The organism is Rhodanobacter sp. TND4EL1 (genome assembly GCF_054061035.1).
On the sequence record NZ_JBSSDT010000003.1, the window covers coordinates 230,687 to 461,372 of the forward strand.

General features: G+C 65.0%; 182 protein-coding genes, 1 tRNA gene, 5 pseudogenes and 1 riboswitch (2 of these 189 cut by a window edge). Of the genes and pseudogenes, 84 read left to right on the plus strand and 104 right to left on the minus strand.

Annotated features, from left to right (window positions below):
- Nucleotides 1–266, plus strand: the final stretch of a protein-coding gene (locus ACVWWQ_RS12820) for a lysophospholipid acyltransferase family protein (RefSeq protein ID WP_133948928.1). Its footprint begins 1,447 nt before the window's first position; the window shows 266 of its 1,713 coding nt (coding positions 1,448–1,713); the start codon falls outside the window, past its left edge; it ends in the stop codon at nt 264–266.
- Here the strand turns inward: ACVWWQ_RS12820 and ACVWWQ_RS12825 are convergent.
- From ACVWWQ_RS12825 to ACVWWQ_RS12840, 4 genes and pseudogenes are all read right to left on the minus strand, one after another.
- Nucleotides 245–1,573, minus strand: a complete 1,329-nt coding sequence (locus ACVWWQ_RS12825; protein ID WP_166669718.1) for a glycosyltransferase — start codon at nt 1,571–1,573, stop codon at nt 245–247. The genes ACVWWQ_RS12820 and ACVWWQ_RS12825 overlap by 22 nt on opposite strands.
- A 127-nt stretch (nt 1,574–1,700) precedes the next feature.
- Nucleotides 1,701–1,892, minus strand: a complete 192-nt coding sequence (locus ACVWWQ_RS12830; protein WP_099653180.1) for a CsbD family protein — start codon at nt 1,890–1,892, stop codon at nt 1,701–1,703.
- A gap of 140 nt (nt 1,893–2,032) precedes the next feature.
- A pseudogene (locus ACVWWQ_RS12835) lies at nt 2,033–3,498 on the minus strand (MATE family efflux transporter).
- 106 nt (nt 3,499–3,604) lie between these two features.
- Nucleotides 3,605–4,204, minus strand: coding sequence for a DUF2239 family protein (locus tag ACVWWQ_RS12840; protein ID WP_133948925.1), 600 nt, complete (start codon nt 4,202–4,204; stop codon nt 3,605–3,607).
- A gap of 146 nt (nt 4,205–4,350) precedes the next feature.
- Between ACVWWQ_RS12840 and ACVWWQ_RS12845 the strand changes: the two genes are divergently transcribed.
- From ACVWWQ_RS12845 to ACVWWQ_RS12855, 3 genes are all read left to right on the plus strand, one after another.
- Complete coding sequence (locus ACVWWQ_RS12845) at nt 4,351–5,748, plus strand: M16 family metallopeptidase (RefSeq protein ID WP_133948922.1); 1,398 nt, start codon at nt 4,351–4,353, stop codon at nt 5,746–5,748.
- Nucleotides 5,745–7,220: a M16 family metallopeptidase gene (locus ACVWWQ_RS12850; protein WP_133948920.1), complete on the plus strand. Its 1,476-nt coding sequence runs from the start codon at nt 5,745–5,747 to the stop codon at nt 7,218–7,220. The genes ACVWWQ_RS12845 and ACVWWQ_RS12850 overlap by 4 nt, the downstream gene beginning before the upstream one ends.
- Before the next feature lie 170 nt (nt 7,221–7,390).
- Complete coding sequence (locus tag ACVWWQ_RS12855) at nt 7,391–7,918, plus strand: acyloxyacyl hydrolase (protein WP_457383422.1); 528 nt, start codon at nt 7,391–7,393, stop codon at nt 7,916–7,918.
- A 55-nt stretch (nt 7,919–7,973) separates the two neighbouring features.
- On the opposite strand, the gene ACVWWQ_RS12860 is transcribed toward ACVWWQ_RS12855, so the two are convergent.
- From ACVWWQ_RS12860 to ACVWWQ_RS12880, 5 genes are all read right to left on the minus strand, one after another.
- A complete protein-coding gene (locus ACVWWQ_RS12860; protein WP_133948918.1) occupies nt 7,974–9,500 on the minus strand; it encodes a DHA2 family efflux MFS transporter permease subunit in 1,527 nt (508 codons plus the stop codon).
- Nucleotides 9,501–9,601: 101 nt separating this feature from the next.
- Entirely contained in the window at nt 9,602–10,825 is a 1,224-nt protein-coding gene (locus tag ACVWWQ_RS12865; RefSeq protein ID WP_133948916.1) for an HlyD family efflux transporter periplasmic adaptor subunit, read from the minus strand.
- Between the two features lie 9 nt (nt 10,826–10,834).
- A complete protein-coding gene (locus tag ACVWWQ_RS12870) occupies nt 10,835–12,301 on the minus strand; it encodes an efflux transporter outer membrane subunit (RefSeq protein WP_133948914.1) in 1,467 nt (488 codons plus the stop codon).
- Nucleotides 12,302–12,335: 34 nt separating this feature from the next.
- A complete protein-coding gene (locus ACVWWQ_RS12875; RefSeq protein ID WP_099653172.1) occupies nt 12,336–12,812 on the minus strand; it encodes a MarR family transcriptional regulator in 477 nt (158 codons plus the stop codon).
- Nucleotides 12,813–12,884: 72 nt separating this feature from the next.
- Entirely contained in the window at nt 12,885–13,097 is a 213-nt protein-coding gene (locus ACVWWQ_RS12880) for a hypothetical protein (RefSeq protein ID WP_457383423.1), read from the minus strand.
- 218 nt (nt 13,098–13,315) lie between these two features.
- Between ACVWWQ_RS12880 and ACVWWQ_RS12885 the strand changes: the two genes are divergently transcribed.
- From ACVWWQ_RS12885 to ACVWWQ_RS12940, 12 genes and pseudogenes are all read left to right on the plus strand, one after another.
- Complete coding sequence (locus tag ACVWWQ_RS12885) at nt 13,316–14,116, plus strand: AraC family transcriptional regulator (protein ID WP_133949382.1); 801 nt, start codon at nt 13,316–13,318, stop codon at nt 14,114–14,116.
- Between the two features lie 127 nt (nt 14,117–14,243).
- The gene (locus tag ACVWWQ_RS12890; protein WP_133948912.1) at nt 14,244–14,789 is read left to right on the plus strand and encodes a DsrE family protein; all 546 of its coding nucleotides are present in this window, start codon (nt 14,244–14,246) and stop codon (nt 14,787–14,789) included.
- Between the two features lie 26 nt (nt 14,790–14,815).
- The gene (locus tag ACVWWQ_RS12895; protein ID WP_133948910.1) at nt 14,816–15,751 is read left to right on the plus strand and encodes a substrate-binding domain-containing protein; all 936 of its coding nucleotides are present in this window, start codon (nt 14,816–14,818) and stop codon (nt 15,749–15,751) included.
- Nucleotides 15,752–15,977: 226 nt separating this feature from the next.
- Entirely contained in the window at nt 15,978–16,400 is a 423-nt protein-coding gene (locus tag ACVWWQ_RS12900) for a YeeE/YedE thiosulfate transporter family protein (RefSeq protein WP_133948908.1), read from the plus strand.
- 1 nt (nt 16,401) lies between these two features.
- Entirely contained in the window at nt 16,402–16,818 is a 417-nt protein-coding gene (locus ACVWWQ_RS12905) for a DUF6691 family protein (RefSeq protein ID WP_133948906.1), read from the plus strand.
- Between the two features lie 20 nt (nt 16,819–16,838).
- Complete coding sequence (locus ACVWWQ_RS12910) at nt 16,839–17,705, plus strand: MBL fold metallo-hydrolase (RefSeq protein ID WP_133948904.1); 867 nt, start codon at nt 16,839–16,841, stop codon at nt 17,703–17,705.
- 97 nt (nt 17,706–17,802) lie between these two features.
- Nucleotides 17,803–18,144, plus strand: coding sequence for an ArsR/SmtB family transcription factor (locus ACVWWQ_RS12915; protein WP_457383424.1), 342 nt, complete (start codon nt 17,803–17,805; stop codon nt 18,142–18,144).
- A 118-nt stretch (nt 18,145–18,262) separates the two neighbouring features.
- The gene (locus tag ACVWWQ_RS12920; protein WP_133948902.1) at nt 18,263–19,120 is read left to right on the plus strand and encodes a DMT family transporter; all 858 of its coding nucleotides are present in this window, start codon (nt 18,263–18,265) and stop codon (nt 19,118–19,120) included.
- Nucleotides 19,121–19,415: 295 nt separating this feature from the next.
- Nucleotides 19,416–20,186, plus strand: a complete 771-nt coding sequence (locus ACVWWQ_RS12925) for a hypothetical protein (protein WP_133948900.1) — start codon at nt 19,416–19,418, stop codon at nt 20,184–20,186.
- Nucleotides 20,183–21,181 (plus strand): chitinase N-terminal domain-containing protein, encoded by a 999-nt coding sequence (locus tag ACVWWQ_RS12930; RefSeq protein WP_166669717.1) that lies wholly within the window; start codon nt 20,183–20,185, stop codon nt 21,179–21,181. Before ACVWWQ_RS12925 ends, ACVWWQ_RS12930 begins: the two co-directional genes overlap by 4 nt.
- On the plus strand, nt 21,178–22,194 hold the full coding sequence (locus ACVWWQ_RS12935) for an RHS repeat-associated core domain-containing protein (protein ID WP_133948896.1): 1,017 nt from the start codon (nt 21,178–21,180) through the stop codon (nt 22,192–22,194). The genes ACVWWQ_RS12930 and ACVWWQ_RS12935 overlap by 4 nt, the downstream gene beginning before the upstream one ends.
- 627 nt (nt 22,195–22,821) lie before the next feature.
- Nucleotides 22,822–23,202: pseudogene (locus ACVWWQ_RS12940) on the plus strand (transposase); the annotation flags it as partial.
- 428 nt (nt 23,203–23,630) lie between these two features.
- Here the strand turns inward: ACVWWQ_RS12940 and ACVWWQ_RS12945 are convergent.
- Both ACVWWQ_RS12945 and ACVWWQ_RS12950 read right to left on the minus strand, forming a co-directional pair.
- The gene (locus tag ACVWWQ_RS12945; RefSeq protein WP_099653161.1) at nt 23,631–24,695 is read right to left on the minus strand and encodes a LacI family DNA-binding transcriptional regulator; all 1,065 of its coding nucleotides are present in this window, start codon (nt 24,693–24,695) and stop codon (nt 23,631–23,633) included.
- Between the two features lie 124 nt (nt 24,696–24,819).
- Nucleotides 24,820–26,118, minus strand: coding sequence for a sugar MFS transporter (locus tag ACVWWQ_RS12950; protein ID WP_099653160.1), 1,299 nt, complete (start codon nt 26,116–26,118; stop codon nt 24,820–24,822).
- A gap of 426 nt (nt 26,119–26,544) precedes the next feature.
- Here ACVWWQ_RS12950 and ACVWWQ_RS12955 point away from each other — a divergent pair, with 426 nt between their 5' ends.
- The 4 genes from ACVWWQ_RS12955 (at nt 26,545) to ACVWWQ_RS12970 (ending at nt 34,097) form a co-directional block, all read left to right on the plus strand.
- Nucleotides 26,545–27,645: a glucokinase gene (locus ACVWWQ_RS12955; protein WP_133948894.1), complete on the plus strand. Its 1,101-nt coding sequence runs from the start codon at nt 26,545–26,547 to the stop codon at nt 27,643–27,645.
- A 106-nt stretch (nt 27,646–27,751) separates the two neighbouring features.
- Nucleotides 27,752–30,502, plus strand: a complete 2,751-nt coding sequence (locus tag ACVWWQ_RS12960; RefSeq protein ID WP_133948892.1) for a TonB-dependent receptor — start codon at nt 27,752–27,754, stop codon at nt 30,500–30,502.
- 142 nt (nt 30,503–30,644) lie between these two features.
- Nucleotides 30,645–32,966 carry a family 20 glycosylhydrolase gene (locus tag ACVWWQ_RS12965; RefSeq protein ID WP_133948890.1) on the plus strand — a complete coding sequence of 774 codons (2,322 nt, stop codon included), beginning with the start codon at nt 30,645–30,647 and terminating at the stop codon, nt 32,964–32,966.
- Nucleotides 32,967–33,035: 69 nt separating this feature from the next.
- Nucleotides 33,036–34,097 carry a heparan-alpha-glucosaminide N-acetyltransferase domain-containing protein gene (locus ACVWWQ_RS12970; protein ID WP_133948888.1) on the plus strand — a complete coding sequence of 354 codons (1,062 nt, stop codon included), beginning with the start codon at nt 33,036–33,038 and terminating at the stop codon, nt 34,095–34,097.
- Nucleotides 34,098–34,126: 29 nt separating this feature from the next.
- Here the strand turns inward: ACVWWQ_RS12970 and ACVWWQ_RS12975 are convergent, their stop codons facing one another.
- On the minus strand, nt 34,127–34,285 hold the full coding sequence (locus tag ACVWWQ_RS12975) for a hypothetical protein (RefSeq protein ID WP_166669716.1): 159 nt from the start codon (nt 34,283–34,285) through the stop codon (nt 34,127–34,129).
- A 3-nt stretch (nt 34,286–34,288) separates the two neighbouring features.
- Entirely contained in the window at nt 34,289–38,887 is a 4,599-nt protein-coding gene (locus ACVWWQ_RS12980; protein ID WP_133948886.1) for a DEAD/DEAH box helicase, read from the minus strand.
- Between the two features lie 225 nt (nt 38,888–39,112).
- Here ACVWWQ_RS12980 and ACVWWQ_RS12985 point away from each other — a divergent pair, with 225 nt between their 5' ends.
- The 4 genes from ACVWWQ_RS12985 to pbpC all read left to right on the plus strand — a co-directional run bounded on the left by ACVWWQ_RS12985 (nt 39,113) and on the right by pbpC (nt 49,707).
- Nucleotides 39,113–41,143 carry a trypsin-like peptidase domain-containing protein gene (locus ACVWWQ_RS12985; protein ID WP_457383425.1) on the plus strand — a complete coding sequence of 677 codons (2,031 nt, stop codon included), beginning with the start codon at nt 39,113–39,115 and terminating at the stop codon, nt 41,141–41,143.
- Nucleotides 41,144–41,320: 177 nt separating this feature from the next.
- On the plus strand, nt 41,321–42,139 hold the full coding sequence (locus ACVWWQ_RS12990) for an alpha/beta hydrolase (protein ID WP_133948884.1): 819 nt from the start codon (nt 41,321–41,323) through the stop codon (nt 42,137–42,139).
- 103 nt (nt 42,140–42,242) lie between these two features.
- Nucleotides 42,243–47,240, plus strand: coding sequence for an alpha-2-macroglobulin family protein (locus ACVWWQ_RS12995; protein WP_133948881.1), 4,998 nt, complete (start codon nt 42,243–42,245; stop codon nt 47,238–47,240).
- An 85-nt stretch (nt 47,241–47,325) separates the two neighbouring features.
- A complete protein-coding gene (gene pbpC, locus ACVWWQ_RS13000) occupies nt 47,326–49,707 on the plus strand; it encodes a penicillin-binding protein 1C (RefSeq protein ID WP_133948879.1) in 2,382 nt (793 codons plus the stop codon).
- Between the two features lie 131 nt (nt 49,708–49,838).
- Here the strand turns inward: pbpC and ACVWWQ_RS13005 are convergent, their stop codons facing one another.
- The 9 genes from ACVWWQ_RS13005 to ACVWWQ_RS13045 all read right to left on the minus strand — a co-directional run bounded on the left by ACVWWQ_RS13005 (nt 49,839) and on the right by ACVWWQ_RS13045 (nt 58,362).
- Nucleotides 49,839–50,681: a hypothetical protein gene (locus ACVWWQ_RS13005; RefSeq protein ID WP_133948877.1), complete on the minus strand. Its 843-nt coding sequence runs from the start codon at nt 50,679–50,681 to the stop codon at nt 49,839–49,841.
- 248 nt (nt 50,682–50,929) lie between these two features.
- Nucleotides 50,930–51,475 (minus strand): lipocalin family protein, encoded by a 546-nt coding sequence (locus ACVWWQ_RS13010; protein ID WP_133948875.1) that lies wholly within the window; start codon nt 51,473–51,475, stop codon nt 50,930–50,932.
- 28 nt (nt 51,476–51,503) lie between these two features.
- Nucleotides 51,504–52,595 (minus strand): SAM-dependent methyltransferase, encoded by a 1,092-nt coding sequence (locus ACVWWQ_RS13015; RefSeq protein ID WP_133948873.1) that lies wholly within the window; start codon nt 52,593–52,595, stop codon nt 51,504–51,506.
- A complete protein-coding gene (locus tag ACVWWQ_RS13020) occupies nt 52,592–53,374 on the minus strand; it encodes a DUF1295 domain-containing protein (RefSeq protein WP_133948871.1) in 783 nt (260 codons plus the stop codon). The genes ACVWWQ_RS13015 and ACVWWQ_RS13020 overlap by 4 nt, the downstream gene beginning before the upstream one ends.
- On the minus strand, nt 53,371–53,931 hold the full coding sequence (locus ACVWWQ_RS13025) for a DUF2878 domain-containing protein (protein ID WP_133948869.1): 561 nt from the start codon (nt 53,929–53,931) through the stop codon (nt 53,371–53,373). The genes ACVWWQ_RS13020 and ACVWWQ_RS13025 overlap by 4 nt, the downstream gene beginning before the upstream one ends.
- Nucleotides 53,928–55,223, minus strand: a complete 1,296-nt coding sequence (locus ACVWWQ_RS13030; RefSeq protein ID WP_133948867.1) for an SAM-dependent methyltransferase — start codon at nt 55,221–55,223, stop codon at nt 53,928–53,930. The genes ACVWWQ_RS13025 and ACVWWQ_RS13030 overlap by 4 nt, the downstream gene beginning before the upstream one ends.
- A 20-nt stretch (nt 55,224–55,243) precedes the next feature.
- A complete protein-coding gene (locus tag ACVWWQ_RS13035; protein WP_208321582.1) occupies nt 55,244–56,056 on the minus strand; it encodes a DUF1365 domain-containing protein in 813 nt (270 codons plus the stop codon).
- Nucleotides 56,047–57,351: an FAD-dependent oxidoreductase gene (locus ACVWWQ_RS13040; protein WP_133948865.1), complete on the minus strand. Its 1,305-nt coding sequence runs from the start codon at nt 57,349–57,351 to the stop codon at nt 56,047–56,049. Before ACVWWQ_RS13040 ends, ACVWWQ_RS13035 begins: the two co-directional genes overlap by 10 nt.
- 3 nt (nt 57,352–57,354) lie before the next feature.
- Entirely contained in the window at nt 57,355–58,362 is a 1,008-nt protein-coding gene (locus tag ACVWWQ_RS13045) for an acyl-CoA desaturase (protein ID WP_457383426.1), read from the minus strand.
- A gap of 168 nt (nt 58,363–58,530) precedes the next feature.
- On the opposite strand from ACVWWQ_RS13045, the gene ACVWWQ_RS13050 reads away from it, so the two are divergent.
- Nucleotides 58,531–59,028, plus strand: a complete 498-nt coding sequence (locus ACVWWQ_RS13050) for a TspO/MBR family protein (protein ID WP_133948863.1) — start codon at nt 58,531–58,533, stop codon at nt 59,026–59,028.
- A 144-nt stretch (nt 59,029–59,172) separates the two neighbouring features.
- Here ACVWWQ_RS13050 and ACVWWQ_RS13055 read toward each other — a convergent pair whose 3' ends face one another.
- The 10 genes from ACVWWQ_RS13055 to def form a co-directional block, all read right to left on the minus strand.
- Nucleotides 59,173–59,487 (minus strand): tetratricopeptide repeat protein, encoded by a 315-nt coding sequence (locus tag ACVWWQ_RS13055; RefSeq protein ID WP_099653143.1) that lies wholly within the window; start codon nt 59,485–59,487, stop codon nt 59,173–59,175.
- Nucleotides 59,484–61,226, minus strand: coding sequence for a glycosyltransferase family 39 protein (locus ACVWWQ_RS13060; RefSeq protein ID WP_133948861.1), 1,743 nt, complete (start codon nt 61,224–61,226; stop codon nt 59,484–59,486). Before ACVWWQ_RS13060 ends, ACVWWQ_RS13055 begins: the two co-directional genes overlap by 4 nt.
- A gap of 77 nt (nt 61,227–61,303) precedes the next feature.
- Nucleotides 61,304–62,332 carry a CDP-glycerol glycerophosphotransferase family protein gene (locus tag ACVWWQ_RS13065; protein WP_133949372.1) on the minus strand — a complete coding sequence of 343 codons (1,029 nt, stop codon included), beginning with the start codon at nt 62,330–62,332 and terminating at the stop codon, nt 61,304–61,306.
- 1 nt (nt 62,333) lies between these two features.
- Nucleotides 62,334–63,149, minus strand: coding sequence for a glycosyltransferase family 2 protein (locus ACVWWQ_RS13070; protein WP_133948859.1), 816 nt, complete (start codon nt 63,147–63,149; stop codon nt 62,334–62,336).
- A gap of 224 nt (nt 63,150–63,373) precedes the next feature.
- Complete coding sequence (locus tag ACVWWQ_RS13075; protein ID WP_133948857.1) at nt 63,374–64,303, minus strand: glycosyltransferase family 2 protein; 930 nt, start codon at nt 64,301–64,303, stop codon at nt 63,374–63,376.
- Nucleotides 64,304–64,306: 3 nt separating this feature from the next.
- Nucleotides 64,307–65,590, minus strand: a complete 1,284-nt coding sequence (locus ACVWWQ_RS13080; protein ID WP_166669715.1) for an O-antigen ligase family protein — start codon at nt 65,588–65,590, stop codon at nt 64,307–64,309.
- 327 nt (nt 65,591–65,917) lie between these two features.
- A complete protein-coding gene (locus tag ACVWWQ_RS13085) occupies nt 65,918–67,639 on the minus strand; it encodes a glycosyltransferase family 39 protein (protein ID WP_133948853.1) in 1,722 nt (573 codons plus the stop codon).
- Nucleotides 67,640–67,717: 78 nt separating this feature from the next.
- On the minus strand, nt 67,718–69,019 hold the full coding sequence (gene rsmB, locus ACVWWQ_RS13090) for a 16S rRNA (cytosine(967)-C(5))-methyltransferase RsmB (RefSeq protein ID WP_133948851.1): 1,302 nt from the start codon (nt 69,017–69,019) through the stop codon (nt 67,718–67,720).
- Nucleotides 69,016–69,942, minus strand: coding sequence for a methionyl-tRNA formyltransferase (fmt, locus tag ACVWWQ_RS13095; protein WP_133949370.1), 927 nt, complete (start codon nt 69,940–69,942; stop codon nt 69,016–69,018). The genes rsmB and fmt overlap by 4 nt, the downstream gene beginning before the upstream one ends.
- A gap of 26 nt (nt 69,943–69,968) precedes the next feature.
- A complete protein-coding gene (gene def, locus ACVWWQ_RS13100) occupies nt 69,969–70,478 on the minus strand; it encodes a peptide deformylase (RefSeq protein WP_099653135.1) in 510 nt (169 codons plus the stop codon).
- A gap of 190 nt (nt 70,479–70,668) precedes the next feature.
- Between def and ACVWWQ_RS13105 the strand changes: the two genes are divergently transcribed.
- The 7 genes from ACVWWQ_RS13105 to ACVWWQ_RS13135 all read left to right on the plus strand — a co-directional run bounded on the left by ACVWWQ_RS13105 (nt 70,669) and on the right by ACVWWQ_RS13135 (nt 80,152).
- On the plus strand, nt 70,669–71,790 hold the full coding sequence (locus ACVWWQ_RS13105) for a LysM peptidoglycan-binding domain-containing protein (RefSeq protein ID WP_133948849.1): 1,122 nt from the start codon (nt 70,669–70,671) through the stop codon (nt 71,788–71,790).
- A gap of 79 nt (nt 71,791–71,869) precedes the next feature.
- Nucleotides 71,870–73,039: a DNA-processing protein DprA gene (gene dprA / locus ACVWWQ_RS13110; protein ID WP_133948847.1), complete on the plus strand. Its 1,170-nt coding sequence runs from the start codon at nt 71,870–71,872 to the stop codon at nt 73,037–73,039.
- A gap of 123 nt (nt 73,040–73,162) precedes the next feature.
- Complete coding sequence (locus ACVWWQ_RS13115; RefSeq protein WP_133948845.1) at nt 73,163–75,676, plus strand: DNA topoisomerase I; 2,514 nt, start codon at nt 73,163–73,165, stop codon at nt 75,674–75,676.
- Complete coding sequence (locus ACVWWQ_RS13120; protein ID WP_133948843.1) at nt 75,677–76,249, plus strand: Sua5/YciO/YrdC/YwlC family protein; 573 nt, start codon at nt 75,677–75,679, stop codon at nt 76,247–76,249. It abuts the gene before it with no gap.
- A 130-nt stretch (nt 76,250–76,379) separates the two neighbouring features.
- Nucleotides 76,380–77,753: an AMP-binding protein gene (locus tag ACVWWQ_RS13125; RefSeq protein ID WP_133948841.1), complete on the plus strand. Its 1,374-nt coding sequence runs from the start codon at nt 76,380–76,382 to the stop codon at nt 77,751–77,753.
- 72 nt (nt 77,754–77,825) lie between these two features.
- On the plus strand, nt 77,826–79,109 hold the full coding sequence (purD, locus tag ACVWWQ_RS13130) for a phosphoribosylamine--glycine ligase (RefSeq protein ID WP_133948839.1): 1,284 nt from the start codon (nt 77,826–77,828) through the stop codon (nt 79,107–79,109).
- 161 nt (nt 79,110–79,270) lie between these two features.
- Nucleotides 79,271–80,152, plus strand: coding sequence for a YbaY family lipoprotein (locus tag ACVWWQ_RS13135; RefSeq protein ID WP_099653129.1), 882 nt, complete (start codon nt 79,271–79,273; stop codon nt 80,150–80,152).
- A 67-nt stretch (nt 80,153–80,219) separates the two neighbouring features.
- On the opposite strand, the gene ACVWWQ_RS13140 is transcribed toward ACVWWQ_RS13135, so the two are convergent.
- The 4 genes from ACVWWQ_RS13140 to mnmG all read right to left on the minus strand — a co-directional run bounded on the left by ACVWWQ_RS13140 (nt 80,220) and on the right by mnmG (nt 87,386).
- Nucleotides 80,220–82,073, minus strand: a complete 1,854-nt coding sequence (locus ACVWWQ_RS13140) for an autotransporter domain-containing protein (RefSeq protein ID WP_133948837.1) — start codon at nt 82,071–82,073, stop codon at nt 80,220–80,222.
- A 104-nt stretch (nt 82,074–82,177) separates the two neighbouring features.
- Complete coding sequence (locus ACVWWQ_RS13145; protein WP_133948835.1) at nt 82,178–84,511, minus strand: Tex family protein; 2,334 nt, start codon at nt 84,509–84,511, stop codon at nt 82,178–82,180.
- Between the two features lie 154 nt (nt 84,512–84,665).
- Nucleotides 84,666–85,448, minus strand: a complete 783-nt coding sequence (locus ACVWWQ_RS13150; protein WP_099653126.1) for an RDD family protein — start codon at nt 85,446–85,448, stop codon at nt 84,666–84,668.
- Between the two features lie 63 nt (nt 85,449–85,511).
- Nucleotides 85,512–87,386, minus strand: a complete 1,875-nt coding sequence (gene mnmG, locus ACVWWQ_RS13155) for a tRNA uridine-5-carboxymethylaminomethyl(34) synthesis enzyme MnmG (protein WP_133948833.1) — start codon at nt 87,384–87,386, stop codon at nt 85,512–85,514.
- 603 nt (nt 87,387–87,989) lie between these two features.
- Here mnmG and ACVWWQ_RS13160 point away from each other — a divergent pair.
- Complete coding sequence (locus ACVWWQ_RS13160) at nt 87,990–88,172, plus strand: hypothetical protein (RefSeq protein ID WP_133948831.1); 183 nt, start codon at nt 87,990–87,992, stop codon at nt 88,170–88,172.
- 90 nt (nt 88,173–88,262) lie between these two features.
- Here the strand turns inward: ACVWWQ_RS13160 and pepN are convergent, their stop codons facing one another.
- Nucleotides 88,263–90,917 (minus strand): aminopeptidase N, encoded by a 2,655-nt coding sequence (pepN, locus tag ACVWWQ_RS13165; RefSeq protein WP_133948829.1) that lies wholly within the window; start codon nt 90,915–90,917, stop codon nt 88,263–88,265.
- Between the two features lie 67 nt (nt 90,918–90,984).
- Between pepN and ACVWWQ_RS13170 the strand changes: the two genes are divergently transcribed.
- Both ACVWWQ_RS13170 and ACVWWQ_RS13175 read left to right on the plus strand, forming a co-directional pair.
- The gene (locus tag ACVWWQ_RS13170) at nt 90,985–91,986 is read left to right on the plus strand and encodes an aldose epimerase family protein (RefSeq protein WP_133948827.1); all 1,002 of its coding nucleotides are present in this window, start codon (nt 90,985–90,987) and stop codon (nt 91,984–91,986) included.
- A complete protein-coding gene (locus ACVWWQ_RS13175; protein ID WP_457383437.1) occupies nt 91,980–92,945 on the plus strand; it encodes a pyridoxal-phosphate dependent enzyme in 966 nt (321 codons plus the stop codon). Before ACVWWQ_RS13170 ends, ACVWWQ_RS13175 begins: the two co-directional genes overlap by 7 nt.
- Before the next feature lie 109 nt (nt 92,946–93,054).
- Here ACVWWQ_RS13175 and ACVWWQ_RS13180 read toward each other — a convergent pair whose 3' ends face one another.
- Both ACVWWQ_RS13180 and ACVWWQ_RS13185 read right to left on the minus strand, forming a co-directional pair.
- On the minus strand, nt 93,055–94,167 hold the full coding sequence (locus ACVWWQ_RS13180; protein WP_133948823.1) for a sterol desaturase family protein: 1,113 nt from the start codon (nt 94,165–94,167) through the stop codon (nt 93,055–93,057).
- A gap of 54 nt (nt 94,168–94,221) precedes the next feature.
- Nucleotides 94,222–95,121, minus strand: a complete 900-nt coding sequence (locus ACVWWQ_RS13185) for a DMT family transporter (protein ID WP_133949368.1) — start codon at nt 95,119–95,121, stop codon at nt 94,222–94,224.
- A gap of 82 nt (nt 95,122–95,203) precedes the next feature.
- Between ACVWWQ_RS13185 and ACVWWQ_RS13190 the strand changes: the two genes are divergently transcribed.
- From ACVWWQ_RS13190 to ACVWWQ_RS13200, 3 genes are all read left to right on the plus strand, one after another.
- A complete protein-coding gene (locus tag ACVWWQ_RS13190) occupies nt 95,204–95,800 on the plus strand; it encodes a DNA-3-methyladenine glycosylase I (RefSeq protein WP_133948821.1) in 597 nt (198 codons plus the stop codon).
- 102 nt (nt 95,801–95,902) lie between these two features.
- Complete coding sequence (locus ACVWWQ_RS13195) at nt 95,903–96,583, plus strand: hypothetical protein (protein WP_133948819.1); 681 nt, start codon at nt 95,903–95,905, stop codon at nt 96,581–96,583.
- A gap of 316 nt (nt 96,584–96,899) precedes the next feature.
- Nucleotides 96,900–98,018: an acyltransferase family protein gene (locus ACVWWQ_RS13200; protein WP_133948817.1), complete on the plus strand. Its 1,119-nt coding sequence runs from the start codon at nt 96,900–96,902 to the stop codon at nt 98,016–98,018.
- A 249-nt stretch (nt 98,019–98,267) separates the two neighbouring features.
- Here the strand turns inward: ACVWWQ_RS13200 and ACVWWQ_RS13205 are convergent, their stop codons facing one another.
- The 6 genes from ACVWWQ_RS13205 to bioB all read right to left on the minus strand — a co-directional run bounded on the left by ACVWWQ_RS13205 (nt 98,268) and on the right by bioB (nt 104,011).
- On the minus strand, nt 98,268–98,876 hold the full coding sequence (locus ACVWWQ_RS13205) for a class I SAM-dependent methyltransferase (protein ID WP_133948815.1): 609 nt from the start codon (nt 98,874–98,876) through the stop codon (nt 98,268–98,270).
- 215 nt (nt 98,877–99,091) lie between these two features.
- Nucleotides 99,092–99,973 carry a malonyl-ACP O-methyltransferase BioC gene (bioC, locus tag ACVWWQ_RS13210; RefSeq protein ID WP_133948813.1) on the minus strand — a complete coding sequence of 294 codons (882 nt, stop codon included), beginning with the start codon at nt 99,971–99,973 and terminating at the stop codon, nt 99,092–99,094.
- Nucleotides 99,970–100,767 (minus strand): pimeloyl-ACP methyl ester esterase BioH, encoded by a 798-nt coding sequence (bioH, locus tag ACVWWQ_RS13215; protein ID WP_133948811.1) that lies wholly within the window; start codon nt 100,765–100,767, stop codon nt 99,970–99,972. Before bioH ends, bioC begins: the two co-directional genes overlap by 4 nt.
- Nucleotides 100,757–101,707 (minus strand): sulfurtransferase, encoded by a 951-nt coding sequence (locus tag ACVWWQ_RS13220; protein WP_133948809.1) that lies wholly within the window; start codon nt 101,705–101,707, stop codon nt 100,757–100,759. Before ACVWWQ_RS13220 ends, bioH begins: the two co-directional genes overlap by 11 nt.
- A gap of 28 nt (nt 101,708–101,735) precedes the next feature.
- Nucleotides 101,736–102,938: an 8-amino-7-oxononanoate synthase gene (gene bioF / locus ACVWWQ_RS13225; RefSeq protein WP_133948807.1), complete on the minus strand. Its 1,203-nt coding sequence runs from the start codon at nt 102,936–102,938 to the stop codon at nt 101,736–101,738.
- A 26-nt stretch (nt 102,939–102,964) separates the two neighbouring features.
- Complete coding sequence (bioB, locus tag ACVWWQ_RS13230) at nt 102,965–104,011, minus strand: biotin synthase BioB (RefSeq protein ID WP_133948805.1); 1,047 nt, start codon at nt 104,009–104,011, stop codon at nt 102,965–102,967.
- Between the two features lie 144 nt (nt 104,012–104,155).
- Between bioB and ACVWWQ_RS13235 the strand changes: the two genes are divergently transcribed.
- Nucleotides 104,156–104,362: a hypothetical protein gene (locus ACVWWQ_RS13235; RefSeq protein ID WP_099653106.1), complete on the plus strand. Its 207-nt coding sequence runs from the start codon at nt 104,156–104,158 to the stop codon at nt 104,360–104,362.
- A 7-nt stretch (nt 104,363–104,369) separates the two neighbouring features.
- On the plus strand, nt 104,370–105,098 hold the full coding sequence (locus ACVWWQ_RS13240; protein ID WP_133948803.1) for a ComF family protein: 729 nt from the start codon (nt 104,370–104,372) through the stop codon (nt 105,096–105,098).
- A gap of 44 nt (nt 105,099–105,142) precedes the next feature.
- On the opposite strand, the gene ubiA is transcribed toward ACVWWQ_RS13240, so the two are convergent.
- Nucleotides 105,143–106,042: a 4-hydroxybenzoate octaprenyltransferase gene (gene ubiA, locus ACVWWQ_RS13245; protein WP_133949366.1), complete on the minus strand. Its 900-nt coding sequence runs from the start codon at nt 106,040–106,042 to the stop codon at nt 105,143–105,145.
- Between the two features lie 356 nt (nt 106,043–106,398).
- Here ubiA and ACVWWQ_RS13250 point away from each other — a divergent pair, with 356 nt between their 5' ends.
- Nucleotides 106,399–107,550 (plus strand): GGDEF domain-containing protein, encoded by a 1,152-nt coding sequence (locus tag ACVWWQ_RS13250; RefSeq protein WP_133948801.1) that lies wholly within the window; start codon nt 106,399–106,401, stop codon nt 107,548–107,550.
- Between the two features lie 56 nt (nt 107,551–107,606).
- Here the strand turns inward: ACVWWQ_RS13250 and ilvA are convergent, their stop codons facing one another.
- The 10 genes from ilvA to ACVWWQ_RS13300 form a co-directional block, all read right to left on the minus strand.
- Nucleotides 107,607–109,160, minus strand: a complete 1,554-nt coding sequence (ilvA, locus tag ACVWWQ_RS13255; protein WP_133948799.1) for a threonine ammonia-lyase, biosynthetic — start codon at nt 109,158–109,160, stop codon at nt 107,607–107,609.
- A complete protein-coding gene (gene ilvN, locus ACVWWQ_RS13260; protein WP_133948797.1) occupies nt 109,157–109,405 on the minus strand; it encodes an acetolactate synthase small subunit in 249 nt (82 codons plus the stop codon). The genes ilvA and ilvN overlap by 4 nt, the downstream gene beginning before the upstream one ends.
- Nucleotides 109,406–109,542: 137 nt before the next feature.
- Complete coding sequence (gene ilvB, locus ACVWWQ_RS13265; protein WP_133948795.1) at nt 109,543–111,402, minus strand: biosynthetic-type acetolactate synthase large subunit; 1,860 nt, start codon at nt 111,400–111,402, stop codon at nt 109,543–109,545.
- Between the two features lie 62 nt (nt 111,403–111,464).
- Nucleotides 111,465–112,475, minus strand: coding sequence for a ketol-acid reductoisomerase (gene ilvC, locus ACVWWQ_RS13270; protein ID WP_133948793.1), 1,011 nt, complete (start codon nt 112,473–112,475; stop codon nt 111,465–111,467).
- The gene (gene ilvD, locus ACVWWQ_RS13275; protein WP_133948791.1) at nt 112,472–114,175 is read right to left on the minus strand and encodes a dihydroxy-acid dehydratase; all 1,704 of its coding nucleotides are present in this window, start codon (nt 114,173–114,175) and stop codon (nt 112,472–112,474) included. The genes ilvC and ilvD overlap by 4 nt, the downstream gene beginning before the upstream one ends.
- Before the next feature lie 174 nt (nt 114,176–114,349).
- Nucleotides 114,350–115,447 carry a 3-isopropylmalate dehydrogenase gene (gene leuB / locus ACVWWQ_RS13280; protein WP_133948789.1) on the minus strand — a complete coding sequence of 366 codons (1,098 nt, stop codon included), beginning with the start codon at nt 115,445–115,447 and terminating at the stop codon, nt 114,350–114,352.
- The gene (gene leuD, locus ACVWWQ_RS13285) at nt 115,444–116,031 is read right to left on the minus strand and encodes a 3-isopropylmalate dehydratase small subunit (RefSeq protein WP_133948787.1); all 588 of its coding nucleotides are present in this window, start codon (nt 116,029–116,031) and stop codon (nt 115,444–115,446) included. The genes leuB and leuD overlap by 4 nt, the downstream gene beginning before the upstream one ends.
- Before the next feature lie 199 nt (nt 116,032–116,230).
- The gene (gene leuC, locus ACVWWQ_RS13290) at nt 116,231–117,643 is read right to left on the minus strand and encodes a 3-isopropylmalate dehydratase large subunit (RefSeq protein ID WP_133948785.1); all 1,413 of its coding nucleotides are present in this window, start codon (nt 117,641–117,643) and stop codon (nt 116,231–116,233) included.
- Nucleotides 117,640–118,644, minus strand: coding sequence for a branched-chain amino acid transaminase (locus ACVWWQ_RS13295; RefSeq protein ID WP_133948783.1), 1,005 nt, complete (start codon nt 118,642–118,644; stop codon nt 117,640–117,642). The genes leuC and ACVWWQ_RS13295 overlap by 4 nt, the downstream gene beginning before the upstream one ends.
- The gene (locus tag ACVWWQ_RS13300) at nt 118,641–120,245 is read right to left on the minus strand and encodes a 2-isopropylmalate synthase (RefSeq protein WP_457383427.1); all 1,605 of its coding nucleotides are present in this window, start codon (nt 120,243–120,245) and stop codon (nt 118,641–118,643) included. Before ACVWWQ_RS13300 ends, ACVWWQ_RS13295 begins: the two co-directional genes overlap by 4 nt.
- A gap of 107 nt (nt 120,246–120,352) precedes the next feature.
- Between ACVWWQ_RS13300 and ACVWWQ_RS13305 the strand changes: the two genes are divergently transcribed.
- Entirely contained in the window at nt 120,353–120,685 is a 333-nt protein-coding gene (locus ACVWWQ_RS13305) for a hypothetical protein (RefSeq protein WP_133948779.1), read from the plus strand.
- 27 nt (nt 120,686–120,712) lie between these two features.
- Here the strand turns inward: ACVWWQ_RS13305 and ACVWWQ_RS13310 are convergent, their stop codons facing one another.
- From ACVWWQ_RS13310 to ACVWWQ_RS13330, 5 genes are all read right to left on the minus strand, one after another.
- On the minus strand, nt 120,713–121,168 hold the full coding sequence (locus tag ACVWWQ_RS13310; RefSeq protein WP_133948777.1) for a hypothetical protein: 456 nt from the start codon (nt 121,166–121,168) through the stop codon (nt 120,713–120,715).
- A 197-nt stretch (nt 121,169–121,365) separates the two neighbouring features.
- On the minus strand, nt 121,366–121,848 hold the full coding sequence (locus ACVWWQ_RS13315; RefSeq protein WP_133948775.1) for a hypothetical protein: 483 nt from the start codon (nt 121,846–121,848) through the stop codon (nt 121,366–121,368).
- Nucleotides 121,849–122,063: 215 nt separating this feature from the next.
- Complete coding sequence (thrC, locus tag ACVWWQ_RS13320) at nt 122,064–123,401, minus strand: threonine synthase (protein WP_133948773.1); 1,338 nt, start codon at nt 123,399–123,401, stop codon at nt 122,064–122,066.
- 97 nt (nt 123,402–123,498) lie between these two features.
- Complete coding sequence (locus ACVWWQ_RS13325) at nt 123,499–124,470, minus strand: homoserine kinase (protein WP_133948771.1); 972 nt, start codon at nt 124,468–124,470, stop codon at nt 123,499–123,501.
- A 23-nt stretch (nt 124,471–124,493) separates the two neighbouring features.
- The gene (locus tag ACVWWQ_RS13330; RefSeq protein WP_133948769.1) at nt 124,494–125,645 is read right to left on the minus strand and encodes a homoserine dehydrogenase family protein; all 1,152 of its coding nucleotides are present in this window, start codon (nt 125,643–125,645) and stop codon (nt 124,494–124,496) included.
- A gap of 382 nt (nt 125,646–126,027) precedes the next feature.
- Between ACVWWQ_RS13330 and ACVWWQ_RS13335 the strand changes: the two genes are divergently transcribed.
- The 3 genes and pseudogenes from ACVWWQ_RS13335 to ACVWWQ_RS13345 all read left to right on the plus strand — a co-directional run.
- Nucleotides 126,028–126,783 (plus strand): c-type cytochrome, encoded by a 756-nt coding sequence (locus tag ACVWWQ_RS13335; RefSeq protein WP_133948767.1) that lies wholly within the window; start codon nt 126,028–126,030, stop codon nt 126,781–126,783.
- The gene (locus ACVWWQ_RS13340; protein WP_133948765.1) at nt 126,780–128,072 is read left to right on the plus strand and encodes a cytochrome c; all 1,293 of its coding nucleotides are present in this window, start codon (nt 126,780–126,782) and stop codon (nt 128,070–128,072) included. The genes ACVWWQ_RS13335 and ACVWWQ_RS13340 overlap by 4 nt, the downstream gene beginning before the upstream one ends.
- Nucleotides 128,073–128,163: 91 nt before the next feature.
- A pseudogene (locus tag ACVWWQ_RS13345) lies at nt 128,164–128,587 on the plus strand (transposase); the annotation flags it as partial.
- A gap of 275 nt (nt 128,588–128,862) precedes the next feature.
- Here the strand turns inward: ACVWWQ_RS13345 and ACVWWQ_RS13350 are convergent.
- Nucleotides 128,863–129,357 (minus strand): hypothetical protein, encoded by a 495-nt coding sequence (locus tag ACVWWQ_RS13350; protein ID WP_133948763.1) that lies wholly within the window; start codon nt 129,355–129,357, stop codon nt 128,863–128,865.
- Nucleotides 129,358–129,680: 323 nt separating this feature from the next.
- Between ACVWWQ_RS13350 and ACVWWQ_RS13355 the strand changes: the two genes are divergently transcribed.
- Complete coding sequence (locus ACVWWQ_RS13355) at nt 129,681–129,968, plus strand: transposase (RefSeq protein WP_133948761.1); 288 nt, start codon at nt 129,681–129,683, stop codon at nt 129,966–129,968.
- A gap of 47 nt (nt 129,969–130,015) precedes the next feature.
- Nucleotides 130,016–130,249: pseudogene (locus tag ACVWWQ_RS13360) on the plus strand (IS3 family transposase); the annotation flags it as partial.
- Between the two features lie 105 nt (nt 130,250–130,354).
- On the opposite strand, the pseudogene ACVWWQ_RS13365 reads toward ACVWWQ_RS13360, so the two are convergent.
- From ACVWWQ_RS13365 to ACVWWQ_RS13410, 10 genes and pseudogenes are all read right to left on the minus strand, one after another.
- Nucleotides 130,355–130,749 (minus strand): annotated as a pseudogene (locus ACVWWQ_RS13365) (transposase); the annotation flags it as partial.
- Nucleotides 130,750–130,908: 159 nt separating this feature from the next.
- On the minus strand, nt 130,909–131,427 hold the full coding sequence (locus ACVWWQ_RS13370; RefSeq protein WP_133948759.1) for a hypothetical protein: 519 nt from the start codon (nt 131,425–131,427) through the stop codon (nt 130,909–130,911).
- Entirely contained in the window at nt 131,424–133,751 is a 2,328-nt protein-coding gene (locus ACVWWQ_RS13375; protein ID WP_133948757.1) for a M23 family metallopeptidase, read from the minus strand. Before ACVWWQ_RS13375 ends, ACVWWQ_RS13370 begins: the two co-directional genes overlap by 4 nt.
- Before the next feature lie 8 nt (nt 133,752–133,759).
- Nucleotides 133,760–136,324, minus strand: a complete 2,565-nt coding sequence (locus tag ACVWWQ_RS13380) for a type VI secretion system Vgr family protein (RefSeq protein ID WP_166669714.1) — start codon at nt 136,322–136,324, stop codon at nt 133,760–133,762.
- Nucleotides 136,325–136,548: 224 nt separating this feature from the next.
- Nucleotides 136,549–137,328, minus strand: a complete 780-nt coding sequence (locus ACVWWQ_RS13385) for an OmpA family protein (protein ID WP_457383428.1) — start codon at nt 137,326–137,328, stop codon at nt 136,549–136,551.
- 8 nt (nt 137,329–137,336) lie between these two features.
- Complete coding sequence (gene tagF, locus ACVWWQ_RS13390) at nt 137,337–138,320, minus strand: type VI secretion system-associated protein TagF (protein ID WP_133948751.1); 984 nt, start codon at nt 138,318–138,320, stop codon at nt 137,337–137,339.
- Nucleotides 138,317–142,054, minus strand: coding sequence for a type VI secretion system membrane subunit TssM (tssM, locus tag ACVWWQ_RS13395; RefSeq protein ID WP_133948749.1), 3,738 nt, complete (start codon nt 142,052–142,054; stop codon nt 138,317–138,319). The genes tagF and tssM overlap by 4 nt, the downstream gene beginning before the upstream one ends.
- 16 nt (nt 142,055–142,070) lie before the next feature.
- Entirely contained in the window at nt 142,071–143,492 is a 1,422-nt protein-coding gene (locus tag ACVWWQ_RS13400) for a hypothetical protein (RefSeq protein WP_133948747.1), read from the minus strand.
- Between the two features lie 200 nt (nt 143,493–143,692).
- The gene (locus ACVWWQ_RS13405) at nt 143,693–143,956 is read right to left on the minus strand and encodes a PAAR domain-containing protein (protein WP_133948745.1); all 264 of its coding nucleotides are present in this window, start codon (nt 143,954–143,956) and stop codon (nt 143,693–143,695) included.
- Between the two features lie 40 nt (nt 143,957–143,996).
- Nucleotides 143,997–144,857, minus strand: a complete 861-nt coding sequence (locus ACVWWQ_RS13410) for a M15 family metallopeptidase (protein ID WP_133948742.1) — start codon at nt 144,855–144,857, stop codon at nt 143,997–143,999.
- Between the two features lie 151 nt (nt 144,858–145,008).
- Here ACVWWQ_RS13410 and ACVWWQ_RS13415 point away from each other — a divergent pair, with 151 nt between their 5' ends.
- Complete coding sequence (locus ACVWWQ_RS13415; RefSeq protein WP_133948740.1) at nt 145,009–145,806, plus strand: hypothetical protein; 798 nt, start codon at nt 145,009–145,011, stop codon at nt 145,804–145,806.
- A gap of 148 nt (nt 145,807–145,954) precedes the next feature.
- Here ACVWWQ_RS13415 and tssA read toward each other — a convergent pair whose 3' ends face one another.
- A complete protein-coding gene (gene tssA / locus ACVWWQ_RS13420) occupies nt 145,955–147,004 on the minus strand; it encodes a type VI secretion system protein TssA (protein WP_133948738.1) in 1,050 nt (349 codons plus the stop codon).
- Between the two features lie 267 nt (nt 147,005–147,271).
- Here tssA and ACVWWQ_RS13425 point away from each other — a divergent pair, with 267 nt between their 5' ends.
- The 3 genes from ACVWWQ_RS13425 to ACVWWQ_RS13435 all read left to right on the plus strand — a co-directional run bounded on the left by ACVWWQ_RS13425 (nt 147,272) and on the right by ACVWWQ_RS13435 (nt 153,017).
- Nucleotides 147,272–150,178, plus strand: coding sequence for a type VI secretion system tip protein VgrG (locus ACVWWQ_RS13425; RefSeq protein ID WP_133948736.1), 2,907 nt, complete (start codon nt 147,272–147,274; stop codon nt 150,176–150,178).
- An 11-nt stretch (nt 150,179–150,189) separates the two neighbouring features.
- Nucleotides 150,190–151,914 (plus strand): PGAP1-like alpha/beta domain-containing protein, encoded by a 1,725-nt coding sequence (locus tag ACVWWQ_RS13430; protein WP_208321581.1) that lies wholly within the window; start codon nt 150,190–150,192, stop codon nt 151,912–151,914.
- Between the two features lie 92 nt (nt 151,915–152,006).
- Nucleotides 152,007–153,017 (plus strand): T6SS immunity protein Tli4 family protein, encoded by a 1,011-nt coding sequence (locus ACVWWQ_RS13435; RefSeq protein WP_133948734.1) that lies wholly within the window; start codon nt 152,007–152,009, stop codon nt 153,015–153,017.
- A 137-nt stretch (nt 153,018–153,154) separates the two neighbouring features.
- On the opposite strand, the gene ACVWWQ_RS13440 is transcribed toward ACVWWQ_RS13435, so the two are convergent.
- On the minus strand, nt 153,155–155,152 hold the full coding sequence (locus ACVWWQ_RS13440; protein WP_133948732.1) for a bifunctional 2',3'-cyclic-nucleotide 2'-phosphodiesterase/3'-nucleotidase: 1,998 nt from the start codon (nt 155,150–155,152) through the stop codon (nt 153,155–153,157).
- 181 nt (nt 155,153–155,333) lie between these two features.
- Between ACVWWQ_RS13440 and ACVWWQ_RS13445 the strand changes: the two genes are divergently transcribed.
- The 5 genes from ACVWWQ_RS13445 to ACVWWQ_RS13465 all read left to right on the plus strand — a co-directional run bounded on the left by ACVWWQ_RS13445 (nt 155,334) and on the right by ACVWWQ_RS13465 (nt 161,200).
- Nucleotides 155,334–157,046, plus strand: a complete 1,713-nt coding sequence (locus tag ACVWWQ_RS13445) for a sulfatase-like hydrolase/transferase (protein WP_457383429.1) — start codon at nt 155,334–155,336, stop codon at nt 157,044–157,046.
- A 121-nt stretch (nt 157,047–157,167) separates the two neighbouring features.
- Complete coding sequence (locus ACVWWQ_RS13450; protein WP_457383430.1) at nt 157,168–157,419, plus strand: hypothetical protein; 252 nt, start codon at nt 157,168–157,170, stop codon at nt 157,417–157,419.
- 79 nt (nt 157,420–157,498) lie between these two features.
- A complete protein-coding gene (locus tag ACVWWQ_RS13455) occupies nt 157,499–158,245 on the plus strand; it encodes a lysoplasmalogenase (RefSeq protein WP_133948730.1) in 747 nt (248 codons plus the stop codon).
- Complete coding sequence (locus ACVWWQ_RS13460; protein WP_133948728.1) at nt 158,242–159,525, plus strand: sterol desaturase family protein; 1,284 nt, start codon at nt 158,242–158,244, stop codon at nt 159,523–159,525. Before ACVWWQ_RS13455 ends, ACVWWQ_RS13460 begins: the two co-directional genes overlap by 4 nt.
- 169 nt (nt 159,526–159,694) lie before the next feature.
- Complete coding sequence (locus tag ACVWWQ_RS13465; RefSeq protein ID WP_133948726.1) at nt 159,695–161,200, plus strand: amino acid permease; 1,506 nt, start codon at nt 159,695–159,697, stop codon at nt 161,198–161,200.
- Nucleotides 161,201–161,241: 41 nt separating this feature from the next.
- Here ACVWWQ_RS13465 and ACVWWQ_RS13470 read toward each other — a convergent pair whose 3' ends face one another.
- Nucleotides 161,242–162,318 carry a GGDEF domain-containing protein gene (locus ACVWWQ_RS13470; RefSeq protein ID WP_133948724.1) on the minus strand — a complete coding sequence of 359 codons (1,077 nt, stop codon included), beginning with the start codon at nt 162,316–162,318 and terminating at the stop codon, nt 161,242–161,244.
- A 289-nt stretch (nt 162,319–162,607) separates the two neighbouring features.
- On the opposite strand from ACVWWQ_RS13470, the gene ACVWWQ_RS13475 reads away from it, so the two are divergent.
- The 5 genes from ACVWWQ_RS13475 (at nt 162,608) to recD (ending at nt 174,124) form a co-directional block, all read left to right on the plus strand.
- Complete coding sequence (locus ACVWWQ_RS13475; protein ID WP_099653067.1) at nt 162,608–164,506, plus strand: M61 family metallopeptidase; 1,899 nt, start codon at nt 162,608–162,610, stop codon at nt 164,504–164,506.
- A 190-nt stretch (nt 164,507–164,696) separates the two neighbouring features.
- Nucleotides 164,697–164,773, plus strand: a tRNA-Arg gene (locus ACVWWQ_RS13480).
- A gap of 176 nt (nt 164,774–164,949) precedes the next feature.
- Nucleotides 164,950–168,618 carry an exodeoxyribonuclease V subunit gamma gene (gene recC, locus ACVWWQ_RS13485; RefSeq protein WP_166669713.1) on the plus strand — a complete coding sequence of 1,223 codons (3,669 nt, stop codon included), beginning with the start codon at nt 164,950–164,952 and terminating at the stop codon, nt 168,616–168,618.
- Nucleotides 168,615–172,259 (plus strand): UvrD-helicase domain-containing protein, encoded by a 3,645-nt coding sequence (locus ACVWWQ_RS13490; RefSeq protein WP_133948720.1) that lies wholly within the window; start codon nt 168,615–168,617, stop codon nt 172,257–172,259. Before recC ends, ACVWWQ_RS13490 begins: the two co-directional genes overlap by 4 nt.
- Nucleotides 172,256–174,124: an exodeoxyribonuclease V subunit alpha gene (recD, locus tag ACVWWQ_RS13495; protein WP_133948718.1), complete on the plus strand. Its 1,869-nt coding sequence runs from the start codon at nt 172,256–172,258 to the stop codon at nt 174,122–174,124. The genes ACVWWQ_RS13490 and recD overlap by 4 nt, the downstream gene beginning before the upstream one ends.
- Before the next feature lie 26 nt (nt 174,125–174,150).
- Here the strand turns inward: recD and ACVWWQ_RS13500 are convergent, their stop codons facing one another.
- The gene (locus ACVWWQ_RS13500; RefSeq protein WP_099653063.1) at nt 174,151–174,309 is read right to left on the minus strand and encodes a DUF3309 family protein; all 159 of its coding nucleotides are present in this window, start codon (nt 174,307–174,309) and stop codon (nt 174,151–174,153) included.
- Between the two features lie 199 nt (nt 174,310–174,508).
- On the opposite strand from ACVWWQ_RS13500, the gene ACVWWQ_RS13505 reads away from it, so the two are divergent.
- Nucleotides 174,509–175,060, plus strand: a complete 552-nt coding sequence (locus ACVWWQ_RS13505) for a type 1 glutamine amidotransferase domain-containing protein (protein ID WP_099653062.1) — start codon at nt 174,509–174,511, stop codon at nt 175,058–175,060.
- A gap of 80 nt (nt 175,061–175,140) precedes the next feature.
- The gene (locus tag ACVWWQ_RS13510) at nt 175,141–176,214 is read left to right on the plus strand and encodes a glycerophosphodiester phosphodiesterase (protein WP_457383431.1); all 1,074 of its coding nucleotides are present in this window, start codon (nt 175,141–175,143) and stop codon (nt 176,212–176,214) included.
- A 54-nt stretch (nt 176,215–176,268) separates the two neighbouring features.
- Here ACVWWQ_RS13510 and ACVWWQ_RS13515 read toward each other — a convergent pair whose 3' ends face one another.
- The 3 genes from ACVWWQ_RS13515 to ACVWWQ_RS13525 form a co-directional block, all read right to left on the minus strand.
- Nucleotides 176,269–176,859: a hypothetical protein gene (locus tag ACVWWQ_RS13515; protein WP_133948713.1), complete on the minus strand. Its 591-nt coding sequence runs from the start codon at nt 176,857–176,859 to the stop codon at nt 176,269–176,271.
- Nucleotides 176,860–177,005: 146 nt separating this feature from the next.
- Entirely contained in the window at nt 177,006–177,830 is an 825-nt protein-coding gene (gene queF, locus ACVWWQ_RS13520; RefSeq protein ID WP_133948711.1) for an NADPH-dependent 7-cyano-7-deazaguanine reductase QueF, read from the minus strand.
- A gap of 135 nt (nt 177,831–177,965) precedes the next feature.
- Complete coding sequence (locus tag ACVWWQ_RS13525) at nt 177,966–178,973, minus strand: aldo/keto reductase (RefSeq protein ID WP_133948709.1); 1,008 nt, start codon at nt 178,971–178,973, stop codon at nt 177,966–177,968.
- 104 nt (nt 178,974–179,077) lie between these two features.
- Between ACVWWQ_RS13525 and ACVWWQ_RS13530 the strand changes: the two genes are divergently transcribed.
- Nucleotides 179,078–179,977, plus strand: coding sequence for a LysR family transcriptional regulator (locus tag ACVWWQ_RS13530; RefSeq protein ID WP_133948707.1), 900 nt, complete (start codon nt 179,078–179,080; stop codon nt 179,975–179,977).
- A gap of 155 nt (nt 179,978–180,132) precedes the next feature.
- Here ACVWWQ_RS13530 and ACVWWQ_RS13535 read toward each other — a convergent pair whose 3' ends face one another.
- Nucleotides 180,133–180,885: a glutathione S-transferase family protein gene (locus ACVWWQ_RS13535; RefSeq protein WP_133948704.1), complete on the minus strand. Its 753-nt coding sequence runs from the start codon at nt 180,883–180,885 to the stop codon at nt 180,133–180,135.
- A 54-nt stretch (nt 180,886–180,939) separates the two neighbouring features.
- A complete protein-coding gene (locus tag ACVWWQ_RS13540; RefSeq protein WP_133948702.1) occupies nt 180,940–181,371 on the minus strand; it encodes an acyl-CoA thioesterase in 432 nt (143 codons plus the stop codon).
- Nucleotides 181,372–181,532: 161 nt separating this feature from the next.
- On the opposite strand from ACVWWQ_RS13540, the gene ACVWWQ_RS13545 reads away from it, so the two are divergent.
- On the plus strand, nt 181,533–183,869 hold the full coding sequence (locus tag ACVWWQ_RS13545; protein WP_133948700.1) for a S9 family peptidase: 2,337 nt from the start codon (nt 181,533–181,535) through the stop codon (nt 183,867–183,869).
- Between the two features lie 66 nt (nt 183,870–183,935).
- On the opposite strand, the gene ACVWWQ_RS13550 is transcribed toward ACVWWQ_RS13545, so the two are convergent.
- From ACVWWQ_RS13550 to glnK, 6 genes are all read right to left on the minus strand, one after another.
- Nucleotides 183,936–185,867, minus strand: a complete 1,932-nt coding sequence (locus tag ACVWWQ_RS13550; protein WP_133948698.1) for a M56 family metallopeptidase — start codon at nt 185,865–185,867, stop codon at nt 183,936–183,938.
- A gap of 1 nt (nt 185,868) precedes the next feature.
- Nucleotides 185,869–186,255: a BlaI/MecI/CopY family transcriptional regulator gene (locus ACVWWQ_RS13555; protein WP_133948696.1), complete on the minus strand. Its 387-nt coding sequence runs from the start codon at nt 186,253–186,255 to the stop codon at nt 185,869–185,871.
- Between the two features lie 154 nt (nt 186,256–186,409).
- Nucleotides 186,410–189,652 (minus strand): TonB-dependent receptor, encoded by a 3,243-nt coding sequence (locus ACVWWQ_RS13560; protein ID WP_133948694.1) that lies wholly within the window; start codon nt 189,650–189,652, stop codon nt 186,410–186,412.
- 258 nt (nt 189,653–189,910) lie between these two features.
- Entirely contained in the window at nt 189,911–190,927 is a 1,017-nt protein-coding gene (locus tag ACVWWQ_RS13565) for a ribonucleotide-diphosphate reductase subunit beta (protein ID WP_133948692.1), read from the minus strand.
- Between the two features lie 83 nt (nt 190,928–191,010).
- On the minus strand, nt 191,011–193,503 hold the full coding sequence (locus ACVWWQ_RS13570; RefSeq protein ID WP_457383432.1) for a ribonucleoside-diphosphate reductase subunit alpha: 2,493 nt from the start codon (nt 193,501–193,503) through the stop codon (nt 191,011–191,013).
- A 155-nt stretch (nt 193,504–193,658) separates the two neighbouring features.
- Nucleotides 193,659–193,872: riboswitch (cobalamin riboswitch) on the minus strand.
- Nucleotides 193,873–193,961: 89 nt separating this feature from the next.
- Nucleotides 193,962–194,300: a P-II family nitrogen regulator gene (gene glnK / locus ACVWWQ_RS13575; RefSeq protein WP_099653051.1), complete on the minus strand. Its 339-nt coding sequence runs from the start codon at nt 194,298–194,300 to the stop codon at nt 193,962–193,964.
- Nucleotides 194,301–194,483: 183 nt separating this feature from the next.
- Here glnK and ACVWWQ_RS13580 point away from each other — a divergent pair, with 183 nt between their 5' ends.
- The 3 genes from ACVWWQ_RS13580 (at nt 194,484) to ACVWWQ_RS13590 (ending at nt 198,266) form a co-directional block, all read left to right on the plus strand.
- Nucleotides 194,484–194,744, plus strand: a complete 261-nt coding sequence (locus ACVWWQ_RS13580) for an accessory factor UbiK family protein (RefSeq protein WP_099653050.1) — start codon at nt 194,484–194,486, stop codon at nt 194,742–194,744.
- Nucleotides 194,745–194,888: 144 nt separating this feature from the next.
- Nucleotides 194,889–196,382 (plus strand): YifB family Mg chelatase-like AAA ATPase, encoded by a 1,494-nt coding sequence (locus ACVWWQ_RS13585; protein WP_099653049.1) that lies wholly within the window; start codon nt 194,889–194,891, stop codon nt 196,380–196,382.
- 78 nt (nt 196,383–196,460) lie between these two features.
- Nucleotides 196,461–198,266: a cation:proton antiporter gene (locus ACVWWQ_RS13590; RefSeq protein ID WP_099653048.1), complete on the plus strand. Its 1,806-nt coding sequence runs from the start codon at nt 196,461–196,463 to the stop codon at nt 198,264–198,266.
- A gap of 60 nt (nt 198,267–198,326) precedes the next feature.
- Here the strand turns inward: ACVWWQ_RS13590 and aceA are convergent, their stop codons facing one another.
- Together aceA and aceB are read right to left on the minus strand one after the other, a co-directional pair.
- The gene (gene aceA, locus ACVWWQ_RS13595) at nt 198,327–199,625 is read right to left on the minus strand and encodes an isocitrate lyase (RefSeq protein WP_133948690.1); all 1,299 of its coding nucleotides are present in this window, start codon (nt 199,623–199,625) and stop codon (nt 198,327–198,329) included.
- Between the two features lie 40 nt (nt 199,626–199,665).
- Complete coding sequence (aceB, locus tag ACVWWQ_RS13600) at nt 199,666–201,261, minus strand: malate synthase A (protein ID WP_133948688.1); 1,596 nt, start codon at nt 201,259–201,261, stop codon at nt 199,666–199,668.
- Nucleotides 201,262–201,383: 122 nt separating this feature from the next.
- Between aceB and ACVWWQ_RS13605 the strand changes: the two genes are divergently transcribed.
- On the plus strand, nt 201,384–202,421 hold the full coding sequence (locus ACVWWQ_RS13605; protein WP_133948685.1) for a LysR family transcriptional regulator: 1,038 nt from the start codon (nt 201,384–201,386) through the stop codon (nt 202,419–202,421).
- A 120-nt stretch (nt 202,422–202,541) separates the two neighbouring features.
- Here ACVWWQ_RS13605 and ACVWWQ_RS13610 read toward each other — a convergent pair whose 3' ends face one another.
- From ACVWWQ_RS13610 to ACVWWQ_RS13640, 7 genes are all read right to left on the minus strand, one after another.
- The gene (locus ACVWWQ_RS13610) at nt 202,542–203,138 is read right to left on the minus strand and encodes a lysophospholipid acyltransferase family protein (RefSeq protein ID WP_133948683.1); all 597 of its coding nucleotides are present in this window, start codon (nt 203,136–203,138) and stop codon (nt 202,542–202,544) included.
- Nucleotides 203,135–203,557: an alternative ribosome rescue aminoacyl-tRNA hydrolase ArfB gene (gene arfB / locus ACVWWQ_RS13615; protein WP_133948681.1), complete on the minus strand. Its 423-nt coding sequence runs from the start codon at nt 203,555–203,557 to the stop codon at nt 203,135–203,137. The genes ACVWWQ_RS13610 and arfB overlap by 4 nt, the downstream gene beginning before the upstream one ends.
- A 96-nt stretch (nt 203,558–203,653) precedes the next feature.
- Nucleotides 203,654–204,364 (minus strand): pseudouridine synthase, encoded by a 711-nt coding sequence (locus ACVWWQ_RS13620; protein ID WP_099653042.1) that lies wholly within the window; start codon nt 204,362–204,364, stop codon nt 203,654–203,656.
- A 100-nt stretch (nt 204,365–204,464) separates the two neighbouring features.
- Nucleotides 204,465–206,102: a ubiquinone biosynthesis regulatory protein kinase UbiB gene (gene ubiB / locus ACVWWQ_RS13625; RefSeq protein WP_208321595.1), complete on the minus strand. Its 1,638-nt coding sequence runs from the start codon at nt 206,100–206,102 to the stop codon at nt 204,465–204,467.
- Nucleotides 206,103–206,107: 5 nt separating this feature from the next.
- The gene (locus tag ACVWWQ_RS13630; protein WP_133948677.1) at nt 206,108–206,758 is read right to left on the minus strand and encodes an SCP2 sterol-binding domain-containing protein; all 651 of its coding nucleotides are present in this window, start codon (nt 206,756–206,758) and stop codon (nt 206,108–206,110) included.
- Nucleotides 206,759–206,860: 102 nt separating this feature from the next.
- Nucleotides 206,861–207,334, minus strand: coding sequence for a tRNA (uridine(34)/cytosine(34)/5-carboxymethylaminomethyluridine(34)-2'-O)-methyltransferase TrmL (gene trmL, locus ACVWWQ_RS13635; RefSeq protein ID WP_099653039.1), 474 nt, complete (start codon nt 207,332–207,334; stop codon nt 206,861–206,863).
- Between the two features lie 33 nt (nt 207,335–207,367).
- Complete coding sequence (locus tag ACVWWQ_RS13640; RefSeq protein ID WP_133948675.1) at nt 207,368–207,589, minus strand: hypothetical protein; 222 nt, start codon at nt 207,587–207,589, stop codon at nt 207,368–207,370.
- 271 nt (nt 207,590–207,860) lie between these two features.
- On the opposite strand from ACVWWQ_RS13640, the gene ACVWWQ_RS13645 reads away from it, so the two are divergent.
- The 7 genes from ACVWWQ_RS13645 to pssA all read left to right on the plus strand — a co-directional run bounded on the left by ACVWWQ_RS13645 (nt 207,861) and on the right by pssA (nt 216,982).
- Nucleotides 207,861–210,743, plus strand: a complete 2,883-nt coding sequence (locus ACVWWQ_RS13645; RefSeq protein WP_133948673.1) for a M16 family metallopeptidase — start codon at nt 207,861–207,863, stop codon at nt 210,741–210,743.
- Nucleotides 210,744–210,886: 143 nt separating this feature from the next.
- Entirely contained in the window at nt 210,887–211,285 is a 399-nt protein-coding gene (locus ACVWWQ_RS13650) for a DUF4156 domain-containing protein (RefSeq protein ID WP_099653036.1), read from the plus strand.
- Between the two features lie 373 nt (nt 211,286–211,658).
- A complete protein-coding gene (locus ACVWWQ_RS13655; protein ID WP_133948671.1) occupies nt 211,659–212,165 on the plus strand; it encodes a MarR family transcriptional regulator in 507 nt (168 codons plus the stop codon).
- 3 nt (nt 212,166–212,168) lie between these two features.
- Nucleotides 212,169–214,274 (plus strand): FUSC family protein, encoded by a 2,106-nt coding sequence (locus ACVWWQ_RS13660; RefSeq protein ID WP_133948669.1) that lies wholly within the window; start codon nt 212,169–212,171, stop codon nt 214,272–214,274.
- Nucleotides 214,264–214,464, plus strand: a complete 201-nt coding sequence (locus ACVWWQ_RS13665; protein ID WP_457383433.1) for a DUF1656 domain-containing protein — start codon at nt 214,264–214,266, stop codon at nt 214,462–214,464. The genes ACVWWQ_RS13660 and ACVWWQ_RS13665 overlap by 11 nt, the downstream gene beginning before the upstream one ends.
- A gap of 10 nt (nt 214,465–214,474) precedes the next feature.
- Nucleotides 214,475–215,509, plus strand: a complete 1,035-nt coding sequence (locus tag ACVWWQ_RS13670; RefSeq protein WP_133948664.1) for an HlyD family secretion protein — start codon at nt 214,475–214,477, stop codon at nt 215,507–215,509.
- Nucleotides 215,510–215,581: 72 nt separating this feature from the next.
- Nucleotides 215,582–216,982, plus strand: coding sequence for a CDP-diacylglycerol--serine O-phosphatidyltransferase (pssA, locus tag ACVWWQ_RS13675; RefSeq protein ID WP_133948662.1), 1,401 nt, complete (start codon nt 215,582–215,584; stop codon nt 216,980–216,982).
- A 49-nt stretch (nt 216,983–217,031) separates the two neighbouring features.
- Here pssA and ACVWWQ_RS13680 read toward each other — a convergent pair whose 3' ends face one another.
- Entirely contained in the window at nt 217,032–217,631 is a 600-nt protein-coding gene (locus ACVWWQ_RS13680; RefSeq protein ID WP_133948660.1) for a GNAT family N-acetyltransferase, read from the minus strand.
- 20 nt (nt 217,632–217,651) lie between these two features.
- Nucleotides 217,652–217,858, minus strand: coding sequence for a DUF465 domain-containing protein (locus ACVWWQ_RS13685; protein ID WP_133948658.1), 207 nt, complete (start codon nt 217,856–217,858; stop codon nt 217,652–217,654).
- 135 nt (nt 217,859–217,993) lie between these two features.
- On the opposite strand from ACVWWQ_RS13685, the gene ttcA reads away from it, so the two are divergent.
- From ttcA to ACVWWQ_RS13705, 4 genes are all read left to right on the plus strand, one after another.
- On the plus strand, nt 217,994–218,854 hold the full coding sequence (ttcA, locus tag ACVWWQ_RS13690; RefSeq protein WP_133948656.1) for a tRNA 2-thiocytidine(32) synthetase TtcA: 861 nt from the start codon (nt 217,994–217,996) through the stop codon (nt 218,852–218,854).
- 35 nt (nt 218,855–218,889) lie between these two features.
- Nucleotides 218,890–220,092 carry an amino acid aminotransferase gene (locus tag ACVWWQ_RS13695; RefSeq protein WP_133948654.1) on the plus strand — a complete coding sequence of 401 codons (1,203 nt, stop codon included), beginning with the start codon at nt 218,890–218,892 and terminating at the stop codon, nt 220,090–220,092.
- 171 nt (nt 220,093–220,263) lie between these two features.
- Complete coding sequence (locus ACVWWQ_RS13700) at nt 220,264–221,181, plus strand: recombination-associated protein RdgC (protein ID WP_099653026.1); 918 nt, start codon at nt 220,264–220,266, stop codon at nt 221,179–221,181.
- Nucleotides 221,182–221,297: 116 nt separating this feature from the next.
- Entirely contained in the window at nt 221,298–222,068 is a 771-nt protein-coding gene (locus tag ACVWWQ_RS13705; RefSeq protein ID WP_133948652.1) for a YgjP family zinc-dependent metalloprotease, read from the plus strand.
- Between the two features lie 56 nt (nt 222,069–222,124).
- Here the strand turns inward: ACVWWQ_RS13705 and ACVWWQ_RS13710 are convergent, their stop codons facing one another.
- The 5 genes from ACVWWQ_RS13710 to ACVWWQ_RS13730 form a co-directional block, all read right to left on the minus strand.
- On the minus strand, nt 222,125–222,670 hold the full coding sequence (locus ACVWWQ_RS13710) for a sterol desaturase family protein (protein ID WP_457383434.1): 546 nt from the start codon (nt 222,668–222,670) through the stop codon (nt 222,125–222,127).
- 187 nt (nt 222,671–222,857) lie between these two features.
- Nucleotides 222,858–223,802 (minus strand): alpha/beta fold hydrolase, encoded by a 945-nt coding sequence (locus ACVWWQ_RS13715; RefSeq protein WP_099653024.1) that lies wholly within the window; start codon nt 223,800–223,802, stop codon nt 222,858–222,860.
- 111 nt (nt 223,803–223,913) lie between these two features.
- Nucleotides 223,914–225,767 (minus strand): M1 family metallopeptidase, encoded by a 1,854-nt coding sequence (locus ACVWWQ_RS13720; RefSeq protein ID WP_133948650.1) that lies wholly within the window; start codon nt 225,765–225,767, stop codon nt 223,914–223,916.
- A 137-nt stretch (nt 225,768–225,904) separates the two neighbouring features.
- On the minus strand, nt 225,905–226,099 hold the full coding sequence (locus ACVWWQ_RS13725; RefSeq protein WP_133948648.1) for a hypothetical protein: 195 nt from the start codon (nt 226,097–226,099) through the stop codon (nt 225,905–225,907).
- Between the two features lie 68 nt (nt 226,100–226,167).
- On the minus strand, nt 226,168–226,569 hold the full coding sequence (locus ACVWWQ_RS13730; protein ID WP_158234070.1) for an EF-hand domain-containing protein: 402 nt from the start codon (nt 226,567–226,569) through the stop codon (nt 226,168–226,170).
- Between the two features lie 28 nt (nt 226,570–226,597).
- Here ACVWWQ_RS13730 and ACVWWQ_RS13735 point away from each other — a divergent pair, with 28 nt between their 5' ends.
- Nucleotides 226,598–226,933 (plus strand): hypothetical protein, encoded by a 336-nt coding sequence (locus ACVWWQ_RS13735; RefSeq protein ID WP_166669712.1) that lies wholly within the window; start codon nt 226,598–226,600, stop codon nt 226,931–226,933.
- A 73-nt stretch (nt 226,934–227,006) separates the two neighbouring features.
- Here the strand turns inward: ACVWWQ_RS13735 and ACVWWQ_RS13740 are convergent, their stop codons facing one another.
- Nucleotides 227,007–227,792 carry a MipA/OmpV family protein gene (locus ACVWWQ_RS13740; RefSeq protein WP_158234069.1) on the minus strand — a complete coding sequence of 262 codons (786 nt, stop codon included), beginning with the start codon at nt 227,790–227,792 and terminating at the stop codon, nt 227,007–227,009.
- Nucleotides 227,793–227,917: 125 nt separating this feature from the next.
- On the opposite strand from ACVWWQ_RS13740, the gene ACVWWQ_RS13745 reads away from it, so the two are divergent.
- From ACVWWQ_RS13745 to ACVWWQ_RS13755, 3 genes are all read left to right on the plus strand, one after another.
- Entirely contained in the window at nt 227,918–228,592 is a 675-nt protein-coding gene (locus ACVWWQ_RS13745) for a response regulator transcription factor (RefSeq protein ID WP_133948642.1), read from the plus strand.
- Nucleotides 228,589–229,923 carry a sensor histidine kinase gene (locus ACVWWQ_RS13750; protein WP_133948640.1) on the plus strand — a complete coding sequence of 445 codons (1,335 nt, stop codon included), beginning with the start codon at nt 228,589–228,591 and terminating at the stop codon, nt 229,921–229,923. The genes ACVWWQ_RS13745 and ACVWWQ_RS13750 overlap by 4 nt, the downstream gene beginning before the upstream one ends.
- 242 nt (nt 229,924–230,165) lie before the next feature.
- Nucleotides 230,166–230,686, plus strand: the 5' end (the start) of a protein-coding gene (locus ACVWWQ_RS13755; RefSeq protein WP_133948638.1) for a hypothetical protein. 1,666 nt of this gene lie beyond the right edge of the window; only the first 521 of its 2,187 coding nucleotides appear in the window; it begins with the start codon at nt 230,166–230,168; its stop codon lies off the right edge, out of view.

A 230,686-nucleotide genomic window follows, 5' to 3' on the forward strand; every position in this document is an offset into this window, starting at 1 on the left:
ACGTCGTCCGCTGTGTGCGGCAGGCATTGGAAGGGCTGGATGCCTCGGCCGGCCTGGGCAAGCTGCGGCACCATCTGGATGCGCTGGGTGTCAGCCTGCCGGTGCTGTACCGCCAGTACGTCGACCTGGTGGAACCGGCAGGCGTGCAGTTCCTCGACTTTGGCGAGGACCCCGGATTTTCCGGCTGTGTCGACGGGTTGGTGATGCTGGATCTGGCGGCGCTCAAGCCCGCCAAGCGCGCACGCTATCTGGGCAAGGCGGCGTGACGCGAGCGTAATGGCTCGGAGGCCGTGCGCTTCAACGCCGCCTCGATGACATCGGCGGCGCGGACAGCACCGTTCTCATCACGCATCGTGACTCCAGCCAACGCTGCCCTGGTCCCGTAGCTCGGATCATGCAGCAGTCGGTGCAGCAACCCGGCCGCGCGATCCGCCCGATAGCGTCGCGCCGGCAATATCTCGGCCACACCCAATCGCTGCAGGCGAGCGGCATTGTCCGGTTGGTCGAAGCCATGCGGCACGACGAGCATCGGTCGTCCGCTGCGCAGCGCTTCGCTGCTGGTGCCGATGCCGCCGTGGTGGACGATCACGGCGGCGCGCGGAAACAGTTCGGCATGCGCGGCGTAGTCCACGCAGTGGATGGTGGCGGGAAGATCGGCGCGTAGCCGCGCGCGCATTTCCGGTGAGCCGGTCAGCAGCACGGCGCGCCGGCCCAGTTGCTGCGCGGCCAGTGCGCTTTCCTGCAGGAAGCTGGCGTTGGCGTGTACGGCGGCAGAGCCGAGGGTGAACACCAGCGGTGCCGCGCCGGCATCCAGAAAGGCCTGCAACGCCGGATCGGCGGCGTCCGGTTGGGTGTGGCGTGCCGCGCCGGTGATCACCACCTGCGGTGGCCAGTCCGGTTGCGCTTGCCCGAGCAGCGGCGAGAACAGTGCCAGCACGCCCAGCGGTGCGTGCTGGCCTCGATGAAACGGATCGCCCAGCGGTGATTGCGCGGCAAGCCCGAGCTCGCGGCGCAGGGCGCGCACTGGCGCCGTCCAGGGATGGGTGACGCGGGTGGCGACGCGCGACAGCCAACGGCCACGTTGCGGCGAGCTGCGCAGGAACCGGTCCAGCGCGGTGATGCCGGTGGCCGGCGGATCGCTGGCGGAAAGGAAGCCCGCCGGGGCCAGTACTGCCGACAGCCAGCGCAAGCCTTGGGCGCTGCGTTGCTCGCCGATGATCTGCGCGGCGAAGGCCAGCGTGCTGCTGACCAGTACGTCGGCCTCGGCACACAGCGGCAGCAGCTTCTGGTAACTCGCACGCACATCCAGCGCGGCCAAGTCGTGGACCACGAAGCGCGGGCCACGCCATGGATGGAAGGCTTGCGCCGTGAACGCCGCCCGGTCGTCGGGCTCGGCCAGGCCACTGGCATCGGCGATAATCAGCCCGGCTTGTTCAATCGGCGATCGATGCAGCGCGTGGGTGGCAATGGTTACCTGGTGCCCACGCCGATGCAGCTCCCGGCCTACAGCCAGAAAGGGGAACAGGTCGCCGAGCGAACCCACGGTGGCGAAAACGATGCGTGCACTTGGCATGACGGCGAGCATAGCGTCGGCGTGGTGCGTAGGTGGGGTCGGAACACCGGTGCCGGGCTCGCGCCCCTCCACACGAAAGGCCGCGCATGGCTGGCGCGGCCTTTCCGATGCATCCCTTCGTCACGAGTTACGGGTGGCGTTTCTTGTCAGCCGCGCGCTGTTCGTCGGCGGCCTTGCCCACCGCGTGCTGCACCTTGCCGGCGTTCTTCTCGACATTGCCGGCGACCTGCTTGCCGACGTTGCCGGTGACCTTGCCCACGGTTTCCTTGATGGCGCCCTTCACTTCATGCTTGGTGCCTTCGGTACGATTCTTGTCCACGTGTCTTTCTCCGGATGCTCGACTGCGCGATTGCAGACGACATCCGTTTTAACGGGGCCCAGGTAGGAACCTCGTGATGTCTGCGTGCGCGGCGCGTTGACATCCTGGTGTTCAGCCGCGCGTGCATTGCGCAGGGCCGGCTAGGCTTCGCGTTCGAGCGGGCTGGCTTCGAACGGGTCCAGCGCGGTGGCCGGAACATCCAGCCCGGTACTGGCCGCCTGCTGCGCGGGTCCACTCAGCATGCTGGCATGGCGCCAGTTGCCCCAGCGGTAGTAGGCGGCCGCCAGCAGCACGGCGACCAGCGAGCCCAGCGGAAAACTCCACCACACTGCATCGGCGCCGTAGTGATCGCGCAGCAGCCAGGCGAACGGAACGCGCACGAACCACAGCGCAATCGCCAGGATGATCAGCGGCGCCATCACCGCGCCGGTGGCGCGCACTACGCCGAACAACACGAAGCTGAGCCCGAAGAACAGGAACGACCACACCACGATCGCGTTGAGGTGCTGGGCGATGCCGATCGCCACGCCGTCATCGGGCAGGAAGATGCCCAACGCGCCGCGATTGAACAGGTACACCACCGCCACCAGCGCGCCGGTAAGCAGAAAGTTGTAGGCCACGCCGGCACCGGCGATGCGCGAGACGCGATCCCAGCGTTGCGCGCCGACGTTCTGCGCCGCCATCGACGACACCGCCGCGCCCACCGCCAGCGACGGCATCTGGATGAGGTCCACAACTGCGAGGCCGCGCCATAGGCGGCCGTGGTCTGCGAACCGTAGGCGTTGACCATGCTGATCATCACCAGCGCCGAGGAGGAGATCACTACCATCTGCAGGCCCATCGGCAGGCCTTTCATCACCAGTGCGCGCACCAGGGTGAAATCGGGTTTCAAATAATGCAGCTCGCCGCGGTACAGGCACAGGAAATGTTTGCGGCGGTACAGATGGGTCACCAGTCCGACCAGCGCGATGGTCTGCGCGATCAGCGTGGCCAGCGCGGAGCCGCCGATGCCCAGCGCCGGTACCGGACCCCAGCCGAAAATCAGCAGCGGGTTCAGCGCGATGTCCAGACCCACCGACAACAACATGAAGTAGAACGGCGTGCGCGAGTCGCCGGCGCCGCGCAACGTCATCATCAGGAAGCTGTAGAAATACATCGGCGGCAGCGCGATGAAGATCACGCGCAGGTAGGCGATCGCGTAAGGCTGCGCGTCGGCCGGCGTGCCCATCGCGTCGAGGATGTTGCCGGTGAACACGTAACCGAGGATCGCCACCGTCATCGACAGCACCACGAAGAAACCGGTGCTGGTGCCGACCACGCGCTTGGCCTGCGGCATGTCGCGCGCGCCCACCGCCTGGCCGACCAGAATCGTGTTGGCCATGCTGATGCCGAACACCACACCGAGCAGGAAGAACAGCACCAGGTTGGCGTTGGACACTGCGGTCAGCGCGGCCTCGCCGAGGTAGTGGCCGATCCAGATCGCGTTGACCGACGCGTTCAGCGACTGCAGCACGTTCGCACCCAGAATCGGCAGCGAAAACAGCAGCAGGCTGCGGGCAATCGGCCCTTCGGTCAGCAAGGGCGTGTGGCGGACGGATGGTGACATGGGTATTCCGGGTCAGGGTGATGGCAAGCAACGGCGGAATCGACGGGCATCCCCGGCACGGCTTCCGATCGGTCGACAAGCTAGTCGGCGGCGGATGTGCGTGGCGTTACGACGCGGCGGCATCCGCCTGCTCATCCCGGGCGATCGCGGTCAGTTGCTGCAGATGCGCGCGGACATCGCCGGGCCAATCGGCCACCAAGGTTTCGAAACGCTCGCGGTCGCCTCGATAGAACGCGCGTGAGGCTTCCTCGTAGCCCGGCTCGTCGCCGGCCATCACCCGCATGAAACGGTCGACCGACTCGACCGCCTGCCGGGCGCGCTCCTTCGCGCCGCCATGCCGGATGGACTGCTCGACCAGACGCCGCAACACCGCCGAAGCACCGCCGGGCTGCCCGGCCAACCAATCCCAGTGGCGCGGCAGCAGGGTGACTTCGCGCGGCACCACGCCGAGCTTCGGCCGGCCGGGGCCGCGGCTGGGCGGCTCAGCCGCAGGCGCCGGTTCGAGGCGTGACAACACGTCGTCGACGCTGCCGCGGAAGTCGATTTCCACCGGACGACTCGAGTGCTCGTCGAAGATCAGCACAGGTTGGGCCGCACCGGCGTCGAGCACCTGTTTCACCGCCCGGGCAACCTCGGCCAGCGTGCCGCTGGCAATGCGTTTTGGACCCTCGAAGGCGATACATGAGGTAGTGCGGGACGAAGTCATGATTTTACCCGGGTGAATAGTGGGCGAATAATACCCGGATCAAAATGCGTGTCAATACTGCCGGATAAAATACAGGGTGATCGGAGCGTTCCGCGTGCGGCGCCCGGCTTGCTATCGTTGAGGCTTTCCACCCGAAAGGACTACGGATGACCAAGCGTCTGCGTTCGGCCACCTTGATGGTTTCACTCAGCCTGCTCGCCGGCATGGCCATGCCAACCGCGCCCGCCAGGGCCGCGGAGCTTGCCATTCCGCCGATCCAGTACCACCAGCGCACCCTGCCGAACGGCTTGCAGGTGCTCAGTGTGGAGGACCACGCCAGCCCGAACGTGGCCGTGCAGATGTGGTACCACGTCGGCTCCAAGGACGACCCGCAGGGACGCTCCGGTTTCGCGCATCTGTTCGAACATCTGATGTTCAAGAGCACGAAGCACATGAAAGCCGAACAGTTCGACCGGCTGACCGAGGATGTGGGCGGCGCCAACAACGCCTCCACCGGTGACGATGTCACCAACTATTTCGAGATCGTGCCCAGCAACCATCTGCAGACCCTGCTGTGGGCCGAGGCCGAGCGACTGTCCAACCTCAACGTGGACGAAAAGAACTTCAAGTCCGAGCGGGCCGTGGTCGAGGAGGAATACCGCCAGAGCGTGCTGGCCAATCCGTACGGCAAATTGTTCAACGCGATCGATCCGAAGTCGTACACGGTGCATCCGTACCAGCGCCCGACCATCGGCAGCATCGAGGACCTGGAAGCGGCCTCGTTGCAGAACGTGATCGACTTCCACAACACCTTCTACCGTCCGGACAACGCCACCCTGATCGTTGCCGGCGACTTCGACCCGAAACAGCTCGACGCCTGGGTCGACCAGTACTTCGGCTGGATCCCGAAACCGGCCACGCCGATTCCCCAGGTCACCACGAAAGAGCCGGCGCGCCACAAGGACCTGCGCTACACGGTCACCAGTGAAACCGCGCCACTGCCCGCCGTGGCCGTCACCTGGCTGATTCCGCCGGCCTCCGACAGCGCCGACGGCATTCCGCTGAAGGTCGCCGCCGCGCTGCTGTCCCAAGGCGATTCCTCGCGCCTCTATCAATCGCTGGTGTACCGCCACCAGGTGGCCCAGGAAGCGGGCGTCGATGCCGACGGTCGCGTGGGCCCGGGCCTGTTCACCGCCTACGCCATCCTGGCCAGCGGACACCAGCCGGCCGAGGCCGCCAAGCTGTTGCGCGAGGAAATCATCTGGCTGGCTACCCAGCCGATTTCCACCGCCGAACTGGACAAGGTGAAAACCCAATTGCTCACCGCCGAATTGAAGCAGCGCCAGACCGCCCAGGGGCTGGCCTTCGCGCTCGGCCAGGCCAGCCTGATCGACGGCGATGTGGCACGCGTCAACACCGACCTTGATGCGCTGCAGAAGGTCAGCGAACAGGATGTGCATCGCGTGCTGCAGAAATACGTCACCGGCGCGCACAGCGTCACCATCGATTACCTGCCGCAGGCTGCCGCCACCACCCCGGCCGCCGCCAAGGGAGCTGCGAAATGAGCCGTTCGACGAAGCATCTCCGACTGACCGTGCTGGCCGCCGCACTGGTCGCCAGCAGCAACCTGCTCGCCGCCGACTTTCCGGCCGCACCGCCGGCACCGGGCCCGGCGCCACGTGTCACCGTGCCCACGCCGTCCTCGCAAACGCTGGCCAACGGCCTGCGCGTCATCAGCGTGCGTCGCTCCGGCCTGCCGCTGGTCACCGCCCAGCTGGTGATACGCAGCGGCGGGGAAATGGACCCATCGCCACTGGCCGGCCTGGCCGACCTCACGGCGAACCTTTTGACCAAGGGCGCTGCCGGCAAGACCGCGCCGCAAATCGCCGCCGCCGCCGAAGCGCTGGGCGGTTCGCTCGGCGCCAGTGCCGGCTGGGACGAAAGTTCGGTGGGCATCACCGTGACCACGCCCAAATTGCCCCAGGCGCTGAGCCTGCTGGCCGAGGTGGTGCGGCAACCGGATTTCAGCGAGGCCGAGTTGAAGCGCTCGCAGGCGCAGGCCCAGGATGATCTGCATCTGCTGCTGAGCCGACCCACCGCGCTGGCCTCGTTTGCCGCCAGTCGCGGCGTGTTCGGCGACGGTGCCTACGGACACTCGCGCAGCGGCACCCCGAACTCCCTTGCCCGCATCACGCGGGCGGACGTGCAGCGATTGCACGCGGCCTTGTTTCGTCCGGACAACGCGATCCTGGTTCTGGCCGGGGACATCACGCCGGCGCAGGCCCAGCAGCTGGCACAGGCCAGCTTCGGCGACTGGAAAAAGCCGGCGACGGCGCTGCCGGCCAGGCCCGCTGGCCGACATGCCAGCCAGCTGCCGCCGGTCTTGCTGATCGACCAGCACGGTGCCGGTCAGGCCGGCGTGGTGGCCGCCCATCCGGCCCCCTCGCGCGCCGACCGTGGTTATTACGTGGGCACGGTGGCCAATGCCGTCCTTGGCGGCTCGTACTCGGCGCGCCTCAACGAGGAGATCCGCATCAAGCGCGGCCTGTCGTACGGCGCCAACAGTCGACTGACGCCGATGCGCGATGCCGGCATGTGGCTGGCGTCGGCGCAAACCAAGAACCCCTCCGCGCCGCAGGTGGTCGAGCTGATGCTGGGCGAGTTCAGGCGGCTGGGCCATACGCGGGTTGCCGCCGACGAACTGGCGGCGCGCAAAGCCACGCTGATCGGTGGTTACGGACGCAGCCTGGAAACCACGGCCGGTCTCGCCGACCAGGTGGGGGATCTGGCCGTCTACGGCGTGCCGCTCGACGAGATCGGCAAATACGTTGGCCAGGTGAAGGCTGTCACGCCCAGGCAGATCGAGAAGTACGCGGACAAATACCTTACCGGCGACGCGGGTACCGTGGTGGTGGTGGGTGATGCCACGAAATTTTCCGACGCCATCCGCAAGGCCCATCCCAAGGCCATGCTGATGAACTCCACCGCACTGGACCTGGACAGCGCCAGCCTGCAACCCGGGCCTGTCGCGAAATAGCCGTCTCCCTTCCGCCTCCATCCGACCCCGGCCATCGTGCCGGGGTTTTTCATGCCGGACGAAACACTTTGTTCGCGAAATGCACCCGAAAGAGGGGTGCCGAGGCGCGCCGTCGTTGCTACGCTGCGCGATATTCCCATTGGCGCGACAACGTGAGTTACGGGAGCTCCATGGCTACTCGTTTTCCATTCCCCTGCATCGTGATCCTGGGCCTGTGCGCCGCCGCCTTGCCCGCCAACGCCGCCACCCGGCTCGAAGTCCAGGCCGCGCGCAGCTACATGGACAGCTACGGCAGCAATGCCGCCTTCATCGAAGCCGTGTTTGCGCCGCGGCCGCTGGGCCGGACCCGCTACACGTGGTCGCCGGACGTGTCGCTGGGCTGGATCAATGGCCGTGACCTGCCTCGTTACGACGGCAGCCGTTATTCCACTCGCGCGCCGGTGACCTTGCTGGCTGTGGGCGCCCGCGTGCATCGTGGTCAGGCGGGTGACTGGTACCACCCGCTGTTCATGAGCTTTCAGGTGGCCGCCGCCAATCACACCACGCAGGCGCTATCCAGCCACTACCAGTTCGTCAGTACGCTGGGCTGGCAAGCCAGGCATTTCAGCGTGGCGATACGGCACATCTCCAATGGCAGCCTGCGCGATCCGAACCGCGGCGAGACGATGCTTGCGGTCGGCCTGGCTTTCGACCCCTGACGGCGCCTGAAAAAACGGCCCCGTGGGGGCCGTCTTCTGGCGGCGCTTTTCGCGATCAGTGGCCGCCGGCGGCCGGGCCGGCCTTGGCGCTGAACGGCGGCCTGGCCAGCCAGATCACGAAGACCAGGCCGATGAAAACCCAGCCCAGCGCGTGAAACACCTCGTTGAACGAGATCTGGTAACCCTGCTGGGTGATCATGTTGTTGATCACGCTGCTGGCGGTTTGCGTATCGCCGTGGCCGATCTGGGCCATGGCGGCCTGGGTGGTCGGGTCGTACGCCGTGATGTGTTCAGCCAGTTGCTCGTGATGACTGACCGCGCGGCGTTCCCACAGCAAGGTGGTCAGCGAGGCGGAGAAGCTGCCGCCCAGGGTCCGCAGGAAGGTGGCCAGGCCCGAGCCGGCGGCGATCTCGTTCTGCTGCAGGTCGGACAGCAGGATGGTCAGGATCGGCATGAAGAACAGCGCCACGCCCAGGCCCTGGATCAGCTGCACCATCGCCACGCTGTAGAAGTCGATGCCGATGAAGAAGTCCGAGCGCATGAAGCAGGTCACGCCCATCACCACGAACGCCGCCGACGCGAGCAGGCGCAAGTCCACCTTGGTCGCGTACTTGCCCACGAAGAAGGTCAGCAGCACCGGCAGCACGCCGATCGGAGCGGTCGCAAAGCCGGCCCAGGTCGAGGTGTAGCCCAGGTTCCGTTGCAGCCACAGCGGTACTAGCAGGCCGATCGCGAAGAACGCCGCATACGCCAGCACCAGCGCAATCGTCCCGGCCGTGAAGTTGCGATGGCGGAACAGTCGCAGGTCGACGATCGGGTCCTTGTCAGTCAACTCCCAGATCAGGAACACCGCGATGCCGATCGCCGAGATGATGGCGGTGATGATGATGAAGGGCGAGTTGAACCAGTCCTCGTCATTGCCCTTGTCCAGCACGATCTGCAGCGCGCCCACGCCGATGATCAGCGTGATCAGGCCGACGTAATCGATCTTCGGCCGCTCGGTTTTCTCCACCTTGCCGCGCAACTGGTTGGCCACCACCATGCTGGCGAAAATGCCGATCGGCACGTTGATGAAGAAGATCCATGGCCACGAATAGTTGTCGGTGATCCAGCCGCCGAGAATCGGTCCGGCGATCGGCGCCACCACCGTCACCATCGCCAGCAGCGCCAGCGCCATGCCGCGTTTGGCTGGTGGGTAGATGCCAATCAGCAGGCTCTGCGTGATCGGATACATCGGGCCGGCCACCGCACCCTGCAGCGCGCGGAACAGGATCAGCATCTCCATGCTCTGCGAGATGCCGCACAGGAACGAGGTCAGCGCGAACAGCAGCGTGCAGGCGGTGAACAGCCGTACCTCACCGAAGCGGCGGGTCAGGAAGCCGGTCAACGGCAGCGAGATCGCCATGCTGACCGCGAACGAGGTGATCACCCACGTGCTCTGGTTGTTGCTGACGCCGAGGTTGCCGGCAATCGTCGGCAACGACACGTTGGCGATCGTGGTGTCCAGCACCTGCATGAACGTGGCCAGCGACAGGCCGATCGTGCTCAGTGCCAGATTGGGTGGGCGGAATTGGGTAGTCATCGGCTTGGATCGGCTTTCAATGTAGGAGCGCACCCTGTGCGCGATGATTCTTGCGATGTGACGAACGGGGTTCGCGCACGGGGTGCGCTCCTACACGGGGACTATTTTTCGCCAGCCATGTTGGCGTGGATGATCTGCTTGATCGCGGCATCGGCGGCAACCAGCTGCTGCTTGTAGACGTCGGTGCTGAAGGCCGGCTGGGTCGGCGACTTCTGCGCCAGGGTCAGCCCCTTCTGGTCGTGCAGGCTCACGTCCACCGTCACCGACATGCCCAGCCGCAGCGGGTGCTTGTCCAGCGTGGCCGGATCATCGAACACCACCCGCACCGGAATGCGCTGCACGATCTTGATCCAGTTGCCGGTGGCATTCTGCGCGGGCAGCAGCGAGAACGCGCTGCCCGTGCCGACGCCCAGGCTCTGCACCTTGCCCTTGTACTTCACCGCGCTGCCGTAGACATCCGACTCGATCTCCACCGGCTGGCCGATGCGCATCTTGGTCAGCTGGGTTTCCTTGAAGTTCGCGTCCACCCATACGCCATGCAGCGGCACCACCGCCATCAGTGCCGCGCCCGGCATCACCCGCTGGCCGACCTGCACCGAGCGTTTGGCCACATAGCCGTCCACTGGTGCGACGAGGCTGGCGCGGGCGTCGTCGAGATAGGCTGCGCGCAGCTTGGCGGCGGCCACCTGCACGTCGGGGTGCGAGGCGACCACGGTGTCGTCGACCAGCACCTTGCTGGTCTGGTACTGCTGCTGCGCGGTGATCAACGCGCTCTCGGCGGTGGTCATCGCGTCGCTGGCATGGGCCAGTTCCTCGGCCGAGATCGCGCCGGACCTGGCCAGCGCCACGCGGCGCTGGTAATCGGCACGGGCCTTGTCGACCGCGGTCTTGCGGGCAGCCACGTCGGCCTGCGCACCGTTCACGCTGGAGTACAGGCCGCGCACCTTGCGCACGCTGTTGGCGAGGTTCGCCTTCGCTTCGGCCAGCGCCACGTCCGCGTCGCTGGGGTCGAGTTTCACCACCACGTCGCCGGCGTGCACCAGGTCGCCGTCATCGGCGCCGATGCTGACCACGGTGCCCGGCACCTGCGGGGTGATCTGCACCACGTTGCCGTTGACGTAGGCGTCGTCGGTGCCCTCATACCAGCGGCCGTCGAGGAAATACCACAAGGCCCACGCAATGATGCCGAGCACCACCACCACGCCGAGCAGGCGCAGCATGAAGCCGCGCGACCTCTTCTTCGATGGCGGCGTGTTCGGGGTGGCGGGCGTGGCGGCCGGGCTGGTGATCGTGCTGTCGGCCGGGGTGGAAGTCGGGCTGGACATGGGGCTGCCTCAGGAACGTGAAGGGGAGGTGGAAGAGGAGACGGCGGGCGCGTCGGCCTGCGGCTGGAAGCCACCGCCGAGTGCCTCGATCAGTTGTACGGACAGGTCGACCTGCTGCGCCTCGAGCGCGGCGACGCCGCGATTGGCGACCAGCAGTTGCTGGCGCACCACCAATGCCTCGAGGTAGCTGCCGATGCCAGCCTGGTAGCGTTGCTCGGCCAATTGCCAGGCCTGACGGGCCGCCGTTTGCGCGCGACGCTGGGCGTCCAGCTGCTGCTGCACGGCGTGCGCCGCGGAAAGGTCATCGGCGACTTCGTTCAGCGCACCGACCAGGGTCTGGTTGTACTGCGCCACGGCCAGATCGTATTGCGCGTCCTTGTCCGACAGGTTGGCGCGCAGGCGGCCACCATCGAAGATCGGCAGGCTGATCGACGGGCCGACCTGATAGAAACGCGAAGGCAACGTCAGCGGGTTGCCGCCGCCCAGTGCGATCACGCCGGCCATCGCGCCAAGGCTGATGTTGGGCAGGAATTCGGTCTTCGCCGCCTTGATGTCCCTGGCGGCGGCCTCGACGCGCCAGCGCGCGGCGACCAGATCCGCGCGATGACCCAGCAGGTCGAGAGGCAGATTGTCCGGCACGGCCAGCTGGGCCGGAGTCAGCAGTTGCGGACGGGTGATCTGCAGGCCGCGATCCGGGCCCTTGCCGAGCAATACCGACAGCGAAGAACGCGCCGCGTCCACGGCGCGATCGGCACGCGCGGCTTCCTGCTCGGCATTCGCCACCTCGCCATCGGACTGCTTCAGCGAAATCTGGTTGTCGATGCCGGCGGCCACGCGCTGGCGGGTCAGCTTGCGGGCCTGGTTGGCGCGTTCGACTTCGCTTTTGGCCAGATCCTGCTGGGTGAACGCGTAGCCGAGTTGGGCATAGGCGCGCGCCACGTTGCCCGACAACTCGATCCGCGCGGCACGCGCGTCGATCTCGGCGGCGCGCGACGCGCCCAGCGCGGATTCCCATGCGGCCCGCTTGCCGCCCCACAAATCGATGCCCCATTTGAAGCTGACATCGGCGTACTTGGCCAGCGCGAAATGGCCGCCACCGGCGTCCGCCGGCAGCACCGTGGTCGGAATGCGCGCGCCGGACACGCTGCCACCGGCGTTGATGCTGGGTGCGCGGGCCGCGTCGGCGCTACCGGCCTGCGCTTGGGCGGCGCGCGCGCGGGCGTCGGCGACGCCCAGGCCGGGATTGTCGTGCAGCGCCTCGGCGATCAACGCATCGAGCTGGCTGTCGCCCAGCGCGTGCCACCAATCCTGCACCGGCCACGCGGCGGCGGACAGGTTGATGCGCGCGAGGCTGCGCTCAGCTTTCAGCGAAGAGGCATTGATCGGCGTGCCGTCCGGCTGCAGGCCGCCACTGCTGGCGCAGCCGGCCAAAGCCAGAGTCAGTGCGGTCGCAGCCGCAAGTAGGTGCAGACGCATGGGTTGAAGTCCGGGGAATAAAAGTAGTGGGGTATCAGTTTTTGTCGCGAAGCGCGCTCAACACGCGCGCCAGGTAATCGTGCAGCTGGGCCTGTTCGGTTGGCGTCATCGAGCGTTGCGCCGCGTTCATCACACGCTGGCTGCACAGCGAGGCCGTGTTCTGCCACACCGCATTGCCGGCACTGGTCAATTCGATGCGCAGGGCGCGCCGATCCTGCTCATGTGGCGTGCGGCGCAGGAAGCCCTTGCGTTCCAGTTGATCGAGCTGGCGGGTCATGGCGCCACCGTCGAGCTCCACGGCGCGGGCCAGCTCGGTGGCCGAGGCCGTGCCGAGTTCGTGTGCCTTCTTCAGGATCAGGAACTGGGTGAAGCTCAGATCCACGTCCTGACCAGCCAGTTCAGCCTCGATCGCACGCACGATCTCGGAACGAACCATGTGCAGCAGCATGCCCAGGCTCGGGGCTTGGGCAGGGTCAATGCGGGCGGAATCGGACAGCAACGCGGAATTCATGCCGGGCATTCTATTGCCGAGAATATAATTGTCAAGGCAAATATATCTGCGTTGGTCCTTGCCTCGGCAAATTTACCGTGCGGCTCCCTTGCTCAATGTGCGCATTTCCGACAATTCGTCGGCCAGCCATGTACGCAAGGCGGGATTCCGCAATTCAAACAGCTCAAATACGCCCAGCGCCCTCAATGTCGGCAGCTGGGCGAGCAATTTCGGTTCAATCGAGCGACGCGTGCTTTCGGGGGTGTCAGGATCAAGCATCAGCTGTGCCGCGGCGATGAAAGTCACGCAAGCCTCGTTGTCACTGGGTTGGACGTGCGGGCGGAGCGGTAGGCAAGGGCGCATGGACATCGATTTCCTCCGGGATCAGATGGAAGACGTTCCTGCTGCAAGAAATTCGACAGGGGTTCAGTGGTACGTGCTGAACTGATCCGCCCGCAGAGTGTAGTTTTTGGGAGGCATGGCCTGATAACGTGAATCAGTCAAATAATGTCGAGAACTCGCCAATGGGGCATGCGGAACACTTCCAGCGCATCGAGCGCGCCGACGGTCCCGGCCTGATCGCCTTCGTGGTGGACGATCTGCCGCCGGAAGGGGAAAGCCAGTGGCATCGGCATGTGCGCGGCCAGTTCATGTATGTGGAAAGCGGCCTCGTCTGCGTTCGCACGCGGCTGGGTTGGTGGACGTTGACTCCGCATCGGGTCGGCTGGATGCCGCCGGGCGAGGAACACACCGCCAGCGTGATCCAGAGCACCCGTGGCTGGGGCATGTTCGTGGCACCGCAGGCTGCCATCGGCATGCCCGAGGAGCCAGCGGTGCTCGGCGCCAATGAGCTGATGCGTGCCTTGGTACATCGCGCCTCGGCCTGGGCGGACAGTGATCGGCTGGACGATGAACAGCAGCGCATCATGGACGTGCTGATGGATGAAATGCGGCGCGCGCGCATCGCCGACTATCCGCTGCACCTGCCGATGCCGGCCGATCGGCGTCTGTTGCGCATTGCACTCGGCCTGCTGGCGGAGCCGCACGACAACCGCAGCCTGGAGGCGTGGGCGAATTGGGCGGGGCTTTCGTCGCGCAGCCTGAGCAGACTGTTTCGCAGCGAAACCGGTTGCAGCTTCGCGCAGTGGCGCCAGCAGGCTCGGCTGAGCCGCGCGCTGGAACAGCTGGCTGTTGGCGATCCCGTGGCCGACGTTGCCGATTCGCTGGGTTACGTCAGTGTCAGCGCGTTCGTGGCGATGTTCCGGCGCCAGTTCGGCCAACCGCCGGCGCGCTACTTCGCGCAGCGCCATGCCCCGGCCACGTGAAGGCAACGCGCAACGATCAATTCTTCTTATCGGCCTGATCACGAATCCGCCCTTGGTCGAGCGAATGATGCGGGCATAGCATGGCGGAGGCGCCATTTCGCGTTGCCAGAAACTCAGCGAGGCCACCATGATCCGTTCGCTTGTGCCCGTGTTGCTTGCATTGGGCCTGTTTTCCACCGCCGCCATTGCCGGTAACGACTTCTGGCAAACCCCGACCATCCACGGTGCCGGCAAGATCCACGCGATGCCGCAGGCGGCCTACCAGCCTGATCGCCAGGCCACGTACAAAGTCGTGTTCAGCCTCGGCAAGCCGGGCGCCAAGCCCACCGACGTGAGTCCTTCGCTCGATCACGTGGCACGCGCGGTAAACCTGTACGTCAACGCCGGGGTGCCGCTGTCGCACTTGAAGTTCGTGGCGATCGCCGCCGGCCCGGCCACGCCGATCGTGTTGAACGACGCGCAGTACCGGGCGAAGTACGGCGTGGCCAATCCCAACCTGCCGTTGATCGCCCAGCTGCGCAAGGCCGGTGTGGACGTGGCGGTATGTGCGCAGGCCGTGGCCGAGCACGACTTCCAGTACGACTGGGTCGACAAGCAGGTCACCGTCGCGTTGTCCGGGTTGACCACGGTCATCGATCTGCAGCAGCAAGGCTACGCCCTGAGCCCGCAATAAGTCGCAACAAACCAAGGAGAACCACCATGCGCCATGCCCTATCGCGGCTGCTGCTCGCCGCTGCCTGCACAGCCGCCAGCTTCGCCGCCAGCGCGGCCACCCAACCCGACTATCTGCCGCCATGGAATCCGCCGCCGGCCGGCATGCAATTCAGCGTGCCGCCGTTCGACGCCATCGCAGACCTGCATGGAGACGTCGTCGACCCGCAACTGGTGGTGTTCTTCGCCGGCAATCAGTTCATGGTGGTGCACGACCTGGTGGACGCGTTCAAGCAGGCGCATCCGGCCTATCAGCGGGTGTTCGTCGAAACCCTGCCGCCGGGGATCCTGGCCAAGCAGATCGAGAGCGGCTCGCTGGTGATGGGCAACCTGCGCATCACGCTCAAGCCGGACGTCTTTACGGCCGGCAAGGGCTCCGTCGCCGAAAAGCAGAAGCAGCACGGCTGGTTTGCCGATACCTACGACTACGCCCGCAATCCGCTGGCAATTCTGGTGGCCAAGGGCAACCCCAGGCACATCACCGGGCTGGCCGATCTGGCGCGCAGCGATGTGCGGGTGAGCATGCCGAACCCGGCGTGGGAAGGCATCGCCAAACAGATCGAGGCCAGCTATCGCAAGGTCGGCGGTGAAGCGCTGGACCACACCATCATGCAGACCAAGGTCGCCGATGGCAGCACCTTCCTCACCCGCGTCCATCACCGCCAGTCACCGCTGCGCGTGCTGCAGGGCGAGTCCGATGCGGCGCCGGTGTGGTCAACCGAGGCGTATTTCCAGCAGCAGATCCTGCATCACCCGGTCGAGACCGTGGCGATCCCGGACGCGCAGAATGCCGTGGCAACCTATACCGCCGCGCGCATGAAGAACGCGCCGCACGAGCAGGCGGCGAAGGACTTCATGGCGTTCATGCAAAGCCCGACGGCTGCCGCGATCTATCGCAAATACGGCTTTCTTTCAGCCCACTGACCGTTTCGACCAAGCCGGCCCGGGCCGTTTCAATGAACTCCTGTGGAGATTCAAGAACGGCCCGGTGCCGTGCCGCGACGGCGGCGCCTGCGCCGACAACGTGCCGCAGGCGCACGGGATGGTGCCGGGCCAGCGCCTGCCCGCTTCGCGCCAACCGTCGGTGGCACTTGCAGCCCGCTTTGCTGTCCCGTACATTCCCACATTCGCATATATGAAGTAACCGGACATGCACCCTTACGTGCTCTCCCTCCTCGGCGGCGTGCTGATCGGTGCGGCAGCCATATTGCTGATGGCCGCGCTGGGCCGCATTGCCGGCATCAGCGGTATCGCCGGCAGCCTGCTCCGGCGCGGCGTGGCCGATCGTGACTGGCGGATCGCCTTCGTCCTTGGCCTGCTGCTGGCCCCGATGCTGCTGTGGCTGCTGCGAGGCGACAGCGGCATCGGCATGCCGCAGGTGGGTTTGCCGTGGATGGCGCTGGCCGGACTGCTGGTCGGATTCGGCACGGGGATCGGCAGCGGTTGTACCAGTGGTCACGGTGTCTGCGGCATCGCGCGGTTGTCACCGCGCTCGCTGCTGGCGACGGCGGTGTTCATGCTGTTCGGTATCGCCACGGTGTACGTGGTGCGTCATCTGACGGGAGGGCTGTGAGATGAAGATCCTGCTCGCACTGCTGTCCGGGCTGCTGTTTGGTCTTGGCCTCAGCCTTGGCGGCATGACCCAGCCGGCGGTGGTGCTTGGCTTCCTCGACATCTTCGGACAGTGGGATCCGCGCCTGGCCTTCGTGATGGCCGGTGCGGTGATCACCACGGCCATCGGCTATCGCGTGGTGCTGCGGCGTTCGCGTCCCTTGCTGGCTGAGGCTTTCCAGCTTCCCGCCTCGCGTCGCGTCGATGTCCGGCTGGTCGGTGGTGCCGCCGTGTTCGGCATCGGCTGGGGCATCGCGGGGTATTGTCCCGGTCCGGCGCTGGCGTCGCTTGGCGCCACCAATCCCTCGTTGCTGGTGCTGGTGGCGTGCATGATTGCCGGGTGGTGGCTGGCCTCGCGAGTGGCTGTCGCCCGGCACTGAGTCCGCTGCAGGAGCAGGTCATGCAACATCCCGAAGTAAAGGCGTTCTTCCACGAATCCAGCAACACCTTCAGCTACGTGGTGTGGGATCCGGCCACGCTCAAGGCGGCCGTGATGGATGCGGTGCTCGATTACGAGGCGGCTTCCGGGCGCACCCGCCATGCCTCGGCCGATGCGCTGATCGATTTCGTGCGCGCACAGGCGCTGACCGTGGAGTGGGTGATCGACACCCATGCGCATGCCGACCATCTGTCGGCGGCACCGTACGTCAAGGCGCAGCTGGGTGGCACGCTGGCCATCGGCGAGCACATCCGCGAGGTGCAGGAAACCTTCGGCCCGCTGTTCAACGCAGGCAACGGCTTTGCCATCGACGGCAGCCAGTTCGAGCACCTGTTCGTCGATGGCGAGCAGTACATGCTGGGCAGCATCGCGGCCACGGCGATGCACACGCCCGGCCACACGCCGGCATGCATGACCCATGTGATCGGCGATGCGGCCTTCGTCGGCGACACCTTGTTCATGCCCGACTACGGCACCGCCCGCTGCGATTTCCCCGGTGGCGACGCGGCCACGCTGTACCGCTCGATCCAGCGGATCTTCGCGTTGCCGGCAGCCACGCGCGTGTTCCTGTGCCACGACTACAAGGCACCGGGTCGCGACACCTTCGCTCACGAAACCACGGTGGGCGCGGAACGTGCCGGCAACATCCACGTCCGCGACGGCATCGGCGAGGCCGACTTCGTCGCCATGCGCAGCGCGCGCGACGCCACGCTCAAGATGCCGCAATTGCTGCTGCCGGCCGTGCAGGTGAACATGCGCGCCGGCCAGTTGCCGCCGGCCGAGGACAACGGCGTGCGCTATCTGAAAATCCCGCTGGATGCACTTTGAGCCGCAGTGACGCTCGACCCATCAGGAACACCTTCATGCCAATCCACCCACTGACCGACCAGCCCGCCAACGCCGAACCGGAAGCCGGGCGCAGCTGATGGCCACCAGGACCGTGCGAACTCGCAAGACGGCCAGCGCGCCGTCGCCCGAACAGATGCACCAGCATGCCGACGAGGCGATCGCGGTGCTGAAGGCGATGGCCAGCCACAACCGCTTGCTGCTGCTGTGCGAGCTGGTGCGCGGCGAACGCTCGGTGGGTGAACTGGCGCAGACGCTGGATCTGGCCCAGGCCACGGTGTCGCAGCATCTGTCGTTGCTGCGCCGTGACGGCGTGGTCAGTGGCCGGCGCGAAGCGCAGAGCATCCACTACCGCATCAGCGATCCCCGCGTGCAGGCCTTGATGAGCACGTTGTTCCAGCAGTTCTGCGTCAGCGGCTGAGGCCACCTGCTCACTCGTTCGACGCGGTCGAAGAGTTCGTGCGGTTGAGGCGGGTATACGGGGATCAATCTTCGCTGCGCTGCGGCACAATGCCGGCTGGCCGTGACGGGTGTGCCGGATGATTTTCGTGTTGTTGAGTGTGCTGTGCAGTGTGCTGGTCTCGGTGCTGCTGAAACTGTCGCGGCGCCTGGATGTCGACGTGGGCCAGGCGATCGCCTGGAATTACGTGGTGACCAGCGTGCTCACCGCACTGGTGTTGCAGCCCTCAACCAGCAGCCTGCGCGATCCCGGCGTGCCGTGGGTGGCCCTGGGGGCACTGGGCATCCTGTTGCCGACCATCTTTCTCGCCCTCGCCGCCGCGGTGCGCCACGCTGGCATCGTGCGCAGCGATGCGGCGCAGCGGCTGTCGCTGCTGCTCTCGCTGCTGGCGGCGTTTGTGTTGTTCGGCGAGCAGCTCTCGGCGTTCAAGCTCGGCGGCATCGCACTTGGTTTGCTGGCGCTGCTGTGCATGGTCTGGCGCAGCGGCCACGTACCGACGAAAGAAGGCCTGGCCGGCTGGTTGTATCCCTTGCTGGTATTCGCCGGATTCGGCGTGATCGACATCCTGTTCAAGCGCGTGGCCCAGGCCGGCGTACCGCTGGGTACATCCTTGCAGGCGATGTTCGCGCTGGCGCTCATCGTCGCGTTCGCCATGCAGTGGGGGCGACGGCTGCACGGCACCACCCGTTTCACTGCACGTAGCGCGGTAGCCGGACTACTGCTCGGCCTGGCCAACTTCGGCAACATCCTGTTCTATCTGCGCGGCCATCGCGCCTTGCCCGAACACCCGGCGCTGGTTTTCGCCAGCATGAACATCGGCGTGGTGGCGTTGGGCGCGCTGGTCGGGCTGGTGCTGTTCCGTGAGCGCTTGAGCCGGCTGAATCTGGCCGGTGTGGCGCTGGCAGCGTTTGCTATCGGAGTTCTCGCTCAAGGGTGAAGTGGCTTTTATGGACCAGCTCGTTTCTGCTGATCTGTGCACATTGACGAATGCGAAAAAAGTCGCAAATGACGCCTTGCCGCTTGGACTTCTACGTCAAGAGGGCGCTGGAGGTGCCGGCGTAAATGCCGATCGATCCATCACCTCCCCGGATGGACCTTGCTCGCCTGAATAGGCGACGGGCTTCACGTTACGGCAAGAGCGAGCCCGTCGGCCAGTTGACGCACCACCTCCTTGCGTATCAGTCTATTTTCGCGGCTCGCGCGCCATGCCGGGCACAGGTGCCCCTGATGCGTTGGGTCGTCCCACCCACGTGGGCAGTTATGCCAGCGGGTTGACCTATCACCCCGATGGCGACGTAAAGGGCTTCACCTACGGCAACGGAACGCTGTACGTGGCTGACAAGAATGACCGCAATCTGACGCGCAACTTCAGTTACGGTCAGGGCGCGACGTTGATGGTCAGCGAGGACTACACCTACGATGCCAATGCCCACATCACGCGAGTCGATGATCTGGCGGGCGGTCCGCGCAACAACGTGTTTGGCTATGACGACCTGAACCGGCTGACCAGTGCGCAGGCGCTTGGTCTGTGGGGAACGGAGAGTTACACCTACGACCCGCTCAACAATATCCGCACGCGTGTCGCCGGTAGCCAGACCCTTACCTACAACTACGACCCCGCCAACCGGCTCAGCTCGATCACCGGTGGCACCGGCAGCACGTTTGTCTACGACAACCGTGGCAACGTCACGAACAAGAACGGGGTCGCGCTGATCTTCGATCAGAAGAACCAACTGCAGAAGATCCCGGAGTATGGCGCGTACGAGTACGATGCCGCCGGCCGTCGCGTGAAGAAGACCCCTGAAGGTGGGGTGCCGACGTATTACTTCTACACCCAGGGCGGTCAGCTGCTGTATCAGGTCGACAGCGCCACGACGAAGACCACCAACTTCATCTACTTGGGCAGGAAGCTGATCGCACGCAACGAGACGTTGCCGACGCCGATCCCGTCCGTGCCGACGCTGTCCGTGCCAGCAACATCACGAGCGGCAGTTACAGCGTGAGTTGGTCCAGCGTCAGTGGCGCCACCAGTTACGCGTTGCAGGAGCAGGTCGGCGCAGGTAGCTGGGTCACGGTGCAATCCGGTGGTGCGGCCAGCTGGGCGGCCAGCGGCAAGGGCAATGGCATTTATGGCTATCGAGTGCGGGCTTGTGGCGTGGCAGGTTGCAGCGCATGGAGTGCCACGGGCAGCATCACAGTACTGTTGCCGCCGGCCACACCGGCCAGCATCACCGTGCCGGCGACGAGCACGGGTAGCATCGCGGTGAGCTGGGCCGCCAGCAGCACGGCCACCAGTTACACGCTGCAGCAGCGGCTGGGTGCAGGCAACTGGAGCAGCGTCTACACCGGTGCGGCCATCAGCAGTACACGTACAGTCACCACAAGCGGCAGCTATGCCTATCAAGTGCAGGCGTGCAACGCGAGCGGTTGCAGCGCGTACAAGGCTAGCAGTGCCGTGGTGGCCACGCTTCCGCCAGCCAGCGCGCCAAGCCTCAGCGTACCGATCACCAGCAGCAGTGGCAGCTATACGGTGAGTTGGGGCAGCGTGAGCGGGACGACCAGCTACACGATGCAAGAGCAGGTCAACGGCGGCGGTTGGGCGACCATCCAGACCGGCAGTGCGACCAGCAAGGCGCTCGCCGGCAAGGCCAACGGAACGTATGGCTACCAGGTGCAGGCCTGTAATGCGGGTGGCTGTGGTCCGTGGAGTGCAGTCGGAAATATCACGGTGGCTCTGGTGCCCGCGGCACCCTGCGGCGTTGAAGTGGTGTACGAGATGATCAACAGCCGGCGCGAACGCTACAGCGCCCAGTGGAATGCGGTAAGTGGGGCCACCAGTTATCAAGCACGCCGCGTCGATACGGGGTCCGTGGTCTACAACAATGCGGGGACCAGCTTCGTGATCGCCGAGGGGAACATACCGGTCAATCTGACCCTGGTCTATGACGTGCAGGTGCGTGCCTGCAATGCGGCGGGCTGCTCGGGTTGGGCGCCATGAGGGCCGGCCAGATGACGACGCGCATGTTGAGGCTGCTCTTCCCGGCGCTGCTGTGGATGACCGGCTCGTTCAACGCCTATGCCGGCACGGTGACCTATGTGTACACCGACCCGCAGGGCACACCACTGGCGGAGGCCGATGCCAGCGGCAACATCACGGCGCGGTTCGAGTACACGCCGTATGGCGTGTCGGTGCCGAGCATGGGCGCGGCGCCGAACGGCGTGGGTTATACCGGGCACGTGGACGATCCGGAGACCGGGCTCGTGTACATGCAGGCGCGGTACTACGATGCGGAGGTGGGGCGATTCTTAAGTGTTGACCCTATCGAAATGGGCGCTAAAAATGGCTATAGTTTCAATCGCTATGCTTATGCGTTTAATAACCCGGCTGGACTGACCGACCCCACCGGAGCCTATCCGTCGCACATGACGGCCTCTCAAATTGATTGCGAAATATATCGATGCAATGTTTCGGGTGATAATGGTAGCGAACGATCGCACCTTGCTATACGGGCAACTAGCGAGGCGAATTCAGCTTTAAAGGGTGCAGGCGTTCTAGGTCAATCCTATACTAGACTGAAAGATTTATTAACTAGTTGGAGTGATGTTGTATCGCCTATAACGGCCAAACTCCATGTGGAAATTGGTTCTGATATCATGTATATGAAAGATTCCGGATATCTTTGTTCGCCAGTGTATAGCACTGGCGACAGGGGGCTGGTCAATTTTGAAGAACTTAGTCATCCATTTATCGCGGGGCGAATAGCAGAAATACATACGCACCCTGATGATGTTGGTTTTTCTGGCATGGCGGACTGGGCACAACCTTACGCCCAGAGGGCAAATGGATACGGTGATTTAGCGGTATATTACAATGATCATGTGGACGGATACGTGGCGCTGCCTGGGGGTGCCATATACGGATGGAGTTACAGTTCCTTCAACAAAAAAATGGAAAGTTCAGGTACTTGGCAATATCTCGGCGTTTCGGTTTTTACCGTAAGAGAGAAATGACATGAGGATAGTATTAATACTTTTTTTGAGTCTCGCCCCTTGTATATCTTGGGCCGGTGATATCAGTCGATTCTGCTTTCAAATGGGTGGTCTAAACGAAGTTGTTTGTAATGTTCCCATGAGTACCTTGCTTGCCCGCGGAGAAGATTTTGACGGTAAGCTTGTGATCGTCACGGGATATTACGTCTATTCGGATATGCCTTTGCTGTTTTCGAGCAAAACAGCCTTTTTGTCGTCAGACGCCGCGAACGGCTTGGGGATCACCACGCCAAAGGACCCTAAGATTGCTGGGCGACTAAATGGATTAAATCGTAGAGAGGTGATGTTGATGGCGAGATTCAGTATGAAGCCAGTCGACGTAACTAGGTACCAGGGTTACAGGACAGGTGGCCGTCTATTCGACGTAACGCGTGTAGGGGATGCATTTTTACCTTGGGGGTTTTCTGAGCATGCCCCCCCTTTATCGAAAGACAAATAGAAGAGACGTAAATTTAAATGAAGAAGGGCCGTCTCAAACTCCACGTGAATCACCCGTGGCCGACATGTTGCGGGTCGCCCCAAGGGATGCTCTGATCTATTCCCGGTCTCAGGCATCATAGCGGCCTGTCCTCAGGAATCGCATATCCGATGAAGCAGCGTTCTTTTGCGTCGTTGAGTTTCGAGTCGAATAAGAAGCCGACGCGACGCGAGCGGTTCCTGGGCGAGATGGACAAGGTCGTGCCGTGGGCGGCGCTGCTGGCACTGATCGAGCCGAGTTATCCAACGTCCGGCCGCCGCGGTCGGCCACCGATGCCCGCCGCAACCATGCTGCGTATCCACTTCATGCAGCAGTGGTACGCGCTGAGCGATCCGGCGATGGAAGATGCGCTGTACGAGATCGAATCGATGCGCCGTTTCGCCGGGCTGGAGTTGAACGAGGACGCGATCCCGGACGAGACGACAATCCTGAAGTTCCGCCGCTTTCTGGAGCAGCACGGCCTGGCGGTGAAGATCCTTGAAACCGTCAATGTGTGAAAAACGGGGTCAGGTTCACTTACAGTCGTTTGAATTGTCGCGTAATCCAATCAAAAGGGACGAAGGTAATTAAATGCCAGCGGGCCTACAAAGCACCGCCTACGCCTCCGACGCGCTGGGCCGGGCGACCAAGGTCGGCAGCTACCTAGCAAAAGGGGTCAGAGACGAATGGCACTTACTTAAGCCTCTTTGGATGGCCAAATCGTCGTATTTGTTCGCGTGCGATGGCACGTGGCTGAGGAAGCAAAAGGGGTCAGAGACATTATCCGACTCGCGGCAACGGTGAGAATGATAACGGCTGGGCGTGGGCGGTGAGGGTGGGATTCCTCAAGCGATGGCAGGAGGCCGGAACCAATAATGTCTCTGACCCCTTTTGCTGCCATTGACACTGTCGGCGCGGCATCGCTCCGCGCCTGCGCCCCTCAGTCTGCTTTCTTCCCCGTGCGTTTCGCCGCCGTTTGTCGCGGCGCGGTCGACCCACGCACCACCAGCTCCGGGCTGAAGCCTTCGTTCGCGTGCAGCGCCGGTTCGCCATTCGCTTCGCGCTGCAAATCGCCGATCAGTCGTTGCGCGGCATGGCGCGCAATCTCCTCGGTGGCCTGGCGGGCGGTGGTCAGTGCCGGCCAGGATTGCTTGGAGAACGGGCTGTCCTCGAAGCCGGCGATGGAGAGTTCGTAGGGCACGTTGATGCCGTCGGAGTGGGCCGCCGCCAGCACGCCGGCGGCGATTTCGTCGTTGGAGCCGAAGATGGCCGTCGGGCGATCTTTCAGGGCCAGCAATTTGCGCGCGCCGCGGAAGCCGTCGTCGAAGGTGTAGTCGCCGGGCACGATCAGCTTGCGGTCGAGCGCGATGCCGTAATCCTTCAGCGCATCCTCGTAGCCCTGGTAGCGTTCCAGGCTGGAGCGGTGCTCGCGTCCACCCCACAAAAAGCCGATGCGCTGGTGGCCGAGCTGGATCAGGTGCTCGGTGATCGCGTAGGCCGCGTCGCGGTCGTCGACATAGACGCAGGGCATGCCGTCCTGCGGGTCCTTGCGTGCCGAGATGATGCGGATGAACGGAATGCCGGCCTCGCCGAGGGCGCGGATCAACTCCGGTTGTTCGGACATCGGCGGGGCCAGCACCAGACCGGCCAGTCGCGACCGCTGCACCAGGGTGCGCAATTCGTCGGCGAGTTTCGGCGAGGCCGAGTCGCAGGGGTGGATCTGCAGGCCGAAGCCGCTGGAGCGGCATACCGACAGCACGCCGCGTTGCAGGTTGATGATGTAGTGTGCGTTCGGGTTGTCGTAGACCAGACCAAGCGCATAGGCGCGGGTGCTGCGCAGGCTGCGTGCGGAAGGGTCGGGCTGGTATCCGAGGGCGTCGATCTCGCGTTGCACTTTTTCGCGTGTGCGCGCATGCACGGAAGGTTCGTTGTTGATCACGCGGGAGACGGTTTTCAGCGAGACGCCGGCCCGTTCCGCGACATCCTTGATGGTGGCACTGCGCACCGTTGAACCTCATGCATCGTGATGGTGACGCCTCAGGCCGGGGAGTCGACGCGGGGCGCCGCAGCTGTGCGCGGCGGCTTGCGCATCCTACCATTTCGAGGCTGCGCGCCGGCCTTCCGGGTGTTCAGGCGTGCCGCGAATCCGTCACGGTCTGGCCGATGCGGTGTCCGGCCATGCCGTAATAGAGGATGTACAGGTAACACGGCACCATCACGCACAGAAACGCGAGCTGGAAGTCGATCACCTGCTTCAGGTGCACGAACAGCTGCGGAATCAGTGCGCCGCCGACGATGCCCATGATCAGCAGCGCGGACGCCGCTTCGGTATGCCGGCCCAGACCCTTGATCGCGAGCGGGAAGATCGCCGGCCACATCATCGCGTTGGCGAAGCCCAGCGCGGCCACGAAGCCGACCGACACATAGCCTTGCGTGACATACGCGCCAATGGCGAACAGCACGCCCAGCACGGCCGACACCGCCAGATAGCGTTGCTGCGAAATGAAGCGCGGGATCACCAGCAGTCCCACCACATAGCCCGCCAGCATGCCCAGCATGGTGTACGAGGTGAAATGCTTGGTCGCGTCCAGCGGCAGGCCGAAGCCCTGGCCATAGATGCCGATCGCGTCGCCGGCCATCACCTCGACGCCGACGTAGAGGAACAGGCACAGCACGCCGAGCCACATGTGCGGGAAACTGTAGATGCTGCGGCCGGAATGGCCGATCGCCTGTTCGTCGTTGGCACCGGCTGGTTTGATCTCCGGCAGCGACGAACGCACCACCCAGACGGCCAGGATCACCAGCAGTGCCGCCATCGCCATGTACGGCCAGTACACGCGCGCGGCGAAGCTGTTAAGCAACGCGTCGCGTGCGGCGGCGGTGGGTGCGGCCTTGACCTGCTGGTCCAGCGTGTCGATGCCGCTGAGCACCAGCGCGCCGAACACGACCGGCGCCAGTGCGCCGGCCACCTTGTTGCAAATGCCCATGAAGGCGATGCGCTGCGCGGCGCTGTCGATCGGGCCGAGGATGCTGATGTAGGGATTGGAAGCGGTCTGCAGCAACGACAGGCCGGCGCCGATCACGAACAGTCCGACCAGCGCGCCGTGATAGATGCGGATGTTGATGAACTCGCCGAACAGCACCGCGCCGATCGCCATCACGAACAGCCCCAGTCCCATGCCCTTCTTCATGCCGGTGCGGCGCAGCACCATGGAAGACGGCAAGGCCAGGCAGAAGTACGACAGGTAGAACGCGACCGGAATCAGGAAGGCGCTGACGTCGTCGAGGTTGAAGGCGAGTTTCACGAAGATCGTCAGTGGCCCGTTGAGCCAGGTGACGAAGCCGAAGATGAAGAACAACACGCCGATGATCAGCATGGGGCCGAAATAACTGGCTTGGGTCGGTGCCGTCGTCTGCGTTGTTGCCATGTATTTCCCCGAAGTCGCCGCGCGCCGATCGGACGACCGGGGCAGATGGAATGTCTCTTTATTTGCCGAAAAGTGCAACGTTGTCAATTCTGGCTCGTCAAAGAGCAGGTCGTGGCCATTCAGCGGTAGCCTTCCATACGTCCGGACAGGAGGCGCATGTGGCGCCGCGTCATGCGTGGATGGAGGGCCGTTTGGCCGAAAAATGCGCTGAATGAAGGGCTGCAGTGCATTGCTTCGGAACTGCCTCAAGAATGTCGCGACAGCTTTGCTGCGTCGCCACATCGACCGTCCCGATATTCACGGCGAACGGTGTTGACAACGTTGTCATTCTGACAGCAGACTCCGCTCCAATCGGGCCGGCGACGAACGCGCCAACGCGCTACGCCGCCAAGCGGGCCGGATCCGTGTCAGCCATGGGAGAGGGCAGTGGGGGAACGCGCCAACCAGCGCCACGCATCTGCGGCAACGACCAGCGAGCTGGTCGACGGCTTGTCGTCGGGCGGTATGGGTCAGCTTCGCCCAGGCAATGCGCAGCCGTTTCTGGCGGCCGATGTCGGCGGCACGCATGCGCGCATCGGCTTGGTGGTCGCGGCTGCCGGCGGGCAATCCGTCAAGGTGTTGCATTACCACCGCTACAGCTGCGCCGACTGGTCCGGTCTGCCGGCCATGCTCAGGGATTTCGTCACCCAGTTGGCCGATTCGCCGCACGCCGGCCTGAGCCACCAGCTGCGTGATTGCGCGGTGGCTTGTGCGGGCTATGTGCTGGACGATGTCATCGTCAACGAGAACCTGCCGTGGCCAGTGTCGATCGGCGAGATCCGCGACGCCTTGGGCATCCGCGAACTGGCCGTGATCAATGATTTCGAAGCGGTGGCCTATGCCACCCAGTTCATTGGCGCCGATGAGGCCACGCCGATCATCGAGAGCACGCGTCCGGCGGCACAGGGCCCGGTGCTGGTGATGGGGCCGGGCACTGGTCTGGGTTCGGCGGTGCTGCTGCCGGGCCAGCCACGGGCACAGGTGCTGGCCACCGAGGCGGGGCAGATTTCACTGGCACCGGGCACCGAGCGCGAGATCGAGATCCTGCGGTTGTTCCGCCGCGAGCAATCGCATGTGTCATTCGAGGATGCGCTGTCCGGGCCCGGCCTGCTCAAGCTCTATGGCGCGCTGTGCGAGTTGCGCGGCAGTGCGGAGCATCAACTCACCCCGTCGGAAATCACCGCCGCCGCACTGGCTGGCAACGACGCCGCCGCGGTCGAGGCGCTGCAGGTTTTCTGCGGCCTGCTGGGCAGCTTCGTCGGCGACCTGGTGCTGCTGTACGGCGCCCGCGCGGTGTACCTGGCGGGCGGCATCCTGCCGCAGATCCAGCCATTCCTGCTGGCCAGCACGTTTGCCGATCGCTACTTCAACAAGGGCGTGATGCGCGCCTGGCTGCAACAGGTTCCGGTTCGATTGATTGAGCACGGCCAGCTTGGCGTCATTGGTGCCGCAGGCTGGTTTCTGGATGAGCACAAGGGATTGAGATGAGATTCCGCCCGCCATCCGGCGACACGGCACCAGTAACCCGCAAACCATCGTCCGCGACCGTCGTCAGCCGGTCCTGATTCAAGCCAGCCTCTGAGGGGAGGAGATCATGAATTACCGCAAGACATTGCTAGCCGCCAGCATCATCACCAGTTTGTGCGTTTCCGGCGTGGCGTTTGCGCAGGACGCGACACAGTCGACCGACACCACCACCAGCAGCAACAACCGGCAAAAGGAAAAGGACGCCACCCAGCTCAGCACCGTCACGGTCGTCGGTATCCGCGACAGCGAGGCCGAGTCGCTGAACCTGAAGAAGGCGGCGACATCGCATGTGGAAGTGGTCACCGCCGAAGATATCGGCAAGCTGCCGGCCAAGAATGTGGCCGACACCTTGCAGCGACTGCCCGGCGTCAACATCAGCTCGTCCAGCGCGAGCGAAGGCGGCTTTGACGAGAGCGATCGGGTCAGCCTGCGGGGTACCAATCCCAGCATGACCCAGACCCTGGTCAACGGACATACCGTCGGCACCGGTGACTGGTTCGTGCTGAGCCAGGTCTCCACGGTCGGTCGCAGCGTCAGCTACAGCCTGTTGCCAGCCGAAATCGTCAGTGAAGTGGTGGTGCACAAGACCTCGGAAGCGAAGATCCAGGAGGGCGGCGCGGCCGGTTCGGTCGACATCATCACGCGCCGGCCGCTCGAGTTCGCCAAGAACGTCACGGCGGAAGGTTCGATCGGCGGGGTCTATGCGGACCTGCCGGGCAACACCAAGCCGCAATTCAGCGGCCTGTTCAACTGGAAGAACGACGCCAACACTTTCGGCGTGATGGTGCAGGCGTTTTACGAGAAGCGCAGTCTGCAGCGCAATGGCCAGGAACTGGTCGGTGGCTACAACCAGATTGCCGCCACTGATGCAGTTGCCGTGGCTCATCCCGATCTTGCCGGCGTCTACTACCCGCAGGAAATCGGCGCCACGCTGTTCACCCAGACGCGCACGCGCAAGGGTGGCGCCATTGATGTGCAGTTCAAGCCCGCCGACAACCTGACGCTCGACCTCAACGCGTTCTACACCAAGCTCAAGGCCGACAACTTCAACCGGAACTACATGTTGTGGACCAGCCAGTTCATCAATCAGGGTGGACTGCAGCCGGGCTACACCGTGAACAACAACGTGCTTGCCAATGCGTCGTTCGGGCAGGTCGCGGGCAACACCAATCCGTCCATCGTCTATGACCAGATCTCCCGTCCGGGCGCGGCGTCCAGTTCCGGTTACGTATCACTCGACGGCGACTGGCAGGCCACCGACACGCTCCGCTTCAAGGGTCAGGTCGGTACCACCGAGGGCAAGGGTTCCAGCCCGACGCAGAACGTGATCGAGCTTGGTGCGAACGCCGGCGCCCCGGCCAGCTGGAACATCAACGGTACCGGCTCACCGACCGATTGGTCGGTGGGCGGATCCAACAACTCGCCGTCCGGCATCATTCCCTCGGCGGGCTGGATCTTCGGCGGGCAGGGCATCAACACCAAGGACAAGGAGCATTGGGGCCAGCTCGATGGGGAGCTGGACTTCGATGGCGGCGCAGTGTCTTCGCTGGAGTTCGGTGTGCGTTACGCGAACCACACCCGCGAAAACCTGTTCGAGGTGGCGCAGGGTCCGGCTGGCGACTGGAAAAACCTGGCCAATTTCCCGTCGACGTATTCCAACTATCCCGGCGACTTCGGCAGCAGCCTGGGTGGTTCGTTCCCGAGCAACATCTGGTACTACTCCCCGGCACAGCTGGCCGCATTCGACGCGAAGTTCACCAACCGCGATCCGGTGAGCCGGTTCTATTTCAATGACGTCTACAAGGTCAATGAAAAAGACAGTGCCGCCTATCTGCAGCTGAATTTCGCCGGCGAAGGCTGGAGCGGCAACCTGGGCGTGCGTTACGTCGAGACCAAACAGGACATCGGCTACACCAGCACCAATCCCGATCCCTCCGCGACGACCTCCACCGGCCCGATCGTCGGTTCGGCATTCGGCAATTACTACTGGAACACCGACAAGAGCAAGTACGGCAAATTCCTGCCCAGCGCCAACCTCAAGCTCGACGTCACCGACGAGCTGGTGGCACGTTTCGCGGCCTCGCAGACAATGACCCGACCGGACTACTCCGCGTTGGCCGGCTTCGTGTCGCTCAACGACCTGACTCTTGCCGGCAGCGGCGGCAACCCGAAACTCAAGCCGCTCATCTCGAGCAACTTCGACGCGGCGCTCGAGTGGTATTTCGCACCGCGTGGCCTGCTATCCGCAGGCGTGTACAAGATGAACCTGAAGGACTATGTCAACTTCAGCAATGAAGACCAGACCTACAAGAACATTCAGGAAAGCACCAACGCCGGCACGGATGTGTTCAGCACGTACACGGTGAGCGTGCCGTCGAACACCAATGGCCAGGTGAAGGGTCTGGAGCTCAACTACATCCAGCCGATTGGCAAGTACTTCGGCGTATCCGCGAACTACACCTATGCCAGCGGTCATGCGACGGGTGACAAGCCGCTGCAAGGCACGTCGAAGACCACGGGCAATGCCTCCGCGTTCTTCGAGAACGACCGGTTCAATGCCCGGGTGAGCTACACCTATCGCTCGTCCTTCTACGCGGGCGTGGCCCGTGCGGATACCTTCTATCAGGCGGGTGTGGGCAATCTGGCGGCATCGTTTGGCTACACCATCAACGACTGGATGTCGGTGTCGTTTGACGCGATGAACCTCAACAATCCGAAACTGAAGTACTACACAAAGACCGATGCGATCGGCAAGCAGCCGTACTACTTCTACGACAACGGTCGCCAGTACTACGTCAACCTGCGCTTCAAGCTCTGATCTCCCGGCAACACCGTCAGGGGCCACGGATGGCCCAGATCTCCCCTCCGGGCTCGAGCAATTTTTTTCGGGCCCGTTTCTTTTGGAGACCCCGCTTCAACCCCCATGGCATTCTGCAGGGGCACACCACCAGAGACCGCCGATGACCCGACCGATCACGCGCCACCCGGCCGTTTTTCTTCGCTGCCTGCTGCTTGCGGCGATCTGTCTGTTCGGTGAGTCGTTGTTCGCCGAAACGGCACCGATTTCATTGATACCCCAGCCGGTGAAACTCGACCTTGGCCAGGGGCATTTTTCGGTCAGCACCGCCACGCCCATCGTGGTTGCCGGCGATGCACCCGCGACGGGGCGCACCGCACACTGGCTGGCCGAACTGACGGCGCGCACGCGCGGACTGAAGTTGGCGGTGCAGCCACGAGCGGACGGCGACGGAGCCATCGTGCTGCGGCTCGATGCCACCCTCGACCCAGCCAGCGACGAAGCCTATGTTCTGGATGTGACAGCGCAGGGCATCGTGCTCAGCGCGCGCACGGAGGCAGGCCTGTTCCGCGGCGCGGCCACGCTTTACCAGCTGCTGACGCCCGACGCGACGCACGGAGCCGTGCAGGTCCCGGTGCTGCATATTGCCGACCACCCGCGTTTTGGCTGGCGCGGACTGATGCTGGATTCCGCCCGGCACTTCCAGAGCGTCGCCGAGATCAAGTCGTTGCTCGACCAGATGGCGCAGCACAAGCTCAACACCTTCCACTGGCATCTCACCGACGACCAGGGCTGGCGGATCGAGATCAAGCGCTATCCCGAACTCACCCGGATCGGCGCGTGGCGCACCCCGCCGGACGCCGGCCATGATGGCGAGCCGCAGAAGTACGGCGGCTTCTACACGCAGGCGCAGATCCGCGAGGTGGTCGCCTACGCCGCGGCACGCTTCATCACCATCGTGCCGGAACTCGACATGCCGGGGCACGCGCAAGCGGCGGTGGCGGCGTATCCGCAACTGGGTGTCACCGGGCAGCGACCAGTGGTGTCCACCGATTGGGGCGTGAACCCGTATCTGTACAACGTCGACGATGCGACGTTCCAGTTCATCGACAACGTGCTCGACGAAGTAATGGCACTGTTTCCCTCGACGTACATCCATGTCGGCGGCGACGAGGCGATCAAGGATCAGTGGCAGGCCTCGCCCGCGGTGCAGGCGAAGATGCGCGCGCTGGGCATCACCAGCGAGGATGCGCTGCAAGGCTGGTTCATCGACCGCATCGGCCAGTACCTCGACCAGCATGGCCGCAAACTGATCGGCTGGGACGAAATCCTCGAAGGCGACCATCTGCCCGCCGATGCCACCGTGATGTCGTGGCGCGGTATCGATGGTGCGATCAAGGCCGCCATGCTCGGTCACGACGTGGTGATGTCGCCCGCGCCGGGGCTCTACTTTGACCACGTGCAAGGCGATCTCGCCGACGAATACGCCGGTCGCCTCGGCGTGGAATCGCTCCGGAACGTGTATGCCTTCCAGCCGGTGCCGGGCGTGTTGAGCGCCAGCCAGGCGGCGCACGTGCTGGGCGTGCAGGCCAATCTCTGGGCCGAGCACCTGCCCACCTTCGCCCACGTCGAGCACGCCGCCTTTCCACGGCTGGATGCGCTCAGCGAAGTGGCGTGGTCGCCTGCCGCCACCAACAACTGGCCGAGCTTCCTCGCCCGTTTGCCGGCGCAGTTCGAGCGTTACCACGCACAGCACGTCAACGTGGCCGACAGCGCGTTCGCGGTGGACATCGGCATCGACCGCAACCTGGCGTTGGCCACCGGCAAGGCCACCGTCACACTGGCGAACCAGGTCGGCGTGGGCGCCATCCGCTACACGCTGGACGGCAGTACGCCCACGACACGTTCGCCGCGCTATGAGGCGCCGTTCAACGTGACCCTGCCACTGACCGTGCGCGCGGCAAGTTTCGGCGCTGACGGCGTCCCGCTCGCCACGCCCCGCGCACGGGTGCTGGACCACGCGACCCTGCTCAGCGTGCCCGGAAGTGCGCTGCCGAATTGTCCCGGCAGCGATTTCCGGCTGCGCGTGCAGCCCATGCCCGACGCGACCAGCACCCAGCCGGTGTACGCGGTGAACGTGTTCGACAGCTGCCAGCAGTTCCCCGCCACGTGGATGGATGGCGTGACCGCAATCCATGTCGACGCCGTGCGGCTGGTACGCAATTTCGCGCTGGCGCATGAGCAGAAACTGGTGGTGTCGCGACCGCGCGCCACGCCGTTCGGTGAACTGGTCGTGCATCTGGACCAGTGCGACGGTCCGGTGCTGGCGAGCATGCCCTTGCCCGACCCCGCGCATGCCGCTCGCCACTTCGCGCTCGACGCCACGCTGCCAGCGCAACAGGGTGAGCATGCGTTGTGCCTGGTCTACACCGCGCCGAGCGACGGCCCCCTGTATGCGATTGGCCGAGTGGCGCTGACGCCATGAATTGCGAGGCGCAACACGTCGCACGGCTCACTTCCCTGCATGGCAGGCCTCGATGAGCTTGTCCGAGACATGAGCCAACGCCTGGCCTCCCTCGACGCCCTGCGCGGTTGCACCGTGGCGGCGATGCTTCTGGTCAACGATCCCGGCGACTGGGCGCACGTCTACTGGCCGCTGGATCACTCGGTGTGGAATGGCTGCACGCCGACCGATCTGGTGTTTCCGTTCTTCCTGTTCGTGGTCGGCGTGTCAGTGGCGGTGTCGATCCTGCCGCGGCTGGAGCAGGGTGTACCGCCCGACGCGCTGGTGCGCAGCGCGATGTGGCGTGCGTTGCGCATCGTGCTGCTTGGCGTGGCAATCAACGTGCTGGCCGCGCTGATCATGCCGCACGCGCATCTGCGCTTTCCCGGCGTGTTGCAACGCATCGGGCTGTGTTTCGCCGGGGTCGCGCTGTTCGCGCTGCATACGCGGGCGCGGACGCAGTGGGTCACCATCGCGGGTTTGCTGCTTGGCTACTGGGGCCTGCTGCTGCTCGGGGGTTCGCTGGAGCCGTGGACGAACATTGTCAGTCGCTTCGACAGCGCGCTGTTCGGCCGCTTCGTCTACCTGATCGATCCGGCCACCGGTCGTGGCCACGACCCGGAAGGCCCGCTCGGCACCTTGCCTTCTATGGCTACCACCTTGCTCGGCTTGCGCGCAGGTTGCTGGTTGCGCCGGGGCCGGCTTCGATCACTACTTGTCTTCGGGGTGACTGCCGCGCTGCTAGGTGCGCTGTGGTCGCTGTGGTTGCCGTTGAACAAGAATCTGTGGACGCCGTCCTTCGTGTTGTGGACGGCCGGCTGGGCCGCACTGGCCTTGCTGGCGTTCCATGGGCTGATCGACCGCCGCGGCTGGCCCGCGCTCGGTCGCCGCTTCGGCGTCAATGCCATCGCTGCCTACGCCGGCTCCGAACTGATGCAGATCGTGTTGCCGGTGCTGGGACAGGACGCGCTCTATCAGCACCTGTTCGCCAGCTGGATGACGCCGCGGTTCGGCGCGTATGTTCCGTCGCTGGCGTTCGCGCTGGTGTTCGTGGCGGTGTGGTGGCTGATCGTGCGCGCGATGGATCGGCGGCAGATATACCTCAAACTCTGACGGCCGCAGCGCGGGTACGGCCTCGCGCTTCAGCGGCGACCGCGCAGCGCCTTGATGAACCACGCCATTCCCGCGAGGCCCAGCACCAGACCGATGCCGGCGCCCCAGGCGCCGCCGAGATCGCCGCCCAGCAAATAGCCCAAGCCGAAGCCCAACGGAAACAGGACGAGTAGCGGAAGACAGCCCATGGCTCAGCTCACTTTTTCCAGGGATTCCGTCTGTGACGACGGGTGACGCAGCAGCGCGTGTCGGGCTTGTTGCAGTTCGTTTGGTGAAAGCTCGATCAGCGCGACCGGTTTGCCGCCGATCAGTGCGGCAACGGCTGCACCGTCGCGATACAGCACGCGCGAACCGGCCAGCGCCGGCACCTTGTCGCCGACCAGTACGGTGCCCACCAGGTTCAACGGATCGCTGCCGCTGAGGCAGACCAGCTCGCCATCATCGGCGCGCGCTCGCACGGCACGCAGCGGCGCGATGGCCTCGGGCAGGGCGAACTGTTCGCCGACCAGCCCTTCGACGAAACGTCCACCGCGAATCTCGCCGCGTGCCTCCAGCCGGTGATACACGCGCAGCAGCTCACGCCATGGCGGCAGCCACGGCGCCTCGCGCTCCAGCAGTTTCCAGAACACCACGCCGTAACGACGCAGCAGGATGCGGGCGATGTGTTCCGTTTCCATCGAATCAACTCGGCGCGAAGCACCACCCTCGCCGCCTCTCCCCTGAGGGGAGAGATTTGAGGTGAGGGGCTGCTTTTGCGCCAAACCCCCTGGCTTTTCCTCCGCCCGCGGCCCCTCATCTGTCCTTGTGGACATCTTCTCCCCGAATGGCAGAACAGGATTACGCGCCAGCGCCCAGCGCCCCGCATCCTCGATACCGCCGAACGAATGCCGCCGCATCCGCCGGTGTCGCGCGCCGTCGCGCTTCGCCGCTGGCAACAGCAACGCGCGCAGGCCGGCGAAGCTGTCGGCACTGACCCGGCCGGCGGCAACCAGCTCGCCGAGCGCGTCTTCCAGTTCGGTACGCAACAGGTGGGTGTCCGTCAGCAGTTCGTCGAAAAACAGCGCGCCGTTGGCCTGCAGCGTGTCGGCCACGGCCTGGGCTCGCGATGACAGCGGGTGGCCGGCTGAATCATCGCCAGAGGCCACAGCCGTCCAGACGGCCATGTCACGACGTGGCAAAAGCACGATGGGCGTGCTGCGCACCGGCCCGCCACCACCGCTGCCGGCGCGAAGACGGGTCCAGACGATGCGGCCGGAGCGGCACAGCTCGTCCAGCCACGAGCTGGCATAGTCGACGACGCGCGCGGGCAGCAGTTCGCTTTCCCAGGCGCCGGCTGCGGCCTCGAAGCCCTCCAGTTGCGCCAAGGTAGTCACCAGCGCATCCGGGCCGCTGGAGCGCGTGGCGGCCGATACATGGTGCCAATCGAACAGAAATCGCATCAGCACGCGGCGGCTGACCGGCTCGATCTCGCGGCGCAAGCGACCGATGGTGTAGCGATGGATGCGCGCCAGCAGGTGGCGTTCGCACCATTCGATATCGCGGGCGTCAGCGCTGAAGCGGCCCTGCATCACGTAGCCTTCCGCTTGGAGGCGCAACAGCACCTGTTCCACCTCGTCCGCATCCACCTGGATCGATTGCGCCAACGCGCTCACCGTTACCGGGCCGAGGCCGCCGAGGCGACGGCGTACCAGCTCCAGCAGGGCATCCTCGCGTGTCCACGGTGGGATGGCGTATTCGGCGCGGGCGGTGACAGGCGGCTGCATGGATGCGTCGGGATGCAGCGCCTGCCACAACGGCAGCAGTTCGGCCGACGTCCAGATCGCAGGCTGCGTTCCCACGGCAAGCAGGGTGGCGCGTTTTGCGGCCGCGAGCAGCGGCAGGCGTTCATTCCAGCCAGGGTTGGCGGTGACTTCACCGGCACTGACGAAGCCGAGCAACGTCAGCGCCTCGTGCATCTCGTCGGCATCGCGCACTTGCGGCCACGCTTCTTCGCGCACGGCGGCGATGGCTGCAGGGTCGAGCCGGCCAAGATCGTCGGCGCTGTCGGCATTCCAGCCGCGGGTCTGCACGGCGTGGGTGCGGCGCTCTTCCAGCGGGGCATCGTCGAGGAAGGCGTACGGCGCCGCATTCAATACTTCGGCAGCCAACGGGCTGGGCGCGGTGAGGTCGCGCGCCACGAGGGCGATCTCGCCGGCTTCCAGCTGGCGCAGGATCGCCAACAGACCGTCCACGTCCATTGCCTCGCGCAGGCAGTCGTGCATGGTCTGGGTGACCAGCGGGTGGTCCGGCACCTCGCGTTCGCCCACGATGTTTTCCAGGCAGGCGACCTGGTCCGGGAACACGGCGGCGAGCAGGTCTTCGCCTTTCATCCGCTGCAGCGGCGGCGGGGTGCGCTTGCCGCCGGTGAAGCGCGGCAAGGCCAGCGCGGTCACCGCATTCCAGCGCCAGCGCGCGGGGAACAGCGGTGCGTCGAGCAGGGCCTGGATCAGGACGTGTTCGGCGGTATTCGAATGCAGGTAGTGCGCCACTTCCTCCAGCGGAAAGCTGTGGCTGGTCGACAGCGACAGCACGATCGCGTCTTCGGTGGCCGCCGCCTGCAGCTCGAAGTTGAACTGGCGGCAGAAGCGCTTGCGCAGCGCCAGCCCCCACGCGCGGTTGATCCGGCTGCCCCACGGCGTGTGGATCACCAGCTGGGTGCCGCCGGACTCGTCGAAGAAGCGCTCCAGCACCAGCGTGTGCTGGCTCGGCAACACGCCGAGTGCGGCTTTCGCGCGAGCGAGGTAGTCGACCAATTGCTGCGCGGCGGCCTCGCCCAGTCCCAGCTGATCGTGCAGCCAGGCCACGGCGGCCGGCACACCGCCGACATCAAGCTGGGTGGAAATTTCCTCGCGCAGTCGCGAGACGCCGAACGACAATTCGTTGCTGCGCCCCGGCGCTTCGCCCAGCCAGAACGGGATGCTCGGCGGCGCGCCATGCGCATCCTCCACCCGCAGCCGGTCGCGCTCGACGCGCTGGATGCGGTAGCTGGCGTTGCCGAGCTGGAAGATGTCGCCGGCCATGCTCTCGACTGCGAAATCCTCGTTCACCGTACCCACGATGATCGCCTGCGGTTCCAGCACCACCTTGTAGTCGGCCGTGTCGGGAATGGTGCCGCCGGAGGTCAGCGCGGTGAGCCGGGCGCTGCGCCGCGGGCGCAACTGGTGATTCACCGCATCGCGATGGATGTAGGCCGCGCGCGGGCCCTGGCGGGTGGTGAACCCCTCGGCCAGCATGCGCACCACGGCATCGAATTCGCTGCGTGCGAGCTCGCGATACGGATACGCGCGACGCACCAGCGCATACAGCGCGTCCTCGTCCCATTCGGCGCAGGCAACCTCGGCGACGATCTGCTGGGCCAGCACGTCGAGCGGTTGCGGCGGCATGATCAGCGCGTCCAGCTCGCCGCGGCGCACGCAGTCGAGCAGGGCGGTGCATTCGATCAGGTCGTCGCGTGTGGCGGGAAACAGACGCGCTTTCGGTGTGCCGTCGATGCTGTGGCCGGAACGGCCGGCGCGCTGCAGGAAGGCCGCGATCGAGCGCGGCGAACCCAGCTGGCAGACCAGATCGACCTCGCCGATGTCGATGCCCAGCTCCAGCGACGCGGTGGCCACCAGCACCTTCAGCTCGCCACGTTTCAGTCGCTGCTCCGCATCCAGCCGCAACTCCTTCGCGAGGCTGCCGTGATGGGCCGCCACGTGTTCCTTGCCCAGCCGCTCCGACAGATGCCGCGCGGCGCGCTCGGCCATCCGCCGCGTGTTGACGAACACCAGGGTGGTGCGATGTGTCTCGACCAGTTGGGCGAGCCGGTCATAGACCAGCGCCCAGCTGTCATTCGACATCACCGCTTCCAGCGGCACCGGCGGGACTTCGATGGCGAGGTCGCGCGGGCGGGTGTGGCCTGTGTTTATGATGGTGCACGGATCTTCCTTCTCCCCCTTGGGGAGAAGGTGGCCCGAAGGGTCGGATGAGGGGCGGGTGCTCGCGGGGGAGTAACATTCGATAGCCGCTTTGTTGTGGCTCTTTCGCGACCCCGGCCCCTCATCCCGCCCCTCTCCCCGAGGGGGAGAGGGTGAACGAGCGCCGACCAAAAAGTCGGCGACCATGCTTATGGGCTTCTGCGTCGCCGACAGTCCGATCCGCAAGAGCGGCCGCGCGCACAGCGACTGCAGCCGTTCCAGCGACAGCGCCAGATGCGAGCCGCGCTTGCTGCCGGCGATCGCGTGGATCTCGTCCACGATCACCGTGCGCGTGCCACTCAGCATCTCGCGGCCGGACGCCGAGCCCAGCAGCACGTACAGCGATTCCGGCGTGGTCACCAGGATGTGCGGCGGCCGCTTGCGCAGCAGGCTGCGTTCGGCCTGCGGAGTGTCGCCGGTGCGCACGGCGGTGCGGATCGCCACGTCGGGCAGACCGAGCTTTTCCAATTCGGCCCGAATGCCTTCCAGTGGTGCTTCCAGATTGATATGGATGTCGTTCGACAGCGCCTTCAGCGGCGACACGTAAACGACGCTGGTGCTGTCTGCCAGCAGGCCGCCGTGGGTCACCCCTTCACGGACCAGCGCATCGATCGCGGCGAGAAAGGCGGTGAGCGTCTTGCCCGAGCCGGTCGGTGCGGCGACCAGGGTGTGATTGCCGGCCCGGATTGACGGCCACGCCGCTGCCTGCGCAACGGTGGGCGCGGCAAAGCTGCGGCGAAACCAGGCGGCGACGGCCGGATGGAAATCGTCCAGGGGGCAGGGGTCGTTGCGCATCGGTGCGGGTCCGCGCGGCGGTCGGGAGGTGCTCACCGAGCATATATGGGGTCGCGATCGGCTGGCACCAATCCAGCGGAGGCCGTGCGGTCATGATCTCGGTCGATCGCGGCCATCCACGCGTCGGTGCAGTGGCGGACCCGCCATGGCAGTATTCAGCTTCGGTCGTCACAGCCCAGGGGCCCGAGGGGGAATCCGGTGGCGGCGTTCAAGCGAAGGACACTCATGCACGTAACGGAATTGCTGCGGCGCAAGCTGCACTTCATGCGCACGGTGTGCGGCCGGCTGGCGCTGATGGCCCTGGTCAGCCTGTTGGCGGTGACGACCAGCCATGCGGCCAGCCTCGATCCGGCCGTGCTGCCGAAGATCCAGGCGGCCACCTTCGAAGTGGTCGCGGCCAAGCCGGTCAAGGATCCGCTTTCCTATGAAAAGCCGCTTCCGCTGGAGCTGCTGCCGTTCCAGGAGCGCAACGACAAGTACTACTCGATCGGCACCGCCTTCGCCCTGGGCAACCACCGCTACGCCACCGCGGCGCACGTGCTGCAGATCGGCGTCAACGGGCTGTGGGGAGCACCGGCGTTGCGCGACGCCAGCGGCCATGTGTACGCGATCGACAAGATCGAGAAATTCTCGCTGCAGCAGGACTTCGTGGTGTTCACGCTCGCCGAGCAGCCTGCTTCCGCGGTGGCGCTGGATATCAACCCGAAGCCCGCCTTGAATGAGGTGGTGTACGCCGTCGGCAATGCCCTCGGCACCGGCGTGGTGATCCGCGACGGGTTGTACACGTCGAATACTCCGGAAGAGCAGGACGGGCGCTGGAAGTGGATGCGCTTCTCCGCGGCGGCTTCACCCGGCAACAGCGGTGGCCCGCTGCTGGACTCCAACGGCAAGCTCATCGGCATCGTGCTGATGAAGTCCGCCAACGAGAATCTGAATTACGCGCTGCCGATCAGCGAAATTCTCGCGGCACCCGATGGCCAGGCCGTCATGGATGTACGCGGTGCCTACCAGCTGGATCTGTTCGACGCGCGCAAGATCGGCAACCTGAAGGCGAAGTTCAAGCTTCCGCTCAGCCTTGCGGCGTTCTACCAGGAATATCAAAAGCACCTGAACGCGTTCAGCGACGAACAGATCAATGCGCTGCTGGCGCAGGAGTCGGCGAACCTGTTTCCCAACGGCCAGGGCTCGGCCAAGCTGTTGTACCAGCAGACCCAGTTGAGCGGCTTTCCCGAGTTGATCATGCGGGGAACCACCGGCGAATGGGGGTTGAACGGCCGCAGTTCGCGTCATCTTCCGCTGGATGGCAACGGCTATCTGGATGTGGGCGGCGTGGGTCGCAACGGGTTGGCACATCTGCGCCGCCCGGACGGCGTGGACGCGGACAAGTTCTATGACGACGCCACGGTGCGCATGGACCTGATGGCCAAGACAGGCATGTTCCAGCGTTCGGTGGGCAGTGAGAACGTCAAGATCACCTCGCTCGGCAAGCCCGCTTTCCAGGCGGTGCATCTCGATCGCTGGCAGCGGCCGTGGCATGTCGAGATCTGGCCGTTGCCCTACGCCAACACCCGGATCGTGCTCTATTCGCTGCCGGTGCCCGATGGCACCGTGATGCTGACCCGCTCCTTGCCGGCTGCGGGCGAATACGATGCCCGGCTCGACATGGACGAACTGAGCAACTTCGTCTACGTCAGCTATGAAGGCACGCTGGCGCAGTGGAAGCAGTTCCTTGCCAAGCCGGCCCTGCTGCCGCCCGCCTTCAGGCAGATCCATCTCGATATCGACTATGACCATCATTTCAGCTACGCGTCCCGGCGCATGGCGTTCTCCTACACGCCCGAGCTGCAGGTCATCAAGCCGGACAACCTGATGTATCTCGGTTTCCGATTCCTGCTCGACAAGCAAACGCCGGCATGGGACGTGGGCGCGGTGGTGATCTGGAAAACCCCGGCTTCCGATGACAAGAACAATGTGGTCGTGCAGCGCTTCGTTGCGCCCCCGGTCGGGTTGGATGAAGACCTGAGCAGCCTGTGGAAAAAGGTGTCGCAACGCAGTTACCCCTACAATGCCGTGGCGCGCCAGGAGGACGGCTTGATGAAGATCAACGGCGTCGCTGCTGCCGCGGATGCGGACGCGGACGCCGATGCTCCGGTGCTGTACAGCCCGTTCTACGGGGTGGAGGGCAATCACTCGCAGGACGAGATGAAACACAAACTCGATCTGCTGACGAAAAACCTGCGGGTCAGCGAGCATTGAATGTCACCCTGCGCCATGCGTTTGCGGCGGCCACGTGATGCCGTCCTGACAGGTGCAGGCGACGAATGGATCAACCGCGGTCATCAACACCCGGCGAGGTTTGAAGTGCAGCAACACCAACAACCGACGCAGCCCCAACGCGTCGAAACCGACCTGCAACAAGCGTCATGGTTGAGCATGGCGGACGGCCAGCGCGTGTATCTGCGTGACTGGCCGTTGTCACAGTCGCGCGGCGCGGTGCTGATCGTGCACGGGCTGGGCGAACACAGCGGGCGGTACGAACGCCTTGCCGCATGGTTCAACCAGCGCGGTTATGCAGTGCGCAGCTACGACCAGCGCGGTCATGGCCAGACGCCGGGTCGTCGGGGCAGCCTGCGGCATGCCGACGATCTGCTGGAAGATCTGGCCACTGTCTACAACGACTACGCCGACCACCAGCCGCACCCGCCCTTGCTTCTCGGACACAGCATGGGTGGCCTGGTCGCCGCACGCGCGGTGCTGGATGGTCGGGTCACGCCGCCGGCGCTGGTGTTGTCATCGCCGGCGCTGCGCAGTTGGGAGTCGCCGCGGATGATCGCGCTGGCGCGGCTGCTCAGCCGGCTTGCACCGCAGCTGCCGCTGCGCAACGGGCTGGACAGCAGCAAGCTTTCCCATGAAAAAGACGTGGTCGCCGACTACCGCGCCGATTCGCTGCGGCACGGCTGGATCACCCCGCGCCTGGCCGACTTCATCTTCCACGCCGGTGCGGCGTGCATTGCCGACGCAGGCAAGCTGGCCGTGCCGACGCTGCTGTTGGTCGCGGACAGCGACGCGCTGGTCGATCCATCCGGCAGCCGCGCGTTCGCGCGCAAGGCGGGCCCGGGGGGCCGACTGACCACGCGCTTCTTCTCCACGCTGTACCACGAACTGTTCAACGAGGCCGAACCGGGGCGCAGCCAGGTGTTGATGCAGCTGGGCGACTGGCTCGGCCGGCAGGATCTCGCGTCGGCCCGCTGAGCGGCATCCTGCGCACGAATGCATTCGGCCGGCCCGCTGCCTGCCTCCGCATCGCCATGAATGGCGGCGATACTCATACGCAAACCTATAGGGAGAAGGTTGCATGTCATCTCGATCCAGCCAGCCACGTTCGCGCCATCTTGCATGGCGCCTGTTCGCCATGCTTTCGATCAGCCTGTTGCTGGCCGCCTGCCATCGCGGTCACGACGACGGCAAGCCCGCGCTGCAGGGCGCGCCCGCCAGCGCGTCGAGCGCACCCGCGGGAGACCATGCCAAAGCCGACTTCGCGCTGGTGTCGGCCAGCTCTCGAACCGCCGACTCGCGCACCGCGATCACGCTGCGGTTCAACGCGGCGCTGGCCTCGGCCCAGGCATTCGATTCGCTGATCGCGGTGACCGGTGCCAACGGCGAGGTGATCAGCGGCAGCTGGAGCCTGGATGACGACGGCAAGACACTGGGCTTTCCGTTCGTGCAGGCCAATACGCGCTACGTGGTGCAACTGAAGGCCGGCGTGCTCGCTGCCGATGGCCGCACGCTGGGCCACGACGTGAAGCACGAGGTGTATTCCGGCAACCTGCCGGCGGCGGTGGGCTTCGCTTCACACGGCAGCGTGCTGCCCGCGCGCGGTACCCGCGGTCTGCCGCTGGTGTCGATGAACGTGCACGATGCCGACGTGGAGTTCTTCCGCGTGCATGACGACGCGCTGTCCGACCTGTTCTGTGCCTATCCGCGCAACGGTCATCGGGACAGCTACGAGCTTGACCACGACGTCAGCTATTACAACAAGTGCGGTGACGACAAGCGCAGCCGCATGCCGATCACCGATATCGCCGACTCGGTCTACGCCAATCACTACACCCTGGGCGGCGAAGCGAACGAGCGCACGGTGACCTACCTGCCGGTACAGAACATCAAGCAGCTGGCACAGCCCGGCGTGTACATGGCCGTGGTCAAGGCCGGCGGCACCTTCAAGGACGGTTACGACACCGCCACCTTCTTCGTCAGCGACCTCGGGCTGCACCTGCGGGTCTACCGCGACAACGTGCTGTTGCATGTCGCCTCGCTGCGCGATGGCACGCCGGTCAACGCGGTCGACATCGAGGTGCGCGACGCCGACGGGCACGGCAAGCTCAAGGCCAGCACCGATGCCGATGGCAACGCGCTGATCGCCTACAAGATCAAGCCATCCGACGTGCTGGTGGCGCGCCACGGCAAGGATGTCTCGGTGCTGCCGTTCAACCGTCCGGCGCTGGACGTGTCGAACTTCGACATCAGCGGGCGCCGGCAGGCGCCGTTCGAGGTCTATGCCTGGTCCGGCCGCGACCTGTACCGGCCCGGTGAAACGCTGCGTGCGTCGGCCTTGTTGCGCGACTACGACGGCAAGCCGATGAAGCCGCAGTCGTTGTTCGTGCGGGTGAAGCAGCCTGATGGCCGCACCCTGGTGGAGACCCGGCTGGAGCCGAAGCAGCTCAACTATTTCGAGTTGAGCCAGGCGATTCCGGCTGACGCGCCGACCGGCCTGTGGCAGCTGGAATTCCGGCTGGATCCGGCCAGCAAGGACACCGTGCAGGCATTCCCGTTCCACGTTGAGGAATTCCTGCCCGAGCGACTCAAGGTCGAGCTGTCCAGCCCGCAGAAACAACTGGCTCCCGACGAGCCGCTGAAGCTGAAGGTTGCTTCCAGCTATCTCTACGGCGCACCCGCCGACGGCAACCGCTTCACGGCGAAATTGCTGGTGGCGGCGGAAGTGCATCCGGTGGCGACCATGAAGGACACCTTCTTCGGCAACCCGCTGGTCGAGTTGCCGAAGAGCGCCGATGACATCGTCGATGCAAAGCTCGATGCGCAGGGCGTGCTGGAGCAGGACGTGCCGCTGCCCGACGACGTGAAGCCGGTCGCGCCGCTGGCGGTGACCTTGTCCGGCAGTGTCTACGAAAGTGGCGGGCGCGCGGTGACGCGCTTGCTCAAGCGCACCTACTGGCCGGCAAACACGCTGGTCGGCGTGCGACCGCTGTTCGATCCGAAACAGGGTGCCGAGAGCGAAAGTCCGGTCGGCTTCGAGATCGTCCGCGCCAATGCGGACGGCAAGCTGGTTGCCGGTTCGCATCTGAAAGTGCGCCTGCAACGCGAATTGCGTGACTTCTACTGGCTCTACGAGCAGAACGGTGGCTGGCAGTCCAACGCGAACCAGCGCCTGCAACTGATCGACGAGAAAGACGTCGACGTCGCCGCCGGCAAAGCGACGCACGTGGAGTTCCCGGTGCAGTGGGGCAGCTATCGGGTCGAGGTCTACGATCCGGAGACCAGGCTGACCACGGTGTTCCCGTTCTTCGCCGGCTACAGCTGGGACGACGAGAACCTCGGCAAGGAGGCGCGTCCGGACAAGGTCAAGTTGCAGCTGGACAAGGCGCGTTACCGCGCGGGCGACACCATGAAGGTCACGGTGACGCCGCCCCACGACGGACCCGGCGTGCTGCTGGTGGAGTCGGATCATCTGCTCTACACGAAGAACATCGAAGCCAGGGCGGGTGCCACCTTCGAGATCCCGGTGACCAAGGACTGGGAGCGCCATGACGTCTACGTGTCGGCGCTGGTCTTCCGTGGTGGCGAGGCGACCGAACACACCACGCCGGCGCGGGCGATGGGCATCGAATATGTGGCGATGGATCGCAGCGACCGGCGCATTCCGCTGAAGCTCGACGCGCCGGCGCTGATGCGGCCCGGCAACCCGCTGGATGTCAACGTGCAGGCGACCGGGCTGGCCGGCAAGCAGGCGTTCGTCACGCTGTCGGCAGTGGATCAGGGCGTGCTCAACATCACTGACTACCCGGTGCCCGATGCGTGGGCATGGTTGTTCGCCAAGCGTGCGCTGGCGGTGGATGCCTACGACCTGTACAGCCGCATCATCGAGGGGATGGATGGCGAACAGGCCAAGTTGCGCTATGGCGGTGACATGAGTGCCGGTGCGCTGCCGAAGGCCACCCGACTCAACCCGAAGGTGCAGATCGTCGACCTGTTCAGCGGTCCGGTCGCCTTTGATGCACAGGGCAAGGCGACGCTGCATGTCGATGTGCCCGACTTCAACGGCAGCCTGCGACTGGCCGCGCTGGCGTATACCGACAGCCGGTACGGCAATGCCGACGGCAATGTGACCGTGCGCGCGCCGCTGGTGGTCGAGCCGAGCACGCCACGGGTGATGGCGGCCGGTGACAAGGCGATGATCAGCCTGGATCTGAAGAACCTGTCCGGCAAGGACGGTACCGCGAAGGTCAGCGTCAAGGGCGGCGGGCTGATCAGCATCGACAAGGCGACCCAGAGCGTGGCACTGAAAGACGGCGTCGGCACCACGCTGCACATGCCGGTTACCGCGCAGGCCGGTGCCGCGGTGGCGACGGTGGATATCCACGCCGAGCTCAACGACTACCAGGTCGATCGCCACTTCGAGTTTTCCGTGCGCCCGGCGTGGCCGGAAACCGTCACCACCACGCCGATGGCGCTGGAAGCGGGCAAGAGCGAACGGCTCGGTGCGACGGCGCTGGCCGGTCTGCTGCCGGCCACCGTGCACGCACGGATCACCCTGAGCACCTTGCCGCCGCTGCCGTACGCCGCCGCGCTGCGTGACGTGCTGCGTTATCCGTATGGCTGCATCGAACAGACCACCAGCAAGGGTTACGCCGCGCTGATTCTGGACGGCCAGACGGCCGCGGCGCTGGGCGCACCGGTGATGAGCGACGAGGTGCGCAAGGCGGCGGTCGAAGGGGCGCTGTCGCGGATCGCCTCGTTCCAGGCCAGCAACGGCCACTTCAGCTTCTGGGGCGGCAGCAGCCCGATCGTCACCTTCACCACGCCGTACGTGGTCGACTTCATGCTGGACGCGCGCGACGACGGCTTCGCGGTGCCGCAGGACGTGCTGCAGAAGTCGCTGCAACGGCTCAACGACGACCTGCTCGCCGGCGGCCATCCGTACTACGACTACGAACAGCACGACCACCTGCGTCTGGCTGACGAGGCGTATTCCGGCTTCGTGCTGGCCCGCGTAAACCGGGCACCCCTCGGCACGCTGCGCGCGCTGTTCGACAACGAGCGGCAGAAGCTGGTGGCGCCGCTGCCGCTGGTGCATCTGGGGATCGCGCTGAAGCTGATGGGTGACAACGAGCGCGCGCAGAAGGCGATCGACGAGGCGTTCGCGTGGAACAAGGAGCGGCCGTGGTACGTCGGCGACTACGGCTCGGACCTGCGCGACCTCGCGCTGATGGTGGCGCTCACGCATACCTACGGCATGAACAAGCCGGCCTACGACGCCAAGCTGGTCGACTGGGCGCGCAATGCCACCGCGAACGTGCGCGTGCGCCAGCAGCAGGACAAGGACTACCGCTGGTCGTGGTCGTACCTGAGCACGCAGGAACAGGCGGCGATCGCCCGCGTGGCGCGCGCGTTCGATGCGAAGAGCAACGCGCCGCTGGCCGTCTCGCTCACCGCGGGTGGCAAGACCGAGCAGGCGCCCGCGCAGCGCGTGTGGAGTCGCGAACTGACCGTGGCCGAACTCAATGCCGGCGTCACCGTGCAGCCGACCAGCGACGCGGCGATCTTCGCCACGCTCGACGTGGCCGGCATCCCGCAGAAGGCGCCGGCCGCCGATGACAGCCAGATCGACGTGCGGCGCAGCTACTTCACCACCGACGGCCAGCCATGGACTGGCGACAAGCTGAAGGAAGGCGACACGCTGATCGTCGAACTCGACATCGAGGCGCGCATGGACATCCCCGACGCACTGGTCACCGACCTGCTGCCGGGCGGGCTGGAAGTGGAGAACCTCAATCTCGGTGGAGCGCAGGCGTGGTCCGGCGTGGTGATCGACGGCATCGACCTGGACCAGCACGCCTCGGCGGCCGAGATCCAGCACGAGGAATACCGCGACGACCGCTACGCCGCCGCGCTCAACCTGCGTCGCGGTGACAAGGCCCGGGTGTTCTATCTGGTGCGCGCGGTGACGCCGGGCACCTACACCGTGCCGCCGCCGCTGGTCGAGGACATGTACCGGCCGGCCGTGCGCGGCATCGGCAAGGTCACGCCGGCAAGCATCACCGTGGTCGAGCCGTAGAGACCCGTAGGAGCGCACCCGTGCGCGAGCTCTTCGTTGCACCACGAAGGGCGTCGCGCACAGGGTGCACCCTCGCAGAAACCACATGATTGTTCCCGTCTCCACAGCCACGCCGCAACGCCGCCCGCGAAGGTGGCGTTGCCTGCGCGCCGTCCTGGTCGCGGTCATCCTCCTGCTGCTCGCGGCCTTCGTCCTCGATCGCCTGTTCCCGCTGCAGCTGCCGGCGCCCGATACCGGCAGCACCGTGGTGCTGGCGCGTGACGGCACGCCGCTGCGTGCGTTTGCCGACAGCGATGGCGTGTGGCGCTATCCGACCACCGCGAAGCGGGTGTCGCCGCTCTACCTGCAGGCGCTGCTGACCTACGAGGATCGCTGGTTCTACCGCCATCCCGGGGTCAATCCGTACGCGCTGCTGCGCGGCTTCGCCGGCGGCGTCCTTCACGGCCATATCGTCTCGGGCGGTTCCACGTTGACCATGCAAGTGGCGCGGATCATCCAGCCGATTCCGCATACCTTTCGCGGCAAGCTGGTGCAGATCTTGCGGGCCCTGCAATTGGAAGCGCACCTCAGCAAGGCGCAAATTCTCGACCTGTATCTCAACCATGCGCCGTTCGGCGGACCGATCGAAGGTGTCGAGGCGGCCTCATGGGCGTATCTCGGCAAGCCGGCGACGCGGTTGTCGCATGCCGAGGCGGCGCTGCTGGCGGTGTTGCCCCAATCGCCGAGTCGGCTGCGGCCGGATCGGCGTGCGGCGGCGGCGCGCGTGGCGCGTGACAAGGTACTCGGGCGCATGCGCGATCTCGGCGTGTGGAGCATGGCCGAAGTGCGCGACGCGGCGATCGAACCGGTGGCGGCGCGTTCGCTGCGCGCGCCGTTGTCCGCCGCCTTGCTGGCCGAGCGACTGCGTCAGCAGCAACCGCAGGCGCGGCGGATCACCAGCACCATCGACGCGAACCTGCAGCGCGCCGCCGAGGATCGCGTCGGCGCGTACCTGTCACGCCTGCCGCCGCATACTTCGGCCGCGTTGCTAGTGGTCGACAACGCCACCCTGGAAGCGCGCATCTACGTCGGCACCAGCGACTTCGCCAACCCGCAACGGCATGGCTACATCGACATGGTGCGGGCACCGCGCTCGCCCGGCTCCACGCTGAAGCCGTTCCTGTATGGGCTGGCGCTGGATGACGGCCTGCTCAACTCGGCCAGCCTGCTGGTCGATGCGCCGCAGGACTTCGGCGGTTACAAGCCGGGCAATTTCGACGAGGCGTTCTCGGGCCCGGTCAGTGCGGCGGAAGCGTTGCAGCGTTCGCTCAACGTGCCGGCGGTGGACGTGCTGGACCGGGTCGGGCCGAGCCGCTTCGTGGCGCGGCTGGCCAACGGTGGCGTCGACCTCGGCCTGCCAGCCGGGGCGCAGCCGAACCTGTCGATCATTCTCGGTGGTGCGTCGACCCGGCTGGAAGCGCTGGTCGGCGCGTATACCGCCTTCGCCAACGCGGGTATCGCCGGTACGCCGCGTTACACCCGCGAACAACCCGCGCGGCCACGGCGACTGATGTCCGCAGGGGCGGCTTGGATCATCCGCGACATCCTTGCGCACAACCCGGCCGACGTCGAAGGCGCGCCGCTGGCCGGCGCCGTCAATCGGCACGCCAGCGTGGCGTGGAAAACCGGCACCAGCTACGGCTATCGCGATGCGTGGTCGGTTGGCGTCACGGATCGCTGGACCATCGGCGTATGGATCGGCCGTCCGGATGGCACGCCGTCGCCGGGCCAGTACGGCGCAGTCACCGCCTTGCCGCTGTTGTTCCAGATTGCCGACATGCTGCCTTCGCGCGGCGGTGCCCCCGCCGCGCAACCGGCCAGCGTCAGCCAGCGCGAGATCTGCTGGCCGCTGGGTGGCGCGCTGGACGCCACCGATCCGGCACTGTGCCGCCAGCACCGCGCGGCGTGGGTCCTGGACGGCGCACTGCCGCCGACCTTTGCCGAGCGCGGCCTGGGTGCGTGGTCGGCCGGCTTGCTCCATCTGCGGGTCAATGAGAAAGGCCAGCGGCTCAGCGGTGCCTGCCATGCGGCGCGTGAGCACATCATCGAGCTGGCCCGCTGGCCGGCGCTGGCCACGCCGTGGCTGAGTCGCGACGATCGCGCCCATTCCGCGCTGCCGCCCATGGCGCCCGGTTGTGCCGCCGACTCGCTGGACAGCGCCAACCCGATCCGCATCAGCGGCCTCACCGATGGGGTCACCCTGCGCCGTGCACCGAACAGCGATCAACCGCTGCGGGTACGGCTGAATGCCCTGGGCACGCAGACCACCGTGCAATGGTTGCTCGACGGCCGCCTGCAAGGCAGCAGCGAGGCCGACGCCGCGATCGCGATCAACCTGCCACAGGCAGGCAACTACCGCATCACCGCACTCGCCGGTGACGGGGCTTTTGCCACCATCACGCTGCGTGTGGTGGGTCCGTCGTCCTGATCTCGGCAAACCGGTGGCTTGGCCGGATGCCGTCCAGCCCGCGGTGACGCGACCGCGCCACAGACACCATGCAAAAGAATGCGGCGGACCCGCAAGGCCCGCCGCACGTCATGCCAGTCTGCGGAAATCGCTCAGAAGCGGAAGCGCACGAAGAGCGAGGGACCGTCCAGCTTCATGTCGAGATTGGCGTTGTAATCGTGCTTGCGCTGATGCAGCACGATGCGGCTGTAGCTGTATTCGGCGCCCATGCCCACGTTCTTCCACGGGAACCATTCGACACCCAGGGCCGCGTTGACGATGTGACCATTGAGCTTGCCGCCATTCTTCTTCACGCCGGCCGCGTCGATATACATGCGCCATTGATCATTGAACGCGTGCCGCCAGCCCAGCTGCAGTGTCGGCGCCCATGCGCTGTCGGTGGTGCTGGACGAAGCCTGACCCAGCACGTCGCCGTTGAGGCTGGCCTGACCGCTGATGCCGGCATGCACGCGGTAGTAGGCGGCACCCAGGCCCAGACCGAAGACGTCGTTGCCCTGACCGAACCACCAGCGGTAGGCGGCGCTGCCGAAATCGAAATTGAGCTTGCCGCGTACCGAGGCGTCGGCGTTGTAGTCGTTGCCGTTGTAGCTGATGCCGCGCGACAGGCTCTTGGTGTTCTCGCGATTGACGCTGTAGTAGTCCACCGAGAAACCCTGGCTATCGCCTACCAGGAAATCGATGCGCGCACGCGGCACGCTCTTGTGGTCCTTGAAGCCAAGGTCCTTTTCCAGGCTGAAATCGCCGCTGTACTGGTTGCTCTTGTCGCTGGCACCGATCGCGGTATCCATATGGGCGTCATAACCGCCCAGCCAGATGCTGACGCGATCAAGCGCCGGCGACTGCTGGGCAAAGACGCTGCCGCTGGCCAGTGCCAGCGCGAGGAGGGTCGCTGCGCGACCGGCGTTGCGCTTGTGGAAAGGTGCTGCAAAAGACATCGATTGACTCCGTACCGAAAGGGGATGGCTTGGGCGCCTGGAAGCTGACGCCGCGGGGGGATGGCGCCATGGTACGAAACGGGGTCGTCAACAGAGCGTGGACGCGATCGCCGCGCGGCGGTGACTTGACGGGGATCGAACGAGCATTCCTGCCGGACACGGACGATGTCTGCCAGCGTCGCATGCGCGCCATGGTGGTGTGTCGTGCGTGTCCGCTCTGTTCAATCGACAAGCAGGACCGACAAGAGTCAGCGGCTCGGTTCGGCCTGCTTCTGGGGTACTTTGCGCACCTTCTCCATCGGATAGCCCAACGCCTTGACCCGATGCAGGAGTGCATCGTAATCAGGCGGCGAAATCGTCGGCGTGCGCGCCATCACCCACACATAGTCACGCGCGTCACGGGCCACGATCACCTGGCTGTAGTCATCCTTCAGGTAGGCCACGATGTACTGCGCCTTCAGCGGCCAGAATATCTGCACGCCCCACACCGCGTTGCCGCTGCCTTCCTTGACGACCCCGATGGAGTGGATGTCTTTCTGTTCGCCCTCGAAGCTGCCGTCGCGGAAGTGGAACGAGGTGGCGATGTCGCCATTGGGCTTCAGCGCATAGACCTCGAGCGCGTTGTACGCATTCTTCTCAAAGCGGGTGGGGATGGCGGCGATCACGTACCAGTTGCCCATGAAGCGGGGGAGGTCGACGTGGGCGACCGGCGTGATCGGCGGCAGCTCGCTGGCGCAGGCATTGGCGCTCAGCAGCACGGCGCAGGCCAACAGCAGGTTCCTGGAAAGTTTCATGGTCACTCCGGCGAAGGTGGGCGGGAACTCAGGGCCGCACGAAGCGGTAATGCGCGACCAGCCATTCCTGCCCGTCGGCGTAACCGAACAGTTCGGCGCAGGACATCCAGAACATGCGCCAGCGCTGGAACCACAGCGGCGCCGCCTTGGCACCGTAGGCCTGGGCCAGCACCTTCATCACCTTCTCGCGGTGGGCGTCCTGGTTGATTAGCCAGTGGTTCGCGGTGCGCTGGTAGTGCGTGCCGTCGACGTGCCAACGCTGCTCGATCTTCAACGCTGACTGGAACCAGAGCAGGGTGTCCGAGGCCGGCATCAGGCCGCCGGTGAAGAAATGCCGGCCCATCCAGTTGTCGTCGCCTGAGGTTTCGAACGGATACATCGCGGTCTTGTGCGCGAAAATGTGCACGAACAATTTGCCGCCCGGTCGCATCCAGCTGGCGATGCGCTGCAGGAGGATCTCGTAGTTGCGCATGTGTTCGAACATCTCGATCGACACGCAGCGGTCGAACTGTGCGGCCTCCAGTTCCAGCGCGTTGACGTCGCAGGTGATCACACGCACGTTGAACAGTCCGCGCTGGCGGCACTGCGCCTGGATATGCTCGCGCTGCGGATTGGAGTTGGACACCGCGGTGATCCGCGCGTCGGGATAGCGCTCGGCCATCCACAAGGTCAGCGAACCCCAGCCGCAACCCAGTTCCAGGATCGACTGGCCGTTGGCCAGTTCGGCGCGTTCGCCGTACAGCCTGAGCATCGCCTCCTCGGCCTGCTCCAGCGACTCGTCACCGCGCGGGTAATAGCAACTGGAATACTTCAATCGCTTGCCCAGGCACAGTTCAAAGAATGCCGGCGGCAATTCGTAGTGCTGCGCGTTCGCCTCGGCGGTGTGGATGGCGACCGGGCTGTGGCGCAACAGGTCGATGCGCTCGGCATAGCGCGCCGCCTGGGCGTCCAGGCCGCCGGCCTGCTCCTCGCGCAGGCGTTGCGCACACAACCGGCGAATGCCCTGGCGCAGCAGTGCATCGGGAAGGTGGCCACGTTCGGCCATGCCCAGCAGGCCCGACGCCGGGCGTTCGCTGGCCAACTCGGCAGCAACGGTGGAAGCATGCGCGGTGGTGTTCATCGTTCGGACCTCTTGGGAAACCTGGGGATCAGCATCGGGGTGGTGCGCTGGTACTCGCGGTAGTCCTCGCCGCGACTGCGCAGCGCCTGCGCCTCGGTATACGGCACGCCACTGATCCAGCGCAGGAACACGTACATCACGATCGGGCCGGACCACGCCAGCCAGCCGATCGGCGAACCGATCGCAAGACAGACGTAGGCAAACCAGTGAAGCCACTCGAAGAAATAATTCGGATGGCGCGAGTAGCGCCACAAACCACGGCGGCAGGTGCGACCCTTGTTCGCCGGGTCATCGCGGAAGTGCGCCAGTTGCGCGTCGGCGATCGATTCGCCGAGCACGCTGAGCAGCCAGATCGCGACAGCCAACGGCAGCCACACGCCCGATGCGGCGGGGTTGCGCGCCACGGCGACGAACGGCAGCGCAAACAGCACGATCAGCAAGGCCTGGAACTGGAAGAAGGCAAAGAACTTCCACTGCACCCCCTGCCAGTGCGCACGCAGGTGCTGGTAGCGGCCGTCTTCCGGCTCACCGCGCACGCGCTTCCACAAATGCAGGGCCAGACGCGTGCCCCAGACGCCGCCGAGCAGTGCCAGCATCGCGCGTGTCCAGGGCGCGCCGTTGCCGATCAGGGCCAGCAACACCGCACTGCCGCCGACGCCAGCCGCCCACAGCACATCGACGATGCCGGCGTTGGCGCGGCTGCGCTGCCACTGCCAGCCGAGGCTCATCATCGATGCCGCCGATATCCACACGATCAGCAATGACCAGGCAGGATTCATGCGGAAACACCTCGTGTCGGGTCATCCGAAAGGGTCGTGTGCCGCGTGGTCGCGCCGCGTCGTGCCAGCCACGCCAGTGCCGGTGTCGCCAGCGCCCAGCCAACAGCCAACGCCAGCAAGCCGTGCCAGGTCGGCTCGGCGAAACTCACCGCGTGCCAGCCACGAGCGGCGCCCAGATAAGCCAGCGGACCGCCGACCAGCCCGAGCAGCGCGGCGAGCCACCAGCGCTGCTGCAGATAGCGCAACGACTGGCTGAAGGTCAGCGCGAAGGTGATCCACAACGCCAGGATCCATGCCGGTGCCAGCGGCAGATTCGGCCAGCCGGCGGCATAACTGGCGAGGCCGTTGCGGATGATCGCGCCATCCAGCAGGAAGCCGAACACGAGGCCGGCCGCCATCAGGCTGAGGTCGACGCGGATATTTCTTGCCAACACCAGTTGCGCCAGCGCGTAGATCAGCATGCCGAGCACACCCGGCCAGACCAGCCCGTGACCGGCACCGATCACCGCGGCGAACCAGACCGCCTCGTAGCCGACCAGGCTGAGCCAGAAACTCATGGGGACAGATCCACGTGGAGACCGATCTCCGGCAGCAATGCGGCACGACGATTGCCGGGCCTGGCCATCAGCAGGTGCGCCACGCCGATCGATCGCTCGCGGAAGCCGCCTTCGCAATAGGCCAGGTAGAACTCCCACATGCGGATGAAGCGCTCGTCGAAACCTTGTCCGCGCACCTGCGGCAATTGGGCCATGAAGCGCTCGCGCCAGGCTTGCAGGGTCAGCGCATAGGAGCTCCCGAAATCCTCCAGCTGGGTCAGCGCCAGGTCGCTGGCGCGGGTCTTGGCCGCCAGCAGCGCGTTGATCGATGGAATGAAGCTGCCCGGAAACACGTGGCGCTTGATGAAGTCGACCGACTTCAATGCCTGCGCGTAGCGGTGGTCTTCGATGGTGATCGCCTGCACCAGCGCCAGGCCATCGGGTTTGAGCAGGCTGCCGAGCTTGCCGAAATAGACGTCCAGATACGGCGCACCGATCGCCTCGACCATCTCGATCGAGACCAGCTTGTCGTACTGGCCGTCGAGGTCGCGGTAGTCCTCCAGCAACAACGTCACGTGTGCGTCCATGCCGGCGTCAGCGACGCGTGCGCTGGCCAGCGCATGTTGCTCGCGCGAGATCGTGGTGGTGGTGACATGGCAGCCGTAGTGCGTGGCGGCATACAGCGCGAAGCCGCCCCAGCCGGTACCAATCTCGATCACGCGGTCGGTCGGCTTCAGGTCCAGTTTGCGGCAGATCCGTTCCAGCTTGCGCGCGGAGGCGTCCTCCAGCGTATCGGTCGGCTCGGTCCAGATCGCCGAGGAGTACATCAGGTCCGGCGACAGGAACAGGCTGAAGAAATCATTGCCCAGGTCGTAATGCGCCGCGATGTTGCGCCGGCTGCCGTCGCGGGTATTGCGGCGCAGCGCATGCCAGCCGCGCATGGCCATGCCGCCAAGCCGGGCCAGTCCGCTTTCCATGCCGTCGAGCAGGTCGCGGTTGCGCACCAGCAACTGGATCAGGCCGACCAGGTTGTCGCAACGCCATTGGCCGTCCATGTACGACTCGCCGGCGCCAACGCTGCCGTTGCGCGCCACGGCGCGATAGAAGTCCGGGTCCAGCACCTCCACGTGGATCTGCAGGTCCGGATGCGAACTGGCCGGGTCGCCCAGTTCCACCGTGCCGCAGGCGTCCTGCAGCACCAGTCGGCCGTGCCGCAGGCCGCGCATCTGGCCGAGCAATTGCTGGCGCAGGAAGCTGTCGATGGCACCGAGCGAGATGGCTTCGTCCATGCCGGTGGTGGCGATGTCATTCATGGCAGATCTCGGGGACTTTTTCATTCGGAACGTCGATTCGGATTGCGGGAAGGTGGCGACGGGTGGTCGTGCACCGGGTTGCGTTTCAGCCACAGGCGCAGCGCCTGCCAGTGGATCGCGCCGACGACCTGGGCGGTCATCAGCGGGTAACGCCACAGCACGCGCGCCAGCGATCCGCCGGTCAACGGACGGCGCTGCAGGTTGAGGGTGGCGTCGAACGTGCGCACGCCTTCGCGGATCACGTTCATGTGCACCAGCAGGTCGTCGCCGGGTGCGGTGAAACGCCAGTCGTATTCGCAATCCATCGGCATGAAGGGCGAGACGTGAAAGGTCTTGGCGAAACTCCAGTGCAGGGCGCGGCCCTGGATTTGTGCGGCTTCGATCGGCAGCACGTAGGCGTGGCGTTCCTTCCATGGTGTGTTGGTGATCTCGGCCAGCACCGCGACCAGCGTTTGGCCGTCCTCGGCAAAGCAGTAATAGAAACTGACCGGGTTGAACACCAGTCCGCAGTAGCGCAGGTGGGTCAGCAGGCGCACCGGCCCGACCGGTCGATGGCCGGTGGCCTGCTCGACGCGGCGGCGCACGGCTTCGGCCAGTGGCACGTCAGCGGGACCGAGATAGTCGCTGCGGCGGAACTGCGCCAGGTTGCCGTGCGTGGTCGACCACATCCAGCGGTCGGCAAAGACTTGCTCGACCTCGTCCAGGTCCAGATACAGCTGGGCCATCCTGTATTCAAAGGCGTGCGGATGCGGCGCATGGCGTCGATGGCGGACCACGCCTTCATACACCGCGCTGTTCAACAGCAATGTCGAGCTGGCCGGCTTTACCGACATGCCGCCAGCTCTGCTTCGCGCGGCAGCGTGGCGCGTTTCGGCTCGGTACCCAGCGGCCAGTGCACGCCGAGCGCCGCGGCGACTTCCACCGCGCTGCGCATGCCATCCTCATGAAAGCCCCAGCCCCAGTACGCGCCGGCAAACCAGGTGCGGCGCCAACCCTGGATTTCCGTCTTGCGCGTCTGTGCCCGCACTGACGCCTGGGTGTAGACCGGGTGGTTATAACGCATGCGCGCCAACACCTTGGCCGGGTCGATCGCTTCGCTGCGGTTCAACGTCACCACGAACGGCTCGGGCGATTCGATGCCCTGCAGCAGGTTCATGCAGTAGCTGACCGTGCACGCAGCGTCCGGATCGCGCGGCAGCCAGGCATTCCATGCGGCCCACGCCTTGCGCCGGCGTGGCAGCACGCTGGCGTCGGTGTGCAGCACGGTGTCGTTGGCCTTGTAGGTCATCGCGCTGAGGATCGACTGCTCGCGCTCGCTGGCGTCGCCCAGCAGGCGCAGCGCCTGGTCGCTGTGGCAGGCCAGCACGATCTGGTCGAAATGCTCGATGCCGGCCGCGCTGTTCACCTCGACGCCGCCGGCGTGACGCAGGATCGATTGCACCGGACAGTTCAGTCGTTCGTCCACCGACCAGTGTGCGCGAAGCGCCGCCACATACGTCGACGAGCCACCTTGCACCACCCGCCATTGCGGGCGGTCGCTGATCTGCAGCATCTGGTGGTTGGCCATGAACTGCACCAGGTAGCGCGCCGGAAACTGCAGGATCTGCGTGGCCGGTGACGACCACAAGGCGGAAGCCATCGGAATCAGATGTTCGTCGCGGAACGCCGTGCCGTAACCGTGCTGCTGCAGGTAGTCGCCCAGCGTGGTCATGTCGTCGCGCTGCGACAGCAGCGCCGGTGCTTCGCGGTAAAAGCGGCTGAGGTCGCGCACCATGCCGAGGAAGCGCGGCGACAACAGGTTGCGGCGCTGGCAGAACAGCGTGTCCAGCGTGGCCGCGTTGTACTCCAGTCCGCTCGCCTCGCTGTGTACGGAAAAGCTCATCGTGGTCGGCTGCGAGGCCACCCCCAGCTGCGCGAACATCTGCGTCAGCAGCGGGTAGTGCGCCGGGTTGTGCACGATGAAGCCGCTGTCGATCCGATAGCGCTGGCCGGCCTGTTCCACGTCGTGCGTGTGCGTATGACCACCGAAATAGTCGTTCGCCTCGAACAGCGTAACCTCATGCTTGCGCGACAGCAGCCATGCCGAGGCCAGCCCCGCGATACCCGATCCGACCACGGCGATACGCATGGCTCAGTACCTCGCCTTGGCCAGCACCCAGGCCGGCACCGGTTTCAGGCCATGCACCAAACCCAGCATCGACATCAGCTTGAGGCCGTACCAGGTCACATCCACTTCCCACCAGCGGAAGCCCTGGCGGCTGGAGCCGGGGAAGAAGTGATGGTTGTTGTGCCAGCCTTCGCCGAACGTGAGCAGCGCCAGCCACACGTTGTTGCGACTGTCGTCCCTGGTGTCGAAACGCTGCCGGCCGAAGCGATGCGCCAGCGAGTTGATCGTCACCGTGGCGTGGAACAGCACGATGGTGGAAACGAAGAAGCCCCAGACCAGCATCTGCCCGCCACTGGTGCCCAGCTGTGGCGCGAGGTGCTGCAGCAGCACGCCCAGACCGTACATGGCCGCCGCGAGCAGCAGCGGAATGGCGATGTCGTAGCGATCGAGCCAGCGCAGTTCCGGGTACCTGGCCAGGTCCGGCACCCGCGACAGGTCGGTGCGGAAATGGCGCGGGGTCAGGAACCAGCCGACGTGACTCCACAGGAAGCCATGCACGCCCGGCGAATGCGGGTCGCGCATGGTGTCGGCGTGACGATGATGATGGCGATGATGCGCAGCCCACCACAGCGGGCCGCGCTGTACGCAGGAGGCGCCGATGGTGGCGAAAACGAACTGCACCGCGCGCGAGGTCTGGAACGTGCGATGCGAAAAATAGCGATGATAGAAGCCGGTGATCGCGAACATGCGCACCGCGTACAGCGCGGCCGCCACGATCAACGCGATCGGCGACACGCCGACCCGGATCACCCCCAGGCAGGCCAGGTGCATGGCGACGAACGGCGCGGCACGCAGCCAGTCGATCCGGTCTTCGCGGCTTTCGTCGATCTCCACCGTCGTGCTGGTATCGAACCAGCGGCGCATGGTGCGCACCAGCCAGGACGACTCCGGCCGGGCGCGTTCGGCCACGCCGTCGGCCGCTGTTTCGAGCGGTGGAGGCGACGCCATCACGATCGGTTGGGGGGTGGCCATGGAAACATACCTGTCTGCGGTTCAAAGACAGATACGGAAGAAGCTGTGCAGCGGATGCATCGAGCGGTGAACGGTCCGGTTTCACGCCACCTGGCCCAGGCCTGTGCGATCTACGGGATCCAACAAGCCATGCCGTTCGTAAAGCAGCGTGAATCACCGGAGAGTCGCATGTCAGGCATAAAACAGATCATCGGGCTGGTCGGTTGGCTGCTGCTCGGCTTTGCCGCCGCGGCCATCGGCGCGGTGGCGTCGGTACAGGCCGCCACCTTCTATCAGCAATTGGCGCAACCGGCCTGGGCGCCGCCCGCGTCAGTGTTCGGCCCGGTGTGGTCGGTGTTGTACGCGCTGATGGGCATCGCCGGGTGGCTGGTCTGGCGCGAAGGCGGCTGGCGCCGCCAGCGCGGCGTCCTTACGGTGTTCGTGATCCAGCTGGCGGTGAATGCGCTGTGGAGCTGGCTGTTCTTCGCCTGGCATCGCGGCGCGCTGGCGTTCGTCGACATCGTGCTGCTGTGGCTGCTGATCGTCGCCACCGTGGCCGGCTTCTGGCGGGTGCGGCCACTGGCCGGGGCGCTGCTGCTGCCGTACCTGTGCTGGGTCAGCTTCGCGGCTGCGCTGAACTTTGCCGTATGGCATTTGAATCCGCAGATCCTGGGCGGGGTCTTCTGACTGCCCTTGGCGGTGGCGGGCCCGGCCATCCCGCGACGCACGCAAGCGCCCGGGACGGTCGGGTGCGGAAGAAGACGGAGTCAGTTCATCAGCCCGGGCGGCGGAGCCGATTCATCCATCTGCGAAGATTGCCGCCGTCAGGCTTCAGCCCAGGCGGCGCAGGAAGACGTTCATTTCCTTTTCGGCCTGCTTGTCGCCACGCTCGGTCGCCGCGCTGATGCCACAACGCCAGGCCTCGGCCGCCGCCGTTTGATCGCCGTGAGCCAGGCAGGCCTTGCCGAGAAGTTTCCAGGCGGCGGAGTAGCCGGGATCGAAGTCCGTGGCGCGGCGCAGTTCGTCGATGGCGGCTGCATGGTCTGCCTCGGCAAGCAGGGCGCTGCCCAGTGAGAAACGCAGCAGTGCGCCGTCGCGAGGGCCGCCGCACTGTTTTCGCAGATTGGCGATCTGCGTGCTGCTCACGGTCGGGACTGGCTGCGTCGGCCGTCTGACGGATAGACGCGGGTAGGTTGTGCCGGTTCGGGCGGGGTTTGTCCGGCCTGCAGGTCGGCGAGCGCGCCGGCCGGCCAGACTTCCAGCCAGGACGAGCGGAACGGTTGCACCAGCAGGGCGTAACGCAGCGCCGTGGCATCGGGTTGGTCCACCCGGCGGACAATCACGCCGTCGGGGTGGGCCTGCGAGAAATCCTGGATGGCCTTCGTCAGCTGGACTTCATTGCCGAACAGTTCCTGGATCGGATGAGTCAGTCGCCCCTCGAAATGGAACTGGCCTTCGTAGTTGCCGAGGAAGGCGATCGAGCGGCCCGACTGTTCCGCCTGGCCGAGCATGTCCGAGATCGGCCGCAGGTCGAAGCGCGTCCACAAGGTCAGCGTGAACAGGGTATTGAGCGCCAGCACGCCGATCAGTCCGGCGACGGCCAGGCGGCGCAATTCGCCGCGACCGCGCAGCATCACCAAGGCACCAACCAGCAGGAACACGACGCTGAAGTAACGGCTGTAAGGCGCCGCGGTTTCCACCCATTCGCCGTGCAACTGGTGATTGGCGACCAGTACCGGCAACAGGAACAGCGCCAAGGCAAAACCGATGCTGCCAACGGCCAGTGGCCATGTGCCCAGCCAGCCGTTCGCGGCCAGGCGGGGTTGGCGTTCGCGCAGCAAGGCGATGGCGCCGGCCATCAGCAAGGCCATGCCGCCCAATTCGGGCAACGGGTAGTAGACCTGCTTGCCGCTGATCAGCGAGAGCACCACGAAGGTGGGCACGAGCCAGCACAGCGCGAAGCGCAAACCCGTTTCCAGCGGGCGCCGCAGGCTGGCCACGGCCACCCACATGCGCGGCCAGCCGCTGAACGGGAACAGCATGACCGGCAGCCACAACAGGTAGAACCAGAAGGGTTCGGCGTGATTCTGCAGGTCCTTGCCTTCGGCCAGCTTGTCGACCACGCGGCCGGCGGTCTGGGTAAAGAACAGGCGCTGCCGGTACGCGTCGCCGCCGGTGAAGCCAGCCGGCAATGCCCATGCCAGCAGCATCGCGCCGCCGAGCAACAAAGACAGCACGCCGCGACCGTACCAGCGCGCGCGGTGACGGCTGGCCCAGTCACTCCACAGCGGACCGAGCAGCCAGGGGAACGCGATGTGCAAGAGCATCACCGGACCCTTGGTCAGCAGGCCCAGGCCGACACACAAGCCAAACAGCAGCCAGCGGGGTTCGGCGCGTTCGGATTTCGGGGTCAGGCACAGCAGCGCCGCCAGCGTCCAGGTGGCCAGCAGCACGTCGTACATGATCTGCAAGCCGAACAGGAAGGCATAGCCGAAGGCCAGCAGCATCCACGGGGCGGCCTTCGACATCCACGGCCGGTCGGGAAACAGTCGGCGTGCGATCACCGAGATCAGCACCAGCTGAGTGCCGCCAAACAGCACTTCCAGTACGCGTGGCCAGACATCGCTGACGCCGAACACGAACCAGCCGCCCTGGATCAGCCAGAACAGCAGGGGGGCCTTTTCGCTGTAGGGCTGGCCGTTGATATGCGGCACCAGCCAGTGGCCCTGGTTCCACATTTCCCATGCCACCGCCAGGGTACGGGTGGAGTACAGCGGCATCGGGCCATGCGAGAAGATCGCTGCCAGCGCCACCAGGGTCCACAGCGGCAGCCACGGCCAGAAGGCACGAAGATGTTCGGAACGGCTATACGGGCTCAGTGACACGGGCGGGCTCTTGGCGGGCAAGGGGTGATTCTAGCTTGCGCGACAAAAGGGCTGCGTGAGTACACCCGTGACATGGCTCAGGCCGGGCCCCAGTAACCGATGCGCCGACGGATCTTCAGCTTGCGCCAAAGATTCAGCGGCTTGCGCCGGCGGTTGCGTGCACCGCGGGCGATGAAGGCGTCGATCGCGTCCAGCACGCGTTCACTGGAGCGGCCGTCCCGATAGGGGTGGATGGCATCGGCGTACGCGCCGATCGCCTGCATCAGTTCGGGTGGACGTGCCAATGCACGCTCGATCGCCGGCTCGAAATCCTTCGGGTCATCGATGTCGATCAACTGCGGACCGGGTCGGCGGTTCTTGAAGGTCACCACCGGCTTGCCGGTGAGCAGGAATTCGTTGAGTGCGGACGAGGTGTCCGAGCACATCATGTCGACCTGCGGGAACAGCTCCAGGATGTTGTCGTTCTCGGCGAAATGGAGGTATTCGTTCTGCAGCGCCTTGAACTTCGTCCTGGTTTCAGGATTCATCTTCGGGTGAAACGTGACGATCCAGCGCCAGCGACCGTCCCGCGACAGCCGCTTCACTTCTTCGTACAGCGTCTCGGCGGCGCTCCAGGACGGCGAAAAGGTGGAGTGATAGAGAATGACGGGCGGCTGTCGTACCGGCGGCAGCGGGCCGGTGATCTCTTTCATGAAGGGATCGATCTTCGGGAAGCCGGTCTCGACCACGCTGAAGTGGCCGACCCGGTCGGCGATCGCCTGGAATTGCGCGGTGTCGCGCGGACCGGTGGTGCAATACAGGTCGAAGAACCCGCGCACGTAGATGTGCCGCGGCTTGCCGGCATCGAAGCCGTGGAAGGTCTCGACCTTCACCCCGGGAAAGAAATGCGGCACGGCGTTGGACGAGGTGATCACCGCGATCGGCTTCCACGCGCGCACTTCGGCCACGCTCAGCAAGCGCTCGCCTTCGACCAGGTCCTCGGCACCGGGGCCGTCAAAGAACCAGGCGGCCTCATCGCCGCGGGCACGGATCGCCTCCTGCAGCGGGCGCAGGATGGCCAGCGCGTAGCGCTCGGAGCCGTAGAGCAGATAGTGCTTCTTTCCCATGTCAGCGATCGATTCCATGACGGGTCAGCAGGCTCGCCGCGCGCGCCACCGACTCGGGGTTGTTGACCATTTCGTAATAACGCATGCGCTTGTACAGCGCGTAGCTGGCCGCCGTCTGCGCGACCAGGAAGCCGCGCCAACCATCGAGGAAGGCCAGCCGGAACACATAGTCCTTGAGAAACGCCAGCAGGTAGACAAACGGCGCCTGCCACATGCGCACCGGCTTGCCCTTCTCCAGCCAGTCGCGGCATTTCAGCTCGGCGTAGCGCAGCACCTTGAGCTGCTTGTGCGGCAGGGTCGGGTTGTTGATGTGGTTGAACGGTTCGCGCAAGGTGGGCGCGGCTCCTTCGAAGCGCAGCGATTCATGCACCCGCGCATCGCTCCAGCGTGCGCGCTGGCGATGATAAAGCCGTGCCAACCGCTCACCGACCGCGGGTCGGTACCAGCGCATCGGTCGGCCCATGTAGATCGTGCTGCGCCGCAGCCAGGCGGCGGGTGCATCACTGGCCATCAGTACGGGAAGGCGCTGCCGCAATTCGTCGGCCAGCTCGGGGCTGAGGTATTCGTCGGCATCCAGCACCAGGATCCACTCGTGGCGGCACTGGCTGCTGGCGAAATTGCGCTGTGCGCCGAAGCCGAGCCAATCCTGATGGATCACGCGCGCGCCATGGGCCTGGGCGATCGCCACGGTATCGTCATCGCTGCCGGAATCCACCACCAGTTTCTCGGCCGCAAACGGCACGCTGTCGAGGCAGCGCGCAATACTCGCTGCCTCGTTATGGGTGATGACGGCGAGAGTCAGCGGGAGGGTCGACATGGGCGGGATTCTAGCTGATACCTCCGGGCCGCCGTTTTGCGCGTTGGCAAAACCTGGGATGGTGAACCCGGGTTTCCATGGACCTGAGGCTGGCGATGGCGGGCCGCACGCCATGAAGATCGTTGCGCCGTTGGAAGATGCACGGTTTGCTTCGGGCTTCTCTCTCGGGATGACTTCCACGCGCATGACCGGATCGCGGGATGCACGGGTACCGAACCCCTCGTTCAGGCCAGCGGATCGTGGTGCCGAGTGGCTGGCTGGATGGACTTCTTTGCGCTGTGCCAAGTCCGCCGGGCCACTGCTGACGCGACGGCCGAACACCCCCATGCGGCCCACCTGAGCGCGTATTTGCGTCGCAACAGCACGGCATAAATCAGCGTCGCGGGAGCGGAAGCCAACAGAATCTTGGCCAGATAGATCCTGCCGGCGCGGCGCCCCAGATACTTGTCGATGGCCAGATGACGCGACCGGGCGTAATGAAATGCCTTGATGAAACTGGTACGCCAGTCCGCGGTGGACGAAGCACCGCCCAGATGACGCGCGCGGGCACGCGGTTCGAACAGGCAGGCGAAACCTGCCTGCCGCAGACGCAGGCAAAGGTCATCGTCTTCGTAATACAGGAAGAAGTTTTCGTCGAAGCCGCCGATGCGATTGAATGCGTCCGTGCGCAACAGCAGACAGCATCCGTGCAGCCAGTCGGCGCAGCAGGTGCCAGCGGCGAGCTGGTACGGGCCCTTGTTTCGTGGCACCGCGTAGAACGCCTGCCGGAAGCAGCGCTGGGGTACTCCGTCAGCGCGCCAGCTTTGCGGCGCTATGGCCCCGGCCGTCGGGTAACGCGCCAGTGTGTCCAGCAGGAGCGCGAGGTTGGCCGGCTCGATATGGCTGTCGGGGTTGAGCAGCAGGGCGAATGGCGTGCGCACCTGTTGCATGGCCTGATTGTTCGCTGCGCCGAAGCCGATGTTGTCGCTGCGCTCGATCAGCCGGGCATGCGGGACACAGCGCCGGATTTCGGCGGCGGTACCGTCATGGCTGCCATTGTCGATGATCACGACGTGCGGAAACGCCTTCAGGGTGTCGGAAAAGGCCTCGACGATCGCACGGCTCTGGTAAGAGACGCTGACGACGGTTACCTGCTCAAGAAGCACGTTCGACATCGATCAGGCCGGGTGGGTCATGAGTGGTGGCGTCGACATGTCCGTATCCCTGCGGCGCGTTGCCAGCGGGACGCAGGCCAGCAGCAGGATCAAGACGTGTCGATGCGTGAAATCTGCCCACAATCCGTTGGCAAGACCTGCGGTGAAGAAGATCAGCAGGACGCAGTTGAAGATGTCTCTTTCCGGTCGTTCGAGGCGGCGGAGATAAAGCACGAGACCCAGCAGCAGCAGCAAATAGATGGCCACACCGAACAGGCCTTGTTCGGCTGCGATCAGCAGCATGTCCTGGTGCGGATGGCCCATGTTGAACGCATCGAAATGGGGGAGACCCTCGATGGAGCCACGATAAAGCGGCGCCCATGCGTTCAAGCCGTGACCGAATACCGGTGCGCTGGCGATGATCGGCAGTGTGCGCCGCCAAAGTTCCAGGCGGATGCCGGTGGAGGTGGGTTGGCGCTGGTTGACGTAAAGACTGGCTTCCTGCGGAATCGCCCGAACCAGGCGCTGCTGGACGAAGGTCGTTGACCAGGCTATGCCCAGCGCCGCTACCAAAACACACAGCGTGGGCAAGACGTATCTGGCGGGATGCGCTTTTCGCGTGATCATTTGCCAGGCCCAATAAACCGACAACGGCAGCAGCACCAGGTCCGCCGTGCGGCTTCCCAGCATCATGGTCACGTTGGCTAGCGCCAGCATCATCAAGAGCAGAGCGAGAGCCCGGACACGCCGTGTTCGTGCGACTACCGCCACCGCCAAGGCCATGGACGCCAGCATCAGCGTGCTCATGCCTTGCTGGGTGTATTCCTTGAACACCGTATTGTGGAAGAACGGAGAAGTATGCAACTCCGGGCGTTGCGGGATCAGGCCCAGAGCCATGCCACAGGACACCAGCAGCACCAGCGTCACAGCCATGGCAAAGGCCACGAGGGCGCGTCTTCGCCAGACCTTGGTCTGCAGCAATGAACCCAAGGCCAGCGGGTACCAAAACGCCCAGACGAAGGTACCGGTGCGTGGAAACGATGAAGTGACATACCACGTGTGCAGCGCGCTCAGCATCAGCACGCCCCACCATACCAATGCACCCCTAGCCACCGGATGGCGCGATGCCTCCGTCCAGCGTTGACGGACCTCGGAGCCCAGCAGCGAAAAAATGATGGCCAGGCCGATCGCGATGTTCGTCGCCGGCTTGTTCAGTGGTACCACGAACAGGCTCGCCACAGCGCACCATTGTCCGGCGACCAGCAGCGCATCACGAAGTCGTGAGACATGTGAGTTTTGATCGTTCATCAGATCGCGGGCAACGGGCCGGCTGAAGCTCGACGCGACCAGAGTGCATGGGGGGCACGCGGCTGCCGTCGCGATGGGTGGGACCAGGCGGCTTGGGCGATCAGGCATGCGGCAACCAGCGGAACCGAAGGCGAGGGAGACAAAATCCGGGTTGGGTACACATCAATGATCCGTCAAGCGCAAAATGGACTCCCCTCGAGCAATTCTAGCGGCCCCTGCCGTTTGGGCGGCGGGGCCACCACACGCCGTACGGGTGATGTTCATCCGAGTGGCATGAGTGCACGAACGCCGGTTTCATGGCTTTGAAAATCTCGCGACCTTACAACATCAGCGAGCGTCATCCTCCTGCTCGTCGGTGCCGCTGGCCGGCACGCAGCCCGGGACCATCGCGCCGGCCCGGAACATCCACCATTCCCGCCGATTCGCATGTCCCACGTGGACGGCATGCTGGCGATCCACGCACTGGCCCATCGCCTCGTCGAGACTGAAAATCCAGCGTCGGGAGGGATCCTGTTGCAGCCAGGCGATGGCATCGGCGTACTGCTGCGGCCACGGTTTGAGAAAGCCGAATTCGGCCACCGGGCCCTGCGCCATCAGCAGGTTCTGTTCCTTCCAGCCGACCAGGCCGATCTCCGTACCGGGACCGGCGATGACACGGGCCTGTTGCATGACGTCCCGCGCTGATCGATCCCCGTTGAGCATGGGGTAACCCCACAGCCCATAGACACCCCACAAGACCGTGGCGAACAGCACCCAGCCCAGCGGCGCGCGGCGCACCCGGGTGAGGGCCACGATGACCAGGCCGGCTCCGCCGATGCTCAGCAGCAACCACCAGATCCGCGGATCCAGGCTTTGTTCGATCTTTACCGCCCAGGCGGGGTGGCCATGGAGGGCGAACACGGCCGCGATCGTCAGTGCGCCGGCGAGCAGCAGGGTCAATGCACACACCGCGATGCGCACACCACGACGCCGCAGCAAGCCTGGCAACAACGGCGCCAGCGCCAGCGCCATCATCGGCAGGGCCGGCAGGATGTAGACGTCCCGCTTGCCCGGACTGAACGAGAAGAACAGCACGATCAGCACGATCCAGCCCAGCGGCAGCAGAAAGCGGGCATCACGCCGCTTCAGGCGCCGCCACCACGCCGGCAGCGCCCACGGCAACAGCAACGCGAGCGGCAACCAGTCGACCGCGATGATGCCCAGGAAATAGAACGGCGAGTGGATGTGTCCGGTCGGCGTGGCGTAACGGTGCACGGTCTGCCCGAAGAGGATGTTCTGCACGTACGCGGCGTGCTGTGGATCACCATCGGCATGGGCCACCAGCAGCATCGGCAGCAGCCAGCCCAGGATTGGCACGAAGAACAGCACCAGTCCGCCGGTCCAGCGCCATCCGCCGGTGGGCAGCGCCAGTTGGCGCCAGTGGCCGCGACGGGCGATTGCGTACGGAACCAGCATCAGCAAGGCGAGCACGCCGACGCCCTTGGTCGCCACGCCCACGCCGGCAAAGAAACAGCCCACACCGAACCAGCGCCAGGAAGGACCCAGCAGCAGATGGCGCAGCAGGCCGTAGTTGGCCAGGGTGATCCAGCCCAGCAACAGCGGGTCGATCTGCGCGTTGCGCATCTGGTAAGTGAAGTGGATGGTGAGCAGCAGCGCGGCCGCGGCCAGCAGGGCGCTGCGATGGTTCCAGAGTCGCCTGGACAGGTCGTAGACCAAGGCCAGCGCACCCAGGGCCGCGACCAGTGACGGCAGCAGGAAGGCTACCCGCCAGTTGTGCGTGATCAGGTAAGCCAGCGACTGCAGCCACATGAACACCGGCGGCTTGTCGGGATACAGCTCATGCCCGCGATGCGGAAACAGCCACTGGCCGTGTTCGACCATCCAGTGGGCGACCAGCGCAAAACGCGGCTCGTCAGAAGGCCACGGATCGCGCAGGCCGATGCCCACGCCGAGCAGCAGCAGGGCAAAAATGCCGAACAGCAGCGTTTCGAAGCGTGCATCGCGCAGCCACAGTGGGCGTGCGCGTGACAGGGGCACGGGAGGCTTCATGACGTCGAGGATCCGCCAGGGTTGGATGGGGCGCGACAAGCATAGCCTGTCGTTTTCGCGGAGGACTGAATCGTCGTATCAGTCCTGCTTGTGCAATACCGCGTAATACATGCCGTCAAGGTCGCCATCGCCGGGCAGGATTTGCCAGCCGGTTGCGGCAGCCTGTCCGGCTGGCAGATCGAACGTCACAGCCCTGGCGTCGGGGTGGCCGGCCAGCAACTCCTCCACGATCGCCTCGTTCTCCGCGCGCAGCACGGAACAGGTGATGTAGACCAGCCGCCCGCCCGGCGCCAACAACGGCCATAGCGCCGACAGGATCCGGCGCTGCTGTGCGTGCATCGCCGGGATATCGCTTTCGCGGCGGTGCAGACGCACGTCCGGCCGTCGCCGCAGCACGCCGGTGGCCGAGCAGGGCGCGTCAATCAGAATGCGGTCGAACGACGGGCCCTTCCACCAACCCTTCGGCGCGCCCGCGTCACCGATCACCACTTTCGCGTTCAGCCGCAATCTCATCAGGTTCTGGCGAATGCGTTCCGCGCGCGCTGCGTCGAACTCCAGCGCGGTCAGGTCGATGTTGGCGCGCTCCAGCAGGTGGCACGCCTTGCCACCTGGCGCGGCACAGGCGTCGAGCACGCGCAGGCCGTCGCGGAGGTCTGCCAGATCAGCGGCCACTTGGGCCGAACCATCCTGCACGGCAAACCAGCCGTCCTCGAAGCCGGGCATGCGCGTGACATCGCTGCTGTGCGGCAGCACCAGCGCGTCAGCCAGCCACGGGTGTGGCGATGCCTGGTAACCGGCACCGTGCAATTGCTCGATCAGCGCGTTGCGCTCGTAGCGCTGGCGGTTGACCCGGAGCATCAGTGGCGGCTCGCGGTTGTCGGCGGCCATCACTGCCTCGGCCTGCGCCGGCCAGTCGTGCTGCAGGGCGTGGGCCAGCCATTGCGGATGGGCATGCCGGGTCTGGGCATTTGCGTCGAGCCGCCCCAGCAAGGTGTCCCGTTCGCGTTGCCAACGGCGCAGCACGGCATTGACCAGACCCGCCAGTTGCGGTCGTTTCAGTGCGCGTACCGCCTCGACCGTGGCGGCAACCGCGGCGTAATCCTGCAGCTCGAGAATTTCCAGCTGGACCAGTCCGAGCACCAGCAGCGCATGCACCGCCGGATCCTTGTGCCTGAGCGACTTCTCCAGCAGACCGTCGACCGCCGCGTCAAAACGCAGCCACCAGCGTGCGCCTTCGCTGAGCAGGGCCATCAGCAGCGCCCGATCCCGTGGATCGGCCAGCTTGGGTGCATCACGCTGCATGACCTCGCGCAGCGACGCGCCGCGCAATGCGATTTCAGCCAGGCCCTTGGCGGCCAGGGCGCGGGTATCAGCCTTCATGGCATGTGCCGCAATTCGGGTCGTGCATTGAGATAGTCCGCAGCGCCGATGCGCTTGCCGCCGGCACGTTGCACGGCGGTGATGCGAAGCACGCCGGAGCCGCAGGCCAGGTCGATGCCGTGTCGGCCGGCGCCGAGTATTTCACCGGGTGTTGCGTGATGGTCCTGGTCGATGGCCTGCGCGGCCCACACCCGAAGTTTTTCGCCGGCAATGTCGCCCTCCGCCACCGGCCACGGATCGAACGCACGCACCTGCTGTTCCAGCGTGGCGGCCGGTTGACTGAAGTCCAGCCCGGCTTCGGCCTTGTCCAGCTTGTGTGCATAGGTGACGCCGTCCTCGGCTTGCGGCGTGGCGGCCAGGGTTTCCCCGGCCAGCGTGCGCCGCAGGCCCTCGGCCAGTACTTCGCCACCAAGCCGGGACAGGCGGTCATGCAGCGAGCCACCGGTGTCGTTGCGGCTGATCGGCGTGCGCCGCTGCAACATCACCGGACCGGTGTCCAGGCCCGCCTCCATCTGCATCAGGTCCACGCCGCTTTCCGCATCGCCGGCAAGGATGGCGCGCTGGATCGGCGCCGCGCCGCGCCAGCGCGGCAGCAGGCTGGCATGCACGTTCCAGCAGCCGAGTCGCGGAATCGCCAGCACCTTGCGCGGCAGGATCAGGCCGTAGGCGACGACGACCAGCAGGTCGGCCCGACAGGCGGCCAGCGTGCGCTGCACGTCGGCGGATTTCAGCGATTGGGGTTGCTCGACCGTGATGCCCGCAGCCACGGCCGCCTGCTTGACCGGACTGGGGGTCAGTTTGCGACCCCGTCCCGCCGGCCGGTCGGGTTGCGTGTAGACGGCCACCACGTCGGCGCCGCTGGCGCGGCACGCTTCAAGGCAAGGTACGGAAAATTCGGGTGTGCCGGCGAAGACGATTCGCAAACCGGCGCTGCCGTTGTCGGTGCCGTTCAAGCACCAACCGCCTGCTTGCGACTCTTTTCCAGGCGCTTCAGCAGCAGGCTGCGTTTCAGCGGCGACAAGTAATCGACAAACACCTTGCCTTCCAGGTGATCCATCTCGTGCTGGATGCAGACCGCCAGCGGACCTTCGGCCTCGATGACGATGTCGTTGCCGTCGACGTCCTGTGCCTGCACCTTGACGGCCAGTGCGCGGGTCACGTCGGCGTACAGGCCGGGAAACGACAGGCAGCCTTCCTGGTAGACCTGCGAGCCGTCCTTTTCAAGGATGCGGGCGTTGATCAGTGCCAGCGGCTGGTTGCGTTCGTCGCTCATGTCGGCGACCAGCACGCGCTGGTGCACATTGACCTGCGTGGCCGCCAGACCGACGCCATTGGCGGCGTACATGGTTTCATACATGTCGGCGACGAACTGCTTCAGTTGCGCGTCGAAGACGGTCACCGGCTCCGCGCGAGTGCGCAGTCGGGGGTCGGGGAATTCAATAATGGACAATACGGACATGGATTTTCACCTCGGCGCCGAAAATGCGGGCGATTTGGTAAAAAGCCACCCTCGGAGCCATCTAGAATGTGCCTCATTGTACGTCGGCAAGGTGCCGAGTGCAGACGATTTTTGCCAACTCGCACCTGTTGCGCGCTTTAACCATTCGGTTACACTCGGCCGAGCATATGGGGAAGGGGGATTCCCACCAATGATCAAGAAAATTATCGTGTTGCTGACGGGCATGCTGGTGACCGTGGCCGTGTATGCCGCGGGTGCGCAACTTCGCGCCAATCACCCCGACAGCTACACCGTTCGCCGCGGCGACACGTTGTGGGATATCTCCGCCAAGTTCCTGTCCAAGCCCTGGCTTTGGCCGGAAATCTGGCAGGCCAACCCGCAAGTGCGCAACCCGCATCTGATCTATCCGGGTGACGTGCTCAACCTGTCCTTCATCAATGGTCCGCGCGTGGGCCTGCAGCCGAGCGTTCACCGCGAAGGCGATGCGATTCCCGCGATCCCCTTGTCGGAACTGAAAATGTTCCTCAAGGAAATGCGGGTGATGGATTCGAACGCCGTCAGTTCCGCGCCGTATGTGGTCGGTCTCGAGGAGTCCCGCTTGCGCGGCGCGGTTGGCCAGAACATCTATGTGCGCGGTCTGCAGGGAGAACCCGGCCAGCGCTGGGCGATCGTGCGGCCGACCCACGTGTTCCGCGGCTTCAACCAGGATGATCCGGCCAGTGCCGATCTGGTGGCCCATCACATGGACAGCAACGCGGCGATGATCAACGCGCCGTGGAGCGAAGACTCCCGCAACGACGGTCACTACGGCAAAGGCGATGACCTGGGTGTCGAGGTCAGCGTGATCGGCACCGCCGAAACGCTCCGCACCGGCGATCCGGCAACCTTGCTGCTGCTCAATGCCACGCAGGAAGTGCGCAGCGGTGATCGCATCATGCCGATCGACGACAAGCCGTACGACGCCTACTACTACCCGCACGCTCCGAAGGCCGTGCCGGCCGATGCCAAGATCATCGGCTTTGCCGACGCGCTGGTGGCTGCCGGTCCCCGTCAGGTGGTGATGCTGTCGGTGGGTGCCCGTGACGGTATCGACAACGGCAGCACCTTTGCGATCTTCCAGCCGGGCGAGACGATCCACGACGACGTCGCCAGCAACAGCATGAACCGCAGTTTCGGCGAAACGGTCAAGCTGCCTGACGAATATGTCGGCCATGTCATGGTGTTCCGCACCTTCAACCGGGTCAGCTATGGCCTGGTGATGGATGGTCTGCGTCCGGTCGCCATCGGCAATCGGGTGACCGCGCCGCAGTAAATCCGGCGGCATCTTCCTACACGACGGCGCGGTCATCACCGCGCCGTTTTCTTTGCAGGATGCTCCGTACACTCGACACATGACCAAGGATGATCTGCAAGAACAGCGCGCGTGGCTGATCGCGCTGCGTACGCCAGGACTGGGGCCAGGCGGCCTGCGCGCCCGGCTGGACGCGTCCGGCGGCGACATCCACGGGGCGCTGGCGCAATTGCAGCGCCATGCGGCGTCGCTGGGCGAACCCGCACAGACGTGGCTGGCCAAACCCGACCCGGAACGGCTGGACGCGGACATGGCATGGCTGGCCGAGCCCGGACATCGCCTGCTGCTATGCACCGAAGCGGATTTTCCGCCACCGCTGGACAATATCCCGCAGCCGCCGGCCGCGCTGTTCGTGGTCGGTGACAGCAGCCTGTTGCTGTATCCGCAGGTCGCGATCGTGGGCGCGCGCGCCGCCAGCATCACGGGACGAACCCATGCCAGGGCCTTTGCCACGGCCCTGGTTGAGGCCGGCTTTGCCATCACCAGCGGAATGGCTGATGGCGTGGATGGCGCCGCACATGCCGCGGCGCTCGATGCGGGTGCAAAGACGCTGGCAATCATCGGCACCGGACCGGACCGGGTCTACCCGCGCAAACACCATGCGCTGGCCAGACGCATCGCTGCGGAAGGTGCGATTGTCAGCGAGTTCCCGCCGGGTACCGCGGCACGACCCGACCATTTTCCGCGCCGCAACCGGATCATTTCGGGTCTTTCGCAGGGCACGCTGGTGATCGAGGCAGGGCTGAAATCCGGATCGCTGATCACGGCGCGGCTGGCTGCCGAGCAGGGGCGCGAGGTGTTCGCGCTACCCGGCTCCATCCACGATCCGCTGGCCCGGGGCTGTCACCAGCTGATCCGCGACGGCGCGCGGCTGGTGGAGACCGCTGCGGAAATTGTCGAGACATTGACGCCGGCAGCGCGCATGCTTGGCGGCGAGCTGGCGGTCCGACTGGGTGTCCGTGTCAGTCCCGACGAGGTATCGCCGGAACCTTCCCGGGCGGCGGAAGAAAGTTGTTCAGGCAAGGGTGATGATCCGGATTATCGGCGCCTTTTGGCCGAACTTGGTCATTCACCGGCGACATTGGACGAACTTGTGCAGCGCGCCGGCCAGCCGGCCAGTGCGGTGTCGTCAATGCTGCTGATGCTGGAGCTTGAGGGGCGGGTGGAGAGCCTGGCAGGCAATCGCTACCGGCGTCTGCCGGACCGCTGAGCCGCCCGGCACGGGGTCTGTCGCGATGGCCGGGCTTGACAGCCGCTGGCAGCGCGTGGTTTCAACTATATATATGTGTCCGGCCCGGAAGCGCCGGTGGTTCACTTTTGGATATCCAGCTTCATGGCAAAAAACCTGCTCATCGTCGAATCACCGGCCAAGGCCAAGACGATCAACAAATACCTCGGCAAGGATTTTCAGGTTCTTGCCTCTTACGGTCATGTGCGTGACCTGAAGCCGAAGGAAGGCGCCGTCGACACCGAGCACGGTTTCACGATGGCGTACGAGGTGATCGAGCGTAACCAGAAGCACGTCGAGGCGATCGCCAAGGCCGCCAAGCTGGCCGACGACATCTATCTGGCGACCGACTTGGATCGCGAGGGCGAGGCAATCAGCTGGCACATCAGCGAAATCCTGAGCGAGCGCGGCCTGACCAAGGGCAAGCAGCTGCATCGGGTGGTGTTTTCCGAGATCACGCCGAAGGCGATCAAGGCGGCAGTGGCTGCGCCGCGGCAGTTGTCGCATGACCTGGTCGACGCACAGCAGGCGCGCCGCGCGCTGGACTACCTGGTCGGCTTCAATCTGTCACCGGTGCTGTGGCGCAAGGTGCAGCGCGGCCTTTCCGCCGGCCGCGTGCAGTCGCCGGCGCTGCGCATGATCGTCGAGCGCGAGGAAGAGATCGAGGCGTTCAAGGCGCGCGAGTACTGGACCATCGAAGCGCAGCTCAAGCATGTCGACGGGGATTTCAGCGCACGTCTTTCCCGGCTCAACGGCAAGAAGTTCGAGCAGTTCGATCTGACCAGCGAGACTGACGCGCACGCCGCGCGAGAAGCATTGAAGGCGGCGGCCCGCGGTCAGCTCACCGTCAGCGAAGTCAGCTCGAAGGAACGCAAGCGCCGCCCTGCCGCACCGTTCACCACCTCCACCTTGCAGCAGGAGGCCGCCCGCAAACTCGGCTTCACCACCAGCCGCACGATGAAAGTCGCGCAAGGGTTGTATGAAGGCGTGGCATTGGGCAGCGAGGGCAATGTCGGCCTGATCACCTACATGCGTACCGATTCGACCATGCTGGGCGAAGACGCGCTGGCCGAATTGCGCCAGCTGATTGCCCGCGACTTCGGCGGTCAGGCGCTGCCGGATGCGCCGCAGGTCTACAAGACCAAGTCGAAAAATGCGCAGGAAGCGCATGAGGCGATCCGTCCGACCTCGGCGATGCATACGCCCAAGTCCGTGGCGGCGTTCCTCAACGACGATCAGCGCAAGCTGTACGAATTGATCTGGAAGCGCACGGTCGCGTGCCAGATGATCCACGCCACCTTGAACACCGTGGCGGTGGAGTTTGCGCTTCCGCATGCTGCCGGTGGCGATGCCTCGTTTCGTTCGACCGGCACCACCGTGGTCGACCCCGGCTTTCTTGCGGTCTACGAAGAGGGCAGCGACCAGAAAAAGGCCGAGGACGACGACGAAGGCCGGCGTCTTCCGCGCATGGAGAAGGGCGAGGCGGTACCGCTGCAGGAGATCGCCGCCGACCAGCACTTCACCGAGCCACCGCCGCGTTATTCCGAAGCGAGCCTGGTCAAGGCGCTGGAAGAACACGGCATCGGTCGCCCGTCGACCTATGCCAGCATCATCCAGGTGCTGCAGAACCGCGAATACGTGTTCCTCGACAGCCGTCGCTTCAAGCCCAGCGACGTGGGTCGTGCGGTCAGCAAGTTCCTGACCCAGCATTTCACCCAGTACGTCGACTACGACTTCACCGCCAAGCTCGAGGACGAGCTGGACGCGGTGAGCCGCGGCGAGGAAGCCTGGGTGCCGCTGATGGAGCGCTTCTGGATCCCGTTCAAACAACAGGTGGATGAGAAGGCCGAGTCGGTCGACCGCAGTGAAGCCACTGGCGCGCGCGAATTGGGCGTCGATCCGAAAACCGGCAAGCCGGTGTTCGTGCGGCTGGGCCGGTTCGGGCCTTACGCCGCCATTGGCGACAAGGACAGCGACGAGAAACTGCAGTTTGCGTCCCTGCGTCCGGGCCAGAGCATGCACACCATTTCCCTGCCCGAAGCGCTGGAGCTGTTCAAGCTGCCGCGCATGCTGGGCCAGGCGGAAAACGGCGACGAAGTCAGCGTGGCGATCGGTCGCTTCGGGCCGTTCGTGAAACAGGGCAGCACGTATGCCTCGCTGAAGCCGGAGGACGATCCGTACACCATCGAATTGCCGCGCGCCCTGCAGGTGATGCAGGAAAAGCTGGAAATGCTGGCGAACCGGTTGATCCTCGATTTCGGCAATGGCGTGCAGGTGCTGAATGGCCGCTACGGCGCCTACATCACCGACGGCGAGAAAAATGCACGCATCCCGAAGGAGCAGGAACCGAAGACGCTGACCGAGGCGCAGTGCCTCGAGCTGCTTGCCGCGGCGCCCGCACGCAAGCCGGGCCGTTTCGGCAAGAAGACCGCGACCAAGAAGGCCGCGGCGAAGAAGGCAGCTCCCAAGAAGGCCGCGGTAAAGAAGGTCGCCACCAAGAAGGCGCCGGCGAAAAAGGCGACGGCGAAGAAGAGCGCGGCGAAGAAGACGGCCACCAAGAAAGCCGCCACCAAGAAAATCGCCGCGAAAAAAGCCGGCACCGGCGCGGCCGAGGTCTGAGTGCTCGCACGCTTCACCCTTGCCGAGCTGGATGCCGCCGCCGCCGTGCCACGCGATGGCGGCGTGCTGGCCTACCCCACCGAGGCCGTGTTCGGTCTTGGTTGCGATCCGCACGACCGTGCTGCCTTCGAGCGGCTGTTCGCGCTGAAGCAGCGTCCGCCGACCCAGGGTGTGCTGCTGATTGCGGCAGATTTTTCCCAGGTCGAGCGCTACATCGACTTTGCCGCCGTACCGGATTCGGTGCTGCAGCAAGTGCGTGCAAGCTGGCCGGGACCGCATACCTGGATCTTTCCCCGTTCGTCCGACGTGCCCGACTGGGTCGCGGGCCATCATGCCGGCATCGCGCTGCGGGTCACCGCGCACGCACCCGCCGCCGCGCTGTGCCGCGCGTTCGGTGGCGCGCTGGTGTCGACCAGCGCGAATCCGCATGGCCAGCCGCCGGCGCGGGGCGCGCAGGTGGTGGCGGATTATTTTGGTGACGCACTGGATGGGCTGCTGGACGCTCCGCTGGGCGGCCAGCTCAGTCCCACGGTGATCCGCGATGCGCTGTCGGGCGCTATCATTCGCGCCTGAAAAAAGCGGGCGCATGCGGATGGGGCGCATGGGGCGGTTTGGGGGGAGCTTGGGGATGGCGTTCACGCTGCCGTTCACATGACGGCGCAATGCTGCCGCTTGCCACGCATCGAGAATCAGGAGACAACATTTGGTTATCGTCTACGACCCGTGCCAGCAGGAGATCCCGCCGCTGCTGCCTCTGCTCGAGGCTGCTGAGCCGGCTCGGATACTGGCGTGGCGTCATGGCGAGGCGGTCAGCGCCGCGCACTTTCTGGCCGACGTCCACGCGGTAGCCTCAACCCTGCCGAATGCCACGGCTGCCGTGAATCTTTGCGAGGACCGCTACGCCTTCCTGGTCGCTTTCTGTGCGGTCGTCTTGCGCGGCCAGATCAATCTGTTGCCTTCGTCACGCGCACCCCAGGCGGTGGACGAGGTGATGCGGGCGCACCCGGGCTGTTACGCCTTGGGCGAGCAGCGGCTTGATCCGCCGCCGCCCGGCTATCGCCTGCTGCCATCGCTGGACGAGCGGCAGCCCCTTGTCGCCGATGCCAGCTGGCCTGCGATTCCCGCCGACCAGATCGTGGCGATCGGTTACACCTCCGGCTCCACCGGCGTGCCCAGCGCGAACGCCAAGAGCTGGGGCAGCTTCCATGCCAGCAACGCGGGCAATGTGGCGCGGCTGCATGCCACGGTGGGCGAGCGCTTTCATGTGGTCGCCACGGTGCCGCCGCAACACATGTACGGCATGGAGATGTCGGTGTTGTTGCCGTTGCTCGGCAATGTGGGTGTACACACCGGGCGCCCGTTTTTCCCGGGTGACGTGGCCGCGGCGCTGGCTGTCGTGCCGGAACCGCGGGTGCTGGTGACCACGCCGGTGCACCTGCGCACACTGATCGAGTCCGGCATCGCCTTGCCGCCGATCGCGGCGATGGTCTCGGCCACGGCGCCGCTGCCGGTGGCGTTGGCGCAGGCGGCGGAACAGCGCTTCGGAGCACCGCTGCTGGAGGTGTTCGGGTCCACTGAAACCTGTGTCTTCGCCAGCCGTCGTCCGACGGCGGATGAGGACTGGTCGCTGTATGACGGCGTGGTTTTGCACCCGCAGCCGGACGGCACGGCCATCGAGGCGCCACAACTGGATGTGCCCGTGACCCTGGCCGACATCGTCAGCCTGTCCCGTGATGGCCGCCGCTTTCGTCTGTGCGGGCGGCATGCCGACATGCTGGAAATCGCCGGCAAGCGTGCGTCGCTGGCCGACCTCACCCGTCGCCTGCTGGCCATTCCCGGCGTGCGTGATGGCATCGTGTTCCAGCATGGTGACGGTGACGCGCTCGGGGTGCACCGGATCGCCGCGGTAGTGGTGGCGCCGGGTCTGGACGAACACGCGATTCTGGATGCCTTGCGTCGCGCCATCGATCCCTTGTTCCTGCCGCGTCCGCTGAAGCTGGTCCCGGCCCTGCCGCGCAACGAAACCGGAAAGCTGCCGCGCGCCGCCTTGCTGGAACTGCTGCGCATGCGTGACTGACCGCATCCTCGCGCCGCACGGCGCTGCCGCTACAATGCGCAGCGGCGTCGTGTGGCGCGCGGGAGTGCAGGCATGAAGGTTCTGGTGATCGGTGGCGGCGGGCGCGAACACGCGCTGGCGTGGAAGCTCAGGCAGTCGACGCAGGTCGACGAGGTGATCGTCGCCCCCGGCAACGCCGGCACGGCGCGTGAAGCGGGCGTGCGAAATGGCGACGTCGCCGTGGGCGACATCGACGGTCTGCTGCAGCTGGCCAAACGCGAAAAGGTCGGACTGACGGTGGTCGGCCCCGAGGTGCCGCTGGTTGCCGGTGTGGTCGACAAATTTCGTGCGGCCGGACTGCGCATCTTCGGACCGCGAGCGATCGCCGCTCAGCTTGAAGGCTCCAAGGCGTTCGCCAAGGATTTCCTGCAGCGACACAACATTCCCACCGCCCACTACGCGGTGTTCACCGAGCTGAATCCGGCGCTGGCGTACGTGCGCAAACAAGGTGCGCCGATCGTGATCAAGGCCGATGGCCTGGCCGCCGGCAAGGGCGTGGTGGTGGCACTGACCCTCGCCGATGCCGAGTTGGCCTTGCACGACATGCTCGGCGCGCACAGCTTTGGCGATGCGTCCGCGCGGGTGGTGATCGAAGAATTCCTGGAAGGCGAGGAAGCCAGCTACATCGTCATGAGCGACGGCAGTCACGCGCTGCCGATGGCCTCCAGCCAGGATCACAAGCGCCGGGACGAAGGCGACCTCGGTCCCAACACCGGCGGCATGGGCGCGTATTCGCCCGCGCCGGTGGTCACCGCCGAAGTCGAGCAACGCATCCTCAGGGAAGTGATCGAGCCCACCCTGCGCGGCATGGCGGCGGAGGGCGCGCCCTTCATCGGCTTCCTGTATGCGGGGTTGATGATCGACAAGCAGGGTGCGCCCAAGGTGATCGAGTTCAACGCGCGTCTGGGTGATCCGGAAACCCAGCCGATCATGATGCGGCTGAAATCCGATCTGGTGGACCTGGTCGACGCGGCGCTGGACGGACGGCTGGCGCAGACCTCGGCGCGCTGGGATGCGCGTCCGGCGATTGGCGTGGTGATGGCCGCGGGCGGCTATCCGGCGCGCGTGCGCCTGGGTGATGTGATCAGCGGGCTGGACGCGCAGGAACGCGTCGATGTGAAGGTGTTCCATGCCGGCACCCGCCTCGACGCGGATGAGCGGGTGGTCACCGCCGGTGGGCGCGTGCTCACGGTGTGCGCGCTGGGCGCCGACATTGGCGCGGCGCGGGAAAGTGCCTATGCCACGGTCGGCGCGATCCACTACGAAGGCGGTTTCTGCCGTCGGGATATCGCGCATCGCGCACTTCATCGCGGCTGATTCGGCCGTCTGTACGCGGGCGCATGGTAGGTCATTGGATGGATTGACTTTTCGGGGTCGCATCTTTTGAGCTATGCTTGGAACTTCCCCCGCGTAAAAGTCGCGGCGCCACGCGCCCGAACGGACACGTGCCAGATTCAACGCTTGAAGAGGTTTTCCCGATGCGCAAGACGGTTTTGTCGCTGATGTCGATTGCTGCGCTGGCCCTGGCTGGCTGCAACAACGCTTCCAATTCGTCCCAGCAGGCGGATTCCTCCTCGCCCGCCTCTGCCAACAGTGCCGGTGTCGCTGCCAAGGTGCCGAGCCAGGTGAGCGGAACGATTTCGCTGCGCGCCGGCTCGCCGGCACCTTCGGACAAGGCCACCCTGGTTCTGAACCTGGTCGACGTGTCCTCCACTGCCGTGGGCTCGGCGCCGCTGGCCAGCAAGACCTCTCCGGCCGGTACGTTCCCGCAGTCGTTCACGCTCGGCTTCAACCCGGCCGACGTCAAACCGAACGACCTGTACGTGATCCAGGCCACCATCACCGATGGCGAGCGCCAGTACACCATGCCGATCCAGGCGCCGGTGCTGGCCAAGGGCAGCAACAATGACGCGGTGGCGATCCAGCTGCAGTCCGAACAGACGCCGGCCGAGAAGCTCCTGGCGGAATTCGGCGACGTGAAGGCGCAGATCGGTGGCATGAAGATCAGCCATGGCACCAAGCTGGAAAAGGACGACTCGCGTGGCTGGCAGCTGTTCCGCCAGGCCGGCGAAGTGAAGTACATCCGCGAGGAAGTCGATTACGGTGACAAGGGCTACACCAGCACCGATTACGCCTACAAGGACGGCAAGCCGTGGGTGATCGTGCAGGAAACCAAGTCAAGCCGTGACGGCAAGCCCAGCGCAACCGATCGCGCCGGCTGGAGCGAGGACGGCACGCTGGTGCTGAAGCAGCATCAGGCCGGTTCCGACGTGCAGCCGCTGGATGATGCCACCGCAGCGTCCATGAAAAAGGACGCCGTGTCGATCCTCAGCATCGCCACCGGCGGCAAGAACAAGTAAGCCGTCCGGACGTCCAAAAAAAAGCCGCCGGTTTTGCCGGCGGCTTTTTTGTTGTCTTGCGAAACGCTCAGAACATGACCTTGAAGCCCATGTTGAAGCTGTTGTATTTCTGGCTGTGGTCGCTGAGGCGGCCGCTGTAGCCGAACCAGCTGATCATGTTGGGTGTCAGTCGCGCCGACACCCCAAGGTCGGCCGTGCCCCAGCTCTTGTCCGGCACGAAACCGGCCATCTCGAACTTGCCGCTCATGCTGTTCAGGCCGGCGCTGATCATGCGCGCGTCGGCCTTGCTGTCCCGGTTCCATGCCAATTCGGCGTATGGCGAAAGCACGGTGTTGCCCACGTTCCAGTCGCCCTGCAGGCGCCAGCCCAGGGTGCTTACCAGGGCATCGCGCTGCTGCCGGCCGAACCACATGGCCGTGCTGTCCTGGCCGTTTTCGCTGTATCCGTTGACCTTCACCGTCTGCCATTCCACCGTGGCGAATGGCCCGGTGCGCAAGCTGTCGAGGTTGAACCACCAGCCACCGGTGATTCCTCCACCCAGATGCGAGCCGTCGGCCTTGCCGCTTTCGGTGCGCTGCGCCGCGCCCAGGTAGATGCGACGGTCGATGTCCTTGAAGTTGGACTGGCCAAAGTTGGCATAGCCGCCCACATAACCCCCGCCCACGTGATAGGTGAGGTAGCCCAGCGCACTGATGTCCTGCAGCTTGTAGCCACCGCCGCCCGTGACGTTGGCATTGCTCTGGCCGACACCCAGAGCGACACCGGCCGAGACCTGGTCGGTCGCGTGCGCATCCACGCCAAGGGTCAGGTTGAAGTTGCCGCTGTTGGTTCGTGGCGCGCCATTGCCAGCCTTGAAGCGCTGGATGCCGTAGTCGATATTGACGAAGGTACGGGTCTGTCCGCCGGTGCTGTCATCCAGCATTTGTTTGCGTATCGTTCGGGTTTGCACCGCGCTAGAGGCGAGCGGGGCTTCGCCGAGCAGGGAGACCTGCGCAGGCGCCTCGATGATCGACATCACGTACTGGCTGAGCATCGCGTGCGCAGCGGTCGTCGGATGCACGCCATCGGCAAACAGGTAAGTCTGGTCAGTACCGGGGGCATAGCTGAAGGGAAGCCCCGCGCCAGCCGGACCGCATTGAACCGAGCTGGAGCCCGCGCCGCACGCCGGCGCGGTGACATTGCTGAAGCCGTAAGCGGACGGGTTGGCGATCACTTCGTTGAGCACGGCGAAGGTGTTCACCGGAATCACGTTGAGACCGCTGTTGCTGAGTTGCTTCAGGCCGCTGTCCAGCACGCTGTTGTACAGCACCGCGAGCTGCGTGGCGCCAGCCTGGGCGGCGGCACCGCCAGCTGCCGCCGAGGGTGTCTTGCCAAGGTCCGGCAAGTTGTAGACCAGCACGTACCTGGCGCCCGCCGATTGCAGGCCGGCCAGCACGCCCAGTTCGGTCTGCGCGGCAGTGGCCGTACCCGCGGCGATCGCATTCTGGTCGGTGAGCGCCCCCCCGGTCAGATAGAAGACGTCATTGGCGCCGCCCCAGACCTGATACAGGGCTCGGGAATCCGCCTTGCCGCCTGTCGAGCCGAGATACATCTGCAGTTGCTGCGGAATGGTCGGAACCGCTGCCACGTTGTTGACGAAGCCGGCGCCGCCCCAGGCGTAATCGGTGCCTCCCGCTACCGAGGGCTTCAGGGCGAAGCCGAGCTTCGCCGCGACGTTTTCTGCCGCCGTGGTCCCGGGATTGGTGGTGAAGCGCAGCGGTGGCTGGATACCCGGTGCGGTAGCCAGCGATATGTTGCCGTTGTCGCTGAGGCTGTCGCCGAAGACGATCACGTTGCTGAACTGGGTGGTGGCGGCCGTCGCGCCGGTGCTGAACAGCAGCGCGGCAGTGATGGCACCGGCGAGGTGGCGGGTACGCGGCATGGGAAGGGCTCCTGGGCGAATGATTTTGTTATTGCTTTGTTACGTTAGTCCAATCCATACGGAAGCGCATGCTGCATTGCATGGCGAGCCGCACGAACGAAGGTTCAGCGCTTTCGCGCACGGTTCAGTGCGTCGGCGAAGGCGCTGTTGAGCGGTGCCTCCACGGGCTTTGGCGCCGACCCACCCGCTCGCGCCCCGCGACTGTCCCGGACGCCGCGCGCGCCCTGCTCGGCGTTTCCCGCACGGCGGGTCTGCCCCGGTTCGTCGTCCAGCCGCATGCTGAGCCCGATGCGCTGGCGCGGCAGGTCGACCTCCATCACTTTCACCTTGACGATGTCGCCGGCCTTCACCGCGTCGCGCGGATCCTTGACGAAGGTGTGCGACAGCGCGGAGACGTGAACCAGTCCGTCCTGGTGCACGCCGATGTCGACGAACGCGCCGAATGCCGCCACGTTGGTGACGCGGCCTTCGAGGATCATGCCGGGCTTGAGGTCCTTCACGTCCTCGACGCCTTCGGCGAAGGTGGGCGCGACGAATTCCGGACGCGGGTCGCGGCCGGGCTTCTCCAGTTCCTTGAGGATGTCGCGCACGGTCGGCACGCCGAACTTCTCGTCGGTGAACTGCTCGGCCTTCAGGCCGCGCAGGAAGCCGGTGTCGCCAATGATGTTGCGCACTTCGCGGCCGCACTGGGCGATGATCCGCTCGACCACCGGATACGCTTCCGGATGCACCGAGCTGGCGTCCAGCGGGTTGTCGCCGGCGGGCACGCGCAGGAAGCCGGCGCACTGCTCGAACGCCTTGTCACCCAGTCGTGGCACTTTCAGCAGCGACTTGCGATTGGCGAACGGGCCGTTCTCATCGCGATGCTTGACCACATTCTCGGCAACGCTGGCGCTGAGGCCGGCCACGCGGGAAAGCAGCGCGGCAGACGCGGTGTTGACGTCCACGCCGACGGCGTTGACGCAGTCCTCCACGCGGGCGTCCAGCGCACGCGCCAGCTTGATCTGGTTCACGTCGTGCTGGTACTGGCCCACGCCGATCGCCTTGGGTTCGATCTTCACCAGTTCGGCCAGCGGATCCTGCAGGCGACGCGCGATCGAGACGGCGCCGCGCAGGGTCACGTCCAGGTTCGGGAATTCCTTCGCCGCCGTTTCGGACGCCGAGTAGACCGAAGCGCCCGCTTCGCTGACCACGATCTTGGCGATGGTGTGCGAGGCGTCCGCCTTGGACAGGCCCCTGATCAGTTCGCCGGCCAGCTTGTCGGTTTCGCGCGAACCGGTGCCGTTGCCGATCGAGATCAGGTCGACATGATGCTGTTTGCACAGCCGTGCGAGTGACGCCAGCGACTCGTTCCACTGTCGCTTCGGTTCCAGCGGGTAGATCACGTCCGTTGCGAGCACCTTGCCGGTGGCGTCGACCACGGCGACCTTGCAGCCGGTGCGGATGCCGGGATCCAGACCCATCACGGTCTTCGCGCCAGCCGGTGCGGCCAGCATCAGGTCTTTCAGGTTGTCGCCGAACACGCGGATGGCTTCGTCCTCGGCGCCTTCGCGCACGCGGCCGAACAGGTCGAGGGTGAGGTGCAGGTGCAGCTTCACGCGCCAGGTCAGTCGCACGGTTTCGCGCAGCCATGCATCGGCGGCGCGGCCACGGTTGTGGATAGCGGCATGCGCGGCGACGCGGCCCTCGCCTTCGGCGTGGCCCTGCTCGCTGTCGGCGGCGGGGGCAAGCTCGAGTTCGATCACGCCTTCGTTGCGCGCGCGCATCAGCGCCAGCAGGCGGTGCGAAGGGATCTTGCCGATCGGTTCGACGTGGTCGAAATAATCGCGGAACTTCGCGCCTTCGTTCTCCTTGCCTTCGACCACCTTGGCGCGGATCTGGCCCTGCGCCCACAACCAGTCGCGCAGTTCGCCGACCAGGTGGGCGTCTTCGGCGATCGATTCCATCAGGATCGCGCGTGCCCCATCCAGCGCCGCGCGGATGTCGGTCACGCCTTTCTCTGCGTCCACGAAGGTTTCGGCGAAAGCCTCCGGGGTCAGCGTGGGATCGTCGCGTAGGCCCAGCGCGAGCGGTTCCAGTCCGGCTTCGCGGGCGATCTGCGCCTTGGTGCGGCGCTTGGGCTTGAACGGCAGGTACAGATCTTCCAGTCGCGCCTTGGTATCGGCGGCCAGCAGGTCGGCTTTCAGGGCATCGTCGAGCTTGCCTTGCTCTTCCACGCTGGCGAGGATCGCCGCGCGGCGTTCTTCCAGTTCGCGCAGGTAGCGCAGGCGCTCTTCCAGCAGGCGCAACTGGGTGTCGTCGAGACCGCCGGTGATCTCCTTGCGGTAGCGCGCGATGAACGGCACGGTGGCGCCGCCGTCCAGCAGGTCCACCGCAGCGCGCACCTGCGCGGTGCTGGCGGCGATATCGGTGGCGATGCGTTGTTCGATGCTTTGCATGAGCGGCTTTGAATTCCTTGCAACGGCGCGTGGCGCCGGGTGAACGGAGCAGGTCGTCGATGATAACAAGTGGCATAGGCGGCGCCGTGTCCAAAACGAAAGCGGCGCCGCGATCAGGCCGCGGCGCCGCTGGGTCTTGTGACGCGCCGCCGATTCAGGCGCTGAACGAGTTGTTCTTCCCGGTCGCGGACGGCTGCGACTTGAATTCGCTGGCGCGACCATTCAACACCAGGGTGCCGCAGATCAGGTCATGCAGCCCCTGTTTGCGCTGGGTCCAGGCCACCATCAGGAAGCCGATGAAGATGATGATGGTGCTGAGGATCTTGGCGAAGTAGCGGCCGATGGCGCGCGGGAAGCTGATCCGGTTACCGTTCATGTCGGTGACGCGAATGCCCAGCGCCAACTTGCCCACGGTACCCTGCCAGGCCGAGCTTTCGCAGATCGCGAAATAGAGCACGGCCATCACCAGGATCACCAGCATGGCCGGGCCCATCACGGAGTAGTAATGCATGTTGGCGGCCATCATCGCGTCGGTGTTGCCGACGTTGTCCTTCATGGCCTGCTCCAGTGTCGCCTTGGCGGCGGCGCCCCCGAAAGCATTCTCGATCAGCTTTTGCGGGAGATACAGAATGATCGCGTCGAGGATGTAGGCGGCGACGCGTTTCCAGAAGCCGGCATAGTCCTCCAGCGCGGCCGCGGTGGTCTGCGGCAACAGCGGTGCGCTGGGCGCCGAATAGGGGTTGCTGCCGTTCCCGGCGGGCGGCGGCGTGGTGTTTACCGCGTCGGGGAACAGCACAGACAGCGGCTGCCAGTCGGCGAGGCCTTCGTACCAGGCCAGATCGGCCGAGCTGACCTGGCCGCTGCGCAGCCATTCGCGCACGTCTTCTTCCTTGTAGGGGCCATGTCGTTCACCGTCGCGGCCGATCCAGATTTCCATTGCGCACTCCCCGGGTTGGTCAAAGTGGGCATGATGCCATGAGAGTGCGCGCTCGCCGCAAGCTCAGGCGGCGCGACGCTTCAAGTGCACCAGCAGCAGCGAAATCGCCGCGGGCGTCACACCGCTGACGCGTGCCGCCTGGCCGACGGTTGCCGGCAACGAGCGCTTGAGCTTCAGCAGCACTTCGGCGGAAAGGCCACGCACCTTGTCGTAATCGAAGTCGACAGGGATCGGCAGGTGTTCCTGGCGACGCTGGCGCTCGATGTCCTCGCGCTGGCGCTCGAGATAACCGGCGTACTTCACCTGCACCTCGACTTGCGCGGCGACGTCTTCGGCGCTTACGGCCGGGCCGAGCTCGGCGACTGCGGTCAGCCGGGCGTAGTCGAGTTCGGGTCGGCGCAGCAGGTCGGTAGCGCTGGTTTCGCGACTGACCGCGATACCCAGTTGCCGCTGCACGGCCGCACCCAGGGCATTCGTTGGCGATATCCACACCGAACCCAGCCGCTGCAGTTCGCGTTCCACCGCCTCGCGTTTTGTACGCAGCGCATCGAAGCGCGCCTGCGGCACCACACCCAACTCGAAACCCTGTTCGGTCAGGCGCAGGTCGGCATTGTCCTCGCGCAAATGCAGCCGGTATTCGGCACGCGAGGTGAACATGCGGTACGGCTCGATCGTGCCATTGCTGGTGAGGTCGTCGATCAGCACGCCGATATAGGCTTCATCGCGGCGCGGGTACCACGGCGCCTTGCCCTGCACCGCGAGCGCGGCGTTGAGGCCGGCGATCAGGCCCTGTGCACCGGCCTCCTCATAACCTGTGGTGCCATTGATCTGGCCCGCGAAATACAGGCCGGGGATCGCCTTGGTTTCCAGCCACGGGTTCAGTCCGCGCGGGTCGAAGTAGTCGTACTCGATGGCGTAGCCGGGGCGGGTGATGTGCGCATGCTCGAAGCCCTTGATCGACTGCACCAGCGCCAGTTGCACGTCGTAGGGCAGCGAGGTGGAGATGCCGTTCGGATAGATCTCGAAGGTGTCCAGGCCTTCCGGCTCGATGAAGATCTGGTGTGAGTTCTTCTCCGCGAAGCGCACCACCTTGTCCTCGATCGAGGGGCAGTAGCGCGGGCCGACGCCTTCGATCTGGCCGGTGTACAGCGGCGAGCGATCGAGCGCGCCGCGAATGATTTCGTGCGTGCGTTCCGACGTGTGTGTGATCCAGCAGCTGACCTGGCGTGGATGCTCGGCGCGCGAGCCCAGGTAGGAGAACACCGGTGTCGGCGTGTCGCCGGGCTGTTCGTCGAGGCCGTTGAAGTCGATGCTGCGCAGGTCGATGCGCGGCGGCGTGCCGGTCTTCAGTCGGTCGGCGGCCACCGGCAGTTCGCGCAGCTTTTGCGCCAGCGTGCTGGCCGGCGGGTCGCCCGCGCGGCCGCCGGCGTATTGCGCCTGCCCGATGTGGATCTTGCCGGCGAGAAAGGTGCCGGCGGTCAACACCACGCTGCGCGCGCTGAACGACAGCCCCATCTGGGTAACCACGCCGGTGACGCGGCCACCCTCGATGATCAGGTCGTCCACCGCCTGCTGGAACAGTTCGAGATTCGGCTGGGTTTCCACGATATGGCGGATCGCCGCCTTGTACAGCCCGCGATCGGCCTGGCAGCGGGTGGCGCGGACGGCGGGGCCCTTCGAGGCGTTCAGCGTGCGCCACTGGATACCGGCGCGGTCGGCCGCATGCGCCATCGCGCCACCCAGTGCGTCGATCTCCTTCACCAGATGCCCTTTGCCGATGCCGCCGATGGCGGGGTTGCAGCTCATCTGGCCGATCGTCTCGATGTTGTGGCTGAGCAGCAGGGTGCGCGCGCCCGTGCGGGCGGCGGCCAGCGCGGCTTCGGTGCCGGCGTGGCCGCCACCGATCACGATGACGTCGTAATGGGTCGGGTGGTGCATCAAACTGACCTGCGCGTGCAAAAAGTGACGAAACGGGGCGACATGGTAGCGCCATCAACGGCTTGTGAGCGGACGTGCCATTTTGGCACGCTTCCTGCTTCGTACGGTCAGCACTTTGCTGGGCAGACGCTGCGCGACCACGCGCGCCGAGATCGAACGGACAGGGGTTCGATCGCGTACCGGGAAAGGAAGCAAGACGGCACCCTTCGGGGTGCCGTCGTCTTTTGCGCGACCGGAAACAGCTGCGGTCGCCGAAAGCCCCAAATGACGAGGCCCCGCGGCTGTTGGCCGCGGGGCCTCGTGCTTATAGATCTGGCGCTCGGCGGTCTCAGGAACAGGGGGAATCCAGGATGACCGTATTGCCGAACGCCAGAAACCGGAAACTTGCTGGCGGATGAGAGTGCGTGTTGCCCCCAACTGCAAGCCGATATTTACTGAATTCGCGTGAACAAAGGGTGACTGAAAACGAATTTTGTGTCGGATCGCGGCAGCTGATGACGCGCAGCGTCAGTCGCGTGATGTGGATCCGGAAGAAAGTGTGATCCAGTTCGCATATGGCATGTCGATTGCATTCCTTGACCACCAACCACAAAGGGGTACGTCATGGACATGAGCTTCGACTTCCAACCCGTCTATCCGCATCATGACCTGCTGGTCGAGCTGGGTCAGGTCGAGATGGATATCGACGGCCTGTACGAGTGCAATGACATTGAGCATGACGCGTTGCCCGACCTGGAATCGCGCATGCAGAGCCTGCTTGATGCGCTTGATCACCTGGCAGTTTGAATGAGCCCTTTCGCCCAAGTGCGTGGCGCTGTCACCACGCACTGCAGGCGATCTTCCTGGACGGGCCGTCGCGTGCTGCGCCGTTGACCGTCAGTGATTCAACACGCTGCCGATGATTTCGGCCAGATTGCGCGAAAGCCCGCGGTGAGCCGCCAGTTTCTCGATCACCCCGCGCGCCGCTTCGCGACGCCGTGACTCCAGCCGCTGCCAGCCGTTGAACGCGGTGGCCAGCCGTGCCGCGACCTGCGGATTGAGCGCATCCAGCGCCACCAGTCGTTCGGCCAGAAAGCGATAGCCCGCACCATCCACGCGATGGAAACCGCTGGGGTTGTTGCGCACGAAAGCACCCAGCAAGGCCTGCACCCGATTCGGGTTCTTCAGCGTGAACGACGGATCTTCTTCCAGCCTCTGCACGCGTTCCAGCGCGGCTTCGCCCGGCAGCTGTGCCTGCACCGAAAACCACTTGTCCAGCGCCAGGGCGTTGTCGGCATGGCGCTGGCGGAACATGTCCAGCGCGGTTGCCGCCTGCGGCGCGCCCGTGCGAACCAGCACCGACAACGCCGCGAGGCGGTCGGTCATGCCCGGTGCGTCGCGGACCTGCCGTTCAGCCAGTGCCCACGCCTGCTCGTGATCAAGCAGGGCCAGCAACTCCAGCACGCGACGTTTCAGGCGCCGGCGGGCCTGGCTGGCCGCATCCAGTGCGATCGAGGTTTCTGCTGCCAGCGCCGCGTACCGCTTGCCCAGTGCTGCCGCGCCGATCCGGCTGGCGAGTCGCTGTTGCAGGGTCTGGCGCAGCTGGTGGATGTGTTCGGGATCAATTGCGGACTCGCGCTCGGCCAGCTCGATTTCGCCGGGCGGGGTCAACAGGTCAGCCAGCAAGGCATCGTCGATGGCGGCGTTGTCGAACAGACCGGCCAGCGCTTCCGTCCAGGCCCGCAAGGCGCTTTCGGAGGTGTCGTCACGCAGATCCTCGTAGGCGCGCGCAGCCAGTTGCTGGCCGGCCTCCCATCGATTGAAGCCGTCCACATCATGGGCCAGCAGCAGCGCCAGGTCGGCAGGGCTGTAATCGCACTCCAGCACCACCGGGGCGGAGAAGCCGCGCAGCAGCGACGGTACCGGTGGCGCGACGACGCCGGTGAAGACAAACGCCTGCTCGGCCTGGTTCAACACCACGACCAGCTCGGTGGCACCGGCAGACGTCTGGCCCTCCAGATGCAAGGGCAGCATGTTGCCGCCCTGGTCGAACAGGGCCAGTTTGACCGGGATCGGCAAGGCCGGACGGGCGTCGACGCCGGCCACGGCAGGCGCGTGCTGCGCCAGCGCCAGCGTGTACGTCTGCCGCTCGGCGTCGTAATGACCATGCGCCTTCAGCCGCGGCGTGCCGGGCTGGCCGTACCAGGCCAGGTACGGCATCAGGTCGGTCTGGTTGGCCTCGCCCAGTGCCCCGAGGAAATCTTCCAGAGTCGCGGCGCGGCCGTCGTTGTGTTCGAAATAGCGGTCCATGCCGCGACGGAAGCCGTCAGGACCCAGCGCGCCGGCCAGCATGCGCACCAGCTCGGCGCCTTTCTCGTACACGGTGGCGGTATAGAAGTTGTTGATCTCGCTGTACTGCGCCGGGCGCACCGGATGCGCCAGCGGGCCGGCGTCCTCGGGGAACTGGGCGCGGCGCAGCAGCGCCACGTCCTCGATCCGTTTCAGCGGCGCCGAATTCATGTCGGCCGAGAAACTCTGCTCGCGGAACACGGTCAAGCCTTCCTTCAGGCTCAGCTGGAACCAGTCGCGGCAGGTGACGCGGTTGCCGCTCCAGTTGTGGAAGTACTCGTGCGCCACCACGGCTTCGACGTGGCGATATTCCTCGTCGGTGGTGGAGTCCGGCGCGGCCAGCAGGCACTTCGCGTTGAAGATGTTGAGACCCTTGTTCTCCATCGCGCCCATGTTGAAATCATGGGTGGCGACCACGTGAAACACGTCCAGGTCGTAGTTGCGGCCGTAGGCCTGCTCGTCCCAGCGCATCGAGCGCTCCAGCGCATCCATCGCGTAATCACAGCGATCGATTGCGTCGGCCTCGGCCCAGATCTTCAGCTGTACCGTCCGGCCGTCGGCGGTGACGTAATCACGCTCGATCACTTCCAGTCGCCCGGCAACCAGCGCGAACAAGTAGCTCGGCTTCGGGTGTGGATCGACGAAACGCGCCCAGTGGCGACCGCCCTCCAGTTCGCCCATGCCATCCGGATTGCCGCCGGCCAGCAGCACCGGGAAGCGCGCCCGGTCGGCGCGCAGGGTCACCGTGTAGCTGGACAGCACGTCCGGACGGTCGGGGAAGAACGTGATGTGGCGAAACCCTTCGGCCTCGCACTGGGTCAGCAGAAAGCCGGTTTCGTGCGGGCCGGAAAGATACAGGCCTTCCAGCGCGGTGTTCGCTGCCGGGCGCAGCCGCACCCGCGTTTCCAGCACGCTGCCATCGCGTGCACCATCCACTTCCAGCACGTTGCCGGCGTAGCGGTAGGCGGTGGCGGGCAACTGTCGGCCGTCCAGGCTGATCGACAGCAGCTGGAGGTTTTCACCATCCAGGCGCAGCGGCTCATCCTGCGCGGCGTCGCGGCGCAGGTGCAGTCGTGCGCACAATTCGGTGGCGTCGATGCCGAGATCGAAGTCCAGTTCAACCGTTTCCACGCGCCACGCCGGGGCGCGGTAGTCGCGAAGACGGATCAGTGCCGGGGCGGCCTGTTCGGGGAGTGCATGCATGGGAAAGAACGATGGGGCTGGGGAATGATCAGGTTAACATGGGGTGGTTCAACGGCAGGAAAACCCCATGAATGCAACGCGATACACGGCCGGGCGCGATCACCTCGGCGAGCAGGACATCGTGGTGCTGGCAGACGCGCTCAGCGGTCGACGCGTCCGCCTTGCCCTGCACGGCGCGGCGCTGCTGAGCTTCGAAACCGTTTATGCGGGCGCCACGCGCGACCTCGCCGACGGCCATCGCGATGCGGCCGAGATCAAGGCCCGGCCGGGGTCGCGGTTCGCCATCATGGTGCCGTTTGCCGGGCGCGTGGCCGACGCACGCTACACGTTCGACGGTCAGTCGCAGGATCTCGACCCGGGCGTCACCGGCACGGACCGCGCCAGCCGGCACGGCTTCGTGCGTGATGCCGACTTCGCGATCGCCAGCCTGACCGCCGATGGTGCCGCCGCCCAGGTCGTTTTGACGACGGACGCGATCCGTCCGCGACCGGGCTATCCGCATGCCATCGACCTGGCGCTGACGTTCACCCTGGACGCCACCGGCCTCAGTCTGGATGCCTGCATGACGAACGTCGGCGACAGTGCCGCGCCGTGTTTCTTCGGCTGGCATCCGTACTTCCGCGTGGCTGACGGCGAGGTCGATGGCTGGCAACTGCAGATCCCCGCGCAGACCCTGATCCGCACCGGCGCCGACCTGATCGCGCTGGCTGGCGCGGAGGCTTACGTGCCGCTGGACGACGCGCCGGCGCTGGACTTCCGCGAGCCGCGCCGCATCGCCGACAGCATCCTGGATCAGGGCTACACCGATCTGGATGTCGAGGTGGATGGCCGTATCCGCACCCGCTTGCATGATCCGGTCAGCGGCTTTGCCATCGCCGTCTGGCAGGAGCGCGGCGTGATGCATGCGTTCACCGGCGACACGATCAGTCGCGATGCCCGCCGTGCCGTCGCGCTGGAGCCGATGGAGTGCATGGCTGACGCGTTCAACCGACCCGAATGTGCCGAGGCGATCCACCTGGAGCCCGGCGCCCAGCGGCATTTCCGTTGTGGCGTGGAGATCGAATCGTGAAGGATGCCTTGCCCGGTTTCGACGACATTCGCGACGCCGCCGCGCGCATCGCGCCACATGCACGCATCACCCCAATACTGCGCAGTGCAGCAATCGACGCGCTGACCGGCGCCGAACTGCACTTCAAGTGCGAAAACCTGCAGTACGGTGGCGCGTTCAAATTCCGCGGTGCCTGCAACGCGGTGTGGTCGCTCAGCGACGAGCAGGCGGCGCACGGTGTGGTCACCCATTCCTCCGGCAACCACGGCAACGCGCTGGCACTGGCCGCCGCCACTCGCGGCATCAAGGCCCACGTGGTGGTGCCCGAGGGTGCGGTGCGCGCCAAGCTCGAGGCGATCGAGCGCGCCGGCGCTATCCTGCATCGCTGCGCCGCGACCCAGGCCGCACGCGAAGCGAAGTGCGCCGAAGTGCAGCGCGAGAGCGGGGCCGAGCTGGTTCATCCGTATGCCGACACGCGGGTGATGGCCGGTCAGGGCACCATCGCGCTGGAACTGCTGCAGCAAGTACCCGCACTGGAGGCGCTGATCACGCCGGTGGGCGGGGGCGGCCTCGCCAGCGGCGTGGCGATTGCCGCGCATGGTCTCGTTCCGACGCTGGCGCTGTTCGGCGCCGAACCGCTCGGTGCCGACGATGCGGCGCAATCACTGGCGCATGGCCGGCGGATCACCACCGTGGTGCCGGAGACCGTTTGTGACGGCCTGCGTGCGCTGATCGGCGAACGCAACCTCGACGCGCTGCGCGCCCATCGCGTCGAGGTCATCACGGTCAGTGACGCCGAAATCATCGCCGCGATGCAGCTGCTGTGGTCGGAGTTGAAGCAGGTGGTGGAAGTGTCCAGCGCCACCGCGCTGGCGGCGATCCTCAAACAGCCGCAGCGCTTTGCCGGCAAGCGCGTCGGCGTGGTGCTGACCGGCGGCAACGTGGATCTGCAGGCTTTGCCCTGGGGCAGCGCGGCGTAGGGCGGGCACTGCCCGCCGCTCCACTCCCCGAGCCATCCAAGAGCCGGGGAGAATGTCCGCCCTGCGAGGGTCGCGGCGCACTCATTCCGTGAACCGGCGGTGTAGCGGGTTAGCCAGGCGCCGCCTCGGTCGACGTATGGCTGCCCGGTGGGTTCGGCTCGCCGTCTGCTTCGGCCGGCTGATGCTCAAACGCATGCAGATCCAGCTGGCTGACCGGAATCGGTCGATAGCCTTCGCCGAATGCCACCTCACCCGGCCGCCAGCCTTCGATGCAGCGCACCGCACCCCAGAAGCGCTTCAGCGCGACCCAGTGCAGGCCGATCAGGCCGTGGTTGTTGTCCGCATCGACCAGTGGATCACCCACGCCGGTCGGTCGTGGCGGCTCGCCATAGAGCGCGGTGCCGAACAGCACGTCCCAGATCGACAGCACCTGGCCGTAGTTGCAGTTGTGCAGGCCCGGCCGGTCGGGGTCGACCAGCATGTGGTGCAGGCGATGGAACTTCGGTGCCACGAAGACGCGGTCGAACACGCGACCGAAGCCGAGCCGCACGTTTGCATGCGAGAGGTTCTGCACCAGTTCGCCGATCAGCATCAGCCAGGCGAACTCATCCGGATCCACGCCGATCACCAGTCCCACGGTCGCCAAAATCATCGACTGGATGAAGCCGTCGACCAGGCTGCCGCGGTCATTCGTCCAGCAACTCATCTGGCGCTGGCTGTGATGCATGCTGTGCAGCGCCCACCACCAGGGAATTGCGTGCTGAGTGCGGTGCATCCAGTAGTACACGAAGTCGTACACCACGTAATAGACCGCGAACAGCACGTAGGGATGCTGGTTGAACCACGGCATCCAGTGCGTCAGCGCCAGCGGTGAACCGGTGCTGGAGGTGGCACTGTCGACACCGCCAAACAGATGGCTGAACGGCGTCAGCACCAGGTAGGTGAACAACGGAAAGATGCCGAGCAGCATCAGCAAGGTGTAATTGCGATCCACCAGGGTCAGTCGGCGACTGCTCCAGCGCTCGGCGGGAAACCAGCTTTCCAGCGGGCGGAAGATCAGTCCGATGATGCCCACCTGCAGCGCGGCAATCAGCAGCGCGGCGGCGATGTCATCCGGGTTGCCGCTGAGGCCGTCCAGGTGCAGCGCCGCGAGCAGCGGCGTGACGGCATGGCCAGCCAGCCAGCCGACCAGATCACTCCACCATTGAGACAGATCGAACATGCACGCCTCTGCGGCTTTGGCCGGGCTGCATCATATCGCCGCCCGCAAAACGAATTACTGAATGGATGCCTTGCCGCGGCGCGTGCCGATGCCGCTCACCGCGACCAGTCCCAGCAGCACGAAGACGATGCCGACCAGCTCCATGACGGACGGCCGCTCGTGCAGGATCAGCCAGGCCAGCAGCACGCTGACGATCGGTACGCCCAGGCTGGAAATGCTGGCCACCGTGGTCGGCAGCCGCTGCAGCACGATCGACCACAGCCACCACGCCAGGCTGGAGGCCAGCACCACGCTGTAGGCGAGGCCGCCGATGAAGGCCGGGCTCCAGTCAATGCTGCGCTCGGGGACTGCCATCGCCAGCAGGCCAAGCGCCGCGCCGCCGAACAACATTTGCCACGCGGTGAGGCTGAGCACCGACGGTGCGTGCTGGCGGAACATGCGCTTGCTGAACACGGTGCCGGCCGCCCATGCCACACCGCCGACAATCGCCAGGGTGGTGCTCAGCGCACTGCCCAGGTCATGCCACGGCTCGATGATGCAGACCAGTCCGATCGCGGCCAGTCCCACGCCGACCCAATGGCGTCCGGTGGGCCGGTCGCCCAGCACCATCCACGCCAGCAGCACCGCCCAGAACGGCATGGTGTAAGCGAGCAGCGCGACATGACCGGCGCCGCCATTGAGCAAGGCCAGTTGCTCCAGACCCTGGAAGGCGGTGGTCTGGCACAGACCGATCAGCAACGTCGGCAACAGCGGCGGTGGGCGCAACGACTGTCGCGTCAACAGCATCGCCGCAAACAGCACGGCGGCACCCAGCAGATAACGCAACGCGGCAAAATGGAACGGCCCGGCATACGCCAGTACCTGCTTCATCACCACCCAGCTGTAAGCCCAGATCAGGATCGTGGCGATCAGCGCAAACAGTGCGCCGCGTTGGGGCGAGGACGAGGGAGGCATGGAAGACATGGGCGGGGAGCGGGGCGACAAGTCTAGCGGCGTGGGGTAGGTTGTGCGGCAACCTACGACCATCCGCCCGCCCATGACCAAGACCACGACCACCGAACCGCAACGTTGCCACTGGGCCGCCGCCGGCGACGCGCTGATGCGCGACTACCACGACACCGAATGGGGCATGCCGCTGCACGACGATCGCGCGCTGTTCGAATTCCTGTGCCTGGAAGGCGCCCAGGCGGGCCTGTCGTGGCGCACCGTGCTGACCAAGCGCGACAACTATCGCAAGGCGTTTCACCACTTCGAGATCGCCCGCGTCGCCGCGATGACCGACCACGAACTGGAGCAGCGACTGCTCGACCCGGGCATCATCCGCAATCGCCTGAAAGTCTCCTCCACCCGCGGCAACGCAATCGCCGCGCTGGAAGTGATCAAGGAATTCGGCAGCCTGGACGCGTATCTGTGGTCCTTCGTCGACGGCAAGCCGCTGCTGAACCACTGGCGCGACCAGGCCGACGTGCCGCCCAGCACCGAGCTGTCCGACCGCATGAGCAAGGCCATGAAGAAACGCGGCTTCCGCTTTGTCGGCACCACCATCTGCTACTCGCTGCTGCAGGCCACCGGAATGATCAACGATCACCTGGTGGGGTGTTTCCGGCACCAGTCGTGTATCGGGAATCATTGAGTCATTGAAGGATTGCTACCGACGCCGCCGGCATGGGGCTCATCACGGTGCATCCCGAGTCACCCGCACTAGACTGCGGTTTCGACCAGACGGGTTCTTCGCATGCGCAATCTGGATTTCAGTTCCTGGCACGGCCTGCTCACGACGCTGTTCGGCCTGGCGGTGATCACGCTGATAGGCGTGGGTATCCGCTTGCTGGCGATGCAAGTCATCCAGCAGCGTCGCGAGCGTGAAAACCGGCAGATCAACGAACGCCTGCGCACGCTGATCGCGGCATACAAAACCCTGGGCGGCTCGTTCACCGGCAACCTCGCCGTCGACCCCACCCACTTGCGTGAGCTGCGCCGCCGAGCAGAGTCGGCCGATGAGCCGGCGGCTGCGGATCTGCCATCGGATGGCTCCGGCAGCGACCGCTCGCGCCGGATTCGTGATGCCGTCGAAGCGGCGCTGTCCGACATCATCCTGCTGGGCACCGAGCAACAGGTGCAGTTGGCAGCCAGTGCCGCGGCGGACATGGTCGCCGGTCGTCCCACGCACATGGCCGAGCTGGTCACCTCGCTGCGCGACTTCATCCGTCAGGTGCTGGATCTGGAGCCGGTGCCGGCCAGCCTGTCCATTCCTAGACAAGGGCCGACCCGCATGCCGGCGTCGCGGGGCAAAGGTGAGGGTGCTGCCAAGGAGGGAGGCAAGAGCGGCGGCGGCAAGGGCATGGGTGGTGGCGGTGGTGGCATGGGCTTGGGTGTCGGGAATGGCGGTGAGGACGGGCACGATCCGCACCACTGACAGCGGCGCGACTCCCGGTCCCTGATTCGACATGAGAGCGAGCCGACACCGATTCCCTTTTTCCGACCAGCGCCCGATTGGAGCACAACGCCACTACGCCAGATTGCAGGCAACAGGAGCCTGCAGCTGCTGCGCACGAGGCCCGGTCCGCCGCGGTCACCCGTGTCCATCGCTCACCTTTGCGGCGCGCTGGCAGGCATCTGGGGCGATGTCGCGCGAACGCCCGCGACTTGCCACGGTTTTGCCAGAACTCGTTTCCGCTATTCCATCAGGCTGGTTCGCTGGCGCCTCGGGCGCGCGGTCATCAAGGATCACCATGCGACGCCTCCCCGGACTGGACCTGCTGCGCGCCTGGGCGATCGTCTGGGTGATGCTGTTCCACTCGTACATCGTCGGTGGTGTGGGCGAACATTTCGCCTGGCTGGCGAACTACGGCTGGATGGGTGTCGACCTGTTCTTCGTGCTGAGCGGCTACCTGATCGGCTACCAGCTGCTGGCACCACTGGCGCGCGGTGAGCCGCTGGCATGGGGGGATTTCTATCGCCGCCGCGCGTTCCGCATCCTGCCGGCCTTCATTGTGGTGTTGTCCATCTACGTCGCCTTTCCGGCATTGCGCGAGTCGCCCGGCCTGCAGCCGGCGTGGCAGTTCCTCAGCTTCACCCTCAACCTGTTGATCGACTATCGGCACAACCCGGCGTTCTCGCACGCGTGGTCGCTGTGCGTGGAGGAGCATTTCTATCTGCTGTTCCCGTGGCTGGCGTTCTGGATGACGCGCCGGCCTTCCGCGGGTCGAACGGTGGCGTTGGGTCTGGCCGTGGTCGCCTTCGGCATGGCCGTGCGCGGCTACGTCTGGCTTCACGACATGGCGCCCGTGCGCTATCAGGATGGCCCGGCGTTCGGGCTGCGCTTCGTCGAAGGCATCTATTACCCGACCTGGGCCCGGCTGGATGGCCTGCTCGCTGGTGTGGCACTGGCCGCAGTTCGGGTCAGCCAGCCGGCATGGTGGAAGCGCGTGCAGTTTCGTCGCGGCCCACTGTTCGCCGCAGGGATCGTGATCTTCGCGCTGGCGCTCTGGTTGTTCCGTGACCGCCTCGGCTTCTGGCCTTCTGTGCTGGGCTACCCGCTGCTTTCGTTAGGACTGGCCCTGTGCGTTGGCTCGGCCACGGCTTGGCCTGAACGTTGGTCGCTTCCCGGCGTGGGCTGGCTGGCGCGAATTTCCTACAGCCTCTATCTGAGCCACAAGCTTGCGCTGCACGCAGTGGCGACGTGGGTGGTGCAACCTTGGGAGTTGCATGGGTGGCTGGCGTTCGTGTTGTATGCCGTCGGCGTGCTGAGTGTTGGTGCGGCGTTGCATTACGCGGTGGAGCAACCATTCTTGCGCTGGCGTGATCGCATCAATACCCGGCAACTGACGCCAGCTGGCATCGCGTCGTGAGCGCGGCGTAGAGGAAAAGCAACCTCCGTTTCATCGCAACACCGTGCCCTGCGTGTGGCTGCAACTCCCGGAGAAGCATCTGAACGAAGGCGCGCTTTCACGAGGGGCGATCCTCGGGGAAGAAGCTCAGTGACGGCTGATGTGCGCAACGATTTCTTGTCGCCCTGAGCGCATTGTTGAGCTTGGCAAGGCGCACCACTGGTTCTGCTCTGCAAGAGCGTCGGGAACGAGATGCGGTTCAGAGGCCAACTAGCGCAACTGGGCGAGCCAAACCGTGCGGCCACCGCAGGTTTGATCTTCTGCCAACGTGGCAACGACCTCAAAGCCCTCGCCATCGAGCAATTCCGTGTACTCGGCAGCGTCGAGACTGGCATGGTAAAGCGGCTCTCCTTCAAGGCGGCCGATGACCTCCCCATGCGCCGGCCCGCTGGTGAACATCAGTGACGCGCGCGCTGCAGCGTGTGCCCGGAATACCCGGAACATTCGTCTTTGGTCGTCGTGATTCAAGTGAAAGAAGCTGTCCCATGCCAAGATGCCGTGGAAGCGTTGATCAAGAGACAACTTCCGCATGTCCGAGACAAATGCCCGCTCGCGGGGCAAGTGTGACTGGAACATGGAGACCATCGCAGGAGAAGAATCGACGCCAGTCATCGAGTAGCCGAGTTCGCTGAGGTACTTGGCGACAGGTGCACCGGCTCCGCATCCCAGATCGAGCACCGAACCACCCTGTGGGAGGAGCCCGCAAAAGCGATCCAGCCACGCGCGCTCGTATAGGCCTTCCTCATGCAGTCGCGCACTGGCCCACGCACTTGCGTGTCGTTCATAGATACCGATGATGCGCTCAGCCGCAGTATTCATGCAGGAAGCTTACGACTGCCGATGGCGCGTCACAAAGCCCATTTGCGTCGCTGGTGAAAATTCGAACACATCCAGGTACGGGCCGTTCCATGCCATGGCGACTAGCGCCATTCTCATCGTCGCGAGCGACCGCAATCGGGTGGACCCGTCCCAGGGGTCGTGCGGAGCTTCCGGGCGTTGACGGTCACTCGCGTGTCTGGACTTCGTGACGAGCCCTATTTCCGCCGCGAACCACGCAGGCTGTCGAGCGAAAAAGTCGCAACCTCTCCGCCAGGTACGCGCCGCGGCTGACCCACCGGCGGACCCCACGCGTGCGCACTGACCACTTCCCACGTCGCCGGAATGCGGCCGTCGACCATCCGCTTTGCCTCATACGCCGCCAGCATGCGCTGATAAGCCGTCTTGCCGGTGAGGCCGCGGGCGCGCGCGCGGTCGGCGTTGGTGGCGCCCAGGCCCTGCAGTTCTTCCAGCAGTTTGCGCGGTTCGCTGTAGGTGAGGGTGTAGCGGAACACGTCGAGCACCGGGTCGCGCAGACCGGCGGTGAGCATGGCGTCGCCGACGTCGTGCATGTCGAGGAAGCGGGCGACGTGGGCCTGCTGGTCGGCTTCGGCCCAGGCGGCGCGCAGTTCCATCAGGGTGTCGGGGCCGAAGCTGGAGAACGCCATGAAGCCGCCGGGTTTCAGCACGCGCATGCATTCGCCGAACAGCGCGGGCAGGTCGTCGACCCACTGGAAGCACAGGTTGGAATACAGCACGTCCACGCTGTGATCGGCCAGCGGCAGCGCGGTGGCTTCGGCGCAGACGCGGCGGAACGGTTTCAGCCAGCTGTTGTGCTGTTTCGCTGCCTGCAACATCGGCAATGCCAGGTCGATCGCGATCACTTCGGCCTTGGGGTATTTCTGTTTCAGCAGCGCGGTGCCGCGACCGGTGCCGGCGCCGACGTCAACCACGCGCGCGGGCGTTTCCAGATAGAAGTCCAAACGCTCCAGCAGCGCGGCCTGTACTTCGCGCTGCAAGGCGTCGTGGCGTTCGTAGCTGCTGGCGGCGTGGCCGAAGTGGCGGCGCACCAGTTGCTGGTCGAGTTGGAAATCGCTCATCGAATCTGCTCGGGGGAAGGGGGAGTCAGCAGCGGCTGCAAGGCCTGCGCCACGGCGTCGGCATGGCCGAAGAACGGCGCGTGACCGGCCTGCGGGATGTCGGTGTACGTGCCGCCACATTGGCTGGCGGACCACGCCATCGCCTGCGGTGGTACCAGTCGGTCACGCCGACCGCTGATCCATGCGCTGCGCACGGCCAGGTCGGGCAGGGCGGCGCGGCGGTCGGTGGTTTCCAGGATGCGGATGCCTTCCTGCAGCACGCGCAGGTCCGGCTCGCCGCGGGCGAATACCAGCTCACGCAGGTGACGCAGTTCGGCGCGCGGATCAGTACTGCCCATCGTTTCCAGGGTGAGGAAGCGATCGAGCGTGGCGCGGTAATCGGTCTCCAGATCGCTGGCCAGTTGATGGACCAACTGGTCGTCGCTGCCGTGCGGCCAGCTGGCATCGCGCACGAAGCGCGGCGTGGCACACAGCATCGCCAGTCCGCGTGCCTGCCGAGGCATCTCCAGCGCGGCGGTCAGCGCGATGATCCCGCCCAGCGACCAGCCCAGCCAGATCGCCGGTGGTGTCACGGCGGCGATCGCGGCGACGCAGGCGCGTGGTTCCAGCGGCAGGCCGCAGTCACGCGAATAGCCGTGGCCGGGCAGGTCGACCACGTACATCGTGCATTGGTCGTCGAGCGCCTCGACCAGCGGTGCCAGCACCCCGCCGTGCATCGCCCAGCCGTGCAGCAGCACCAGCGGAACGGGGCCGTGGCCGCGTTGATCGATGTACAGGCCGCCCTTATGAAGCATCGTCTTTGTTGCCTTCGCTCCTTCTCCCCTTTTGGGGAGAAGGTTGGGATGAGGGGCGGGTGCTCGCGGAAGAGTTCATCGAAGCAGGCTTTGAATCAGCTTTTTCGCCCCGGTGCACGCGCTTCGAATCAGCTTCTTCCGCAGCGTACCTCCTCACCTCAATCCTCTCACCCGCAAGGGGACTCCCTGAGGGTCGCCCGAGGGGGAGAGGAGGTGAAGGCAGAAGCCGTTTATCGATGGCGCCACGCCCATCAAACACGAAGCAGTCACCGCTCCAGTGCGTGCCATCGGTCTGCTCCAGATATTTCAGGATGCCGCCTTCCAGCTGATAGACGTGCTGCATGCCCAGGTTCTGCATGTGCAGCACGGCTTTCTCGCAGCGGATGCCGCCGGTGCAGTACGACACCAGGGTCTTGCCTTCGAAGCGTGTGCTGTCGGCGGCGATCGCGGCCGGAAATGCAGTGAAGCTGGCGATGCGGTAGTCGACCGCCTGGGTGAACTTGCCCAGGTCGGTTTCGTAGTCGTTGCGCGTGTCCAGCAGGACCACTTCGCGGCCGTGATCGTCATGGCCCTGGTCGAGCCAGCGCTGCAGTGTCGGCGCATCCACCACCGGCGCACGGCCGCCTTCCGGGCGGATCGTGGGCGCTTGCATGGTGATGATTTCGCGTTTGATGCGCACCCGCATGCGACCGAACGGCACGGCGTCGGACAACGATTCCTTCGGCGCGATGTCGGCGAAGCGCGGGTCTTCATGCAGGCTGCTCATGAAGCCGTCGATCTGTTCGCGGTTGCCGGCCAGGAACAGGTTGATGCCTTCCGATGCCAGCAGGATCGTGCCTTTCAGGGCCAGCGCGTCGCAGCGCTCAAGCAGCCGCTCGCGCAGCGCCGGAAGGTCGTCCAGGCTGATGAACTTGTAAGCGGAGATATTGACGATCGACATGCGGGGGAATCGGCAGAGCAGGCGCCGATTATACGGGGTAGCCCGGTGGGGCCTGGGGTGAGGCAGACAGACGCAGTGTTTCCAGTGCGCCGAGCAGGCGGTCGACATCGGCCTCGTCGTGCGCTGCCGACAAGGTGATGCGCAGTCGCGCCTGGCCGACGGGGACTGTCGGCGGACGGATCGCGGTGACCAGCAAGCCTTGCCGTTCCAGCGCTTGCGCGGCGGCCAGCGCGGCATCGGCGCTGCCCAGCAACAGCGGCTGGATCGCGCTGTTGCTGGGCGCCAAAGGCAGGCCCAGCTGGTGGGCGCCGCGGCGAAAGCGGCCGATCAATGCGCCGAGCTTCTCCCGCCGCCAGCCCTCGTGCCGGACCAGTTGCACGGCTTCCAGCGCGGCGGCGGCCAGCGCTGGCGGCATCGCGGTGGTGTAGATGTACGGCCGCGCAAACTGGATCAGGCCGTCGATCAGCGTGGCCGGGCCGGCGACAAACGCGCCGCTGCAACCCAGCGCCTTGCCCAGCGTGGCCATCAGCAGTGGCACCTCGTTCTGGCCGAGGCCGGCGGCGCTGACGCTGCCGGCTCCGTCGGCGCCGAGCACGCCGACGCCGTGCGCGTCGTCGACCATCAAGGTGACACGTTCTCGGGTGCACAGAGCGGCCAGTTCGGGCAGCGGCGCGATATCGCCATCCATGCTGAACACGCCATCGGTGGCCAGCAAAGCGGCGGCGTCCGGGGCGGCGGCCAATTGGCGCGCGGCGCCCGCCACATCGGCGTGCGGATAGCGTTTCAGCTCGGCACCGCTGAGCTTGGCGCCGTCGAGCAGGCAGGCGTGGTTGAGCTTGTCCTGCACGCAGACGTCACCGCGCGCGAGCAGTGTTTGCAGCACGCCGAGATTGGCCATGTAGCCGGTGGAAAACAGCAGGGCGCGCTCGCGCCCGGTCCAGGCCGCCAGCGCTTCTTCCAGCGCAGCGTGTTCACGGCGGTGGCCGCAGATCAGGTGGGCCGAGGTGCTGCCCACGCCCTGCTCGCGGGCGGCATGCCTCAGTGCGCCGACCAGCCGTGGATGCTGCGCCAGGCCGAGATAGTCATTGCCGCAGAACGCCAGCAGGCGCTGGCGGCCGGTGTGCAGCCACGGCCCGTCGGCATGGTCGATCGCACGCAGCCGACGCAACAACTGCGCGTCTTCGCGCTCGGCGGTATGCGCGGCAAGCCGCCGCAGCAGGTCAGGACGCACGGCTCAGCGCTGGAGGCTGCGGGTGTTCATGCCGCCGCACTGCTGCAACCGCAACCATGGCCGCAGCTCGTGACGACGTTGTCGCCGATGTCGGCATGCGCCGGGTCGGCGGACTCGACCACGTCCATCGGGTGCAGGTCGAGTCGGCGGAACAGCGCCCGGTCGGCTTCCACGTCCGGGTTGCCGGTGGTGAGCAGTTTTTCGCCGTAGAAGATTGAGCCGGCGCCGGCAAAGAAGCACAGCGCCTGCACCGCATCATCCATCTGCTGGCGCCCGGCGGACAGCCGCACGATCGACAGCGGCATCAGGATGCGTGCCACCGCGATCGCGCGCACGAACTCGAACGGATCCAGCGGCGCGGTGTTGCCCAGCGGCGTGCCGGGCACCGGCACCAGCTGGTTGATCGGTACCGACTGCGGATGCTCGGGCAGGTTGGCCAGCGCCTGCAGCAGCCCGGCGCGCTGCTCGCGCGTCTCGCCCATGCCGACGATGCCGCCACAACAGGTTTTCAGGCCGGCATCGCGTACCTGTTCCAGCGTCACCAGGCGGTCCTGGTAGTCGCGGGTATGGATGATCTCGCCGTAGAACTCCGGCGCGGTGTCGATGTTGTGGTTGTAGTAGTCCAGCCCGGCGTCCTTCAGTGCCTGCGCATGGCCGTCACCGAGCAGGCCCAGCGTGGCGCAGGTTTCCAGGCCCAGGTCCTTCACTGCGCGCACGATCGCGGCCACCTTGGGGATGTCGCGGTCCTTCGGTCCGCGCCACGCCGCGCCCATGCAGAAGCGGCTGGCGCCGGCGGACTTGGCCGCGCGGGCGCGCTCCAGCACCTCGTCGATTTCCAGCAGCTTCTGCGCTGCCACGCCGGTGTCGTAGCGCGCCGCCTGCGGGCAATACGCGCAGTCCTCGGGGCAGCCACCGGTCTTGATCGACAGCAGGGTCGACACCTGCACCGCGTTCGGGTCGTGGTGCTCGCGGTGCACGGTATGCGCGCGGTGCAGCAGTTCGTTGAACGGCAGGGCGAACAGCGCGGCGACCTCGGCGCGGCTCCAGTCGTGGCGGAGGATGGTTTCGGCCATGGAACGGCAACTCGCAGGGAACAAGCGCGAGAGTGTGGGATCACCCCCATATCGTGTCAACCAAGAGAAACAAGTTACGGTTGACGAGTGCGAGGCGTTCACCCGCTACCATCACCGATCCACAAAGCCGCCGGGGGGCATCCAATGAGTGAAGGGCAAGGCAGTGCAGGCAACGTGATTGCGGCGATCTGCAGTTTCTTCATTCCCGGACTGGGCCAGCTGGTGCAGGGGCGGCTGCTCAAGGCCATCGTGATGTTCGTGCTGGCGGCCTTGTTGTGGATCGTGCTGCTCGGCTGGCTGATCCATCTTTGGTCGATTCTCGACGCGGCGCTGTACAAGCCCGCGCGCTGAGCCTCCGATGAGCACGGGTCTGCTGGCTGCGCCGTGGCGAAGCTTTCGCCAATTCGTGCTGCCTTTGCGCTGCCTGCTTTGCAACGCGCGTGGCGAACACGACATCGACCTGTGTGGTGCTTGCGCCGCGGAGTTGCCGCGCAACGGCAGTTGCTGCGCCCGCTGCGCCCTGCCGCTGGCCACGCCGGCTGCGCTGTGCGGCGAATGCCAACGCCGCCTGCCTCCCTGGGACACGGCGTGGGCACCGTTTCGCTACGGCTGGCCGCTGGACCGGCTGGAGTCGCGCTACAAGTTTTCCGCCGACCTGGCCGCCGGCCGCGTGTTGTCGATGCTGTGGCAGCGCGAACCGCGTCCAGCCAGGCTGCCGCAGCTGTTGCTGACCGTACCCCTGCATCGCAGCCGGCTGCGACGTCGCGGCTATAACCAGGCGCTGGAGCTGGCCAAGCCGCTGTCTCGTGCACTCGGCATGCCGCTGTCGCACGACGTGTTGCTGCGTCGCCGTTCCACCACTGCGCAAACCGAACTCGACGCCGTCGGACGTCGCCGCAATGTGCACGGTGCCTTCGCGCTGCGCGAAGGCATCGAGTTGCCAGCGCACGTGGCGATCCTGGACGACGTGATGACCACTGGCGCCACGCTGGCCGAATGCACGCGTGTGTTGCGCCGCGCCGGCGTGCAACAGGTGGATGTGTGGGCGCTCGCGCGTGCGCCCTCGCCAGCGTTGAGGGTCGAGTAAACGCGGCCATCCGCAGGGCGGACACGGTCCGCTCCCGGGATCGCTTATTTCACCGCCAGCGCCAGCACGATGCCGATCCACATCGCCAGACCCAGCCAGTTGTTGTGGCGGAACGCGGCGAGACAGGCGTCGCGCAGGCGATCGCGAATCAGCCAGTGCTGGTAGGCGAACAACCCGGCGGCCACCAGCAGGGCCAACCAATACGGCCACCCCAATGCCGCGCGCTGGCCAACGAAGAGCATGGTCAGCAGGAAAGTCGCCATCAGCACGCCGAGGATCGGAAGATCGGCATCGCCGAACAGAATCGCGGTGGATTTCGCCCCCGCTTCGAGGTCCTCGTCGCGATCGACCATCGCATACTCGGTGTCGTAGATCACCGACCACAGGATGTTGCCGATGAACAGCAGCCAGGCCACCGGCGGAACGGCATGGCTGACCGCCGCGAAGGCCATCGGGATCGACCATCCGAACGCGGCGCCCAGTACCACCTGGGGCAGGTAGGTATGGCGCTTGGTGAACGGATAGATGGCCGCCAATGCAGCACCAGCGAACGAAAGCTCGATGGTCAGCCGGTTGGTGAACAACACCAGCACGAAGGCGAACAGCAGCAGCGCACCGAATACCGCCAGTGCCTCGCGCGGCTTCACTCGTCCCGACGCAATCGGCCGGCCGGCGGTGCGAGCCACCTGTGGGTCCAGCTTGCGGTCGGCGAAGTCGTTGATCGCGCAGCCGGCCGCGCGCATCGCGAACACGCCGAGGGTGAAGATGATCAGTGGCTTCCACGGCGGAAAATCCCCGGCCGCCAACCACAGCGCCCACCAGGTCGGCCACAACAGCAGCAGTGCACCGATCGGCCGGTCCATCCGGGTCAGTACCAGGTAATCGCGTGCCTTTTCGCGATAGCGCAGCGGCAGCTTCTGTAGCAGCCAGTCCAGCACCCGCATGGCGCGGGTCGAGCTGTCGGCCGGCTGGGGCGGGCGCTTGCCAGCCGGCTTCGGCGCGGATTTGGGGGCGCCTGGCCGTGGTCGAACCGAGGGAGAGGGCTGGCCGCCCTTGCCGGATTTGCGTTTGCGGGGGGTAGGAGCCATCGGCGAAGTTTAGCCTGAGAGGTGACCCGGGGCTCGGTCGTGGCGCACACCCGGCCGATCGGGCGAGCCGAACCACCGGACCTGCGGCACGCATCCCGAGGGGCATTCAAGCTTTACGCGGATCGGCCGATACCGTTCCCGGGTGACTCCACTTCCAGAGAGCCATCCGCCGTGCGCCGACCTGGATTCGGAGCCTTGGGACGGAGAGAACGATGGTCGTATGTGAATCCACCGATAGAGATGGCGCGCGCGAGCAAGCCCGACCGGGAAGGCGGGACCACGCAGATGAATCACCTGTCGCCGATACCGTTCCCGCCGACCTGTTTCCGCAGGCGCGCCTGCTGGATTCCCTTGCGGCGTTTACCCACCATCGCGATGTCAACGCACTGGACCACAGCCTGGTCCTGTCGTTGGCCGAGTTGACCTCGGCGCAAAGCGTGATTCTGGCAAAGCGCGCGATCGACGGCCCTTACGTGGAAAGCCTCGTTCACTGCATTCCGGACCCCAACGGCGGCTATCAGGTGCAAGCGCTGGAAATGGACGAGGCCAGCCCTTCGCTGAGCCTGCTCTATCGTTGCCTGCATCGGATGGAAGCGCAGACCGCGATGGTGAACGGGCTGTGCCGCCTGGTCGTGCCGATCACCCGTGACGGCAAGATGATTGGCGTTATGCAATTGGACAGCCACGTGGTCGCGCAAGTGAACCGCCCCCTGGTCGACGGCTTTGCGCGGATCTACGCCAACTACACCGCGCTGCTTCACGAAAGCGAGCGCGACAAGCTTACCGGTCTGTACAACCGGCGCAGTCTCGACCGTCAGCTGCAGAAGATGCTGCATGAGTGCGCCACCGCGCTGCCGCGGTTGCCGGAGCTGGCGACGGAGCCCGCGGGGCACAGGCACGGAGCCCAGGGGTCGGGGAGCATCTGGCTGGCCATTCTCGATATCGATAACTTCAAGAAAATAAACGACAACTACGGTCACATCTATGGCGATGAAGTGATCCTGCTTCTCGCCCAGCAGATGCGTGCCTGCTTCCGTCGCACGGATGTGCTGTTCCGCTTCGGCGGCGAGGAGTTCGTCATTCTGTTCAACGCCTCCGAAGAGGCTGTGGTGCGAGCGATTCTGGAGCGCTTTCGCCAGCGCGTTGCCGGCCACACGTTCCCGCAGGTGGGGACTGTCACAGTCAGTATCGGCTACGCCAGCGTAGGCAAGCACGACTATCCGGCCAGCGCGCTGGACCGGGCCGACAAGGCCCTGTATTTCGCCAAGCAGCACGGTCGCAACTGCATTCACGGCTATGAAGACCTGGCCGGCCGTGGCCTGCTCGGCAGTGCCGTGGCGGCCGGAAGCATCGATCTGTTCTGAGTGCCGTGGGATCGGCGACGTCACCGCGTTGCCGGCCGGGTCGATGTGCCATCGTCCTAAGGTCGCAGCAGCAGTCGATACGCCGGGTGCGCGCTCTCATCCACGTGCGGATAACCGAGCGTGGCGAGGAAGCGCCGGAACAGCGGTTGTTCGTCCGCGGGCACCTGGATGCCGACCAGGATGCTGCCGTGGTCGGCGCCGTGGTTGCGGTAGTGGAACAGGCTGATGTTCCAGTCCGGGTGCAGTCGGCCGAGGAACTGGGTGAGCGCGCCGGGACGCTCGGGGAATTCGAAGCGGTACAGCCGTTCGTCGCGGGCCAGCGCGGAGCGGCCGCCGATCATGTGGCGCAGGTGCAGCTTGGCCAGTTCGTCGTCGGTGAGGTCGAGAACGTCGAATTGTTGCGCACGGAACGCCGCCGCCAGCGCCTCGCGTTCGCTGCTGCCAGCGATCCGCACGCCGACGAAGATGTGCGCGGAACGGGCATCGCCGATGCGGTAGTTGAACTCGGTGATGTCATGCCGGCCCAGCGCGGCACAGAAGCGGCGGAAGCTGCCGCGTTCCTCCGGAATGGTCACCGCGAATACCGCCTCGCGCTGCTCGCCCACGTCGGCGCGCTCGGCGACGAAGCGCAGCCGATCGAAATTCATGTTGGCGCCGGAGACGATCGCGACCAGCGCGCCGTTGCCGGGACCATTCGCGGTGACGTATTGCTTCAGCCCGGCCAGGGCCAGCGCGCCGGACGGTTCGGCGACGCTGCGGGTCTCCTGGTGGAGGTCGCGAATCGCGGCGCAGATCGCGTCGGCATCGACCCGCAGCATCGTGTCGACATGTTGCCGGCACAGCGCGAAAGACAGCGCGCCCACCTGCTTCACCGCGGTGCCGTCGGCGAACAGGCCGACTTCATCCAGCACCACGCGACGGCCGCTTTCCAGCGAGCGCGCCATTGCATCCGAATCCGTCGCCTGCACACCGATCACCCGAACGTCGGGCCGCAGCGCCTTGATGCAGGCAGCGACGCCGGCGAGCAAGCCACCGCCGCCGACCGGCACGAACACGGCCTGCAACGGACCGGGATGCTGACGCAGGATTTCCAGTGCGATGGTGCCCTGGCCGGCGATCACCGCGGGGTCATCGAAGGGGTGCACGAACACCGCGCCACTGTCAGTCTGCAGGCGTGCAGCAGCGGCTTGTGCATCACTATACGAATCGCCCGCCAGCACCACCTCGATCATCGCGCCACCGATGCGGCGTACCGCATCGATCTTCACCTGCGGCGCGGTCACCGGCATCACGATGGTGGCGCGGATGCCCAGCTTCGCCGCCGCCAGCGCCACGCCTTGCGCGTGGTTGCCGGCCGAGGCGGCGATCACGCCGCGCAGGCGTTGCGCCGGATCCAGTTGCACCATCCGGTTGTACGCGCCACGCAGCTTGAACGAGAACACCGGCTGCTGGTCCTCGCGTTTCAGCAGCACGGGCTGGCCGAGCCGCGTGGACAACAGCGGCGCCCTCTCGAGCGCGGACTCGTGCGCCACCTCGTAGACGCGCGCGGCCCGGATCTGCGCCAGCAGGTCGCCCTCGGCATCCTCCGTCACCGGCGCGACGGCGCTCACGCCGCGAGTGCCGTCGCCGGGTGCGCCACCTGCACCACGTCCACCAGCTTGCGCGTCTGCTGCAGGATCTGGCTCAGTGCAGCGTCATCGCACTGCAGGCTCAGGGTCAGGCGCGACACGGCGGGATCGTGCGTGGTGGCCACCGTGAGCGTGTCGATGTTGTAGCCGCGTGCGGCGAACAGTCCGGCCACGCGGACCAGCGCGCCGGCTTCGTTTTGCAACAGGATGGACAAGGTGTGTTTCATGGCAGTGCTCCGCAAACCTTCATGGTGGAATCATCCGTTCGCCCTGAGCGTAGGCCTGCAAGGCCGAAGTCGAAGGGCAGTCGTGACGCTTTGACTCAGTTTGCTGGCGCAAACCATGCTCAGCGCGAACGGTGTTTTCAGAACATCGAAGTGGCTGGTGCCCCGCTCGTCTCGACCACGACCGCACGCGAAGCAATGAAATCGCCAGTGATCATCTGTGCGTAGCTGGCGCCGGGACCCACCATCGGATACACGCCGGCGTCGGGGTCGATCATCACTTCGAGAAAGGCGGGCCCGTCGAAGGCGAGAAAGTCGGCGATGGTCGACTCCAGCATTTCGTTTCGCTCCAGCCGCCGCGCCCAACCGAAGCCATCCGCCTGCGCGGCGAGCACGAAGTCCTTCTTGTGCAGACTCTTGTCGGACGAGGCGAAGCGGCCCTTGAAGTACAGCTTCTGCCACTGCCGCACCATGCCGTCGCCGACGTTGTTCAGCACAACCACCTTCAACGGCAGGTTGTAGGTGGTGACCGTTTCCAGCTCGCCGATGTTCATGCGGATGCTGGCATCGCCGTCGATGTCGATGACCAGCTTGTCGCGATGGGCGAACTGCGCGCCGATCGCCGCGGGCAGGCCGAAACCCATCGTGCCCATCGATCCGGAGGTGAGCCAATGGCGCGGCGCGCGGAAGTCGAAATACTGCGCCGCCCACATCTGGTGCTGGCCGACGCCGGTGCTGACGATGGCGCGACCCTGCGTGTGGCGGTTGATCGCCTCGATCACCGCGTACGGCTGGATCAGCGCGCTGGCGCGGTCGTAGTTCATCGCATGCACGCGCTTCAGTTCCGCGACATGCGCATGCCAGGCGTCGAGGCTGGGCCGCAGGCCGTGCGCCTGGCCGTACGCAGTGAGTCGTTCGAGCGCGCGGGTGAGCGGACCGACGTGATGCCAGTCGACGCGCTTCACCTTGCCGATCTCGGCCGGGTCGATGTCGAGCTGGGCGATGAACCTGGCCCGCGGCGCAAACTTGTCCGGCACGCCGGCGACGCGGTCGTCAAAACGCGCGCCCAGCGTCAGCACGAAGTCGCAGTCCTCCACCGCGTAATTCGCGTACGCGGTGCCGTGCATGCCGAGCAGATGCAGGGCCAGTGGATCCGTCGTATCGAACCCACCCAGGCCCATCAGGGTGGTGGTGACCGGCAGGCCGAACGCATCGACGAAGGCGCGCAGCGCGTCAGCTGCCGTCGCGGCGATCACGCCGCCGCCGGCATAGATCAACGGACGCTTCGCCTGCATCAGCGCAGCGAAAAAGGCCGCGCAGTCGGCATCACCCAGTGTGGATTGCTCCACCGCACGCAGGCGCGCACGGTAGCCAGCCAGCGCCAGCTCGCCGCTGCCACGCCAGGCCAGCGCGGTGTTCTGCACGTCCTTGGGTACATCGACCACGACCGGTCCGGGCCGACCGCTGCGGGCCAGGGTGAAGGCGGCGCGCACCGTCGCTTCCAATTGCGTGGCATCGGTGACCAGAAACACATGCTTGGCGCACGCGCCCATGATGTTGCTGATCGGCGCTTCCTGGAACGCGTCGCTGCCGATCGATGCGGTGCCGACCTGGCCGCATATGACCACCATCGGGATCGAGTCGGCCATCGAATCGCGCACCGGCGTGACCATGTTGGTGGCACCCGGGCCCGAGGTGACCACGGCCACACCGACCCGGCCCGAGGCGCGCGAATAGCCGGCGGCCATGAAGCCCGCGCCCTGTTCGTTGGCCGGAACGACCAGCGGCATCGGCTCGCTGCCGTCGGCGCGCGGATGCTCCGCGTTGTAGCGGAACACGGCGTCGTACACCGGCAGGATGGCGCCGCCGGAATAGCCGAACATCACATCCACGCCTTCATCGGCGAGTACCTGCACGATCACCTCGGCGCCGCTCATGCTCTGGCCGGCAAGCGGATGCCGGTCGTGGGTGGTGTCGGCTTTCAGTGCTGGTGCATTCACGAGTGGAATTCCTCCGGGTGCGCTCCGTGGATCCCCCGGCGACAGGGGATCCACTGAACGGGTCAGCCCGCCTTCTTCAGCGGTGCGGCGGCGACGGGGGCGGGCGTGGGTTGCAGCCAGGGCATTTGCGCGCGCAATTTCGCGCCGACCTGCTCGATCGGGTGCTCGAGGTCGGCCTGCTTGAACTTTTTGTAGTTCGGCAGGCCGGCGGCGTATTCGGCCGTCCAGTTGCGCGCGAAGGTGCCGTCCTGGATGTCGGTGAGCACGTCCTTCATGCGCGCCTTCACGCCGGCATCGACCACCCGCGGGCCGCTGACGTAGTCGCCGTATTGCGCGGTCTCGGAGACAAACTCGAGCATCTTGCTCAGGCCGCCCTCGTAGAACAGGTCGACGATCAGCTTCAGTTCGTGCATCACCTCGTAATAGGCGATTTCCGGCTGGTAGCCGGCTTCCACCAGCGTCTCGAAGCCGGCAAGCACCAGCGAGCTGGCGCCACCGCACAGCACCGCCTGTTCGCCGAACAGATCGGTCTCGGTTTCTTCCTTGAAATCGGTCTTGATGATCATCGCGCGGCCGCCGCCGATGCCATCGGCATACGCCCTGGTTTTCGCCTCGGCATGGCCGCTGGCATCCTGGTGTACCGCCCAGATACAGGGTACGCCGCGGCCACGCTCGTACTCGGTGCGCACCAGCGCGCCCGGGCCCTTCGGCGCGACCAGGATCACGTCGATGTCGCTGCGCGGGTTGATCTGCTTGAAGTGCACGTTGAAGCCGTGGGCGAACAGCAGCGCCGCGCCGGACTTGATGTTTGGTTCGATCGCGTCGCGGTACAGCACCGGCTGCACCATGTCGGGGGTGAGCACGGCGACCAGGTCGGCGCCACGCACCGCCTCGGCCGGGTCGACCACGGTGAAGCCGTCGGCCTTGGCCTTGTGCGAGGTGGGTCCGTTCGGGCGCAGGCCGATCACAACGTCGAGGCCGGAGTCGCGCAGGTTGAGTGCGTGTGCGCGGCCCTGGCTGCCGTAGCCGAGAACGGCGATGCGGGAAGTGGCGAGAGTGCTGTTGGTGCTCATGCGGTGACTCCTTCGGTAACTGCAGCAGTGAGTGGTGTACGGATGGCGACGCGGGTGTCGGGGTGGGTCGTGGCACCGTCGGAGGCGGAGCCGACCAGCAAGGCGTATTTGGCCAGCGCGCCGCGGCTCACCTTCGGTGCCGGTGGTTGCCAGGTCTTGCGCCGCGCGACAAGGTCGGCATCGGTGCGCAGTTCGCGCTGGCCGGCATCGATGGCGATGTGGTCGCCGTCGCGCAGCAGCGCGATCGGGCCGCCGCGTGCCGCTTCCGGCGCGACGTGGCCGACCATGAAGCCGTGGGTGGCGCCGCTGAAGCGGCCGTCGGTGATCAGCGCCACGTCGTTGCCGAGGCCGCGGCCGACCAGGGCCGCGGTGACACCCAGCATCTCGCGCATGCCCGGTCCGCCGGCGGGGCCTTCGTTGCGGATCACCAGCACGTCACCGGCGCGGATGCGGTCGCCCTGCACGGCGGCGAACGCTTCCTCCTCGCTCTCGAACACGCGGGCGGTCCCTTCGAAGCTGCCGCTCTTGCCCGGAATCTTCAGGATGCAGCCCTCGGGCGCCAGGTTGCCGTACAGGATCGAGTAGCCGCCGCGCGGCTTCAATGGATCGCTGACCGGATGCACCACGCCCTGCGCTTCCGCGCGGGGTGCTTCCGCCACTTCAGTGAACAGCGAACGGCCGGTGATGGTGGGTGCGTCCTCCAGCATGCCGGCGGCAATCAGTTCCTGCGCCACCCGCGCGCTGCCACCGGCGCCGAACAGTTCGACCGCGGTGTAACGGCCGCTGGGAAGCAGGTCGGCGATCACTGGCGTGTGCACGGAAGCCGGCTCGAAATCCTCCAGCGTCCACTCGACGCCGGCCTCGCGTGCAATCGCCAGCAGGTGCAGCACTGCATTGGTGGAGCCGGCGGTGGCCGCGACCATGCGCGCGGCATTGCGCATCGAGGTGCGCGTAATCAGTTCGCGCGGGGTACGGTTCTCGCGCAGGCATTCCATCACCAGCTCGCCACAGCGGAACGCTGCCGCGACCTTGGCCGGATGAGTGGCCGGGATGTCGTTGAAGCCCAATGGCGACAGCCCCAGCGTGGTCAGCACCATGGCCATCGTGTTGGCGGTGAACTGGCCGCCGCAGGCGCCGGCGCCCGGACAGGCATCACGCTCGACCGACGTCAGTTCCTCGTCGCTGATCTTGCCCGCGCCATGCGCGCCGACCGCTTCGAACACCTGCTGGATGGTGATCGGGTGGTTGTCGTGGGTGCCGTGCGCGATGGAGCCGCCATACAGCGCCACGCCCGGGATGTTCAGTCGCGCCAGCGCCATCGCCGCGGCCGGAATGGTCTTGTCGCAACCGCACAGCACCACCACCGCGTCCAGGCAATGGCCGTCCACCGCCAGCTCGATCGAGTCGGTGATCACCTCGCGACTGATCAGCGAGAAGCGCATGCCGGGCGTACCCATCGCGATGCCGTCAGTGACCGCGATGGTGTTGAACTCCACCGGCGTGCCGCCGGCGGCACGAATGCCGGCCGCGGCCTCCACCGCCAGCTCGCGCAGGTTGAGGTTGCACGGGCTCACATTCGACCAGGTGTGCACCACCGCGACCAGCGGTCGCGCGATCGCCTCGTCGTCCAGTCCGGTGGCGCGCAGCATGGCGCGGGCGGGGGCACGGTCGGGACCGCTCTTGATCAGGTCACTGCGCATGGCGATTCCACGGGCTGAAGAAAAAAAGCGCCCCCGGCGTGCGGAGGGAGGTGGCCAGGACGGGACAGGGAGCGGCGCCATCACGGCGACCACGAACCGACCGTGCCGATCGCACGCAGGGGGCAGCAGAAAAGGCGGACACGTCCTTGTATCCGCTGGGGGAAACTGACGGGCTCAGCCGCATGCGCGTGCTCCACAGAAGAACGCGGCGGTGCTGTCGGCGTGATCCTCGATCGCGGCCAGCACGGCGTCGCGCACTTCGTCGGTGCCGGCGCTGCCGCCGATGTCGCGACTGTGTGGCCCGTGGCGCAGCACCTGCTCCACCGCGGACTCCACCGCGATCGCCTCGGCTTCCAGGCCCAGCGAATGGCGCAGCAGCAACGCGGCGGAAAGAATCGCGCCGACCGGGTTGGCCACGCCTTTCCCGGCGATGTCCGGGGCCGAGCCGTGGATCGGTTCGTACAAGCCGGCCTTGCCGTCGCCCAGCGATGCCGAGGGCAGCAGCCCCAGCGAGCCGGCCAATGCCGCGGCCTCGTCGGTGAGGATGTCGCCGAACAGGTTCTCGGTGACCACCACGTCGTAGCGGTTCGGCTGGGTCAGCAGCAGCATCGCCATCGAGTCGACCAGCTGATGCTCGACCTTCACGTCGGGGTAGTCGGCGGCGATACGCTGCACCGTGCTGCGCCACAGCCGCGAGGTTTCCAGCACGTTGGCCTTGTCGACCGAGGTGAGATGCTGGCGACGGCCGCGCGCCAGTTCGAAGGCGTGACGCACCACCCGTTCGATCTCGGCGACGGTGTATTTGCACTCGTCGGTCGCGGTATCCGCGGTGCGCGTCTTCGCGCCGAAATAGGCGCCGCCGGTGAGTTCGCGCACGAACAACACGTCGACGTGTTTCAGTCGATCGTTCTTCAGCGGCGACAGGTTGGCCAGCGACGGATGCACCTGCAGCGGACGCAGGTTGGCGTAGACAGCAAGCGCGGCGCGCAAGGCCAGCAGGCCCTGCTCGGGCCGTACCGGCGCATTCGGATCGGACCATTTGGGCCCACCGACGGCGCCCAGCAACACCGCATCGGCGGCCTGGCATGCTGCCAGCGACGCGGCCGGCAGCGGCTCGCCGGTGGTGTCGATCGCGCTGCCACCAATCAGTTGTTCGTCGAAACTGAACTCGTGTTCGTAGCGCTTGGCCACGGTGTTCAACACGGCGACTGCGGCGGCGGTGACTTCGGGGCCGACGCCATCGCCGGGCAGGGTAACGATATGCGCCTTCATGCCGCTTGCTCCTGATGCTGTTGTTCGTAGGAAGTGATGGCCTCTGCTTGCTGCATCAGGTAGCCCAGTTGATCGACGCCGTTGAGCAGGCAGTGCCGCGCGAACGCTTCCAGCCGGAATGGAATGCGTCCGCCATCGGGCAGCGCGATGAACTGCTCGCGCACGTCGATGGTCAGTTCGATGCCGGGGTGCTTCAGCAGCCAGCGATGCTCCAGCTCGTCGATCACGATCGCCAGCAGGCCGTTCTTCAGCGCGTTGCCGCGGAAGATGTCCGCGATCTCGCTGCACAGCACGGCGTGGATGCCGTAGTCGAGCAATGCCCATGGCGCATGCTCGCGCGACGAACCGCAACCGAAATTGCGCCCGGCCACCAGGATCGAACAGCCACGTGCCGCCGCCTGATTCAACGGAAACGCCGGGTTGTCGCTGCCGTCGGCCTGGTAGCGCCAGTCGTGGAAGCACAACTTGCCCAGTCCTTCGCGCGTGGTGGTGGTAAGGAAGCGCGCCGGGATGATGCGGTCGGTGTCAATGTTCTCGTCGGCCAGCACGGCGGTGCGGGAGTGAAGGCGGCTGATGGGCTGCATCAATGAAATTCCTCGCTTCTTGCGGTGGTCTCCTCTCCCCTGTGGGGAGAGGATTGAGGTGAGGGGCGGGTGCTCGCGAGGGAGGTGATCAGAACGGGCGTTGATGTGGCTTCTGCATTAGCGTGGCCCCTCAACCCACCTCTCTCCCCGGAGGGGAGAGGGAGGGAACGCGGAGAGCCGCTATTGAATGAGAGCGCGCTCACGCCGCCACCTCCACCAGGTACTCGCGCGGATCGGCAATCCGCCCGGCGATCGCCGACGCGGCGGCGGTGGCCGGGCTGGCCAGCACGGTGCGGGCACCCTTGCCCTGGCGGCCCTCGAAATTGCGGTTGGAGGTACTCACCACCAGTTGCCCGGGCTGCGCGAGGTCACCATTCATCGCGATGCACATCGAACAACCCGGCTCGCGCCACTCGGCACCGGCGGCGGTGAACACGTGGTGCAGACCCTCGCGCTCGGCGTCGCGGCGCACCGCTTCGGAGCCGGGCACCACCAGCATGCGCACGCCGCTGGCGATGCGTCGGCCATGCAGCACGCGCGCCGCCTCGCGCAGGTCCGACAGGCGCGAGTTGGTGCAGCTGCCGACGAATACCACGTCGACCGGCGTGCCCTGCATCGGCTGGCCGGGCTTGCTCTGCATGTAGTCCAGTGCGCGGCGCTCCTGTGCATTGTTCGCGGCGGGCACCGGCGCATCCATCGCGATCGCCATGCCGGGATGGGTGCCGTAGGTGACGGTCGGTTTCACCGTCGTTGCGTCGATGCGCACTTCACGGTCGTAGGTCGCCCCGTCGTCGCTGCGCAGCTCGCGCCATGTCGCCACCGCGGCGTCCCATGCCGCGCCCTGCGGTACGCGCGGGCGGCCTTTCAGCCATCCAAACGTGGTCTCGTCCGGCGCGATCAGCCCGGCGCGTGCGCCGGCCTCGATCGACATGTTGCAGGCGGTCATGCGCTCGTCCATCGACAGCGCCTCGATCGCCGCGCCGCGGTACTCCAGCACGTAACCGGTGCCGCCATCGACGCCGATGGTGCCGATGATGTGCAGGATCAGGTCCTTCGCACTCACGCCGGCAGGCAAGGAGCCGTCCACATGAATCGCCATCGTCTTCGGCTTGCGCTGCAGCAGGCACTGCGTGGCCATCACATGGCCGACTTCGGTGGTGCCGATGCCGAACGCCAGCGCGCCGAACGCACCATGCGTGGAGGTGTGGCTGTCACCGCAGACGATGGTCATGCCCGGCTGGGTGGCGCCCAGCTCGGGGCCGATCACGTGCACGATGCCGCGGTCGGCGCTGTCCCAGCCATGCAACTCGACGCCAAACTCGCGACAGTTGGCCTCCAACTGCGCGACCTGCGCCTGCGCCTCGGCGTTTGCATACGGCCGGCTGCCATCGGCCTTCGTCGGCAGGGTCGGGGTGGAATGGTCCAGCGTGGCCAGCATGCGGTCGGGCCGGCGCAGCGGCAGTCCCCGTTGGCGCAGTTCGCTGAACGCCTGCGGCGAGGTGACCTCATGCACCAGGTGCAGTTCGACGTAGATCACCGCGGGTGTGTCGGCGCTTTCCGCCGCGACCACATGGGCGTCCCAGATCTTCTCGAAAAGCGTCTGACCACTCATGCCGCGACCTCCGTGGTGGCCGGCTGTTGATGAGGAGTCCGGCCATGGACGCCGGGTTGTTGATCTTTGCGGTCAGCGGCGACCGCACTGACAAACTCCAGCCAGTTCCAGCGATCTTCGGTGCGACCGTCGAACAGGCCGAAGAATGCCTGCTGCAACTGCTTCGTCACCGGTCCGGGCGCGCCCTTGCCGATGGCTTTGCGATCGACCGAGCGCACCGGCGTGATCTCGGCGGCGGTGCCGGTCATGAACACTTCGTCGGCGGAATACAGCGCTTCTCGCGGCAGCTCGCGCTCTTCCACGGTCATGCCGAGATCGGCAGCCAGGGTGATCACGCTGTCGCGGGTGATGCCGGCGAGGATGCCCGCGCTGGACGGCGGGGTGAGCAACTTGCCGCGCTTGACCAGGAAAATGTTCTCGCCGGCGCCTTCGCTGAGCAGACCGTTGTGGCCCAGCGCGATGCCTTCGTCATAGCCGTTGCGACGCGCCTCCAGCCCGACCAGCTGGCTGTTGAGGTAGTTGCCGCCGGCCTTGGCCCAGCTCGGGATGGTGTTGGGCGCAGGGCGGTTCCACGAGGACACGCAGACATCGGCGCCACGCTCGGCCGCCTCGCCCAGATACGCACCCCAGTTCAGTGCGATCAGCGCCACCTCGACCGGTGCGCCTTCCTTCGCCAGCACGCCCAGTCCATCGGCACCGCGAAACACGATCGGCCGCACATAGGCCGACGGCATCGCGTTGGCGCGGATCAGTTCCAGGCAGGCGGCGTTGATCTGGTCTTCGCTGTAACCAACCTCGATTTCATAGACGCGAGCTGACTCGAACAAGCGTCGGGTGTGATCGGCCAGGCGAAAATAGGCTGGTCCGTGCGGCGTGGCATAGACGCGCTCGCCCTCGAATACCGACGATCCATAGTGCAGCGCGTGTGCGCTGACGTGGACGTTGGCGTCGGCCCAGGGTTTGATCTGCCCGTTGTGCCAGAGGAAAGGTGTGTGATTCATGCAGTGGCTCCGCGGGTATGCGTCACGGTGGCGACGGTGGCCGGCGTCTGACGTTCGATACGGTTGACGATGACCAGGGCAGCCAGTGCGGCGGCCTCGACGATGTCGGTGCTGCTGCCGTGGCCGCGCCAGGTCCGCGCGGCATGACGGGCGCTCAGTTGCGCATGGCCCTGGGCGTCGGCGCCTTCGCCCAGCGCGTCGATCTGGAAGCGGGTCAGTTCCAGCGGTGTGCCGGTGGCGCGTTCGATCGCACGCAGCACCGCATCCACCGGACCGTCGCCGATCGCCGCTTCGCCGATCTGGTGGCCGTCGTCATGACGCAGCTTCACCGACGCGGACGCGCTGCCGCCGAGGTGGGAGTTGGCGTGCAGTTGCACCAGATGCCATGGGCCGGTGGCATGCGGGTCGTGACCCAGCGCCAGTGCTTCCAGGTCTTCGTCGTGCAGCTCGCGGCCATGATCGGCCAGCGTCTTGAAGCGAATGAAAATATCGTCCAGCGCGGCATCGTCCGGGGTGTAGCCCATCGCCTGCAGGCGTTGGCGCAACGCGGCACGGCCGGAATGCTTGCCCATCACCAGACTGGTTTCGGCGATGCCGACATCCTGCGGCTGCATGATTTCGTAGGTGCCGCGATGCTTCAGCATGCCGTGCTGGTGGATGCCGGACTCATGCGCAAACGCATTGGCGCCGACGATCGCCTTGTTGCGCGGCACCGCCTGACCCGTAAGTTCGGTGAGCAAGCGCGAAGTCGGGTACAACTGGCGCGTGTCGATGCGGGTGTCGACGCCGAAGTGCGGAGCGCGCACCTTCAGCGCCATCACCACTTCCTCCAGCGCGGCGTTGCCGGCGCGCTCGCCGATGCCGTTGATGGTGCACTCGACCTGTCGTGCGCCGGCGCTCACCGCGGCCAGGCTGTTGGCCACCGCCATGCCGAGGTCATCGTGGCAATGGCTGGAGAAGATCACCTTCTCCGCACCGACCACGTGGCGGCGCAGATACTCGAACAACGCGATGATTTCAGACGGCGTGGTGTAGCCGACGGTGTCGGGCGCGTTCAGCGTGGTGGCGCCGGCGGCGACCGCAGCGCTGAACACCTCGGCCAGGAATTCGGGTTCGGTGCGCAGCGCGTCCTCGGCGGAAAACTCCACCTCGTGGCACAGGTCGCGAGCCCGTTCGATCGCACGCACCGTGGTGTCCAGCACCTGCGCCTTGCTCATGCCCAGCTTGTGTTCGCGATGCAGCGGACTGGTCGACAGGAACAGGTGGATGCGCGAATGGCGGGCTGCCTGCAAGGCGCGGGCGGCACGGTCGATGTCGCCATCCTGGCACCGCGCCAACCCGCATACCGTGGTGGTTTTCAACGCCGCAGCGATTTCCGCGACTGCAGCAAAATCGTCTGGTGAAGCCTGCGGAAAGCCCGCTTCCAGCACGTCCACACCGAGCGCCTCGAGCTGTTGCGCCATGCGCAATTTCGCGCGCCGGTCCATCGAGAAGCCGGGCGCCTGCTCGCCGTCACGCAAGGTGGTGTCGAAGATCCGCACGCGTTCGGCGACTACGTCGTCGTCGCTGATCGGGTCCTTTTTCTGGTCGGGATTTTTCATCATGGCTCCGCTGTGGGCGGTGCCGAGAGCACAAAAAAACCCCGCATCCGTTTCCGGGTGCGGGGTACTTTGGGAGTCTTCAGGTTATTTCTTGTTTACCTGGACACATGCCCTCAGCCCGCACCTCCGTTGGTAATAAGGAGTACGAGTACGAGGGCAAGGAGAAGCGTGCCGCGAGCCTGCAGCAGGCCGGCAACCGTCGTGAGACGATTTCCCTTGGCGATGCTGTGGTGGCTGTTGCGCTGCGACATGTGATCGAACGTACGGCAGTTCAAATGGACTTGTCAATACATTTCTTTTGCTTCGCCGAAATTTGTGTGGGATGCCACACATTCGGACGTCCAGATGTCCAGACGAAAACGACGTTGACTGTGCTGGAAGTGTGCTTCACGCGAAACGTCACCCTTCAGCCGGTTCCTTTCCGCGACCCAGAAGGGTGAGAGGACTCCCCGAGCCGACCCAGCACTTCAGTCCCGGTCGCTGGGTGACTCCTTCGACGACGCACGTGCCTGCCGGCCGTGGTAGGCAATGAGGAGATGGTTGGCCAGCACATAATCCTTGTTTGCCAGCGCTTTCTGGAGCATGGCGGCGACTTCCTGACTGCTCTTTCCCCGCAGCGATACAGGCACGCCGTTGCCGGCAGGCTCCATGCGATAGGCGCCGGCTACCGCTTCAGCGGCTTGCGGCGTCAGGCCGAGGGTCTGCCAAGCCTGCGCCAGACGGGCCCGGTGTTCCTTCAGCTGTGCGACGGCATTGGCATCACTGATCTGATTGTTAGTCATTTCACTGGACAGCATTTGCCGACTGCGTATTTCATTTTGCTGGAGATTGGCAGCCGGGTGCATCTGTGCCAGCGCGCTCCGCGGTTCGATGGTGGCGGCCGCAAGCGCGACCAGAACGCCAAAAGCGAGGTTTGCCTTCATGTGTTTTCTCCCGCGACAAGTCCGACCCCGTAACACTTCTGGCCAGACCGCTTTCCGCATAAAGGCGCGCGCGTTCTGACCAAGGTGACAGTACTCTGAAACTCGGTTTTGATCAGTGCTTCACGGACACGTTCACGCACCCCCAGCCCTTTCGCCTGCGCCACATGATGCAGGGAGCTTGCCTGTCGCGGGCGCCGTCAGTGCATGCCATCCGGCGATGTGTCCGCTCCGAGCATCGAGCGCTTGGTCTGGAAGTCGATCAGAGTCTGGTTGGCCAGTAGATAGTCTTTTTTGGCCAGCGACGTGCGGATCAGTGCGGCAATCTCTTCGTCCGATTTTCCCTGCAGCGAGACGCGCCGAGCGTTTAACGAGAAATTCGGCTGATACGCCGCCGCAACCATCTTCGCTGCTGGCGGCGACAGGCCCAAGGCCTGCCAAGCCTCGGCAAGTTTCGCGCGCAGCTTGGTCAGGTTGCCCAGGGAATTGATGGCGGTCTGGTGGTCGTTTTTTTGCAGGCTGTTGTAGAGGCTAGCCCGCGAACGCATGGCGTTCTGCTGGAGGTTGTATGCCGATTGCGAGAGCCTGCTTGCGTCAGAGCCCTTGTTTGCATCCGATTCCTGGGCATGGAGCGCTGGTGAGACCAGGACGGCGACGGCCAGTGCGATCGTGAATTTGTTCATGTGGTGATCCCTCCTTAGATAGAGTGAAATTCGCCGGTAAGCAGCCGAGGAGCGATGACTCCTCACAGCTGGCTGGCTTCGATCGATCCGCACAAGTTCACGAGCTGCAGTAGGAAAATTAATCCTCTCGATGACTCAGCGCAAGCAGGGAAGTACTCGGCAAGTTCTTGCGATCAGCCGGGTCTGGCCGGATCGACGAACACCATCGCGGTTGTTCAGAAGGAGTTCGTCGCATAGCTCGTTGGCGATCGTCGCAACCACTGTCCCAGCGCGATGTCTTCGGCGGCCAGGGCTTCGCTCGAAGCCGGCCGGTTGAGCAGCGCCACCAAGGCCGGTGGCACGGTGATCGGGTGGCCCAGCAGCGGCTCCAGCACGGTTTCGAACTTTGCCGGGTGAGCAGTGGCGACTACGGTCCAGGGATGGGCGTCACTTGCTGGCGAGCGGTCGAGCAGGGCGAACGCCGTGGCTGTGTGGGGGCAAACGAGCTCGCCATGCGCACTGGCATGGTGGAGTACGGTGGCACGGATGGTGTCATCGTCCACGCTCTCGGCGTGGAGTATCTCGCGCAGTTGCGCGTCGTCGGGAAACGTCCAGCGCAGGCGCTCGAAATTGCTCGGTGCGCCTACGTCCATCGCATTGGCGATGGTGGCAATTGCCTCGCGCGGACGATAGGCGTTGCCGGCAAAAAAATCGGGCAAGGTGGCGTTTGCATTGCAGGCCAGACGTACTTCGCCGATCGGCAGGCCCAAAGCGCGCACCCACAGGCAGGCCATGGCGTTGCCAAGGTTGCCGGTGGGTACGATGAAGTTGAGCGGGGCACCGTGTTCGCGCCACCAGCCCAGCGCGGCGTGCGCGTAGTAACTCATTTGCGGTAGCAGGCGACCGAGGCTGATGCTGTTGGCCGACGACATGGGCACTTCGGCCTGCAGTGCCGCGTCGTTGAGCGCCGCCTTCACCATGCGCTGGCAGTCGTCGAAACGCCCGGCCACGCGCAGCGCGCTGACGTTGTCGCCGAAACATCCAAGCTGATGTGCCTGGCGCGGCGAGACGAGTCCATCGGGATACAGGATCACCACGCGTACACCTGGCTGGCGGTGGAACGCCGCCGCCACCGCCGCGCCGGTGTCGCCGGAGGTGGCGACCAGGATCGTCAGCGGTCGTGGATCCTGCCGCGGTAGCCGGCGTATAAAGGCGGCGAGAAAGCGCGCGCCGAAATCCTTGAATGCCGAAGTCGGGCCGTGGAACAGCTCCAGCAGAAGCGTGTGGGGATGCGCCGGCATGGTCCGCAGCGGCGCGTCGAAGGTGAACGCCTCGGCGCAGATCGCCGGCAGATCGTCGGCCAGTGCATCGCCCGCGAAGAACGGCGCCAGCAAGGTGGTGGCGGTGTCGGCCAGCGAACCGCGCGGGTCGAAGGCAGCCGGATCCAGCGATGGCAGGGCCTCGGGCACGTACAGCCCGCCGTCGGGGGCGAGGCCCGCGGCGATCGCGGCGCTGATCGGGACGCTCGGGCTGATGCCGCGCGTGCTGGGGTAGCGAAGAGGTGCCGGGCTCATGCCGAGACCCTGCATGCCGTCGCAGGGCGGGCAGTGCCCGTCGCTCTTGCAGCGGCCTTCGGGAAGAAACCGGCGGGCAGTGCCCGCCCTGCGGTCGTCATGGCTGCGCCTCCGCGTCGAGCGAATCGATCAGCGCGGCGGCCGGCCCGTTGATCGGCGACACCCAGGCATCGCTGCCCAGTCCGGCCTCGGCGAACGCCGCCTGCATCGCCATGCTGGCCGTTTCGGCATCGGCGCGGTTGTCGTACCAGCCGAATACGCTGGGGCCGGCACCGGAGATGCTGGCGCCGAGTGCATGGTGGTCGAGCGCAGCCTGCTTCACCCGCGCGAAGTTCGGAATCAGCGGCGCACGCCGCGGCTCCACCAGCACGTCCTTCAGGCCTTCGCGTACCAGCGAGGCATCGCCGCGCCAGCAGCCAGTTAGCACCAGCGCGAGGTGGGTGCTCTGTGCCACGAACTCTCCGAGTTCGTAGTGGCCGGCGAGAGCGGCGCGCGCCCTGCGGGTTTCCAGCACGACGTGCGGATGCACCAATGCGCAATGCCACGCGTCGGGCACGTCGATGCGCAGCAGCCGATCATGCGTGGCTAGCACCAGGCCACCAAGCAACATCGAACCGAGGTTGTCGCCATGGCGGCTGCCGCTGGCCACGGCCTCGCCGTCCAGCGCGAACGCGTACAGCGCCTCGCGCGAAAGCGGTTCGTCCAGCAGCGCGTTGGCAGCCACCAGCGCGGCCACGCACGAGGCGGCCGAGCCGCCCATGCCCGAACCCAGCGCGATGCCCTTGTCCAATACCAGTTCGAAACCCCAAGGCAGGTCGAGCGCGGCGCGCAGCGAGAGCAGGGCCGTGCCGGCGGTGTTCTCACGGGGATCGGTGGGCAGCCCGCTGACGCAGCCGTGGATCGCGGCGATGCGCACCAGCGGCTCGTCGATCCGGCGTACCCGGGCGCGATCGCCGGCACCGGCCACGCTGTGACCGAGCAGATCGAAGCCGACGCCGACGTTGCCGACGCTGGCGGGAGCGAAGGCGCAGGCTGCCTGCGAGCGTTCGACGGGAAGCGATGAGACCATGACGGGTTCCGGCAGGAAGGGGTTCATGCACGCGGCTCCAGTGACTCGGCGATGCGCAGCACGTCGGTGAACACGCCGGCGGCGGTCACTTCCGGACCGGCGCCGGGGCCTTGCACCGACAGCGGATTATCGCAGTAGCGGCGGGTGGTGAACTGCACGATGTTGTCGGTCAGTCGCGTGTGCGCGAACGCATGGCTGGCCGGCAGCACCTGCAGCCGCACGCTGGCGTGGCCGTGACGATCCAGCCGGGCCACATGACGCAGCACGCCACCTTCGGCGCGAGCTTCGGCCAGGCGTGCCGCCATCGGCGCGTCCAGCTCGTCCAGTTGCCGCATGAACTCGTTGCGCGACAGCGCGGCGAGCGTGGGTGGCACCAACCCCTCCAGGTCGACATCTTCCAGCGACAGCGGCCAGCCCGCTTCGCGCGCCAGAATCACCAGCTTGCGCGCCACGTCGAGCCCGGAAAGATCATCGCGCGGATCCGGTTCGGTATAGCCCAGTGCATGCGCTTCGCGCACCAGCGAGGAGAAGGGCTGCTGGCCGTCGTGGCGGTTGCACAGCCATGCCAGCGTGCCGGAAAACATGCCGTCCACGCCCAGCAGCTCGTCGCCGGTATCGAGCAGATCGCGCAAGGTCTGCACCACTGGCAGGCCAGCACAGACGGTCGCCTCGTAGCGAAAGCGCGCGCCACCGGCGCAGGCGGCGCGGATCGCCTGCCAGCGCGGCAGCGGCCCGCTGCCGGCCAGCTTGTTGGGTGTCACCACGTGCAGGCCTGCGGCGAGCCAGCGTGGATAGTGGGCGGCCACCTCGTCGTTCGCGCTGCAATCGATCAGCAGCGCGTGCCGACCATCGGCGCCACGCACGTGGTCGGCAAACGCATCAAGATCATTCGGTCGCCAGATCTGGGCGCCGTCGTGACGGCTGTTGAGCTCGGCATCGTCGCAGTCCAGCCACATGCGCTTGCTGGCCACCACGCCGCAGAGCTTCAGTTCCAGTCCGCTGTCCCGCGCCAGTCGCGTCTGCGCGGCGCGCAGTTGTTCCAGCAACGCGCTACCGACGCGACCGGGGCCGATCACCCCGATCGCCAGCAAACGCCGCGGCGCGGTGCCCGTGCGTGGCATCGACAACGGTGGCAACTTGAAATGCTTGGCTTGCTCGGGTGCACAGGTGATCACGACAGCCTCTCCGTTGGAGGCCCGATCTCGCTGGCGTGTCGGATGGGACCGGCCCGCCTCTTCGAGGGCGGGCCGTTGCGTATCCAAAACTACCTGCGCACGACACTCCGCCCCGGACCCGTGGTACCGGTGGTAATCGTGGTGGTAGTGGTCATCGCGGCAATGACGCCCGCGCACGAAGGCATGCAACCGGTGTGAACCGTTGCAACAAACATGCGAGAGAGTGTGAAAAGCGGCGACATGGCGCTGACCATACGGGCAATGTTGCACCGCGGTCAACAGATTCATCTGCAACTTTCCGGCTTGACGAAGCGGAGCAGGAACCTGCGGCAGGTTGTCGCGAAGCCCTGAGCAGCAAGCGATGCGGGCCTACAATTGCGCGATGAACCTTCTTCCAACCCTGCGCACGATGCTTGGTGCGGCCCTCGTGCTGCTCGCGTCCGGCACAGGCGTAGCCGCCGCCGTGACCCCGCAGGCTGCGGGGGCGCCGCGGGTGCCTGACAGCATCGAGCAGCGTGTCGCCGCATGCACCAGTTGCCACGGTGCGCAGGGCGCTGGCACGCCGGACAACGTGTTGATCCCGCGCCTGGCGGGCAAGCCGGCCGGCTACTTGCTGCAGCAACTGGAATACTTCCAGAGCGGTCAGCGTCAACACGGCCCGATGGAATACGTGGTGCGCCAGCTCAGTCCCGCCTATCTGCGTCAGATCGCCGAGTACTTCGCGCAACAGGAAGTGCCGTATCGCAAGCTGCCGGTACCACCGGTGTCGGTGGCGACGATGCGTCGTGGCGAACAGTTGGTGCTGCGCGGGGACTCGACCCGGGGCGTGCCGTCGTGCGTCAGCTGTCACGGCGCCAAACTTACCGGCGTGCAACCGATGATGCCTGGCCTGATGGGCTTGTCCTATGACTATCTCAGCGCCCAGCTGGTCTCGTGGCGCACGCGCACTCGGGCCGCGGAAGGCCCGTACTGCATGGGCGTGGTCGCCAACCGCATGCGCGAATCAGACATCACCGCGGTGTCCGCCTGGCTTGCCAGCCGCGACTTGCCCGCTGATCTGCATCCCATGCCGGCCAGCGCGCAGACCGAACCCTTGCCGGGCTGGTGCGTGATGGGCAACACGGGAGTGAAGCCGTGAAGTGGTGGCGACGTGGATGGTGGGTGCCGGTCTTGTTGTTGGTCGGCATATTTGTGTGGATATTTGCCGGTCGCGGAAGCGCCGTCCCTTCGTCGCCGACGCAGCGCGACGCGGATACCGCGGCATTGAGCGACCCTGCCGTAGTGTCGCGAGGCGAGTATCTGGCCACGGTCGGGGATTGCGCTGCCTGCCACACGGCTCGCGACGGCCAGCGTTACGCCGGTGGTCGCTCGCTGGCGACTCCGTTCGGGGATGTGCCGGCACCGAACATCACGCCCGATCCGGAGACCGGCATCGGCCAGTGGAGCTTCGATGATTTCTGGCAGGCCCTCCACCTTGGGAAAGGGCGCCGTGGCGAGTTGCTGTACCCGGTGTTCTCCTACACCTCGTTCACCAAGGTGACCCGTGACGATGCATTGGCGATCTTCGCCTACCTGAAGTCGCTGCCGCCGGTGCATCGGCCCGCCAGCGAACTTGGCCTTGCGTTCCCGTACAACGTGCGCAGCAGTCTGCTGGCTTGGCGTGCCTTGTACTTCAAGCCGGCTGTATTCAAGACCGATTCCGCGAAGTCCGCCGAATGGAATCGTGGTGCCTACCTGGTGCAAGGCTTGGGCCACTGCAACGAATGCCACACTACGCGCGATTCGCTCGGCGGCATCAAGAAGGATCGTCACCTTACCGGTGGTCAAATTCCCGCAATGAACTGGTATGCGCCCGATCTCAGCACCCAGGACGGTGGCGGCCTGGCCGGCTGGAGCACAAAGGACATCGTGGACTTGCTGAAAACCGGTCAGTCAGCCAAGGGCGCTGCCTACGGTCCGATGGCTGACGTGGTGCGCCTCAGCACCCAGCACATGACCGATGCCGACCTGCAGTCGGTGGCGATCTACCTGCAATCGTTGCCACCACGCACGCCAGCGCAAACGGCCGCAGCGCCCTTCAGGCAGGCGGCCAGCCACGAGCGGGGCGACAAGCTCTATGCGCAGCGCTGCGCTGACTGCCACGGCGACAATGGACAGGGTGTTCCCGGGATCTACCCACCACTCGATGGCAATACATCAGTCACGGAACCGACCGGCATCAACGCCATCCGCACCGTGCTGCTCGGTGGCTTCGCCCCGACAACCCGCGGCAATCCGCAACCCTATTCGATGCCGCCGTTCGCCCAGCAATTGAACGATGAAGACGTCGCCGCCGTAGTCAGCTACATCCGCCAGTCCTGGTCCAACAAGGCGGGCGAGGTGCAGCCCGTCGACGTAAGCACGTACAGGCATACGCCGATTGATTGAGGTGTGGGGCAAGACGAAATCGGGGGGACATCGCCCAACTGTCGACCCTCGTAAATCAGTGCCACGCTAAAATTATAAGTCGCCGGATCGGATGAATGCGCATATCGGCGTGGATGTGGAGTCGGGGCTGATACACACGTTGACGCCGACCCCGGCCAACGTGGACACCGGTGGCCACGCTGCTGCACGGCAAGGAGACCGGCTATCAGGGAGCCGAGAAACGCGCACTCAAGCGGGGCCGCACTTGGTACATCGCCGCCAAGCGCGGCCGCATGAAGGCAATGTCCGACGGTGAGCTGAAGGAGGCCGTGCAGCACATCGAACACATGAAGGCTGCCGTACGTTCCAAGGTGGAGCATCCGCTCCGCGTGGTGAAGTGGCAGTTCGGCTATCAGAAGGTGCGCTTCAAGGGGCTGTTCAAGAACACGGCGCAGGTGCTGACACTGTTTGCGCTGTCGAATCTGTGGATGGCGCGACGAACGTTGGTGGCTTCTGCATGGGAGGTGCGCCTGTGAGGCGGGGAACCTGCCTGATCAAGGGCGAATGTCGTGCCCGGTGATTCGTCCTGTTTCTTCCCAACACATCGCGATATGCGTTGCGGACGTATCGACGTCTGTTTCTCACTCAGTAGATCAGATCATCCCTAATGGCAGCTTGCGCCTGGCGAGGTATGCCAGGGACGTCAACGTCAATGCAAACCACGCCATGGCCAAGTCGTGATGCATGCGAGAGTCTTTGGCTGGATGGTGCCCGAAAAATGCGAATGTTGTTGGGTTCGGCATCGATGAAGTCAATGACCGGTTGCTGCATTGAATGTGGCTGGTTGACTGGCCGGCGGGTCAACAAACTCGATAGTCTTGAGGACTGCCGTAATCTTGGGTAGCTTACTGGCCGAGTCAGGCTGGGTAACACCACGAATCTGAGTGCGCCCGCAGAGCACTTGGGGACCATTGTTTTCAACAAGACAAAAGTTGAAAAAGCGCGACCTACGGTCGCGGTCCGCGTAATAGATCTGATCGATCGCCGCGCCAACACCCTGCCAGTTCTTGCCGGAAAACTCGATGAGTTTGAATTTCTGCTCGGGCTTGAAGGGGATGTTGAAATCAAGATCGATCCATTTGCCGCCGATCGGTTTGGCGCCAATCTTTTCATATATTTCTTTCTGCGAGGCGCCTGCGTAACAGCTTATGAGGAAACTCCACTCCTCCGTTCCTGGCGCTGAGTACACTGCGCCCTTGATGTATGACTGATTGTCTATAGAAAGGCTTCCGCCATCCAGCTGCATTGAAAAACTGCACTTCCCGGCCGTGTAGGTTTCCCTGTGGAGTACGTGTGGCCGTGGGGTTTGGTCCGCCTCCGTACATGCATCGCAGGACGCCTTTTGCGCACATGCTGTAGATGTCATGCAGAACAGGAGCGCGCCGACTATTAGATATGGGTTCATGGTCGCCTCGGTTTGTAGCCTTGAGGTTCACTCGGATTGCCCGAACCGGGAAAAGTAGATGTATCCAACTACACGACTTCGCAGGCGTTGTATGCCTGGAACGGGTTCTACCCCGTTAACGCGGACACTTCCAAGAAGACCGATCATGGTCAAAAAGGAGTGTCATGTCCAAGCGAAGAAAGTTCAGCGACGAGTTCAAGCGCGCGGCCGTTGGCCTGACCCGCCAGCCGGGTGCCAACGTCAGTCAGATAGCCCGCGACATCGGCGTGGGTGCGGGGGTTCTGGGTCGTTGGTGGCGCGAGCTGGAGACGACCACGACGAAGGCCTTCACGGGCTCGGGCGTGCCTCGTGACCAAGAGATGGCCACGCTCAAGCGCGAGCTGGCCCGGGTGAAGAAGGAGAGAGATTTTTTGCGCGATGCGGCAGCGTTCTTCGCCAGGGAATCGAGCTGAAGTATCAGACGATCCAACGCTTTCGCGGTCTCTATCCTGTCCAACTGATGTGTCGATGCCTGAATGTGTCGACCAGTGGCTTCCATGCCTGGAGCAAACGGTCCACGAGTTCTCGCGAGGCCGACAACCAGCGGTTGCTGGTGCGAATTCGCGAATACCACGAGGCTAGCGGCGGCGTGATGGGCATGCCGCGCATGCATGAGGAACTGAGCTACGACGGCGAGACGGTCAGCCCTAACCGCGTGGTGCGACTGATGGCCCGACATGGGCTGTTTGGCGTGCCACAGCGTCGGCCGTTCCGTAACAAGCGAACGGGCGTCAGGCCCGATCATGTGAGGAATCACCTTGAGCGAGACTTCGTGGCGCTGGAACCGAACACCAGATGGGTCCACGTTGCGATCCGGGCATGGCGCATAGCGATACGCGCTGGCGCTCATGCCCACGACCGCCAGCGAGCGTCGCTCGCTCAACCCCTTGTCGACCATCTGCCGCACCAGCTCGCGCCGAGCCGGTGCGCTCACCACTTTTTTCGCAAGGCGTCCTTGATGACCTCATTCTCAAGCACTTGCTCGGCCAGCAGCTTCTTCAGCCGCCCGTTCTCCGTCTCCAGCCACTTCAACCGCCTGGCGTCGGGGACGCTCATGCCGCCGAACTTACTGCGTCACAGGTAGTACGAGGCCTCGCTGAAGCCGTGCTTGCGGCACAGCTCCTTCACCGGCATGCCGGCCTCCGCCTCACGCAGGAAGCCGATGATCTGTTCTTCGGTAAACCGCTTCTTCACGTCCAATCTCCTTCGGATGGGGGATTGGACTCCAAACCAGCGTGCTACTCAAAATCGGGGGGCGTCGGATGGCGCTTAGCTAATAAGAGAAGCAAAAAGCACCGATCCGGTATCAGGATAAGCATTGCTGATTTATGGTGATGAAATTTGCTAGACATTCTAGCGGCTAGGCGGTGTTCCTTCCGGGCACTTCTGGATTTTCGATGAAGAAATTTCAATGTTAAAAGAACATATCGATTTTAAGCTCGGAACGAAGGGAATCGCCATCTCGGAATTACCTTCAGGGTAGTCTTCCCCCTGCTTTATTCTTAAAGGAAAGCTAATCCAAAACGAATTCTGCTTATGGACCACGACCGGGGATTCTGTCCATCTGCAATATGGATCAGCTTGTATGACCTTTAATTCATTTCCTTCCAGTTGATAAAGTAGGCAGGTATTTTGGATATTTTTATCGCCTTTTACCTGAGCGGAAACAATCGTTCCCGATGTGTTTTCAAATTTCCAATCCACAATGTTCTTGATTAAGGTCTCCCCTCCATTTTCTTTACTCAAATCTCCAATATTTGAAGCTGTGAAGGACGAGTTGTCTTTTGGCGTAGTAACGCCAATTATGGGGTCTTGGTTTTGTGCACTGCAGGCCGTCGAAAAAATTGTTAAAAAAACAAAAATATATCTCACGGTGTTGGCCTCAGGCAATTAACGGCAACGGGGCCGCGTGGGGTTGTAATGCTAACTACTGATCCAGTACCTATGCTATCTGTAAGCTGACGTAAGCTGTAAAACGTATAAGCCTGCCTTTCGTGATATCCGTTGCCGCCACCATTTACAAAGGCATTGATTTTTCCTATCACTACTGCTGAATATGCCTCGTCACATTTTCTGTTTATATTCGTTACTCCGGAATGATGTTTTGAGACCCAGTAGTACCCTCCGGAATCACAAGCGTTATACGGGTCGGTGGCGATGATATCAGGGTCATATCGCGGAGCCCACTGAAACTGCGCTCCCCCATCGGAAGGGCTTGCTGAATAATGTCGTGATGTTGCAGTTATTCTTGGGCTGGCTGAGCTAAGTCTCTCAACATAAGGTCCTGTGTGATTTGGCAATGTCTGCGTCGATCTGTAATTGCCGTAGTCACGATAATTGCCTGCCCACGTTAATTGCATTATGCCTCTGCCGAAAAACGCAGTGTAATATTGAGTGGCGGGATTTGCAGACGAGTATTGCCCAAAAAACCACTCTTGCAGAAGTACGCGATTGGGTGGTTGGTTTCGCCATTGTGCAGTTTCAAGTAAGACCTGTGATAAAAAGCATGCTTGCCGCGATCCGGTTGTAATCACGTACTTGCGCATCGTCTTGTTTAACGCAGTGAAATGTTGTGAGAGCCTAGTTTTTGCTGTGGCAAGTGACAAGGTGTTTACTAGGCCTTGCGTATTGGCCTTGTGAGTGGATGTGCCTGAATAGAACATGTGACATGGCATCGTTAGCGCCAGCTCATTGAGGCTAAGCCATCCACCGCTTCTGTAATGATCCACGAATTGCAGTGGGTGAAAGTGCCAGACCTTGCCGGCTAATCCACTGGTAGACCAAAACGCCAGCTTTTGAACGTGATTCTTGAATTTTGTCCATGCCGCCGGATCGGCGAGTGGGTGACCTGTCTGCTTGAGGTGCTCGTAAGGATTAGCGGTTGGATTGTCGAGGTTGCTGTCGTCCCATTCGCTGCGGAATTTGCAGACCAGCAAACGTAGCTTCTTGGCTATTGCCGGGTCGGTGGCCTGAGTCACGAAGTCCGGTGGTTCACACAGGCTGTGTTTGCTGGCGTCGGTGGGGATGTGCAGCACCGTTTGCAGGGCTGCGACATCGCAGATGCCGTCCTCGGGAAACGCATCGTCGCCAACGTCGATTTTCTTCCAGCCGAGCCAGTGCGGGAAGTCCGCGTCCGATAATTTGCTGACGCTGTTGCCGTTGGCAGCCAGGTCGATATAACCCATTTCCGCGGCCGCTGCGCCGTAGCGAACTAGCTGCCAATTTTCATTGGTGACGGTGGTGTCGGGGCCGAGGACGCGGCCGAAGCGCAACCATTCATAGCCGGCGCTTGGGCAATCGGTATAGAGATGGCTGGCGAGGCGATAGAGCTCGTATTCGTAATCGGTCTGCGTGACTGGTGTGCCAACTTGCTCGTGGTCGCCATTAGCCAGCTTGCGGTAGGTGGTTGAGGTGCGCTGGCCCTTGTCCAGCCGGACGCTTACGTACAGCTCGCCGCCGCTGTTGTTGCCGGCCTGACCGATCGGCAATTTGTCGTTGCCACTGTAGTGAGCGGTGCCACCGAGGCTGATGCGATGCTGGGCGTCCGCGTGCGGATGGCGCGCGGCGAAGCTTTTGTTTTGCGGAATCACGAAACCGGCATCGCCGAAGAAGTCGGTCGAGCCGGCGCCGCCTTGGGCAATGGCCGTACTGTCCTTCCAGAAGTGCCCGAAATCGGCATCGGTGGCGAAGATTTCGAAATGCACACAGGCACCGGAATGCTGGTAGAGCTGGCCACCGAAGCCGAGCACATCCTTGCGAAAGACCTTGTTGGTGCCGCCGGATGTTGCGGTGGCGCTTGGTGCCGCACTGCGCATAAATGCAGGGAGTTGCGCGAACTGGGCAGCGGTCAGCGCGCTTTTCAGCTTGAGGTGCATGTAAAGCGAATAGAACACCACAGGCGTGTGATCACCGGTCTCGGTGGTGTGTTTGAGCAACACGAAGCTGGTGTCGTAGTTGCCCACGCCGTCGTAACTTTCGGTGACTGAAGCGCAGCGATAGGCCAGGACGTCGCCATCGGCAATGGCGCGAATCGGCTCGGTGCCGGGATTAAGGTGGATGCCGCCATGCCAACGGTTACGGCGGCTGACCGGATAAAGGCCCTGGTCGGGGTGGACGTAAGTGCGCAGAAAGGCGTCCAGATCGCTCTCGCCGGTGTGAGCAGCGGGCAATGGAAGAATGGGGTAACTGATTAGCATGGGTCGTCCTAGACCGAGAAGGGCTCTTGCCCAAGGATTGTGAGCTGGCTGCAGGGTAGGCCGGCCGGCGTGGCCGCTTGACTCTCACCCCCCAACCATTCATGCGTCCCGCTCTTCACCGTGAAATTGCCCGGACAGGCGATGGTGATGTTCTGGCCGTCGAGGGTGATCTGGCTTTGGCCGGATTGCAGGACGATTTTGTCCTTGGCCAGGATCTGGATGCTGTCGGTGGTGCTGGTGATAGTGACGCTTTGGTCGGCGAGGATGTCCATGGCGTCGGTGTGGGCTTCGAGGCTGACCGGGCCGTGGTTGGCGATGATTTTCATGCCGCCGTCGGCGGTGTAGAGGCTGGCGCTGTCGCCGCTGACGGCGGCGAGGGTGGCGCCGGCGGCGAGGTGGGTGTCGCGCTGGCTGGTGAGGTGCTGGTGTTCGCCGGCGAAGCTGGCGGCGCTCTTTGGGGTGGTGAGGGCCACGCTTTCCGGTGACTCCATCAGCACGGCGGGCTGAGCGAAGCGTTCGACCGGGTCGCCGCCGCTGCGTTGGTTGCCGCTGGGTTTGCTGGCGGCCTGGCCGTTGACGGGGCCGCTGTATTTGCCGTTTTGCTGGGGGTCGACCGCTTGCTGCAGATCGGTTTGCGCGCTGTTGGCTGTGAGACCGCCGGCCTTGGCTTGCGTGGCCGCGCTGTCCAGCCGCTTGGCGGTGGCATTGGCGGCTTTGAGCTGGCCGATCGCTTCGGCGGCATCCATCTGGGTGGATTGGCCTTGTGAGCGTGCGGTGCCGGACAGCAGCAAGCCTTCGCCGGCGCGGACCACCGCCCAGCCGGCGGTGAGGAGTTCGAAGCCTTCGCCGCGATAACCGCCGCGCGTGTTGCCGTTCTGGTCGATCAGGTAGCCGAGATTGAGCTGGCTGTCGGCGATGCTGTGATTGAGGCTGTGGCGCAATTGACCGCTGGCATCGTCGAGCACCCAGCGGCTGCCGTTCTGGCCGTCCAGGGTTTGCGTCTGCACGCCACTCAGCGTGCCGGGATGATTGGCGCCGCTGTTTTCGCCTGCCGCGAACGGCGGCGTGGCCGGGCCGTTGTAGAGCTGGCCGACGACGACGGGATGGTCGATGTCACCGTGGGCGTATTCCACCAGCACCTCACTGCCGATACGCGGCACGAAGCTGTGGCCGTGGTGGGCACCGGCGTTGGCCTCGGCAACGCGCACCCAAGTGCCCGAATGATGATCGCCCGGCGCATGGCCTTGCGGCAGGTGCTGGCTCATCGTGTCGGTGAGGCCGCCAGGTAGCGGTGCAGTGCCGCGCTGCCACGGAAACTGCACGCGGACCTGGTGGTCGCGGGTGCCGGTAAGCGTGTCGCCCGGCACGCCGGTGACGATGGCGGTTTGCACGCCCGGGGCCAGCGGGCGGTCGCGATGCGAGGGGGCAATCGGTGTGCCGGCGGGCACGGCGTCGAATTGCTGGCGGTAACTGCCCTTGCCGAGCGTGCGGTCGTCGGTCTGGCTGCCGCGCAGATGCGGCAAAGCCGTGCCGAGGTTGTTGGTGGCCACATGGTCCAGCGTCAGCGGCACAAAGCTCTGGCCGGACAGGTCCGGATGCTGGGTCAGCACGTAGCTCTTGCCCGCTTCCAGCGTGCGCACGGCACCCTGGCCGCGGAAGGTGCGGGCAGGCAGACGCAGGGCATCCAGTCGATGGGTGGCGTAGCGCTGCGCCTGCGCCGAGGTGTCGAAACGCCCGCTGCGGTCGGCGTCGAACACGTCCAGCGAGGGCAGTTCGGGCGCGTTGCCGTCATGGGGAGCTTGCGCGTTGCCGGCCACGCTGAGTACCTGGTCTGCTTTCCAGCTGGCGGTGGTGACTTGGTCGGGCACCAGCTGGCGGCGTTCGCTGAACACGCTGACTGCGTCATCCTGCTCGGTGGCGTCGACGCGGTGGAAGCGCACCGAGGCAGGCGCGCCCGTGGGCTGTGCCGCCTGGGTGTCGAAGATCACCAGGGTGTGGCCGGGGCCGTCGTCGCTACTGGTCTGGTCGTGCTCGAAGCGGTACGACAGGCCTTCCTCGCCCAGCAATCGCTGGATAAAAGCCAGATCGGTTTCGCGGTACTGGGTGCAGATGGGACGGGTGCGCAAGGCCGTGGTGACTTCGGTGCGCACCTTGAGTTGCGGGTAGTCGGCCAGCACCTGGGTGACCACGTCGAGCGCGTTGCGATCCTGGAAGATCAGCGCATTGCAGCGCAGCGCCAGCAGGGCCAGCCCGGATTGCATGTCGAGCCGGTAGCGCGCCAGGCCGCCATCGGCACCTAGTGAAGCCGCATGGGTGATGATGCCGTGCCAGTAGCGGCGGCCACCGGCGGCGGTGGCGATGCCCACGCTGATCGGCTGGCCGACCAGCGGCTTGAGGTCGATGAAGGCGGAGGCGCTGACGCAATCCAGTTCGAAGCGGAAATCGTCGTTGACGGCTTCGCGCCCTTCGAGGCGTTCGACGATCAGGCCGTCGGCCGCGGCGGTGTCCAGCGTGATGAAGCGCGTGGTCTGCGACAACAAACCCAGCCAGGCGGAAACATCCATTGCGTCCATGCGTGATCCTCTATGGCTCTGTACATCTGAAACTCCCTGTGCAGAAAGCATATCGCGTTGCTTTTGCGACAGGGCTGGCGCGAAGCGAAGTCGGTGAAACCGGACACACATTGCCGGTGTTCCCGACAAGGCTCGGGGCTCATGCGGCAGAACGCACGTAACGGTCGGGCCGGATACGAGCCGCCTGCGCGGCATCGCGAAGCCGAATCGATGACGTGCGGCCTCTAGTTCCTGTTGATTCTGAAATCGATGCGTCGGTTGCGTGCGCGGCCAGCGTCGGTCCCGTTATCGGCGACGGGGTTGTCCGGGCCCTGGCCGCTGACAGAAAGGTTCGCGGCGGGAATGTTTCTGCTGACCAGATACGTTTTGACCGCGCTGGCCCGATCCAGGCTCAACTGGATGTTGGACTGCCGACTGCCGACATTGTCGGTATTGCCAATGACGCTGACAAAGGGACTGTTCAACTTCAGGATGGCAGCGGCCATCTGGTCGAGCACCGCGCGGCCCTCCGGGGTCAGCTCCGCGCTGCCGCTCTTGAACTGGACGGTGCGATTGGCCAGGGTTTCGTCCAGCACCTTCTGCTTGGACTCGCCAATGCGCATGTTCTGCTTGATGCCGTAGTGCGAATCGAAGGCGCCCGAAAGACTGCTGAGTACCTGCTGGCGCACGGCCTCGTTGGGTACTTCGCCGGTGATCTCGATGGTGTTGCCCTGTACCTGCAGTTTGCCTCCGGAAACCTGCTTGAGGTCCGGGCCGATCATGGCGGTGACGTAGCGACTCCAATTGGCCGGGGTGACCACGCCGCCGACCTCGATGTGATCGACGACATGGTCGGCCCCATACAGCGTGCGCAATTGTGCGATCACACTGGCCCGCGTCGATTCGTTGGGTACGGTACCGCTGACGGTCACCATGCCGTCCTGAACGGTGGACGATGCCACCGGCGTCTGCGCCTGCACAGCGGCACTGCAAAGCACGAGCACGCCAATGATGAGTTTCCGCATGGTCATGCTCATGCTCCCAGAAAGGTTTCGCGGAACGTGTTTCGCGCCGTACGCAGCGAGAGGTTGTCCTGACTGGCATAGGTGGACAGCTTTTTCAGCGTCGGATCATCGTGCGCGTGATCCTCGACCCAGTCAGGGTTGTTCAACGGAATGAAATCCTGTTCGACCACGCGCGGCTCGAACATCGCCTGCAGGCTGCGCCCCTGCAGGCCGCTGAATCCGACAGCCAGCGCAGGTTGCGGCCCTTGCCGCAACAAAATCATCAGTTCGAAATCGGCGCGCCCCAGAAAGCCGGAAATCAGATCCAGCCACAACGTCGATACGAGGTTTCGGTACAGCGGATCACGCGGCAACGGCAGCAGCAGCCCCTTGCCGATGCGTGCGGCGCCGCTGCTCATCACCGGCTGCAGCAGGATGCCCAGCGCAAGCAGGATGCGCCGTATCGAAATCGAACCCTCATGCACGCCGAGCATGGATTCGAGACTCTCCAGCGTCTGCATCTCCAGAAAATCCTGGAAGGCCGGATTGAGTGCTTCGTACAACACGTTCACGTTGGCGCGGTTGTCGACCATTTCACTCAGCGGGGTGGACGGATCCGGCGCCTCGCGTGCGAGCAGCGTTTCGCGCTCCAGCCGCGACCACACCCTGGAGAACGCCAGCGGGCTGCGCGAGAGGAACGCCAGTGGCTGCGGCACATCCATCGAGACTGCGGTCATGAACGGAAAGCGACGGCCGGAAGCATCGGTGCTTGGCAGCAGGTGTCCGGCGATGGCGCCACGGCTGCGCGACCCCAGGATGGCGAAGTTGAGTGGGTGGCCCATGTCGTACAGCTGCTTCCAGGCCACGTCCTGCGACAACATTTCCAGCCCCTGGCCGGCCCAGCGATCCAGCGTGGCGATCAGCTGATGGTTATTGCCGGGCGCTTTGAGGAAGTCGCCACGGCTGGGCAGTTTGCCGAAGTAACTGATGCTGAGTGACAGTTCACCGTTCATGGTGCTCCCTCCGTGGTGGGTCGGGCCTGGTCCGTGCCTTTGCTGGTTCCGGCAACCGTGGCGGGCAGCACGGTTCCGAGCAGCCCCTGTTTTTGTGAGCCATCGGCATTGGTCTGGGCACCGCTGACCACCTGCAGACGTGCGGTGACGGCAATGCCGTCACGGCTCCAGGTCAGCGTGTAGACCCCGTTGTTGTCCTTGTTTCCCTTCGCGGCCAGGAACAGCTTCTTCAGCGCATCGCCGCCGCTGAGGTCTTGAATCATCACGGTGCGCCCGTCGTAGGTCACCGCACTGATCTGGGCCACCGGGTTCGCCTGCGAGCCGTCCCAGACGAAGGGCTTCCATTCTGGTGGCGTATTGCGATAACGCAGGCTTTGTCCATTGATGGTGATGGTGTACTCGCTGATGCCGCCGCTGCCCGGTTCGGGTTGGATCTTGAAGATGGTCTGCGTTCCGCTGCCGGTGGTCTGTCCCAGCGGCGCCACCCATTGCGCCAGGCCGGTCATCAATTTCGGTGACAGGTTGATGCCCATGTCAGCCCACTGCTTGGCCGTCAGCGTGTCGCCGCGACGATCGACCAGTGGGCCGAGGGTATCGCCGGCAAACTTGGCGATGGCGCCGGACGGCCCGAACACCTGGATGATCTCGCTGTCCGCGGCTTGCACCTGCCCGGAGGTGTCGAAGGGATACTTCTGCGACAAGTTGGCTTCGAACGGCGTATACACCTGCGCGGTCCAGATCTTGTTGATCTCCAACTCGGTGGGCTGCACCAGCGCGCTGAAGGTCTGCATCAACGGGCGCAGCAACAACGGCCGCAACGTGTTGCGTTGACGATCATCCAGGCCGTCGAGCATCTGCTCGTCAACCAGCTGGAGCCCGCTGGAAAGCTCCGAACCGCTGCCGCTGAGCGTTTTCTGCATCAGGTCGCGGGTGCCCGGGCCCGGATCGCCCTGGTTCTTGATCGCATTGAGCCGGGTGCGCAACTTGGCCAGCATGTCCAGGTAGTTGTTGAGCAAGGGCGGATTGTTGTCGCGCGCCACCATCAGGCGGGCCACACCGGCGAACGCGCTGCCGACCGGGCCGGTCCGCAACTTGCCGTCCGGTCCCTTGATGTTGTCCAGATTGAGGTTCACTCCGCGTGGTTGCTGGCGCAGGATCACCCGCTTGAACCAGCCCACGAATCCGCCCTGGGCCGACTTCAGCCCCTGATCAACGAGAGAGGGGTTGTCCCAGGATGTTTGCTGATAGACGTTCTCGATCAGTTTGCGCATGGGCGAGTTCTGCGGATCGCCCAGGGTGTTCATGTCGTCCACGGCGGCCGCGAAGTTGTCGAACGGCGCTACCGACACGCTTTGCAGGAATTTCTGCCACTCATGCACGTAGTCGGTGTCGTAAAGCGTTTCCAGTTGCTTCTGGATCTGCTCCGGGCTGCCGGAGAGGGTCAGGTCGGTTTGCTGGGTGGTTTGCAGCACCCAGTCCGTGGCGTTCAACTCGTTGTTCGCCGCATCGCGGATCGCGTCCTTTACATAGCCTTCCCACGCTTCGCGTGAGAACGAGCCGGCAACGGCGTAACTGCCCACCAGAATCTTGCCGTTCTGATCGCCGAGGATCGACGCCACGCTGATTGACGGATAGCGCGTCGCGGCACGCGCCTTCAGTTCGGCATAGACCCGGTTGATGGCCGGCATGCCGCGCATCACGTTGCGCAGCGCCTGTCGGGTGTCGTCCACCAGGGCGATCTTGTTGTCGACGGTGGGCCAACCCGGTTGGTCGTATTGGGCGACGTAGAAACTCATCAGATGGTCGGCGGTGCCGATCAGCTGATCACGCGTCATCATGCCGCGATTGGCATCCAGCCATTCACGCCAGAAACGGGTGAGCTGATCCGACAGATGCACCGGCTCGACCCGGCCGGCATCACCCAGCATCAGATAGGCCTTCAATGCGTTGTAGGCATCCTGGGTATTTTCCGGTGCAGGGGCCTGGTAAGTGCCGGGGGCCACCGGCACCGGTGCGACGGTGTCCGTACCGGGTTTGGTCTGAACCAGCCGGTCGCGATGGGCTACCACCTTGTCCAGATACGCCTCGATGCCTTGCGTCACCGGGATCACCATCAGCTGGCGCATGCCGTGGAAATACTCGGTACGCAGCTTGTCTTCGATGGCGTCTCCCTGATACAGGCCCAGGCCAAGCATTACCGGGTGGTCGTGGCGATAGTCCTGCAATTGTTGCAGGCGATCCTGGATGATCTGCAGGGCTTGCAGGCGTGACTGCAGGTCCACCCGGTCCTTTTGCAGTGCCTCCACCTTGGTCAGGTCGGCCTGCACATTGACCACCAGCTGACGGTTATTGGTATACGACCATGCCCAGCCGGCCAGGGTCAGGCCCAGCGCCAGCGCAGAGCCCAGCAGGACCGCGTAGCGGGTACGCGTGCGGTTGCGGCTGGAGTGTTGCCGCACCAGTTGCTTGTCCGCGAAGATCACCTTGCGGAACAGGTCAAGCAGGAAGAATCCCTTGGCCGAGGCCTGGCTCGTGGCGGTCGGCGCGGCATCGGCAGCAGAGAGACCGTAGCGTTTGGCGATCCGGTCGGAGGCGTGATGGACCGAAGCGGTTTCCTGCAGCGCGCTGGTGAAATAGAAGCCGCGGAAGACGGGGTGGAACTGGAACGGATTGTCTTCGAACAACGTGGCGATGAACGTGCGCAGGGTGGCCTTGATGCCGGTGAACTCCAGCGGCAGTGTCAGCAGGCCAGGGGCCAGGGCATTGCCGCGGTTGAGCGACATCTGCGACAGACTCATTTCCTTGAGGCCTTCGCTGAGCTCGTCGAAGTAGCGGTCGAATTGTTCCACGCCATCGGCATTGCCGTCCGGCTGGAACGGCAGCGTGGCACCCCACACGCGTTCACGCTCACCGTCGTCCAGCGTGTGGAAGAAATCATTGAAGCCGGCGATCAGGTCAGCCTTGGTGAACACGACATAGACCGGCGCAACCACCTCCAGCCATTCGGTCAGTTCCTGCACACGCTGGCGCAGGTTCTTGGCGAGGTTGATCGCGAATTCCGGGCGATTGCCGGTGAGCTCGGCGATGCTGGCAGCGATGATGATGCCGTTGATCGGCGCGCGTGGTCGATTCTTGCGCAGCAGCTCCAGGAAGCTCAGCCACTCGCTGCGATTTTCGTCGTGCACCGAATAGCGTCCGGCGGTGTCGAGCAGAATGCCTTCGGTGGTGAAGTACCAGTCGCAATTGCGGGTACCACCGATGCCCTGCACGATGCTGCCGTGATTGTCGGCAAACGGGAAGCGCAGGCCGGAGTTGACGATCGCCGTGCTTTTGCCGGCTGCCGGGTTGCCGATGATCATGTACCAGGGCAGTTCGTACAGCGCCTCGGTGCCCTTGGTCTGGCCCAGACGAGAGGTTTTTATTGCCTTTACCGCTTCGCGCAGACGTTCGCGCAGCGCGTCCACTTCGGCATGGCGGCTCTTGCCGCCCGCGCCGGCCTTGCCGGGCTGCTGGATGAGTGCCTCACCCAACTGTTCGGAGGAGCGGCGAGCTCGCGCCCGGCGCAGCATCCAGAGCACGACCAGCACGATCAACAGCGCAACCAGGGCAATGCCGACCCAGAACGCGATCATCTTCAGCGCGTTGCGCCCCAGCAGGAAGACGCCGGCCATGATCCCGATGCCGATGATGGCCAGCGTGCGCGAATCGGTAAGCAGGTAACGAAGACGGTTCATCGGAAGCGGATTCCTGTCATGCCAATGATGGAGTGGTGCTTGTGGTGGCCGCAGGCGGAGGCGGCACGACCACGGCCACGGCGCGCAGACTGGCGTCGTGGTGGGAAAGGATCAGGCCGGGTTGCTGCATCCCGGCGGCTTGGTGGGCAGCCACCGCAACGGTGGCCAGTGTCAGTGCCGCGCCGCATTCGCCGTTGGCGACACCGAGCGGCAGCAGCACTTCGATGGGATCGCGTTCGGGTAGGGCGCTTTCGGCCAGATGCATCGCTTCAGCCGCGCGGCTTGCCCGCATGTCGGTATCGCTCACCAGATAGGCCGTCGCGCCGGCGTCCACACCGGCGCGTTCCAGTGCCTGGCCAACGAGCTCGTTGAACGTGTCGGCTTGCAATCGGCCGGGTGAATCGACGGCCTTCGCGCGCTGCCCGGCAAGCATTCGATGCAGACGTGCCAATTCGGGCAAGCCGGCGGGATGGGTGCACGCCAGCAGCACGGCGCTGGCGCCCTCTCCCGGCACCAGGCCTTCGGGGCGGCCCGCGCCATGCAGGGTTTGTGTCGCACTCCATTCGGCCACCGTCGACTCATCCACGTGTGAATCGCTGGCCAGCAGCAGATGCGGCAGTGGCGGGCGTTCGCCGTGGAAGGCGCGGTTGAGGTCGTCGAGACGCCTCAAGACGGCGGCGCCCGCATGCATGCCGTGCGCGGTCACCTGCAGCGCTGGTGCATGCCAGCCTTGCGCGGCAAGCTGCTCGACCAGCCACGTCTGAGCCAGGTCGCGATCGGCATCGCTCCAGCGTGCGGGCAGCAGCCACTCGAGTTGCAGTACCGGCCCGGCCGTGGCGCGTGCGGAAGACGCATTGGCCACCGCCGCTGAATGCAGCGGTTCGAAGTGCTCGTCCAGCATGCGCGTGACCAGCATCTGTGCCAATGCGATCGTGCGTTTGCGTGACTCGCTCCAGCCTTGCATGGTCTCAGGCAGGCTGTCCTCGATGGTGTCGGTATCGACATCGGCCACGGTCGCGGCGAATACCGGCAGCCCCTGCTGATCACGCAGCGCCGGATGCAGATCGACCCGCTGGCTGGCACGTGCCGCCTCGGCGAGTGAGTCGGGCGCGTCGCCGCCGGCGAACAGCGCATCGGCGGCAAAAATCGAAAGCTGCCATGCCAGCGAGGGATCTTCGGGCGCCATGACGTCGTCGACGACCGTTTCCCTGGTCAGTGCGGTAGCGATCTTTCGCCGCTTCTTCGCCGCATCGATCAAGCGCCGAAGAAGCACGAAGCCAAGCAGCAGCCCCAGCGGCAACGCGACCAGACAAAGCGCCACGTCTACGCCATTGGGAACCCGATTGAGCGCACGCCAGCGCAAGATCATTGCGCACCAGACCACACCGAAAGTCAGTGTGGCGAAGGCAAGTGGGCGAAGCAGGGAGCGTCGTTCCATCGGCGGTCAATCAGGTGTTGAAGACGGAGCGCTGCCCGTCCATGGCAGTGATGTTTTCATCAATGTGCGGGTCAGCTCGGAGAGGGGAATGGGTTGGGCCGGATGAGATCGCCGCCCACGCGAAAGCATGTGGCCAGGTCACGCGCCAGTGCATGACGGTGGGCAGGATTGCGCAGCAAGGCATGGGGTCGGCTCATCGATCAGCCCGCCGTCGTCGTCACGCTTTGCCCGGCAATCAGGGTGGCGCCGCAGGCGGTCTTGTCGCCGTGACGTGCAACGGGCTGACCCATGACGATCATGGTGTTGTCGCCGGTAGCGATGGTGGTGCCGCCGCACTTGGGGCAGGTCACCTTGTCGCCGATGCGGGCCACTTGCTTGCCGTGGGTCGTCGCGGTGGAGGCGCCGCTGACGACGGTGCCGCCATGGCTGGTCTTGTCACCGACGACGATGAAGGGTTTTGTCATGTCCAGGTTTCCTTACCTTTGTTGCGGGAGCCGCTGTCCTTCAGCGCTTATGCGGTCCCATTCCGGTTTTGTGCAACTCCACGTGCCCCAGATCCATCATCTTCCAGTTGCCACCCCAAACCAGGCCGGCGGCCTGCGCCACCTGGCCATACAACTCGTAGCCCCGCATGGCCCAGGCGTCCTTCTCTGAAATCACCAATTTGCCTTCGCGATAGAACGCGCAGTCCGCGGCAAGGCCGTACTGATGATAGCTCTGATACGCGCCCGCGTTGGTCACGTTGCTGCCTCTGGCAGCAAGAATGGCCTGTCGCTCGGGGCTGCGATAGCCCTCAAGCAGGGCCATGTCGTAACCGTATCGCTCCTTCATTATCCGGAAAACCACCAGCAGTCGCTGTCGGAAATCATCGTTGAGCATAGTCCAGTTGCGACTGGCCAAACCGAGATCCGGTCGAACCATTTCAACTTCCGGCGTGATGAACACCGCGGGTGGAAGTGCCGGTGGCGGTACCAGTTGTTCACCCTTGAGCAGACTGGCGACCAGCGACGTCGTCCCGGTGTCGGCTTGCTGGCTGGCGTTATAGCCGTCCAACATGACGCGCCCGCGAAATCCCAGGATGAGCATCGGCGGCAGCGCCAGAATCAGTCCCACTGTCAGCAACAAGATCCAGTGGCGACCGAGTTGCCGTGCCAGATGCGCGGCGTTGTCGCGCGTGTCGATCGATGTGTGACGCAGGGCTTTCGCCGATTCAGCCAGCGCCCGCTGTGCGCGTCCCGATGCCCGGTTTCGACGCGCGACCAGGCGCCGCCACAGCTTGAGCCGTGTATCCGGAAAGCAGAGCAGCCACAGCGAAAGCAGCGCCAAGGCGAGCAGGCCGGCCAGCCAGCCAAACAACGGATCCATGGTGCAGTGAAGTCCTTGTCGTGAACGGTCGAAGCTGCCGCCGCGCGGTGCCCGAAGCGGTGGCTTTGTGCGCTGGGGCTTGGATCGTGCGACCGCTAGCTAGTATGGTTCGCCCACCCCTGCCTGGGGCAAAGCTTAAATGGAGTTACGCTTGGATCCGAAGGAACAACGATCAAGAAGCCCCAGTTTGCTCGACGCCGATTCCGGTGAGCCGACATCAGCCGCGAAGCAGGATCGCATTCTATCCGGCTTCCAGGGTGAGGCTGAACAGCCTTCCACGCCAACCCGATCACGGCGCTGGTTATGGCCTTCGATGCTGGTGCTGGTCGGCGGTGCTGCCGTGTTGATGCTGGTACTGGGTGGCGCGTTTGACGGAGCCGCCCAGCGACCGCCTGCACGCGTTGCGTCGGTCGAAACCGCGCCGGCAATGCCGGACGAAGGCATGCCAAATCCGGCTGTCAGCTCGACCGCGTTGGCCAGCGCGCGGTCGACCACGTCCAGCGATGTCGAGGGCTACACCTCGCCGGATGCGGCGGTCATCTTGTCAGGGCATGCTGACGCCGGCATGGCCAGCGACGTCGCTGCTCCCGCACCCGCGACGAGTGTAAGCAAGGATGCGAAGACGCTGAGCGAACTGTTCTCACCGGCGCCTGAGCGCAGGCGCCCGGTGCCGATGCGGCGAGCCACGCGAAGGGCGGCGCCTGCCGATGATTCGGACGTGGCACTGCTTACCGCGCTCATCCGCCATGTGGAAGTGGGTAGTCCGGCATCGCGCAAGGCGCTGGGCCAACTTGGTCCGGCATCGCAGCCTCTGGACCCGATCGAGGTTCGCATGCAGTCGTGCCCGCCGGCCAACAGCGAGGCGGGATTGAAGTGCCGCCAGAAGCTGTGCGCCGGCCACAGCGGTCAGGCGGCGGCCTGTCCGGCATCCGCACCGGACGGCGTCTGACCCTTCCCGGTTTGGCGTGAAAGCATGTCGGCCGCCATGGCTTTCGGCTCGGCGGTCGCAGCGCAAGCCAGTGACGGGGCGCTCCCTCGAGGGCAGCTTTGCGACGATCGTTACGGCATGTGACTCGCTTCCCGTCGACGGTGCGTCGTCACAAAGCGTTGCCCGGTTCGTCTGCGCCTACATCAAGCAGCTCCTCAAGCTGACCGAGCGCGGGGTTGTCTTTGAGCACGGTTTTCAGCCACACATGAAGCGGCATGTTGCCCCAGCGTGCCGCCTTGTCAGCGAGATACGCGACCGGGCTGTGTGGCTCGGTGCGGCGGAAGAAGTCAGCCACGCGGCGCAATTGCAGCAGAGCTTCCCTCCGTGTGGTGATATCACCGTTGCCACGCACCGGCGTAGCGGGCACGGTGTCGCCGACGTCGTCGCCCGGCAACGGCGGCGGTGCGGACGCTTCATCCAGCACCACGCCTGCGCTTGCAGCCATCCGCAAAGCGGTGGCTCCCACATCGTCCAGCGCATCACGGGTGGCGCTGAAACTGGGGCCGTTCTGGCCAAGGCGCGCGTCGACCACGGCCTCGAGCGTGCGCAATGCCTCTTGTGCCTGCGGAACCTCGGTGGCCAGTCGCTGGTAGAACTCGAACGGCGTGGCCGCGCGCGCTGTATCGATACGTCCCGTGTCTATGCGTTCGCCGGCGCTCGATTCGTCGCCCTGATGACCCCGCGCAGCCAGCTCGATGTCAGTGGCGTCATAGCGACCCTGCGGCGCGCTCGTCAGTGGAATCGCACGAATCCATTGAATCGATTGAGTCAACAGCCAGCTGAGGTTGCCGACGCGAAGTTCCTGGTCGTCATCCTCGGCGACAGGGTGGATCTCATTCCAATAACGCTCACACAGACTGGCCACCAACCTGTAGCCGTCGGCAAGGCCCGCAAACCCCTGAGTGCGCGTGGAGGCCTCGGCCATCCAGACGGCCAGGCGCAGGTCCTTGCTGCGTGTGCTGAGAAGCTGTCCGCAACGGCGGGACACGGCAAACCAGTCCGCCGTCTTCAGTTCGGTGATCCACTCGCCCTGATCCAGGGTGGCATCGTCGCTGCGGCGGCACTCCTGGATGGCGTCGAATTCCGCCGAGAAAGAGAGATCCTCACCACACGCTGCGTCAGTGGAAACGGGTGAAAGCAAGGCGTCGATGTCGATCATGGGCAGCATCCCTGGCTGGATTTTCGTGGCGTGTCGGCAAACCGGTGACTGAATGATTTGCGAAGAATGCGGTGGATGGTAAGCCATCCTGCCGGAGCGTTGGTGTTCGCATGACGTGTCAGTTTTTACCCACAGAAAAGTGTGCTGTCGTGGACAGACAGTCAGTGCGTATCGCGATATTCTCCGCGCGCTGTACCTGCCTGATGGCGTGTTCTGGCACCGCATGGATCGGTTTGGTCAAGGAGAAGGATCGTCGACACATCACGGATGTTCGCTTCAGTTGCGGCAGCCCTCGCCGCATTTACAGACGCCACGCGGCTGTATGCATTGGAGGGCGATGGCCCGCTGGGATCGTTGCAGGTGGAACGCTGGAGCGGCACTGAAGCGCTGTCGTCGTGTTACGCGTGGACGATCGACGTGTTGTCCACCGATGCCGGCTTGTCGCTGGACGACATGCTTGGCCGCCGTTGCGCCTTGCGCATCACCCAGGCCGATGGCTCGCGCACACGGCGTTCCGGGCTGGTGCGCGAAGCCCGTCTGCTCGGCGCCGACGGTGGGCTGGCGCGCTATCGCCTGGAGCTGTCGCCGTGGCTGTGGTTGCTGTCGCAAGGGCGGCACAATCGCATCTTCCAGGAAAAAAGCGTGTTGGACATTGCCGAGTCGGTATTCGCTGATTACGCGCCCCATGCATCGTGGAAAATGGCGCCCGACGCGCGCAGCTTGATTGACCAGGTGCGTCCGCGCAGTTATGCCGTGCAGTATCGGGAAACCGATCTGGCCTTCATCGAGCGCCTGTTTGCCGAGGAAGGGCTTGGCTACAGCTTCATCGAAGACGACGCCGTGGAAGCGGGGCACACGCTGATGATCTTCGGCGACAGCAGCCAGTTGCCGGAAGATCCCCACTCGGCCGCCAACCCCGCGGGTGGCCTGCGATTCCATCGCGCGGCCGCGGTGGAATCAAGCGACACCATCCAGACGATCGGCCCATCCCGTGCGCTGGCCCCGGATGTGGTGACCCTGATCAGCCACGACTACAAGACCCTGGCCAGCAGTGCGGCAAGCGTGGCCGTGGATGGTGCGAAGGGCCAGCGCGAAGCTTATGACCCGACGGGCGTGTACGCCTTCGCCGACACCCGCGAAGCCGATCACTATGCACAACTGGCGGCGCAGGCCCACGAAGCACGCCAACAGCACTGGGAGGGTCGCGGCACCGTGCGCAGCGCGCGCGCCGGTGCGTACTTCCGATTGGCCCAGGCGCCATGGGAATCCGTTGGCGCCTCCATGCCCGACGGATTCGTGTGGGTCAGGCTTCACCATGCCGGCATCAACAACCTGCCCAAAGCCGTGCAACACCTCGCACAGAAGCAATTGGGGCATGCCGACGACTACGCCGATACCCGGCACGCGGTCACGCCCGCTTTGTGGCAACAGGCCGGTGCCGTCGGCTACGCCCAGCATTTCGAGGCCATCGCCCGCGAGCTGCCGTGGCGCTGCGGGTTGGAAGACGAGCACGGCCTGCGTCTGAACCCGCGACCCACCGTTCCCGGCGTGCAAACCGCCATCGTGGTCGGTCCCGAAGGCGAAATCTCACCCGGCGCCAGCGGCCCACTGCATACCGATGGCCTCGGCAGACTCAAGGTGAAGTTCCACTGGATGCAGGGCGGCGCCAGCTGCTGGCTTCGCAGCGTGCAGCGCTACGCCGGCAACGGCCACGGCGCCCAGTTCCTTCCGCGCATCGGGCAGGAGGTGCTGGTCAACTTCATGGACGGCGACATCGGTCGACCGATCATCGTCGGCGCCGTCTACAACGGACAAGGCGAGGCAGGCATCGCCGCCAGTCCCGGCGCCGGGGCCACCGCAGCGGACGGTTCGCCCTACACCCAGGCCACCGACTTCGCATCCAGCGCGCAAGCCAACCTGGCCGGCGGCAACGGCCCGGCATGGCATGGCCAGAGTGCCGACGAAGCTGGCCATGCCAACGCCGCCGCGCTGTCCGGCACCAAGACCCAGGGCTTCGATGGCAACGGCCACAACCAGCTGGTGTTCGACGACACCGATGGCCGAGGCCGGGCGCAGTTGGCCACCAGCCAGGCCACCACCCAACTCAACCTCGGTCATCTGATCCACCAGAACGACAACTACCGCGGCAGCTTCCGCGGCACCGGCATGGAACTGCGCAGCGACGGCTACGGAGCGGTGCGCGGCAGCAAGGGCGTATTGCTCTCCACCTACAGCCTCAGCCAGAGCGAACCGGCCGCCGACGCCACTGCTGTGGGCGCGTTGCTCAGCCAACACGTGCAGCTGGCCGAAGCGATGAGTCAGGCGGCAGCCACGCACAAAACCGTGCCGTTGGCCGGTCATGAAGGCGTGGCGCTGGCCGACGCCTCGCAGCTCAACGCCAAGGCAGCGCCGCTGAAAGCGCTACGCCAGAGTGCCATCGACACCGTCAGCAGTGACAACTTCGATGCCGCTTCACCGAGCAAGGCCGAACAAGCCGTGCCGCACAGCGCCGACGCCCTCACCACCATCGCCGGCCGCAGCGGCATCGGCGCCATCGCCGGTCAGTCTCTGCACATGGCCGCTGGTGAAACCCTCAACCTCGGTAGCGGCCAACACACCAACATGGCCGTGGGCAATCAGCTACGCCTGCATGCTGCCCAAGCCATTGGCCTGCTAGCTGGTGCGCAAAAGGCCAACGGTGTCGGCCTCAAACTGAGCGCTGGCAAGGGCGCCTTCAACGTGCAAGCCCAGCACGACACGCTGGCGTTGCGCAGCAAAGGTGATCTGAAGCTGGTCAGCGCCAACGCCGCGGTCGAGCTGGCTGCCAAGCAGAAGATCCACCTCGCCACCAGCCAAGGCGCCTTCCTCACCCTCGAAGACGGAAACCTCACCTTCGGCTGTCCGGGCAAGCTCACCGTGCATGCGGGCAATCACAGGTTGGTGGGGGGAACCCATTTGTCGCGCGAGATGAATGGCTGGCCGGATGAGAAGTTCAACGACAAATTCCGGGTGACTTATCCCAATGGCGACCCGGTAAAAAACCATCTTTATGAATTGACGCGTGCCGACGGTGCCAAGGTGCAAGGCGTCACCGATGCCAATGGCCATATTTCGTTGCAGAAGGATGCAAGCATGGCCGGTGTGGCGATCAAGATGTTGGGACCGGCGAGTTAAAGGAAGCAGGCATGAGCACACCCTCCGACAAAATCCGCTTTGCGCCCGGGTATGCGGCTAAAGATGGCACCTACGTCTACAACTGGCGCTTGACCAGTTCCAGCATCATGGATGCCGTGCACCTTACCCTGCCGCCGGATCATGTGCTGCCGGTAATTTTCGTACCCGGCATCATGGGGTCGAACTTGCGTCAAAATTCAGGCAAGAAAAGGGAATCCGTTTGGCGACTCGACAATAGTTTGAGCTGGCTGAAGAAGAACACACCACTAAGCTTCGCCCTGGGCATGGCCAAGAAGAGCGCTGGTGCACGTCAAAAACTGATGCATCCATCCCGTGTCGAAGTGGATCCCAGCGGACACGTGCCGGACTCCCCCCACGATGCGGCCTATTACACGGCAAAAGGCTGGGGCGAAGTCGGGGAAGGGAGCTACAAGGAATTTCTGCTGTGGCTGGATCACGCGCTCAATGCACAGGGCTACAACCCGGCGCGTTGGAAAGAGTTTTTTTACACCCAGGTCCGCGCCACCCCCAGACCGGGCGAGATACCGCCCGAACCCAAGCTGTCGCCGGGGCTTGCAATGCAGATGCAAGGGCTGCCGCCGCTGGGCGAAAAAGGCGCCGTGCCGCTGTTGTCCGACGACCTGATTGCACGCGCACGCTTCCGCATGCCGGTCTATGCGTTCGGCTACAACTGGCTGGATTCCAATTTCGAGGCTGCAAAACGCTTGCGTCAGCGAATTACCGATGTCATCCGAGAAAACAACGTCCACTCCAAATGCACGCAAGTCATTTTGGTCACCCATTCGATGGGCGGCCTGGTGGCCCGCGCCTGCCAGAAATTGGGTGGCATGCAGGACGCCATCGCGGGTATCGCTCACGGCGTCATGCCCAGCATCGGCGCGGCGGTTGCCTATCGGCGTTGCAAGATCGGCATGCGCGATGAAGACTGGACAGCAGGCATGGTGATTGGCAATACGGGGCGGGACGTCACGGCGGTGTTTGCCCAGGCGCCCGGTGCCCTGCAACTCTTGCCGACCGCACAATATCGACCTGGCTGGCTCACTATCGCTGGTCCCTCCGGTCAGTCGATCGAGTCGCAGCCGGCCAGTGGCGATCCCTACAAAGATATTTATCTACGCCGTGATCGCTGGTGGGGATTGATTCGTGAAGAGTGGCTGCACCCTTACGGCGGCATGCCCATTACGTGGGAAACGTACAAACGCAATATTGACCTCACCCGCTTCTTCCACGAAGGCATCAAGAACGCCTACCACGCCACCACGTATGTGTTTTATGGCAAGGATCCAGCGCAGAAGAGTTTCGAGGGCGTGCACTGGCAAATCAAACCGGGCTTGCGTCCCGATAACAAGACGCCGCCGACACTTGGTCAGGTAGCCGACATGGGATTTGGCGACGTGCGTGACGACGGTAGCAATCCGCTGCACGTGGGTGGCAAGCAGGAAGTGGCGCCCGCCTATGGTTATGGCTTCTCATCGGCAACGGTGTATGAAACCAGCTATTGGGACTTGCAGTGTGCCAAACAGGACGGCGGTGGCGATGGCACGGTGCCCATCAGCTCCGGCGCATTTCCATCGAACAGCGGCGGCGGGGCTATCCAACAGCAGTTTGGCCTGACCGGCTTCGCACACGAGGGCGCTTATCGGGACAACGGCGCGCGCACGGTCACGCTGTATGCCATCCAAAAAATCGCCGCTCGCGCCCAGGTCACCGCATGAGGCGGCGGACCTGGCGTGGGTTGTTCGCGTGCACCGCTTTGGCGGCCACCCTGCTTGCCGGTTGCGGACCCAGCACAGAGGAAAAACAAGCCATGACGGCATTGACGACACAGATGTACCCCACCTGCATGGGGCGGTTTCTGATCGACCTGCCCAAAGGCATGAACAATGCCTCGGTGAACAGCTACATCACACTGTATTACGGCCTGGGCACAGACTTCAAAACGGTCGAGGTCACCATTGAAGCCTTGAACACTACGCCGCAGGCGATGGCGGGTAGCGTGGCCAAAAAGGCGGCGGATATCGGCCAAGACGATAATTGGGTCACCAAGAAATCCATGCTGATCGAGCACAAGGTGATCAACGATCACACCATCTATCTTCGTTATCAAAATTCAGGCGAAAGCTCAGTCGGCTTCAAGCGCGAGCTGCATTTGCTGCTCGGGACCACCCAGATCGTGCTGCTGGCCGATTCGTTCGAGGGGCTGAATGAAGCTTTCCCTGATCAACCGCCGGAACCGGTGGAGACCGGTGATCAAGTCGATGCCCGCCTGTATCGCCTGGCGTCGCAAATCCATGCCTACGACGACCCGGCAAAGGCCGGTCCCGGCTTTTGCCTGGGTCCGGTGGTGATCAATGGTGATCAGGATGAGGAGTCCGCGCATATTTCTTTCGATATGAATAAATATCTCGACTTGGGATTTAGTGTCGATACCAAAGCGCTCACCTCGGACAAGGATGATTCGCCGCTGCTGGATCGGATGAAGGCGGTGCAGTCGCGCTTCAACGTGCATGTGCTGCGCAAGGGCCAAACCACTCTGGGGGACATGCAGGCACAGGAGTGGCTAGGTTGGATCAAGGATGAGCACGACAACCACGGCCTGTCTTTTGCCGTCGAATCGATGCGTGATCATCCGGCGCTGGAGCGTCCCAAGATGACCTTCCAACTCGATACCGGCGGTCAACTGACCAGCGGCCCGAAGGCGGGCCAATACGTCGCTTCATCGTTGACCAATGACGAAGGCATCGCCCTCTGGAACGCGATCATTACATCCGTCCGCCCGCGCCCAGGTGCCGTCCAGCGACCATCATCCGCCAATTAGGGAAACTCTGAATAAGTCCTGCCGGATTGGGCAGGTAATCCCCCCACTTTTACCTGCCAGCAACAGTGGAGCTAGGCGGCGAGCGCTCATTTCTGCATGAGTGTGATGCTGTCGACTCCCCACTTCCAGAGCTGCCCTCAACGTGACAAATCAATCGCGTAGGTCGCTGTCCCATCGCCGTTGTCTTTCACCATGCGAATATTCTGCAGCCCGGCGGCCTTTGCCACGTCGAGCTTGTTGGCGGCGCTGGTGAATACGATGGGGCCATGTGTTCTCAGGGACGCGAAGTTCCACGAAGTGGGTTCGAGGTCGGCGATGCCGATGTTCTTCTTGTGCTCGATCCACTGGGCCAGGATCTCGCGGGTGCCGTCGGGGGCAGCGAGCACGATGTTGCTGCCGTCGAGGCCGGGGAAGTGGCCGCCGCCGCTGGCACGGTAGTTGTTGGTGACGATGATGAACGGGTCACTCGGCGTGACTGGCTTGCCTTTGTAGGTCAGCGTCGTGATGCGTTGGCCCATCGGTTTGGAGACGTCGATGACGTAGTGGATGCCACCCTGGATCTGGTCGAAGTTGTAGCCGACGTAGTGGCTGTTGATCAGTGGCTGCGTGGCGGTCTTCGTCGGGTCGATGCGGTTGAAGCGGGCGGCGGATTGTTCCAGCCAGGCCTTGAGGCCCGCGCCGTCGGTTTTTATTGCGGCGAGGGTATTTGGATAGAAGTAGAGGTCCGCGGCGCTGCGCAGGGTGAGCGGACCGGCGGCGATGTCGGTGTAGTCGTCGGGGCCGCCGAAGCCGGTGCGGAAGGCGGCGGCGGCGGACAGTACTGGCACATCGGCGAGCTCGGGATGCGAGCGCGCAAGCTCGGTGCGTGCGTACGCGGCCTGGGCGGCGTTGACCGGGGCCAGCGCTGTCATGTTGCCTTCGTCGGCGAAGTAGCTGCTCATGTGGATCGAGCTTTCGCCGATGGGCGTGTTGACGTAGGCGATCGCGGCTTCATGGGTCTTCTGCACCAGGGTTGCGATCTCCGGATCCGCCGGCACGCACTGATTTTTCTGCGGGCAGATCGACCGCACTTCGCTGTGGCTCTGGTCGTGGTCGACCACCCAGCGACCACCCTGACGATCCAGTACGAGCCGGATCACGCCAAGATCCTTGCCGAAGAAGCCGCCCATCACGGCCGGCACGCCGCGCACCAGCCCGCGCGTCGCGTCGACGTCCTTCATGCCGGCGTAATGCGGGCCGGGGAATTGCGTGTGTGAGTGACCGAGCAACAGTGCGTCGATGCCGGGCACGCCAGCCAGGTACCAACCCGCATTTTCCATGTCCGGGGTATACGGCGCGGTGTTGAGGCCGCCGTGCAGAATCGCCACGATCAGGTCCGGATGCTGCGCCTGCAATTCAGGCAGATATTTCCGCGCCGCTTCGACCACTCCGGTCACGGTGACCTTGCCGGCCAGATTCCGTTGGTCCCAATCCATGATCGGCGGTGGGGTGAAGCCGATGATGCCGACCTTCAACGGCACCTCCATCTTGCTGCCGTCGGGGCTGTAGGCAGTGATGGTCTTCGTCACCACCGTCCACGGTCTGAAGATCGGCTGGCCGTCACGAGCACTGTCCACATTGGCCAACACCAGTGGGAAATGCGGCCCGGCGCAGTGGTTTTCGTGGCCGCCATCGACATCCATCGGCGCGCCGGTGACTTGTGAGAGGAAACCCAGCCCGTAGTTGAACTCGTGGTTGCCGGCAGTGCCGCCGTCGTAACCCATCGCATCCATGGCCTTGTAGACGGCCAACTCCTCGCTGCATCCGATCGGCTTCACCAGCGCCTGGTAGTCGGCCAGCACGCTGCCCTGGATAGTATCGCCGCTGTCGAAAAGGAAGGTGTTGGGGAACTCGGCGCGGGCCCGGCGGATCAGCGTGGCGGTGCGCTCGTAGCCCAGCGACTCGTCCGGCTTCAGCTTGTAGTAGTCGTAGCTGAGCACGTTCGAATGGATGTCGGTGGTTTCGAGGATGGCCACGTTGGCGCGTGAACCGTCGGCCACTTTGCTGGCATGCCACGGTGCGCCAGCGCAGCCGGCAAGCAGGGCGATCGCGAGCGCGAGCGCGGGTGTGGCGGTGGACAACAGGCGTGACGACATGAGGGTTCCGGGCAGAAACGGGGGTCGGGTCGCAGAAATTAGCAGATCGGCATGACCGGGTGCGCGCCGTGGCCGATGAATGGCGTCACTCTGGCGTTGGCAAAGGGATGAGCGACGGGCCGGACAAGGCCGTAAGATGACGCTTTGGTGACTAGGGTCCTACAGGGGGACTGGCCAGGCCATGCGTCGAATATCGTTGCGCCCACCGGGAGCCGGTGCGGTGGTGTTGTGCGCGCTGGCATTCTTCGCCGGCTGTGTCGCGTTGACCGCGTGGCAAGAGCCGATGCCTTTGCAGCAAGTGTTTATTTCGGTGTTGATGCTGTGCACATGTGGCGTGCTGGCGTTCGCGTTCGGGCGGCTTGCCCTCGGCGTGGTGTTGGGTGGTGGCCTGTTCCTGCTGCTGAAAGCGGTGGCGGTGCTGAAGCTGCGCTACCTCGACTCGCAGCTGATGCCGGCGGACTTCATCTACTACGTGCGCACCAGCCTGTTCGATACCTTGCGTCATTACCCGCATCTGTACAGCGCCGGCATCGCGCTGTGCCTGCTGTTGCCGCCGGTGTTGTATCTGGTGTGGCGGTGGGACTGGCGCATGCTGGCCACGCTGTCTGCGTCGCGCTCGTTGATGGTACGCGCGGGCGGCATCGTGCTGTGCGTGCTCGGCTTCTGGCTGTGCATGCTGCCCTCCGGTCCGTTCGCGCGAGCGCACTCGCGCAACGCCTGGGAAAAGATGTCCGATGATGCGCAGTTGACGAACTTCTTCGTGAACCTGCGCGATGCGGACGTGCAACTGCCGGTGATGGCCGACGACGGCGTGGCCGAGCGCGACTGGGGCGCCACCGCGATGGGTACGCCGGGCACCCGGCCGCCGCCGTACCCGGATATCGTGCAGGTGCTGGAGGAAAGCACGTTCGACCCGGCCAACTACACGCCATGCGGCGTGCCGCAATGCCGGGTGGCGATGTTCCAGCCCGATGCACGCACGCGCGGGCACGGGGTATTGCGCGTGCATACCTTCGGCGGTGGCACCTGGGTCAGCGAGTTCGCCGCGCTGACCGGCATGCCACAGGACATCTTTGGCGCCGGAGGCATGTACGCACCTTATGTATTGGCGCCGAACGTGCACGACGCCTTGGCGCTGCAGTTGCGGCGGCTGGGCTATCTCACCATCGGCGTCTATCCCACCAGTGCCAGCTTCATCAATGGCAGCAACGCGTACCGCGCTTACGGCTTTGATCATCTGTACGGCGCCAGCGAACTGGGCCTGAAGGAATGGGAGGAGACCGACGCGCAGATGTTCGCCGCGGCCAAGCGCATCTATGACAAGGTCAGGAAGCCGGGGCAGCCGGTATTCATCATGATCCTGACGCTGAACCAGCACGGGCCGCACGACGATGATCCGATGGCCAGCTTGCCGTTGCCATATCGCAATCTGTTGCATGGATTGCCGGCGGGCACGGCGCTGAATTTCGACACCTATCTGTCGCGATTGCACGATTCGGACCTCGCCATGCGCGGCCTCGAGCATGCCTTTCTCGATCGCCCGCAGCCTACCGTGCTGGTGCACTTCGGCGATCACCAGCCGTCGTTCAACGGCGGCATCCGCGACCTCGCTCGCCACACGCCGGCCGGCCTGACCCCCTATCGTGACTACCTCACTTATTACATGGTGAAGAGCAATTTCGCCGGGCCGCCGTTGCCGGCGTACCCGATGCTCGACATCGCGTTCCTGCCCAGCATGGTGCTGCAGGCGGCCGGCGTGCCGATGGATGCCTATTTCTCGGCCGCCACCGAATTGCGCACGCGCTGCCAAGGTCTGTACGACGATTGCGCGATTCCGGGTGTGCTGCCTTCGTATCACGCGTGGACGATCAACCGACTGCACGTGTACCAGTGACCCCCGGTGGCAGTTTGCGTCGTTTGCTGGCTGGATGAAGGCGAGGCGAGCCTGCCCGTGACGCAGCTGTGCGGCGTGGCGGCGGAAACATGAATGGCAGGCGTCTTGCTTCAAGTTCATCATGAATGACCGATCGAACAAGAACCCGACACCGGACCTTCCCGATGACAACCCGGCGCTGGAGCAGCAGATGGCCGAATGCGGACTGTCCGGCGACGAACGTCATTTTCTGCGTCAGCTGCATGTCGCCGAAAAACAGTTGAATGACGCATTCACCCAGGCCCGCCAGGGCGGCACCCTGAAAGCGACGGTAAGCGAGGTCTATCGGGACATGTACGGCAGCCCGCGCCGCCGCCCGGCCGGAACGCGCTGAGCGACGTCGCTTGCGCCGTTCCGGCCGGGCGGGATCGGCGCCGGGCTATGATCGACCGCCACCGCCCTCAGGAACGCGCATGTCTGTTGTGGCCTCCGACCTCCGTTCGCCCCCGTTTCCGCGCAGCCTGGGGCTGGCCATCCTTGTCGCTGCCTGCGTCGCGATCACCGGCGCGCTGATGGCAGCCGACCATCCGCAGCAGGAATGGCTGTGGCTGCACTGGCTGGGCAAGCCGCTGACGACCGCCATGATCTTCATGTTGGCGTGGCGGGGACGGCCCGCGCAGTCGCCGCGTTACCGCAGCTGGATTCTCGTCGGCATCGCCTGTTCGCTGGTCGGTGACGTCCTGCTCATGTTGCCGGGTGACTTGTTCGTGCCGGGGTTGCTGGCCTTTCTCTGCGGCCATCTGTGCTTCACCGCGGCCTTCGTGGGCGACGGTCGTTTTGGCGCGCGTCCCTGGTGGTTGCTGGGCACGCTGGCTTACGGCGCGGTGAATCTTGGTCTGCTCTGGGACTCGATCGCCGTACCGCTTCGCGTGGCGGTGCTTGTCTACGTGGTGGTGCTGGCCAGCATGGGCGGTCAGGCGCTGGCCCGCGCCAGCCGGCTGGCGCAGCGCGGAGACGCACAGGCTGCAGCGGCGCGACTGGCCGCGTACGGGGCGTTGATGTTCATGCTCAGCGACAGCCTGCTCGCCTGGAAGCGGTTCCACGGTCCGATTCCCTGGGCCAGCCTGTGGGTGTTGTCGGCGTACTATCTGGCGTTGTGGTGGATCGCGCGCTCGGTGCAGCGTGTCGACTCTTCGGCAGAACCTGAGGCGGCAACGTGAATACGCAGGAACTCATCATTACGTGGGCCACGCCGGTGTTCTTCCTGTTGATCGGCATCGAATGGCTGGTGGCCCGACTGCGCGGGCGCAAGGCTTACGCCAGCAGCGACGCGATCAACAGCATTGGCCTGGGTGTGATCTCGCAGATCGTCGCGGTGTTCAGCAAGCTGCTGACGATTGGCATCTACGCGTGGTGCGTGCAGCACTTGGCGCTGTTCGCGCTGCCGGCGGACAGCCCGTGGGTGTGGGCCGGTGCGCTGCTTTTCTACGACTTCTGCTACTACTGGCTGCACCGGATGGGGCACGAGGTGACTATCCTCTGGGCCGCTCACGTGGTGCATCACCAGAGCGAGCACTACAACCTTTCCACCGCACTGCGCCAGACCGGCAGCGGCGCATTTCTGGGGTGGCTGTTCTATCTGCCGATGGCCATCGCCGGGGTACCGCTGAAGGTGTTCGTGGTGGTGGCGCTGATCGATCTGCTGTATCAGTTCTGGGTGCATACCGAGCAGATCGACCGGCTGGGATGGTTCGATCGGGTGTTCTGCTCGCCGTCCAACCATCGTGTCCACCACGCGGTCAATGATCGCTATCTGGACCGGAACTACGGCGGCATCCTGATCCTGTGGGATCGCCTGTTCGGCACCTTTGTCGAGGAAGACGACGGCGACCGGCCCGTCTACGGCACTCGCTCGCCGCTGCGCAGCTGGAATCCGTTGTGGGCGAATGCCGAGGTGTACTGGAAAACAGCGCAGGACGCGTGGCATGCGAAGCGTTGGCGCGACAAGCTGCTGGTATGGCTGAAGCCGCCAGGCTGGCGGCCCGCCGATGTGAGCGCGCGCTTCCCCAGGCCCGATTTCGTGATGCCGGTCGAGCGCTTCGATCCACCCTTGTCGTTGCCGGTGAAGGCTTATGTGTTGCTGCAATTCGCCCTGCTGCTGGGCATGGCCACGCAGTTCCTTGGCATGGCCGGAACCGCCAGCCTTTCCGCGCTGCTGTTGTACGCGGCCTACCTGATGGCGAGTCTGTGGGTGCTCGGCGGCCTGATGGAAAGTCGCTCCTGGTCGCCATGGCTCGAGAGCGGTCGCACGATCGGCACCGCGCTGATGCCGATGCTGGCCGGGCGCTGGTTTGGCTACGGCCATCTGGACGGCCATATTGCGCTGGCGTTCGCTGTGATCTTCGGGTCCAGTGCACTATTGTTGCCATGGTTGTACCGTGCCAGCCCGCTTTCGCCGCCGGCCATGGGGGTGCGCGAGTCCGGCTTCAACAGCAGGTGATTCCACCGCTTTGCGGGCGCGGTGATCCGGCAAGGCGGTCGCCGGAAAGGCGGTGGAAGCGGTTCGGCTCGCGCGCTGATCTCGCGATGAAAAGATGGTGATGTTGCACTGCGCTGCAGCGAATGCCGTGCATTGTTATGATCCCTGCTTGTTTCAACGGGGTTATTCAATGGGTTTTTTCAGCAAGCTGGTGCGGCACAAGACGATCGAGCAACTGCAGGGCGAAGCCAGCACGCGTGGCGACTTCCGCCGCGTTCTGGGTTTGTGGCAGCTCACCGCGATCGGTATCGGCGGCATCATCGGGGTCGGCATCTTCGTGCTGGCCGGACAGCAGGCGGCGGCCAATGCCGGGCCTGCGGTAGCAATCAGCTTCCTGATCGCCGGCATCGGCAGCGCCTGCGCGGCACTTTGCTACGCCGAGTTTGCCGGACTGATTCCGGTTACCGGCAGCGCCTATACCTACGGTTACGCGGTACTGGGTGAATTCGCGGCGTGGATCATCGGCTGGGACCTGCTGCTGGAGTACGCGCTGGTGGTCGCGGTGGTGGCGATCGGCTGGTCCGGTTATGTGCAGGTGCTGCTGAACTCCGCGGGCATTCATCTGCCGATGTGGGCGCAGCAAAGCATGAGCGCCCAGACCATGGAGTATTACCTGCAGCAGATCTTCGGCCTGCATGGTTCCGCGCCGATTGCCGGACCCAGCGACGGTCATCGCTTCAACGTGATCGCCGCCGCCGTCTCGGTCGGTGTGGCGGTGCTGCTGACCGTGCGCACCGAGTGGGGTGCGCGCTTCAACACCCTGGTGGTCGCGATCAAGGTGATTGGCGTGTTGCTGGTGGTGGGCGTGGGCGTGTTCTTCATCGATACCGCCAACTGGCATCCGTTCGTGCCGGCGCGGGTGGTCGATGCCACCACCGGGCTGGGTCATTTCGGCTGGCAGGGCGTGCTGACCGGCGCCAGCGTGGTGTTCTTTGCGGTGTTTGGCTATGACACTCTCACCACGGCGGCCGAGGAGTCGAAGCATCCGCAGCGTGACTTGCCACGTGCAGTCTTGCTGTCGCTGGTGATCGCGATGGTGCTGTACATCGCCGTGTCGCTGGTGCTGACCGGCATCGTGCCGTACAACACGCTCAGCGGCGAGGCATCGGTGTCCGATGCGTTCGAATCGATCGGTCTGCACTGGATCAGCATCATCATCGCCATCGCGGCGGTGGTCGGCGTCACCAGCGTGCTGTTCGCTTTCATGCTGGGCGCGGCGCGAATCTGGTTCGCCCTGGCCCGCGATGGCCTGCTGCCCGCGTGGTTCGCCAAGGTCAGTCCGCGCTTTGGTACGCCGGCCCGTCCGACCATGATCATCGGCGTGTTCACCGCGCTGGTCGCCGGCCTGCTGCCGATCGGCGAGGTGGCCGAGCTGGTCAACATCGGCACGCTCAGCGCCTTCATCATCATCTGCGCGTCGATCATGCTGTTGCGGGTGCGGCGCCCGGATCTGCAGCGGAATTTCCGCACACCGGCGGTGTGGTTCACCGCCCCGCTGGGCATCCTGTTTTCCATGGCACTGATTTACGGCCTGCCGTGGATCACGTACGAGCGCTTCCTGATCTGGATGGCGATCGGTTGCGTGATCTATTTCGCATACGGCATCCGCCGCAGCAAGATGGCACTGGAAAGTTGATCAACGCCGCCCGATCGTCGTGATGATGATCGGGCGGGTGTTCAGTCGACCACGCTGGCCACCCGGTCGCGGCCAGCGCGCTTGGCCTGGCGCATGGCCCGGTCGGCGCGCACCAGCAAGGTTTCGATGGCTTCGTCGGTGGGCTTGCATTCCACCACTCCGATGCTGACGCTCATTTGGCCGTCCGGGCGCTGGATGGCGTGAATCGCCAGTCGCAGCTGTTCCGCCCGCTGCGTGGCCTGCGCCAGATCCATGCCGGGCAACAGCATGGCGAACTCTTCACCACCTATGCGCCCGATCAGGTCGTCCTGACGCATCTGCCGGCGCATGGTGCCGGCCATGGCAACCAGCGCCGCATCGCCGGCGGCGTGGCCGAAATCGTCGTTCAACGGCTTGAAGTGATCGGCATCCATGTACAGCACGCACGCCGGCATCCCGCGGTGCCGGATGTCGGTCAGCGCCAGCCGCGCAAGCTGAAGGAAGCGGTTGCGCAGCAGCAGACCGGTCAGGCCATCGGTATTGGCCTGCTCGCGCAGGCGACGCTCCAGACGGAATTGTTCGAACAGGGTGCGTGCCATGAAAGCCCGCAACACCGTGGCCAGCACGATCGCCACCGCCATGTAGATCAGGTACTGGACTATCTGTCCGTCGTCGTTGTTGCCGCTCAGCAGCATCGGCAAGGGTCCCAGTGCGCAAACGATCATCCCGGCGATGAAGTCCCAGCGACCCAGCCAGATCACCGACGAAACGACCGGCAGCAACAGCCCGGGCAAGACCACCGATGGCTGATGCGGATTCCCGGCGGTGTTGAGGTTGATGCCAACCTCCAGCAAGGTGACGAACACCAGGGTCAGCACGCTGAGCAAGCCTGGCGTGCTGACCCGGCGTGTCCACAAGGCGACCAGCAGCAGGGGTACCAACGGAATGGCTCGCCACCACGGCGACAGCATCGGCTGGCGCAGCGCGGTGCTTGCCAGTACGGCGAGCAGATACACGAGCGTGGCGACCAGCATCAGGGCATGGATCATCGGCCCCATCTGCAGCGCAAGATATTTTCGGTAATCGTGTTGCTGGGAAATATCGGTGCTGTGTGAGAACGGGTTGAGCAGGGGTTGCATGTCGGTCCTGACAAGTGGCGCCATGGAACATCGGTTCAAAGTGAGCAAGATGGGTGCCATGACATCCATGAGTGGTCGAATCGCCGTCGCCTGCACCAACGGTCATGACCTTCGGCAGGGGTGAAGCTGGCCTTGCCCGGTCTAGCATCGACGCACTGGACTCCTGTCATGACAACTTCCTGTCGCAGGGATTCCCGGGCCCTGTCTGGCCCGAGCCGCGTCATACCGTTATTTGCGGCAGTCGCACAGCGTTCGCCAGGCTCCCTTATTTCCCCCACCGGAGAACGCATTGAAAGCTTCACGTATCGCCTCAGCCATTGCCGCCGCCAGCCTCGGGCTGCTCAGTTTCACCGCCATCGCGGATGTCCCGGTACCGCAAGATGTGCCCTTTCAGGGCACCTTGAAGGTCAATGTGGACGCCACCGATCTGGCGCACCGGATCTTCCGCGTGCACGAGGTGATTCCCGCCCAGCCCGGCCCGCTGACCCTGCTGTATCCCCAGTGGTTGCCCGGCAATCATTCGCCCAGCGGCCCGATCGACAAGCTTGCCGGGCTGGTGGTGACGGCCAACGGCAAGACCCTGACGTGGAAGCGTGACCCGCTGAATGTGTACGCCTTCCATGTCGACGTGCCCGCGGGTGCCAGCAGTGTCGAGGTGGCATTCCAGTTCCTGTCGCCGCAGAGCACCCGCGAGGGTCGCGTGGTGATGACGCCGGAGATGCTGAACCTGCAGTGGAATGCCAACACCGTGTATCCGGCGGGCTATTTCTCCAAGCGGATCATGACCGAAACCAGCGTGACATTCCCCGCCGGGTGGCAGTTCGGCACGGCGCTGGAAGTGGCTTCGCGCGATGGCAACACCGTGCACTTCAAGCCGATCACGTACAACGACCTGGTCGATTCGCCGATCTACGCCGGCAAATACTTCAAGCGCATCGATCTGGATCCCGGCGCCAAGGCCCCGGTGCATCTGAATATCGTGGCGGATGCGGCGAAGTATCTCGAAGTCACCCCGGAACAGATCAAGCTGCATCGAAACCTGGTGCAGCAGATGTACAAGATGTACGGCGCGCACCACTACAACCACTACGACTTCCTGCTCTCGCTCAGCGACAAGATGAGCGGCAACGGTCTGGAGCATCACCGTTCCAGCGAGAATGGCGTGGGCACCGGCTACTTCACCGAGTGGGACAAGGGCGCGCTGGGCCGTGATTTGCTGGCGCACGAATTCAACCACTCGTGGGACGGCAAGTACCGTCGCGGCGCCGACCTCACCACGCCGAACTTCAACGTGCCGATGCAGGATTCGCTGCTCTGGGTGTACGAAGGCCAGACTCAGTTCTGGGGCCATGTGATGGCCACCCGCTCGGGCTTGTGGAACGAGGAACAGGCGCGCGACATGCTGGCCTACGTCGCCGCCACCTACGACAAGGGGCGTCCGGGCCTGGCCAGCTGGCGCAACGTGCAGGACACCACCAACGATCCGATCATCGCCCAGCGCGCTCCGCTGCCGTACCGCAACTACCAGGGCAGCGAGGACTACTACTCGGCTGGCCAGATGATCTGGCTGGACGTGGATGCCAAGCTGCGTGACCTCAGCAAGGGCAAGCATTCGATCGACGATTTCGGCAAGGCGTTCTTCGGCATGGACAACGGCGAGTGGGCCGTCAACACCTACACCTTCGAGGATGTGGTGAAGACACTCAACGAGATCCAGCCGTTCGACTGGGCCGGCTACCTGCGCACCCGCCTGGATGGCCACGGCCCGCTGATCGGCGGCATCGAGGGACATGGCTGGAAGCTGACCTACACCGACAAGCCCTCCGCCGCGGTGAAGGCGATCGAGGCGCGCCGCCATTCCGCTGACCTGATGTATTCGCTGGGCCTGTCGGTCGGCAAGGACGGCAGCGTCGGCGACGTGCTGTGGGACAGCCCGGCGTTCAAGGCCGGCATCTCCCCGGGCATGACCGTGGTCGCGGTGAGTGGTCATGACTACAACGCCGACGCGCTGAAGGATGCCGTCACGGCCTCGGCCAAGGACAAGAGTCTGCCGGTCGAGTTGCTGGTGAAGAACTTTGACGAGTACCAGACCATCCGCGTCGACTACCACGATGGGCTGAAGTACCCGCACCTGGTGCGCGACAGCAGCAAGCCGGACACCCTGGGAGCCTTGCTCAAGGCGCGTTGACGCGCCATCTCCCTGCGCTCGCTTCCGCCCGAACGGACGCGAGCGCAGGGGGAGTCCGGTGGCGAGATCGCGGTGTTCGCCCGGATGTCCCCCGTCGCGCATGTCCACGCATGCCCGCCCGAGGGCAACTCGGCTATACTGCGCTCCCCGCGGTGCCGGCCCCCGGCCACAGACCCGCGCGGCCATACATGCGCCCGTAGCTCAGCTGGATAGAGTACTGCCCTCCGAAGGCAGGGGTCACAGGTTCGAATCCTGTCGGGCGCACCATTTCTGTCGATTTTTCACGTCGCTGGCCGCTCGCGGCGATGCTGTCGTGGGTGCCGTCTGGCGCCTGTCCCCAGGGACGGCGACTCCCTGGCCAACGGTCATTGCAATCCGTGCTGGCGCTGGGGAAGATCAGGCGGAGGGATCGCGGTTCATCCAATCAACGCCAGGAGGTCGAGGTGACGGCAGCAAGTGCAGGCGGCGACATTCGCGAGGTGGAGGGTGAGCAGCAAACCACCGGCCTGCTGATCTACCGGGCAAGCCGGCTGGAGAAGCTGCTCGATCCGCTGATGTCATTGCTGGCCGTGACGCAGCCGGACCACGTGCTGGCGCCGCAGACCATCATCGCCGCGCATCCGGGCATGAAGCAGTGGCTGAATGGTGCGCTGGCGCGCGCGTACGGCGCCGGCGGCATTGCCGCGAATCTCGACATCCTGCTGCCGAGCGCCTGGATCGACCGGCTGGCGCAGGAACAGTTGGGGCGGCGCGCGGTGTCGTTGCCGCGCTATCAGCGACAGCATCTGCGCTGGAGCATTCATGAGGTGCTGCGCGGTGACGTCGCGGCGCTGGGCATCACCGATGCGCGCATCGCCAGCTATCTGCAGGCCGACGGCACGCAGGTCGGCGGTGCTGCGGACCAGGCGCGCCGACGCTTCCAACTGGCCGACCGACTGGCCCGCATCTATTCGCAGTACCTGGTGTATCGCCCGGATTGGCTGCGCGGCTGGGAGCAGGGCCACTTCCACCTGGTCACCGGGCATGCCGCGGAGCCGTTGCTGGCGTCCACCGAACAGCGCCTGCTGGCACCGTTGTGGCGGCATCTGCATGAGCAGCTGGGGCCACACCGCGGCGACGTGGTGGGTGACCTGATTGCCCACCTCGAGCGCGGCACACCCGGCGGCGAGGCGCTGCATGTGTTCGGCGTCAGTCATCTGGCACCGTCCGAGCTGGCGGTCTTGCGCGCGGTGGCGCGCCATCGTCTGGTCGCCTTGTATGTGCCCGATCCCTGTCGCGAATACTGGGGTGGGCTGGGTCGCACGCTGCCGGCGCTGCGTCTGCAGAGTGCGCAAGAACAGGCGCGGCTGGATGCGGCTCAAGGCAATGACTACTGGGCGGACCAGGCGCATCCGTTGCTCGCCAGCTGGGGGCGCATGGGGCAGCACTTCATCATGGAGCTGGCCGCCGGCGAAGGCGATGTGCTGTCCGACGTGCGCCACCGTGAAGACGAGCAGGTTGTCCACGGCAGGGACCGCCTGCAGCGCGTGCAGCAAAGCATTCGCGCACTCGATCCGGCCATGATGAACGTCGAGCTGGCCACCCCCGTCGATGCACGCGCGCGCGCCGATGCCTCGCTGCGCGTGCACAGCTGCCACACCCGCCTGCGCGAGCTGGAGGTATTGCGTGACCAGCTGCTGGACGCGCTGGCCGCCGGCGACGCGGATGGCCAGCCGCTGCGGCCCGCCGACATCGTGGTGATGGCGCCGGACATCCAGAGCTACGTGCCGCTGATTCCCGCGGTGTTCGGCGTGGCCGGCCATGCCGGCGGGTTGCTGCCATACCAGCTGGCTGACGTGGCGGTGTCGCGCAGTCATTCCCTGTTCGGCGCGTTCCGGCAACTGCTCGACGTGCCCGGCACGCGGGTCACCGCGCCGGAAGTGGTCGACCTGCTGGCCGTGCCGGAGATCTCGCGCCGGCTCGGACTGGATGCCGGCGCCGTCAGCGAACTGGGCGAATGGCTGAAGTCCAGCCGGGTGGCGTGGGCGCTCGATCCGGCGTTTCGTGCGCGCTTCGGCGTGCCGCCGATCGCCGAACATACCTTTGGTTGGGCCATGGATCGGATGCTGGCCGGCTACCTGATGGCCGACGCGGCCGATGCCGAGCGCCAGCCGTCGGTACAGCTTGCCGATGGCACCGAGCTGGCCCCGCTCACCGGCATCCACGGGCCGGCGGCGGGCTACCTCGGCGCCCTCGATCACTTGCTGCAGGAAATCCAGACGCTGTGCGACCTGGCCGGTGAAACCCGGCTGGCCAGCGACTGGGCGGCGGAACTGGAACGCCGCTTCGAGGCGCTGTTTCGCGTCGATCCGATGGATCGCGCGGCGCGCGATGCAAAGGCACTGGTACTCGGTTTCATTCGCAGCCTGGCCAGCGAGCCGGCCGGTGCGGGCGTCGATCCGCTGCTGCATTTCAGCGTGGTACGTGACCTGCTGGTCGATCGCCTGTCTGCCGTTCCCGAGCACCAGCGCTTCCTGATGGGCGGCGTCACCTTCTGCGGCATGGTTCCGCAACGCGCGATTCCGTTCAAGGTGGTGGCCGTGCTGGGACTCAACGATGGCGACTTCCCACGCTCGGGCAGCGATGCCGGGCTGGACCTGATGGCGCGCTATCGCCGCATGGGCGATCGCGACGTGCGCAGCGACGACCGCTACCTGTTTCTGGAAACCCTGATGTCCGCGCGGCAGCGCCTGCACCTGAGCTATATCGGCGAAGGGGTGAAGGACGGCAAGCCGCGCAATCCCGCACCGCCGCTGGCCGAACTGCTCGCCGTGCTGGATGCTGCGGCGGGACTGCGGCCCGATGATGACAAGAGTGAGCGGCCGTGGCTGGTGCGCCACCCGCTGCAGCCGTTCGATGCGCGCTATTTCGATGCCGCGGATGCGCGGCTGTTCTCCTACAACGCGCTGTTTGCCGGCATGCACGGTCGTGGCGACCGGGCCGATGTCGCGCCGTTTCTCGACCACGGCAGTGCGCCCGCGCTCGAGATCGGCCCGACGATCGCCTTGCGCGAACTCCATGCCTACTACCGCGATCCGGCGAAGCAACTGCTCGCCCATCGCATGCAGGTCAGCCTCGATGCGCTGGAGGATGACCGCCTGCCGCAAGACGAGCCGATCGAGGCACGCTTCTCCGCGCTCGACACGGTGGCGAAAAAATTGTTCTTCAACGATGCCTTGCCGGGCTGGCCGAACGGCGACTGGCCGCCGGCGCAGGCACCGGATTGGCTGCGCCTCGGCGGGGCGATGCCGCCAGGACGCGCGGGCGAGCAGGCGTGGCGGCAGGAAAGCGCCGTGGTCGGCTTGATGCTGCAGCAAGTGGCGCACCTGCCCGGTTTCGCACACGGCGCACCAGCCGGTGGCCCGGTGGAGATGGATGTCTCGATCGGCACGCATCGCGTGATCGGCCAGGTGGCGCACGTCCATGCCACGCAGGTTGATGGCGCCGAACATTGGCAGCTGCTGCGCGTGTTTTCCGGAAAAGGCGGCAAGTTGAAGAAGGAACCGGAGCTGGGCTTCAAGGAACGCGTACCGATGTTTCTCGACTGGGCCCTGTTGCGGCTGCACAGCGCCGGCGCGGGCAAGAATATCCCCGCAGTGCGGTTGTGCCCCTTGCTCGACGGCAACGAGCACCGCTGGCAGGAAGGCATCAATGGCTGGGACGAACGTTTCCTGCGCGCGGATGACGCGCAGCGGGCAGGGATGCGGGAAGAGCTTGAGCGACGCCTGCGGCAATTGATTGACTGGTGGGTCGAGGCGCAGGCGGCGCCGCGCTGGTACTTTCCCAAGTCGGCCTGGGCGGCGATCGCCGACCGCGTCTACGCCACCGCGCAAGGCGCTTCGTCGTCCGCCGTGGAGGCGACCGACAAGCCGTCCCGACTCAGCATCGGCGCAAGCTGGATCGCCGGCCATGGTGGCGTGGGCGAGCGCGACTATGCGCCGGGCTACAGCCATCTGCTGGCCGGTGAGGTGGACTTCGCCGATGGCAGCGCCGAACTGCAATCGCTGGCGGACTTTGCGATGGCGCTGCATCGCTGCATCAGCTTCGATGTCGTTGGCGAGGTGACGGCATGAGCGCTTCGCAGGAGATGACGGCGGCACCGATCGACTGGCGCGGCCTTCCGCTTGACGACGGCGGTCGCTGCCTGATCGAGGCCAGCGCCGGCACTGGCAAGACCTGGACCATCGCCGTGTTGTATCTGCGCCTGCTGCTGGAACGGCAACTGTCGCCACGACAGGTGGTGGTGACCACCTTCACCGACGCGGCCGCGCAGGAGCTGCGCGAACGACTGCGCGGAAAGCTGCTGTGGGCGGTGTTGCGCGCCACGGAAGAAGGCGATCTTGCTGGCGAGGGCAGCGACGGGGACTGGCTGAATGCACGGTGGCAGGCCGACGGTGAGGCGCGAATTCGCGACTTGCTGCGCCTGCGACTGGCGCTGGCCGAGATGGACGTGGCGCCGATCAGTACCCTGCACAGCCTGTGCCGCCGTGTGCTTGCCGATCACCCGTTCGCCTGCGGCGTGCCGTTCCTGATGGGCGACATGGTGGCCAGCGAGCTGCTGCTGGACGAGGTGGCCGGAGATCTGTGGCGGCGATTGCAGCAGGGCGGTACTGAAGACGAGCTGGTGATGCTGGCTGGGCAGACGGGTGAAGAACTGATCCTGCCGAAGCTGACAAGTCGCCTGAAGACCACGCTGGCGCCTGGCGTGACCGTGAAGGTCAAATCGCAGGCCGAGCTGGACGCCGTGCTGGACGCGACCTGGGCACCGCGCCTGCGTGACATCGCGGACAACGGCGGGCATTTCCGGAAGGGCTCGTTGCTGCCGACGTATTGGCGTGAACTGGCGGAATTCATCGACGATCATTCGCGGATGCCAGGCCCCAAAGCCTGTGCCGGTCTGAAAGCGGCGACGGCGCTGACCGGCGTACTCAAGGACAGCAAGGACAATGAAGAGCTGCTGGCCGCAGCCGTGTTCTCGGAACGGTGCGCGGAAGTCTTCGACAACCTGCGCTTGCGCTTCTGGCACGACCTCACCGAGCTGGCCCGAGCACACATGCAGGCGCGGCTTGCCGTGCGCCACCAGATGACTTTCGACAGCCTGATCCAGTCGGTCAGCAGCGCCCTGACGCGGGAATCGACGGGTGGCGGCGATCGTCCGCTGGCCGATGCGCTGTTCAAGGCGTGGCCGGTGGCGCTGGTCGACGAATTCCAGGATACCGACGGCCAGCAATACGGCATCCTCGATGCGATCTATCGCGATGCCGATCGACGTTTTCGTGGCCGGCTGGTGATGATCGGCGACCCCAAGCAGGCGATCTACCGTTTCCGTGGCGGCGACATCCATGCCTACCAGCGTGCGGCCGACACCGCGGATGCGCATGGCCGTCTGACGCTGGATACCAACCACCGCTCCAGTGCCGAGCTGGTCGCCGCATTCAACCAGTTTTATGCGGTGGGCGGCCAGACCCTGGACGCGGATGGCAGCAGCGGCATTCGCTACGAGAAGGTGCGCTCCACCGATCGGCGCGCCGGCAAGCCGTATACCGTCGATGGCGAGATTTTCCGCACGCCCCTGGTGATTCACTACCTGGCTGATCCGCCACCATCGCAGCCACAGCGCCGTGCCGTCGCGTTGCAGGCATGCGCGAACCAGATCGCCGCCCTGCTGCAATCGGGCACGCAGCGGATTGGCGGCGAACGGGTACAGCCTTCGGACATTGCCGTGCTGCTGCCTGCGGGTAGCGACATCGTCCACTTGCGCGATGCCTTGCGCGAGCGCGGCGTGCCGTGTGTCACCTCCTCGCGAAGCAGCGTGTTCGATACCGATATCGCGCGCGAACTGCAGATCATGCTGTACGCGATGGCCTGTCACACCGATCTCGGCGCGCTGCGCGCGGCGGCGGCCACTCGACTGTGGGGGGCGAGTTTCAGCGAACTTCAGCGCTGGGGCGACGATGTGGCGCAATGGCAGCCGGTGGCAGACACCTTTCGTGCCTGGAGCCAGCAATGGACCGAGCGCGGGATCCTGCACGTCGTCGGCCAACTGATCGAGCGATTGGCCTCGCGTTATCTGGAAACCATGGCTGGCGAGCGCGTGCTCACCGACCTGCGCCATCTGGGCGAGCTGTTGCAGGCGCAGAGCGAAACCTTGAGCGGCACGGAGCAGTTGCTGGCCTGGTTCAAGCAATGCCGTGACGACGGCGCGGCCAGCGACAACGATGCGGCCGACGCAGCGCAGCTGCGCATCGAATCGGACAGCGCCCGCGTGCGGCTGATGACACTGCATGCCAGCAAGGGCCTGGAGTTCCCGATCGTGTTCCTGCCGTTGATGTGGAATCACGGCGAACGCGCCGGTGACGGCCTGGCCGTGGTCAGCGATGCGCGGACCGGGAAGCGCACGGTGGAATTTTCCGCCGCGGCCAGGGCACGCGAGGCGCAGGACCTGCAGGATGAGCGGTTTCGCGTGTTGTACGTCGCGCTCACCCGCGCCATTTACGCCTGCCATCTTTTTGCCTTGCCGCCGGATCGCGCTGCCAGCGCCCGCAGCGAGGCAGCGGCCAGTGGCACGCGCCGCAGCGCGCTGGACGTGATGCTGGAGCGGATCGAGCCGGCCCGGTCGTCGCCCGAACTCGGCAAGCACACCCCGAATATCCAGTGGCTCGATGGCTGGCTTCCCACGGGGCGGCAGGTTTTCACCAGCGCCGCCGCAAGCGATGCCGAACGCCGGGCGCGTTCGTTGCCGCCGCCGCGCTCCGGCCCGCCGGAGGCGAAGCACAGTTTCACCACGCTGACCCACGGCGATCATCGCGAGGCGATCAATCCGGGCGCTTCCGCCGGCGACGAGGACGAAGCCGGTCTGGCCGGGCTTGTTGCCGAGGATGAGCCGGCTGTTGTCGACGGCATCGCGCCAGCGCGCATGCGTCCACCGGCCCGCATTGCGATGGAGCCGCATCCGGACCTGTTGGCGCTGGCAGCAGTGCGTGGCACCGACTTCGGCAATGCAGTGCATGCTGTCTTCGAGCATCGCGACGTTGGCGTACCGATGTCGGCGCAGCGCGAGTTGATCGAGCAATGCCTGCGCGATGCCGGCGTGCGGCGCAGGGACATCGAACAATCGCAACTGGTCGATCTGCTGGTCGCGCGCATCCAGGGCGCGTTGGAGGCGCCGCTGGGTCTGGAGGCGTACCCCGCGTTGCGTCTGGCGGATCTGGCCGCCGTCGATTTGCGCGCCGAGATGGGCTTTTATTTTTCGCTCGATCGCGTGTCGATGCCACGCCTGCGCGCCGTCTGCGCCGCCCACGGTGAGCCCGATCTGGTACCGGCGAGTCAGCGCCTTTTGAGTGGCCTGATGAACGGCAAGATCGACCTCATCTTCCACCACGACGGCCGCTTTCACGTGCTCGACTACAAGGGCAATTATCTCGGCGACACGCTGGCCGACTACCAGGGCAACGCCCTGCTGTCGCAGATGGATGCCAGCCATTACCGGTTCCAGGCCCTGCTGTACACAGTGGCGGTGGATCGCTACCTGCATCAACGCCTCGGTGCGGGCTATCAACGGGACCGGCAGCTGGGCGCGTGCATCTATCTGTTCATTCGCGCGGCGGGTCTTGGTCCCGATGTCGGCATCTGGCGCCATCGCTTCCCCGGCGACCTGCTCGACGCGGTTGGCAGCGTGTTTGCCTCTGGCCTGACCACGACGGAGGCCGCATGAGCACTTCGCCCGGCACGTATCACTTCCGCCGCCTCGCCGCAGAAGCCGCGCCGCCGGAGGCGTGGCGGCTGCTCGACGCCACGGTGGCGCGCTGGGTGCTGGCGCACGGTGGCTCGGCCTTGCTGGCGCAGGTGGCTGGCTGGGCCAGTCATGCGGAAGGCCAGGGCGACAGCGCGTTGTTGCTGAGCGGTGAGGCGGCCGCCCGTCATGGCATGCCAGCGTGGTCTGCACAGCAGCTTGCCGTCGTGCAGGCCGAGCCGATGGTGGCGCTGGCGGGCGACACGGACCACGGCGGCACGCCGTTCGTGCTCGATCCGCCGCACTTCTACCTGCGCCGCAACTACCTGCATGAAACGGCGGTGGCGCGCCATGTGCGCTGGCGACGTGCCACGCCGTTGCCGGCGGGCAGTGCGACCACCGCAGAGATTGACGCGTTGTTCCATGGCGATGCCGGCGCGCAGGTGCAACCACAGCGGCAGGCCGTTGCCCAGGTCATCGGCAAGCGCTTGTTCGTGCTTACCGGCGGCCCGGGCACCGGCAAGACCACCACCGTGCTGCGCATGTTGATGATGCTGATCAGGGACCGTGCCGCGCGCGGGCAGAACGCACCGACCATCCGTATCAGTGCACCCACCGGCAAGGCGGCGCAGCGCCTTTCCGAGTCGTTGCGTGACGGTGCCGGGCGGATGCGCGACCGCGAGCGGGCGCAGGACGAGGTCGACTGGCGGCCCCATCTGGAAGGCGCGCTGGATGCCCAGGCCAGCACCCTGCATCGGCTGCTGGGCAGTCGCGGTCGCCATGGCGGTTTCGTGCATCACGCGGACAACCCGGTCCCGGCCGACATCGTGATCGTCGACGAAGCCTCGATGGTCGACCTGGCCATGCTGCGCAACCTGCTCGACGCGCTGCGCGAGGACGCCGCACTGATTCTCGTCGGCGATGCCGACCAGCTCACCTCGGTGGGTACCGGCTCGGTGCTGCTGGATCTGGTCGACACCATGGAGGCCGGACGCGCCGCCGATCTGGTGCGCCTCAGCCACAGCTTTCGTGCCGACCAGTCGCTGGTGCCGATCAACGAAGCGATTCGCCGCGGCGACAACGCGGCGTTCGTCGCCGCATGGGATGCCGCCGGAGCCAGGGCGATACGTCGCGAGGTGGCGACGGCTCAGGATCTGCGTGAGGCGCTGGGCAGCTGGAGCGCCGCGCTGTCGGCAACCCTGCGGGATGCCGGCGCACTGGATGCGGTGGCCAAGACCGACCAGGCGAATGTACTGAGGGCGCTGGACGCGCTGCGGCAACGCCAGCTTCTTTGTGCCTTGCGCGAAGGCGATTTCGGCGCGGAGACGGCCAACGCGAACATCGAGCGAAAGCTGAAGGCGAGAGCGGAGGTGGCCGCCGATGTCGAATGGTATCCGGGCCGCGCCGTGATGATCACCCGCAACGACTACACCGCGGGTCTGTTCAACGGTGACGTGGGCCTGTGTCTGCGCGATGAACGCGGCACGCTCGCCGTGTGGTTCGAGGTCACCGTGCAAGGCCATGCCGCAACGCGCGGCGAGACATTGGCGGCGGGGGCGCCACAGGCTGAGGGGCGCCGTGCGGTGAGCTTCGCTCCCGGCAGTCTGCCTGACCATCAGGGCGCATTCGCAGTGACGGTGCACAAGAGCCAGGGTTCCGAATACGACCACGTGGCCGTGCTGCTGCCACCCGATCCGCAGAACCGCATCCTGTCGCGGCAGTTGCTCTATACCGGCATGTCGCGGGCGAAGCGGATGGTCGAGCTGTGGGCGACCGAGGCCGCCATTGAAGCGGCCATGGCCACGCCGGTACGGCGGGCCAGCGGCTTGGCCGGGCGCATCGCCTGATGCGCCCGGCGTTTGCCGGACACGGGTCAGAACACTCCGAGCAACCAGAGCACCAGCACGATCACGACGATCAGGCCCAATCCGCCGACGGGACGATAGCCCCATGAGCGGCTGTAGCCCCACGTCGGCAGCGCGCCGATCAGCAGCAGAATGAGAACGATGACAACCAGCAGTGACAGGGACATGGGAGGGTCTCGGTGCGTGCGCCCCCAATGGGCGCAATGGCGACCGCGGCGATGCGGTGCGGGCAAACCATCGCAGGAAACCGGTGGATGAACCGTCAAGCGGCGAGGCTGTCTTGATCACGGTCCAATCACGGTGAACTGACGCCGGTTGCATGCGCGCAAGCCCATCCTTCGGGTTCATTCCGCAGGAGAACATTTCATGCCTTCTTCCAAACTCAACGGCCGTACCGTGGCCATTCTCGCCACCGATGGCTTCGAGCAATCCGAACTCACCGAACCCAAGCGTCTGCTTGAGGCAGCAGGTGCACAAACCGTGGTCATCGCGCCCGGCGGCGTGAGCAGCATCACCGGCTGGCACAAGAAGAACTGGGGCGATCCGGTCAAGGTGGATCGCGACCTGAAAGACGCCCGCGCCGCTGACTTCGATGCACTGGTGCTGCCCGGTGGCGTGATGAATCCCGACAAGCTGCGCATGGATGAGCAGGCGTTGAAGCTGGTCAAGGCGTTCGACGATGCAGGCAAACCGGTGGCGGCGATCTGCCATGGGCCGTGGACATTGATCAACGCCGGTCTGGTGCGCGATCGCCAGGTGACCTCGTGGCCATCGTTGCGCAAGGATCTCGAGAACGCTGGCGCCCATTGGCAGGACAGCGAGGTGGTACGCGATGGTCAGCTGATCACCAGTCGCAAGCCCGATGACATCCCGGCGTTCACCGCAGCGCTGATTGACGCGCTGGGCGCCACGATCTAGTCGCCCCGTAGCTTCTCCGGATGATCTGGTTGCGGCGTGGAGATTCATCTACGCTGCAACTCCTTGTTTTCGGAGCCGCCATGTCTTTCCATGCCGCCGTCGAAAGGCCGATCGCCGACACAGTGCTGGTGATCGGGCACCGCGGTGCCAGCGCGCTGCGCCCGGAACACACGCTGGCCTCGTACGCGAGGGCGATTGCCGACGGGGCCGATTTCATCGAGCCGGATCTGGTGATGACCAAGGACAGCGTCCTGCTGTCGCGACACGAAAACGAGATCGGCAGCACCACCGACGTCGCCGACCACGCCGAGTTTTCCGACCGGCGGACGCGCAAGCTGATCGACGGACAAGAGCAGGCGGGCTGGTTCTGCGAGGATTTCACGCTGGCCGAACTGAGCACGTTGCGGGCACGCGAGCGCCTGCCGGAGCTGCGCGGGACGCGGTACGACGGACAGTTTCCGCTGGCCACGCTGGAGCAGATCATCGAGCTGGCGGCAGCGGAATCGAAAACGCGCGGAAGACCGATCGGGATCATCCCGGAGATCAAGCACGGTACTTACTTCCGGCGCATCGGCCTGCCGATGGAAGACGTGCTGCTGGCGGTACTGGATGCCCACGAATATACGCGCAGCGCGCCGATCGAGATCCAGTCATTCGAGGTCGGCAATCTGCAGTATCTGCGTAGCCGGCTTGATGCTGGCGCGCACAGCCACATCCGCCTTTTGCAGCTGCTGGGGGAGCCTGCGGAGCAGCCTTGCGACGTGGCCGAGGCGAATGGTTCGACCACGTACGCCACGATGATGACGCCGGCAGGCCTGCGCGACATCGCCGCCTATGCCGATGCGATCGGGCCAGGCATCCGCTCGATCATTCCCCTGACGTCCGACGGCCTGCCTGGCGAGCCGACCCGACTGGTGCGCGACGCGCATGCGGCCGGCCTGGAAGTCCATCCGTATACCTTTCGTCCCGAAAACCACTTCCTGCCGCGGAACCTCCGGCAAGGCGTCGATCCGCGCGAGCGCAACGAAGCTGGCTCAATCGCCGAAATCCGCTGCTATCTGGCCGCCGGGATCGATGCGTTCTTCACCGATGATCCGGCGCTCGGTCGCAGGGCAGTGGATGGGCCGGAAGCAGCCGGGAGCAACGAGGAATGAGTCGGGCTTTCCGGCTCTTTTTGTCGCGCACGCGCGCGCACGCATTCCGACACGTCAATCCTTGGTGATCTGGAACGGCTGCTTGGCCACCGGCTTGCCATCCAGCGAGATCTCCACCTGGTATTTGCCCGCGGGCCACAGATCCGGGTTCTGCACCTTGAACGTGGTGATTGCCGGTCCGTCGGTGGCGATCGACTGACTGATGCTGCTGACCAGCTGGCCTTCGCCCTCCAGATAGCTCCACTTGGCGTTGAGCGTGGCGCCACCGGTACTGCCCTCGGTGGCGACGCTGGCGTAGATGGTCTTGTTGTTGCTGGCAAAGCTGTCGCTGACCCGGGTCACCTGGTGCTCGGCATTCACGGCGCTGCCGAGGCTGACCTTGGCCACGGTGAATGGCGTGGGTGGCGGCAAGGCCGATGCTGCGCTCGCCAGTCCGGCGCTGCCGGCCACGGCAGGTGCCAGCGCGCTGGTGCCGGGCACGGGGACGGGTGCTTGTGCCACGGGGGCGGTGGACGTCGGCGCAGGGGTGGGAGCGGGCGCCGGAGCGGGTTCGTGCTTGCCACAGGCACTCAGCAGCAGCGCACCGCTGAAGGCGACAGCGCAGAGCGCGCTGGAACGCGCGGGGAAAGTCGGGCAAATTTTCATGGTCGCTCCGGTATCGATCGCATCCTGGCTGCCATCAGGGAGCAGTCAGGACACTGAGGCTAGCGCCGCCGATCTGAAGCGCCGATTACCGGGGACTGCCGCGGCGGCTGAACTTTCACGTGGCGCCGACGTGCGCTGCGAAAGACCTATTGGCGCACCGTGCGCGGATTGTCCGGGGTGGCCGGCGTGCTGCTGCGGAACGGATTGATGTCCAGTCCGCCACGGCGGGTGTAACGCGCGTACACACTGAGCTGCTGCGGGGCGCAACGCTCCATCAGGTCGACGAAGATCCGCTCCACGCACTGCTCATGGAATTCGTTGTGGGTGCGGAACGAGACCAGATAGCGCAGCAGCCCGGCATGATCGATGGGCGCGCCGCGATAGGCGATCTGCACGCTGCCCCAGTCGGGCTGGCCGGTGACCGGGCAGTTCGAGCGCAGCAGGTGCGACACCAGGGTTTCCGCCACCGGCGTGGCCGCGCGATTCGCCAGCAGGAAGTCGGCGTCCGGCGGTCCGTAGTGCTCGATGTCGATGTCCTGATCGTCGAGCAGATGGCCGTCCAGATCGGTGACCGGTAGCGACACGCCATGCGCGGCGTGAAGCTGCACGTTGACCACGGCGCCGGCCGCGGCGGAAAGATCGTGCAGCAAGGTGTCGGTCAGGGTGGCGGCGTCGGCGATGCGCTCCTGCGCGAAACCATTCAGATAGAGCTTGAACGATTTGGACTCGATGATGTGCGGCGACGCGGCCGGCACGTGGAATTCGGCCAGCGCCACCTGCGGCTTGCCGCGCAGGTCCAGCCACGACAATTCATACGCGTTCCAGATGTCCACGCCGTGGAACGGCAGCACCTCACCCACGCCGATCTCGGCGCGCTTCTCCGCGCGAGGAATCGGAAACAGCAGGCGGGGGTCGTAGCGATCGGCGTAGACGGTGTCCTTGCCGAGAGGGGAATGTTCGGGAGTGCTCATGCGGTGCAGTTTAGCTGCTTCCCCACCGGCATCCTTCGTTCCCAGAGGACCCCGCTGGCGGTCGGTGCTTTTGGGGATTGCCACCAAAGCAGAAGCATCGCCCGCCAGCGGGCTCCTGCGCGGCATGCGGAGCGCTTACACGTTCACCATGTGCATCATCGCGTCGGCGTAACGGTTGCCGGCGGCGGCATCGGGCGGGAACACCGCATCGATCGCGGCGAGTTCGGCGCTGCTCAGCTGCACGTCGAGCGCGCCGAGGTTCTCGTCCAGCCGGCTGCGCCTGCGTGTGCCGGGGATGGCCAGCACATCGTCATCCTGCGCCAGCACCCAGGCCAGCGCCAACTGTGCCGGCGAACAGCCCTTGTCGGCGGCCAGCGACTTCACCTGCTCGACCAGCCGCAGGTTGCGGGCGAAGTTGTCGCCGACGAAGCGCGGGCTGGTGCGGCGGTAGTCGTCGGCGTCGAAGTCGTCCGGCGAGCGGATCGCTCCGGTGAGGAAGCCGCGCCCCAGCGGCGAGTAGGCAACCAGGCTGACGCCGAGCTTGCGGCAGGCGGCGAGCATGCCGTTGGTCTGCGGGTCGCGCGTCCACAGCGAGAACTCGCTTTGCAACGCCGCGATCGGGTGCACCTTGCAGGCGCGCTCCAGCGTGGCTCCAGAGGCCTCGCTCAGGCCGAGGTGACGCACTTTGCCGGCGGCGACCAGTTCCGCCATGGCGCCGACGGTTTCCTCGATCGGCACGTTCGGATCGACGCGGTGCTGGTAGTACAGGTCGATGGTGTCGATGCCCAGCCGCTGCAGGCTGGCGTCGCAGGCGGCATGCACGTACTCCGGGCGACCGTTGACGCCGCGCGCCTGCGGGTTGCCCGGGTCGCGCACGATGCCGAACTTGGTGGCGATGAACGCCTGCTCGCGGCGGCCCTTGATCGCCTTGCCCACCAGCACTTCGTTGGTGTGCGGGCCATACATGTCGGCGGTGTCGAGCAGGTTGAGGCCGCGGTCCAGTGCGTGATGGATGGTGGCGATCGATTCGGCGTCGTCGTGGGCGCCGTAGAACGCGCTCATGCCCATGCAGCCGAGGCCGAGGGCGGAGACCCTGGGGCCGAGCTTTCCGTTGGAGGTCCGGCCGAGAGTGCGGGTCTGCATGGTGTCGCTCCGGTGGGTGAAGATGGGTACATGGTGCGCCGTGCCGGCTGCCGGATAAATGGCCAATAATGGCCATCACCATTCAATCAGGAACAACAATCGTCGTGGACCGCCTCGAAGCCATGCGGCTGTATACGCGGATCGTCGAACTGGGCAGCTTCACCGCCGCGGCCGATGACCTGAACCTGCCGCGCGCCACCGTCACTCATGCGATCAAGCGGCTGGAAACACGGCTCGGCGCACAGCTGTTGCAACGAACCACCCGCCGCGTGCGCGCCACCCGCGATGGCGAAACCTATTACGGACATTGCCTGCGCCTGCTGGCCGACATGGACGAAGTCGAGACCGATTTCCGCGAGGCGCTGGTGCAGCCGAAGGGTCGTCTGCGGGTCGACCTGCCGGCGACGCTGGCACGGCTGCTGGTGATTCCCGCGCTGCGCGAGTTTTTCGCGCGCTATCCGCAGATCCAGCTGGACATCGGCACGGGCGACCGCTTCGTCGACCTGGTGCGCGAGGGCGTGGACTGCGTGCTGCGCATCGGCGAGCTGGGCGATTCGGGCATGGTCGGTCGCCGAGTGGGCGTGCTGGAGCAGGTCACCGTGGCCAGTGCCGCCTACGTGCGCCGTCATGGCCTGCCCGATACTCTGGCCGCGCTGCAGGCCGGCCACCTGGCGGTGAACTGGGTGTCACCGACCACCCACCGCGCCGAGCCGATGGAATTCATGGTCGGCCGCAAGCGCCGCGAAGTGACCTTGCCGGGTTGCGTCAGTGTCAGCGGCGTGGATGCCTATCTGGGTTGCTGCGAGGCTGGCCTGGGCATCGCGCAGATGCCCCGCTATCGCATCGGCGATGCGCTGAAGAGCGGCCGCTTGCGTGAAATCCTCACCAACCATCCGCCGCCTTCGCTGCCGATGACCATCCTGTATCCGCAGCAGCGGCAGATGCCGGCGCGCTTGCGGGTGTTCGTCGACTGGTTGGTGGAGTTGACCGCGGCGCCACGCTGAGTTCGGTTCCGCAAGGCGGACACTTTCCGCCGGCTTTTCGATGCGCCATGGCCAGGAGCGGCGGCGGGAGCTCACCCTGTGCGCGATGCTTTTCCATGATGCGAAGAGCTCGCACGCAGCGTGCGCTCCTGCAGGTGGCGGTTCGGGCGGGAATGCTACGACGCGCGCGGCGGACCGGGGCGGGGCGTGCTGGTGCCGAACGTGTCGGTGGTCAGTGGTGCGCCGGCGGTGATCAGGGCGCCGCGCTGATCGGCCAGTGGCAGACGCAGCATGCAGTCTTCGAAGCGGGCCAGCTTTTCGAACACGGGCAGGGCCTGTACCTGGGTCATCAGGGCTGCCATCAGCGGCCAGCGTTCGGCATCGATGGCGTAACGCACGAACGAGGCGGTGCGGAAGAAGCTGGCGATGCTGATGTCGGCGATCGACAGCGCGCCGAAGACGAAACCGTCATCGGGCAGTTGCTGCTCCAGATAGTCGAGTGCGGCGGGGATGGCCTCGTCACGCGCGTGCTGCACCACGGCCTCGTTGGGGGCCTCGCCGAAGATGTGGCGCTTGATCGCCAGCTGGTAGAACAGCCGCCAGATCAAGCCATCGGCCAACCGCGTGTCGGCGTATTCCTCCAGCCAGCGGGCCTGGGCGCGATCGGCGATGTCGCGGGGATAGAGCGACGGCGTGGGATGGCGATCTTCCAGGTATTGGCAGATCACGCTGGAATCATTGAGCACCAGGTCGCCGTCGATCAGCACCGGGATGCGGCGCAGCGGGCTGAGCCGGCTGAACTCGTCATTGCCGACGAACGGCGCGATCGGATCAATCTCGTATTCCAGCCCCTTCAGTTCAAGGCAGACCAGCACCTTGCGCACATAGGGCGAAATGTAATTGCCGATGACTCTGAGGGGCTGCGACATGGGGCATCTCCTTGATCACGGATGCCGCAGCGTGCGATGGACCAGGCGTCCTCGTCAAACCGCGCCGTCGGCCGCCACGGGCGCACCGCCGGTGTTCTCCGCGGCTTCCGGCAGCGCCGGGATGGTGGTGGGCGAGCCATTGGAATCCAGCGCGATCATCACGAAGCGGCCGGTGGTGCAGACGCGCCGGTCGCCGCTGAGCAGGTCCTCGGCGGTCATCTCCACTTCCACCTGCATCGAGCTGTGGCCGACCTTGACCACACTGGCGACCAGCTCCACCAGTTGGCCGGTGCGCACCGGCACCCGGAAGTTGACCTCTTCGGAGCGCGCGGTCACCACGGTGCGGCGCGCGTAGCGCGAGGCCACGATGAAGGCGGCCTTGTCCATCCACGCCAGCGCCTGCCCGCCGAACAAGGTGCCGAGGTGGTTGGTATGGTCGGGGAAGACCATTTCCAGCAGGCGGGCTTCGATCGGGGCAGTGGACATGGGCTTCGGGTGGGTGGTGGATGCCGCATTGTAGTTTGTCTGTCGTCGGCATGGACCTTTGGCATAGGAGGTACGCGCGATATCGCGCTAGCATCGGGCGGTTCGGCCTGGGCGCGGCCATCCGGCCGCCGCCATGCCATCCGGATCCAGTGGAGGAATGCATGAATGTGATGATCGGCAAGTCGCGTCTGGTCGGCGCGGTGGTGATGGGGTTGCTTTCCGGCGGCGTTGCCGCGCAGGGGCGCAGTGTGAGTGCGAGCGACTACGCCCACGCGGAACGCTTCATGGCTTACAACACCGTGCCGCTGGTCGATCACGCGGTCACCCGTGTCAACTGGCTGGACGACAGCCACTTCTGGTACGTCGACCACGACGCCAGCGGCGATCACTACACGGTGATGGACGTCACCAGCGGCAAGCCCGCGCCGGCGTTCGACCAGGCAAAGCTGGCCGCCGCGCTGACCAAGGCCGCCGGCAAGCCGGTCAAGGCCGACAAGCTTGGCCTGCGTGATTACACGGTCGCGGCGGATGGCCGGCTGGACGTCCGTCTGGGCAGTGCTGAGTACCTGTGTGACCTGACGGCTGCCGATGCCGGCTGCCGCAACAAGTCCACGTTGGTGAAAACGGGCGACGAGCCCGGCGCGCTGTCGCCGGACAAGAAGAGCGAGGCCTTCATTCGCCACTGGAACCTGTGGCTGCGCGACGTCGCCAGCGGCAAGGAAACCCAACTCACCACTGATGGCGTGGAGAACTTCGGCTACGCCACCGACAACGCCGGCTGGAAGCATACCGACAACGCGATCGTCGAGTGGTCGCCCGACTCGAAACAGATCGCCACCTTCCAGCAGGATCAGCGCAAGACCGGCGAGATGTATCTGGTCAGCACCAACGTCGGCCATCCGAAGCTGGAGAAGTGGAAGTATCCATTCGTCGGCGACAAGGACGTGACGATGATCGAGCGCGTCATCATCGACGTGCCCACGAAAAAACTGGTGCGCCTGCAGATGCCGCCGGATCAGCATCGCTCCAGCCTGTGCGACGACGTCAGCTGCGGCCCCGACGGCGGCTGGGATGACGTGAAGTGGGCGGCCGACGGCAAAACCCTGGCCTTTGTCTCCACCTCGCGCGACCACAAGCACGAATGGTTCCGCATCGCGGATGCCGCCACCGGCAAGGTGCGCACCGTGTTCGACGAGAAGGTGCCGACGTATTTCGAGAGCGGCAACGACGCGGTGGACTGGCGTTACCTGCCGGAAACCCACGAGGCGATCTGGTTCAGCGAGCGCAACAACTGGGGCAACCTGTACCTGTATGACTTGAACACCGGCAAGCTCAAACATGCGATCACCAAGGGCGACGGCAACGTCACCCAGGTGCTCAAGGTCGATCCGAAGACGCGCACCGTATGGTTCCGCGGGGTCGGTCGCACCCATGGCGTGAACCCGTATTACCAGCAGTTCTTCAAGGTCAGCCTGGATGGCGGCAAGCCGGTGCTGCTGACCCCGGAAGCGGCCGACCACACGGTGACGTTGTCGCCGGATGGTCAGTCCTTCGTTGATGCGTATTCCACGCCGACCGCGCCGCCCGTCACCGTGCTGCGCAGTGCACAGGACGGCCGAAAACTGGCCGACGTGGCCACCGCCGACATCTCCCGCCTGAAGGCTGCCGGTTGGGTGCCGCCGATCCCGTTTACGGTGAAGGGCCGCGATGGCAAGACCGACCTGTACGGCATGATGTTCAAGCCGTCGAACTTCGATGCCTCGAAGAAGTACCCGATCATCGACTACATCTACCCGGGTCCGCAGACCGGTTCGGTGCGCGGACGCAGCTTCTCCGCCGCGCGCGCCGACCACCAGTCGGTGGCCGAACTGGGCTTCATCGTGGTCGCGATCGACGGCATGGGCACGCCGTGGCGTTCCAAGGCATTTCATGACGCCTACTTCGAACACATCGAGGACAACACGCTGCCGGACCAGGTGGCCGGCCTGAAGGAACTCGGCAAGAAGTACGCGTGGATCGACCTCGACCGCGTCGGCATCTGGGGCCACTCCGGCGGTGGCAACGCCACCGCGGGCGCGATGTTCCACTACCCCGACTTCTTCAAGGTCGGCTGGGCCGAAAGCGGCAACCACGACAACCGCAACTACGAGGACGACTGGGCCGAGAAGTGGCAGGGCCTGCTGGTCACCGACAAGGACGGCAAGACCAACTACGACGCCCAGGCCAACGAGAGTTTCGCGAAAAACCTCAAGGGCCATTTGATGCTGGTGCACGGCACCATGGACGACAACGTGCCGCCGTCCAATACACTGCTGGTGGTCGACGCGCTGATCAAGGCGAACCGCAACTTCGACCTGCTGATGATCCCGAACGCCCACCACGGTTACGGCGAAGCCACGCCGTATGCCACCCGTCGCCGCTGGGACTACTTCGTGCAGTACCTGGCGGGCAATACGCCGCCGGTGGAGTACCAGCTGAAGGCGTGGCCCTGGCGTTGAACACCCCGTGACAGCCGGCCCCGGCATGTCCCGGGCCGGCTGACTAGACGGCAGTTGTCATTAGTTTTACCGCAGGCTGGCGGGTTTGGCCACGCCCTTGGCGATTGCCTCGTCGAACAACTCGGTCATGACCAGCTTGGCTTGTGACGCAGCACTTCGTGCCTCCTCGCGCAGTATGGCCTGTCGGTCTCTCAGTTTTTCCTGCCGATCCCGCAGCGCGGCTTGCTGGCCTCTGAGGTCGGCCTGTTGGTCCCTCAGCGATTGCGCTTTTGCATTGATGGCGGATGCCTGCTGCCGTTCCAGGTCAATCGTTTTCTGGTTCAGTGTTTGCAGGCGCGATTCGTATAAGCGTGGGTCGGGAGCCGACGCAGATGATGCGGCCAGTTCGGCCCTTTGCCCGGCGAGCGTTGCGCGTCGCGCCGCGAAGTTCGCTTGGAGCGTGCCCACTTCGGCCATCTGTCCGCCGAGCCCGGCCATCTTGGTGCCGAGAGTGCCCATCTGGCTGCCCAACTCCCCCATCTGGCCCCCCAGCTCGCCCTGCTGTGTGCCTAGCGTCGTGACCGGGGCGTAGGCTGCGCTGGCGCGATGAATGTAGGTCGGGTCATCGATCCGGTAGGCCCGGTCACCACGATGGAACCAAAGCACCGGCTTGCCTTCGCGCTGCAGACGGTTGGCGACGTCAGCGTCGCTGTTGCTGCCGTTGACGATGGTGGTGTTGCCGTCGATCAAGGCGAAGCCTTCGGCAGCACTGGAGTAAATGGTGATGCTGGAGTGCTGGACCTGTGCACCATGGAGTTGAGGCAGCGGGTTGGGTGGTGCTGGCGGCGGTGGCGGCGGCAGGGCCGGCGGCTGCGGTGGTGGCGGAGGAGGCATCGGTGCCATCGGCGGCGGAGAGGCGGGCGGCAGTGGCGGTGCGGGCGGAGGCGGCGACAACGCATTGGCCTGCACCGAACTGGCTGGCATAGCCTGGGCGTGGTCGGCCACCGTCGCGGTGACGCGGTAGGGCAGTACGCCGATCAGGGCGATCGCGGCGACGAGCAGCCAGCCGCGCGTGCGGGGCGGTGGCTGGTTTGCAGTTTGCTGAAGCATGGTCAGTCGCCTCTTCAGGTTGAGGAAGGATGGGGATGCACCGGCCAGGCCGGCATGGACGGGTTGCGCCACGCCGAGGCGCAGCAGCAGGCGGCCGTAGTCTTGTGGCGTGGCCTGGTCGTGTTGCACGACTTGTGCGTCGCAGGCCGACTCGCGGTTCAGCGCGTATTCGCGCATCGCCCAGCGCACCAGCGGATGGAAGCAGAACAGCCACTGCGCCAGCGCCGGAATCCAGCCCAGCCAGAGGTCGCCGCGGCGCAGGTGGACGAGTTCGTGGGCAAGCGCCATCGCCGACTCCTCGGCATTCAGCGCCTCGCGTGCCGGCAGCAGCACGGTGGGCCGCCACAGGCCGATGACCTGGGGCGAGATGATGGCGTCGGACATGCGCAGCTGCGGACAGCGGCGCAGGCCGAGCTGACGGGCCTTGCGCACGCACAGCGCCTGCATCGCCTGGTCGCCGACCGGTCGTGATGTGCGCAGCACCTGGCGTGCGCCGCGCCATTCGCGCCAGGTCCGCCAGGCCAGCCAAAGCAGCGCGGCCAACCACAGCAGGACCACGGCGGCGCGCCAGGAAAGCATGGGCGTGGCGGCAACGGCAACCGGCGATGCATTCAGCACGGCATCATGGCCGGCCAGGGCCGTGGCCGTGTAGGAGACGGAATGGGTAACCGACACCGTCGCTTCCACCGCTGGCGCCGGCAGCCACGGGAGTTCCAGCGGCGCATGCCAGAGCAGGCCCAGCAGCAGCTGGGCACCCACCAGCCACCACAAGGTGCAGCGCATCGCCGGCGATAGCTGCGGCAGCAGCCGTCCCAGCAGATGGACCACGCCGATCAGGGCGATGGCCTGGATGGACGTCCACAGCATGCGCGTGAGCAGGGTATCGGCCAGGGCGTTCAGCGCATCCATCTCACGACTCCTTGCGGCGTGACTGCAAGCGGGACACCAGCGCTTCCAGCTCGGTCAGTTCGTCGTCGCTGACTTCGGCGCGCTCGGACATCCACGCGACGAACGGCGACACCGAGCCGCTCAGCGTCTTCTCGACGAAGCTGCCGACCGCGCTGCGCATCGCCTCGCCGGCGCCGGTGACCGTGCTGTAGCGATACATGCCCTTCAGTTGGCGGCGTTTGAGGTAACCCTTGATGCGCAGTCGCTCCATCATCGTCAGCACGGTCGAGCGGGCCAGCCCGCGTGGCTCGCCGAAGGTGGCGGCCACTTCGCCGACCGAGGCCGGGCCGCATTCGTCCAGATGCTGCAGCAGCGCCAGTTCCTGGTCGCCGATGGAAGGTTTGCGCATGTCGATGACGCCGTTTGACTACAGATGTAGTCAACCTAACTCCTGACTACACCTGTAGTCAATAGGCCTCCGGTCACGGCCGTCCGTCCCGAATCTGGTGCAAAAAAAGCCGGCGCCACCAGGGCGCCGGCTTCCTCATCAGCTACCGCATAGCTCAGAACGTGTAGCGCAGCGTCAGCATCGCCGACCAGCGCGAGACCACCCGGCTGGGATCGTAGAAGCCGCCGTCATACACCTGCAGCTGCTGCGGCTGGTAATTGCCGTTCTTGTCGGTGGGCAGGGTGTAGACGTACTGCCCCTGCGCGTTCACCCCGGCGTAGCTGGCCAGCGTGCGGGTCGGGTAGATGCCGGTATTGCTGGCCTGGCCCCAGTTCTTGTTCATCAGGTTGAGGAAGTTGTAGACGTCCAGACGGATCTCGCCCTTGTTGCCCTTGAAGATGCCGGGCACTTCCTGCGAGAAGCTCATGTCCAGCGAATTGACCCAGGCGGTACGGTCGCCGTTGCGGCCGGCCACCTGGCCGCGGTGGTCCCGCAGGTACGAGTCGCTGGCCAGGAAGTCCTGGAACTGCTGGATGACCTGGGCGCTGGTTCCCGCCGCATAGGCCACCTTGGGATCGCCGGCCGACGGGATGTACGCCGGATCCCAGCCGCCGATGCTGTCGCCGTTCGCATCGTTGGCGAACACCCAGGTATAGGGGTTGCCGGTGCGACCGTTGTAGAACATCGACACCTGACTGCGGTAGTCGCCAAAGAAATTGTGCTGCCAGTTCAGCGACGCCTTGAAGCTCTTGGCGATGCTGTAGTTGGAAGTGGCCGTCACGTCGGCATTCGGGTTCAGCCGCGCCACGCGCTGGTAGCCGTTGTAGGCGATGGTGTCGGTGCCGGGATCGACATCGGTGGCGTGGTTGAAGGTCATGCTGACCGTGCCGGAGAAGCCGTCGGCGAACGGCTTGCTCAGCGCCATCGTGAAGCTGTCGGACTTGCCCTTGTGGGTATTGGTGAGCAGGGTGGAGGCGGTGGAGAAGGCACGGTTCTGATTGGCCAGCGCGTCCTTCGAAACGGGTGCCTCGCCCGGCGTCTTCCAGAACTGCAGGCGGCCATCTGGCAGCACGCCGGTGGGTGCGCCGAAGTTCACCGCCTGGTACAGGATGCCATCGCGCACCTTGATGTGCTGGTACTCGGCCGACGCCACCATGCCCCACCAGGGAAGCTCGCGATCCAGCGCCAGGCTGGCCTTCCATACCGTAGGCAGATGGAAGTTCCTGGCAATCGTGTCGATCGAGCCGGCGCCGCGGCCAGCGGGAATGTTCTGGTTGAACGGGTCGGGACTGAACGGTGCCTGCGACGGATCGAAGGTGGTGTACGAACGCAGGGTGACGCCGTTGTTCTGGTACGGATTGGTCATCCACACCGTGGGCGGCGCGGTCTGGAACAGGCCGACGCCGCCACGCAACTGGGTCTTGTAGCTGCTGTCGAACGCGTAATTGAACGACAGTCGCGGTTCCACCACGCGGTTGCTCGAGCCAACCGTGTAGTTGTTGCGATAACCAAACGCCTGCGCGAACGCCGCGTTGTTGACCGGCGGTGCACTGGAGTGCGGAATGTCGACGCGCACGCCGTACTGCACCGACAACTGGTCATCCACCTGCCAGGTGTCCTGCAGGAACGGGCTGTACTGGCTATAGGTCCACTTGCCGGCGATCTCGGCCAGCGTATAGCCCGGCGCGGGATGGTAGAGCACGTACTTGTTGTAGTTGCCGGCAAGGAAGTTGTCGATGCCCCAGAAATTGTACTGGCCGAATTCGGTCTGGCCGAACAGATTGTTGATCTTGTTGCGCTGGTAGTCGATGCCGCCCTTGATCGCGTGGTCGCCCAGGTAATACGTGCCGGCCAGGAAGACGCTGAGTTTCTTGGTGTCGATGTGGTTGTAGTGGCGGTATTGTTCCTCGCCCAGGTTCACCGACGGGCCCTTGCCATCCGGCGACAGATTCACGTTGACCGCGGGTTGCTGGAACGGCGCGGTGGTGTCCTGCACGAACTTCTGGAAGCCGACCTTGGCCTCGGTCGAGAAGTTCTCCGACCAGTCGTCGAAGATGTGGGCCACATAGTTCTTGGTGCTGATCGCCTTGGTATAGGTGTAGCTGGTCAGGCCGACGCTGCTGGGGCTGTTGCCGCCGACGGCAGGAAGCTGCTCCTTGGTGTTCTGGTAGGTGAAGCTGGCGCGGTGGTCGTTGCTGATGTTCCAGTCGATCTTGCCCAGATAGCGCTTGTCGTCATAGGTCAGCCCGCTCGCGCCGCCGAACACGCCGGGCGTGAGCCCCAATTGCTTGGCGGCATCGATCACCTTCTGCAGGTCGCCGGGCGATACCTTGTTGCTGGTCGATGCGCCGTTGCCCAGCGAGTTGTCCAGCCCGTTGGCGGAATCGGCGCCGATGCCGGTGGTCTTCTCGTGCTCTGCCGAGACGAAGAAGAACAGCTTGTCCTTGATGATCGGACCGCCGACGTTGAAGCCGCCGGTGGAGTCCTTCTGGTAGCCCTTGTAGTGGTAGCCGGGGTTGCTGCTGTCCAGCCAGCCGGCATCGCCGACCAGGTGATTGGCGTTGCGATAGGCGTAGTAGACCGAGCCATGGAACTGGTTGGTGCCGCTCTTGGTGACCGCATTGACGTCGGCGCCGACGGTATCGGAGGTGGTGTCGTAGGTGGCGGTGGAGATGTTGTACTCGGCGATCGTTTCCGGCGAGATCGGCGACTTCTGGTAGGGCAGGCCGTTGGCATTGAGGCCGAACGGGTCGCCCTGGGTGACGCCGTCGACGCTGACGTTGTTGTAGCGATTGTTCATGCCGTTGGCGGAAATCGCGCCGGTGCCCTGATCGGTGACGTTGATGCGCGGATCCAGCCGGGCCACGTCATCGACCGAACGGTTACCCTGCGGCGTGGCCTTCAGTTGCTGCTGCGAGATGTTGGTCGACAGGCCCTTGTTGTCGGAAGAAAAAGTCTGCGCCAGCGTCGAGGCACTTACCGTCACCGCCGACAGGTCGCGAGCTGTCGCCGTCGACGGCGCCATGCTCAGATTGATCGAGGAAGGGTTTCCCAGTTGCAGGTAGACATTGTCTTGTTCGACCCTCTGTTCCGCCTTGTTCGCGGTGATTTCGAACGGGCCGCCCACGCGCAGACCCTGCGCGGTGTAGCGACCGTCGTTGTCGGTGACCACGGTTTTCGTGGTGCCCGAAGGTTGATGCACGATCGTCACCGTGGCGCCGGCCAACGGCTGGCCGTTCACATCAAGTACGCGGCCGCTGACACCGGAGGTAGTGACGTTCTGGGCGGCGAGCGGCGTCACGGCCAGCAACGAGGCGATGGCGAAGGGCAGCAGTCTGAGGCGATTCGGGGTAGTCATGGGCGATCCTTGAAAGCAGTGGGTACTGCGGGATACCCAGTCACTCGCAGGCTCTCGGCAAATCACCCCGTGAATCCCCGACTCGACGGCCACCCGCTGGTCGATCAGCGTGCGGCCGACAGGCGGCAAAGGCGGATCTGATCGCAGTCTAAAGATTTTTCATGACACTTTGTTAGGCAGGAAACGCCTTGGTTTGAACGGGAGTGGTCGCAAGAAATTGCGGATGGCTCGGCTTCATGGCCACTCCATGCCGGTGATTCAGAACGCCATGTCGAAAGCGACCTCGCCCTGCACGCCGACCTGATAGGCCGAAACGCGCCGCTCGAAGAAATTGGCAACCTCCTGCACGTCCTGCAGATCCATGAAGTCGAACGGGTTCTTCGCGCCGTATTTCTTCGGCAGGTCCAGCTGGGCGAGGCGCTGGTCGGCGCAGTATTCCAGGTACTGGCGCATGTCCTTCACCGACATGCCGACCACGCCGCCGGACAGCACGTCCTCGGCGAACTGGGTTTCGCAGGCGATCGCCTCTTCCATCATCTGCTCGACCTGGACGCGCATCTCCTCGTCGAACAGATCCGGCTCCTGCTCGCGCACGGTGCGCACCACTTCGAACGCGAACGCCATGTGGCAGCTCTCGTCGCGGAACACCCAGTTGGTGCCCGCCGCCAGGCCGTGCAGCAGGCCGCGCGAGCGCAGGTAGTAGACGTAGGCGAAAGCGGCATAGAAGAACAGGCCTTCGATGCAGGCGGCGAAACAGATCAGGTTGAGCAGGAACTGGCGGCGGTGCTCACGCGTTTCCAGACGACGCAGGCCCTGGATCGAGTCGATCCACTTGAAACAGAACGCACCTTTCTGCCGGATCGACGGAATCGTCTCGATCGCCGCGAACGCACCGTTGCGCTCGGCCGGGTCGGGAATATAAGTATCGAGCAGGGTGAGGTAGAACTGCACATGCAGCGCTTCCTCGTACAACTGGCGCGACAGGTACATGCGCGCTTCCGGCGCGTTGATATGCTGGTACAGGTTCAACACCAGATTGTTCGACACGATGGTGTCGCCGGTGGCGAAGAACGCCACCAGGCGCCTGATCAGATGGCGATCGGCGGCAGACATTTTTTTGTCGAGATCACTGGTATCCATCGAGAAATCCACCTCCTCGACGGTCCAGGTGTTCTTGATCGCGTTGCGATACATCTCGTAGAAACCGGGATAGCGCATCGGGCGAAGGGTGAGTTCGAAACCCGGGTTGAGAATGTGGCCATCGGCTTTTGACATGGAGCTGCTCCGTGGGCGCGCCGCGATTCGGCGTCGCGCAGAATGGGGTGCCGCATCCCTGCGGCGGGATCATCCATGAAAACTTACTGGCAGGCTTCGCAGTACTCGGGGTTCTCGAGCGAGCAGAACACCGCCGCATTGGCCTTGTCCTGGTCGATCGCGCCCTGTTCGGCGGCGGGAGCGACAGTGGCGCTGCCGCTGCCGCTGCCGCTTACCGTGGTCTTGGCGATCTTCGTGGCCGGCCGTGAGCGCAGGTAATACGTGGTCTTGATGCCGGCCTTCCACGCGTACATGTACATCGAGCTCAACTGGCCAATGTTCGGGTTCTCCGTGAACAGGTTCAGCGACTGGCTCTGGTCGATGTATGCCCCGCGCGCCGCGGCCAGTTCGATCAGCGCCTTCTGCGGCAGCTCCCACACTGTGCGATAGATGGTGCGTAGGCGTTCGGGAATGGCGCTGATGTTCTGGATCGAACCCTCGGCCAGCTTGATCGCGTCGCGGATTTCGGACGTCCACAAGCCGAGCGACTTCAGCTCGTCGGCCAGATAGCGGTTCACCTGCAGGAAGTCGCCCGACAGCGTTTCGCGTTTGAACAGGTTGCTGACCTGTGGCTCGATGCATTCGTAGCAGCCGGCAATCGAGGCGATCGTCGCGGTGGGTGCAATCGCGATCAGCAGCGAGTTGCGCAGGCCGTGCTGCCTGACCTTCTCGCGCAGCGCGTCCCAACGGGCATCGTCATGCGGCGTGGCGTTCGGCCAGTGGTCGAATTGCAGTTCGCCGTTCGCCGCGCGGCTTTCGGCAAAGCCGGGATGAGCACCCTCACTCTCGGCCAATTCGCACGACTGCGACAAGGCGTGGAGATAGATTTCCTCGGCGATCCGCGTGGACAGCGCCAACGCCTCGGCCGAGTCGAACGGCAATCGCAGCTTGAAGAACACGTCCTGCAGGCCCATCACGCCCAGCCCCACCGGACGCCACTTCATGTTGGCCGTGCGTGCGGTCTCGATCGGATAGAAGTTCAGGTCGATCACGCGGTTGAGCTGACGCACGGCCGTGCGCACGGTCGAGGCAAGCTGGTCGAAATCGAAGGCGCCGTCGACCACGTGCCGCGCCAGGTTCACCGAGCCGAGGTTGCACACCGCCGTCTCGTTCACCGAGCTCACTTCGAGGATTTCGGTGCACAGGTTGGACAGGTGGATCACGTTGTCGGGTTTGGCCGTCTGGTTGCTGGTGGCGTTGCAGCGATCCTTGAACGTCATCCAGCCGTTGCCGGTCTGTGCCAGCGTGCGCATCATGCGGGCGTAGAGTTCCCGGGCCTTCACCTTCTTCACGGCGAGGCCCTTCGCTTCGGCGTCGCGATACAGGCGATCGAATGTCTCGCCCCAGCTGTCGACCAGCTGTGGCATGACCTTGGGATCGAACAGCGACCAGTCGCCATCGCCCTCGACCCGGCGCATGAATTCGTCGGGAATCCAGTTGGCGATGTTGAGGTTGTGCGCACGGCGCGCATCGTCGCCGGTGTTGTCGCGCAATTCGAGGAAGTCCTCGATGTCGGCGTGCCAGGTTTCCAGATACACGCAGGCCGCCCCCTTGCGCTTGCCGCCCTGGTTGACCGCGGCGACCGAGGCGTCCAGCGTCTTCAGCCACGGCAGCAGGCCGTTGGAATGACCGTTGGTGCCCTTGATCAGTGAGCCGCGCGAACGCACGCGCGAGTACGCCAGGCCGATGCCGCCGGCGAACTTGGACAGCTTGGCCACGTCGGCGTATTTGTCGTAGATCGACTCCAGTGAATCGAGCGGCGAGTCGAGCAGGTAGCAGGAGCTGAGCTGCTCGTGCGCGGTGCCGGCGTTGAACAGGGTGGGCGAGCTGGCGATGTATTCCAGCGACGACAGCAGGCGATACAGTTCCAGCGTTTCGGCGATCTCGTTGCCGCCCAGCGCGCAGGCGATGCGCATGAAGAAGTGCTGCGGCGTCTCGAGCACCAGCCGCTGTTGCGGATGGCGCAGCAGGTAACGGTCGTACACCGTGCGCAGGCCGAAATACTCGAACCGACGGGTGGCCAGCGGATCGATCGCGTCGTTCAACTTGCGCGCATTGGCCGCCACGAAATCGCGCAGACGCTCATTGAGGATGCCCAGCTCCGCACCGCGCACGATCGACTGCGAGAAGCTCTGGATCTCCTGGCCGCTGACTTCCTTGTCGATATAGGCACCGAGCAGGCGCGCGGCGAGCTGGCCGTATTCGGGTTCCTCGGCGGTCAGCGCGGCGGCGGTGCGGATCGACAGCTGGTCCAGCTCCTGGGTGGTGGCGCCGTCGTACAGGCCGCCGATGGTCTTCAGCGCCACGCGCAATGGATCGACGCCGTGCAGGCCTTCGGCGCTGCGCGTCACCGCGCGCACGATCTTGTTGACGTCGACGGTTTCCTGGCCGCCGTTGCGCTTGGTCACATGCATCTGCGCCGCGCTGTGCGGCGAAGTCAATGCAAAGTGGGTGTCGGATGAGGAGGTGTCGCTGGCGGCGGTCGGTTCGACGCGCGCGACGGTGCGCTCGCGTTCCACGGTATCGAGGGGTTGCATGTTTGGTGGCTCCCGGCTTGGACATCAAACGCCTGCTTCCCACGAGCAGGGCCTGATAGCGAAGGTTCCGGAGGCGACGCGCAAGCCGGACGCCACGCGGCGACCTGCTCCACGACGCACTTCCCCGCGGAAGCCGTCACTACGCACCGGGACACGTTCGTCCCGATGTGCCGGCAGGTCTTCGGACTTGCGGACGTGGATCTTGCGATCCGCCTACTTGCTCCCGCTTCCCAGCCGCCGAGGGCCAGTGCATGTGGGGGCGTTCGTTTCCGCTTTACCGCTGCGGGGCAGTTCCGGAGTTACACCGGATTCCCTTTTAAGCCCGACCGATGTCGCATCTGGTCGGGCACCGACGAGCACAACATATCGGGTGATCAGGGCCTGGTCAACCCAATAACTTGTGCATAAGTCAGGAGGAGATGCGGGCGCCGCCAGCGCTGGCGCGGCCTGCGACGGAATTACAGCGCGTCGTGATCCAACTCGCCGGTGCGGATGCGGATCACCTGCTCCAGGGAGCTCACAAAGATCTTGCCGTCGCCAATCTTGCCGGTGCGGGCTGAGTTCTGGATCGCTTCCAGCACCCGATCGAGCTGATCATCAGCCACGGCCACTTCCAGCTTGATCTTGGGCAGAAAATCCACCACGTATTCGGCGCCCCGATAGAGCTCGGTGTGGCCCTTCTGGCGGCCGAACCCCTTCACTTCGGTCACCGTGATGCCCTGCAGACCCACTTCCGCCAGCGCCTCGCGGACGTCGTCCAGCTTGAACGGCTTGATGATCGCCACGACCAGCTTCATGGGTTGATTCCTTATGCCAGGGCGTCGAGTGCGCCGGGTAGCCATTTTGCCTGCACGCCGACAGGTTGTCGCCTGACGACTGGGTGTGTAGGACAATCCTTACAATTATTGATGGAGCGTACCGATGGCGGCCCTGAATCTCGTTCACCTAAGATTTAACTCGACGAGCTCGAGGTGCTATCCATGATGGGTAGGCAGGATATCGACCAGATTGCCCTGCGACTTGTGTCGTTGGTTCCGCCAGGGGTGGCACAAGCGCATCAGGATTTGCGCACCAACTTCCAGGATATTCTGGCGCAAGGATTGCGCCGCCTCGACCTCGTCACCCGCGAAGAATTCGAAGTCCAGTCCCAGGTACTGGCGCGTACCCGCGCCAAGGTCGACGAATTGGAGCAACGCGTGGCCGAGTTGGAGGCTGCGGTAGCTGCCCGCACGGGTTCGTAAAACCACCTCCCGGGAGCCGCCTCCGATCCGTCACCCTCACCCCGAGAACGATCGGAGGCGGTTATTTATTCAGCGCTGCTGATGGAGCCGCTTCATGTCAGTGCCTGTCAGCGCCCTGTCTTTCCTGTTTAGACCCGCGGCCGCATGAGTCTTGCCGTCACCCTGAGCCGTGCACAGGAAGGGATCGCCGCGCCGCAAGTGATGGTCGAGGTGCATCTCTCCGGCGGGTTGCCATCGACGAATATCGTGGGTCTTCCCGAGGCGGCGGTGCGCGAGGCGCGCGACCGCGTGCGTGTGGCCATACAGAACACCGCCTTCGAATATCCCGGGCGCCGCGTCACGGTGAATCTGGCGCCTGCCGAGCTGCCCAAGGATGGCGGCCGTTTCGACCTGCCGATCGCGCTGGGCATTCTTGCCGCCAGCGGGCAGGTGCCTCGCGACAAGCTGGACGATTGCGAATTCCTTGGCGAGCTGGCGTTGAGTGGGGCGCTGCGCAGCGTGTCCGGCGTGCTGCCGGCCTTGTTGCGGGCGCGGGCAAGGGGGCGGCGTGTGGTGGTTCCGCGCGAGAATGCTGCCGAAGCCGCACTGGTCCCTGACGTGGACGTGCGGGTGGCCGATACGCTGGCCGACGTCTGCAGCTGGCTGCGCGGCGCGCACGAGTTGTCGATGCCGGTCGGCATTCCCAGCAATGGCGGCGCCGCGGACGGCCCCGACCTCGCCGACGTGCGCGGACAACTGCAGGCACGTCGAGCGCTGGAGATCACTGCGGTCGGTGGTCATCACCTGCTGCTGATCGGCCCGCCCGGTACCGGCAAGACCATGCTGGCCGAACGCCTGCCTGGCATCCTGCCGCCGTTGACGGAGTCCGAGGCGCTGGAGACGTGCGCGGTGCTGTCGATCGCCGGCCAGGGCGCCGATCTGGCGCATTGGCGTCGTCGCCCGTTCCGCTCGCCGCATCACACCGCTTCGGCTGTCGCCCTGGTCGGTGGTGGTTCGTATCCGCGACCAGGCGAAGTCTCGCTGGCGCACAACGGGGTCCTGTTTCTCGACGAACTGCCGGAATTCAGCCGGCACGTGCTGGAAGTGCTGCGTGAGCCGATGGAATCGGGCCACATCATGATCTCGCGGGCAGCGCGGCAATCGACGTTTCCCGCGCAGTTCCAGCTGGTGGCCGCCATGAATCCGTGCCCTTGCGGTTATGCCGGTGACCCGCGTTGCCAGTGCACCCCCGATCAGATCCAGCGTTATCGCGCGCGCATTTCAGGCCCGCTGCTGGATCGCATTGACCTGTGTGTGGAAGTGCCGCCGGTGCCGCTGTCTGACCTGGGTGCCCCGCGCGGTGAGCGCGACGAGGATTCCGCCACGGTGCGTGCCCGCGTGCTCAATGCGCGGCGGCAGTCGCTGATGCGGGCAGGTCGGCCGAATGCGGAGATCAGCACCCGGGAACTGGAGCGCGATTGCGCGCTGGGCGCGCCCGAGCGGCGCTGGTTCGAGGCTGCGCTGGAGCGGCTGGGCCTGTCCGCCCGGGCCTATCATCGCGTCTTGCGGGTGGCTCGCACGATTGCCGACCTCGACGGTGGCGCGGCGCTGCTGGAACGTGAGCACCTGGCCGAGGCGTTGCAATACCGCCGCTTCTGAGCGATCGACCGGTCTGCGTGGCTGGACGTGTCCCGTCGCGCATGGTTCGATGGCGCCCGGATATTCCCAAGGATCATGATGACTATCGAGCTCAGCCTGATGCTCACCGGCATGCTGGTGATCGGCTTTCTGGCGCAGTGGCTGGCGTGGCGGGTGAAGCTGCCGGCGATCGTGTTCCTGTTGCTGGCCGGTATCGTGCTCGGCCCGGTCAGCGGCGTGCTTGATCCCGACAAGCTGCTCGGCGAGCTGCTGTTTCCCGTCGTGTCGCTGGCGGTGGCACTGATCCTGTTCGAGGGCAGCCTGACCCTGCGCTTCAACGAACTGCCGGGGATCGGCAAGGCGGTGCGCGGGCTGATCAGTTACGGCGCGGTGGCCACCGTGCTGTTGCTGGCATTGGCCGCCCACCTGGTCGCCGACCTGGCGTGGCCGATCGCGTTGCTGTTCGGCGCGCTGGCCTGCGTCACCGGCCCGACCGTGATTTCGCCGATGCTGCGCACGCTGCGACCCAATGCACGCATCGCCAACACGTTGCGCTGGGAAGGCATCGTGATCGACCCGCTGGGCGCGTTGTTCGCGGTGCTGATCTATGAAGCCATCGTGTCGCGTCAGCAAGGTCACACGATCGGCATCTTCGTGGCCACTGTCGGTTGTGGCGTGGGTATTGGCGCGTTGTCCGCTTGGATGATGGCGTTCTTCCTGCGTCGCCAGATGATTCCCGAGTATCTGCAGAACTTCGCGGTGCTGGCATCGGTGCTGCTGGCTTTCAGCGTTTCCAATACCCTGACCCACGAATCGGGCCTGCTGGCGGTGACCATCATGGGCATCGCCTTGGGCAACCTGCGCGGCGTGCATATCGACGACATCCTTGATTTCAAGGAAAGCCTGACCACCTTGCTGGTGTCGATGCTGTTCATCCTGCTGGCCGCACGCCTGCACTGGCCACTGCCGGAAGGCATGCTGGGCGCGGGCATCGCCCTGTTCGTGATCGCTCAATTCCTGGTGCGGCCGGTGACCGTGGCGATTGCCACGTTCGGCAGCGGACTGAATTGGCGCGAGCGCGCGTTGATCGGCTGGGTGGCACCGCGTGGCATCGTCGCGGCATCGGTATCGGCGCTGTTTGCACTGCGGCTGGATGTACTGGGGGTCGCCGGTGCCGACGCACTGGTGCCGCTGGTATTCACCCTGATCATCGGCACCGTGGTGTTCCAGAGCGCCACGGCGAGGCCGCTGGCGCGCTGGTTGAAAGTGGCCGAGCCGGAGCCGCGTGGCGTGCTGATTTTCGGTTCCGACGTGGTGGCGCGTGCGATCGGCAAGGCGCTGGCTGACGCCGATTTCCATGTCGTACTCGCCGATGATGATTGGGATGGCATCCGGCTTGCCCGCATGGAAGGGCGCAACACGTTCTTCGGCAACCCGGCTTCACCGCATGCCGAGCGGCATCTGGATCTGACCGGCATTGGTCGCCTGCTGGCCGTTTCCACCCATCGCGAACGCAACTCGCTGGCCTGCGTGCACTACCGGCAGGAGTTCGGTCGCGAAAAGGTCTACCGCTTGCGCAACCTCACTCCTCAGGAGAACACCGACCGGGCAGCCCTCGCCGGCAGCCTGCTGGCGCCGCCGCTGTTTGACGAAACCATGACGCATGGTCGCTTCGCCGAGATGCTTGAGCAGGGTTGGCGGATCAAGTCGACCAAGCTCAGTGCCACGTTCGACTGGCCGCATTTCATCGAACAGTACGGCTCCAATACGGTGCTGATGTTCGGCATCGAGGAGAAGGGGGCCTTGCGAGTGGCGTCGGCCAAGCGCGAGCTGGAACCGAAGCCGGGTTGGACGGTGATAGCGCTGGTGCCGCCTTTGAAAGCGGAAGCGAGTGGAGAGGAGTGAGAACAGACTGGAAGCGATCCTTCGCTTCCTGCTCCTCACTCATCCACTCGCTTCTCACCATTACGCGGCGGCGTGACGGGCGAACTGCGCTTCCTCGGTCGAGCCTTTCAGTGCGGTGGTCGATGACTGACCCTGCTGGATCGCCTGGGTCACCGCGTCGAAGTAGCCGGTGCCCACTTCGCGCTGGTGCTTCACCGCGGTGAAGCCGCGGTCCGCGGCAGCGAATTCCTTTTCCTGCAGTTCGACGAAGGCGCTCATCTGGCGCCGCGCGTAACCATGCGCCAGATCAAACATGCCGTAATTCAGGCTATGGAAGCCGGCCAACGTGATGAACTGGAACTTGTAGCCCATCGCGCCCAGCTCCTTCTGGAAGTTGGCGATGGTGGCGTCGTCCAGGTTCTTCTTCCAGTTGAAGCTGGGCGAGCAGTTGTAGGCCAACATCTTGCACGGGAATTTCGCGTGGATCGCCTCGGCGAACTTGCGGGCGTCGTCCAGGTTCGGCTTGCTGGTTTCGCACCAGATCAGGTCGGCGTACGGCGCGTAGGCCAGTCCGCGGCTGATTGCCTGGTCCAGGCCCGGATTGACGCGGTAGAAGCCTTCGACCGTGCGTTCGCCGGTGATGAACGCCTTGTCGTTGTCGTCGATGTCCGAGGTCAGCAGATCGGCGGCATCCGCATCGGTGCGCGCCACCAGCAGGGTTGGCACGCCGGCCACGTCGGCCGCCAGGCGCGCGGCGTTCAACTTGTCGACCGCCTCGCGGGTCGGCACCAGCACCTTGCCGCCCATGTGGCCGCACTTCTTCACGGAGGCCAGCTGGTCCTCGAAATGCACGCCGGCGGCGCCGGCCTCGATCATCGCCTTCATCAGTTCGAACGCGTTGAGCACGCCGCCGAAGCCGGCCTCGGCATCGGCCACGATCGGCACCAGCCAGTCGCAGTCGTCCTTGCCTTCGGCGTGGTGCAACTGGTCGGCGCGTAGCAGGGTGTTGTTGATCCGCTTGACCACCAGCGGCACCGAGTTGGCCGGGTACAACGACTGGTCGGGATACATTTCGCCGGCCACGTTTGCATCGGCCGCGACCTGCCAGCCGCTCAGGTAGATCGCCTGCAGGCCGGCCTTGACCTGCTGCATCGCCTGATTGCCGGTGAGCGCGCCCAACGCGTTGACGAAGTCTTCCTTGTGCAGCGACTTCCACAAGCGCTCGGCGCCGTGGCGGGCCAGCGAGTGTTCCACGTGAACGGTGCCGCGCAGGCGCACCACGTCCTCGGCGGAGTAGTTGCGCTGAACGCCGGTCCAGCGCGGGTTGTTCTTCCAGTCCAGGGTGATCTGTTCAGCGGTGGGCAGGGCGTGGGTCTTCATGGCATGGCTCCGATGAGGATGTTGCTGCAGATGGCGGCGGTCAGGCGAGCTGGTCGTAGGCGGGCAGGGTGAGAAAGTTGCCGAGGACGTCGGCATGGGTCATGGCTGTGAGCAGCGCGGCGGCCGCGTCGGCGCGTGCTGCGCCGGGATGCCGACTGTCGCGCAGACGATGGGTGTGGGTGGCCACGGCGTGGTCGAACAACGCGAAGTCGATCGGTGCTTGATCGGGGAATTCAAGTGCCCCGTGGTGCAGCCATTGCCACAGCTGCGCCCGCGCGATTTCGGCGGTGGCGGCGTCCTCCATCAGGTGATGGATCGGGACGCAGCCTAGGCCGTCCAGCCACGCGGCGGTGTAACGCAGGCAGACCTCGACGTTGTTGTCGAACCCGGCGCGGGTGATGGTGCCGTTCGGGGCGGCGAGCAATTGCTCGCGGCTGACGTTCACGTCCGTGCGCATCACGTCGAGCTGGTTCGGCGCCGGCATGTGTTCGTCGAAGACCTGCTGCGCCACCGGTACCAGCGCCGGGTGCGCGACCCAGGTGCCGTCGTGACCGGCGTGCACCTCGCGCAGCTTGTCGGCGCGCACCTTGGCCAGCGTCGCTTCGTTGGCTGCTTCATCGCCCTTGATCGGGATCTGCGCGGCCATGCCGCCCATCGCGAATGCACCGCGGCGATGACACGTCTGGATCAGCAGTTCGGAATAGGCTTTCAGGAACGGCGCGATCATCTGCACCTGGCCGCGTTCGGGCAGCAGCCGGTCGCGATGGCCGCGCAGGGTTTTCAGATACGAAAAAATGTAATCCCAGCGGCCACAATTGAGGCCGACCGCGCGACCACGCAGCGCATGCAGGATCTCGTGCATCTGGAACGCGGCCGGCAGCGTCTCGATGAGCACGGTGGCCTTCATCGTGCCCACCGGCAGCTGCAGCTCGTCTTCGGCAGCGGCCATCACGGCGTTCCACAGCGCGGCTTCTTCCATCGCTTCGAGTTTCGGCAGATAGAAGTACGGGCCGCGGTCAAGCTCGTGCAGCGCGCGCGCGTTGTGTTGCACGAACAGCGCGAAATCGACCAGTGCGCCGGACACCGCTTCGCCGTCCACACTGAAGAACTTGTCGTGCAGATGCCAGCCACGTGGACGCACCACCAGGACGGCCGGGTGGTCACCCACGCGATAGCGCTTGCCCTCGGGCGAGGTGAAATCGATCGAGCCGTGTACCGCGTCGCGCAGGTTGATCTGCCCGTCCAGCTGGTTGGCGAAGGTCGGGGCCGAGGAATCCTCGAAGTCGGCCATGAACACCTTCGCGCCGGAGTTGAGCGCGTTGATGATCATCTTGCGTTCGACCGGCCCGGTGATCTCGACGCGACGATCACGCAACGCGGCCGGGATCGGCGCCACGCGCCAGTCCGATTCGCGGATGGCGGCCGTATCGGTGCGGAAGTCGGGCAGGCTGCCGGCGTCCCACGCGGCCTGACGTTCGCCCCGAGCCTGCAGCAGGCGCTGGCGGGTCGGCTCGAAACGGCGGTGCAGACGGGCCAGCAAGGCGAGCGCGGCCGGGGTCAGGATGCTCTCGTAACCCGCCTGATCCGCATGGATCTCAGCCGTGCCGAGTTCGAGTTTTTCCTGGGGTACTGCCATGGCATCGCTCCGTGTCGGGAATGGCACGAAGCTAGGTACAAATCAGCTATTTGACAAAGTGAATGTTTCAATCATTACTATGAGCATTACCAATACATACGCCAACGTATTGAAATTTCGAGATGAAAAAGCACGATATTTCGCTGAATAAGATCAAAAAGACACCCCGCAGCGGCGCCAGACAGCGCGGTGACGGCGCGGGCGCGGAGAGCGCCGGGCGTTTCTACTACAAAGGCAATCGACACAAGCAGTTGCGTGCGTTTGTCAGCGTCGTGAAGCTGGGCACGCTGACCCGTGCCGCGGAGGCGCTGTACCTGTCGCAGCCCACCATCAGCCTGCAGTTGCAGGCGCTGGAGCGCGAATTGGGCTGCAGCCTGCTGGAACGGCGTCGTCGTCGCATCAATCTGACCGATGCGGGCGAGGCGCTGTACGAGCTGGCGCGACCGCTGGTCGAAGGCTGGGACACGCTGGATCGCGACTTCCAGGCCAAGGTGAAGGGGCTGCAGGCCGGGCGGCTGACGATCGCGGCCGGCACCTCGACCATCCAGTACCTGCTGCCCGAACTGGTGCGTCGCTATCGCGAACGCTTTCCCGCGGTACAACTGCAACTGGCCAATGTCACCGGCAAGGACGGCATGGCCATGCTGCGCGCGGACGATGCCGATTTCGCGGTCGGTTCGATGCTCGACGTACCCAACGACATCGCCTGGGCCCCCGTGCATCATTTCGACCCGATGCTGATCATGCCGCCGGATCATCCGCTGGCCGCCAGGGACAAGATCACGCTGGAGGACATTTCACCGTATGGCCTGATTCTGCCGCCGCAACGATTGTCGACCTACCGGCTGGTCGACCTGGTGTTCCAGCAACAACAGGTGCCGTATCACGTGGCGATCGAGGTCGGCGGCTGGGACGTGATCAAGGAATATGTGGCGATGGGCATGGGTATCTCCATCGTCACCGGCATCTGCATCACCGCCGCGGACAGCGAGCGGCTGGCCGTGCGCAACATGAAGCAGTATTTCCCGCAGCGCAGCTACGGCGTGGTGATACGCAAGGGCAAGTTCCTCAGTGCGGAGGCGCGCGCCTTCATCGACCTGATCCGCCCCGGCCTGCTGAGCCATCGTGAACACGATGATCCGAGCCATTCGCAACGCTGAGGTTCGCGGGCTGGGCGGCTCCTTCCGACCTGGCTTGGCCACCGGATCCCTGCGGACACGCACGAAACGCACGGGCGATACCAAGACCTCTTGCGCAACATTCCCGGGCTTTTGCCCGGATCACACGTTGCGGCGCTTGCCCCGGAACGGCGCATAGAACGCGCGCAGACGCATCAGATCCGCTTCCATGTCGTCGCTGGTGTGAAACAGCGGACCGACGCCGATCGTCTTGTCGGGGTAGTTGAACCAGGCGGTGACGATCGGTACGCCGGCGTCGTGGGCGATGCGCCAGAAGCCGCTCTTCCAGCGCACCACCGGTTTGCGGGTGCCTTCCGGTGCGATGCCGAGCCACAGCGAGTCGCGTTGTTGCAACTGCTCGATCATCTGCTCGACCACGCCCTTGGCGGCGCCGCGGTCGATCGGCATGCCACCGAGTTGACGCAGGACTTTGCCAAGCGGGCCGCGGAACAGCTCCTGTTTGCCCATGAAGTGGATCTCGGCGCCGATGGCAACCTTCATCAGCAAGCCCCACACGCCATCCCACCACGACGAATGAGGCGCGGCGATCAGTACCGCCCGCCGCACGTCGGGAAACTCGCCGACCAGGCTCCAGCCACACAGTCGCAGCACGCCACGACAAAGCCGACGACGCCAGTTGTCGGTCAGGTGCGGCATGTTCGGTGGCAATTGCTCGGGGCGGGGTAGTTGGCCCTTCATTCGAGATCCGGTTTGCGTGAGCGATTTTGTTTGATCTGCCCACGCTGCTGCTTTCCCGCCAGACGGCGTTCTTTCGAAGCACGCGTGGGGCGGGTGGCGAGGCGCTTCTTCGGCGGCACCAGGATGCCGCGGATGATTTCGACCAGCCGCTCGCGCACGTCATCGCGGTTGCGCGCCTGGTCGCGGAAACGTCGTCCCTGGATCACCAGCACGCCTTCGGCGGTAAGCCGGCGATCACGCCGTTCCAGCAGTCGCGCACGGATTTCCTCCGGCAGCGAGGGCGAGCTGGCCACGTCGAAACGCAACTCCACCGCGCTCTCGGTGCGGTTCACGTGTTGACCGCCGGGACCGTCCGCGCGCAAAAAGCGCTCGACCAGTTCGGATTCGGGCAGGGAAAGGGTGCGGCTGATCGTCAGCATGCGGGAAGTGTAGGGGATGGCGCGAATACGTAGGAGCGGCTTCAGCCGCGATGCTCTTGGCTGATGGATCGAAGAGCATCGCGGCGGAAGCCGCTCCTACATGGGAGCGACGTCTGGCAAGGTCCAGCCGAACCGGAGGAGCAGCCTGGCATAGGCATCATCCAGCGGCGCGTCGATCGCCATGGCGAGACCGGTCAGGGGATGCGCAAAGCGCACCCGCCATGCGTGCAGCAGCATGCGGTGGCAACCAAAGTGCTGTTTGTACAGCCGGTTGTGGTCGCCGCGGCCGTGCTGGCAGTCGCCGATCACCGGATGGTGGATATGCGCCAGGTGCTTGCGGATCTGGCGGAAGCGGCCGCTCTCCGGCTCGGCCAGCACCAATGCATAGCGTTGTTGCGGATAGCGACCGAGCTCGATGGGTACCTCGATCGTGGCCAGCGTGCGGTACTGCGTGCGGGCCTCGCGGCGCGGCCCGGTTTCGCGGGATCCGGGCAATGCATAGTCGACCAGGCCTTCGCCGGGATCGGGCCAGCCACGCACCACGACCAGGTATTGCTTGTGCACGGTGCGGCCCATGAACTGCTCGCCGAGTGCGGCGGCGACGTCCTTGCTCCGGGCGACCAGCAGCACGCCGCTGGTGGCGCGGTCGAGTCGGTGGGCGAGATACACGTTGTCGCCCACCTGTTCACGCAGCAGGTCGATCAGGAATTCGTCGGCGTTGCCGACCATCTTCGAACGATGCACGGCAAGATTCGCCGGCTTGTTCACCGCGATCAGCGCGTCGTCCTGGTAGAGAATCTCGATCATGAGCCTGAAATCTGTCGTAGGAGCCCGCTCGCGGGCGATGGCTGTGATCGGGCACTCGAACAAGAGCATCGCCCGCGAGCGGGTTCCTGCCCGGGTGTGGTCAGCGGCGGGGCCAGCCGATCAGGAGGGTCAGCAGGCCGGCGGCGCCAGCGCACAACGGTGGCCAGATGCCGTGTTGCGGTGACAAGGTGCCCATCAGGATCGCGCCGATCAGCAACGTGCTGCCGAGCAGACTGCTGGCCAGAACCCGGTGCTGCCGGTGTGCGTTTTCCAGCGTCAGTTTCAGCGCGAGCGGATCGGCCAGTTGGCGTCGTTCGCCGCGACCGACCTGGCGCAGTGCATCGCGTACCAGTTCGGGAAACTGCGGTGCATCGTGCAGCCACTCCGGCAAGCGCTTGCGCACTTCGCGGAAGGTCCGCAACGGACTGTAGCGCTCGCGCAGGATGCACTTGAGCACCGGATGTGCGACTGCCCAGATGTCGATCTCCGGATCGAGCATGCGCCCGACGCCCTCGATATTGAGCAGCGTTTTCTGCAGCAGGATCAGTTGCGGCTGCAGGGTCAACTCGAAGCGGCGCGCGGTCTGGAACAGCTTCACCACCAACTCGGCCAGCGAGATCTGCGACAGCGGACGGGTGAAGTAGGGTTCGCACACCGTGCGCACCGCCGCCTCCAGCTCATCCAGCCGCACATCGGACGGCATCCAGCCGGCGGCCACGTGAAGTTGCGCGATGCGCGCGTAGTCGCGTTCAAACAAGGCTATGAAGTTCTGCGCCAGCCAGTACTGGTCGGCTTCGGGCAGCGAACCCATGATGCCGAAATCCAGCGCGATGAAGCGTGGCTCGCCGGTGCGCGCGGGATCGACCCAGATGTTGCCGGGGTGCGCGTCGGCGTGGAAGAAATTGTCGCGGAACACCTGCTCGTAAAACACCCGAACGCCCTTGATCGCGAGTGCCTTGCGATCGAGCCCGGCCGCGTCGATCGCGGCGATGTCGTCACTGCTGAGGCCGTACACGCGCTCCAGTGTCAGCACGCGGGTGGCGGTCAGGTCCCAGTGCACTTCAGGCACATACAGGTCCACGCCACTGACAAAGTTGCGCTTGAGCAGGCTGGCACTGGCGCCTTCGCGCTGCAGATCCAGTTCGTTCCCCAGCATTTTCTCGACTTCGGCGACCACTTCCAGTGGACGGATCTTGTCCGCATTGGGGTGCCAGCGCTGGGCCAGTTCGCCGAGCGAGCGCAGCAGTTTCACGTCACGGGCGATCTGCGCGTCGATGCCCGGTCGCAGCACTTTCACCACCACTTCGCGACCGTCGTGAAGGGTGGCGGCGTGGACTTGGGCGATCGAGGCAGAGGCCAGCGGGACTTCGTCGAATTGGGCGTACAGACGGCCAATCGGAAACTTCAGTTCCTGCTCGACGATCGCGCGGGCCTCGGTACCGGGGAACGGCGCGACCTGGTCCTGCAGCAGTGCCAGCTCATCGGCGATGTCGGCCGGCACCAGATCGCGGCGGGTCGACAGCACCTGGCCAGCCTTGACGAAGATCGGCCCCAAGTCGGTCAGTGCATGGCGCAGACGCGCGCCACGCGTCAAGCCGCGGATGTCGACGCGCGGCTTGGCGACCAGCGGTCGCAGCCATTTCAGCGGGCGATACAGATGCGCCGCGTCGACCAGTTCGTCGAGCCGGTATGCCAGCAATACCGAGGCGACCCGCAGCAGCCGGGGAACCACCTTCAGCGGCGTCATGCGGCGTTGCCCTGCATGCGCCGCATCAATCGTTGCACGCGTGATTCCAGCCGGTCGCTGCGCTCGCGCAGTTCGTCCACGCCGTCGAGGAAGCCTTCGACTTCGCCCGGAGCCATCGCCACGCGGGCTTCGTCGCGCAACCAGTCAGCCGTGTCTTCGGTCAGATGGCTGGCGGATTCGCGGGCATGGCTGAGACCCTTGCGTACGGCGCTGGCCAGCGGCACGCCGAGCACGTCGCCGAAGGTGCGCTCGAACGCCTCCTCAAAGTCGGGAGCGAACTTGCTGGCCAGTTTTTCCAACCGGCGGGCCAGTTCGGCGTCACCGGCGATCTCCACCTTGCCCGGCGCAATGCCGTCGTCGTCGCGGCGGAACATCATCGCCAGCAGGCTGCCCGGCGTGGCGGCCACCTTGAGCTGGCTGTCGTCCTGCGGGGGACCGACCTTGAGGTGCGCGTCCTCCACGGTGATGGCGAGCGCGATTTCCGGACCGCGAACGTGCAACTGCACGCTGCGCCCGTTCAACGCGGCCAGCTTTTGCCGTGTGTCCGGATCCAGTGACAAGGTGTGGTTCAGCGCGGTTTCCAGCGCACGGCCGGCAAGCTTGCGCAGCGGTTGCGGCAACCAGGAGTTGGGGGAGGCAGCATTCATCCGCCGATTGTAGCCGTGCCGACCGCTGACTGTAGGAGCTCGCTGGCGGACGATGCTTTGCTCTGGACCCCGCGGGACGACGCATCGCCCGCCAGCGGCCTCCTACGGGTTTTGGGCGGCACCGGGAAAGCCGAGCTGACGCCATGCCTCGTAAACCGCCACGGCGACGGTGTTCGACAGGTTCAGGCTGCGGCTGTCCGGGCACATCGGCAGGCGCAGGCGTTGCGCCGCTGGAATGGTATCCAGCACCTCGCCTGGCAGGCCGGCGGTTTCGCAGCCGAACAACAAGGCATCGCCATCGGCGAAGCGGGCGTCGACATGGGCAACGCGGCCGCGCGTGGTGAAGGCGAAGACGCGCGGCGCTCCGATCACGGCAAGGCAGCTCGCCAGGTCATCGTGTACCGCCAGCCGGGCGTACTCGTGATAGTCGAGCCCGGCGCGGCGCAACCGGGTGTCGTCCAGCTCGAAGCCCAGTGGGCGAATCAGATGCAACGCGGCGCCGGTGTTCGCGCACAGGCGAATCACGTTGCCGGTATTGGGCGGGATCTCGGGATTGAACAGGATGACGTGAAGCATCCGTCCATTATCACCTGTCAGCGTGTTCCGAACTCAACCATTCAGCGCGGGCACGTTGTCGATGTGCGGGCAGATCACCCCGTCGGCCGGCAGCGCGCAGCTGCTCGGCGCGGCCAGCAGGATCATGCCGATATGGCTGCCGCTGGCCAATTGCACGGAGGCTGGCGTGGTGGTGAGCATCGCGCCGAAGATCAGGCCGCATACCGTCAGGCAGGCGATGAACAGGCAGCGCAACATCAAGGTTTCAAATTTCATGAGCTTGTCTCCGACGAATGGGAAGAGTCCCTGCAATGGACTAAGAGCAATCCGCGTGCCAACGGTTGCAGCGGCGCCAAGTCATTGATTTCACGGCAGCGTCACGCGCTGACCTTGGCGCAGGGCTTGTCCGCGGACACTGTCGGCGACCGCGAACGGACAGCTGGGCGGATCTGCGGACAGCGGCTGTCGACCATGCCGCAAGTCATTTGCGGCACCTGTCGCGCGCCGTTACCTTGTGGAGACTTATCCGTGAAACAGGAGGTTCACCGTGACAAAGAAACCACTCGCCCTGCTGATTGCCGGCGCGCTCACCCTTGCTGGCGGCGTGCCAATGGCTTGGGCGGCCCCGGACACCACTCCCGCGGCCACGTCCGCCGCTTCGTCCTCGCAGCAGATCCCGGAGTTGGCTTACAGCCGCTTCACCCTGCCGAACGGCCTGACCGTGGTGGTGCATGAAGACCACAAGGCGCCCGTGGTGGCGGTCAGCGTGTGGTATCACGTCGGTTCCTCCTATGAGCCGAAGGGCAAGACCGGTTTCGCGCATCTGTTCGAGCACCTGATGTTCCAGGGCTCGGAGAACCACAAGGACGAATACTTCAAGCCGTTCGAGCTGGCCGGTTCCACCGACCAGAACGGCACCACCTGGCTGGATCGCACCAACTACTTCGAGACGGTTCCCACCAGCGCGCTGGACATGGCGTTGTGGATGGAATCGGACCGCATGGGCCATCTGCTGGGTGCGATCGGCAAGCCGCAACTCGATGAGCAGCGCGGCGTGGTGCAGAACGAGAAGCGCCAGGGCGAGAACCAGCCTTATGGTCGTGCCAGCGAGCTGATCCAGGCCGAGGCCTTTCCGGCCAATCATCCCTACCACCACGACACCATCGGCTCGATGGATGACTTGAACGCCGCCTCGCTCGGCGACGTCAAGCAGTGGTTCCGCGACTACTACGGCGCGGCGAACACGGTGGTGGTGCTGTCCGGCGACATCACCCCGGCGATCGCGAAAGAGAAGATGCTGAAATATTTCGGCGACATCGCCGCCGGGCCGCAGGTGCCGCGCCCGCAGCCGTGGATCGCCGCGCGCGACAGCTCCACCCCCGGCACCATGACCGACAACGTGGCGCAGACCCGCATCTATCGCGAATGGAACGTGCCCGGTCGCGGCAGCAGTGACGAAAATCTGCTGGAACTGGCCGCCGCCGTGCTGGGCGGCAGCAAGACGTCGCGGCTGTATCAGCGGCTGGTCTACCGGGACGAGCTGGCCGACGACGTGTCGGTGGATGTGGACCAGCACGTGCTGGCCAGCATGTTCGAGCTGCAGGTGGACGTGAAGAAAGGCGTCGACCCGAAGAAGGTCGAGGCCGCGATTGCCGACGAATGGCAGAAATTCCTCAAGAACGGTCCCACTGCCGACGAGCTGGCGCGGGTGAAGACCGAAACGCGTGCTTCCTTCGTGCGCGGGCTGGAGAAGGTCAACACGCAGGCGTCGATCCTTGCCCAGGGTCAGCTGTACCACGGTGACCCGGGCCAGTATCTGAAAGACTTCAACGAACTGATGGCGGCCACGCCGGCCAGCGTCAAGGCGGTGGCCGACAAGTGGATCGCCAGGGGCGACTACACGCTGACCGTGGTGCCGGGCAAGGTGGAAGACACCGACACGGCGAAGATGGAAGGTCGCGCCGCCGCCCCGGGCGCACCGGCGCCGGTGCTTTCAGCCAAGGGCGACTACAAGACCGTGGCCAGCGATGTCGATCGCAGCAAGGGCGTGCCCGTGGTCAGCAGCTTCCCCGACCTGAGCTTCCCGACGCTGGAACGCGGCAAGCTGGACAACGGCGTGGAAGTGATCCTGGCCGAGCGGCACACGGTTCCGGCGGTGCAGATGCAGTTGCTGTTCAACGCCGGCTATGCGGCTGACCAGGGACACAAGCTGGGCACCTCCAGCTTCACCATGTCGATGCTCGACGAAGGCAGCAAGAACCTGGACTCGGTCGAGATCGCCACGCGCAAGCAGCGCCTTGGCGCGATCATCGCCAGCGGTTGCGGGCTGGATTACTGCAGCGCGTCGCTCAATGCGCTCGACGACCAGCTCAAGCCCTCGCTCGACCTGTTTGCGGACATCGTGCGCAACCCGGCCTTCCGCGAGGCGGACATCAGTCGTCTGCGCGGCCAGTGGCTGGCCGGCATCGCCCAGGAAAAGAGCCAGCCCACCGGCATCGCGTTGCGCACCCTGCCGCCGCTGCTGTATGGCAAGGGTCACGCCTACGCGATCCCGTTTACCGGCACAGGTACCGAAGCGTCGATCAACTCGCTGACCGCCGGCGACATGCGTGCGTTCATGGGCGATTTCATCCGCCCGGACAACATGAAGATCCTGGTCGCCGGCGATACCACGCTGGACAAGATCATTCCGCAGTTGAACGCCGCATTCGGGAACTGGAAGGCACCCGCCGGCAAGATCCCGGCAAAGAACATCGGCAAGGTCGCGGCGCCTGATCAGGTGCGCGTGTTCCTGGTCGATCGTCCCGGAGCCCAGCAGAGCCTGATCCTGGCCGGCAGCCTGGCACCGTCCACCGAAGCGCCGAATGATCTGGAAATCCAGACCATGAATGGGGCTTTCGGCGGCACCTTCACCTCGCGTCTCAACATGAACCTGCGCGAGGACAAGCACTGGGCTTACGGTGCCTTCAGTTTCCTGCGTCCGGCCGTGGGCCAGCGCCCGTTCATGCTGTATGCGCCGGTGCAGACCGACAAGACCGCACCGTCGGTCGAGGAAATGCTCAAGGAAGCCAAGGGCGTGATCGGCGACAAGCCGCTGACCGCAGCTGAGATCAGCAAGGTCAAGGTCGGCGACGTGCGCAGCATGCCGGGTCAGTACCAGACCACCTCGGCGGTGATGGGTGCGATGCAGGGCATCGTCCAGTACAACCGCCCGGACGACTATGTGCAGACCCTGAAGTCGCGCATCGAAAGCCAGACCGACGTCTCCGTCGAAGCGGCGGCGAAGGAGATCATCCACCCGAACCAGTTGACCTGGGTGATCGTGGGCGACCTCGCGAAGATCGAGTCGCCGATCCGCGCGTTGAAGCTCGGCAAGGTGCAGGTGCTCGATGCCGATGGCAAGCCGGTGGCGGACAAGCCGGCCAAGTGACCAGCAGTGTGGCATCGGCATGAACCGACGCCACACTTCGCTTCCGCCATGGCGGAAGCGTTCGCGTCGCCGAGTTACGATGGGGGCCGGGCCGCAAGGTCCGGCCTCCTTTTGTCCCCGAAGTCACTGTTGCGGAGCCATCCATGCGCAAGACCCTGTTGTTGTTCGTTCCCGTGTTGTTGCTGAGCGCCTGCAGTTGGGGCATCACCATGGATCCGGCGGCGAAGAACGTGCGCACCGCCTGGAGCGGCGATGTGTCTGCCTGTCGTGACCTGGGCAAGGTCACGGTGTCGGTGATGGATCACGTCGGCCCGGTTGACCGGAACGACATCACCGTGCGTGACGAGCTGGAAGTACTGGCCCGCAATGAGGCGGCCAAGATGCATGCCGACACGATCAAGCCATTGGCCGAACCCAGCGCGGGCTCGCAGCCGTGGGGCGCGTATCAGTGCGGCAGTCATGTGCCGACAAGCCGGACTGCACCCGTCAAGCCGGCGGCTTCCACGCCGGGCGATGCGCAGACCTTCCCGATCCAGCATTGACCGGCTTGTAGCCGGGTACGGCGAGTGCTTGCCGGCATCCTGATGGTCTCCCCCGCCGGGTAGCTGGCCATGGGCCAGCCATGCCGCCGAAGGTTTTCGGCGGCTCCGCATCGTTTGGCGTGACCATGCCCCGGCCAGGAACAGCCTCGCGAACCGCGAGCGCTGACGGGTTTTCGGGCGTCGCTCCCGATCCCTTCCGCCACTTCCGGGGTACAAACCCATCCTTCCCCGGGCGCCCTGCAGCGCCCGGTCGTCTTTGCGTGCGCGAGCGCGACATGCCGCCCCATCGCATCAGCAGGCTTGCCCCCGTGCTGTGGCAGGCATAGAATACATAAGCATATAGTACATAAATATATTACATACACGACATCCAATGACCGAGCATTCGAGCAGTTTCCTTCCCACCGAGCAGCGCCTGGCGATCACCTGTCAGCGCCATCCCGTCTTTCCCCGCGAGCCGGCGGTGCTGGTGCGGTTGGTCAAACATGTCTACAAGCGTGTGCACGACGATGCGAACGCCACGCTCAAGCCGTGGGGCATCAATCATCCCGAATACAACCTGCTGATGATGCTGTACGGCACCGAGGGCTACACCCTGAATCCCTCGCAGCTGGCAGAAGCCGCCGGCGAGAAATCCGCCAACATCACGCGGCTGACCAACGAGTTGTGCGATAAGCAGCTGATCGAGCGCACCGCGGATGAAGGCGATCGACGCAAGGTGACGCTTACCCTCACCCGGGCGGGCGTGGCGATGATTGAAAGTTTTCTGCCGGACATCTGCGCCCTGCTGGAGCGGCAGACCGCTGGCTTGCTGGCACGCGACATGGCGCAGCTGGAAAAGCTGTTGAAGAAATTCCTGGATCAACTCGAGCGGGCCTGATCGATGTCCGTCACCACCATGCATTCCGAGCAGGCGCCGTCGCGGTGGCCTTGGCTGGCGGACTTTCTCGCCGGTGAGTCGCGCGCATGGATTTTTGTCGGCAAGTCGCTGCTGGCGATCTATCTGGCCGCGTGGCTGGCGATGTGGCTGCAACTGGAGCAGCCGGCGACCACGATGATCACGGTGGCCATCGTGATCCATCCGCACAGCGGCATGGTGCTGGCGAAGAGCTTCTATCGGGTGATCGGCACGCTGTGTGGCAGCCTTTGCGGGTTGCTGCTGCTGTCATTGTTTCCGCAGCAGCGGGAGCTGTTCCTGCTCAGCCTGTCCGCGTGGGTGGCGTTGTGTGCGGGCGGGGCGATGCTGTATCGCAACTTCATGTCATACGGTTTCGTGCTGGCGGGTTACACCGCTGCGATCGTGTCCTTGCCGGCGATCAGCCAGCCGCTGGGCGTATTCGACTCCGCCGTGATGCGGGTGAGCGAGGTGTTGCTGGGCATCGTGGTGGCCGCGGTGATCAGCGACCTGGTCTTTCCGGAGCGGCTGCGGCTGATCTTGCGGCAGAGTGCGCGGGCCCAGTTTGCCAAGTTCATTGACTTCGTGCGGGGCAGTACCGGCGGCGGCATTCCGCGCGCACAAATGGAACAGGCGCACCTGGCGTCGGTCCGCGCCGCCGTGGGTCTGGAAGATCTGCGTGCCTCGGTGATCTTCGAGGATCCCGAAGTGCACGCGCGCAGCACGCGCATGCGCCTGCTCAACCAGCGCTACATGGCGGCGTCGACCAGCTTCCAGTCGCTGCACCACCTGATCAACCGCTTGCAGCGCCGCGGCCGCGCCGCCGTGGCGGAGGCACTGATCGCGCTGTACCGTCCGATCGGCGACGCACTCACCACGGAGCCGGCCCAGCAACATGATCCGGCGGTACTGGCTGCACGTCTCGCCGAGTGTCTGGACACACTGGCGGTCAGCGCCCAGTCGGCGCGCGCCCTGTTTGACGATCAGTCCCAGCGCCTTGAGTTCGATACCGGTGCCGCCCTCCTGCTGCGTTTCGCCGGCGAACTGCGCGACTTCACGCTCACCGAGGATTCGCTGCGCGGCAAGCAGTTGCGCGGCAGCGTGGACCGCGTGCATTTCCGTCGCGGCAACGACTGGGCCGGTGCCGCGGTGGCGGTGCTGCGCACCTTTCTCACCATGGCCTCGCTGAGCATCTTCTGGATTGCCAGCAGCTGGAGCTATGGCGCCAGTGCGATGTTGCTGGCGACGATCTTCAGTGGTCTGCTGGCCGCCTCGCCGAACCCGATCGGCGCGGCCGCGCATACGGCACAGGGTTATGTGGCGGGCATGCTTGCCGCCTTTATCGTGGTGTTCGTGCTGCTGCCGGGCAGCGACGGTTTCGCGATGCTGCTGGCAGCCAGCGCCGGGCTGATGGCGATTGGCCCCTATCTGAGAACGCGGGACACCCTGCCGGGTGTCGGCGCAGGTTACATGCTCGGTTTCGTCTATATCCTGGCGCTGAAGAATCCGATGGTTTACGACCCGGTCCACTTCTTCAACGAGGCGATCGCGCAGGTGGCGGGCCTGGGCCTGGCGGGCGTGGCGTTCATGATCCTGCCGGCGGTGACGGGAACGGGTTGGCAGCGTTCGCGCCAGCTTCGGCGTCTGCGCGGACAGGTGACGCTGGCGGCGACCGAGCCGCTGCCTGGGCTGGCATACCGTTTTGAAAGTGTCAGCCGCGACCTGTTCCAGCAGGTGGTGACGCATACCAAACCGGGCAGCGAGGAATCCCGCAACCTGCTGGCGTGGAGCCTTGCCGTGCAGGAGAGTGGTCGGGCGGTGCTGGAATTGCGCCAGGAGCTGGCCGGCGGCGCCCTCGCGCCGTCGACCCGCGACGCGGCAACGGCGGCGGTGGAAGCGGTCGCGCAGCTGTACCAACAGCCGGACGCGACCCGGTGGCAGGACGCGGAGCGGAAGATCAGCGAGGCGATCGCGGCGGCCGCGAATGATCGCTCCGTGCGCTTGCATCTCTATCAATTGCTCAGCGCGCTGCGTGACGACGAGTCGCCGCTGGCCAGCTACATCACGTCCCCGGAGGCCATCGGTGTCCTATGAAATTTCCTTCCACGGCGTGCTGCTGCCCGGCTTGCTGGTGGTGTTCATCGGCTGTCTGCTGCTGATGGTATTGCTGGATCTCGTGGTCGGCCGGCTCGGTTTGTATCGCCATGTCTGGCATCCCTCTCTGTTCCGGCTCGCCTTGTTTGTATGTCTGTTCGGCGCGGCCGGACTGTTGCTGTTTCCCTGAAGTCATCCTCATGAAAATCCAGTCATTGCTGCGTCTCCTGATCACCACCGTCGTGGTGGTGCTTGCCGTGCTGCTTGGCCACGCGCTGTGGAAGCACTATCTGTATTCGCCTTGGACGCGCGACGGTCGCGTGCGGGCCGAGGTGGTGCGGGTGGCACCGGACGTGTCGGGACTGGTCACCCGCGTGGCCGTCATCGACAACCAGCTGGTGCACAAGGGCGACGTCTTGTTTGCCATCGATCCGGCCCGCTTCAGCAATGCGCTGGCGCAAGCGCAGGCCAATCTCGACGCGACCGAGGCCAGCGCGCGCGCGGCCGGCGCCAGCATTGGTTCCGCCCTTGCCGCGGCCAATGCGCGGAAAGCCGAGTACGAGATGTACCAGGAGCAGGCCAGGCGCCGTCAGCAACTGGGAGACCTGATCGCGAAGGAGGATCGCAACGACGCGGTCTCCACCGCCAACTCCGCGCGTGCCACCTGGCAACAGGCCAAGGCCGGTGGCAGCCAGGCCGATGCGGCGCGCGAGCAGGCGCAGGCCGCCGTCGAGCAGGCGCGGGTCGAGCTGGATCTGGCGAAATTGAACCTGCAGCGAACGGAGGTGCGTGCTCCGGTGGATGGCTATGTCACCAACCTGGATGTCCGCGTGGGCGACTACGCGGCGGCTGGCAGTGCGCGCCTGGCTCTGGTCGACAACCACAGCTATTACATCTACGGCTATTTCGAGGAAACCAAGCTGCCGCAGCTGCGCGTGGGCGATCCGGTCGACATCCGGCTGATGGCTGGCGGCGTGCATCTGAAGGGCACGATCAGCGGCATCGCCCACGGCATCACTGACAGCGACAATCCGACCGGCAGCGACCTGCTTGCCGACGTGAATCCGACGTTCAGCTGGGTGCGTCTGGCCCAGCGGGTCCCGGTGCGCATTGCGATCGACAGCCACAGCCTGCCTGATGGCACCTTGCTCGCCGCCGGCATGACCGCGACGATCGAGGTGCAGCCACGCCTGTCATCGCGCAGCGAGCGGGAGCCCGCCGCCAACGGTGGCTGACGGGACGTTCTCGTGGGTAGGCGCTTCCCGCGCCGTTTGCGATGATGGGCGTTGTCACTCATTGTCGTGCCCATGAACAAACTGATTTCCGCCCCCGGCCGCATCGCGCGGCGCATGTTGCCGTTCCCGCGCAAGCGCAAGCCGGGTCTGCTGCCGGATGCGTTGCCGTTTTTCGCGGTGCCAGCCGATGCCATTCGTGTCCTGCCCGATCCGGTGGCTTTCCGGCAGGCCGTGCTGCGGCACATCGAGCAAGCCACCCGGCGCATCGTGATCGTGACGCTGTACCTGCAGGATGACGATGCGGGCCGCGAGGTGCTCGACGCACTGTATGCGGCAAAGGCGCGCGCGCCTGACCTGCGGATTTCCGTGTTCGTCGACTGGCACCGCGCGCAGCGCGGCCTGATCGGCAAACAGAAGAGCGAAGGCAACGCGGGGATGTATCGCGAGTATGCCCGGCGGCTCGGTCCCGGCGTCGACATTTACGGCGTGCCGGTGCAGACCCGCGAGTTGTTCGGTGTCTTGCACCTGAAAGGCTTCGTGATCGATGACGCCGTGCTGTACAGCGGGGCCAGTCTCAATGATGTCTATCTGGCGCGGCATGAGCGCTACCGACTTGACCGGTATCACTTGCTGCAACACGCGGGCCTGGCCGACGCGATGGCAGGTTTCGTGGACACCTGCTTCATCGGCAGCGACGCGGTGCGGCGCCTGAACGTGACGGAAGTGCCGTCGACCAAGTCACTGCAGCCGGCGATCCGTGATTTCCGCCAGACCCTGCAGCAGGCCAGCTACCAGGTGCCGTTCCCGGCCTTGCCCGAGGGCGCGGTGGCGGTAACGCCGCTGCTGGGCTTCGGTCGCGGCGACAACACGCTGAACGAGGCGCTGCTCGGGCTTTTGCGCGGCACGCGCGAGCGGCTGATCGTGCTGACGCCTTATTTCAACTTGCCGCGGCCGGTGCGCGTGGTACTGGGGCAACTGTTGCGCCGTGGCTGCCGCATCGACATCCTGGTCGGTGACAAGACCGCCAACGACTTCTACATCCCGCCGGGCGAGCCGTTCAAGACCATCGGCTTGCTGCCCTACCTCTACGAAAACAACCTGCGCCGCTTCGCGCGGGCGCACCGGCGGCAGATCGAAAGTGGCCAACTCAACCTGCATCTGTGGCGCGACGGCGACAACAGCTACCACCTGAAGGGCTTGTTGATCGACGACGACGTGGCCGTGCTTACCGGCAACAACCTCAATCCGCGGGCGTGGTCGCTGGATCTCGAAAACGGGCTGGTGCTGCGCGATCCGTCACACCTGTTGCAGGCGAAACACGACGCGGAATGGGCTGCGCTGCGCCAGCACGCCACGCGGCTGGCCGACTACCATGCGCTGGAAAGTCCGCGGCACTATCCGCCGGAAGTGCGCAAGCTGCTGAAGCGACTCAAGCGCACCCAACTCGACCGTCTGCTGAATCGCCTGCTGTAGGCGCACCCTCTGCGGCAACGGGCTTGGTCGCGGGCCGACAGTGCCTGCTTTACGACGCAGCCAGCCGGTTCAGTCGCATGCTCAGCCAGTTCGCCACGTTCGGCCATTCATCGGCGAGGATGCTGAAACACACCGTGTTGCGCAGGCTGCCATCCACGCGCCGCTTGTGCGCGCGCAATACGCCTTCGCGCTGCGCGCCCAGTCGCTCGATCGCGCGTTGTGAATCCTCGTTCATTTCATCGGTGTGGAAGGCCACCGCGACGCAACCCAGGGTTTCGAAAGCGTGCTCCAGCAGCAGGCGTTTGCAGGCCGTGTTGAGATGGCTTTTCTGCCAGCGTCTGGCGTACCAGGTGTAACCGATGGCCAGTCGGGGCAGCGCGGCGTCGATCTCGTAGTAACGGCTGGTACCGACGATATCGCCGCTGCGGACCTCGCGCACCGCGAATGGCAACATGTGGCCTTCGGCCTGGCCCTGCAGCGCCTTTGCCAAGTAATCCCGGGCCTGGCCCGGGGCCGGGACGCTGGTGACCTGCAGCTTCCACAGCTCGCCATCGGCAGCGGCCGCTTCCAGCGCCGGCACGTGATCGAGGCACAGCGGCTCCAGCACGACATGATCGTCATGCAACCGGATCGGGGCAAACGCGGTCATCGGATTTCCAGGCAAGGGATTCAGGCGTCGAGGTCGGGGATCAGCTTGCTTTCGAGCCGCGCGATGTGATCCTTCAGCAGCAGCTTGCGCTTCTTCAGTCGGGTCAGTTGCAACTCGTCGCGGCCGATGGCCGAGGCGAACTGATTGATCGCGATGTCGAGGTCGCGGTGTTCCATCCGCAACTCCGCGAGCACATGAACGATTTCAGCGTGATCCTGGACCTGCATGATGGCAATGAGGCTGGGCGGCGATCCACCAAGTGTAGCGCCGTTTGACACCCTGTTTTATGGCCGTGACCTGGTCGTTCGGCCCGGAAACAGCCGGACCGTTACAATGGAGGGCCCCGTTCCCGATCGGTCGTCATGCCCGTGCCGTTACAGATCACCCGCCCTCCCGCTGCCGACAGCGGCAAGCTGGCTCGCCGCCTGCGCCGCCAGGTGGGGCAGGCCGTGGGCGATTTCGGCATGATCGAGGACGGCGACAAGGTGATGGTGTGCCTGTCCGGCGGCAAGGATTCGTACACGCTGCTCGACCTGCTGCTGCAGTTGCAGGCGAAGGCGCCGGTGCGTTTCGAGCTGATCGCGGTGAACCTGGACCAGAAGCAGCCGGACTTTCCCGAACACGTGCTGCCGGATTACCTGACGGCGCGTGGCGTGCCGTTCCACATCATCGAGCAGGACACCTACAGCACGGTGACCCGCGTGATTCCGGCCGGCAAGACCATGTGCAGCCTGTGCTCGCGGCTGCGGCGCGGGGCGCTGTACGCCTGGGCGGCGGCCAACGGCATCAGCAAGATCGCACTGGGTCATCATCGCGATGACATCCTCGCCACGTTCTTCCTGAACATGTTCTACCAGGCGCAGCTGAAGGCGATGCCGCCGAAGCTGCGTTCGGACGATGGCCGCCACGTGGTGATCCGCCCGCTGGCGTATTGCCGCGAGGACGACATCGCCGAGTACGCCGCGCAGCAGCAGTTTCCGATCATTCCCTGCAACCTGTGCGGCTCGCAGGACAACCTGCAGCGTCAGGCGGTGCGGCGCATGCTGGCGGACTGGGAATTGCAACAACCCGGGCGCAGCGAGAATATCTTTCGTTCGCTGACTCATGTGTCACCCTCGCAACTGGCCGATCGGCAGTTGTTCGACTTCAACTTCGGTGCGTCACCTGTCGCGACCGACTGGCCGGCCGACGCGGCGGATGAGACGCTCATCACGCAGGCTTGAACCTTTCCTTTCCACTTCACTGTCGAGTAATTGCCGTGTCCTTCTTTGCATCCGTTGAAATGGCCCCGGGCGATCCGATCCTGGGTCTCACCGAGACGTATCTCGCCGATCCGCGACCGGGCAAGATCAATCTTGGCGTGGGCATCTACGTCGACGAACAGGGCCGCATTCCACTGTTGCCGACCGTGCACGAAGTGGAAAACGCCCTGGCCGCGGCGGCCAAGCCGCGCGGTTACCTGCCGATCGACGGCCTCGCCGCGTACAACCAGCTGACCCAGAAACTGGTGTTCGGCGCGGAGTCGCCGCTGCTGGCGGCCGGCCGCGTGGCCACCGCGCAGACCATCGGCGGCAGCGCGGCGCTGCGCGTGGCGGCTGATCTGTTGCGGCAGGTCAGCGGGCCGGGCGCGAAGATCGCGATCAGCAACCCGAGCTGGGGCAACCATCATGTGGTGTTTCGCACCGCCGGCTTCGAGTTGCTGGAATACCGCTATTACGACCCGGCCACGCACGGCCTGGATTTCGCCGGCATGCTCGAGGATCTGGGCCGGCTGGAGCCGCGCACGGTCGTGTTGCTGCATGCGTGCTGCCACAACCCGACCGGCGTCGATCTGGACGCGGCGCAGTGGCAGCAGCTGATCGAGCTGCTGAAGGAGCGCAAGCTGCTGCCGTTCATCGACATGGCCTACCAGGGCTTCGACAAGGGCACCGAGGCTGACGCCATGGCCGTGCGCCTGCTGGGTGAGTCGGGCATCGACGCCTTCGTGGTCGCCAACTCGTATTCGAAGTCGTTCTCGCTGTATGGCGAACGGGTCGGTGCGTTGTCGATGGTGGGTGTCGATCGCGACGAGGCCGCACGGCTGCAGTCGAAGATCAAGCAGGTCATTCGCACGATCTATTCCAGCCCGTCCACCCATGGTGCGGCGCTGGTGGCCGGCGTGCTGGGCAGCATTGAACTGCGCGCGCGCTGGGAGCAGGAACTGGGCGAAATGCGCGGGCGCATCCACACCATGCGCGCGGGTTTCGTCGAGAAGCTGGCCGCACTGGGCGCCCCGGATTTCGGCTTCATCAATCGCCAGGCCGGCATGTTTTCCTACTCCGGCCTGAGCAAGGCGCAGGTGCACCGGTTGCGCGACGAACACGCGATCTACGCGCTCGACAGCGGGCGCATCTGCGTGGCCGCGCTGAATCACGCCAACCTCGATGCCGTTGCGGCGGCGGTTGCTGCCGTCTGCCGCTGAGTGCTCATCACGCCCATAACGTCCCTCCACCGTTCGCCCTGAGCGCAGCGAAGCGAAGTCGAAGGGCATCGCATCGTGCCCTTCGACTTCGGCCTGTCGGCCTACGCTCAGGTTGAACGGAAAAGTCATGAAAACTCCGCCTTCGGGCGGTACCCAATATCCGGATACCGAATGTTTTTTCGCAATCTCACGCTGTTCCGCTTTTCTCCCGCCGTTGCCACCGATCTCGACCGCCTCGACGAGGCGCTGTCCGAGCATCGGCTACGCCCGTGCGGGCCGATGGAGATGTTCACCAAGGGTTTCGTGCCGCCGGTCGGCCGCGGCGAGCATGAGCCGCTGACGCATTCGGTGAAGCAATGCACCCTGCTCACCGTCGGTGGCGAGGACAAGCTGCTGCCGGCGGCGGTGATCAATGACGAACTGCATCGCAAGGTGCAGAAAATCGCCGAGGAAGAGGACCGCAAGGTCAGTGGTCGCGAGCGCAAGCGGATCAAGGAAGACCTGCTGAACGAGCTGCTGCCGCGCGCCTTCGTGCGCAATTCGCGCATGTCCGCCTATGTCGACAAGAAGAACGGCTGGCTGGTGCTGGATACCTCCAGCCGCAAGTCAGCCGAAAACGCGCTGAGTCAGGTACGCGAGGCGTTGGGCAGCTTCCCGGCCGTGCCGCTGGCGCCGGAGGAAGGCCCGCGCGTGCTGATGACCGACTGGCTGGCCACCGGCAACCTGCCGCCCGGACTGGCGCTGGGCGACGAATGCGAGCTGCGCGATCCGGCCACCGCGACCGGCGCGATCGCCCGTTGCCGTCGCCAGGATCTGGATGCCGAAGAGGTCAAGGAGCACCTGCGCAACGGCAAGCAGGTGTTCATGCTGGGTCTCACCTTCGATGAGCGGATCAGCTTCGTGCTGGGCGAAGATCTGATCATCCGCAAGCTGAAATTCCTCGACGTGGTGATGGACGAGCTGGGCGACAGCCAGCAGGACGCGCAGGCCGAGCTGGATGCGAGTTTTGCCCTGCTGACGCTGGAATTGGAGCGGTTGCTGGGCAAGCTGGAAGAGTGGTTCGGCCTGCCGCGTCCCGCCGATAGCTGAACGAGAAATCCATTCCCGTTTCACCTGTGCCCGCGCCATACTGGGAACCCCGCGGCTTTTTGGCAGCGGGGTTCCCCTTTCGATCAAGGTGAGCCCGGGCAGGCACAGGCGGAATCATGGCGCAGCATCTGGAAGGCGACTGGCTGGAACTGGCCACGGTGGGCGGCAGCCTGATCCGGGTGCTCAAGTCCGCCCATCCGCGGGCGCGCCGTTTGCGGCTGACCATCACGCCGCAAGGTGCCCGGGTGACCTATCCCGTCGGCACGCATCCGGCGCAGGTCAGCGCGTTTTTGCGTACCCACGCCGAATGGCTGGAACAGAAGCTCGATGAGCTGAACCTGATCGTCGAGCCGTTGCCGCCGCTGCGCGTCGGTTATCCGTGCACCTTTCCGCTGCGTGGCGAAACCACGGCGCTGGACTGGGCCGAGGGCGCGTACCCGAAAATCGACGCGTGTGCCGATGGAATCACCTTGGTCATTCCGCGCCCGCACACGCGCGCGCTACCGATCGCCCGCGGCTTGCTGGCCTCGCATCTGGAAGCACTGATCCGCCGCGATGTCTCGCGCTGGCTGGCCGCCTACGTACCCATGCTGGGGCTGGCGCCCACGTCATTGCGGATTCGCCCGATGAAGAGCCTGTGGGGCAGCCTGGACACGCGTGATCGCATCAATCTCGACCTGGCGCTGGCGCTGGCGCCGCCGGCCGCGCTGCGCTACGTGCTGGTACACGAGTTGTGCCATCTGAAGGTGCGCAATCACTCGCCGCGGTTCTGGGCGCAGGTGGAAAACCTGTTGCCCGGCTGGCGTGAGCAACGTGACTGGCTGCGCCAGCACGGCGCCATCCTCAAGGCGGAACTCGATCGTCTGGTCGCCGATGTGGCGGACTGAGGTTCGTCGCGCGCGGCGGCTTTGTCGCGGGCACGAGCTTCACGCCGCGCGTGGAGTCAGTCGAGCTTGCGTGCCTGTCGCACGTACTTCGTGCCCAACAGCACATCCCATAGCGACGAGGTCACCCCGAAATTGGTTTCGGGGTGATAGTGGTGCACGTGGTGCGCACCGGCCCAGCGGCGCAGCAGCGGCTGCTTGAAGCGCACGTGGTGGATGATGAAGTGGCTGAGCCCGTAAAGGATGTAGCCCAGGGTGATCGCGCTGGCCAACAGCAGCGCAAAACCGGTCGGCATGATCAGCACGAACAAGCCGGCCAGCGCCAGCAACACCACTGGCGGCAGGAAGAACGGCAGCGAGTCGTAACCCAGCGGACGTGCGTGATGCAGGTCATGTCCCTGGGTGAACAGCGGGATGCGGGTGTGGAACATCCAGCGGTGGAAGAAGTACTCGATGAAGCTGAAGGCAAACAGGCCCAGCCCGAGTGCCAGCAAGGCCGGCAACGGACCCCCGTCATGCTGGCGCCAGCCGGCCGCCAGCAGCCACAGGCACAGCACGCTGTCGATGGCGACCTCCGCCCAGTAGTTGGTGCGGGTGGACGACATTCGCACAATCGCATCCACGCCAGTGCGCCAGGGGCCTTGCTTGATGGTTCGCTGCATTGTTCCCTTGCCACGCATTGAAACGCCGGGATGCGGCGCGAGACGGCCATTCTCCCATGTTGTCACGCGCAATTCACGGCCAGCGGCCGGTCGTGCCGGTGTCTATTCAGTTCCCCGTCGGCGGTGTCGCTCAGTGGGACAGGGCAAAACCGGTGAGAATCTGCGCCGTCTGCTCGGGTTTTTCCATCATCGGCATGTGATTGCAGCCATTGATGGTGCTGGTGCTGATCGCGCTGGACGCGGTCAGGCCGTTGCGCAGGTTGTCCAGCGCCGAAATGTCCATGATGCGGTCATCGTGGCACCACAAGCCCAGCACGGGCATGGTCAGCTGGCCGAGACGGTTCTGTACGGCAAGATATTGCGACGGATCCAGCAGTGCCTTGAAGGTTTGCTGGATGAACGCGTGATCGTGCTGGTTGCGCTTGACCAGCGCATCGACGAACCGGCCGGGCAGATCAGGCGGCTGGGTGAACGCCAGCGCGGCGGCCCGCTCGAAGCCCGCGCGGTCGTCGTAGACGAACGGATCCTTGCCCGCCAGCGCCCCGCGGACGAAGGCATTTTCCGTGGCTTTCAGTCCGAACGAGTCGACCAATGCCAGGCTGGAGACGTGTTCGGGATGTTCGCTGGCGTACACCGCGGCAATCGCGCCGCCCATCGAATGCCCCACCAGCATGAAGTGCTGCAACCCCAGGGTGGTGACGAAACTGTCCAGGCGTGCCGCCTGCGCGTCGATGTTGTAGCTGGCACCCGGGTTCCGTGACGAGTCACCCCAGCCGGGCAGGTCGGGAATGATGACGTGGAAATGCGGGGTAAGCAGCTTGGCCGTTTCCAGCCAAATGTTGCGGTCCAGCGCAAAGCCGTGCAGCAGGATGATGGTCGGGCCCTCACCGCCTTCGTCATAGACCCAGCGTGTGTCGCCGGCCTGCACCGAGTGCTTTTCCAGGTGCGCTGCCATGGCCTCGCGCTTGAAGTTCGCCTGCAGCAACCATTGCGGCGCGAACAGGTAGCTGCCGCCCAGCACGATCACCAGCAACGCGACCAGCCATGCCAGAAACTTCAGCCGGCGAAACAGCATGCGTTTCCAGAGTGGGGTGGTGGCATTCGTCGATGGCTGCATGGCGGTTTGGAGTCAGTGGGTGGTGGGGCCGCTTGCGCTCCCGCTGCGAGGCAGGGGGAGCGCGCGAGGTTATTTCGCTTTCTTTGCCTTGGCGATGATGCTCTCGACCACCTGCTGGGTCAGCGGGTGATAGCCGTCCTTCGCCTTGGCGTAGACCTGCTCGGCATACGCCAGGCCTTCGGGCGTTTTCACGAACGCCTTGTACAGCGGCGTGGTCAGGTACATGCGGCCGATCCGGGTCATGTGTTCGGCAGCGGCCGGCCACACCGCCTTGTCGCCGGCGGCAATCGCGTGGCTGTACCAGCGCATGCCGATCTCCGCGTTCGGCGTGCCGGTGAGGTGCCAGGCGGCATCCAGCTGCTGCATCTTTGCCAGCGGCGGTGCGTCGGGCAGGCGGTCGAGGAAGTACATCCATTCCTGGGTGTTCCAGCTCTTCGCGTCGAGCTTGTCCGCAGCCAGCGAGCCGGCCAGGAAATCACTGCGTTCCTTGTCGATCGCATCGAAGCGCGGCGACACGGGCAATGGCGCATCCTTCGGGATGCCTTCGCCGTAGACCCAGGCCTTCACCTCGTCCCAGCTCATCTTGCCGGGATATTTCTCGATCAGGTTCGGCTTCATGTAGTCGAGCATCTGCTCGGTGGTGATGCTGTGCCAGGCGAAGTGGGCGAAGTAGCCCTTGAGATAGTTGTCGAACTGCTCGCGGCCGAAGCGCTGTTCCAGCGTGCGCAGGAACCACGAGCCTTTGTCGTAGGCCACGTCCGACAGCGAATCATCGGCGCCGACACCGCGCGGATCGGGCGCCAGCTTCTGCGAGTTGGCCGGCATCTCGCCGATGCTTTTCTGCAATGCGCGCGCCGACAGCAGCGCTTCCTCGTCGGCCAGCGACTTGCCGTAGACCGCCTCGGTAATGCGGCCCTGCACGTAGGTGGTGAAGCCCTCGTTGAGCCAGATGTCGCGCCACGAGGCGCTGGTCACCAGGTTACCCGACCACGAATGCGCCAGCTCATGCGAGACCAGCGAAACCAGGCTCTTGTCGCCGACCAGCACGGTCGGCGTGGCGAAGGTCATGTCCGGGTTTTCCATGCCGCCATACGGGAACGACGGCGGCAGCACCAGGATGTCGTAGCGGCCCCACGCATACGGGCCGTACAGCTGCTCGGTGGTGGCGATCAGCTTCTCGGTGTCCTCGAACTCGTGCGCGGCCTTGTCGACCACCGATGGTTCGGCATAGACGGCCGAACGCGGACCGGTCTCCTTCACCGCGATGTCGCCAGCGGCAATCGCCAGCAGGTAGGACGGAATCGGGTGCGGCTGGTCAAAGCTGAAGTCGCCATCCAGCGGATGCTTCGCATCGTTGATCGCGCTCATCACCACGCGCACGTCCTTCGGCGCCTTGACGCGGGCGTCGTAGGTGAAGCGGATCGCCGGCGAATCCTGCAGCGGCACCCACGAGCGTGCATGGATCGATTCGGACTGCGAGAACATGAAGGGAAGCTTCTTGTCCGCCGTCTGCGCCGGGGTCAGCCATTGCAGGCCGGACGCCTCGGGCGAGGTGGTGTAGACAATGCGCACCTGCGCCGGATGCTTCGGCGTGGCGATGGTCAGCTTGCTGCCCAGCTGCTTGTCGCGCGGCGCCAAGGCATATTTCAGCGGCGTGGTCTTGCCATCGGCGGCCAGTGCCTCGACCTTGGCGATCTTCAGATCGCGCGTATCCAGCACCAGCGACTTCGCGTCGGCATTCTTCCAGTCCAGCTTCAGCGTGGCCTGGCCGTCGAGCTGCTTGTGTGGGAAGTCGATCGTCAGCGCGAGATCCAGATGGGTCACCCGCACCTGATCGGGCTGGGCGTAGGAATTCGGATCGTTGGCTTGGGCGGCCATGGGCAGGATCAAGGTGCCAAAAGCAAGAACGGGCAACAGGCGCATGGAGTCATTCTCGTGCCGGAAAACGCCGAGTATGCCATTGGGGTCGGTCAGAACGCCTGTGACGAAAGACAGCCCGGCACGCGAATGGCGTCAGGCAACACGTCGGCATCGAATCCGCGGCCGCCCCGGCCTGACTGTCAGAGCCCGCGCAGACCTGATTTGACGGCGTCCAGCATATCGATGACGCGCCGCCCGCGACCTTCCCAGACAAGCTCAACCACGGTCTTGCCATCCAGTTCGGCAATGGGCTCTTCCAGCATCCATCGCCAGACCCGCTCGTGGTCAGGTTCTATGGACAGCGCAGTCGACGCAATTTCCCGAAACATCGCCATGGTCGTTTCCCGGAAGGTTCACTGGTGGCTGGCGGAACCCGTTGCCGGGTCCGCCCTGCACGCAAGAATCACTCTTGTGCATCGGCCATCTGGGCGGCCCTGGCGGCGTCGACCAATTCATCCAGGCTGATCTTTCCGTCGTGGTTGGCATCCACTTCAGCGAAGTGTTGCTCCAGTGCGGCATTGGCGGCGGCTTCGGTCTTGCTGATGCCGTGGTCGCCGTTGGTGTCGAGGCTGTTGAATGCCTGCTCGAGGGAAGCGCGCTGGTTGGCCAGGCGCGATGCCATGAAGGCGTTGAATTCCTCGCGGCTGACCTGGGCGTCTCCGTTGGCGTCCATCTTGTCGAAGGCTGCGGTGACAAGATCCGTCTCGGACTTTCTTTCGCTCGGCGTGGTGGCTGCGCAAGCGATCGATACGCAGAACAGGGTTCCAAGAACCAGGCCGGTGCTTTTGAACATGGCAGATTTCATGTGTTGCTCCCTGGGAGTTTCGTGATCAATGACGGTGCCTGCCACGGTTGTCGTAGTGACGATCCGGGTATCGCCTATCCCGATGGCTTCGGTGACGGTTCTTCGTGGTGACATTGCCGATCACGCCGCCGGCAGCAGCGCCGGCGATCGTGCTGAACATGTCGCCATGCGAAAGCACGGCACCACCGATGGCGCCGATGCCGACGCCGATAAGCGTGTTTTTCTGTTTCCTGGTCATGCCATGCGCTTCGGCGGTGGGGACGCTGACCACGGCGACCGCCAGCGAAGCCATCAGGCAAAATGCGATTCGATTCTTGATGGATGTCATTGCCACATGCCTCTTTCATTTCGACCGGAAACCTGACGCCGTTGAAACGGCTTCAGTGCCGGAAATCCGGGGCGTGCCTCGTTGCCCGGCGTGGTTCCGATCGGGGCGATTACAGGAAGTACGTCGTCGAGACAAAGAACGATTTCGCACTGCTCTTGTCGGTCATCGGGCTGTTCGAGACTTCATCGGAAAGGCGCGAGTAGCGCATTCCGCCAGCGACCACCCAGTGACGACCCAGCCGCTGCACGGCGGTCATTTCCAGCCAGGGCGTGTTGCCGCCCCTGGCGTCGTAGCGGGCGAGTCCGCTGCGCAGTGAGTCGACCGCATTCACGCCGAAGTAGTAGTTGTTCAGCGCTCCGCTGGTGCGGGTGATGCCGACACGGGGCGTCAGGATCAGGTCGGACTTGTACAGCGGGAACGCGTAGCTGGCCTCGGAAATCGTGCCGCCGCCATGGCCGGTGATCTCCTTCTGGAAGCTCGCCTGCACGACGCCCCAGTCCTGGGTGTAACGCCAGGCGACGCCGGCCAGGGCGGACAGGTCGCGATCGTCGAGGCGACGAAGCCGTGCATCGTCACTGTCCCTGGCACGGAACCGCATGCCCAGCGGAGCGAGGGTCAGCGACAATCCGGAGGTCCGTGAGCCAAGCACCCGGAAGCCGACGGTGGCGGCGCGCAGGTAGATGCGTTTTCCCTCATAGCTGAGCGCGGGTAGGGGGATGACGTCGGTCTTGTAGTTGCGGTAGGGCAGGCCGTTGACGGCGGCGGCCATCCCGATGCCCCAGTGCGTTTCGGTGTCCTGCGCCCGTTCCTGTGCGGCCACGGGCGCCACTGCCGCGAGCAGCAGTGTCGCGACAAGCCCGCCTCGGCAGGCGATCGACGATCCTTTCCCAACCATGCAAATCTCCGCGTCAACAAAATCAAGCGGTGCATGGTCAGGCGTGGACATTGCCTCAACATTGCGTCGTGGTTCGGGGGGGGATCGGTTAGCATTCGACGGATGCTGGAACGAAGTGCACTCCGTTGAGAATCTTGCTGGTCGAAGACGACCCGAAGATGGCCGATGCCATAAGAGATGCGCTTACCCAGAACAAGATGGTGGTGGACATCGCGATGAACATCGCCACCGCGACCGCCGCATTGACCAACAAGGTTCACGATGTGCTTTTGCTCGATCGCGGCTTGCCCGACGGCGATGGCATCGGCCTGATTGCGGTGGCACGGCAGCTGTGCCCCGGCCTTCCGGTGATCGTGCTTAGCGCGCGCGGCGAATTGGGTGACCGGGTGGAAGGGCTCGACGTGGGCGCGGACGACTACCTGGTCAAGCCGATCGCCATCGAGGAATTGCTGGCCCGGATTCGCGCGATCTTCCGGCGTCCGGCGAGCGTGAAGCTGCCCACGGCAACGATCGGCTCGCTGGTGTTCGACTTCACCGGACTGGAAGCGTTTGTCGGCGACGAGCCGCTACGCCTGCCGCGGCGGCAGCTGTTGATCCTGGAAGCGCTGGCCTATCGACACGGACGCACGGTGCGGCGCGAGGCCTTGCTGGAAGCGGTCTACGGTTTTGACGACGCGATCGAATCCAATGCACTGGATGCGCACATTTCAAAACTGCGGCGCTCGCTGACAGCGGCCGAGGCGCACGTGGAGATTCATGTGATCCGTGGCGTCGGCTATCTGCTGCAGGCGGCGCCATGAAGTATTTTCGAAGGGATTCCCTGGTCCTGCGGCTGGCCTGGCGTCTGTGTCTGCTCCAATGCACCCTTGTGTTCGTGGCGATGATTGCCCTGGCGTACGTGTTCTTCGACAACAAGAACAGTTACGTCGATGCGGGAACGGTGGCGGCGTTCTCGGCTGCCACGCAGTTGTCCGCGAGCGGTCCCGTGTTCAGGCAGACGGGCGCCTTGCGCAAAGTACTGCAGCAGCATCCCGACGCCTGGGCCGTGGCGGTCGATGAAAACGGGCGTTACGCGAACCTTGGCACCGCGCCGGCCACGTTCAAGCCGTTGATCGCGCAGTTGCCGTCGATCGGGGCTTCGGAAGTCCATGCGCTGAAAGGCAGCAAGGGCCTGGGCATGCGTACGGTCGTCGAAAAGCGTGTGGGTGGCGTGTTGCATTTGATGATCGGCGACGTGCCGACGATGGGGTATGGCTCGGTCATCGTGAGCACGTTGCGTGGTCTCAGCCCGTTCTTTGTCTATCCGCTGATCTTCCTGACCCTGGTCGCCGTGCCGTGGGTGATCGTGCGCGCCACCACGGGCGTTCGGCGGGTTGCCGAGCAGGCCTCGGCGATGGACATGACCAAGGGTGGCGCCAGCCTGGACGAGTTGGCGGTGCCGCATGAAATCCGGCCGTTGGTGCGGGCGTTCAACGTCGCCATGCAGGGTGTGCGCGAGGGCTATCAGGCGCGCGACCGCTTCCTGCGCGATGCCGCTCATGAGCTGCGCATGCCGATCGCGATCCTCGCGTCGCGGATCGAGGCATTGCCCCCGTCGCCGGTGCGTCATCAACTGCTGACCGAAGTGGCCCGTTTGGCGAACATCGCCGAACAGCTGCTGGACCTCGAACGGTTGCGCACGCCGAGACCTGAGCTGGTGCCGGTCGACCTGGTCGAACTGGTGCGGGAAGTCACGTCGGATATCGCGCCGCTGGCGATAGCCCGCGGCTACGAACTCAGTTTCGATGCGCCGAACGAACCGGTGATGATTGCTGGCCAAACCAGCGCGCTGTCGCGGGTGGCGGCCAACCTCCTGCAGAACGCCATCGTCCACGGCAGCGCGGGGTTGATCCAGGTCACCGTGGACGCGGCTGGGTGGTTCGAGGTGCGCGATCAGGGCGCCGGCGTTCCCGCCGAGGAGAAGTCACGCATTTTCCAGCCCTTCTACCGCGCCCAGGCCAGTTCCGAAGGCTATGGCCTGGGCCTTCATCTGGCGCAGGAAATCATCGAGCGGCATGGCGGACGTATCCGCGTGACGGACGCGCCGGGTGGCGGGGCGAATTTCCGGGTCGTATTGCCGCCTGGCAAATAGAGTGGCGGGAATCAGATGGTTTGCCGTGGCCCGGCAGGAGGCGATGCTGGTCGGGATACCCCGCTGAAGCCGAGACCACGACGGCCAGTGCACGCATCGCGGAGAATGCCCGGTGATCCCCGTGCGACCCATGCAGGTCCGGCCCTGTGTGCGATTCGGGTGCTTGATGGCTGGGCCATGCGCTGCACCGGGTCATCACACCGGTCCCGTATGCTGGACCTCTTGTTCCGGAGCTGAATTCCATGCGCCAACCTCCCGCCGCCATGCGCCGCCTGTTGTGGATACTTGGCGTGCTGTGGGTGGTGTACCTCGTGATCGGCAACGTGTTTCTCAACACGGCCGCAAACGCGATCGTCAATCGCAAGCCGGCGACCTTCCAGGCGCGGTGGGCCTGGGCGTGGACGGCGTGGCCGGGACAGCTTCATGTGCATGATCTCAACCTCAATGGACACGCGCACCGCTTGTTGTGGCATGCGCATGGCGCATCGGCGGGCGGTCGCATTGCGATCTTGCCGTTGTTCACGCGCGAACTGCGCTTTGTGTCGGTGCGGGCGGTGGAGGTGACGGTGAATCTGCAGCGGTCACCGGTCGATCATCAACCGCCGCCATTCCGCAGCGATGCCTGGCACCTTGCAGTCGACGGCGTGCAGACTTCCTCATTGCGCCAGGTTCGCTGGGGCGAACTGCTCGTCGAGGGCGACGGTGCGGGGAAGCTGGTCTTCACCCATCAGCTGCGCGGTGGCGCGACCCGGATCTTTCCCTC

What these genes read in the sequence shown, in the direction of transcription:
- ACVWWQ_RS13640 (WP_133948675.1), bottom strand. Translation starts at nt 207,589, where the DNA reads ATGAAATTTGAAACCTTGATGTTGCGCTGCCTGTTCATCGCCTGCCTG.
- ACVWWQ_RS13405 (WP_133948745.1), bottom strand. Translation starts at nt 143,956, where the DNA reads ATGACAAAACCCTTCATCGTCGTCGGTGACAAGACCAGCCATGGCGGC.
- ACVWWQ_RS12975 (WP_166669716.1), bottom strand. Translation starts at nt 34,285, where the DNA reads ATGGGCTGTCTTCCGCTACTCGTCCTGTTTCCGTTGGGCTTCGGCTTG.
- ACVWWQ_RS13005 (WP_133948877.1), bottom strand. Translation starts at nt 50,681, where the DNA reads ATGTCTTTTGCAGCACCTTTCCACAAGCGCAACGCCGGTCGCGCAGCG.
- ACVWWQ_RS12900 (WP_133948908.1), top strand. Translation starts at nt 15,978, where the DNA reads ATGCACCCTTACGTGCTCTCCCTCCTCGGCGGCGTGCTGATCGGTGCG.
- tssA (WP_133948738.1), bottom strand. Translation starts at nt 147,004, where the DNA reads ATGATCGACATCGACGCCTTGCTTTCACCCGTTTCCACTGACGCAGCG.
- pbpC (WP_133948879.1), top strand. Translation starts at nt 47,326, where the DNA reads ATGATTGTTCCCGTCTCCACAGCCACGCCGCAACGCCGCCCGCGAAGG.
- ACVWWQ_RS13490 (WP_133948720.1), top strand. Translation starts at nt 168,615, where the DNA reads ATGAGCGCTTCGCAGGAGATGACGGCGGCACCGATCGACTGGCGCGGC.
- ACVWWQ_RS13375 (WP_133948757.1), bottom strand. Translation starts at nt 133,751, where the DNA reads ATGCTAATCAGTTACCCCATTCTTCCATTGCCCGCTGCTCACACCGGC.
- ACVWWQ_RS12875 (WP_099653172.1), bottom strand. Translation starts at nt 12,812, where the DNA reads ATGAATTCCGCGTTGCTGTCCGATTCCGCCCGCATTGACCCTGCCCAA.
- purD (WP_133948839.1), top strand. Translation starts at nt 77,826, where the DNA reads ATGAAGGTTCTGGTGATCGGTGGCGGCGGGCGCGAACACGCGCTGGCG.
- aceA (WP_133948690.1), bottom strand. Translation starts at nt 199,625, where the DNA reads ATGAAGACCCACGCCCTGCCCACCGCTGAACAGATCACCCTGGACTGG.
- ACVWWQ_RS13605 (WP_133948685.1), top strand. Translation starts at nt 201,384, where the DNA reads ATGAAAAAGCACGATATTTCGCTGAATAAGATCAAAAAGACACCCCGC.
- ACVWWQ_RS13535 (WP_133948704.1), bottom strand. Translation starts at nt 180,885, where the DNA reads ATGTCGCAGCCCCTCAGAGTCATCGGCAATTACATTTCGCCCTATGTG.
- ACVWWQ_RS12970 (WP_133948888.1), top strand. Translation starts at nt 33,036, where the DNA reads ATGAGCCAACGCCTGGCCTCCCTCGACGCCCTGCGCGGTTGCACCGTG.
- thrC (WP_133948773.1), bottom strand. Translation starts at nt 123,401, where the DNA reads ATGAGCCCGGCACCTCTTCGCTACCCCAGCACGCGCGGCATCAGCCCG.
- queF (WP_133948711.1), bottom strand. Translation starts at nt 177,830, where the DNA reads ATGAGCACTCCCGAACATTCCCCTCTCGGCAAGGACACCGTCTACGCC.
- ACVWWQ_RS13350 (WP_133948763.1), bottom strand. Translation starts at nt 129,357, where the DNA reads ATGCAGCTGGATGGCGGAAGCCTTTCTATAGACAATCAGTCATACATC.
- ACVWWQ_RS13725 (WP_133948648.1), bottom strand. Translation starts at nt 226,099, where the DNA reads ATGGCGATGTTTCGGGAAATTGCGTCGACTGCGCTGTCCATAGAACCT.
- ACVWWQ_RS12855 (WP_457383422.1), top strand. Translation starts at nt 7,391, where the DNA reads ATGGCTACTCGTTTTCCATTCCCCTGCATCGTGATCCTGGGCCTGTGC.
- ACVWWQ_RS13430 (WP_208321581.1), top strand. Translation starts at nt 150,190, where the DNA reads ATGAGCACACCCTCCGACAAAATCCGCTTTGCGCCCGGGTATGCGGCT.
- ACVWWQ_RS13380 (WP_166669714.1), bottom strand. Translation starts at nt 136,324, where the DNA reads ATGGACGCAATGGATGTTTCCGCCTGGCTGGGTTTGTTGTCGCAGACC.
- ACVWWQ_RS12920 (WP_133948902.1), top strand. Translation starts at nt 18,263, where the DNA reads ATGATTTTCGTGTTGTTGAGTGTGCTGTGCAGTGTGCTGGTCTCGGTG.
- ACVWWQ_RS13160 (WP_133948831.1), top strand. Translation starts at nt 87,990, where the DNA reads ATGGACATGAGCTTCGACTTCCAACCCGTCTATCCGCATCATGACCTG.
- ACVWWQ_RS13045 (WP_457383426.1), bottom strand. Translation starts at nt 58,362, where the DNA reads ATGGCCACCCCCCAACCGATCGTGATGGCGTCGCCTCCACCGCTCGAA.
- ilvC (WP_133948793.1), bottom strand. Translation starts at nt 112,475, where the DNA reads ATGAGCACCAACAGCACTCTCGCCACTTCCCGCATCGCCGTTCTCGGC.
- ACVWWQ_RS13135 (WP_099653129.1), top strand. Translation starts at nt 79,271, where the DNA reads ATGCGCAAGACGGTTTTGTCGCTGATGTCGATTGCTGCGCTGGCCCTG.
- ACVWWQ_RS13710 (WP_457383434.1), bottom strand. Translation starts at nt 222,670, where the DNA reads ATGTCGTCCACCCGCACCAACTACTGGGCGGAGGTCGCCATCGACAGC.
- ACVWWQ_RS12950 (WP_099653160.1), bottom strand. Translation starts at nt 26,118, where the DNA reads ATGGCAACAACGCAGACGACGGCACCGACCCAAGCCAGTTATTTCGGC.
- ACVWWQ_RS13670 (WP_133948664.1), top strand. Translation starts at nt 214,475, where the DNA reads ATGAAAATCCAGTCATTGCTGCGTCTCCTGATCACCACCGTCGTGGTG.
- ACVWWQ_RS13585 (WP_099653049.1), top strand. Translation starts at nt 194,889, where the DNA reads ATGAGTCTTGCCGTCACCCTGAGCCGTGCACAGGAAGGGATCGCCGCG.
- ACVWWQ_RS12850 (WP_133948920.1), top strand. Translation starts at nt 5,745, where the DNA reads ATGAGCCGTTCGACGAAGCATCTCCGACTGACCGTGCTGGCCGCCGCA.
- ACVWWQ_RS13065 (WP_133949372.1), bottom strand. Translation starts at nt 62,332, where the DNA reads ATGGGAAAGAAGCACTATCTGCTCTACGGCTCCGAGCGCTACGCGCTG.
- trmL (WP_099653039.1), bottom strand. Translation starts at nt 207,334, where the DNA reads ATGCTTCACGTCATCCTGTTCAATCCCGAGATCCCGCCCAATACCGGC.
- ACVWWQ_RS13020 (WP_133948871.1), bottom strand. Translation starts at nt 53,374, where the DNA reads ATGAATCCTGCCTGGTCATTGCTGATCGTGTGGATATCGGCGGCATCG.
- ACVWWQ_RS13570 (WP_457383432.1), bottom strand. Translation starts at nt 193,503, where the DNA reads ATGCAACCCCTCGATACCGTGGAACGCGAGCGCACCGTCGCGCGCGTC.
- ACVWWQ_RS12865 (WP_133948916.1), bottom strand. Translation starts at nt 10,825, where the DNA reads ATGTCCAGCCCGACTTCCACCCCGGCCGACAGCACGATCACCAGCCCG.
- ACVWWQ_RS13305 (WP_133948779.1), top strand. Translation starts at nt 120,353, where the DNA reads ATGCCCTCAGCCCGCACCTCCGTTGGTAATAAGGAGTACGAGTACGAG.
- bioH (WP_133948811.1), bottom strand. Translation starts at nt 100,767, where the DNA reads ATGCTTCATAAGGGCGGCCTGTACATCGATCAACGCGGCCACGGCCCC.
- tagF (WP_133948751.1), bottom strand. Translation starts at nt 138,320, where the DNA reads ATGAACGGTGAACTGTCACTCAGCATCAGTTACTTCGGCAAACTGCCC.
- def (WP_099653135.1), bottom strand. Translation starts at nt 70,478, where the DNA reads ATGTCCGTATTGTCCATTATTGAATTCCCCGACCCCCGACTGCGCACT.
- glnK (WP_099653051.1), bottom strand. Translation starts at nt 194,300, where the DNA reads ATGAAGCTGGTCGTGGCGATCATCAAGCCGTTCAAGCTGGACGACGTC.
- ACVWWQ_RS12910 (WP_133948904.1), top strand. Translation starts at nt 16,839, where the DNA reads ATGCAACATCCCGAAGTAAAGGCGTTCTTCCACGAATCCAGCAACACC.
- ACVWWQ_RS13040 (WP_133948865.1), bottom strand. Translation starts at nt 57,351, where the DNA reads ATGCGTATCGCCGTGGTCGGATCGGGTATCGCGGGGCTGGCCTCGGCA.
- ACVWWQ_RS12915 (WP_457383424.1), top strand. Translation starts at nt 17,803, where the DNA reads ATGGCCACCAGGACCGTGCGAACTCGCAAGACGGCCAGCGCGCCGTCG.
- ACVWWQ_RS13145 (WP_133948835.1), bottom strand. Translation starts at nt 84,511, where the DNA reads ATGCAAAGCATCGAACAACGCATCGCCACCGATATCGCCGCCAGCACC.
- ACVWWQ_RS13440 (WP_133948732.1), bottom strand. Translation starts at nt 155,152, where the DNA reads ATGTCGTCACGCCTGTTGTCCACCGCCACACCCGCGCTCGCGCTCGCG.
- ACVWWQ_RS12870 (WP_133948914.1), bottom strand. Translation starts at nt 12,301, where the DNA reads ATGCGTCTGCACCTACTTGCGGCTGCGACCGCACTGACTCTGGCTTTG.
- arfB (WP_133948681.1), bottom strand. Translation starts at nt 203,557, where the DNA reads ATGCTGACGATCAGCCGCACCCTTTCCCTGCCCGAATCCGAACTGGTC.
- ACVWWQ_RS13445 (WP_457383429.1), top strand. Translation starts at nt 155,334, where the DNA reads ATGCGTCGAATATCGTTGCGCCCACCGGGAGCCGGTGCGGTGGTGTTG.
- ACVWWQ_RS12860 (WP_133948918.1), bottom strand. Translation starts at nt 9,500, where the DNA reads ATGACTACCCAATTCCGCCCACCCAATCTGGCACTGAGCACGATCGGC.
- ACVWWQ_RS13140 (WP_133948837.1), bottom strand. Translation starts at nt 82,073, where the DNA reads ATGCCGCGTACCCGCCACCTCGCCGGTGCCATCACTGCCGCGCTGCTG.
- ilvD (WP_133948791.1), bottom strand. Translation starts at nt 114,175, where the DNA reads ATGCGCAGTGACCTGATCAAGAGCGGTCCCGACCGTGCCCCCGCCCGC.
- ACVWWQ_RS13185 (WP_133949368.1), bottom strand. Translation starts at nt 95,121, where the DNA reads ATGCCTCCCTCGTCCTCGCCCCAACGCGGCGCACTGTTTGCGCTGATC.
- ACVWWQ_RS13685 (WP_133948658.1), bottom strand. Translation starts at nt 217,858, where the DNA reads ATGCAGGTCCAGGATCACGCTGAAATCGTTCATGTGCTCGCGGAGTTG.
- ACVWWQ_RS13200 (WP_133948817.1), top strand. Translation starts at nt 96,900, where the DNA reads ATGCGACGCCTCCCCGGACTGGACCTGCTGCGCGCCTGGGCGATCGTC.
- ACVWWQ_RS13335 (WP_133948767.1), top strand. Translation starts at nt 126,028, where the DNA reads ATGAACCTTCTTCCAACCCTGCGCACGATGCTTGGTGCGGCCCTCGTG.
- ACVWWQ_RS13720 (WP_133948650.1), bottom strand. Translation starts at nt 225,767, where the DNA reads ATGCGCCTGTTGCCCGTTCTTGCTTTTGGCACCTTGATCCTGCCCATG.
- ACVWWQ_RS13565 (WP_133948692.1), bottom strand. Translation starts at nt 190,927, where the DNA reads ATGTCAAAAGCCGATGGCCACATTCTCAACCCGGGTTTCGAACTCACC.
- ACVWWQ_RS13050 (WP_133948863.1), top strand. Translation starts at nt 58,531, where the DNA reads ATGTCAGGCATAAAACAGATCATCGGGCTGGTCGGTTGGCTGCTGCTC.
- ACVWWQ_RS13620 (WP_099653042.1), bottom strand. Translation starts at nt 204,364, where the DNA reads ATGATCGAGATTCTCTACCAGGACGACGCGCTGATCGCGGTGAACAAG.
- ACVWWQ_RS13190 (WP_133948821.1), top strand. Translation starts at nt 95,204, where the DNA reads ATGACCAAGACCACGACCACCGAACCGCAACGTTGCCACTGGGCCGCC.
- ACVWWQ_RS13660 (WP_133948669.1), top strand. Translation starts at nt 212,169, where the DNA reads ATGTCCGTCACCACCATGCATTCCGAGCAGGCGCCGTCGCGGTGGCCT.
- ACVWWQ_RS13650 (WP_099653036.1), top strand. Translation starts at nt 210,887, where the DNA reads ATGCGCAAGACCCTGTTGTTGTTCGTTCCCGTGTTGTTGCTGAGCGCC.
- ACVWWQ_RS12840 (WP_133948925.1), bottom strand. Translation starts at nt 4,204, where the DNA reads ATGACTTCGTCCCGCACTACCTCATGTATCGCCTTCGAGGGTCCAAAA.
- ACVWWQ_RS13425 (WP_133948736.1), top strand. Translation starts at nt 147,272, where the DNA reads ATGTTCGCTTCAGTTGCGGCAGCCCTCGCCGCATTTACAGACGCCACG.
- tssM (WP_133948749.1), bottom strand. Translation starts at nt 142,054, where the DNA reads ATGAACCGTCTTCGTTACCTGCTTACCGATTCGCGCACGCTGGCCATC.
- ACVWWQ_RS13510 (WP_457383431.1), top strand. Translation starts at nt 175,141, where the DNA reads ATGTCTTTCCATGCCGCCGTCGAAAGGCCGATCGCCGACACAGTGCTG.
- ACVWWQ_RS13740 (WP_158234069.1), bottom strand. Translation starts at nt 227,792, where the DNA reads ATGGTTGGGAAAGGATCGTCGATCGCCTGCCGAGGCGGGCTTGTCGCG.
- ACVWWQ_RS12960 (WP_133948892.1), top strand. Translation starts at nt 27,752, where the DNA reads ATGAATTACCGCAAGACATTGCTAGCCGCCAGCATCATCACCAGTTTG.
- ACVWWQ_RS13075 (WP_133948857.1), bottom strand. Translation starts at nt 64,303, where the DNA reads ATGTCGAACGTGCTTCTTGAGCAGGTAACCGTCGTCAGCGTCTCTTAC.
- ACVWWQ_RS12965 (WP_133948890.1), top strand. Translation starts at nt 30,645, where the DNA reads ATGACCCGACCGATCACGCGCCACCCGGCCGTTTTTCTTCGCTGCCTG.
- rsmB (WP_133948851.1), bottom strand. Translation starts at nt 69,019, where the DNA reads ATGAAGGCTGATACCCGCGCCCTGGCCGCCAAGGGCCTGGCTGAAATC.
- ubiA (WP_133949366.1), bottom strand. Translation starts at nt 106,042, where the DNA reads ATGCGGGTGCTGGACTGGCTGCTACAGAAGCTGCCGCTGCGCTATCGC.
- ACVWWQ_RS13735 (WP_166669712.1), top strand. Translation starts at nt 226,598, where the DNA reads ATGACGGTGCCTGCCACGGTTGTCGTAGTGACGATCCGGGTATCGCCT.
- ACVWWQ_RS13170 (WP_133948827.1), top strand. Translation starts at nt 90,985, where the DNA reads ATGAATGCAACGCGATACACGGCCGGGCGCGATCACCTCGGCGAGCAG.
- ACVWWQ_RS13515 (WP_133948713.1), bottom strand. Translation starts at nt 176,859, where the DNA reads ATGAAAATTTGCCCGACTTTCCCCGCGCGTTCCAGCGCGCTCTGCGCT.
- ACVWWQ_RS13705 (WP_133948652.1), top strand. Translation starts at nt 221,298, where the DNA reads ATGGCGCAGCATCTGGAAGGCGACTGGCTGGAACTGGCCACGGTGGGC.
- ACVWWQ_RS13310 (WP_133948777.1), bottom strand. Translation starts at nt 121,168, where the DNA reads ATGAAGGCAAACCTCGCTTTTGGCGTTCTGGTCGCGCTTGCGGCCGCC.
- ACVWWQ_RS13410 (WP_133948742.1), bottom strand. Translation starts at nt 144,857, where the DNA reads ATGGATCCGTTGTTTGGCTGGCTGGCCGGCCTGCTCGCCTTGGCGCTG.
- ACVWWQ_RS13015 (WP_133948873.1), bottom strand. Translation starts at nt 52,595, where the DNA reads ATGAACACCACCGCGCATGCTTCCACCGTTGCTGCCGAGTTGGCCAGC.
- ACVWWQ_RS13500 (WP_099653063.1), bottom strand. Translation starts at nt 174,309, where the DNA reads ATGTCCCTGTCACTGCTGGTTGTCATCGTTCTCATTCTGCTGCTGATC.
- ACVWWQ_RS13560 (WP_133948694.1), bottom strand. Translation starts at nt 189,652, where the DNA reads ATGACTACCCCGAATCGCCTCAGACTGCTGCCCTTCGCCATCGCCTCG.
- ACVWWQ_RS12895 (WP_133948910.1), top strand. Translation starts at nt 14,816, where the DNA reads ATGCGCCATGCCCTATCGCGGCTGCTGCTCGCCGCTGCCTGCACAGCC.
- ACVWWQ_RS13180 (WP_133948823.1), bottom strand. Translation starts at nt 94,167, where the DNA reads ATGTTCGATCTGTCTCAATGGTGGAGTGATCTGGTCGGCTGGCTGGCT.
- ACVWWQ_RS13080 (WP_166669715.1), bottom strand. Translation starts at nt 65,590, where the DNA reads ATGAACGATCAAAACTCACATGTCTCACGACTTCGTGATGCGCTGCTG.
- bioB (WP_133948805.1), bottom strand. Translation starts at nt 104,011, where the DNA reads ATGGCCGAAACCATCCTCCGCCACGACTGGAGCCGCGCCGAGGTCGCC.
- ACVWWQ_RS13715 (WP_099653024.1), bottom strand. Translation starts at nt 223,802, where the DNA reads ATGCTGTTTCGCCGGCTGAAGTTTCTGGCATGGCTGGTCGCGTTGCTG.
- ACVWWQ_RS13455 (WP_133948730.1), top strand. Translation starts at nt 157,499, where the DNA reads ATGTCTGTTGTGGCCTCCGACCTCCGTTCGCCCCCGTTTCCGCGCAGC.
- ACVWWQ_RS13300 (WP_457383427.1), bottom strand. Translation starts at nt 120,245, where the DNA reads ATGAAAAATCCCGACCAGAAAAAGGACCCGATCAGCGACGACGACGTA.
- ACVWWQ_RS13465 (WP_133948726.1), top strand. Translation starts at nt 159,695, where the DNA reads ATGGGTTTTTTCAGCAAGCTGGTGCGGCACAAGACGATCGAGCAACTG.
- ACVWWQ_RS13580 (WP_099653050.1), top strand. Translation starts at nt 194,484, where the DNA reads ATGATGGGTAGGCAGGATATCGACCAGATTGCCCTGCGACTTGTGTCG.
- ACVWWQ_RS13450 (WP_457383430.1), top strand. Translation starts at nt 157,168, where the DNA reads ATGAATGACCGATCGAACAAGAACCCGACACCGGACCTTCCCGATGAC.
- ACVWWQ_RS13590 (WP_099653048.1), top strand. Translation starts at nt 196,461, where the DNA reads ATGACTATCGAGCTCAGCCTGATGCTCACCGGCATGCTGGTGATCGGC.
- ACVWWQ_RS12980 (WP_133948886.1), bottom strand. Translation starts at nt 38,887, where the DNA reads ATGCGCAACGACCCCTGCCCCCTGGACGATTTCCATCCGGCCGTCGCC.
- ACVWWQ_RS13295 (WP_133948783.1), bottom strand. Translation starts at nt 118,644, where the DNA reads ATGAATCACACACCTTTCCTCTGGCACAACGGGCAGATCAAACCCTGG.
- ACVWWQ_RS13655 (WP_133948671.1), top strand. Translation starts at nt 211,659, where the DNA reads ATGACCGAGCATTCGAGCAGTTTCCTTCCCACCGAGCAGCGCCTGGCG.
- ACVWWQ_RS13030 (WP_133948867.1), bottom strand. Translation starts at nt 55,223, where the DNA reads ATGAATGACATCGCCACCACCGGCATGGACGAAGCCATCTCGCTCGGT.
- recD (WP_133948718.1), top strand. Translation starts at nt 172,256, where the DNA reads ATGAGCACTTCGCCCGGCACGTATCACTTCCGCCGCCTCGCCGCAGAA.
- ACVWWQ_RS13025 (WP_133948869.1), bottom strand. Translation starts at nt 53,931, where the DNA reads ATGAGTTTCTGGCTCAGCCTGGTCGGCTACGAGGCGGTCTGGTTCGCC.
- leuD (WP_133948787.1), bottom strand. Translation starts at nt 116,031, where the DNA reads ATGCAGCCCATCAGCCGCCTTCACTCCCGCACCGCCGTGCTGGCCGAC.
- ACVWWQ_RS13205 (WP_133948815.1), bottom strand. Translation starts at nt 98,876, where the DNA reads ATGAATACTGCGGCTGAGCGCATCATCGGTATCTATGAACGACACGCA.
- ACVWWQ_RS13035 (WP_208321582.1), bottom strand. Translation starts at nt 56,056, where the DNA reads ATGTCGGTAAAGCCGGCCAGCTCGACATTGCTGTTGAACAGCGCGGTG.
- ACVWWQ_RS13150 (WP_099653126.1), bottom strand. Translation starts at nt 85,448, where the DNA reads ATGGAAATCTGGATCGGCCGCGACGGTGAACGACATGGCCCCTACAAG.
- ACVWWQ_RS13680 (WP_133948660.1), bottom strand. Translation starts at nt 217,631, where the DNA reads ATGACCGCGTTTGCCCCGATCCGGTTGCATGACGATCATGTCGTGCTG.
- ACVWWQ_RS13195 (WP_133948819.1), top strand. Translation starts at nt 95,903, where the DNA reads ATGCGCAATCTGGATTTCAGTTCCTGGCACGGCCTGCTCACGACGCTG.
- ACVWWQ_RS12905 (WP_133948906.1), top strand. Translation starts at nt 16,402, where the DNA reads ATGAAGATCCTGCTCGCACTGCTGTCCGGGCTGCTGTTTGGTCTTGGC.
- ACVWWQ_RS12990 (WP_133948884.1), top strand. Translation starts at nt 41,321, where the DNA reads ATGGCGGACGGCCAGCGCGTGTATCTGCGTGACTGGCCGTTGTCACAG.
- ACVWWQ_RS13545 (WP_133948700.1), top strand. Translation starts at nt 181,533, where the DNA reads ATGAATGTGATGATCGGCAAGTCGCGTCTGGTCGGCGCGGTGGTGATG.
- aceB (WP_133948688.1), bottom strand. Translation starts at nt 201,261, where the DNA reads ATGGCAGTACCCCAGGAAAAACTCGAACTCGGCACGGCTGAGATCCAT.
- ACVWWQ_RS13610 (WP_133948683.1), bottom strand. Translation starts at nt 203,138, where the DNA reads ATGAAGGGCCAACTACCCCGCCCCGAGCAATTGCCACCGAACATGCCG.
- ACVWWQ_RS13220 (WP_133948809.1), bottom strand. Translation starts at nt 101,707, where the DNA reads ATGTCGATCGTCAATATCTCCGCTTACAAGTTCATCAGCCTGGACGAC.
- mnmG (WP_133948833.1), bottom strand. Translation starts at nt 87,386, where the DNA reads ATGCACCACCCGACCCATTACGACGTCATCGTGATCGGTGGCGGCCAC.
- ACVWWQ_RS13385 (WP_457383428.1), bottom strand. Translation starts at nt 137,328, where the DNA reads ATGCGGAAACTCATCATTGGCGTGCTCGTGCTTTGCAGTGCCGCTGTG.
- ACVWWQ_RS13240 (WP_133948803.1), top strand. Translation starts at nt 104,370, where the DNA reads ATGAGCACGGGTCTGCTGGCTGCGCCGTGGCGAAGCTTTCGCCAATTC.
- ttcA (WP_133948656.1), top strand. Translation starts at nt 217,994, where the DNA reads ATGCCCGTGCCGTTACAGATCACCCGCCCTCCCGCTGCCGACAGCGGC.
- pepN (WP_133948829.1), bottom strand. Translation starts at nt 90,917, where the DNA reads ATGCATGCACTCCCCGAACAGGCCGCCCCGGCACTGATCCGTCTTCGC.
- ACVWWQ_RS13555 (WP_133948696.1), bottom strand. Translation starts at nt 186,255, where the DNA reads ATGCGCAAACCTTCCATCGGCGACCAGGAACTGGCGCTGCTGCAGCAT.
- ACVWWQ_RS13400 (WP_133948747.1), bottom strand. Translation starts at nt 143,492, where the DNA reads ATGGAACGACGCTCCCTGCTTCGCCCACTTGCCTTCGCCACACTGACT.
- ACVWWQ_RS13730 (WP_158234070.1), bottom strand. Translation starts at nt 226,569, where the DNA reads ATGAAATCTGCCATGTTCAAAAGCACCGGCCTGGTTCTTGGAACCCTG.
- ACVWWQ_RS12825 (WP_166669718.1), bottom strand. Translation starts at nt 1,573, where the DNA reads ATGCCAAGTGCACGCATCGTTTTCGCCACCGTGGGTTCGCTCGGCGAC.
- ACVWWQ_RS13235 (WP_099653106.1), top strand. Translation starts at nt 104,156, where the DNA reads ATGAGTGAAGGGCAAGGCAGTGCAGGCAACGTGATTGCGGCGATCTGC.
- ACVWWQ_RS13070 (WP_133948859.1), bottom strand. Translation starts at nt 63,149, where the DNA reads ATGTCGACCCTCCCGCTGACTCTCGCCGTCATCACCCATAACGAGGCA.
- ACVWWQ_RS12995 (WP_133948881.1), top strand. Translation starts at nt 42,243, where the DNA reads ATGTCATCTCGATCCAGCCAGCCACGTTCGCGCCATCTTGCATGGCGC.
- bioC (WP_133948813.1), bottom strand. Translation starts at nt 99,973, where the DNA reads ATGAGCGATTTCCAACTCGACCAGCAACTGGTGCGCCGCCACTTCGGC.
- ACVWWQ_RS13355 (WP_133948761.1), top strand. Translation starts at nt 129,681, where the DNA reads ATGTCCAAGCGAAGAAAGTTCAGCGACGAGTTCAAGCGCGCGGCCGTT.
- ACVWWQ_RS13105 (WP_133948849.1), top strand. Translation starts at nt 70,669, where the DNA reads ATGATCAAGAAAATTATCGTGTTGCTGACGGGCATGCTGGTGACCGTG.
- ACVWWQ_RS13630 (WP_133948677.1), bottom strand. Translation starts at nt 206,758, where the DNA reads ATGAATGCTGCCTCCCCCAACTCCTGGTTGCCGCAACCGCTGCGCAAG.
- ACVWWQ_RS12890 (WP_133948912.1), top strand. Translation starts at nt 14,244, where the DNA reads ATGATCCGTTCGCTTGTGCCCGTGTTGCTTGCATTGGGCCTGTTTTCC.
- ACVWWQ_RS13115 (WP_133948845.1), top strand. Translation starts at nt 73,163, where the DNA reads ATGGCAAAAAACCTGCTCATCGTCGAATCACCGGCCAAGGCCAAGACG.
- ACVWWQ_RS13315 (WP_133948775.1), bottom strand. Translation starts at nt 121,848, where the DNA reads ATGAACAAATTCACGATCGCACTGGCCGTCGCCGTCCTGGTCTCACCA.
- ACVWWQ_RS12985 (WP_457383425.1), top strand. Translation starts at nt 39,113, where the DNA reads ATGCACGTAACGGAATTGCTGCGGCGCAAGCTGCACTTCATGCGCACG.
- ACVWWQ_RS13085 (WP_133948853.1), bottom strand. Translation starts at nt 67,639, where the DNA reads ATGAAGCCTCCCGTGCCCCTGTCACGCGCACGCCCACTGTGGCTGCGC.
- ACVWWQ_RS13525 (WP_133948709.1), bottom strand. Translation starts at nt 178,973, where the DNA reads ATGCAGACCCGCACTCTCGGCCGGACCTCCAACGGAAAGCTCGGCCCC.
- ACVWWQ_RS13505 (WP_099653062.1), top strand. Translation starts at nt 174,509, where the DNA reads ATGCCTTCTTCCAAACTCAACGGCCGTACCGTGGCCATTCTCGCCACC.
- dprA (WP_133948847.1), top strand. Translation starts at nt 71,870, where the DNA reads ATGACCAAGGATGATCTGCAAGAACAGCGCGCGTGGCTGATCGCGCTG.
- ACVWWQ_RS12885 (WP_133949382.1), top strand. Translation starts at nt 13,316, where the DNA reads ATGGGGCATGCGGAACACTTCCAGCGCATCGAGCGCGCCGACGGTCCC.
- ACVWWQ_RS13700 (WP_099653026.1), top strand. Translation starts at nt 220,264, where the DNA reads ATGTTTTTTCGCAATCTCACGCTGTTCCGCTTTTCTCCCGCCGTTGCC.
- ACVWWQ_RS13010 (WP_133948875.1), bottom strand. Translation starts at nt 51,475, where the DNA reads ATGAAACTTTCCAGGAACCTGCTGTTGGCCTGCGCCGTGCTGCTGAGC.
- ACVWWQ_RS13540 (WP_133948702.1), bottom strand. Translation starts at nt 181,371, where the DNA reads ATGTCCACTGCCCCGATCGAAGCCCGCCTGCTGGAAATGGTCTTCCCC.
- ilvN (WP_133948797.1), bottom strand. Translation starts at nt 109,405, where the DNA reads ATGAAACACACCTTGTCCATCCTGTTGCAAAACGAAGCCGGCGCGCTG.
- pssA (WP_133948662.1), top strand. Translation starts at nt 215,582, where the DNA reads ATGAACAAACTGATTTCCGCCCCCGGCCGCATCGCGCGGCGCATGTTG.
- ACVWWQ_RS13550 (WP_133948698.1), bottom strand. Translation starts at nt 185,867, where the DNA reads ATGGATGCGCTGAACGCCCTGGCCGATACCCTGCTCACGCGCATGCTG.
- ACVWWQ_RS13470 (WP_133948724.1), bottom strand. Translation starts at nt 162,318, where the DNA reads ATGCAACCCCTGCTCAACCCGTTCTCACACAGCACCGATATTTCCCAG.
- ACVWWQ_RS13750 (WP_133948640.1), top strand. Translation starts at nt 228,589, where the DNA reads ATGAAGTATTTTCGAAGGGATTCCCTGGTCCTGCGGCTGGCCTGGCGT.
- ACVWWQ_RS13250 (WP_133948801.1), top strand. Translation starts at nt 106,399, where the DNA reads ATGGTCGTATGTGAATCCACCGATAGAGATGGCGCGCGCGAGCAAGCC.
- ACVWWQ_RS13435 (WP_133948734.1), top strand. Translation starts at nt 152,007, where the DNA reads ATGACGGCATTGACGACACAGATGTACCCCACCTGCATGGGGCGGTTT.
- ACVWWQ_RS12935 (WP_133948896.1), top strand. Translation starts at nt 21,178, where the DNA reads ATGAGGGCCGGCCAGATGACGACGCGCATGTTGAGGCTGCTCTTCCCG.
- ACVWWQ_RS12845 (WP_133948922.1), top strand. Translation starts at nt 4,351, where the DNA reads ATGACCAAGCGTCTGCGTTCGGCCACCTTGATGGTTTCACTCAGCCTG.
- ACVWWQ_RS13325 (WP_133948771.1), bottom strand. Translation starts at nt 124,470, where the DNA reads ATGGTCTCATCGCTTCCCGTCGAACGCTCGCAGGCAGCCTGCGCCTTC.
- leuB (WP_133948789.1), bottom strand. Translation starts at nt 115,447, where the DNA reads ATGAAGGCGCATATCGTTACCCTGCCCGGCGATGGCGTCGGCCCCGAA.
- leuC (WP_133948785.1), bottom strand. Translation starts at nt 117,643, where the DNA reads ATGAGTGGTCAGACGCTTTTCGAGAAGATCTGGGACGCCCATGTGGTC.